The 230,686-nt window shown below is 39.2% G+C and carries 149 protein-coding genes, 4 tRNA genes, 1 rRNA gene and 1 pseudogene (1 of these 155 cut by a window edge); 78 read left to right on the top strand and 77 right to left on the bottom strand.

Going from position 1 to position 230,686, the window contains the following annotated elements; translation table 11 throughout:
* Positions 1-2,305, top strand: the 3' portion of a protein-coding gene (locus tag E4T88_RS06265; protein WP_135104623.1) for a sodium-translocating pyrophosphatase. Its footprint begins 119 nt before the window's first position; the window shows 2,305 of its 2,424 coding nt (coding positions 120-2,424); the start codon falls outside the window, past its left edge; the stop codon is at positions 2,303-2,305.
* A gap of 82 nt (positions 2,306-2,387) precedes the next feature.
* Here the strand turns inward: E4T88_RS06265 and E4T88_RS06260 are convergent, their stop codons facing one another.
* Positions 2,388-2,831, bottom strand: a complete 444-nt coding sequence (locus E4T88_RS06260) for a carboxymuconolactone decarboxylase family protein (RefSeq protein ID WP_135104622.1) — start codon at positions 2,829-2,831, stop codon at positions 2,388-2,390.
* A gap of 227 nt (positions 2,832-3,058) precedes the next feature.
* Between E4T88_RS06260 and E4T88_RS06255 the strand changes: the two genes are divergently transcribed.
* The gene (locus E4T88_RS06255; RefSeq protein WP_135104621.1) at positions 3,059-4,138 is read left to right on the top strand and encodes a baeRF3 domain-containing protein; all 1,080 of its coding nucleotides are present in this window, start codon (positions 3,059-3,061) and stop codon (positions 4,136-4,138) included.
* Between the two features lie 100 nt (positions 4,139-4,238).
* Here the strand turns inward: E4T88_RS06255 and E4T88_RS06250 are convergent, their stop codons facing one another.
* Complete coding sequence (locus E4T88_RS06250) at positions 4,239-5,879, bottom strand: fumarate hydratase (protein WP_135104620.1); 1,641 nt, start codon at positions 5,877-5,879, stop codon at positions 4,239-4,241.
* A 220-nt stretch (positions 5,880-6,099) separates the two neighbouring features.
* On the opposite strand from E4T88_RS06250, the gene E4T88_RS06245 reads away from it, so the two are divergent.
* On the top strand, positions 6,100-7,107 hold the full coding sequence (locus tag E4T88_RS06245; protein ID WP_135104619.1) for a hypothetical protein: 1,008 nt from the start codon (positions 6,100-6,102) through the stop codon (positions 7,105-7,107).
* Here E4T88_RS06245 and purN read toward each other — a convergent pair.
* Complete coding sequence (gene purN / locus E4T88_RS06240; protein ID WP_135104618.1) at positions 7,104-7,676, bottom strand: phosphoribosylglycinamide formyltransferase; 573 nt, start codon at positions 7,674-7,676, stop codon at positions 7,104-7,106. The genes E4T88_RS06245 and purN overlap by 4 nt on opposite strands.
* Before the next feature lie 154 nt (positions 7,677-7,830).
* On the opposite strand from purN, the gene E4T88_RS06235 reads away from it, so the two are divergent.
* From E4T88_RS06235 to E4T88_RS06220, 4 genes are all read left to right on the top strand, one after another.
* Positions 7,831-8,067 carry an acyl carrier protein gene (locus E4T88_RS06235; protein ID WP_135104617.1) on the top strand — a complete coding sequence of 79 codons (237 nt, stop codon included), beginning with the start codon at positions 7,831-7,833 and terminating at the stop codon, positions 8,065-8,067.
* A 21-nt stretch (positions 8,068-8,088) separates the two neighbouring features.
* Complete coding sequence (gene fabF / locus E4T88_RS06230) at positions 8,089-9,351, top strand: beta-ketoacyl-ACP synthase II (protein WP_135104616.1); 1,263 nt, start codon at positions 8,089-8,091, stop codon at positions 9,349-9,351.
* Positions 9,352-9,356: 5 nt separating this feature from the next.
* Positions 9,357-10,229, top strand: coding sequence for a ribonuclease III (rnc, locus tag E4T88_RS06225; protein WP_135104615.1), 873 nt, complete (start codon positions 9,357-9,359; stop codon positions 10,227-10,229).
* A 169-nt stretch (positions 10,230-10,398) separates the two neighbouring features.
* On the top strand, positions 10,399-12,300 hold the full coding sequence (locus E4T88_RS06220) for a carbohydrate-binding domain-containing protein (RefSeq protein ID WP_135104614.1): 1,902 nt from the start codon (positions 10,399-10,401) through the stop codon (positions 12,298-12,300).
* A 112-nt stretch (positions 12,301-12,412) separates the two neighbouring features.
* Here E4T88_RS06220 and folD read toward each other — a convergent pair whose 3' ends face one another.
* On the bottom strand, positions 12,413-13,294 hold the full coding sequence (folD, locus tag E4T88_RS06215) for a bifunctional methylenetetrahydrofolate dehydrogenase/methenyltetrahydrofolate cyclohydrolase FolD (protein WP_135104613.1): 882 nt from the start codon (positions 13,292-13,294) through the stop codon (positions 12,413-12,415).
* Positions 13,295-13,807: 513 nt separating this feature from the next.
* Here folD and E4T88_RS06210 point away from each other — a divergent pair.
* From E4T88_RS06210 to E4T88_RS06190, 5 genes are all read left to right on the top strand, one after another.
* Positions 13,808-14,536: an RsiV family protein gene (locus E4T88_RS06210; protein WP_260393674.1), complete on the top strand. Its 729-nt coding sequence runs from the start codon at positions 13,808-13,810 to the stop codon at positions 14,534-14,536.
* Positions 14,536-15,156 carry a 16S rRNA (guanine(527)-N(7))-methyltransferase RsmG gene (rsmG, locus tag E4T88_RS06205; protein ID WP_135104611.1) on the top strand — a complete coding sequence of 207 codons (621 nt, stop codon included), beginning with the start codon at positions 14,536-14,538 and terminating at the stop codon, positions 15,154-15,156. The genes E4T88_RS06210 and rsmG overlap by 1 nt, the downstream gene beginning before the upstream one ends.
* Positions 15,157-15,199: 43 nt before the next feature.
* A complete protein-coding gene (locus E4T88_RS06200) occupies positions 15,200-15,640 on the top strand; it encodes a hypothetical protein (protein ID WP_135104610.1) in 441 nt (146 codons plus the stop codon).
* Positions 15,641-15,795: 155 nt separating this feature from the next.
* Positions 15,796-16,206 carry an RrF2 family transcriptional regulator gene (locus E4T88_RS06195; protein ID WP_135104609.1) on the top strand — a complete coding sequence of 137 codons (411 nt, stop codon included), beginning with the start codon at positions 15,796-15,798 and terminating at the stop codon, positions 16,204-16,206.
* A gap of 74 nt (positions 16,207-16,280) precedes the next feature.
* Positions 16,281-16,934: an NAD(P)-dependent oxidoreductase gene (locus tag E4T88_RS06190; protein WP_135104608.1), complete on the top strand. Its 654-nt coding sequence runs from the start codon at positions 16,281-16,283 to the stop codon at positions 16,932-16,934.
* Between the two features lie 66 nt (positions 16,935-17,000).
* Here the strand turns inward: E4T88_RS06190 and E4T88_RS06185 are convergent, their stop codons facing one another.
* Together E4T88_RS06185 and E4T88_RS06180 are read right to left on the bottom strand one after the other, a co-directional pair.
* Positions 17,001-18,050 (bottom strand): bifunctional transcriptional activator/DNA repair enzyme AdaA, encoded by a 1,050-nt coding sequence (locus tag E4T88_RS06185; protein ID WP_135104607.1) that lies wholly within the window; start codon positions 18,048-18,050, stop codon positions 17,001-17,003.
* A 184-nt stretch (positions 18,051-18,234) separates the two neighbouring features.
* Entirely contained in the window at positions 18,235-18,546 is a 312-nt protein-coding gene (locus tag E4T88_RS06180; RefSeq protein WP_135104606.1) for a hypothetical protein, read from the bottom strand.
* A gap of 514 nt (positions 18,547-19,060) precedes the next feature.
* Here E4T88_RS06180 and E4T88_RS06175 point away from each other — a divergent pair.
* From E4T88_RS06175 to E4T88_RS06160, 4 genes are all read left to right on the top strand, one after another.
* Positions 19,061-19,702 (top strand): MBL fold metallo-hydrolase, encoded by a 642-nt coding sequence (locus E4T88_RS06175; protein ID WP_135104605.1) that lies wholly within the window; start codon positions 19,061-19,063, stop codon positions 19,700-19,702.
* A gap of 17 nt (positions 19,703-19,719) precedes the next feature.
* Positions 19,720-22,572, top strand: a complete 2,853-nt coding sequence (gene gcvP / locus E4T88_RS06170) for an aminomethyl-transferring glycine dehydrogenase (RefSeq protein WP_135104604.1) — start codon at positions 19,720-19,722, stop codon at positions 22,570-22,572.
* 163 nt (positions 22,573-22,735) lie between these two features.
* Positions 22,736-23,065: a heavy-metal-associated domain-containing protein gene (locus tag E4T88_RS06165; RefSeq protein ID WP_135104603.1), complete on the top strand. Its 330-nt coding sequence runs from the start codon at positions 22,736-22,738 to the stop codon at positions 23,063-23,065.
* Positions 23,062-23,496 (top strand): copper resistance protein NlpE, encoded by a 435-nt coding sequence (locus E4T88_RS06160; protein WP_135104602.1) that lies wholly within the window; start codon positions 23,062-23,064, stop codon positions 23,494-23,496. Before E4T88_RS06165 ends, E4T88_RS06160 begins: the two co-directional genes overlap by 4 nt.
* Before the next feature lie 66 nt (positions 23,497-23,562).
* On the opposite strand, the gene E4T88_RS06155 is transcribed toward E4T88_RS06160, so the two are convergent.
* The 3 genes from E4T88_RS06155 to E4T88_RS06145 all read right to left on the bottom strand — a co-directional run bounded on the left by E4T88_RS06155 (position 23,563) and on the right by E4T88_RS06145 (position 29,483).
* A complete protein-coding gene (locus E4T88_RS06155; RefSeq protein ID WP_135104601.1) occupies positions 23,563-23,994 on the bottom strand; it encodes a hypothetical protein in 432 nt (143 codons plus the stop codon).
* A gap of 158 nt (positions 23,995-24,152) precedes the next feature.
* Positions 24,153-26,060, bottom strand: coding sequence for a SusD/RagB family nutrient-binding outer membrane lipoprotein (locus tag E4T88_RS06150; protein WP_135104600.1), 1,908 nt, complete (start codon positions 26,058-26,060; stop codon positions 24,153-24,155).
* Positions 26,061-26,078: 18 nt separating this feature from the next.
* Positions 26,079-29,483 carry a SusC/RagA family TonB-linked outer membrane protein gene (locus E4T88_RS06145; protein ID WP_135104599.1) on the bottom strand — a complete coding sequence of 1,135 codons (3,405 nt, stop codon included), beginning with the start codon at positions 29,481-29,483 and terminating at the stop codon, positions 26,079-26,081.
* A gap of 747 nt (positions 29,484-30,230) precedes the next feature.
* Between E4T88_RS06145 and asnA the strand changes: the two genes are divergently transcribed.
* Both asnA and E4T88_RS06135 read left to right on the top strand, forming a co-directional pair.
* Positions 30,231-31,268: an aspartate--ammonia ligase gene (gene asnA / locus E4T88_RS06140; RefSeq protein ID WP_135104598.1), complete on the top strand. Its 1,038-nt coding sequence runs from the start codon at positions 30,231-30,233 to the stop codon at positions 31,266-31,268.
* Positions 31,269-31,380: 112 nt separating this feature from the next.
* Positions 31,381-33,048, top strand: coding sequence for a nucleoside kinase (locus E4T88_RS06135; protein ID WP_135104597.1), 1,668 nt, complete (start codon positions 31,381-31,383; stop codon positions 33,046-33,048).
* A 115-nt stretch (positions 33,049-33,163) separates the two neighbouring features.
* Here E4T88_RS06135 and E4T88_RS06130 read toward each other — a convergent pair whose 3' ends face one another.
* Together E4T88_RS06130 and E4T88_RS06125 are read right to left on the bottom strand one after the other, a co-directional pair.
* The gene (locus E4T88_RS06130; protein ID WP_135104596.1) at positions 33,164-34,429 is read right to left on the bottom strand and encodes an ABC transporter permease; all 1,266 of its coding nucleotides are present in this window, start codon (positions 34,427-34,429) and stop codon (positions 33,164-33,166) included.
* Between the two features lie 13 nt (positions 34,430-34,442).
* Positions 34,443-35,705 carry an ABC transporter permease gene (locus tag E4T88_RS06125; protein ID WP_135104595.1) on the bottom strand — a complete coding sequence of 421 codons (1,263 nt, stop codon included), beginning with the start codon at positions 35,703-35,705 and terminating at the stop codon, positions 34,443-34,445.
* Positions 35,706-36,109: 404 nt separating this feature from the next.
* Here E4T88_RS06125 and E4T88_RS18245 point away from each other — a divergent pair.
* Positions 36,110-36,415, top strand: a pseudogene (locus tag E4T88_RS18245) (SGBP N-terminal domain-containing protein); the annotation flags it as partial.
* 3 nt (positions 36,416-36,418) lie between these two features.
* Positions 36,419-37,360 (top strand): SGBP N-terminal domain-containing protein, encoded by a 942-nt coding sequence (locus E4T88_RS06120; protein WP_497707119.1) that lies wholly within the window; start codon positions 36,419-36,421, stop codon positions 37,358-37,360.
* Positions 37,361-37,455: 95 nt separating this feature from the next.
* Here the strand turns inward: E4T88_RS06120 and E4T88_RS06115 are convergent, their stop codons facing one another.
* From E4T88_RS06115 to ribH, 5 genes are all read right to left on the bottom strand, one after another.
* Positions 37,456-37,797, bottom strand: a complete 342-nt coding sequence (locus E4T88_RS06115) for a hypothetical protein (protein ID WP_135104594.1) — start codon at positions 37,795-37,797, stop codon at positions 37,456-37,458.
* 167 nt (positions 37,798-37,964) lie between these two features.
* The gene (locus E4T88_RS06110; protein WP_135104593.1) at positions 37,965-38,402 is read right to left on the bottom strand and encodes a hypothetical protein; all 438 of its coding nucleotides are present in this window, start codon (positions 38,400-38,402) and stop codon (positions 37,965-37,967) included.
* A gap of 743 nt (positions 38,403-39,145) precedes the next feature.
* Positions 39,146-39,218, bottom strand: a tRNA-Gly gene (locus tag E4T88_RS06105).
* Positions 39,219-39,243: 25 nt separating this feature from the next.
* Positions 39,244-39,326: transfer RNA gene (locus tag E4T88_RS06100), tRNA-Tyr, on the bottom strand.
* A 35-nt stretch (positions 39,327-39,361) separates the two neighbouring features.
* Positions 39,362-39,859 carry a 6,7-dimethyl-8-ribityllumazine synthase gene (gene ribH, locus E4T88_RS06095; RefSeq protein ID WP_135104592.1) on the bottom strand — a complete coding sequence of 166 codons (498 nt, stop codon included), beginning with the start codon at positions 39,857-39,859 and terminating at the stop codon, positions 39,362-39,364.
* 200 nt (positions 39,860-40,059) lie between these two features.
* On the opposite strand from ribH, the gene dut reads away from it, so the two are divergent.
* The 16 genes from dut (at position 40,060) to E4T88_RS06015 (ending at position 57,154) form a co-directional block, all read left to right on the top strand.
* A complete protein-coding gene (gene dut, locus E4T88_RS06090; RefSeq protein ID WP_135104591.1) occupies positions 40,060-40,494 on the top strand; it encodes a dUTP diphosphatase in 435 nt (144 codons plus the stop codon).
* Positions 40,495-40,513: 19 nt separating this feature from the next.
* Entirely contained in the window at positions 40,514-42,295 is a 1,782-nt protein-coding gene (locus E4T88_RS06085; protein WP_135104590.1) for a tetratricopeptide repeat protein, read from the top strand.
* Positions 42,292-43,137 (top strand): lipoprotein insertase outer membrane protein LolB1, encoded by an 846-nt coding sequence (gene lolB1, locus E4T88_RS06080; protein ID WP_135104589.1) that lies wholly within the window; start codon positions 42,292-42,294, stop codon positions 43,135-43,137. Before E4T88_RS06085 ends, lolB1 begins: the two co-directional genes overlap by 4 nt.
* Positions 43,134-44,435, top strand: coding sequence for a murein hydrolase activator EnvC family protein (locus E4T88_RS06075; RefSeq protein ID WP_135104588.1), 1,302 nt, complete (start codon positions 43,134-43,136; stop codon positions 44,433-44,435). The genes lolB1 and E4T88_RS06075 overlap by 4 nt, the downstream gene beginning before the upstream one ends.
* A 5-nt stretch (positions 44,436-44,440) precedes the next feature.
* Complete coding sequence (locus E4T88_RS06070; RefSeq protein WP_135104587.1) at positions 44,441-45,169, top strand: sugar 3,4-ketoisomerase; 729 nt, start codon at positions 44,441-44,443, stop codon at positions 45,167-45,169.
* Entirely contained in the window at positions 45,159-46,094 is a 936-nt protein-coding gene (locus E4T88_RS06065; RefSeq protein WP_135104586.1) for a GNAT family N-acetyltransferase, read from the top strand. The genes E4T88_RS06070 and E4T88_RS06065 overlap by 11 nt, the downstream gene beginning before the upstream one ends.
* Positions 46,095-46,181: 87 nt before the next feature.
* Positions 46,182-47,867, top strand: coding sequence for an amino acid permease (locus E4T88_RS06060; protein ID WP_135104585.1), 1,686 nt, complete (start codon positions 46,182-46,184; stop codon positions 47,865-47,867).
* A gap of 78 nt (positions 47,868-47,945) precedes the next feature.
* Entirely contained in the window at positions 47,946-48,686 is a 741-nt protein-coding gene (gene rlmB, locus E4T88_RS06055; RefSeq protein WP_135104584.1) for a 23S rRNA (guanosine(2251)-2'-O)-methyltransferase RlmB, read from the top strand.
* 26 nt (positions 48,687-48,712) lie between these two features.
* Entirely contained in the window at positions 48,713-49,090 is a 378-nt protein-coding gene (locus E4T88_RS06050) for a RidA family protein (protein WP_135104583.1), read from the top strand.
* A 74-nt stretch (positions 49,091-49,164) separates the two neighbouring features.
* Complete coding sequence (gene ribD, locus E4T88_RS06045) at positions 49,165-50,211, top strand: bifunctional diaminohydroxyphosphoribosylaminopyrimidine deaminase/5-amino-6-(5-phosphoribosylamino)uracil reductase RibD (RefSeq protein WP_135104582.1); 1,047 nt, start codon at positions 49,165-49,167, stop codon at positions 50,209-50,211.
* A 93-nt stretch (positions 50,212-50,304) separates the two neighbouring features.
* The gene (locus E4T88_RS06040) at positions 50,305-51,687 is read left to right on the top strand and encodes a DUF6242 domain-containing protein (protein ID WP_135104581.1); all 1,383 of its coding nucleotides are present in this window, start codon (positions 50,305-50,307) and stop codon (positions 51,685-51,687) included.
* A gap of 88 nt (positions 51,688-51,775) precedes the next feature.
* Positions 51,776-52,480, top strand: coding sequence for a type IX secretion system protein PorG (porG, locus tag E4T88_RS06035; protein ID WP_135104580.1), 705 nt, complete (start codon positions 51,776-51,778; stop codon positions 52,478-52,480).
* A 17-nt stretch (positions 52,481-52,497) separates the two neighbouring features.
* Positions 52,498-53,247, top strand: coding sequence for an undecaprenyl pyrophosphate synthase (uppS, locus tag E4T88_RS06030; protein ID WP_135104579.1), 750 nt, complete (start codon positions 52,498-52,500; stop codon positions 53,245-53,247).
* A 67-nt stretch (positions 53,248-53,314) separates the two neighbouring features.
* Entirely contained in the window at positions 53,315-55,990 is a 2,676-nt protein-coding gene (locus tag E4T88_RS06025) for a BamA/OMP85 family outer membrane protein (protein WP_135104578.1), read from the top strand.
* 89 nt (positions 55,991-56,079) lie between these two features.
* On the top strand, positions 56,080-56,595 hold the full coding sequence (locus tag E4T88_RS06020; RefSeq protein WP_006843849.1) for an OmpH/Skp family outer membrane protein: 516 nt from the start codon (positions 56,080-56,082) through the stop codon (positions 56,593-56,595).
* 55 nt (positions 56,596-56,650) lie between these two features.
* Positions 56,651-57,154, top strand: a complete 504-nt coding sequence (locus E4T88_RS06015) for an OmpH/Skp family outer membrane protein (protein WP_135104577.1) — start codon at positions 56,651-56,653, stop codon at positions 57,152-57,154.
* An 84-nt stretch (positions 57,155-57,238) separates the two neighbouring features.
* Here the strand turns inward: E4T88_RS06015 and E4T88_RS06010 are convergent, their stop codons facing one another.
* Positions 57,239-61,285 (bottom strand): two-component regulator propeller domain-containing protein, encoded by a 4,047-nt coding sequence (locus tag E4T88_RS06010; protein WP_135104576.1) that lies wholly within the window; start codon positions 61,283-61,285, stop codon positions 57,239-57,241.
* Positions 61,286-61,658: 373 nt separating this feature from the next.
* Here E4T88_RS06010 and E4T88_RS06005 point away from each other — a divergent pair, with 373 nt between their 5' ends.
* The 8 genes from E4T88_RS06005 (at position 61,659) to E4T88_RS05970 (ending at position 76,212) form a co-directional block, all read left to right on the top strand.
* Positions 61,659-64,784 (top strand): SusC/RagA family TonB-linked outer membrane protein, encoded by a 3,126-nt coding sequence (locus E4T88_RS06005; protein ID WP_135104575.1) that lies wholly within the window; start codon positions 61,659-61,661, stop codon positions 64,782-64,784.
* 19 nt (positions 64,785-64,803) lie between these two features.
* Positions 64,804-66,432, top strand: coding sequence for a RagB/SusD family nutrient uptake outer membrane protein (locus E4T88_RS06000; protein ID WP_135104574.1), 1,629 nt, complete (start codon positions 64,804-64,806; stop codon positions 66,430-66,432).
* A 39-nt stretch (positions 66,433-66,471) separates the two neighbouring features.
* A complete protein-coding gene (locus E4T88_RS05995; RefSeq protein ID WP_135104573.1) occupies positions 66,472-67,599 on the top strand; it encodes a SusE domain-containing protein in 1,128 nt (375 codons plus the stop codon).
* Between the two features lie 86 nt (positions 67,600-67,685).
* Positions 67,686-68,837, top strand: coding sequence for a glycoside hydrolase family 76 protein (locus tag E4T88_RS05990; RefSeq protein WP_135104572.1), 1,152 nt, complete (start codon positions 67,686-67,688; stop codon positions 68,835-68,837).
* 6 nt (positions 68,838-68,843) lie between these two features.
* Complete coding sequence (locus E4T88_RS05985; RefSeq protein ID WP_135104571.1) at positions 68,844-70,031, top strand: glycoside hydrolase family 76 protein; 1,188 nt, start codon at positions 68,844-68,846, stop codon at positions 70,029-70,031.
* A 21-nt stretch (positions 70,032-70,052) separates the two neighbouring features.
* A complete protein-coding gene (locus E4T88_RS05980; RefSeq protein WP_135104570.1) occupies positions 70,053-71,531 on the top strand; it encodes a glycoside hydrolase family 125 protein in 1,479 nt (492 codons plus the stop codon).
* Positions 71,532-71,539: 8 nt separating this feature from the next.
* Entirely contained in the window at positions 71,540-74,188 is a 2,649-nt protein-coding gene (locus E4T88_RS05975) for an alpha-L-rhamnosidase (protein ID WP_135104569.1), read from the top strand.
* A gap of 80 nt (positions 74,189-74,268) precedes the next feature.
* Positions 74,269-76,212 (top strand): glycoside hydrolase family 97 protein, encoded by a 1,944-nt coding sequence (locus tag E4T88_RS05970; RefSeq protein WP_135104568.1) that lies wholly within the window; start codon positions 74,269-74,271, stop codon positions 76,210-76,212.
* A 146-nt stretch (positions 76,213-76,358) separates the two neighbouring features.
* Here E4T88_RS05970 and E4T88_RS05965 read toward each other — a convergent pair whose 3' ends face one another.
* The 4 genes from E4T88_RS05965 to E4T88_RS05950 form a co-directional block, all read right to left on the bottom strand.
* Positions 76,359-77,129 (bottom strand): 3'-5' exonuclease, encoded by a 771-nt coding sequence (locus E4T88_RS05965; RefSeq protein ID WP_135104567.1) that lies wholly within the window; start codon positions 77,127-77,129, stop codon positions 76,359-76,361.
* 91 nt (positions 77,130-77,220) lie between these two features.
* Entirely contained in the window at positions 77,221-78,345 is a 1,125-nt protein-coding gene (dnaN, locus tag E4T88_RS05960) for a DNA polymerase III subunit beta (RefSeq protein ID WP_135104566.1), read from the bottom strand.
* Positions 78,346-78,739: 394 nt separating this feature from the next.
* Complete coding sequence (locus E4T88_RS05955) at positions 78,740-79,966, bottom strand: isocitrate dehydrogenase (NADP(+)) (RefSeq protein ID WP_135104565.1); 1,227 nt, start codon at positions 79,964-79,966, stop codon at positions 78,740-78,742.
* 29 nt (positions 79,967-79,995) lie between these two features.
* Positions 79,996-80,880 carry an alpha/beta hydrolase gene (locus tag E4T88_RS05950; protein ID WP_135104564.1) on the bottom strand — a complete coding sequence of 295 codons (885 nt, stop codon included), beginning with the start codon at positions 80,878-80,880 and terminating at the stop codon, positions 79,996-79,998.
* A 276-nt stretch (positions 80,881-81,156) separates the two neighbouring features.
* Here E4T88_RS05950 and trpS point away from each other — a divergent pair, with 276 nt between their 5' ends.
* From trpS to E4T88_RS05935, 3 genes are all read left to right on the top strand, one after another.
* On the top strand, positions 81,157-82,146 hold the full coding sequence (gene trpS / locus E4T88_RS05945) for a tryptophan--tRNA ligase (protein ID WP_135104563.1): 990 nt from the start codon (positions 81,157-81,159) through the stop codon (positions 82,144-82,146).
* Positions 82,147-82,312: 166 nt separating this feature from the next.
* Entirely contained in the window at positions 82,313-83,665 is a 1,353-nt protein-coding gene (locus E4T88_RS05940; protein WP_135104562.1) for a DUF4026 domain-containing protein, read from the top strand.
* A gap of 7 nt (positions 83,666-83,672) precedes the next feature.
* Positions 83,673-84,614 carry a glycosyltransferase family 2 protein gene (locus tag E4T88_RS05935; RefSeq protein WP_135104561.1) on the top strand — a complete coding sequence of 314 codons (942 nt, stop codon included), beginning with the start codon at positions 83,673-83,675 and terminating at the stop codon, positions 84,612-84,614.
* Between the two features lie 8 nt (positions 84,615-84,622).
* Here E4T88_RS05935 and E4T88_RS05930 read toward each other — a convergent pair whose 3' ends face one another.
* Genes E4T88_RS05930 through E4T88_RS05920 form a run of 3 tightly spaced genes read right to left on the bottom strand, consistent with a single transcriptional unit; the run spans position 84,623 to position 88,034 of the window.
* The gene (locus E4T88_RS05930; RefSeq protein ID WP_135104560.1) at positions 84,623-84,853 is read right to left on the bottom strand and encodes a DUF4834 family protein; all 231 of its coding nucleotides are present in this window, start codon (positions 84,851-84,853) and stop codon (positions 84,623-84,625) included.
* A 47-nt stretch (positions 84,854-84,900) separates the two neighbouring features.
* A complete protein-coding gene (locus E4T88_RS05925; RefSeq protein WP_135104559.1) occupies positions 84,901-85,710 on the bottom strand; it encodes a DUF4249 domain-containing protein in 810 nt (269 codons plus the stop codon).
* Between the two features lie 5 nt (positions 85,711-85,715).
* A complete protein-coding gene (locus tag E4T88_RS05920; RefSeq protein WP_135104558.1) occupies positions 85,716-88,034 on the bottom strand; it encodes a TonB-dependent receptor in 2,319 nt (772 codons plus the stop codon).
* A gap of 487 nt (positions 88,035-88,521) precedes the next feature.
* Between E4T88_RS05920 and E4T88_RS05915 the strand changes: the two genes are divergently transcribed.
* The 3 genes from E4T88_RS05915 to E4T88_RS05905 all read left to right on the top strand — a co-directional run bounded on the left by E4T88_RS05915 (position 88,522) and on the right by E4T88_RS05905 (position 92,354).
* Entirely contained in the window at positions 88,522-90,804 is a 2,283-nt protein-coding gene (locus E4T88_RS05915) for a GH92 family glycosyl hydrolase (RefSeq protein ID WP_135104557.1), read from the top strand.
* A 115-nt stretch (positions 90,805-90,919) separates the two neighbouring features.
* A complete protein-coding gene (locus tag E4T88_RS05910; RefSeq protein ID WP_135104556.1) occupies positions 90,920-92,107 on the top strand; it encodes a DUF5009 domain-containing protein in 1,188 nt (395 codons plus the stop codon).
* 172 nt (positions 92,108-92,279) lie between these two features.
* Positions 92,280-92,354: transfer RNA gene (locus E4T88_RS05905), tRNA-Val, on the top strand.
* A 244-nt stretch (positions 92,355-92,598) separates the two neighbouring features.
* Here E4T88_RS05905 and E4T88_RS05900 read toward each other — a convergent pair.
* Both E4T88_RS05900 and E4T88_RS05895 read right to left on the bottom strand, forming a co-directional pair.
* Positions 92,599-93,294 (bottom strand): class I SAM-dependent methyltransferase, encoded by a 696-nt coding sequence (locus E4T88_RS05900; protein WP_135104555.1) that lies wholly within the window; start codon positions 93,292-93,294, stop codon positions 92,599-92,601.
* A gap of 68 nt (positions 93,295-93,362) precedes the next feature.
* Positions 93,363-94,100 carry a response regulator transcription factor gene (locus E4T88_RS05895; protein WP_135104554.1) on the bottom strand — a complete coding sequence of 246 codons (738 nt, stop codon included), beginning with the start codon at positions 94,098-94,100 and terminating at the stop codon, positions 93,363-93,365.
* Between the two features lie 81 nt (positions 94,101-94,181).
* Here E4T88_RS05895 and E4T88_RS05890 point away from each other — a divergent pair, with 81 nt between their 5' ends.
* The 7 genes from E4T88_RS05890 to rsgA all read left to right on the top strand — a co-directional run bounded on the left by E4T88_RS05890 (position 94,182) and on the right by rsgA (position 103,587).
* Positions 94,182-96,512 carry a TonB-dependent receptor gene (locus E4T88_RS05890; RefSeq protein WP_135104553.1) on the top strand — a complete coding sequence of 777 codons (2,331 nt, stop codon included), beginning with the start codon at positions 94,182-94,184 and terminating at the stop codon, positions 96,510-96,512.
* Between the two features lie 579 nt (positions 96,513-97,091).
* Complete coding sequence (locus E4T88_RS05885) at positions 97,092-99,071, top strand: tetratricopeptide repeat protein (protein ID WP_228093769.1); 1,980 nt, start codon at positions 97,092-97,094, stop codon at positions 99,069-99,071.
* 316 nt (positions 99,072-99,387) lie between these two features.
* A complete protein-coding gene (locus E4T88_RS05880) occupies positions 99,388-99,762 on the top strand; it encodes a bactofilin family protein (protein ID WP_135104552.1) in 375 nt (124 codons plus the stop codon).
* A gap of 69 nt (positions 99,763-99,831) precedes the next feature.
* On the top strand, positions 99,832-100,848 hold the full coding sequence (locus tag E4T88_RS05875) for a ParM/StbA family protein (RefSeq protein WP_135104551.1): 1,017 nt from the start codon (positions 99,832-99,834) through the stop codon (positions 100,846-100,848).
* A 20-nt stretch (positions 100,849-100,868) separates the two neighbouring features.
* Positions 100,869-101,444, top strand: a complete 576-nt coding sequence (locus E4T88_RS05870; protein ID WP_135104550.1) for a polymer-forming cytoskeletal protein — start codon at positions 100,869-100,871, stop codon at positions 101,442-101,444.
* Positions 101,445-101,755: 311 nt separating this feature from the next.
* Entirely contained in the window at positions 101,756-102,535 is a 780-nt protein-coding gene (locus tag E4T88_RS05865) for a class I SAM-dependent methyltransferase (protein ID WP_135104549.1), read from the top strand.
* The gene (gene rsgA, locus E4T88_RS05860) at positions 102,532-103,587 is read left to right on the top strand and encodes a ribosome small subunit-dependent GTPase A (protein ID WP_135104548.1); all 1,056 of its coding nucleotides are present in this window, start codon (positions 102,532-102,534) and stop codon (positions 103,585-103,587) included. Before E4T88_RS05865 ends, rsgA begins: the two co-directional genes overlap by 4 nt.
* A gap of 119 nt (positions 103,588-103,706) precedes the next feature.
* Here the strand turns inward: rsgA and E4T88_RS05855 are convergent, their stop codons facing one another.
* The 19 genes from E4T88_RS05855 to E4T88_RS05765 form a co-directional block, all read right to left on the bottom strand.
* Positions 103,707-104,138 (bottom strand): pyrimidine dimer DNA glycosylase/endonuclease V, encoded by a 432-nt coding sequence (locus E4T88_RS05855; protein WP_135104547.1) that lies wholly within the window; start codon positions 104,136-104,138, stop codon positions 103,707-103,709.
* Between the two features lie 3 nt (positions 104,139-104,141).
* Positions 104,142-104,621 carry a glutathione peroxidase gene (locus tag E4T88_RS05850; RefSeq protein ID WP_135104546.1) on the bottom strand — a complete coding sequence of 160 codons (480 nt, stop codon included), beginning with the start codon at positions 104,619-104,621 and terminating at the stop codon, positions 104,142-104,144.
* 72 nt (positions 104,622-104,693) lie between these two features.
* Positions 104,694-105,713, bottom strand: coding sequence for an NAD-dependent epimerase/dehydratase family protein (locus E4T88_RS05845; protein WP_135104545.1), 1,020 nt, complete (start codon positions 105,711-105,713; stop codon positions 104,694-104,696).
* Positions 105,714-105,778: 65 nt separating this feature from the next.
* Positions 105,779-106,261: a Crp/Fnr family transcriptional regulator gene (locus E4T88_RS05840; protein WP_221411795.1), complete on the bottom strand. Its 483-nt coding sequence runs from the start codon at positions 106,259-106,261 to the stop codon at positions 105,779-105,781.
* Between the two features lie 102 nt (positions 106,262-106,363).
* Positions 106,364-106,726: a DUF1304 domain-containing protein gene (locus E4T88_RS05835; RefSeq protein WP_135104543.1), complete on the bottom strand. Its 363-nt coding sequence runs from the start codon at positions 106,724-106,726 to the stop codon at positions 106,364-106,366.
* 248 nt (positions 106,727-106,974) lie between these two features.
* Positions 106,975-108,969, bottom strand: a complete 1,995-nt coding sequence (locus E4T88_RS05830; RefSeq protein WP_135104542.1) for an NPCBM/NEW2 domain-containing protein — start codon at positions 108,967-108,969, stop codon at positions 106,975-106,977.
* A 166-nt stretch (positions 108,970-109,135) separates the two neighbouring features.
* Positions 109,136-110,266 (bottom strand): glycan-binding surface protein, encoded by a 1,131-nt coding sequence (locus tag E4T88_RS05825; RefSeq protein ID WP_135104541.1) that lies wholly within the window; start codon positions 110,264-110,266, stop codon positions 109,136-109,138.
* 32 nt (positions 110,267-110,298) lie between these two features.
* A complete protein-coding gene (locus tag E4T88_RS05820) occupies positions 110,299-112,005 on the bottom strand; it encodes a RagB/SusD family nutrient uptake outer membrane protein (RefSeq protein ID WP_135104540.1) in 1,707 nt (568 codons plus the stop codon).
* 18 nt (positions 112,006-112,023) lie between these two features.
* Positions 112,024-115,272, bottom strand: coding sequence for a SusC/RagA family TonB-linked outer membrane protein (locus E4T88_RS05815; protein WP_135104539.1), 3,249 nt, complete (start codon positions 115,270-115,272; stop codon positions 112,024-112,026).
* 202 nt (positions 115,273-115,474) lie between these two features.
* Positions 115,475-117,031, bottom strand: coding sequence for a DUF4434 domain-containing protein (locus E4T88_RS05810; protein WP_135104538.1), 1,557 nt, complete (start codon positions 117,029-117,031; stop codon positions 115,475-115,477).
* Positions 117,032-117,059: 28 nt separating this feature from the next.
* Positions 117,060-118,070, bottom strand: coding sequence for a GRP family sugar transporter (locus tag E4T88_RS05805; RefSeq protein WP_135104537.1), 1,011 nt, complete (start codon positions 118,068-118,070; stop codon positions 117,060-117,062).
* Positions 118,071-118,076: 6 nt separating this feature from the next.
* Positions 118,077-119,624 (bottom strand): ADP-ribosylglycohydrolase family protein, encoded by a 1,548-nt coding sequence (locus E4T88_RS05800; protein WP_135104536.1) that lies wholly within the window; start codon positions 119,622-119,624, stop codon positions 118,077-118,079.
* Positions 119,625-119,657: 33 nt separating this feature from the next.
* Positions 119,658-121,844, bottom strand: coding sequence for a DUF4434 domain-containing protein (locus E4T88_RS05795; RefSeq protein WP_135104535.1), 2,187 nt, complete (start codon positions 121,842-121,844; stop codon positions 119,658-119,660).
* Positions 121,841-123,250, bottom strand: a complete 1,410-nt coding sequence (locus E4T88_RS05790) for a sialate O-acetylesterase (protein ID WP_135104534.1) — start codon at positions 123,248-123,250, stop codon at positions 121,841-121,843. The genes E4T88_RS05795 and E4T88_RS05790 overlap by 4 nt, the downstream gene beginning before the upstream one ends.
* 5 nt (positions 123,251-123,255) lie before the next feature.
* A complete protein-coding gene (locus E4T88_RS05785; RefSeq protein WP_135104533.1) occupies positions 123,256-124,323 on the bottom strand; it encodes a DUF4434 domain-containing protein in 1,068 nt (355 codons plus the stop codon).
* Between the two features lie 17 nt (positions 124,324-124,340).
* Positions 124,341-125,240 carry a ribokinase gene (gene rbsK / locus E4T88_RS05780; RefSeq protein ID WP_135104532.1) on the bottom strand — a complete coding sequence of 300 codons (900 nt, stop codon included), beginning with the start codon at positions 125,238-125,240 and terminating at the stop codon, positions 124,341-124,343.
* Positions 125,241-125,254: 14 nt separating this feature from the next.
* Positions 125,255-126,430 carry a n-acyl-d-glucosamine 2-epimerase gene (locus E4T88_RS05775; protein WP_185146733.1) on the bottom strand — a complete coding sequence of 392 codons (1,176 nt, stop codon included), beginning with the start codon at positions 126,428-126,430 and terminating at the stop codon, positions 125,255-125,257.
* A 95-nt stretch (positions 126,431-126,525) separates the two neighbouring features.
* Positions 126,526-127,965, bottom strand: coding sequence for a calcineurin-like phosphoesterase C-terminal domain-containing protein (locus E4T88_RS05770; RefSeq protein WP_185146736.1), 1,440 nt, complete (start codon positions 127,963-127,965; stop codon positions 126,526-126,528).
* 532 nt (positions 127,966-128,497) lie between these two features.
* Positions 128,498-129,709, bottom strand: a complete 1,212-nt coding sequence (locus tag E4T88_RS05765) for an ROK family transcriptional regulator (protein ID WP_135104529.1) — start codon at positions 129,707-129,709, stop codon at positions 128,498-128,500.
* Between the two features lie 454 nt (positions 129,710-130,163).
* On the opposite strand from E4T88_RS05765, the gene E4T88_RS05760 reads away from it, so the two are divergent.
* Positions 130,164-131,267, top strand: a complete 1,104-nt coding sequence (locus E4T88_RS05760) for a DUF4434 domain-containing protein (protein WP_135104528.1) — start codon at positions 130,164-130,166, stop codon at positions 131,265-131,267.
* A 17-nt stretch (positions 131,268-131,284) separates the two neighbouring features.
* Positions 131,285-132,685: a sugar porter family MFS transporter gene (locus E4T88_RS05755; protein ID WP_135104527.1), complete on the top strand. Its 1,401-nt coding sequence runs from the start codon at positions 131,285-131,287 to the stop codon at positions 132,683-132,685.
* 123 nt (positions 132,686-132,808) lie between these two features.
* On the opposite strand, the gene E4T88_RS05750 is transcribed toward E4T88_RS05755, so the two are convergent.
* From E4T88_RS05750 to E4T88_RS05695, 12 genes are all read right to left on the bottom strand, one after another.
* Positions 132,809-134,560: a discoidin domain-containing protein gene (locus E4T88_RS05750; RefSeq protein ID WP_135104526.1), complete on the bottom strand. Its 1,752-nt coding sequence runs from the start codon at positions 134,558-134,560 to the stop codon at positions 132,809-132,811.
* A gap of 16 nt (positions 134,561-134,576) precedes the next feature.
* Positions 134,577-135,923 carry a glucoamylase family protein gene (locus E4T88_RS05745; protein WP_438503325.1) on the bottom strand — a complete coding sequence of 449 codons (1,347 nt, stop codon included), beginning with the start codon at positions 135,921-135,923 and terminating at the stop codon, positions 134,577-134,579.
* An 8-nt stretch (positions 135,924-135,931) separates the two neighbouring features.
* Positions 135,932-138,214 carry a beta-glucosidase BglX gene (gene bglX / locus E4T88_RS05740; RefSeq protein ID WP_135104524.1) on the bottom strand — a complete coding sequence of 761 codons (2,283 nt, stop codon included), beginning with the start codon at positions 138,212-138,214 and terminating at the stop codon, positions 135,932-135,934.
* Positions 138,215-138,218: 4 nt separating this feature from the next.
* On the bottom strand, positions 138,219-140,456 hold the full coding sequence (gene bglX / locus E4T88_RS05735; RefSeq protein ID WP_135104523.1) for a beta-glucosidase BglX: 2,238 nt from the start codon (positions 140,454-140,456) through the stop codon (positions 138,219-138,221).
* Positions 140,457-140,463: 7 nt separating this feature from the next.
* Positions 140,464-142,632 carry a glucoamylase family protein gene (locus E4T88_RS05730; RefSeq protein ID WP_135104522.1) on the bottom strand — a complete coding sequence of 723 codons (2,169 nt, stop codon included), beginning with the start codon at positions 142,630-142,632 and terminating at the stop codon, positions 140,464-140,466.
* 113 nt (positions 142,633-142,745) lie between these two features.
* Positions 142,746-144,206 carry a RagB/SusD family nutrient uptake outer membrane protein gene (locus E4T88_RS05725; RefSeq protein ID WP_135104521.1) on the bottom strand — a complete coding sequence of 487 codons (1,461 nt, stop codon included), beginning with the start codon at positions 144,204-144,206 and terminating at the stop codon, positions 142,746-142,748.
* A 24-nt stretch (positions 144,207-144,230) separates the two neighbouring features.
* Positions 144,231-147,293, bottom strand: a complete 3,063-nt coding sequence (locus E4T88_RS05720) for a SusC/RagA family TonB-linked outer membrane protein (protein WP_135104520.1) — start codon at positions 147,291-147,293, stop codon at positions 144,231-144,233.
* Between the two features lie 263 nt (positions 147,294-147,556).
* On the bottom strand, positions 147,557-150,388 hold the full coding sequence (locus E4T88_RS05715) for a triple tyrosine motif-containing protein (protein WP_135104519.1): 2,832 nt from the start codon (positions 150,386-150,388) through the stop codon (positions 147,557-147,559).
* 238 nt (positions 150,389-150,626) lie between these two features.
* Positions 150,627-153,725, bottom strand: coding sequence for a beta-galactosidase, LacZ type (gene lacZ / locus E4T88_RS05710; RefSeq protein ID WP_135104518.1), 3,099 nt, complete (start codon positions 153,723-153,725; stop codon positions 150,627-150,629).
* 224 nt (positions 153,726-153,949) lie between these two features.
* Positions 153,950-155,215: a glycoside hydrolase family 99 protein gene (locus E4T88_RS05705; RefSeq protein WP_135104517.1), complete on the bottom strand. Its 1,266-nt coding sequence runs from the start codon at positions 155,213-155,215 to the stop codon at positions 153,950-153,952.
* A 24-nt stretch (positions 155,216-155,239) separates the two neighbouring features.
* Positions 155,240-158,557, bottom strand: a complete 3,318-nt coding sequence (locus tag E4T88_RS05700; protein ID WP_167755435.1) for a glycoside hydrolase family 2 protein — start codon at positions 158,555-158,557, stop codon at positions 155,240-155,242.
* A 129-nt stretch (positions 158,558-158,686) separates the two neighbouring features.
* The gene (locus E4T88_RS05695; protein ID WP_135104515.1) at positions 158,687-159,964 is read right to left on the bottom strand and encodes a glycoside hydrolase family 99 protein; all 1,278 of its coding nucleotides are present in this window, start codon (positions 159,962-159,964) and stop codon (positions 158,687-158,689) included.
* Between the two features lie 365 nt (positions 159,965-160,329).
* Here E4T88_RS05695 and E4T88_RS05690 point away from each other — a divergent pair, with 365 nt between their 5' ends.
* The gene (locus E4T88_RS05690) at positions 160,330-162,861 is read left to right on the top strand and encodes a Kelch repeat-containing protein (RefSeq protein ID WP_135104514.1); all 2,532 of its coding nucleotides are present in this window, start codon (positions 160,330-160,332) and stop codon (positions 162,859-162,861) included.
* A gap of 77 nt (positions 162,862-162,938) precedes the next feature.
* Here E4T88_RS05690 and E4T88_RS05685 read toward each other — a convergent pair whose 3' ends face one another.
* The 6 genes from E4T88_RS05685 to E4T88_RS05660 form a co-directional block, all read right to left on the bottom strand.
* Positions 162,939-163,808, bottom strand: coding sequence for an outer membrane beta-barrel protein (locus E4T88_RS05685; protein WP_135104513.1), 870 nt, complete (start codon positions 163,806-163,808; stop codon positions 162,939-162,941).
* Positions 163,809-163,817: 9 nt separating this feature from the next.
* Positions 163,818-169,379, bottom strand: a complete 5,562-nt coding sequence (locus tag E4T88_RS05680; protein WP_135104512.1) for a discoidin domain-containing protein — start codon at positions 169,377-169,379, stop codon at positions 163,818-163,820.
* A 174-nt stretch (positions 169,380-169,553) separates the two neighbouring features.
* Positions 169,554-172,094, bottom strand: a complete 2,541-nt coding sequence (locus E4T88_RS05675) for a glycoside hydrolase family 3 C-terminal domain-containing protein (protein WP_135105272.1) — start codon at positions 172,092-172,094, stop codon at positions 169,554-169,556.
* 303 nt (positions 172,095-172,397) lie between these two features.
* Complete coding sequence (locus tag E4T88_RS05670; protein WP_135104511.1) at positions 172,398-173,102, bottom strand: DUF3823 domain-containing protein; 705 nt, start codon at positions 173,100-173,102, stop codon at positions 172,398-172,400.
* 12 nt (positions 173,103-173,114) lie between these two features.
* Positions 173,115-174,926, bottom strand: coding sequence for a RagB/SusD family nutrient uptake outer membrane protein (locus tag E4T88_RS05665; protein WP_135104510.1), 1,812 nt, complete (start codon positions 174,924-174,926; stop codon positions 173,115-173,117).
* A gap of 12 nt (positions 174,927-174,938) precedes the next feature.
* Positions 174,939-178,109: a SusC/RagA family TonB-linked outer membrane protein gene (locus E4T88_RS05660; protein WP_135104509.1), complete on the bottom strand. Its 3,171-nt coding sequence runs from the start codon at positions 178,107-178,109 to the stop codon at positions 174,939-174,941.
* A 531-nt stretch (positions 178,110-178,640) separates the two neighbouring features.
* Here E4T88_RS05660 and E4T88_RS05655 point away from each other — a divergent pair.
* The 6 genes from E4T88_RS05655 (at position 178,641) to E4T88_RS05630 (ending at position 185,467) form a co-directional block, all read left to right on the top strand.
* Positions 178,641-179,198 (top strand): hypothetical protein, encoded by a 558-nt coding sequence (locus E4T88_RS05655; RefSeq protein WP_135104508.1) that lies wholly within the window; start codon positions 178,641-178,643, stop codon positions 179,196-179,198.
* A 256-nt stretch (positions 179,199-179,454) separates the two neighbouring features.
* A complete protein-coding gene (gene uxaC / locus E4T88_RS05650) occupies positions 179,455-180,861 on the top strand; it encodes a glucuronate isomerase (protein WP_135104507.1) in 1,407 nt (468 codons plus the stop codon).
* A 109-nt stretch (positions 180,862-180,970) separates the two neighbouring features.
* Positions 180,971-182,125, top strand: a complete 1,155-nt coding sequence (locus tag E4T88_RS05645; RefSeq protein WP_135104506.1) for a DUF4861 family protein — start codon at positions 180,971-180,973, stop codon at positions 182,123-182,125.
* Positions 182,126-182,153: 28 nt separating this feature from the next.
* On the top strand, positions 182,154-183,191 hold the full coding sequence (locus E4T88_RS05640; protein WP_135104505.1) for a sugar kinase: 1,038 nt from the start codon (positions 182,154-182,156) through the stop codon (positions 183,189-183,191).
* Between the two features lie 155 nt (positions 183,192-183,346).
* The gene (locus E4T88_RS05635; protein ID WP_135104504.1) at positions 183,347-184,021 is read left to right on the top strand and encodes a bifunctional 4-hydroxy-2-oxoglutarate aldolase/2-dehydro-3-deoxy-phosphogluconate aldolase; all 675 of its coding nucleotides are present in this window, start codon (positions 183,347-183,349) and stop codon (positions 184,019-184,021) included.
* A gap of 9 nt (positions 184,022-184,030) precedes the next feature.
* A complete protein-coding gene (locus E4T88_RS05630) occupies positions 184,031-185,467 on the top strand; it encodes an MFS transporter (RefSeq protein WP_135104503.1) in 1,437 nt (478 codons plus the stop codon).
* A gap of 100 nt (positions 185,468-185,567) precedes the next feature.
* On the opposite strand, the gene E4T88_RS05625 is transcribed toward E4T88_RS05630, so the two are convergent.
* The 9 genes from E4T88_RS05625 to E4T88_RS05585 all read right to left on the bottom strand — a co-directional run bounded on the left by E4T88_RS05625 (position 185,568) and on the right by E4T88_RS05585 (position 201,794).
* Positions 185,568-185,638 (bottom strand) — tRNA-Gln (locus E4T88_RS05625).
* 35 nt (positions 185,639-185,673) lie between these two features.
* The gene (gene tyrS, locus E4T88_RS05620) at positions 185,674-186,966 is read right to left on the bottom strand and encodes a tyrosine--tRNA ligase (RefSeq protein WP_135104502.1); all 1,293 of its coding nucleotides are present in this window, start codon (positions 186,964-186,966) and stop codon (positions 185,674-185,676) included.
* 387 nt (positions 186,967-187,353) lie between these two features.
* Positions 187,354-189,849 (bottom strand): glutaminase domain-containing protein, encoded by a 2,496-nt coding sequence (locus E4T88_RS05615; protein WP_135104501.1) that lies wholly within the window; start codon positions 189,847-189,849, stop codon positions 187,354-187,356.
* A 28-nt stretch (positions 189,850-189,877) separates the two neighbouring features.
* Complete coding sequence (locus tag E4T88_RS05610; RefSeq protein ID WP_135104500.1) at positions 189,878-192,052, bottom strand: hypothetical protein; 2,175 nt, start codon at positions 192,050-192,052, stop codon at positions 189,878-189,880.
* A gap of 241 nt (positions 192,053-192,293) precedes the next feature.
* Complete coding sequence (locus tag E4T88_RS05605) at positions 192,294-193,106, bottom strand: DUF3823 domain-containing protein (RefSeq protein ID WP_135104499.1); 813 nt, start codon at positions 193,104-193,106, stop codon at positions 192,294-192,296.
* A gap of 23 nt (positions 193,107-193,129) precedes the next feature.
* Positions 193,130-195,184 (bottom strand): RagB/SusD family nutrient uptake outer membrane protein, encoded by a 2,055-nt coding sequence (locus E4T88_RS05600; protein WP_135104498.1) that lies wholly within the window; start codon positions 195,182-195,184, stop codon positions 193,130-193,132.
* Between the two features lie 38 nt (positions 195,185-195,222).
* Positions 195,223-198,402: a SusC/RagA family TonB-linked outer membrane protein gene (locus tag E4T88_RS05595; protein WP_135104497.1), complete on the bottom strand. Its 3,180-nt coding sequence runs from the start codon at positions 198,400-198,402 to the stop codon at positions 195,223-195,225.
* A 21-nt stretch (positions 198,403-198,423) separates the two neighbouring features.
* A complete protein-coding gene (locus E4T88_RS05590; protein ID WP_135104496.1) occupies positions 198,424-199,890 on the bottom strand; it encodes a glycoside hydrolase family 76 protein in 1,467 nt (488 codons plus the stop codon).
* Positions 199,891-199,991: 101 nt separating this feature from the next.
* Positions 199,992-201,794 carry a carboxypeptidase-like regulatory domain-containing protein gene (locus tag E4T88_RS05585; RefSeq protein ID WP_185146732.1) on the bottom strand — a complete coding sequence of 601 codons (1,803 nt, stop codon included), beginning with the start codon at positions 201,792-201,794 and terminating at the stop codon, positions 199,992-199,994.
* A 441-nt stretch (positions 201,795-202,235) separates the two neighbouring features.
* Here E4T88_RS05585 and E4T88_RS05580 point away from each other — a divergent pair, with 441 nt between their 5' ends.
* Positions 202,236-204,731: a Kelch repeat-containing protein gene (locus tag E4T88_RS05580; protein WP_135104495.1), complete on the top strand. Its 2,496-nt coding sequence runs from the start codon at positions 202,236-202,238 to the stop codon at positions 204,729-204,731.
* A 99-nt stretch (positions 204,732-204,830) separates the two neighbouring features.
* On the opposite strand, the gene E4T88_RS05575 is transcribed toward E4T88_RS05580, so the two are convergent.
* Positions 204,831-206,120, bottom strand: coding sequence for a UDP-N-acetylmuramoyl-tripeptide--D-alanyl-D-alanine ligase (locus E4T88_RS05575; RefSeq protein ID WP_135104494.1), 1,290 nt, complete (start codon positions 206,118-206,120; stop codon positions 204,831-204,833).
* A 268-nt stretch (positions 206,121-206,388) separates the two neighbouring features.
* Between E4T88_RS05575 and cysK the strand changes: the two genes are divergently transcribed.
* Positions 206,389-207,336 (top strand): cysteine synthase A, encoded by a 948-nt coding sequence (cysK, locus tag E4T88_RS05570; RefSeq protein WP_135104493.1) that lies wholly within the window; start codon positions 206,389-206,391, stop codon positions 207,334-207,336.
* Positions 207,337-207,428: 92 nt separating this feature from the next.
* Positions 207,429-208,724, top strand: a complete 1,296-nt coding sequence (locus E4T88_RS05565; RefSeq protein ID WP_135104492.1) for an O-acetylhomoserine aminocarboxypropyltransferase/cysteine synthase family protein — start codon at positions 207,429-207,431, stop codon at positions 208,722-208,724.
* Positions 208,725-208,815: 91 nt separating this feature from the next.
* Here E4T88_RS05565 and E4T88_RS05560 read toward each other — a convergent pair whose 3' ends face one another.
* The gene (locus E4T88_RS05560; protein WP_135104491.1) at positions 208,816-210,813 is read right to left on the bottom strand and encodes a retaining alpha-galactosidase; all 1,998 of its coding nucleotides are present in this window, start codon (positions 210,811-210,813) and stop codon (positions 208,816-208,818) included.
* A gap of 145 nt (positions 210,814-210,958) precedes the next feature.
* Positions 210,959-212,347 carry a Gfo/Idh/MocA family protein gene (locus E4T88_RS05555; protein ID WP_135104490.1) on the bottom strand — a complete coding sequence of 463 codons (1,389 nt, stop codon included), beginning with the start codon at positions 212,345-212,347 and terminating at the stop codon, positions 210,959-210,961.
* A gap of 191 nt (positions 212,348-212,538) precedes the next feature.
* Between E4T88_RS05555 and E4T88_RS05550 the strand changes: the two genes are divergently transcribed.
* From E4T88_RS05550 to E4T88_RS05510, 9 genes are all read left to right on the top strand, one after another.
* Entirely contained in the window at positions 212,539-213,117 is a 579-nt protein-coding gene (locus tag E4T88_RS05550) for an RNA polymerase sigma-70 factor (RefSeq protein ID WP_135104489.1), read from the top strand.
* A gap of 62 nt (positions 213,118-213,179) precedes the next feature.
* Positions 213,180-214,163, top strand: coding sequence for a FecR family protein (locus E4T88_RS05545; RefSeq protein ID WP_135104488.1), 984 nt, complete (start codon positions 213,180-213,182; stop codon positions 214,161-214,163).
* 221 nt (positions 214,164-214,384) lie between these two features.
* Positions 214,385-217,771, top strand: a complete 3,387-nt coding sequence (locus tag E4T88_RS05540) for a TonB-dependent receptor (RefSeq protein WP_135104487.1) — start codon at positions 214,385-214,387, stop codon at positions 217,769-217,771.
* A 12-nt stretch (positions 217,772-217,783) separates the two neighbouring features.
* On the top strand, positions 217,784-219,319 hold the full coding sequence (locus E4T88_RS05535) for a RagB/SusD family nutrient uptake outer membrane protein (RefSeq protein WP_135104486.1): 1,536 nt from the start codon (positions 217,784-217,786) through the stop codon (positions 219,317-219,319).
* A 115-nt stretch (positions 219,320-219,434) separates the two neighbouring features.
* Positions 219,435-222,362 (top strand): GH92 family glycosyl hydrolase, encoded by a 2,928-nt coding sequence (locus E4T88_RS05530; RefSeq protein ID WP_135104485.1) that lies wholly within the window; start codon positions 219,435-219,437, stop codon positions 222,360-222,362.
* A 14-nt stretch (positions 222,363-222,376) separates the two neighbouring features.
* The gene (locus tag E4T88_RS05525; RefSeq protein WP_135104484.1) at positions 222,377-223,231 is read left to right on the top strand and encodes an endonuclease/exonuclease/phosphatase family protein; all 855 of its coding nucleotides are present in this window, start codon (positions 222,377-222,379) and stop codon (positions 223,229-223,231) included.
* Positions 223,232-223,299: 68 nt separating this feature from the next.
* Positions 223,300-225,264: an alkaline phosphatase gene (locus E4T88_RS05520; protein ID WP_135104483.1), complete on the top strand. Its 1,965-nt coding sequence runs from the start codon at positions 223,300-223,302 to the stop codon at positions 225,262-225,264.
* A 123-nt stretch (positions 225,265-225,387) separates the two neighbouring features.
* Positions 225,388-226,842, top strand: a complete 1,455-nt coding sequence (locus tag E4T88_RS05515; protein WP_135104482.1) for a PA14 domain-containing metallophosphoesterase — start codon at positions 225,388-225,390, stop codon at positions 226,840-226,842.
* Positions 226,843-227,068: 226 nt separating this feature from the next.
* Positions 227,069-228,676: an MGH1-like glycoside hydrolase domain-containing protein gene (locus E4T88_RS05510; RefSeq protein WP_135104481.1), complete on the top strand. Its 1,608-nt coding sequence runs from the start codon at positions 227,069-227,071 to the stop codon at positions 228,674-228,676.
* Positions 228,677-228,730: 54 nt separating this feature from the next.
* On the opposite strand, the gene E4T88_RS05505 is transcribed toward E4T88_RS05510, so the two are convergent.
* Positions 228,731-230,269 carry a family 43 glycosylhydrolase gene (locus E4T88_RS05505; RefSeq protein ID WP_135104480.1) on the bottom strand — a complete coding sequence of 513 codons (1,539 nt, stop codon included), beginning with the start codon at positions 230,267-230,269 and terminating at the stop codon, positions 228,731-228,733.
* A gap of 294 nt (positions 230,270-230,563) precedes the next feature.
* Positions 230,564-230,674 (bottom strand): 5S ribosomal RNA (gene rrf, locus E4T88_RS05500).
* Between the last annotated feature and the right edge of the window lie 12 nt (positions 230,675-230,686).

The following is a 230,686-nucleotide window of genomic DNA, read 5'->3' as shown; positions in this document are numbered from 1 at the left end:
CTTTGGAACTGCGATTACTTCATGGGATTTTTTATTTTATGGTGCACTGATCATTGCTGGAACATTATGTTTCAGTCTTCTCTTGTTCCGTCAGGTCAAGAGATTACCTGCTCACGACTCTATGCTCAAAGTTGCTGCTACTATTTACGCCACTTGCCGGACATATCTGATCCAGCAAGGTAAATTCCTTCTGATGTTGTTTGCATTGATTGCCCTTGTGCTATGCATCTACTTCTTCGGATTGATCGGGCAGTCTTTCGGAGTTGTTATCCAAGTCTTGTTATTCTCCGTTGTGGGTATGGCAGGGTCTTATACTGTAGCATGGTTTGGTATTCGTGTAAATACCTATGCCAATGCACGCACCGCATTTGCTTCGTTAAAAGGACGTCCGTTGGATGTCGTTAATATACCGTTGAAGGCCGGCATGAGCGTCGGTCTGTTCCTCATCTCTCTTGAGCTGGTACTTATGGTTATTATTCTTCTTTTTGTGCCTCGCGAAATAGTAGGTATCTGCTTCTTGGGGTTTGCTATTGGCGAATCGCTTGCAGCAAGTGCCTTGCGTATTGCCGGAGGTATCTTTACTAAGATTGCCGACATCGGTTCCGACTTGATGAAGGTTGTTTTCAAGGTGAAAGAAGACGATCCTCGTAATCCGGGTGTGATAGCCGACTGTACGGGCGACAATGCCGGTGACAGTGTAGGCCCAACAGCCGACGGATTCGAAACATACGGTGTAACAGGGGTTGCTCTGATTGCATTTATCACATTAGCCGTAGAAGATCCGCATATTCAGGCTAAACTGATAGTATGGATATTCGGAATGCGTTTCTTGATGGACTTTTTGTCAGGCTGTGCATTCTTTATCAATCAAGCTATATCGAAAAGACTATACGGAAATAAAAAGGAATTTGACTTCGAATCTCCTTTGATGCGCCTCATCATTATCGCTGCTGTTCTTTGTATCTCGGCGAGCTTCTTTATGAGCCACCTATTGCTAGGCGATATGGTAGAAATCACAGGCAACCCGGCAAATGGCAGCCTTTGGTGGAAATTGGCAATTATTATCAGCTGCGGTACACTTGCTGCGGTATTGATTCCTGAGTTTACGAAATTCTTTACCAGTTCCAAATCGAAACATGTAAAAGAAATTGTAACCGCTTCTCGCGAAGGAGGCCCGTCGCTGAATATTCTATCGGGTATTGTAGCCGGTTATTTCGGAGCATTCTGGACAGGATTGCTCATCGCAGCTCTGATGACAGGTGCATTCTTTACCGCACAGATGGGATTGGACGCCATATTAGGCCCTCACGCCTCTATCTTTGCATTCGGGTTGGTTGCATTCGGTTTCTTATGTATGGGCCCTGTAACCATTGCCGTAGACAGCTATGGCCCTGTAACAGACAATGCCCAATCGGTATTCGAATTGTCGCAAATAGAAAGCATTCCGAATATATCTGAGGAGATAAAGAATGAATATGGTTTTACGCCTAATTTCGAAAACGGAAAACATTTTCTCGAAGCAAATGACTCGGCAGGTAACACCTTTAAGGCTACAGCCAAACCGGTATTGATCGGAACAGCCGTAGTAGGTGCTACAACGATGATATTCTCCATTATTCTACTACTCGAAAAAGTAGGACTATTAAAACTGTCCCTAACCGATGCGCCGGTACTTCTCGGGCTGATCTGTGGTGGAGCTGTTATCTTCTGGTTTAGCGGTGCTTCTATGCAAGCCGTTACCACAGGAGCTTACCGTGCTGTAGAGTTCATCAAACGCACATTCGACATCACAAAAAAAGAAGCCGATATAAAGGACTCTATCGCCGTGGTGAAGATTTGTACCCAATATGCACAAAAAGGGATGTGGAACATATTTATCGCCCTTATTTCGCTTACATTGGCATTTGCATTCCTCGACCCTAACTTCTTTGTGGCTTACCTTGTGTCTATCGCCGTATTCGGATTGTTCCAAGCCATCTACATGGCTAATGCGGGAGGAAGCTGGGACAATGCTAAGAAAGTAGTAGAAGTAGACCTGAAAGAAAAGAATACCCCTCTGCACGAAGCGGCAGTAATAGGAGACACAGTGGGCGACCCATTTAAAGATACCTCGTCCGTATCACTAAATCCTATCATCAAATTCTCTACTCTATTTGGTCTGTTGGCAACAGAAATCTGTATAGAAATGCGCTCCAACCCTGATAGCGATTATTCTATATTTATCGCTATACCATTCTTAATTCTGGGCTTGGTATTTGTTTGGCGTTCATTCTATCGGATGAGGATTCCGATAAAGACTGCATAACAGTTTGATGTAAAATATTGAAGTTTGTATATAATAAATAGGGATAATCGGTAAAGATTATCCCTATTGTTTGTTTAGGCGATTAGTCTATCGGCAGTTCTGTGGATATGGCAATCCTGTTCCAGCCATTGATAACCACCGCAGCCATTATTACCTCAGCGAGTTTAGATACTCCCAATACATTTTCTGCTTGTTGATATGTTTCAGCAGAAACACCGCCTTTGCTGATAAGGGTAACCTCTTCTGTCAGGCGAAGTATTGCCTTTTCGCTTTCAGAATACAAGTTGCCTGCCTCATGCCATGCGTTCAGCAAATAGATGCGTTGTTCGGTTTCTCCGATTTTACGAGCATCACGGGTATGCATGTTCAGGCAAAAGGCACAACCATTAATTTGGGAAGCTCTTATTTTAATCAACTCCTTTTCGATAGGAGTCAGAGATGTTTGTTGTAAAGCATTTTCCAGAGACATCATTGCTTTGTATAACTCGGGTGCAGCTTTGTACATATTCAATCTTTTATTTTCCATTTTAGATATCTTTTTTGAATTAGTAATACAAAATTAGCCATTCCGATAGACTAGAATCTTAAACTGGTTTAAGAAAGATATCTTTCTCTATCCATCGACAGAAAAAGAGATTAAAAAAACATAATCTTATGAAAAAGAAACTATTTCAGAGGGGTTCTCAATCTCACAGATTGTAAAAAACGGCTTTTTTTCGTATATTACTAGCGTGATTAAAAAATAAATATATTATGGCATTAAAAGAAAAGATAAAAAAACTGGCAACTGTAACAGCAGGGCCTTGTGTTAGTATCTCTCTTAATACACACAGAACACGCCCTGCCAGCGATAAAGATAAAATATTGTTGAAAAACCTGCTTTCGCAAGCAGAAAAGCAAATAGTTGCCGAATATGGAAAAAGAACAGTAGCTCCCCTTCTGGAGAAGATAGCGACTGTAGAAAATAGAGTGAACGAGAACAATAATCTTGATAGCCTTCATGTATTCTTATCGAACGATACGGAGGAAATCATCAGAACGTCGTGGACTGTACCCGAAGATAGGCTAAACATTCGCAGCACGTTCAATCTGCGCCCGTTGATAAAAGCGTACAACCGCAGCAAAGAGTACCTGATACTTGTATTATCGCAAGGAGGGGTACAGCTATATAAAGCATTAGGAGACGGAATTGAAGAAGAAGTAAAGAGCGATGGATTTCCGTTTGAAGGATCGCCTTATTACATACCCAACAGGGCAGAGAGAAGCAATGCTAAACGTGTAGACGACCTCATCCGTGAGTTCTTCAATCAGGTTGATAAAGCAGTGGTGAAAGTGAATCAGGAAACCGAGCTGGAGTGTGTCGTTGTTTCTACCGAAGACAATTTCAGCAAACTGATGCAGGTAGCTGATAAGCCCGACATCTATATAGGATACACATCGATAGACTACAACAACTCGAAGCCGCACGATGTAGTCAAACCCGGCTGGGAGATAATGAAGCAGTATATGCATGAACACAGGTCGGAAGCCATTGTAGAAATGAAAGAAGCAATATCGAAGCATAAAGTTCTTACCGATTTGCAGGAAATCTACCGGGCTGCAATAGATGGAAATGGCGAGATGTTGATCGTATACGACAAGTTTTCGCAACCCGTGAGGATGATAGATGAGCGGAACTTCGAACTCGTAAAAGAGGCGAATCAGCCGGACGTAATCGATGATATTGTGAGCGATATAGCATGGCAAGTGGTATCGAAAGGCGGAAAAGTATTTTTCACCATGCAAGACGAAATAAAGGAATTGGACAAGATAGCCCTCAAAACAAGATATTAAGTTATGTAAAAGTGGCGTCTTCGGTATAAAAAAATAAGCGGATATCATTCATTTGATATCCGCTTATTCATACACATAGACTGCTTGCTTATAGTATATATTAGCTCATAGAGCAGTTAATCGGTTTCAATTGTTTGAAGAAGTCGTTACCCTTGTCGTCTACCAAGATGAATGCAGGGAAATCTTCTACTTCTATTTTCCATATTGCTTCCATTCCCAATTCAGGATATTCGAGGCACTCAAGGCTCTTTATGCTATTCTGAGCAAGTATTGCAGCCGGACCGCCGATACTTCCCAGGTAGAATCCGCCGTGCTTGTGACAAGCGTCTGTTACCTGCTGGCTACGGTTACCTTTAGCAATCATTATCATGCTGCCGCCATTAGCTTGGAATGCGTCTACATACGAGTCCATACGCCCCGCTGTAGTTGGTCCCATCGAACCGCTTGCATATCCTTTAGGCGTTTTTGCAGGCCCTGCATAGTAGATCGGATGATCTTTAATGTATTGAGGAAGCCCTTCGCCCTTATCTATACGCTCCTGAAGTTTAGCATGGGCAATATCACGTCCTACGATGATTGTACCTGTGAGTGACAAACGTGTAGAAACAGGATATTTAGACAGCTCTTCAAGTATTTCTTTCATCGGACGGTTGAGGTCTATTTTCACACCTCCTGCTTCGCCGGCATTACGCAATTCTTCTGGAATAAGCCTTGTTGGATTATCTTCCATTTTTTCGAGCCATATACCGTCTTTGTTGATCTTTCCTTTTATATTTCTGTCGGCCGAACAAGAAACACCCATACCCACAGGGCAAGATGCACCGTGACGAGGCAAACGAACCACACGGATATCGTGAGCAAAGAATTTACCACCAAATTGCGCTCCAAGCCCAAGCTCCTGAGCAGCCTTCAATAGTTTGGCTTCCATTTCCAAATCACGGAACGCACGTCCGCCCTCGTTACCCGAAGTAGGAAGACCATCATAATATTTAGTAGAAGCCAGCTTAACGGTTTTCAGATTGGTTTCGGCTGATGTACCGCCAATAACAAATGCGATATGGTAAGGAGGACATGCTGCTGTACCCAACGATTTCATTTTTTCGATCAAGAACGGCTCTAGTTTCTCAGGCGTAAGCAATGCTTTTGTTTCCTGATAGAGATATGTTTTGTTTGCAGAACCACCACCCTTAGCTACAAAAAGGAATTTATATTCATTTCCGTTTACGGCATACAGGTCTATTTGTGCAGGCAGGTTCGTTCCTGTATTCACCTCATTGTACATATCCAGAGGCGCATTTTGCGAATAGCGCAGGTTGTCTTCGGTAAATGTATTGTACACACCCTTCGACAAGGCTTCCTCGTCGTTGCCGCCTGTCCATACATTTTGTCCTTTCTTACCCATAATGATGGCTGTTCCTGTATCCTGACAGAAAGGGAGCACCCCTTTTGCCGAAATCTCGGAGTTGCGCAGGAATGTAAGCGCCACAAATTTATCATTGTCGCTGGCATCGGGATCAGACAATATCTTTGCCACTTGCTCTTGATGCTCGGGGCGTAATAAGAATTCTACATCGTGAAAAGCATGTTGTGCGAGTAAAGTAAGAGCTTCAGGTTGTACTTTCAATATCTCTTGTCCTTCAAAATTAGCTGTAGAAACATGATCTTTCGAGAGTAAATAATACTCTGTGGTATCCTTCTCTAATGGAAACGTCTCTTGGTACTTAAATGATGGTGTTGCCATGATTAATATTTTAATAGTTGATTTATTTTACGCAAAAGTACGAAAATAAAGGCAGTGTTTCAAGCATAAGAAGTTTATAAAAAATTAAAAAGCCACCTTATTTATACTAAAAAATGTAAGACCCATTATCATTCACGAAAAATCTTGTATATTTGCGCATTATATACTTAAGTAAAAGAATATTGACGTATATATAAATTTCAAAAGCGAACACAAACAAATGAATTTAAGCAAATATATCATACTCGTTTTGATAGCATCACTCCTTCCTTTTTTAGCTTATGCCCAGAAAAAAGGAAACAAATATATAGTGACTACAAAAGACACAACGCTGATCGTTAGCAACAGAGGCGAAAAAGATCCCCAGAACAAATTTTTGTTTAATAAAATGGGAGCGGATGCAGATTCCGTTTCAGCTATCCTAAAGTCAGACTATAACTCGCTGGAAGGTGCACTTATGGATATCGACAGGCTGATAGGACAAATAGAAAAAGACCAAATTCTATTGAAAACGGGCAACACAAGCTTAGCTTATCGCCTATCGAGAGCAAATATAGATAGCCGCGACAAAGAAAAGAGAGCACGCATAATAGCGGATAGCATCCAGCAGGAGATGCTGAAAAAATCTGCCGACGAGTTGGCTCAGGAATATGTTAAGTATGGCAACAAACCTTTATACTTTATCAATGGTACAAGAGTGCAGTCCGAAGTTGTAGATCGACTATCACCTAACGATGTAATTAAGCGTGATTTTATAATACAAAATGCAGCATCGGGCAATCCGAATGGCGAAGTATGGATTACCGTTACCGACAAGGCAATCAATAAGCTTAATCTGTGGGCAACCGAAAAGAGCTCCGACAATTACGTGTATCCGTCACCGATAACGCCAACGATGGATACGAAAACAACAGACAGAAAAGAGGAAAAAGCACCTAAACGTTCTGTAAGAAGAATAAAGACAGACAGGGCAGAGCAATATAACGACAATCAACAGACTGTAACATCCCCTGTATATCAATCCGAACCGACAACGACAGAGCAAAAAACGAACAATCCTGCTCAGCAACCGACACAAGCTGAAGCAGATAAGAATATTAAAACAAAAAAAGATAACACCTCAGTACTTAGTGGCGACCGCCGGACTATCGTAAGAGCCAGAACGGTGAACAACGAAGAGGTGAAAGTAAACGAGCCTGAAGGCAATACAGAAAACCAATCGAATTAGAAGGTCTGATCTAAGACACTGGAAATAACAACAGGAAAGTGCGTATACTCAAGTGTATGCACTTTTTTTGCGACATCTTCATAGGTATCGCTTTTCAGCACAGGGCATTTTGCCTGAAAAATAATAGCCCCCTCATCGTAATTTTCATTCACATAATGTATAGTGATGCCCGACTCTGCCTCTCCGGCTTCTACCACAGCCTTATGAACATTGTCGCCATACATACCTTTACCGCCGAATTTGGGTAAAAGCGCGGGGTGGATATTCACTATCTTACCGGGATATGCTTCTAATATATTGTCGGGGACTTTGAGCAAGAAACCTGCGAGAACAATAAAGTCTATTTTATTCTCTTTCAGGCAATCGAGCACAGTATCAGATGTTTCGAACTCGTTTTTGGAGAAGGTAACCGATTTTATTCCCAGCTTCTTTGCACGCTCGTGCACATAAGCATCTTTCTTATTTGATATTATAAGCGGAATGGAAACAGTATTACTCTCTGCGAAGTAGTTTGCTATGTTCTCGGCATTAGACCCTGAACCTGAGGCAAAAATAGCGATTTTAATCATGAGTGTTTTTTAGCGATTATGCACACAAGTAAAAAATATGTGCAATTTTAACTATTTTATCCATAAAATATTTGTAACATATAGATAAAAAACTGTTACTTTGCATCGACAAAATTAAAAATAAAAAATTTATTATTAATCAAAACTAAAAATTATGTCAGAAGTAGCATCAAAAGTGAAAGCAATCATTGTTGATAAGTTAGGTGTTGAAGAGTCTGAAGTTACTGATACTGCTAGCTTTACAAATGACTTGGGAGCAGATTCACTTGACACAGTAGAATTAATCATGGAATTTGAAAAAGAATTCGGTATTTCTATTCCAGATGATCAGACTGAAAAAATCGCTACAGTGGGAGATGCTATCTCTTACATTGAAGCAAATGCAAAATAATCTTTTTTCCAATAGTCATTTATGGAATTTAAAAGAGTAGTAGTAACAGGTCTAGGCTCGGTAACTCCGTTAGGCAACGATGTCCCAACTACTTGGGAGAATGCTTTGAAAGGAATGAGTGGGGCTGGACCTATTACTCATTTTGATGCGTCAAAATTTAAAACACAGTTTGCTTGCGAAGTTAAAGATTTCGATCCGTCTGGATTGATGGATAGAAAAGAAATCCGCAAGTGTGACAGATATACATTACTGGCTATCGGTTCGTCCGAAGAAGCCATAAAAGATTCAAAACTTGATTTTGAAAATGAAAACTGTGACAGAATCGGTGTTATATTTTCGGCAGGTATAGGTGGTATCAAGACTTTCGAAGAAGAAGTTGCATACTACTATACACACGAAGATATGGGACCTAAGTTCAACCCGTTCTTTATCCCTAAGATGATTTCGGATATTGCAGCCGGATTGATTTCTATACGTCACGGTCTTCGTGGACCTAACTTTGGAACTGTTTCTGCCTGTGCTTCATCTACACATAGTTCTATCATCGCATTCGACCAAATCCGTTTGGGCAAGGCAGATGTAATGGTAGTCGGAGGAGCAGAAGCAGCAATCACTCCAGCGGGTGTTGGTGGTTTTAATGCAATGACAGCTTTGTCTACACGTAACGATTCTCCTCAAACAGCATCTCGTCCGTTCAGCAAGAGCCGCGACGGGTTTGTAATAGGAGAAGGTTCGGCATGTCTTATTTTCGAAGAATTGGAGCATGCACTTGCACGTGGAGCAAAAATATATGCTGAAGTTGTAGGAGGCGGAATGTCTGCCGACGCTTATCACCTCACAGCGTCACATCCCGAAGGACTGGGAGCGAAACTAGTAATGAAAAATGCGCTTGAAGATGCCCACATGAACCCAAGTGAGCTTGATTACGTAAACGTACATGGAACATCAACTCCGGTTGGCGACCCATCAGAAATCAAAGCAATCAAAGAGGTATTTGGTGAGCATGCTTATAACCTGAATATCAGTTCTACAAAATCCATGACAGGTCACCTTTTAGGTGCTGCGGGAGCATTGGAAGCAATCTTCTGCGTACTGTCGGTACAGAATGATATAATTCCGCCAACAATCAATTTCACCGAAGGAGACGAAGATACTGAAATTGATTATAAGCTGAACCTAACATTTAATAAGGCTGAGAAAAGGACTGTAAACGCAGCACTCTCAAACACATTCGGTTTTGGAGGACATAATGCTTGTATAATAGTAAAGAAGTTCAAGAAATAAGTCGCGTGCTTAGAAAGATATATCGTGGAATAAGGCTTCTTCCTAAAAGAGGGAAGGAGCCTTATGTTTCTTTTTACAAAATATTTGGTTTCTATCCGTACAACATAACGCTCTATGAGCAAGCTCTTTTGCACAAATCGTCTTCTATAAAGTTGAAAGACGGCAAATGGATCAACAACGAGCGACTCGAGTTTTTGGGCGATGCCATCCTCGATGCTATTGTTGCCGATATTGTATTCAAGGAGTTTGAATACAAGAAGGAGGGATTCCTTACCAATATGCGTTCGAAGATCGTCCAACGTGAAACTTTAAACAAATTAGCACTCGAACTGGGTATCGACAAGCTGATAAAAACATCTGCCCGCAACACAACACCCAATACCCACATGTATGGCAATGCACTGGAGGCATTGATAGGTGCTATCTATTTAGATCAGGGATATAGGGTGTCAAAGAAGTTTGTTCTCGAACGCCTCATCAAAGAACACCTGAATATAGATACAGTAGCCGAGCAGGAGGCAAACTATAAGTCGCGACTGATAGAATGGAGCCAAAAGCAAAAAATATCGGTCAGCTTCGATCTCGTCGACAGCTTTGTAGACGAAAACAACACCCCTATTTTCAAAACTGCCGTTGTGATACTCGGCGAGCAAGCCGGACTGGGTACAGGCTACTCGAAGAAAGAATCGCAACAAAAGGCAGCAAAAGAAGCTTTCAACAAGCTTCAACGTGACAACAATTTCCGCAACCACATACTGCAACTGTACGAGAAACAACAGCAATTGCAAAACGAAGTATATGTGAATATGCAAGACAAAGCGGAAACGAAAGTGGAGACGGAAGCCAAAACCGAATCCGAAGCGGTTTCGGAAAAGTAACTCTATATTTCATCCTTCATTTTAGCAATATTCATCGAACAAATCGTCTTGTTTGTCGAACTTGCTTGTATTTTCTTCGTAAAGATTATAATATTATTGTCTTAATTCACATAAGACCAATAATATGAATTCTAGAAAAATCTTTATTTTATTTTTTACAACATGTTGCATGCTTCTAATAGCGTGTAGTAACGACAATGATCCTGTTAATGACGATGATGATGAAGAAATCGTTATTGATGAAGACTTCGCCACCAACACAAAGGATACAACCTTTGTGGATGCCGTAACTATTGCCTATACCGACAACATTGTAACGATTACAAACCCTTACGAAAATGAAGGGGTAAGCATAACCCAATCGAACGGAAATGTGGTGGTAACATCTACAAATACAACCACAGAAATCAACTATGTACTTTCGGGAACGATAAAGAGTGGTTCTTTCAAAATTTATAGCGATTACAAGTTCGGGTTGGGACTCAATGGAGTCAGTATAATAAGCACAGACGGCCCTGCACTGAACGTACAATCAGGCAAAAAAGTAACCGTAATGTTAGTGGGAGGAACGTCTAACCGACTGGTAGACAGCAGCACTTACACAGCCTACAACGACGAAGACATGAAAGGGGCTTTCTTCAGCGAAGGACAACTCAATTTTCAGGGAAATGGAAACCTACTTGTTATAGGAAGATACAAGCACGCAATCAGCAGTGACGACTACATTCGCATAAAAGGAGGCAACATCACCATATCGGGTGCAGTAAGTGACGGTATTCATGCCAAAGATTATTTCAGAATGGATGGAGGTACGCTCAACATCAAAGCCTCGAGCGATGGTATAGACTGCGACGAAGGTTACATCAAAATTTATGATGGAAATATCACTATAAAAAGCGATGACGATGCCATTGTAGCTTCTTACGAAGACACAGATACATCGATAGACTCGTCTATAGCCATCAGTGGAGGCTCTATAAATATCACTACCACAGGTCAAAAAGCGGCAGGTATAAAAAGTGACATCGGCTCAATCGGCGTTACAGGGGGCACAATCAACATCAATACTTCGGGGCTTGCGGCAAAAGCTTTCAATGCCGGAGGCAATATGACCATCGGAGGCGGTGAGCTTACACTGGCAACAACAGGCAGTGCGTATTACGATACCGACGACAAAGATATATCATCTGCGGCGGGCATAAAATGCGATGGCGCCCTCACAATAGATAAAGGTGTAATAAATATAACAGCCTCCGGCGCAGGAGGAAAAGGCATCAGTGTAGATGGAGACCTCATCATCAACGATGGAACTATAAATGTATCTACTACCGGAGATCTATTCAAATACGGCTCGGACGATACGGCAGCCAAAGCCATAAAAAGCGACGGCAATGTTACCGTAAACGGTGGTACTATAATCATCAAAACAACCAAAGAAGAAGCCGAGGGATTGGAAAGCAAGAAAATTCTGACAATCAACAATGGTACAATCGAAATTGAAGCCTACGACGATTGTATCAATGCCTCCAATCACATAGCCATCAACGGAGGAAACATATATTGTTACAGCACTTCAAATGATGGTATAGACTCGAACGGAACAATGACTATAACTGGTGGCACCATCATATCCTCGGGGACAACTGCACCGGAAGAAGGCTTCGACTGCGACAACAATACGTTCAAAATCACAGGTGGTATTCTTGTTGGTACGGGTGGAGCAACCAGTACTCCTACGTCAGGTGTAAGTACTCAGCGATCTGTTATTTACGGAACAACGGGGACTTCGGGCGATCTGATACATATAGAGGCGTCCGATGGTACGGGAATATTAACTTACAAAGTACCTAGAACATACAACCAAATGACATTATTATTCAGCTCTCCCGATATGAAGTCGGATGTAACGTATACGGTTTACAAAGGGGGCAGTGTGTCAGGCGGCAGCAATTTCCACGGACTGTATTCATCGGCAACATATTCAAAAGGAACGACAGCTATAACTTTCACACCAAGTTCGATGGTTACCAGCATCGGAACCTCAACAGGAGGGAACGGAGGTCGTCCGTGATTTTACTATTGGATAAATAATCGTAAAGGCCGCTTTGTGAAAAGCAGCCTTTATTTTTTTTATAAGTGAAACGATCGCTCCACTCTATAAGATCATTCTTCTCAGAAAAATATTACTTGTATATTTCGTTTTTCCCTGCCAGCAATGTATTTCTCATCAGGGAAATAATTGTCATAGGCCCTACCCCACCCGGTACAGGTGTGATAAACGATGCTTTGGCGGCTACCTCATCGAAAGCAACATCCCCTTTGAGCTTAAATCCTGATTTAGTTTCAGCAGAAGGCACACGGGTAGTACCTACATCGATCACTACAACGCCATCTTTCACCATGTCTCCTTTCAGAAACTCGGGAACGCCCAATGCAGCAATAATAATATCGGCACTTTGGCAAACTTCTTTTATATTTGGTGTGCGGCTATGGCATACGGTTACTGTGGCATCGCCCGGATAGCCTTTTTGCATCATCAGGTTTGCAACCGGTTTTCCTACAATATTGCTACGACCGAGCACTACGCAGTGTTTACCCTGAGTAGGAATATCGTATCGTTTCAGCAATTCGAGTATCCCCGCCGGTGTTGCCGACACAAAGCAGGGCAAACCAATAGACATACGCCCCACATTGATCGGATGAAATCCGTCTACATCTTTGCGGTAGTCAATCGCTTCTATTACTTTCTGTTCCGATATATGTTTTGGCAATGGTAATTGAACGATAAACCCGTCAACGTCCGCATCTTTGTTCAGCTTATCTACACAAGCCAAAAGTTCTTCTTCGCTTACGTTATCCTCGAAACGTATAAGAGACGACTTAAAGCCTACCTCTTCGCATGTACGAACTTTGCTGGCAACATAAGTTTCGCTTCCGCCGTCGTGCCCCACCAATACTGCTGCCAGATGAGGGGTTTTACCTCCTGCGGCTTTTATTTTTGTGACCTCTTCGGCTATTTCTTTTTTCATTTGAGCCGATATGGCTTTACCATCGATTAATTGCATATAAATTGCTTTAGATAAGAATTATTAAGTTGTAAAATTTACAGCCATATTTATCTATATGTAGTGGCTGGGCTTGTCCCTGCCCGACCAATAGTAGGTAACCACAAGAGTTACCCCTACAAGATACGTCAATAATTATTACTGACTACTTAGATGCCACAAAGATATAAAAATAGGAGCAAATAGCTGTTAATTGACAGAAACTTCATACTACCAAAAAGTTAATATAAATACGCCTTAAAGGCACTCTATTGAAAAATTACTTCATAAAAGATTAACAAAAAAAGGTATCCCTTTTCCTTTTTGTCGTATATTTGCTTCATGAAAAGAAATAAAAAACTATTAGCACAGATTTAACGTTAGTAGTATATACAGCAGTAGAAACTAAATGATGTTCATATGAAATTTACCTCTACACATATCAGTTTATTATTTATATTTTCCATTTTATTTTTTTCATGCGAAAACAAAAAAACGGATACAGTAAACAATATAGTGTACGATTCTATTAGTGTGTCAAAGATTTACCATTTGGATAACGACTCCACTAAGCCTTCGTGTTCTATAAAAATAAATTATATCTTCCCTGCAAAATATGAAGACAGTATTATGCTCGCCAAGATACAAAAAGAGTTTAACTATGCTCTGTTTGAAGACGAGTCTTCGGAATCACTCTCGCCGGCAAATGCGGTAGACAAATATGTAACCAATTACATTGCGAACTACAAGGAGGCGGCACAAGTGCAGTTCCCCGACTGGGAAAGCTCGGAAGATAGTGAAGATTATTTTTCGTTCTATAAAACGCTAAACTCTCAAGTGATATTCGATAGAGGAGGTATCATATCGTACCAAACATCATCGATGGACTTTAAAGGTGGTGCTAATTCGTCTACATTCTACAAAAATGTGAATATAGACCTGAAGACAGGAAGTGTAATTACAGAGAAAGACATATTTATCCCCGAATATAAAAAGCTGCTCAACACAATGCTTACCGATAAGATCGTGGCACAGAATAATGTGAAAACAGCCGAAGACCTTCTTGAATTCGGATATTGGGGAATAGAAGACATAGCAGCCAACAATAATTTTTCGATCGACGATAAAGGAATAACTTACCTATTCAATCAGGGCGAATACTCAGCACCATCGCTGGGCACGATAAAAGTTCCGTTTACATACAGTGAGTTGTACCCGATATTAAAAGATAATTCTCCAATTTCTAGCTTCTCAGGAAAATAATGGATATAATTCTTAAATACTTCCCTAATATTACAGAAAAGCAAAAACAACAATTTGCTGCTCTATACGATCTGTATGCGGATTGGAATTCTAAAATAAATGTAATTTCACGCAAAGACATCGAAAATTTGTATACTCACCATGTACTTCACTCGTTGGGAATAGCAAAACTGATTCAGTTCAAAGACGGCTCGAAAATTATGGATGTAGGTACAGGAGGTGGCTTTCCGGGAGTACCGCTCGCCATATTGTTTCCTAAGTGTAACTTCCTGTTGGTAGACAGCATTGGGAAGAAGATTAGGGTTGCCACAGAAGTTTCGAACGCCATCGGATTAGAAAACATTCAGTTTCGCCATTGTCGTGCCGAAGAGGTAAAAGAACAATTCGACTTTGTGGTAAGCCGTGCAGTAATGCCTCTACCCGATTTGGTGAAAATCATACGGAAAAACGTATCGAAAGAACAGCAAAATGCTCTGCCAAACGGACTGATATGTCTCAAAGGAGGAAACTTGGAAGGGGAACTAAAACCATTTAAGAAAACAGCCGAGGCTGACGACTTGTCGATGTACTTCGAAGAAGAGTACTTTAAGACAAAGAAGATCGTTTATGTGCTGATCTGAGATAAGAAAATACTTCTTATTACTAACCTTAAATTTATCGGTGATGAAAAATCTACTCGTTGTTTTTCTATGCCTCTTTTTTGTCGGATGCCAATTCAATCAGACTACAACAAGAAGTATTGACTCTGCTCCGGGAAATGAAGTGGAAATAGGCAGAAAAGCTTTACGCTTTGCGGAATCAGATCAGATTGATAGTTTATTAACCCTGTTTGACAAGAGTGCGAATGTGAGTGAAAAAGCGATTAAGCCCTTTATAAAAATATGGAAACCCACATTCAACCAGTATATTTTCCCAGACAAATCGAATATCAGAGTATCAAAGACCGTAAGTAAAAGTATCGGAGGCACACAAGAGTTTATCGCCGTAATATATCCATATACAGACGGAACAAATTCACCTACCAAAGATTTTGTAATTACATTCCTAAATGAGAAAATAGTAAAGATGGAATTGCAAGAGACCCGTGCAATTAAAATATTTTAAGCGTTTTCTGCAATATTTACACGAATGATCGTTGCCTGTCATACCGACAAAGGAAACATCTTTTCCCTATAAGAAAAAAGTATATTTTTCTTCACTTTTATATTGTAGTGTAAAATTTTTATCTACCTTTGTACTGTAATAAATATAATTACAGAATGAACGATCGCAGATTTGTCATATCAATGCATATATTAGTATTACTCTCCAAGTTTCCGGACGAGCTGCTCTCTTCCGATTTTTTAGCGGGGAGTATGAATATCAATCCTGTATTGGTAAGGAAAGAGCTATCAAACCTTCGCAAGCATAATATTGTTATAAGTAAGGAGGGTAAAAACGGAGGGTGTATGCTTGCCAGACCTGCCAACGAAATATTCATCTCGGACGTATATAAGATTGTAAGCACACATTCCATTCTGGGCAACGAACTGGCATCGCCCAACCCGAAGTGCCCTGTTGGCAAACAAATAAATGAGCATTTGTACGACCTGAATAAAGAAGCTGAAGATATAATGATAAGCCGATTGGCTAACCAAACGTTAGCTGATTTCAGTAATAGATTTGAATAAAAAAATTTAAACATAACTGTAACACGGAAACATACAGTATAAAAGAAATTAATTAATCAATAAAAAAGAAAGTCATGAAGAAAATAGCATTAATAGGAGCCACAGGCTTCGTAGGTTCACACTTGTTGACAGAGTTAGTAAACAGAGGTTATGAAGTAACAGCATTTGCACGCTCTACAGATAAAATTCCGGTAAAAAACGGAAATCCCAAGACCGTTGCGTTGGATGTTACAAATACGAAAGCATTGGTAGAAGCACTTAAAGGCAACGATCTTGTGCTAAGCGCATTTAATCCCGGATGGACTAACCCGAATATATACGACGATTTCATTAAAGGATCGGAAGCAATACAGAAAGCTGTAAAAGAAGCGGGTGTAAAACGTTATATCACAATCGGAGGAGCAGGCAGCCTCTACATAGACGGCAAACAACTTGTGGACAGTGAAGGTTTTCCCGAAGAAATAAAACCTGGAGCTACCGCAGCAAGAGACTATCTGAATATCCTGAAAAAAGAGACTGAACTGGATTGGACAATGTTTTCGCCTGCCATCAATATGCACCAAGGCATCAAAACAGGACGAACAGGCAAGTATAGATTGGGTACAGACGAACCTGTGTTCGACAAAGACGGAGAATCTATCCTGTCTGTTGAGGATCTGTCTGTAGCTATTGTTGACGAAATAGAGAACCATAAATTTCCCCGCCAACGCTTTACCGCAGGATATTAATCCTATATAATTTCATTATCCTGAGCGTACTGAGGACTCTCTCGCTAAAGAGACATTCCTTTTCGTTCAGGATAATTTTTGTTTATTATCTTTTTCCAGATCGATAAGCTTCCGTTTGCGCCACAATCCTCCCGCATAGCCGGTCAACGACCCGTCGGAACCCACAACCCGATGACAAGGAATGATAATTGCAATTTTATTCATCCCGTTTGCATTAGCCACAGCCCTTACCGACGATGGCTTTCCTAAAACTTCCGCCTGTCTGAGATAAGAAGAAGTAGTGCCATAGGGAATTTCAACAAGTGCTTGCCATAATTGTTTCTGAAAATCTGTGCCGGATATATCCAACGGAACTTTAAACTCTTTCAGTCTCCCTTCAAAGTAGGCGTCCAATTCTTCTTTCAGTTGTTTGAAATATTTGTTCTGTCCCTGCACAATATTAGCATTATGATACTTGGCTAATTGTTTCAGTTCGGTTTCCAATCCTTTCCGATCCGAAAACTCGAGTAAGCAGACTCCTTTATCCGTAGCACAAGCTACCATTGTACCCAAATCTGTTTCTATACGGGTGAAGTCTATGACCTGCTTTTCTTTGCTATTTTTGGGAGATACACCAAACACCTTCTTAAACGAATCGTTGAAGCCACTGAGAGACTCATAGCCCGAATCGAAAGCAATATCGGTGACAGATGTGCCGGTCTGCAATTTTTTGAATGCTGTATTTATCCTGTACATACGCTGATAGGCATGAAAAGTGATACCATGATTCTTGAGAAACCAACGACGGATTTTACTTGGCTCTATATCCAGCTTCAACAGATCATAATCTTTGAGCTTCAAAGATGGGTCTTCGTCCAAAAACCTTAATACACGGTCTACATATTCGGGGGTACTCCCTGCTTTCTCCATCGGATGACAAACCTTACAGGCTCTGTAACCTTTTAGTATGGCGTCTTTTGCAGAAGCGAAGAACTCTACATTCTCCCTTTTTGGCTTGCGGGCTGTGCATGTAGGACGACAAAATATACCCGTCGTCTTTATTCCCGCAAAGAATGTTCCTTCGAATGAAGGGTCTTTAGCGACCAATGCCTGATAAAATATATCGTCTTTTTTCATATTCTATTTTTATAGCAAAGCTAATAATAGATATATTTCTTTACAACCGATAAATTTACATGTATTTTTAATTAAAACCTTACCGATTCAAACACTTTGAAATTGTTTCGATATCGAAGTTAGTCTTCAAAAAAAATCGGTTGCAATGATGCCATCACAACCGATTCTCTGATATAATTATTGATTAGTGACCAAAACCAAAATGTCCGTGCATACCGTGCATACCATGCATGCGACACTCGAAAGCTTTTTTCTTTTCGTCAACAAAGGCTTGTTTTTCCTCGCTCGACATACTCATCCACTTTTCACAACGGGAGTCTATTGCCTCAACAGAGAAATGGTCTTCGTGATTATCAAGACCTTCCATACGCTTGTTCATAAGCTCCAACTTTTCACTATCTGTCATTTTAGACCATGATTCTTTAAATTCTTTTCTTGCATCTTTATCGAAAGGGTTTCCACCAAAGAATCCCATTCCAAAACCTCTTGTTCTCATAATTTATTCAGTTTTACATTTTACAATCTATTTATTAAGAGCGCTCTATTTATGTAGACTACTGAGGCTTAAAAATATTTTAAGAAATTACTCCTTTTAAACAAAATTCACATTACGCATTTATTTAATGCTTATAGAACATTCTTTTTTTTAAGTATAAATGGGCGTACAACCAAACAACTATTAATACAATAATCGCTGCCGGTGCATACAAAATAAAACAGAAATAATATACTGTGCCTTCATAAAAGGGATAAGGATAAGTTCTAAAAGACAGCACTTAATTACACTTGATTTAAACAAATGAATATAAACATTTTACACCTAAACCATTTGTCATAACATCTAATTTCAAGAATGACGATAATAAATTAGTTAACAACTTGTAAACTTCCTATCAAACTGATAAAAAGTCAAGCCTACAATATTAGTTCTGAGTAAAAACTGGTAACTTTGCGAGAGCAATGACTATACATTGTAGAATCTTTTTTAACAGATAGTTACTAATATATATATGGAAGTAAAAATATTTGAATTTAACCCCATCAGTGAGAATACATATATTGCATATGATGAAACAAAAGAGTGCGTTATCATTGATCCGGGTTGTTTTTTTCAAGATGAGAAAGAGCTTTTGCTGAACTTCATCTTAGACAATGAGTTAGTTGTAAAACATCTACTAAATACACACTTACACTTCGATCACGTATTCGGAAATAATTTTATTTACGAACAATTCAAACTGGAAACAATGGCCAACAAGGGTGATGAGTTCTTACTCGAACAACTCCCTACCCAATTACAAATGTTTGGCTTCACAAATGAAGACACGAGAATACCCAAGGTGGGAAAATATCTGAACGAAAATGATGTTGTAACCTTTGGCAATCAAAGGCTGATAGTAATGCAAATACCGGGACACTCGCCGGGCAGCATTGTTTTCTACAATCAGGAAGCCGGTTGTGTTTTTGTAGGCGATGTATTGTTCAGAGGTAGTGTAGGACGTACCGACCTGGCGGGAGGCAACCACAAACAACTGATAGACGGCATAAAAGAGAAATTGATGAAACTACCACCCGACACAGTGGTATATTCGGGTCACGGGCCGTTGACCACAATCAGAGAAGAAGCTAGAAACAATTTTTATTTACAATAAAACGATACTTAGAATCCATGGAGACCCAAAAATTTCAACACCGCCACATCGGCATCAATGCAGAAGATGAAAAAAAAATGTTGTCTAAAATCGGCGTCAATTCGCTGGATGAACTGATAGATCAAACCATCCCTGCAAATATAAGATTACAGAACGGTCTTAATCTGCCGGAAGCATTAAGCGAACACGAATATGCTGAGGAAATGGCTCTGATGGCGTCGAAGAATCGTATTTGCGCATCGTACATCGGCATGGGATGGTACGATACCGTATGCCCTGCCCCTATCTTCCGCAACGTATTCGAAAACCCGGTATGGTACACTTCATATACTCCATATCAGGCGGAGATTTCGCAGGGAAGACTGGAAGCGTTGATGAACTTCCAGACCACCGTAAGCGATCTTACCGGATTGCCTCTTTCTAACTGTTCGCTACTTGACGAAGCCACAGCCGGAGCAGAGTCTGCCACAATGATGTTTAATCTCCGTACACGCGACCAGATAAAGAATAATGTAAATAAACTTTTTGTTGATAAAAATATATTCCCGCAAACCTTGGCTGTAATCAGCACACGCATGGAACCACAGGGCATTGAAGTTGTAGTTGGCGATTATAATACCGTCGATCTTTCAGACGGATTTTTTGGCGCAATTATCCAATACCCTAACTCGAACGGGAATATTGTAGATTACAAAGCATTTGCCGAAAAGGCACACAGCCTCGACTGTAAGGTATCTGTAGCTACAGACCTGATGGCACTTACGCTGCTTGTTCCTCCCGGAGAATGGGGTGCAGATATCGCATTCGGCAGCAGCCAGCGTTTTGGTGTTCCTATGTTTTACGGAGGTCCTTCGGCAGGATTCTTTGCAACGAGGGAGGAGTTTAAGCGCAATGTACCGGGACGTATCATCGGCGTATCGAAAGATGCCTATGGCAAACCGGCCTATCGCATGGCACTGCAAACTCGTGAACAACATATCAAACGCGAAAAAGCAACATCAAATATCTGTACAGCACAAGCACTGTTGGCCACAATGGCAGGATTCTATGCTGTATATCATGGACCAAAAGGCTTAAGGAACATAGCTACTCAGATACATTCGGCTACAGCACTTATTGCAGACGAGCTGAAAGAACTGGGATATACAATACTGAACGAACAATATTTCGACACACTCAAAATAGGCTTACCGAGCGGAGTATCTCAATATACAGTTCGTGAGTTTGCCGAAATGCGTGACATCAACCTGCGCTATTATGAAGCGGGAGAAGTAGGTATCAGCATAGACGAAACAATAACAGAGTACAAGGCTCACGAATTGCTCGCCGTATTCTCTATGGCAGCAGGACGTATGGAAGTGTTTATGATAGACGATCTTCCTCAAAAAATAACAATAAATGATCAGTTCCTTCGTAAGAGCGAATTCCTTCAACACGAGGTTTTCAACTCTTATCATACCGAAACAGAATTGATGCGTTACATCAAACGCCTCGATAGGAAAGATATTTCTTTGGCTCATTCGATGATCTCTTTGGGGTCATGCACGATGAAGCTGAATGCAGCGTCAGAACTTCTTCCACTTTCGTTGGGAGGATTTCAAAATATTCACCCTCTAGCACCTAAGTCACAAACTCAGGGATACAACGAATTGATAGAAGAACTCGGCGAATATCTGAAAGAAATCACAGGTTTTGCAGGCGTAAGCTTCCAGCCTAATTCGGGTGCAGCAGGAGAGTATGCAGGATTAATGACAATCCGCAAATATCTGGAAAGTATCGGACAAGGGCATCGCAATATTATCCTTATCCCGGCATCGGCACATGGTACAAACCCGGCATCGGCAATTCAGGCAGGATACGAAACCGTAACGATAGAGTGCGATAGCCACGGAAATATAGCAGTAGAAGACCTGCAAGCAAAGGCAGATCAGCATAAAGATCATCTGGCGGGTTGTATGATCACATATCCCTCTACTCATGGTATCTTCGAAAAAGAGATCAGAGAGATGTGCAAAATTGTACACGAGAAAGGCGGACAGGTTTATATGGACGGAGCGAATATGAATGCACAGGTAGGACTTACCAATCCGGGCTTTATCGGAGCCGACGTTTGTCACCTGAACCTGCATAAAACATTTGCCATTCCTCACGGTGGAGGCGGCCCGGGCGAAGGCCCTATCTGCGTTGCAGAACACCTTATACCCTTCCTTCCTCATCATCCCGAAGTGGATGGCAGCACCGTTAATACGGTAGCATCGGCACCATACGGAAGCGCAGGAGTATTACCTATTACTTACGGCTATATCCGCATGATGGGTGGAGAAGGTTTGACGCATGCCACAAAAATTGCTATATTGAATGCCAATTATCTGGCAGAATGCCTAAAAGATACGTATGGAATAGTTTACAGAGGTACAACAGGCAGAGTAGGTCACGAGCTTATACTTGAATGTCGTAAGTTGAAGGAAACATCAGGTATCACAGAATCGGATATCGCAAAACGATTGATGGATTATGGTTACCACGCTCCTACTCTTTCGTTCCCTGTACATGGCACATTGATGATAGAACCTACCGAAAGTGAAAGCTTATCGGAGCTAAACCGTTTTGTGGATACCATGAACCAGATATGGGAAGAAATCAAGGAGGTAGAAAACGGAACATACTCGAAAGAAGACAATGTTCTTGTGAATGCACCTCACCCCGAATATGAAGTATGTGCCGACGAATGGAAACATGCTTATCCACGCTCTAAGGCTGCTTATCCGCTCGAATTTGTAAAACAAAACAAATTCTGGATCAACGTGGCACGCGTAGATAATGCGTATGGTGATAGAAATCTGGTGACATGTCTTTGCGACATGGGATAAAAGATATTTGAGATACTTTTTGTAGCCGCTGAATAGGCAAAGATGATATATATTTATCAGCGACGAAGAGTCTGTATAAATTTTAACAGACTCTAAAAAGTATTATTATTTTAAACTTTATAAATAAACATCTGTTTTATAACAGAGTACTAAACTTAGAACTATGAATGCTAAAATTTTTATAATCTCTTTTATATTGATGCTTAGTGCCGGTTTTACACTAAATGCACAAGATAAGAAAGGTTTGAAGAGTGACAAAGAAACAGTAGTTTTCACGGTGTCGATGACTTGCGAAAACTGCCAGAAGCGTATCGAAAAGAATATTGCTTTTGAAAAAGGTGTAACCGATATGAAGGTAAACCTTGATGATAAAACGGTGACTATCGAATTTAAGAATAGCCAAACCACTGTTGATAAACTGAAGGCAGCTATCGAGAAGCTGGGATATGAAGTAGCAGTAAAGACGGATAAGAAAATAGAAGCGAAAAAATGAAAAAGTTATTAATAGCCATTGCAGTAGTGGGACTAATGTACAGTTGCGGAGGCAGCTCCCAAAAACCACAGGAAGAGCCCAAAGCTGACAGCACGCTGATAGCTGATACGCACAATGCAAGAACCTCGTTAGACTATATGGGCTCATACACAGGTAAGCTCCCTACAGCCAGCGGAGAAGGCATGAATGTAACCATCGAGCTGGGTGACAGCACCTTCGTTAAGAAGACTCAATATGTTGGGAAGAAAGAAACTTTTGAGGAAAAAGGCAAATATAGCTGGAACAATGAAGGCAATACTGTAATCTTGGAAGGAATAAAAGACGCTCCGAGCAAATATTTTGTTGGTGAAAATACCTTGACCCAATTGGATATGGAGGGTAAAAAAATAACAGGAGACATTGCAGAGCTTTATATACTGAAAAAACAGTAATGTAAATATCTCAATAAAAAAAGCCTCTTGGAAATTTTCAAGAGGCTTTTTTCGTTATGATAAATCCTATTTTCCTGTTGTTACAAATGAATCAGCACATGACCAATGAATATTAATATAATATCTCATTTTTCCGCCAAAAGGTGCATCTTTATCAACCTCTACCTCCACGACAAGCGGTGTTGGCTTTTGAAGGTTCTCACAAAAAGAATTAAGATCAACCCACAAGGGCTTCGATTTAAGCAATTTAATATTTAAATCCTTGTCATTAGTTATCCTCACTTCATGCATAAATGGAATATCCACATTTAATATTTTGTATGGAGACCGAAATGTATAGTCAACTAAATATCGAGAATTTTCAGGACAATTAAAGCCTGTATCCATAATTCCCAAACAATCATAAGATCCATTACATTGAGCAGACAATGACATATTTCCTAATGAAAAAAACAAGAAGGAAATGGTCAAGAACAAAAAACATTTATACTTTTTCATGATACAAAATTTATAGGTTAAACACAATGTTAAATATAGTAAAAACATATATCAAAATCTAATTACTTCACAAGTTATTTCTGAAAAAATACCCTCTAAAAAAATAACCCTAAGCTCAGAGCCTAGGGTCATTCTATTAAAATTAGTGTTTGAACAACTTACTTAGGGCCATCTCCAAAGTTTGGAGCGCCTTTATCTTGCCATACACGTTCGCTGTTTAGTAACGATGTAGAGATACTTGTTCCTGTAGTAAATCCTTGAGCTTCGTAAGCAGCTTTTGATTTGTTGTACATGAGGTCTGTAACAGACGGTGTAGCAATTTCGAAGCGTCGTGGTATTTCTGTAGCTTTCGGCTCTGAGAAATCTACCCATTTGAACAATGAGCTATTTCTTGCAGGTATACCCGAACGACGCACGACACTAAACTGATCTGAAGGGAAGAATGTAAGGTGAAGAATTTCCTGTATATAAACTTTTTCAAGTTTTTCTGCAGTTGTTCCTTCCAGCTTAACTCCAGCATTAGCCATCATCGCATCAATTTCGCCACTTTGTAGATCAATTACCTTTTCATTAGGGTCATAACCATAAGTTGTACCATAATATGGAATCTTATTCAATGAGGCCAAACGGTTATATTCTTCTACCGAAGCTCTAACACCCTTATTGTAATATACTTCAGCCGATTGAGGTAAATTAGCACCCAGCAAAGCAAACTCAGCTAGGTAAAGGTTTACTTCTGCAGTTGACATATACATTCCGTACCAAGGATTATCGTTCGTATCTGTTGGAGGTGTATCTCCAGGAGCTACCGGAATAGTATAATCCACTCGTCCTCTTACCATTTCTTCATTATACTGAGCAACAGCATTATATGTATATTGAGTACCGCTCGCAGAAGTTAATGTATATGGAGTTGTTTTGAAATAACCATCATAAGCACTATTCTGATTTGCATCTAATACTACCGGCAATCCATAGTAACGTACCCATGGTTCACCCAGACCTTTCCATTTAGAGAATTTCTTCTTACCATCCACTGTAGTATATTCTACATTGGCTGCTATAAAATTAGGAAGGTCTTTGCCCTGATCGAAGAATGCCTGTACAACTTTAGAATTGTAACCGTTTTTCTTATAGAAGAAACGAACACGAGGGTCTTGGTTAGAAAGCATAAAGTCTAAAACAGTTGCAGAAGGACATAAAGAACTTCCAAATACTCCATTACCAAAGTGGTATACAAAATCTTTATCATTGTCAGAAATAGCAGTTGTACCCTTGTTTAGAATAAAGTTATCACCTGATCCATCAAGTACACCCACCGGGCTTTTAGCTACAGAAGCAGCAATTTCGAGTGCTTTTGCTTTGTTTTGAGACAATAAGCGAACAGCTATTTTCAAACGTAGAGAGTTTGCCAATTTAGCCCATTTTGCAGCATCACCACTATAAATAAGGTCTTGTTGGCTAAACAATTTGTTTCTATTATTTGTAATATCCTGATCGGCAAATGTCGCCATATTTTCCTCCAACTGAGTCAACCAAAGATTATATAGGTCTTCTACCTTATCATAATCAGGAGTAAGGATAATAGGGTCTGAATAACGAGCCTTCACAGCATCTTTATAAGGCATATCTCCGTACATATCGGTATCGAATATACCCATATAGATAGTAAGAACATTCAAAGCAGCCACATGTTGTTTATAAGTAGCAGCTTCTGTTTCTGATTTTTTAGAAAGAATATATTCTACATCGCGAAGATATTTCATCACTCTATATGCCATCTGACCTTGATCTCCAGTAGCTGTAGTTAGATGATAGTTAGAAGAAAACCCTCCGGAAGCAGCTCCCAATTGAGCCCATTTAACCATCATAGGAGCATTATAGAACCATAAAAGATACCCCGAAGGTTCAAATTTACGTATTCCTTCTGTCAACAAAAAGTTAACATCACCTTGAGCCACCGTTTGAGGGTCTGTATTGATTGTAGCAAAATCATCTCTACACCCTGATGTAACAAAGGATAAGGCGGCTATAGCTGAAATAAATATAATAGATTTAAATTTCATATCTGTACTTTTTAAAAATTAGAATGTGGCTGATATATTCAACATATAACTTGCTGTAAATCCAGCGAAAGAACGATAACGGAATTCAGCAGCTGATGTACCACGAAGCCCTTCAGGATTCTCATGATTAGGCATACTGTTCAATAAGTAACCTAAGTTTCTTCCTGTAATTCCAACTGACAAAGCTCTTGCTCCTAATTTATTCGCAAAAGTTGTAGGACATGCATAATTGAATGATATCTCGCGAAGTGCTATATAATTAAGCTTCTTGAACCAATCGTCGTTAACCACACCTTGTCCCCAGCTGTTTCTGAAATAAGTCCACGCTGAAGCATGTACCGGCTCTACTAGTCCTCTATCATATAGGTCTTGGAATGTTTCTCCTCCTGCAGCTACAGTATATGTACCTCCATTCGGTTGATTGATTACAGTTCCTGCAGGGAAAATACCTTGAGGGATATATCCGTCAGTGTAAGTCATTCCATCAAATTTCGATTGCCAAGATACACCACCATGGCTAGCATCAGAATAAGCTAGAGATGATTCTGTAAATCCGTATGCAGTACCATAACGAGAGTTATAAGAAGCCACATAACCACCAAAACGCATATCTAAACCTACTCTCAAAGACATTTTCTTGTAACGCAATGTTGTAGAAACTGAACCTAAAAAGTCCGGATTAACAGAACCTATTATTTCTTCTTTTCCACTACGTTGTGCATAAGCCATACGTCTACCGTTAGACCAAGTTAAAACTTCTAAGCCTGTAGCCTCATCAATTTTAGGTTTAGAGTCTGTCATCAACAAACCATATTCAGCACCCACTTTTGCAACTGAACCAACACGGTAGTTACCATAGTTAGTATTTCCTTTAAGGCTAATATAGTCTGCCACATTCTCGTGAAGAGATACTATTTTATTACGGTTACGTGTATAAGTGAAGTCTACTTCCCATTGCCAGTCTTTGCTTTCGATAGGAACAGTGTGAAGAGCTAACTCGATACCTGAGTTTTGAATATTACCGGCATTTACTATTTGTCGAGAGATACCTGATACCTCAGGCACTGCAATTGTCATGATCTGGTTTTTAGTATTCTCTTTATAGTATGTCGCATCAACACCTATTCTATTGTTGAAAAAACGCCAATCGAGACCTACTTCCCATGCATTCTTACGTTCCGGCTTCAAGTTTTTAGAGATAAGAATATCAACACCGTCCTGATTTTCTATCTGTAAAGAGCTTATATATCTGTCGCCCATTACTGTAGTTCTCAAGAAATAAGCATTATTCAAACTATAAGGATCGGTATCATTACCTACTTGTGCCCATGATGCACGAACTTTTGCAAACGAAACCCATTCAGGTAAGGTCAACAATTCTGAAAGAATAGCTGAGCCGTTTACTGACGGATAGAAGTAAGAGAAGTTACCTGTTCCATCAGAGTAAACCAATGAAGAAGACCAGTCGTTACGTCCTGTTACATCTAAATATAATTTGTTCTTCCAGCTCACTCCAACTTGCCCGGCTACAGAGAACATTCTCTTTGTGCCCAATGTATAAGCTTCAGTTTTAGCTGCTTTTACAGAGTTTTTGATAAAATAAAGATCCGGAACAACTAAACCTCCATCTGTACTGGTTGTCATATAGCTCTGCCAGTTGTCATAGTACTCACCACGCAAAAATCCGGTAAAATTGAAATCTGCATTTAGAGGCTTATCCCATAGTACGCTAGCATTCAGGTTTGTTTGTCTTTTCTTTGTGCTAGTCATAGCATAGTAACCGTTACCGCCGTCATAAGTTCTAGCATATCCTGAGTTAGGATTTTTTGTTTCACGGTTTGTATAATAGTAATTATAATTACCTTCAGTTTTGAACTTCAACCAATCCAAGATGTCAACAGTTAATGCTAAGCTTGGACGGATCGATACCTCTTCCTGTGTCGTATTATTCTCATAAATACTCCACCATAAGTCGCGTCCCGGTACATTTCCATATTTATCATCGTAAGAAGAGTTAGCCAAACCGCCATGTGTTCCTTTATATTTGTTACGATAATAAGAAGGATCATATTCACGTGTAAATGTTCCGCTAGCAAAGTATTCACCCACGTTTGGCTGAACATTTTTAGGATTTGATTTTCCAAAGTTTACAGAAGCATCAAGCATTACTTTGTCAGAAATCTTATGAGATGCTTTTGTCAATAAAGTTAACCTGTTAAACTCATTGTTAGGCAATGTTCCTGTTTGATGTCTGTAGGCTAGAGATGTATAAAATGTTGTCTTATCATTACCACCCTGCACTGTAAGGTTAGAGTTGGTAGTGAAACCTAAATTATACATATCTTTATAGTTATTCTTTATCGCTCTGTAAGTAGTTTCCTCATTGTCATATCCAAGGATAGCGCTTCCGTCAAATCGAGGTCCATATCCCATACCCCAGTCATTGAACATAGCCTTTCCATCTCCATTGTATTTAAATTGATGTTGGTTATCCCATCCGTAGTAACCACCACTTGAGTTGGTTTTACCATAGTCTACATAACCGGATAAAGCTCCTACACCATACACATTTTGAAGATCCGGTTGTTTATACACATGATCTATACCAAAAGATTGGTTGAATGTAACACCAAATCCTTTTGTAGCTTTTCCACTTTTTGTTGTAATAACGATAGCACCAAACAAACCTCTAGATCCATAAAGAGCAGTAGCAGCAGCTCCTTTCAAAACAGATACTGTCTCGAAATCACTTGGATTTAGATTCTTTAGTTCATTACCCCAGTCGTTAGCGCCTGAACTCCAGTCTGCGTCACCTGCGTCTGCATTTGAGTTACTCAAAATAACGTTATCCACAACATAAATAGGTCTGTTAACACCATTTAATGTTGGAATACCACGAAGTTGGATTTTAGATGATCCAAACATACCACCGTCGGATCCTGAAATTTCAAGTCCGGCAACCTTACCTTGAAGAGCATCGATCGGATTATTTGAGTTATTCGCTAAATCATCCCCTTTCAACTCAGTCATCGCATACCCTAAAGCTTTTGTAGATCTTTTCATCCCAAGAGCTGTCACAACAACTTCATCCAGCTGCTGGCTGCTTTCTTCCAAAGTTACATTTATAACTTTTTGAGAACCTACCGGTACCTCTTTCGAAGTATAACCAATAAATGAAAATACCAAAACAGAGTTAGTCCCTGCTGATATTTTATAGCTCCCTTCTGTGTCCGTCAAAGTACCTGTAGTAGTACCTTTCACGGCTACACTAGCACCAATAATAGGCTCATTGTTAGCATCTTTTACGACACCCGTAACTGTCTGAGCTTGAACAATGGTAAAAGAACAAAATAAAATACTGCACAAAAGCAATATTTTGAATATGCCCTTACCAACTTTCCTTTCCTTTAGGTAATCATTCATAATAAAAAAAATTAAAGTTCCTCACTAATAATAAAGAAGTAATAAAATTGATTGCTCAAAAGCTCTGAGTAAGCTTCTTAATAAGCAATACAAAAAGGTTATCCGATTTTATTTAACGAAAACAATTTCACCCACATGCTGTTTTCATATTTAATAAAACTACTAGTCACAATATCTTTTTAAGAATAAAGCTATACTACATTTGGTATAACTCTCTAAATTCACTCTATAACTTTCCTAAACCACCTCTCCAATGCTTATTCCTGCATAAAAAACAATACAACAGCTAATTATCAAAAATAAAGCATCTTAACATTTTGAGACAATTATTTAAGATCAACTTACAAACACAAAAATAGAAGTTAAATTTCATTAAAACTGACAAGATTTCGACAAGTTGATAGCACTATATCGACTTCGTATATAGTATAAAAATTAAACAAATTTATCTAAATAAAGTTCAAACAACAAATATACACAAGATTACTAACGCATAATATATAAAGTAAGTGAACAAGCTAAAACAAAGACAATATCGACATAAGACAGGATTGTCTATTCGACGCAATATTAAGAATATATAGAAAATAGTGTAAGATAATTTAACGATAAACTCTTCACAAAGAAAATAATAACAGATCTTTAAAACGATCAAAATGCATATTTTAAGCCCATAAAATTTTCACATTAACACAAAAAGCCTAACTTTGCAAATCATTTAACACGCAAATAGGCAAATTAATAAAAATGAGCTACTTAATTAAACCCAAACACTATCGTGCCCTCTTAGATTTACAGCAAACAGAGATGGGCATCAAGCAAATTAAAGATTTCTTCCAACAAAATCTATCTTCCGAATTACGCTTAAGAAGGGTTACAGCTCCTTTGTTCGTTCTCAAAGGGATGGGCATCAACGATGACCTCAACGGCGTAGAAAGAGCTGTAAATTTCCCGATAAAAGACATGGGTGACGAGCGTGCCGAAATAGTTCATTCATTAGCCAAATGGAAACGATTGACCCTAGCCGACTACAATATAAATGAAGGCTTTGGCATATATACAGACATGAACGCCATCAGGGCAGACGAAGAGCTGGGTAACTTGCATTCACTATATGTAGATCAGTGGGATTGGGAAATGGTTATGTCTCCCGAAAACCGAAACTTAGAATTCTTGAAACAAATTGTAAACAGAATATATGCAGCATTGGTAAGAACAGAGTATTTAGTATACGAGATATTCCCTACTATCACTCCTATTTTGCCTTGCAACATAAAATTCATACATGCAGAAGAGTTATTGCAAATGTATCCGAACCTCCCTGTAAAAGAGAGAGAAAACAAAATAGCTAAAGAATACGGAGCCGTATTCATCATTGGTATTGGTGGAGCACTAAGCAACGGCAAACCACACGATGGACGAGCCCCCGACTATGACGACTGGACTACCAAATCCGAAAACGGATACAAAGGACTGAACGGAGATCTTATCGTATGGAATCCTGTTTTGGAACAAGGCATGGAGCTGTCATCGATGGGAATCCGTGTAAATAGAGAAGTACTATTGGAGCAACTTCAGATATCAGGTCAGGAATCGAGAAAAGAACTTTATTTCCACAAGCGTTTGCTAAACGGAGAGCTCCCACAATCGATAGGCGGAGGAATAGGACAATCGCGACTATGTATGTTCTACCTCAGAAAAGGGCATATCGGAGAGATACAAGCCGGACTATGGCCTAAAGAAATGTGCTCTGAAGCACTAAAGCTGGGCATGCCATTAATATAGTTCTGCACAGGCATGTTTTTTAAATAAATATTTTTACTTAACTTTATAATCTGGAGGATGTTTTTTATAACGAAGAACATCCTTCGATATGTTTATAACTTACATTCAGATTATGGAGAAAAAAGTAACGATTTTTTGTACAAACACAAATACATATCAGGACTTTCCTGCAGGAAGCAATCTTATAAAAATACTGGAAGGCTTTGACGTCAAGTCAGAATCTACCATCGTAAACGCAAAAGTCAATAATAAAACCGAGCCTCTAGACTATTGCGTGTATCACAACAAAACGGTAACCTTCGTAGATCTAACAAGTCCATCGGGCATGCGGGCTTATGTACGCTCGCTTTGCTTTCTGTTGGCAAAAGCTGTTTCCGAAACTTTCCCCGAAGCTCAGCTTTATATCGAGCATCCCATATCGCTGGGTTACTTTTGCAAGATCAGCGACCGGGGTACAATCGACGAAAATGCAATAGTGGCCATAAAGACAAAAATGCAACAATATATCGAAGCCGATATGCGCTTCGAAGCCGTTGAGGAAGAAACCGATAAGGTAGTAAAAATGTTCCGAAACAGAGGGTTTGAAGACAAAGCCTTGCTTCTCGAAAGTTCGGGAGAATTGTACTCCAAATATTATAGGCTCAACGGATCGGTCGACTATTTTTACGGATGCCTCGTACCTTCTACAAAATATATTCACCTCTTCGGGCTCGAACTCTACAATGATGGCTTGTTGTTACGTGTACCAAACCGAAGCAACCCGATTGAACTTGAACCTGTCATTTCGCAAGATAAAATGTACAATGTTTACAAAGAGCATCTCAAGTTTCTGAATATCATTGGGCTCGACAATGTGGGCGATATGAACAAAGCGAATAAGATGGGTACAATGCCTAATATCATAAAGGTATCGGAAGCCTATCAAGAGAAGAAGATAGCAAATATTGCTACCGAAATAGCAGCACGGGCAAAAGAGGGTGTCAAGGTAGCACTTATATCCGGCCCTTCATCGTCGGGAAAAACAACATTCCGAATGCGGCTGGAAGTGCAGCTGATGGTAAATCTCTTAAAACCGGTAGGACTATCGCTCGACAATTATTTTGTAGATAGGGAATTAACCCCTTTGGACGAAGATGGAGATTATGACTTCGAATCGCTATATGCGTTAGATATAGCTAAGTTTAATGAAGACCTTCAGAAATTACTGAAAGGGGAGGAAATAGATTTACCGACATTCAACTTCACAACGGGAAAACGAGAGTATAAAGGAGACAAACTCCTGCTTGAAGAAAACTCAATCCTTGTGATCGAAGGCATTCACGGACTTAACCCCGAACTGACAAGAGATATACCTGACAACCAGAAATACAAGATATATGTATCTGCCCTCACTACCATTTCGTTAGACAACCACAACTGGATACCAACGGCAGACAACCGACTATTACGCAGGCTGATACGCGACTACAAATACCGAAGCTATTCGGCAATCGACACTATTTCGCGTTGGCAGAGCGTACGCAGAGGTGAGGATAAATGGATTTTCCCATATCAGGAAAATGCTGATGTAATGTTCAATTCGGCTATGATGTACGAACTGGCAGCACTGCGCCGTCATGCAGAACCTGTATTGATGCAAGTACCCAACAGCGCACCCGAATATGCGGAAGCCCATCGGCTACTTAAGTTCCTGAGATACTTCAACTACATCAACGACAAAGAATTACCTCCTACATCTTTATTGAGAGAGTTTCTTGGAGGAAGCAGCTTCAAGTATTAGGATATAAAATAAAGAGTCGCAAAAGGAAGGATAGTATTACTTACTTTGTCATTTTAAATGAATACATTCTCTTTTGCGACTATTTTTATGATCAATGCAATCTAAATTCCAATACCTAGTCAGCTCTCAAAGCCTCAACAGGCTGTATAGAAGCTGCCCGATTGGCGGGCCACAATATCCCCGCTACAATAATTAATATCATCACCATCAGTGCAACTACCAACGCAATCAATATACGCTCGACAGAAACAGGAACTCGCCAAACGTCTAAAACATCACCGATAAGCATATTTATATACACAATAAATGCGGGAACGATAGACAAAGACATCAGGGACAACCCCTCCAATATCATATGGAGACGTACTTTTCCCTTATCTGCTCCTACCACCATACGGATACCAATCTCACTTCGACGCTGATATGTTCGCAACCAGAATGTACCGAATACACCCAGAAACACAGTAATAAGCACAAAAACGACGACATAAACCATAGGCAGGATAGACTCCCTGATTTCTTTTCCTACAACATCCTCTCTAAACTTAGAAGAAGGTGTAACAGACGCTACATAAAGATTATTTTCTCGCAGACGGTCGCCCATCTCATTCTGAAAATTATCCTGAAAATGCTGTGCACTCCCCAACTTAACACGAATAGAAATATCAACTCTGGTTACATCATTATCTTTGCTCCAATCTTCGAGCCTTGAATTTGTTATAATCTCAAAGAAAGCTCCCTCGTATGGAAAAAACTCCTGACGCTTCATTATGCTACTAACAGCTATAACCCGGTTGGGATTCGTTCCTCGCCCCCCCTCTTCGGGAAAAAAAACATCCCTTCCTATGGCAGCATCTGCGCTCCCATAGAGCTGCTCTGCAATATCCTGTGTCAGAATAATTTGATTCTGCCCGCTTTCTTGAACCCGAATAGGCTTACCATCAGCTGTACGGATACGAAATACATCAAAGTAAGAAGGAGTGACATACCTATTGCGAATAGCTTTTGTGATAACAGAATCCACTTTCAACGAGGCCCACACACCTCCCATCGAGTAAGGCGCCGAATGAAAAGATATTGCCACAGCTTCTACATCGGGATATAATTTTATCCTATCCAGCAAGCTGAGTAATGATTCCGTTGGGGTTTGTGTAATCTGCTCGGGCGCAACATAATTAGGGGCAATAGGAGATAGTGCTTTTAGTTTCAGCACATAAGTATTATCTATATCAAAGCCTTTAGGTTCCAGATAGTTTTTAGCCCTGACATACAAAAAGTCGGACATAAGCAGCAGAAAGAGAAACACAACAATCAACTCCAATATCAGCCAACCATTATGCCGACGCTCTATCCATATTTGTTTAAAAAGATTCTTTATCATCGTTAATTGTTTTTTAATTCTCAGTATTTAATGACTCTACGATTTCTGCTTTGGCTATTCTCCATGCAGGCAAGATGGTAGACAGGATATTAATGAGCAGACAAACTAATATGGCGGCAACAAAAAGAGTAGGTTTCAGAATCATAGACCAATGCACGTTAACATCGGGATACCCCAACAAACTATCTTTCGCCATATATAAGAATAAGATAGACACCCCCACCCCGATAACACTTCCGATAAAGGTGATTGCAAAATTCTCTATAATAAGTTGCCCGATAATCTTTGTAGATGTTGCACCAAAAGCCTTTCTCAACCCAATCTCGGGGCTTCGCTTTTTTATTTGAGAAAACATAATACCCAAGAGGTTAAATATAGGCAAGAAAAGAAATAAAGCAGCAAGCGAGAGCATTCCCGAGAAATTGCCATCCAGATGGTCGCCCTGCACATAGTAAAACATGCGCTGAATACTCGTAATGGGTTGCTTCCATATATTGGCTTTGAATTCTTTCTGTCCCGAATTAAAAGTAGCCACCCTACTTTGGGCTTCTTGGCGTATGGCATCAAAATCACTCTTAGATTTAGCTAATATAAATACGTGAAACTCACCACCTATCCCTTCGGTAAAGTCAGCCTTCATCACCTCATCATTCAGCGAATAAGGAGTCCAGATTTCACCATAGGCTTCACTTACGGCATCACTTACAGAAGCTACAACTCCTAAGACTTTATAATCGACATAGTCTAATTGTATGGTTTTACCGGCAACATCTGTTGTTCCGAAAAATTCTCGTGCCACTTTATCACTTATCACGGCTACCGGCATAGCCGAAGCAAACATTGACTCTGTATAAGAGGTTCCGTTTATAAAATGGAAATCGAATACTTTCCAAAAGTTTACATCCGTTCCTCTTACATCACATTCCCTGATCTTTTTATTGCCCTGAACCGAGGCTTGCTTTTGTGTCACACTAGAGGTAACAGCTGTCACTAGCTCCGGAGTTGTCATTTTATAAAAACACTGCTGCACGATATTATATCCCATTCCGCCTCCACTATACCCTACATTATCTTTATTAAGACCTTCTATTACGTCTATATAAAGCATTCTATCTCGTTCCGAAACCGGTGAAAAAGAAGCCGTTTTTATCTGATAAGTCAAGACCAAAATCATCATTGTGGCTACAGCTAAAACAGTACCCAAAATAGTAAAAAAGCCTACTAGAGGATTTTCCCTCAGCCCGGCGATTGCTTGTTTAAAATACTGCTTATACATACTCAATGCTTTTTATTTTATTACTGCTCTGTAAAACGAACAACAAAATAGAGTTGCTTATATTTATCCTCATACATTATTACTTAATCATCGGTCGATATATTTATTTCAAAGTATATAATCAAACGTCCTGCCAAAAATATAAATACCTAATAAACAAATAAATAAACAACTAATTAGTGTTCGATTTCGGACACTTTGTACGATTATGCTTTATCAAATTCGAAAATTACAATAAAAACAAACACACAAATAGTTCGCTAAACAACCTTAAAGTTTTAAATTTGCATAACCATCGTTCATGTCAGATACACAAAAGTACCCGACAACCTAACCGCTAATTGAGAATTAAGCATATAGAAATTAGCAGAGCCTAATACCTCTAAAATTTAAATTTTCTAATCATGAGACTAAAAAAAATCTTGTATCTGATATTATTGATTGCAACAGCTACAGCCTGCGATGACGATACCCAAAGTAACATTAAAGAGATCCGAGCTTTTAGTGTAAACGCTATAGAAGCTACAATAGACCAAACAAATAAAACGGTAAGACTAACCCTGCCGAAGGGAAATGACTTAAAAAAGATAAAGCCAACGATTAAAGTATAGCCCAAATCATCCATCAGCCCGAATTCAGATATGGAACTGGATTTCACCAATCCTGTAAAATACACAGTAACGGCAGAGGATGGCTCTCAGCAAGAGTATCTTGTGACGATAACCACGGCAAAATCATCAGATAAATACATCCTTGTTTTCAAGATCGGTCAGAACTCAGGCGACGTAGATTGGCAAAAAAACACGGTAGACGCCGAAGTTCCTGTGGATACAGATTGGACTAAAATAACTCCTACAATAACAGTATCGGAAGGTGCGACAATATATCCTGCTTCGGGAACAGAAGTTGATTTTACGAATCCCGTAAAATATACTGTTACAGCAGAAGACGGCAGCAAGGTTGAGTATGTGGTTACAATATATGATGCTATTTCAAGAGCCACCCCCGTTGCAGTAACTACAATGATAGAAACAGTGAATAAAGAGTCAACCCGCTATTATTTTTCATACAACTGGGCAAGAGAAATACAAGAATATGCCACCGGGCATTCAGCACCACGACTTATAACCAAATTTATCTACGACAAGGGAAAAGTAAGTGAGATACTCATTACTGAAGAAAACGAGCCGGAAGCAATAAGTGTTATATCCGATCTGAATGTTACCTATCCCGACAATAATACGGTTAACCTCACTGATAAAGCAACAAATGCGGTATCTAAAATAAAATTGAATGATTGGGGAAAGGTAACCGAGTATACAAAAAGCAATGGAGATACCGAAAAATTTGAATATGACAAACAGGGAAATATAATAAAGTATACGCACGCAAACGGAGACTTCGAAACAATGACTTTCGAAAACAGAAACGGTGCATTTAAAGACAGTTTCAAGCAACAATGGTTATCCCTGTTTACAGTATCACCTACCAAGGCAAATCCTCAACAGATTACAACTGTAACTACATACACCAAAGACGGACAACTTAAAGAAACAATAAATTATAAAAATCAATACAACATCACATACAACCTCTACCACTATTCTTATACAAGTGAAGGTGTAAAAACAAGCGTCAGTTTCTTCTACGAATAATAAATACAACAAAAGCGATTTCAAACCAAAAATGTAATCGCTTTTGATATGTCCTTAACACTTAGCTATTGAAGCTAAGTCCGCATCGCATACAATTAATTATGCCCGGAATGAGGCACAGGCACAACAACAGGTACAGGAGTCCTATTGGGAGTACCGGCAAACCATTCTACTAATTTATCATTCAGAAAACGAATTGTATAGCTATTTCCATACAAGTTGTCGGAGTATGCAATTGTCTCCAAGTCACCCTCGGGAACCGCAACAGCCTCAAGGTGTGTATAGCTCGTACCCAACACATTCACAACCTCTTGCTTGGTCATACCCAATCTGAGTTGTTTTACTTTCGAGTCTAAACTCCACACTCCACAAGAACATAGAGCAACCGTACAGAATAAAATAAACAGGAAGAATTTATTCAGTAGTATCCTTTTCATAGTATGTATTTTTATGATGTATCCTTGTTATTAAGACAAAAATACGAAGAAAAGGTTTAAATGTAAAAGTTTTAAAAATATAGTAAGAAAAATAACAAACAAGAATTTATCCTTCCAGTTTGTTTTGATTCTTATAAGATATAACAAACCCTCTTGGGATTATATTATTATGATTCTAACAATCCGGAAATTTCATTATTCGCCAATATCATGTTATCAAGAATTTTCTCCAAATTATTCTTCAATTCTCGCGAAAAACTATTCAATAATTGCAGATGAATTTCAACATGACAATCGTCATCGATACCCAGAATTGTTTTAATACCTTTATATTTCAAATTAATATTTGCTGCAATATTAAGCATCTCCCCTCTCTTGTCTTCGGGTAGTTCGTAGCTATGCAGGTTATAAAGGATCAGGCTGAACATTTCAGTCTCTAAAGGTATACAAACTACATTCTCGATATCGGCTCCAACAACATTATGAAGCGGACGAATACTAAATGTATTTCCGTTATAAATAAAAGTGATAAAGCGATCAACATGACACTCAGGAAATAAACCTCTCTCTTGTAAACAATTGTAGAATTCATTTTTAATGTCCATTTTTATTTTATTTACGCCTTTCTGTTCCCCTCGAAAGACAGGATAAATATATATGGAAGCGTGGGAATCAGCCGTACTATCACATTCAGAGGTATCGCCAAACACCCATCGCATAGATAGACAACTAACCCCACGCTCATATATAATTCATACTAAAAAACGTATAAACCAAATGAACGTGAGAGCCAATTGCTACTACCCCTATGCGATTAAAATTTGGCGATTTTCCGAATATGGGATAATACCTTAACACTTCTCGTTTAAAATCTATATAATCCCAATACAATCCGCTGACAGATTAGAATTAACACAAATTTAGACGAAATGCGCGACCCTTCAAAATATTTCAAATCAATAGTTTCGATAAAAAACGAATTTGTTAAATTATCATATCAATATTCACTAATGAACAAATAGTTGGCTATACGCTTCCTTATAATTCTTTATTTTGCTTGCAATTTCACACAAAAAGTCACATCTCCAAACAGAAGACATACCCCCCCTTATTTAAATACTGAATTTGATATATTGGAAGAATTTCTGTAGACAGAAACATTGACAACTTTATTCACACTTCAGTAGTAAGCGATCTGCTTTTTGTAAAATTCATGTACAATCTCAATACCCATAATCGTGGTTGTGTTAACGTTCTTACAATACCCTGCTAACTTTACACCTAAAAGCAGTATTTTTTTAGGACAAAAAAAGCAACTACATTTCTGTAATTGCTTTTCTGTTATCAGAGCGGAAGACGGGGCTCAAACCCGCGACCCTCAGCTTGGAAGGCTAATGCTCTATCAACTGAGCTACTTCCGCAATGTATAATTTGCATCTCAAAAAGTGGGCAGTGAAGGATTCGAACCTCCGAAGACGTAAGTCAGCTGAGTTACAGTCAGCCCCAGTTGGCCGCTTTGGTAACTGCCCTTTTTGCTTTGCGGATACAAAGGTAATACTTTTATTTATTCCTCCAAATTTCTGCGGTAAAAATCTATCATTTTTATCGCAGTTATTGCGCATTCATCCCCTTTGTTACCATGCTTGCCTCCGGCACGGTCTATAGCCTGCTGCATGTCGTCGGTAGTTAAAAGTCCGAATATGAATGGAATATCATAGCGAATATTCATATCTGCGATACCTTGAGTTACGCCACTGCATACATAGTCAAAATGTGGAGTATCTCCTCTTACTACGCATCCGATAACGATAACGGCATCCACCGGCTTATTTTCTGCCAGATGTTTTGCGCCAAAAACAAGCTCAAAACTTCCCGGAACAAAGTCGATCAGAATATTTTCTTCTTTCACCCCATGCTTCTTCAATGTGCTATACGCTCCGTCAAGCAAAGGCTTTGTTATATTCTCGTTCCATTCCGATACCACGATACCGACTGTCATTTCTGTTCCACTGGGCACTGTAGCCGGATCGTACGATGATAAATTATGGTATGCTGTTGCCATTTTTTATATATTTTGTTAGGCTGCAAAGATACCGATTGTAAACAAATATCCAAAACTCAAAAAAGCTTTATCCATCAAAAGCTTTATCTAAAAACTTTAAACAACTTCTTTAATTCTTAATTTTTATCAATTAGCGAAGTAGATTGCAAAGATTTAACTAATTTCGCACACTATATAATAAGGTATTACAAATCATTGCAATGAAAGTAAAAATCATAAATAAATCGCAACATCCCCTTCCCGAGTATGCCACCCCTTATTCAGCAGGAGTAGACCTCAGGGCTAATATAGAAAATCCGATCACACTAAAACCCCTCGAAAGAACGATGGTTCCTACAGGGCTCTATCTGGAGCTCCCACAGGGCTACGAAGCGCAAATACGCCCTCGCAGCGGATTGGCAGCTAAACACGGATTGACCGTACTTAACTCTCCGGGAACAATAGATGCCGACTATCGGGGCGAAATCCGCGTTATCTTAGTCAACTTATCCAACGACAACTTTGTTATAAACAATGGTGAACGAATTTGCCAGATGGTTATAGCCCAGCATGCGCAAGTAGTATGGGAAGAAGTGGACTCGATCAGTGAGACTGAGCGTGGCAACGGAGGATTTGGGCACACAGGAAAAAAATAAAAAAGAACTATATTCTTATATGAAAAGAACTATATACAGCGTCCTTCTCTTCTTATTTGTTGTCTCAGCATTCTCCGATCTATCGGCACAGAAGAAGACTGTCAAAAACAGTGTCGTATCTCAAGCTCAAAACCTGCCGATGGCTAAACTGTCGGAAGATGACAAGCGCAAGTTTGACTATTACTTTCACGAGGCTATGAATGCCAAAGCGACAAGTAAATTTGACTCGGCATTCGACCTTTTGGGATACTGCTTGGCTATCGACTCTACGAATGCCAATGTGTATTACGAATTGGGTAACTATTACAATTCGCTGGATAATAAAAATAAGGCGTTGGATTTTTACCGTAAGGCTACAAGCTACGACGGAAGCAACTTCTATTACAACATGGCCTATGCAAGCCTTTGCTTAGAGTTTAAGCAATATAGCGACGCTATAGAACAGTTCGAAAAGCTTCTTGTATCCAACCCCGACAACTCGGACTTATATGTATATCTGTCGGAAGCCTATCGCCAGGATGGAAACATACACAAGGCGATATCGACCCTCGACAAGCTGGAGCAAATAGTAGGACTGAACGAAAAGATCAGCCTGCATAAGTACCAACTGTATACAGCAATAAAACAAGAGAGCAAGGCTTTTGCAGAAATACAAAAGTATATAGACAAATATCCGTACGAAATAAAATATCAGATATTGCTTGCCAACTTATACTTACAAGCGGGGAAAAATAATGAGGCGTACATGGTCTACAGCAAAGCAAAATCCATCGACCCCGAAGATCCTTATCTGATATCGTCACTTGCTGAATATTACGAAAGAACAAACAACAAAGAGGCAGCCGAAGAAGAACTTCACACAGCCCTTATGAGCCGCAAGATGGAGATCGACACCAAGTTGGCTATTCTGGCTCAGTATGTAGGCACTTTGCAGCAAAACAGACAGGACACAAAGGTAGCCAATCAGCTGTTCGACTCGTTGATGGTACAACATCCGCAAGAGCCGAAGCTGAACCTTATGTATGGCAATCTCCTGATGATGCAAAACAAAAAAGAAGAAGCTCGATTCCAATATCAGGTATTTGCAGAAGCCAACCCTACCAATCCTGTAGGATGGGAACAACTGCTGAGCACAGCATTTCCAGACAGTCTGGACATGACAATCAGAGTTTGTAAGCAAGCCATATCATACAACCCCGAACAACCTCAGTTTTACTTCTACTTGGGTATTTCGGAGTATATGAAAGATGATTATAATACTGCGCTGGAAACACTGCAAAAAGGAGTGGTATATGTAGACGAAGAAAACGTATCTCTTCTATCCGACTTCTACGGGCAAATAGGTGACTTGTATTACCACCTCAACAAGCTCGACAGTGCATTCCTTACCTACGACAAAGCGATAGAGTATAACCCTAACAACATGGGTGTACTCAACAATTATAGCTATTTCCTTTCCGTAGCCAGAAAAAACTTGGACAAGGCAGAGAGAATGAGTAGCGTTACGGTAAAAGCAGAACCAACAAACCCTACCTATTTGGATACCTACGGATGGGTATTGTTTGAGCAAGGAGCTTACACGATGGCAAAAATATATATCGAAAACGCCATAAAGTATAGCGAAGAAAAAAAGACAGAAATCAGCAGTGAGGTACTGGAACATTACGGCGATGTATTATACAAAACCGGAGAGACCGAAAAAGCACTGGAATACTGGATAAAGGCAAAAGAGAAAGGTGACAGCAAATCGAAAACGCTGGACAAAAAAATTGAAACAAAAACTTACTTTGTCGAAAAATGAAACTATCCAACAGATATATACTTATAGCACTTGTCACTCTGGCAATACCCTTTGCAATCAGCAGTTGCGGATCGAAAAAAGCACTGACTACAGGGGGCACATTGGCCGAGAAGAACAACAATGAAGTGATTGCCGACGCCCTGAAATCGGAGCTCGATTATAAAACGCTGACCACAAAGGGCAGCATCGAGTTCAAATCGGGCAAATCGTCACAAAAAGTTCCTGCGGTATTTAAAATAATAAAAGACAGTATACTTCAGGCTTCGGTACGAATACCGTTTATAGGAGGAGAGGCTATGCGCATCAACTTCACGCCCGACAGTATAGTTATCATAGACCGCCTAAAAAAACAATACATGGCAGAACGCTACAAAGACTCGAAAGTAGTTGCAGGCTTCGACTTCAATTACTACAACCTTCAGGCACTGTTTACCAACAGGTTATTTATTCCCGGATATAAAGAGGTCGTAAATAAAGACTTCGGAAAGTTTAAAGTTACCTCAACAAACGATACGTACCTGATGCAAACAAAAGGTAAAAGCGATTTGTTGTATAACTTCGAGGTTGATGCATCCGACAGAATTATATCTACCCTTATCAGTCAGGAAAAAAAGAATGTTTCCATCCAATGGGATTACAGCAACTTTATCAAAGACAACAACCATGTATATCCGACAAATATGGAAGCAAAGGTTAGCTTTGCAAAAAAACAAGCCAACATCAATATTTCATACGACAATCTGGATATAGATAAAGACTTTAGTGTAGATACATCGATTCCTTCTAAATACAAAAAAGTTGGATTTTCGGATATTATAGGAGCTTACATAAAATTGAAATGAGAAAAACACTTCTCTTACTCACACTCGTCATTAGTATTTCTTCTTTTGCTCAAACAGCCAAAATAAAAGAACTGGAGCAGCAAAGGAAAGATGCCCTGCGTGAGATTTCAAACACAGACAAGCTACTGCGTGAAACAAAGAAAACAACAACAAACCTGCTAGACAGAATAAAGCTGATCTCGAACCAAATATTTTCGCGCCAAAAAGTATTAGGACTTCTCGAACAGGAGGTGAGCGGTATCTCTGCCGAAGAAATACAGATAGGGAAGGAAATTGTAATCCTCGAAGCCGAGCTGAAAGCAAAGCAAGCCAATTACGCCAAAGCCATCGATGCCATGCAGCGCAACAGGCAAGGAGAAAACAAATTGCTGTTTATCCTATCGGGCAAATCACTCACCGAGTCGTACCGAAGAATGCGTTATCTGAGAGAATACTCGGAGTGGAGAAGCCAGCAGGCTGACGAGATTAAAGAAAAGAGCGAAACGCTCAAAGAAAGAAAAGAAGCGTTGAAGAAAGTAAAGACCGAAAAGGTGACGCTAATCAATCTTCGCTCTTCGGAACAAGACAAGCTAAAGAAAGAAGAAACAAATTATCAGCAAGAGGTTAGCGAAGCACAAAGCAAACAGAAAGACCTCCAAAAAATACTGACTCAGAAGAGAAATCAAGCCGAAGCCCTCGACAGACAGATAGCGAAGCTCATCGCCGAAGAGGTAGCCCGTCAGGAACGTGAAGCAAAACGAATAGCCGAAGAAAAAGCGCGTGCAGAAGCAGCGAAAAATAATAATGCGACAACGAATAATAAGAGTAAGAATCGGACTAGATCGAGTGAAAGCAGAACAACAACACGCACTCCGGTTGCCACTTCTACTCCCGAAAATATAACATTATCGAACAACTTTGCGGCAAATAAGGGTAGACTTCCCTACCCTATATCTGGAAACGCAACCATTACCACACGTTTTGGTACACACCAGCACAGCAAATGGAATGTAACCACCTCGAGCGGAGGTATAGACATCCGATCTCAAGCGGGAGCCGATGCCAAATCCGTATTTAATGGTGAAGTAACTTACGTAGCCGCAATTCCGGGATACAACACCTGTATCATTGTCCGTCATGGAAACTATTACACTTTCTATGGCAATATACAGAGCATATATGTGAAACAAGGTGATACCGTAAAAACAGGTCAGTCGTTGGGTAAAGTATATACCGATCCCGACACGGGCTACTCTCAAATGCACTTCCAACTCTGGCAAGGTACAAACAAGATGAATCCTGAACCTTGGCTAAGATAATGGATATGGAGAGAGACAGTTTTATCGAATTACCAACCATCACAGACCATCGGGGCAAGCTTACCTTTGCCGAAATAGGGCAGCATATACCGTTCGATATCTCTTGTGTTTCGCTGATTACGCAAAAGCAAGACTTAGAAAAGAACGAACAGATATTGATTGCTTTGCAAGGCGTTGTAGAAATATCCGTTCACAATAAAAGATATACACTCGATAAACCTCACCAAGCATTTTATACTCAAGACAAAGGCGAGATAAAATGCATATCGGAAAATGCAATAGGTTTGATTATATCATCTGATAAGAAATCTATAACTTCAACTAAAAAGGCTTCTTCGTCAAAAAAATATGCAGTATCAGATTGTGCGCTTATCCCTCTGGAGGAGAATAAAAATATAGCAAACTATATCCCCTTTACCGTAAAGCGGGTTTTCTATATCTATGATATCCCCGCAGGAGAAAGAAGAGGGATGCATGCCCATAAGCTTTGTCACGAAATACTGATCGCCATAAAGGGCAATTTCGAAGTAGAGTTGAATGACGGGATAAATAAAAAAACAGTCACCCTTGATAGCTCTTCTTACGGGCTTCATATTCCTCCGGGTATATGGGCGGTAGAGACAGAGTATTCGCCGAATGCAAGATGTATGGCATTAGCATCCGACGAGTATGATCCTATGAATTACATTCATTCTTATTCAGATTTCATCAAATACCGTCAGGATGGAAATTAAAATATACACGCCCGACTTCAAGCTCGAATGGGATAATTTTGTTCGCAATTCGAAAAATGGCACATTTCTTTTATATCGGGATTTTATAGAATATCACGGCAACCGCTTTAAAGACTATTCTCTACTCTTCTTCGAAAAAGGGAAATTGATTGCCCTTCTGCCGGGACATCTCGAAAACAAAGTGTTTTATTCTCACAAGGGATTGACATACGGCGGTATGATAATGAGTAAGGATACAAAAGCAAAAAATATATTATCTGCATTTGAATACCTGACCGTCACATTTCGCAGGCAAGGGATAAAGAAGATTGTTTACAAAGCTATTCCTCATATCTATCATCAGCAACCCGCAGAAGAAGACCTGTATGCCCTCTTTCGCAACAAAGCGGAGCTTACAGAACGGAATATATCATCGTCGATACTTATCTCCGAAAAAATAAAATATTCTGAACTCCGAAAACGAGGAATAAAAAAAGCAGAAAAGAGTGATCTGAAAGTAAAGAAATCTGACAATTGGGAAGGTTTTTGGAAAATCTTGGAACATAATCTGCAAACACGATACAACAAACAGCCGGTGCATTCTTTGGAAGAAATTCTTTTATTGAAAAAGAAATTCCCGAAAAACATACATCTCTTTACCGTAAAAAATGCGGATAAGGATATAGTTGCAGGCTGCCTTATTTTCGAAACCAAAACAGTTGCACATATCCAATACATTGCAGCATCAGACGAGGGAAAGAAAAAGGGAGCTACAGATTTGCTGGTAGACCATATAATAAGTGAAGCATATCCCGACAAGAAATACTTCGACTATGGGGTTTCCACCGAAGACAACGGATTGTATCTCAACGAGGGGCTCATAGAGCAAAAAGAAGGCTTTGGAGCGAGAGCCACAGTATATGACATTTATACAATCAATTTATAAAAATCAAAATTATAATTAGCGATATAAATTAAGCTTCCTGTTATATCTGCAAATTCTTTATAATATAGAAAAGGAATATTTACATAGATGAATTTAAATTCTTTTATAAGAAAAAAGAACATCGATAGCATCTCCGGCGAGGGCGATTCTATCGGCTCGGGAATGAAAAGAGTACTCGGTGTGAGAGACCTGACGCTTTTCGGTATTGCTGCGATTGTAGGCGCAGGTATTTTCAGCACGATAGGGCGTGCAGCTTTTCATGGAGGACCGGCAGTGTCGCTCCTTTTTGTTTTTGTTGCCATAGCCTGTATCTTCACAGCGTTGTGTTATGCTCAGTTTGCATCTATGATATCAGTGAGTGGAAGTGCGTACACATACACCTATGTGTCGTTAGGCGAAATATTTGCATGGACAATAGGCTGGGCACTGATACTCGAATATGCTGTATCAAATATGGTGATAGCAATTTCGTGGTCTGAATATTTCACCACCCTGCTGCAAGGGTTTGGCATACAGTGGCCCGACTGGCTCGCCATAGGATACGCCACGGCGTACAAAGCCCATAATGCAGTACTGCATGGAGGTACAGACCTGCCTGCACACATACTAAAGGCTGCCCAAATATATCAGAATGCCCCCGAACTTTTCGGCTCAAAAATATTGATCAACCTGCCTGCGGGACTTGTAGTTACCGCACTTACTTTTCTTGTCTTCTTGGGGATAAAGGAATCTAAAACGCTCAATAATTTATTGGTATATCTCAAAATAGGAATAATACTTGCCGTAATCCTTATCGGAGCATTTTTTGTAAAACCCGAAAACTGGTCTCCTTTTGCACCAAATGGCATACAAGGGGTTCTCGGGGGTGTGGCTGCTGTCTTCTTTGCCTTCATCGGCTTCGATTCGATATCTACCACAGCCGAAGAAAGCAAAAATCCACAACGGGACATGCCGCGTGCAATGCTCTACTGCTTGGGGATATGTACCATATTGTATGTTGCAATAGCACTTGTACTCACGGGAATGGTAAACTATAAAAACTTGGGTGTAGACGACCCTTTAGCATACGTATTCCAATTGGTAAATATGGACTTTGTGGCAGGGGTAATATCTTTTACAGCGATAATTGCCATCACAAGCGCAATACTCGTCTTCCAGATCGGGCAACCCCGTATATGGATGACAATGAGCCGCGACGGATTGCTATGGCCTAAGTTCTCGAAAATTCATCCCAAATATAAGACTCCGTCCTTCTCCACTATTATTACAGGGATTGTAGTCTGTATACCTTCATTGTTTCTCGACATGCAATTTGTAGTCGATCTTACCAGCGTAGGTACATTCTTTGCATTTATCCTTGTGTGTTCGGGAGTACTGTTTCTCGATCATAAAGGAGAAAGTAAAAAGGCTAAATTTAAGGTTCCCTACATAAATGGGCAATATATCATTTTTATATTATTCATAGTTGGAGTATCTTTGTTTATTGGTAAAACCGATTATACAGAAGTTATTGTCAGCAAACCCTTACTGATAGTCTTTTGGGCTATATGGTTGGGATTGTCTGTTGCGGCATTCAGGTATAAGTTTTCGTTGCTACCCGTATTGGGAATCCTTACCAATTTATATCTGATGACAGAGTTGGGATGGTCTAACTGGGTAATGTTCCTTATATGGCTTGCAATCGGATTGATCATATATTTTGGATATGGATACAAAAAAAGTAAATTAGCATTGCAAAGACGAGAGGTAGGCAACCCGAAAAATTTAGTATAACATTATCATTATCAACGAATAGTAGTTGCCACACATACAAAAAATAACAAATAGGTCTGCGACCCTAAATATAACAGAATGAAAGAGAAAGAAATGATTTTCGGCATACGTGCTATAATAGAAGCCATAGAAGCCGGAAAAGAAATAGATAAAGTAATTGTAAAACGTGAACTTCAAGGAGACCTTTCGAAAGAATTGTTTGCTTTGCTAAAATCACGAGACATTGCGGTGCAACGTGTACCCAACGAACGCCTCGACCGTTTTACACGCAAAAACCACCAGGGGGTAATTGCCTTCCTTTCGGCTATCACATACGAGCATATCGAAGATATTATTCCTTTCTTGTACGAGCAGGGGAAAGACCCCTTCATTCTAGTACTGGATGGAATCACCGATGTGCGCAACTTCGGAGCCATTGCACGTACGTGTGAAGTAGCGGGTGTAGATGCAATCGTTATACCGGCAAAGGGTAGTGTAACCGTAAATGCCGATGCCATAAAAACATCAGCAGGAGCATTGCTCAAAATCCCTGTATGCAAGGAGCAAAGCCTTACCAATGCAATTCAATTCCTGAAAAATAGCGGAATAAAAGTAGTTGCAGCCACCGAGCGTGGTGCTGATGACTATACATCTGTAGACTACTCAGGCCCTATAGCTTTTGTGATGGGTGCAGAAGACACGGGAGTATCGAACGACAATTTGCGAATAGCAGACAATCTTGTAAAAATACCTCAATTCGGCACAATAGGCTCACTCAATGTATCTGTTGCAGCCGGAGTACTGATTTATGAAGTGATACGTCAGAAGGGCATAAAATAATTTTCATCATTCAAACTCAGCATACAATGAAAAAAATAATTTCAACGAATAATGCACCTGCGGCAATAGGGCCATACAGCCAGGCTATAGAAGTAAATGGGATGGTATTTCTTTCCGGACAACTTCCTATCGATCCGGCAACGGGTGATTTTCCCGAAGGCGGCGCTAAGGAACAAACCGAACAATGTTTCAAAAACATTAAAGCGATCCTTACCGAAGCAGGTCTTACAACCGACAATATTGTAAAAACTACCGTATTGCTAAACGACATAGCTCACTTTGGGGCAATGAACGAGGTGTATGCTACACAGTTTTCGGGAACATTCCCCGCACGTTCGGCTTTTGCTGTCAAAGACCTGCCAAAAGGAGCATTGGTGGAGATAGAAGTAATCGCAGCCAAATAATATTTTATAAAAAAATCTTTACAGTAAAATAACCTCGTAATAATTGCGTTTCTCTGTTGTAGAAACTCAAAAGAATGACTGTTGACGAAAAATATATGTATCGTTGCCTGCAACTGGCTCTCAATGGAAAAGGATTTGTAAGTCCCAATCCGATGGTGGGTGCTGTAGTAGTTCACAACGATAAGATAATAGGAGAAGGCTTCCACCGTGAGTATGGCAAAGCCCATGCCGAAGTGAACGCCATCGCCAGCGTGAAAGACAAATCATTGCTCAAAGAGTCTACCATCTATGTATCACTCGAACCATGTGCACATCAAGGAAAAACACCTCCATGTGCACAACTGATTATCGACAACCAGATTCCGCATGTAGTAATCGCATGTCTCGACCCCTACCCTGCTGTTTCGGGACGAGGAATAAAGATGCTGCAAGATGCCGGTATAAAGGTTGATGTAGGAATATTGGAGCGGGAAGCATGGGAGCTAAACAAAGAGTTCTTTACCATACAAACAAAAGGCAGACCATATATATACCTCAAGTGGGCACAGACTCAGGATGGTTTTATAGACAAAGCCAGAGGCGAGAAAGACATTCCTCAGCCAACGCCGATATCGAATGAGTTTTCGAAAATGCTTGTACATAAGAAAAGAGCAGTTGTTCCTGCAATTATGATAGGTACAAATACGGCAATAAAAGACAATCCGTCGCTTACGACACGACATTGGTATGGAAAAAACCCCGTACGTGTCATACTCGACAGGCAAGGACGCATACCGCTCGATTATACGATTTTTGATGGAAAAGTAGAAACGCTTGTATTCACCGAAAAGGAGTCTTTTCCGAAGCTGGAGAAAGTTACTTTCATCCAAATTCCATTCGACGAAAACCTGTTGGAGAATATATTCACGACACTCAAAAAGCGGAAAATCATTTCGGTACTCGTTGAGGGAGGACAAGAATTGCTTCAAAGTATTATAGATAAACGATTGTGGGATGAAGCCTTCATAGAAATTTCGGGCATTACATTCAACAATGGAGTACGAGCTCCCATCATTGCGGGGCATATCTTAAATGAAATAAATTGGGGGGCTTCTAAACACATTCATATACGTTTAGCCTAACCATAAAATTATATAAATATTAGATTTGTTGACGCATAAGCCGAAATTCTTTCTATTTTTGCACATTGATATTGAATAAAACTGATTAAAATAATGAAGTTGAAGAAATTTTCTTACCTACTACTTTTCGTAACTTTTTCACTCATTGCATTAAGTTCTTGTAATGATAATAATACGACTACTACAACTGAAGGCGGTTCTGCCGATGCTCAGATTTATTCGTTCAAGTTGTCAGCCATAGCGGTATCTTCTATCGACTCTGTCAACTATCCTATAATGGCAAGCACCAAATTTTCAATCGATCAGAGTCGAAATCTCATTTACAACATAGACTCATTGCCATACAAAACAAAAATAAAGAAATTTGCCACAACGCTCACATATTCGTCTTACGGTATCGGTAAGCTTCAGCTTGTATATCCCGATTCTATTGCAGAATGGAACGGTACAGATTCTATCAACTATGCATTAAATCCTAAAATCAAGGTATATGCGGCAAATGGCCTTGACAGCAGAGAATATACAATCGATATACGAATACACAAGATAGACCCTGATACAATTATATGGCACAAGGTAGCCACACTACCAGATGCAGTTGGAATACAACAAAAAACAGTATTGAAAGATAACGATTTCTATACATTTACTATTGCAGACGGTAATCTAGCTGTATATAAAGCATCAAAAGGAGCTCTTGCATGGTCTAAAAATCCAATAACAACAGGGCCTTCGGCTGCAAATATTGTAATAGAAAGTATAACACTATTCAACAATACGTTCTATGTTGTAGACAAGAACAATCAATCATACAGTTCTAACGACGGTATCAATTGGACAGCCAAGAATAACGAAGTAAAAGCTATTTATGGCGTATTACCGGGAGCCACTGCAGCAAAAGATTCACTCTTAGTAGCTACGGAACAAGGCGGTAAATACTACTTCGCTAAAACAGCAGACATGCAAACGTTAGTTGTTGTGAAGAACTTAAGCAGCAATCCATTCTCGAACGAAATAAGCCAAAGCTTTCCGGTTTCAGATTTCTCTCCGGTTACTTTTATCAACAGGGCAAATCTGAGCAGCAATGTGCTAACCATCACAGGAGGTAGAGGGTTCAACAATCAGCAATCGAACCTCACATGGTCTTTACGTGCGGGAGATGACAATCTTCTGGAACTAGGTTCAAATCAAGTTAACTTACTATTCGGTGCGAATGACGGTATCAGTTGTTTCTCATACGACACCTACTTGTTTGCGCTAACCGGAAATATACTATATAAAAGTGACAGCATGGGCGTTAAATGGATTTTAGCTCCATCCAAAGAAAGTTTAAGTACAAGTATACCTAAAGCCTCGGGGCAATCGGTAATAGTAGATAGTGAGAACTATATTTGGATATTCGGCGGAATACCAAAAACAGGATCTACACCAGTCAAAGAGATTTGGAGAGGTCGCTTAAATCGTCTTAATCCGTAAGTTCCCCCAGATTAAAAACTGGCAGTCGATATACTTATTGTCTTACTTTTGCGTTAGATAAAGATAGATATTGAATAATAAATTTATAATGAGAAAAGAGATACTTTTAATTTTTATACTTATTTCAGCCTCTCTCTTCTCGTCTATCACACTCAACGCACAAGACGACTACAAATATGAGATTGGCGGAATGGCAGGCACATCCTTCTATATGGGAGATGCCAATAAGACAAAATTATATCAGAACCCGGGATTATCGGCCGGCGTTATTTTCAGATATAATAAAGACTTAAGATGGTCTGTAAAAAACAACTTTGTAATAGGCAAAGTATCGGGCGACACCAAAAACATGGGAAATAAATTTCCGCATGATCAGCAAGCATCCTTCAGCAGGATGTTTTACGAATTAGGAAGCCAGATTGAGTTCAATTTATTTAATTATAGTGATAAGTTCAGTTACCTTGGCACCAAACGGATAACACCATACGTGTTTACAGGTGTAGGAATAACTTTTGCTTCGGGAGAGAAGAAATTCTTAGATGCAAATATACCTATAGGCATCGGGCTGAAATACAAAATGAAAGATCGCTTGAATATAGGATTTGAATTCTCTTTCAGGAAATTATTCAGCGACTCATTTGACGTGACCGAGAAAAACAGTAAATTTGACCTCGATAGCCCTTATGGGATAAAAGGTAGCATATTCAAGAACAACGATTGGTATTCCCTTACAATGTTTACTATAACATGGGATTTCGGACGTAGAGTGTGTCCTTGCTTAAATTCTGATTAATTTAAAATAAAATATAAATGTCATATTTTGACCAAATAGATAAAACTAGAATACCCAAACATGTAGCCATAATCATGGATGGCAACGGGCGTTGGGCGAAAAGTCAAAATCTGGATCGCTCTTTTGGGCACAAAGAAGGCATTGTTGCTGTACGCAGAACAATTGAGGCAGCGGCCAAAGCCGAGATAGCCTATATAACCCTTTACACATTCTCTACCGAAAACTGGAAGAGACCCGAAGAAGAGGTTAAGGCACTGATGGCATTGATGATACAGGCTGTAGCCAACGAAACCCCTGATCTGATAAAAAACAATATACGGGTAAAGGTGATAGGTGATATAGACCGTTTGCCCGCGGACACACAGAAAGCGCTGGATTTCTGCTTGAATGAAACATCGGTATGTACAGGCACCACAGTTGTGCTGGCTCTGAGTTATTCTTCGAAGTGGGAATTGACAAAGGCCATGAAGACAATAGCGAGTGATGTGAAAGCCGGAAAAATAAAATTGGAAGACATCGAAGAATCTCTAATTCCAGAGTATTTGTCTACGAAAGGAATTCCCGATCCTGATATATTAGTAAGAACCGGAGGCGAGCTGCGCATTAGCAATTTCCTTCTTTGGCAAATAGCCTATTCCGAACTTTATTTCACAGATGAGCTTTGGCCCGACTTTAACGAAGAATCGTTATTCAAGGCCGTTGTAGACTTCCAAAACCGGGAACGCCGTTTTGGTAAAACCAGTGAACAGGTATCAACAAAACCATAAGTTCACAAAACAAGAGTAGCATTAATACTAATAAAAATATTATTCGATAATAATTCTTAGACCAAATATGTTAAATAAAGGTTTATTCTTTCTGACTGTTATTCTATGCCTTGTATCCACAGGAATACAAGCACAAGGGGTAGACAGCACCGAAATCAAAAATGTGAATAAGGCTCTTGAAGCAAATGTTCAGGATTTACCGCTAATTACATACAACTCCAGTAAGAAGTATGAAATTGCCGACCTTAAACTCACCGGTTTAGTGAATCCGATGTATGAAGATTACACATTGTTTGGTTTTGCACAGCTACAAGTCGGAGATATAATAGAGGTACCCGGCCCTGAAGTAACAAATGCAGTTCGCCGCTTTTGGAGACAAGGATTATTCTCGGATGTAAAAATTGCCGCTACAAAAATAGAAGGTAATAAAATATGGCTCGAAATCAACCTGAAAGAAAGGCCTCGTATTTCTGATATCGTGTATACAGGAATGAAGAAGTCGGAACGTCAGGATATCGCCGCTAAGGTTGGGATGGTGAAAAATCTGCAAATCACCCCATACCAAATGGACAGAGCCAAAACAATCATAAAAAAATACTTTGACGAAAAAGGATTCAACAAAGCAGAGATATCTCTGACTGAGACACCTGATTTGTCGAAAGAAAATCATGTTATTCTTAACATAGATGTAGTTAAGAAAAACAAGACCAAAGTGAACAGAATCACCATAGAAGGGAATGAAGAGGTAGCAACCAGAACGCTGGAAAAAGCGATGAAAAAGACCAGACATAAAAGCAATTTTAAGTCTTGGCTTGCCAACTTCCTCCGTTCTACAAAATATGTACCTGAAAGCTTTGAAGAAGACAAGAACAACTTGATAGCCAAATATAACGAATTGGGTTACCGTGATGCTACAATCCTTTGGGATACTGTATATACGGCTGATGCAGAAGGCAAACCTGACAAGGTAAACATCGACATAAAAGTTGATGAAGGTAAACAATACTTCATTAAAGACATCAAATGGGTAGGTAATACCGTGTATCAGACATGGCAATTGCAAACACAGTTGAATATGAAACCAGGTGATGTTTACAATCAGAAGAAACTAACCGAACGTCTTTCGGTAGACGAAGGAGCTGTGATGAATGTATTCTATCAAAATCATGGTTACTTATTCTCTAATGCCGACCCTGTAGAGGTGAACATAGAGAATGACTCTATTGACTTGGAGATACGTATTACAGAAGGTCCTGTAGCTAAAATCCGTAAAGTAACAATATCGGGTAACGATAGAGTATATGAAGATATCGTACGCCGCGAATTAAGAATAAAACCGGGAGCTCTATACAGTCGTGATGACATTATCCGTTCGATACGAGAAATAGCTCAAATGGGACACTTCGACCCTGAGCAATTAAATAATCCGAAAATAGAACCAGATCAAGATTCAGGAACAGTTGATGTAGGCTTACCTTTGGTATCTAAAGCAAACGACCAGGTAGAGTTTTCTGCGGGATGGGGACAAACGGGTATTATCGGTAAATTAAGTTTGAAGTTTACAAACTTCTCTTTGAAAAACTTATTCAACCCGGGTACATACAAAGGAATTATTCCTCAAGGTGAAGGACAAACATTGACTCTTAGCGCTCAAACAAATGCTAAGTATTATCAATCATATTCCGTTTCATTCTTCGATCCTTGGTTTGGAGGAAAACGCCCTAACTCCTTATCTGTAGGTGCTTACTATTCTCGTCAAACAGATATAAACAGCCGCTACATAAACAACAGTTATGGTTATTCTGCTCTAAGCAGCTATTATGGTGGCTATGGTAGTAGCTATGGTAGTGGTTATGGAGATTACAGCTTTGCAGCCGACCCGAACAAATCGATAACAATGATCGGACTATCGGTAGGCTACGGAAAACGTTTGACATGGCCTGATGACTATTTTACATTCCAAACAGAGTTGTCTTATCAAAGATATAGCATGAAAGATTGGGCATACTTCATCGTTAAAGATGGTATTGCAAACAACCTAAGCTTGAATCTTACATTGAGCAGAAGATCTACCGACAATCCTATATACACACGTCGCGGAACAGACCTATCTCTTAGCTTACAGGTAACACCTCCATTCTCGTTGTGGGATGGCAAAGACTATGCGTCGATGAAGAAAATCGATGGTTATTATGAGCCAAGCGAAAAATTCACATGGATAGAATATCACAAATGGAAATTTAAAGCAAGAACATATACATCATTATCAGATGTGGTGAAAACTCCTGTATTGATGACTCGTGCCGAATATGGATTTGTGGGTTATTTCAACAAAAATAAGAAATCTCCATTCGAAACATTCTATATGGGGGGTGATGGTATGTCGGGATATTCGAGCACATACGCAACAGAAACAATCGGACTTCGTGGATATGAAAACGGATCGTTGGGCACACAGGCCAGTGCATATTCTCGTCTGGCTCTTGAGTTAAGATATCCGCTTATCCTCGAACCATCGTCTACGATCTATCTACTTGGTTTTGTTGAAGCAGGTAACGCTTGGAGCGATCTAAATAAATTCAATCCATTCGATCTTAAACGTTCAGCAGGATTTGGAGCACGTATCATGCTACCGATGATTGGACTAATGGGTATAGACTGGGCATACGGATTCGACCCGATCAATGGATCTCGTGATAACAGCGGAAGCCAATTCCACTTTATCATTGGACAAGAGTTCTAAAAAGCCTTTTAACATTATTTATAAGCAAGTTACTAAACTAAAAGATTAACTGTGCGTCTAATAGATATAATACATTAAATTTGACAGTTATGAAAAGATTATTATTACTATTTGCTCTATTTATCGGAATTGCAGCCGGAAGCTATGCTCAGAAGTTTGCGTTGATAGATATGGAATATATATTAAAAAATATAAGCACGTACGAAACTGCTCAGGAGCAACTAAACGTAATGTCTAAAAAATGGCAGGGAGAAGTTGACAAGGTGCAGCAGGAAGTAAAAAACATGTACAAGTCGTACCAGTCTGACCTTGTTTTTCTATCGGGAGAGCAAAAGACTAAAAGAGAAAACGAAATTGTAGAAAAAGAAAAGAGTTTACAAGAATTGAATCGTAAATATTTCGGACCCGAAGGCGAACTTTTCAAGAAAAGAGAAGCCCTTGTAAAACCCATACAGGACGACATTTACAACGCAATAAAAGAGATATCGGAAGCCAAAGGATATCAGCTAGTGATGGACAGATCATCAGCTGAAAGTGTTATTTTTGCTTCCCCCCGAATAGATATAAGTAATGAAGTTTTAGCAAAGCTCGGATATTCAAAATAATTATTTATATTTGTCACCTAAATAAAGAATAACTAATCAAATAGACTTATACACTATGTTAAAAAAACTATTTTTATTGCTGCTGATTGTTGCTCCGGTTTCAATATTTGCACAAGATAAATTGGCATTTATAAATGCAGAAGAGGTGTTCTCTAAAATGCCGGAACTAAAAGAAGTTGAATCTAAACTTGCAACAAAAAGCGAAACGATAAGAAAAAATCTGACAGCTTTAGAAAAAGAGTACAACGATAAAGTTGAGGCTTTCAAGGGAGACACAACCGGACTTACCGAATCAATCGTACTTGACAGACAAAAACAGTTGGAAGATCTGCAAAACAGATATCAAACATTCTTGCAAACAAGCCAACAAGAATACGAAAAAGAACAACAAGCATTGATCACTCCATTGCAAGATAAATTGAGAAAAGCGATCAAAGATGTTGGCGACGAAAATGGCTATACTTATATCTTTAATTTTGCGGCAACTCTTTATACAAGCCCTACAACTGCTGTAGATGCTTCACCTAAAGTAAAAGCTAAATTAGGCATTACTAACTAATCTTCGTTAGTTATAAATCATACAAAAAAGCTCTGATAAAATTATCAGAGCTTTTTTATTGTGACTTTACTTTATATTTTCACACTACACATCATACATTTCCCTATCTCTATATTCCTTAGGTGTACAACCATACTTTTGAGCAAACTGCCTGAAGAAGGTGGCTCTGTTAGAGAATCCCGATTTATAGATTATCTCATCTATCGTCATTTTGGTATTTAACAGTAAATTTCGGGCTATGTACAAACGGCTCTCCCTTATCATATCTGCCGGGCTATCGCTTTCTACTTCACTCAACCTGCGATATAAATGACGTGGGCTCATATTCAGTTCTGCGGCAATAAACTGAGCCGAGAGTTTGTTATTCATTATATTCTTTTCGATGATATTGTAGATATCCTGAATAAACTTTGTATTCTCCTTATGAGTCATCTTACCTTCGGATAGGTCGAATGCACTCAACGGTGAACTGAAATAGTCCTTCAGTGTTTCTTTGCGCGAAATAAGATGTTTTACAGATGTGCGCAAATAGTCTGCATTAAAAGGCTTGGCAAGGTACATCTCTGCGCCCGACGATAATCCCTCTATTTGTTCCTCAATTGTATGTTTTGCCGAAACCAATATCATCGGAATGTGTGCTGTCTTTTTATCCGATTTTATTTCCTTCGTAAGAGAGATTCCATCCCTGCCGGGCATCATAACATCACAAATGATAATATTGGGATGTATCTGTGTCAGCATCTCATCCACGAGCAATGGCTTATCTATAGGAATTACATTATACTCATCGGCAAATATCTCACTGATAAACCATAAAATTTCTACATCATCATCAATAATAAAAATTGTTGGCTTCAACTTATCAAAGGCATATTTCGGGAGCTCCATCATTGGCTCATAATCTTTTCTTATCGTGATTTCGGGTAAAGCCTGATTCTTATCAATCAATACATCGGAGACTTCCTTTTGCGGTAGTTTCACAATAAAGTCGGTACGCTCATCAAGTATGCTGTTTACTTCAATTGTACCATCCAGCAACTTGACCATACTATAAGAGATGGCCAATCCCAAACCATTGCGGGAGAATTCTCTCTTCCCTTCTTGATTCTCAAAATCGTCGAGGATACTATATCGGTCAAAAATCCTTGTTATATTTTCTGCTTTAATCCCTTTCCCTGTGTTGGATATAATCATCAACAGCTCATCGTTCTCCTGATATACTTCAACCTGTATAAATCCATTGATAGCCGTATATTTGAATGCATTCGACACCAGATTAGACAAGATCGTATATATAAATCCACGGTCTGAATTCCAAACCAAAGAGTCTTCAATATCCTTGCTGAATTGTATGTTTTTCGACTCGGCCAAGTCGTTGAACGAGTCGCTTATATCATGCGCTATATCTGTGATAGAAAGCGGTTCTATCTGAGGAGATTTATTCCCTGTTTCGATCCGCCTAAACTCGATAAGTTCTTGAATCAGGTCATTCAGACGCTCGGCATTCCGTTGTATAAGCTGTGTGTATTTCCTCACAAAACTATCGGAACCGGCATGCGACAAGATACGGTTACAAGGCCCATATATTAACGTCAGCGGAGTACAAAATTCATGGGCGATATTGGTAAAGAAACGTAGCTTAGACTCGTGTACTTCCTCCTGATGACGTTGCTTTATTTTCATCATCGCCTTATATTTTTTCTTCTTGTCTTTTATAATAGCTGCTCGTATAAGCAAATATATAACAGATATCACCATTGTTGCATACAACACATACGCCAATGGCGAAAGATACCACGGAGGTGTTATCTTTATTGTTATCGAATATACGGGACTTTCCTTTCCGGTAAGGCGGTTCATATATTTTATAAACAATGTATATTCCCCGGGCGATAAACTTGTAAACGAAATATTATTGGACGTTCCATTATCAATCCACTGCTTACTCAGGTCATCTAGTTTGTAATAATATGTGTAATTATTCCCGTTTACGTAGTCGAGTGCAGTAAAAGATATAGAGAAGAAGTTCTGATTGTAATTAAGTTCAAGCGTCTCATTTTCTCCATTCGATTGTAAAAAGTCGAATATGTTTTTCTCCTGACCGAAAATCATCAGATTGTCAAACTGAATGCGAGGAAAATACTCAGGCTGAGCCATACCCGTCTCCGAGATAGCCACAAAGCCATTAATACCACCAAAGAATAAGATATCGGATTCCTCATCCTTGAAATAAGCACCATCGCTATACTCTATAATCTGCAAGCCATTGAGATTTGAATATGTTTGAAAATTATCTTGTTCTATATTAAATTTGATAATTCCTCTATTGGTACTCAGCCAAAGATTATTTCTCTCATCGGCCAATATACCATGAATCGTATTATTCGGAAAGCCGTTTCTTTCATTAAATATCTTGTCACTTCTACCCGAAACGTGCTTAACCAAACCAAAACTAGTACCAAACCAAAATGCATTGTTCGAATCCTTAATAATAGAGAATATATCATTCAACGTTTGATTTATCCCCTTATCGGGCACAAGCGTATCCAGTTTATGTTGATTTGTATTTAAGCTATATGCACCATATCCTCGGTTTCCGAACCATAATATGGAATCGTTTTCCTGATAGATTGTAAAAAAATAATTCTGAGAGTCCCTGCCGTCTCTTATCGTAACACGGCTTGCATTTTTGAATACAGGAGCATTTTGAGTGCCTGCGACTGACACTTTTACAATGCCCGTACCCACTGTCGCCAGCCATAGCGTAGAGTCGTTAAGTTCACAGATAGAATGTATATATTTTACGGGGTCTCCGTTCGCTATCAGCGGCACTCGCTTTATCGATCTGTCGCTGTACGAATAGTAGCTCAGTCCTTCTTCGCAACCAATCCACAGTATATTTTTCTTACTCTTCGCAAAGGCATATACAGAATTATCGGTCAGTGCAGTATTTCCTGTATTGCTATATTCGAGTGAAAATTTAGAAGGAGCCTGATTGAAATCATAATTCTTTATTTTCACAATCCCATCCCCCTTTGTACCTATCCACAATGTTTTTTCTTTATCCAAAAACAAAGCTCTTACGGGCTTTTCTATATTCGCTGTAAATGTATTGAACACCGCAGACCTGATCGAGTACATATCATTTGAATACATATACACCCCTTGTCCATCGGTACCTATCCAAACCAAGTCCTGATAGCGGTCGTTTATTAAACAAAAAATACCCGATTTGATTCCTATATCTTCAGGCTGGTAATTATCCAGCTTATCGGATACATATTTCAATCTCAACAACCCATTGGTCTTGAATCCGATAAAATAATCGTTGTGATGTTTTATTACCGAAGATATCTCACCATTCTTCTGTATAATCTCTTTAAGATTCCTGACATAGTATTTTTTCTTATCGGCGAAATGATATTCATACAAGGTGTAGGTATTGTCTATAAAGTACACGACATCCAAAACGCCCCTTTCGTAGAAGCAATACAAGAGATTTTCATTATGATAAAACAGCTTTTCTTTTTCCAGCTTTATATCCCCTTCCCTACTCTCTTTTATAAGGTATGCCGGATTCGACTGATCTTTTGTAAACACCTGAAGCTTGTTATCGGAAGTGATCACAAAATTCAGAATATCATTATATTTTAATCCTCTTAATATTATCTTCTCAAAGGTTTTGGTCTCCTTTTTATAATAATAGATACAATCATCCTCTTTTATAATAAAGATATGATTGTTCTTATCTTTTTGTATCAAATAGCGCCCTTTGAACTGATTGAAAGAATCAATCTTTTTAGTGCGTTTATCCAACCTGTTGAGTCCATAGTTTGTGTACACCCAAAGGATACCATCCTCTGTTTCCAATACATTTTCGATAAGATTACCCGACAAGTTGTTCTTCTCATCCGTTGGCTTGTATACCCGAATGCTAAGACCGTTAAACATATTGAGCCCATCACAAGAGCCAAACCACAAGAAGCCGTCTTTATCCTGACAAATAGAGAGTATCGCACTGTTTGACAATCCATCATGGTTGGATATCTGGCGGAGATTATATGCATTTATATTCTGACACAATATAAGACCGATCAGAAAAAATGAAGCGTTTAATACGATTTTTTTCATGGATGTATTTTGTCCTAATTCTGATATAAGATTATGACAAAGATAAATATCTTACAGATAGTAAACGAGAAACAAATCCGCATTAACAGAAGTCACATATATAGATTTGAGACAATGTAGTATATATTTAAGACATGCCCACAGAATTGCTTTTGTACTATTGTTGCAGGTTTTAAGAAGAAGATATATTTGCTTTCGGAAAAGATGACTAATACCACTAACCTCTAAAACCTGTAAAAATGAAAAATATAACCTAAAGAGTGATCAACCTAATCCGAATCTAATTTAATCAAAATGCTCAGAATGTCTATTTCAAATTTAGACCTAAAGCGAATTAATCAAAAACAATCTTTTATTTAAATCTAACTATGGTATGATTAAGAGAAAGTACAAAAAAAACTTTGTCAGTTTAGTCTTGTCCCTGTTATTCATCGGGACACCATGCATCTTAAATGCCCAGACTGGCAATATTAATGAGCATCAACAATCACCTTCTGCAAAAAACACAGTAAAAGGAACTGTGAAAGATGAAACAGGAGAGCCTCTTGTTGGTGTTAGTGTAGTAATAAAAGGGACAACAAATGGAACAATGACCGACCTGGATGGTAATTTTTCTATTTCGTGTAACAAAAATGATGTATTACAAATATCCTATGTCGGATTTTTGACACAAGATATTACAGTAGGAAACAACTCCAACTTTCAGATAAAACTGAAGGAAGACCAAAAGGTTCTGGATGAAGTTATTGTGATCGGTTACGGTACTACTACCCGCAAAAGTGCAGTGGGAGCCGTTGATCAGGTAAAGGCAAAAACGATAGAAGAACGTCCGGTGGCCAATGTTACTCAAGCCTTGCAAGGAGCTTCACCTAGTTTGACAATCCAACAACGCAGCATGGACCCGAATGACAACAGCCTGAATATCAACATTCGAGGGCTATCTACCATGAATAACAATTCTCCTTTGATCGTTATCGATGGATTAGTAACCGATAACGCCAGTCTGAACAAACTAAGCCCCGGCGATATTGATAATGTTTCGGTACTGAAAGATGCGGGAACAGCTGCCATCTATGGATCACGCTCAGCGAATGGGGTCATACTGGTTACAACCAAGAGCGGAAAGAAAAATCAACGCCCTACCGTTCGTCTCGGAATGCAGCTTGGGACACAAGACCCTACCATTCTGTACAGACCCGTAGAAGGATACCAAAATGCGATATTGAAGAACCTGTCATTGACAAATGTAGGGCAAAGCGCAATGTATTCACCTGCAGAAGTACGTGACCTATACGATCACCGAAGCGAAGAGTACTGGAACTTTGACAAGATTATACAATCGGCAATGCAACAGTCGTACAATATGAGCGTTTCGGGTGGTAACGAGAATACAACTTACCTATTCTCCGGAGCGTACTTTGATCAGAAGAGTAACTTTGTTGGACCTAACTACGGTAAACAACGTTACAATCTGCGTTCAAATCTTTCGACAGAAGTAGGACGCTTCAAGCTTTCTTCAATCTTATCATATACCCGCGACGACGGAAAAAAATCGGTTGATGGAAATGCAATTATCAACTCATCGCGTATACCTTCATACTACTGGACTAAAATGCAAGCCGACAATGGAAAATATCTTGTAAACAGCTTGCTTACAGACCAGAACCCGTTGGCGGGATTAAAAGAATCGGGATACGAGAAAGGAAATACCGACTACATTAATGCAAACATTAATCTTGAAGTAAAAATCATTGACGGATTGAAATTGCGTGGAGTTGTGGGAGCTGATATATACGCTTATCATCGTTTCATTAGAAGAAAAGAGGTGGATTTGTATAACAACGAGAATAATACAATCCCCGACATGAAAATGAACGCTAAGAGGAATACAGAAGATTACAATGAGAATAAACGATTGATGAACTATCAGCTTTTGGCGGATTATCAAAAGACATTCAACAATTCTCACAATCTATCCCTGTTATTCGGAGCAACTAACGAGTCATATACATTCAAAAACAATGAAGTAAAATTCATTAATACAGATCCTATTTTAGGTGTTCCGACAGAAACTCCTGAATCTGGAAGTTCTTCACTACAAAATCGAAGAAAAGAAAGTATTACTTCAATACTCGGACGTGCTTCTTACAATTATTTGGAGAGATATTACGCTGAATTCAGTTTTCGTGAAGACGGTTCTTCAAAGTTTGCGAAAGCCAATCGTTGGGGCTTCTTCCCTTCTTTATCTTTGGGATGGAGAATATCCGACGAATCATTTATGGGCTTCTATAAAGACAAACTGGGAGATCTTAAAATTCGTGGATCATACGGTATCTTAGGAAACCAGAATATCGATCCATATCAAACACTTGTTACCTACAGTTTATACTCAAACACATACGCGTTTGACAATGACGTTGTAGGTGGAGCAGGATATAAATTTGGTAATGAGAACCTGAAATGGGAAAAATCAAAAACATTCAACATCGGAGCAGACTTCTCATTCTTAAGAGGAGCTTTATCCGGAACATTCGATTATTTCCACAAAACAACATCAGATATCTTGTTAGCTCCGCAAGTACCTACTGTATTCGGAACATCTCTTAGCTCCGAAAATATTGGAGAAATGAAAAATCACGGTTGGGAACTTACACTAAACTATCGCCTGAAAACAGGAGAATTCTCTCATGATTTTTCAGGAAATATAGGAGATTCTCAAAATAAAGTTACAAAACTTGTAGGAGGTAGAGAAATTTCGAAGGTTGACGAATACTTCATCATGAAAGAAGTAGGATTACCGTTCCGTTCATACTACGGATATAAAACCGACGGCTACTTTAAAACAATGGAAGAAATCCAAACATCAGCCTTACCGGCAGGTATCTCATCTTCAGACCTTCGCCCGGGCGATGTAAAATATGTAGACCGCAACAACGACGGAGTGATTGATGAAAAAGACCGTTTTGTTTTAGGAAATGGATTCCCTCGTTACACATTCGGATTCACTTACAACCTGGAGTGGAAAGGCTTTGACTTTGGTTTCTTCATCCAAGGTGTTGGAAAACGTGATATGATGGTACGTGGCGAGTTGGTAGAACCATTCCACTCCAACTATTCGTATGCTATCTACAAGCATCAGCTAGACTTCTGGTCTCCAACAAATACCGATGCCAGATATCCTCGTTTGGCAGGAATAGGATCAGTTTCAAACTCGAACAACTATGGCATGGGGTCGGAAATCAATCGATTTGACGGAAAATATCTAAGACTGAAAAATATACAGCTAGGATATACAATTCCTAAAAGCCTGACAAATAAACTAATGCTTCAAAGAGTTCGTGCATACGTTAATGCTCAGAATCTGTTTACATTAAGTAAAAACTCTTGGATAGATCCCGAATCTACCGAATTTGATTCAAACATGGGAGGAAGTGCCAACAGTGCACGTAACTATCCTACCCTCAAGTATTTTGGTTTTGGATTAGACATTGAATTCTAACAAAAGAAACGATACAAAAATGAAAAAAAGACATATAATAAAATATCTGTTCTTATTGTCAATGGGAGCGTTTATATTCACAGGATGTAACAACCTCGACCAAATGCCTTACGACAAGCATACAGATGAAACATACTGGCAATCAGTTGAAAATTCAGAACTATTGGTCAATATGGCATACAACCAAATGTATGGTGCCGGGAAAATGTGGACAGACGAAGCCTTGAGTGACAATGTTATTCAGGCCAGAGATGACAATGACCCTCGCAAAATTCGTAACGGCTTGGCAACACCTTCTCTCGGGCTATTTGCCAGCGAATGGAAATGGGCTTATGAGGGAATAAAAACATGTCATAAATACTTAGAAAATGTAGACCGTGTACCAGGCATGGAAGAAAACCTTAAAGCAACAAGAAAAGCAGAGATTCGCTTCATTAGGGCATTTCTATTCTTCCGCTTGGCTTATTTCTACGGTGACGTTCCTTTCTTCACAGAAGATATTACGCTGGCTCAGGCAAAGACCATATCACGCACACAAAAGTCTGTTGTTTTGCAATTTGTGCATGACGAGCTCGATGAAATCATTGACATATTGCCTTCAAAAGGTGCAATAACCAACAAAGGACGTATAACGAATGCTGCAGCTGTTGCTTTTCAGGCACGAGCTTATCTGTATGAAAACAATTGGCCAATGGTCGAAAAATATACCGATATGCTTATCAACCAGCAAGGCAAGTATGGCATTTATGAACTGTTTGGCGATTACGAAAGCTTGTTTCAATCTCAAAACAAGTACAACAACGAGGTTATTCTCGACTATGGCTATGCAACTACAAACCGCACATGGACTGAGATGTATGCACGCGTGCCAATGACTCTGGGTGCTTTCTTAAACTCGTGTGCGCCGATACAAGCACTTGTAGATGACTACTGGACAATCAATGGCTATACAATCAGCAAAGACCCTGCTTATAATCCAAATTCTCCATATACCAACAGAGATCCCCGCCTGACAGCAAGTGTTGTTTACGATGGATTCAAATGGGTAGATGAGAATGGAAACGTATCAACGATACGTACTGCCTACGGAACAGGAACCAAAGACTCTTGGGAAAGTGTGAGCTCTAACAAATCGGTAACAGGTTATTATACTCGTAAGTATTTTGATCCGCAATCAAGAAAGACATTAAAAGACTATGCACAAGAGAACAATATTATCATGTTCCGTTATGCCGACGTTTTATTAATGTACGCAGAAGCAATGCTTGAGCAAAACAAGATGAACCAATCGGTATGGGATGCTACCATTAAGAAAATACGCTCAAGAGCAGGATTCACAGCAGCGAGTGCTCTCAATTATCCATCAACATTGTCTACAGACGAAATGCGTGAATTAATTCACCGCGAACGCCGCATAGAACTTGTATTCGAAGGATTGCGCTACTACGACATCGTTAGATGGAAAGAAGGAACAAAATATCTGAATGGAGTGGTGAACGGAGCTAAATTCGCCAATAACAATTCTTCGTATATAACATTGGATTCAAGAAAGTTCAATGAAGGAAAAGACTATCTATGGTCGGTTCCTATCGAAGAAATAGTTAAGAACCCGAACCTAAAACCAAACAATCCCGGTTACTCCGAATAAATAACCTAAAGATTAATTAAATAGAAAAAACATACTATTATGAAAAAGATATTTTACAACATATTCGTATTGCTTTCATTTGTTATGCTAATGACTGCCTGCGGAACAGACGATATGGAATTTAAAAACGCAGATGTTACCGAAGTCAAAAAGCTATATGAGCCGGCTACCGAAAAAGCAATAAACCTTACATCAAGCGGTTCTCTTTATTTCTCTTGGGAACCTGCCATTGCCCAAGACGGCGGCGCACCTTTGTACGAAGTATATTTTGACAAAGATGGAGGAGATTTTTCGAGTCCACTTTTCGTACTTTCATCAGATCTTAACGGATATTCCAGCGGAGCAGATATCTCTCACAAAATATTAAACAAAGTAGCAGCATTAGCAGGAGCCGAACCAGGTGAAACAATAACCTTGGCTTGGACTGTAGCTTCATCGAGAGGTATTAACCAGAAAATAAGCAAAGTGAGCAATAAGATTACAGTTACAAGAATCGAAGGACTGGAAGATCCGGGACAGGTTTTCATCACAGGAGAAGGTTCTGAGGCAGGAAGCGACTTGGGCAATGCTTTGCCAATGCACCGTTTGGGAGAAGGTGAATACGAAGTGTATGTTAAACTTGTTGCAGGTGGCACATACAAATTTGTAGACTCCAAATCGGGAAGTCCTGCTGAATATTATATTGCAGACGGTAAGTTAAAAGAAGGTACTGAAGGTACAGCCAATACATTGAATGGTGTATATCGCATCAAAATTGATTTCGGATCGGCTTCAGCTTCTACCCCTGTGGAAATTACAGAAGTAGGATTCTGGTTCTGCCCAACAAATAGTGTTGAATGGAAACTGTCTTACCAAGGAAAAGGTGTTTGGAAAGGAGCAGGTCCTGTTACATTCAAACAAGAATCGTGGGGTAGAGACCAACGTTACAAATTCAGGGTATCACTCAAAGATACGAAAGGAACAGAATCTTTAGAAGACTGGGGCCCGGCTAATGCAAACGAAGATGGTACACCTTCGGGAACAGCCAGCTATTACAACTTGGCTATATACACTTCTATATCTCAATGGGATCACAAATGGAAATTTGCAAGCGACTTTGACGGAAAAACCGTTAATCTTACTGTAAAAATGACAGGAGATACTTATACACATGAGGTTTCTCTCTGATAAATAAAATCTGATATTAATCGGGAAGATTGACCCGAAACAAAACCGTAGGGTCAATCTCCTTAGATATAAAGAATATGAAGCTTATGAAAAATATATATTTCGGATTTATAGCATTTGTTTTGCTAGCCCTATCATCTTGCAGCGATCCCAAGGATGAGTATTCGTACGGAACTTTGATAGAATACGATTGGAATGCCGCAGCCGATAGCGCATCGAATGCTTTGATAAATAAATTCTGGAACGAAACAGGCAACTATTTCAACTACGGAAATGACGACAAGGAACTTACATTCCACTATTGGCCTAATGCTCATGCTATGGATGTAGTGATAGATGCTTATCTGCGCACAAACGATAGCAAATACAGTGCTTATTTCGATAAATGGTTTGCAGGCGTTAAGATAAAAAACGGAAATACTTATGAGAATGCCTATGTTGACGATATGGAGTGGAATGCATTGACTATGATTCGCCTATACAATATCACAAAAGATCAAAAATACTTAGATGCTGCTCAGCAGTTGTGGGGCTGGATCAAAGATGCCTGGTCTGAAGATGTAGGCGGTGGTATCAGATGGTGTACCGGATCGTGGGTAGAATTTACAAAGAATGCCTGTTCAAATGCTCCCGCAGCTATCATAGGAGCACGTCTGTATCAAATAACTCAGAACGAAGAAGACCTCGAATGGGCGAAGAAAATATACGACTGGCAAAAACAAACGCTGGTAGTATCTTCGACCGGTGAGGTGAAAGACAATATCATTGTAGAATCGGGAGAAGTAAAAGGCTCGGCTCTTACATACAACGAAGGTACATACGTGGGAGCAGGAGTAGAATTATATAATATCACCAAAGATGTAGTATATTTGAATGATGCAAAAAGAGCAGCCAATTATACCATCTCTACCCTTACAAACTCAAGCAGCAATGTATTGAGAGACGAAGGAACAGGAGACAATGGTCTGTTTAAAGGAATATTCATCCGCTACTTCCTCGAGCTTATTAAAGTGAACGATTTGGATGAGGCATACCGTCATAAATTTGTCACTTTCTTAAACAACAATGCCTATGTACTTTGGACTACCGGTGTATACAAAAAAGGAGAATATGAAGACAACCTTCTGTTTGGTTCTTCGTGGGATTCTTCTCCGGTAAGCTTTACCCAACTTACATCACAAGCCAGTGGTTGTATGCTGATAGAGGCAAAAGCTGCATACGAGAATTTGAAAAAGTAAAAGATAATGAAACTTACGTACATTTTTTTATTTGCAATTAGTGTTGCCACAATAGGCTGTAGCCCAAAAGATAAAGGCAATACGAGTTCTAACCTACAGAGAGCCCGGCTAACGCTGGACTCTCTGTATCAAAATTATTCGGCACCCGATACCAAGTTGCTGCGTGAAAACTATCCTTTCGATGACAAGTATACGGCTACGTATCTGGCATCGCAAGAGCAAGCGAATATTCCAAACCAATATTCGTATCTATGGCCTTACTCAGGAACATTCTCTGCTGTAAACGCCTTGTTTGAAACAACCAAGGATAAGAAATATCAAGAAATCCTTGATTCGAAAGTGCTGCCCGGATTGGAAGAATATTTCGACCAGAAAAGGAATCCGTCGGCTTATGCATCATATATAAACACGGCACCTCAGTCCGACCGGTTCTATGACGACAATGTATGGTTGGGTATTGACTTTACTGATACTTACATGCTAACTAAAGAAGACAAATATCTGCAAAAAGCTAAAATGATATGGGAATTCGTAGCCAGTGGTATCGATGATAATCTGGGTGGCGGAATCTATTGGTGCGAACAAAAAAGAGAATCAAAAAACACATGTTCGAATGCACCCGGAGCAGTTTTTGCGCTCAAATTATTTGAAGCTACCAAAGACAGCACTTACTTTCAACAAGGTAAAAGCCTGTATGAATGGACAAAAAAACACCTGCAAGACCCTTCCGACTATTTGTACTTTGACAACATAAGGCTGGACGGAAAAATAGGTGAAGCTAAGTTTCCATACAATAGCGGGCAAATGCTACAATCTGCATCTTTGTTGTATAAGCTCACAAAAGACAAGGCTTATCTTACCGATGCCCAGAACATTGCAAAATCTGCATATAATTATTTCTTTACAGATTTTACGACTTCTGACGGGCAACAATTCAAGTTGTTGAAGAAAAGTGATGTATGGTTTATTGCTGTTATGCTGAGGGGATTTGTTGAATTATATCATTTGGATAATGACAAAACATATATAGATGCTTTCCAAAAAAATATGGATTATGCATGGAACAACATGCGTGAAGGCAACGGACTGTTCAATACAGACTGGAGCGGAAAGCAAAAAGATGAGAAAAAGTGGTTGCTTACACAAGCCGCAATGGTAGAAATGTATGGCAAGCTTGCATCTATCAATAAATGAAAAAATCAACATAAAGAAGATATGAAAAGAAAGAAAAACATTGGATTATGCGCCGTAGCGGCTGCAACATTATTAATGGGAGGAAAAGCCGTGGCTCATGACATGACTATCCGAAAGGATAATACCGTGGTAAGCTATAACGTTCCTACCGACTTTAAAAGCAACCGCCCACCCGTTGATCAAAGATTATTCAAATCGAAGGCTGTAGAAAGTGAGATAGTACGGATTAAGAAAATGATTAAAAATCCGAAACTGGCATGGATGTTCGAAAACTGTTTTCCAAACACGCTGGACACTACTGTCCGCTATCGCAAGACCAACGGCAAAGACGACACGGTTGTATATACAGGGGATATACACGCCATGTGGCTTCGCGACTCAGGCGCTCAGGTGTGGCCTTATGTGCAATTGGCAAACAGTGATCCCGAACTGAAGGCAATGCTTGCCGGAGTTATTCGCCGACAATTTAAATGTATCATTATCGACCCATATGCCAATGCTTTTCTTGATCCGCACGACCCGAATCCCGATCACCAATGGATGAGCGACATGACGGACATGAAGCTGGAATTACACGAACGCAAATGGGAGATCGATTCGCTTTGCTACCCGATACGCCTGGCATACCATTACTGGAAAACAACAGGAGATGCAAGCATTTTTGATGAAGAATGGCTGCAAGCGATCCAACTGGTATTACAAACGTTCCACGAACAACAACGTAAAAATGGTAATGGCCCGTACAAATTCCAACGCAAAACAGAGCGTCAACTCGATACCATGAATAACGACGGATGGGGCAACCCTGTCAATCCTGTAGGACTTATTGCATCGGCTTTCCGCCCGTCGGACGACGCCACAACTTTTCAGTTTTTAGTTCCATCTAACTTTTTTGCTGTTACTTCGTTAAGAAAAGCAGCCGAAATATTGGCAACAGTAAACAAGAAACCCGAATTAGCAGAAAAATGTAGAAATTTGGCACAGGAAGTTGAGACAGCCTTAAAAAAATATGCTATCTTTAACCATCCTAAATACGGTCAGATCTATGCTTTCGAGGTAGACGGATTTGGAAACCAGTACTTTATGGATGATGCCAATGTGCCCAGTTTATTGGCAATGCCCTATTTAGGAGATGTGGATGCTAATGACCCTATCTATCAGAACACACGAAAATATGTGTGGAGTAAAGATAATCCATATTTCTTCAAAGGAACAGCAGGGGAAGGTATTGGTGGTCCCCATATCGGATATGATATGATATGGCCTATGAGTATCATGATGAAAGCATTCACTAGCCGTGACGAAAAAGAAATTCAGACATGTATAAAAATGCTTATGGATACCGATGCCGGAACAGGATTTATGCACGAATCGTTCAATAAAGACAACCCTGAGAAGTTTACCCGCGCATGGTTTGCATGGCAAAATACACTTTTTGGTGAATTGATCTTAAAGCAGGTAAACGAAGGCAGAATTGATATGTTAAACGCAATAAAATAAAACCTTTAATGAAAAAGAATCTAAAGCTCCTGATTGCAGTTTCCTTTATTTTAGCCTTTTTGGCAAGTGCTTGTGGCAGTTTTTCAAAAAGTACAAAGATCGTAAAAACTCAATGCGAGTATTTAGATTCCCCTATAGGTATCGATGCCGAACATCCGCGCTTCACATGGGTGTTCGGTAGTGATACCGAAAATTTCAGGCAAGAAGCTTACCAGATACAGATAGCCAGCAGCGAAGAACTACTTGCTTCGGGCAAAGCGGATATATGGACTTCCAACAAAATAGAAAGCACAACACCCCGTACCATATACAACGGAGGTACAAAACTATCTTCACATACCCGTTACTATTGGACTGTAAAAGTATGGGACAAGAAAGGAAAAACCCACACATCTCCTATCAGCTATTTCGAAATGGCTAAAATGTCGAAAGCGGATTGGCAGGCAAAATGGATCACAGATTCGCACGACAAAGAGTTTGAACCGGCTCCATTATTCAGAAAAGAATTTAAGACTGCAAAGAAATTAATTTCAGCCCGTGTCTATGTCAGCGGCACAGGATATTACGAGATGTTTATAAACGGAAAAAGAGTGGGTGAAAACTTTCTTGATCCGGGTTACACACATTTCGACAAACGTATATTATATGTTACACACGATGTAACATCACTTATCACCGAAGGAGACAACGCCATTGCGGCAGTTCTCGGAAACGGTTTTTACAACTGCCAGAGCAAAGCCGTATGGGACTTCGAAAGAGCCCGCTGGCGTGAACGCCCTAGTTTGTTGAGCGAACTAAGGCTTGTATACGATGACGGTTCTACCGATATTATATCCACAGACGAAACGTGGAAAACCAACACAGGACCTTACACATATAACAACATATACAGTGGCGACAGGTACGATGCCCGCCTCGAAGAAACAGGATGGAACACTGCCGGATTTGACGACTCTAAGTGGAACAAAGTACAACCGTCAAAAGAACCGGCTCCGATACTGGCAGCTCAGCAAATGCCGGGGATCCGTGCCGTAAAAGAGATCAAGCCAAAATCGGTAAAATCATTCGGAGATAAGATATACCTTTTCGATCTGGGAGAAAACATTGCAGGGGTTTGCCGTTTCTCGGTAAAAGGAGAAGCAGGGACGACATTCAAACTACGCCACGGAGAACTCCTAAAAGCAGACGGGCGACTCGAGCAAGGCAACATCAATGTTTATTATCACCCTGAGAAAAAAGGAGAAGTATTTCAAGAAGATGTTTTCATCCTGAAAGGAACAGGAAAAGAAGAAGAATTCACACCTCAGTTCAGCTATCATGGCTTCCAGTATATAGAAGTGGAGAGTGATCGCCCTGTAACACTTACAGTGGATAACCTTACAGGATTGTTCCTACATACAGATATACCACAGGTGGGTAATTTTAGCAGTTCAAACAATCTGTTGAACAAGATATGGACAGCAACAAACCAAAGCTATCAAGGAAACTTGCACAGCATCCCTACCGATTGCCCTCAGCGTGAGAAGAACGGATGGACAGCAGATGCACATGTTGCCATCGACCTGGCATTGCTCAACTTTGATGGAATCACCTTATACGAGAAATGGATGAACGACTTCATCGACAACCAACGGGAAGACGGTGTGATTGCAGGCATCATTCCATCTTCTGGATGGGGATTCGGCGACTGGCCCGGACCTGTTTGGGATGCTGCAATGTTTATTATCCCCAATGCGCTGTACGACTACTATGGCGAGACCCGAAGCATAGAACACCTCTACCCTACTATGGTAAAATATCTGGATTATCTGAAAACAAAAGAAGTAGACGGAGGATACCTGAATTTTGGATTGGGAGATTGGGTATTTTACAAAGCTCAAACACCGAATGATTATACATCAACGCTCTACTATTACCACGACTATGTATTGATGGCACGCTTTGCCAGACTCTTAGGGAAAGACGCCACTCCATATCAGCAAAAAGCAGAGCACTTGAAAAAACTGATAAACAACAAGTTCTTCAATACCGAAACAGGTATTTATGCCAATGGTACTCAAACAGCTCAGGCAGTAGCCCTGTATATGGGAATAGTTCCCGAAGGAAAAGAACAGCTCGTTGCCGACAATTTGCATAAAACTGTTTCGGAAAATAATTACTTTCTCGACTTTGGACTGTTGGGCAGCAAAACCGTTCCTGCTATGCTTACCAAATATGGATATGTAGAAGATGCATACAAAATGGCAACCAAGACCGAAGCTCCGTCGTGGGGTTACTGGGTAGAAACACAGGGATACAGCACCCTTGCCGAAACATGGACACTTAGTCCTGAGTTTCGCGATGCATCTATCAACCACGTATTTATGGGGGATATCAGTGCATGGATGTACAACACATTGGCGGGGATCAATCTCGACAAAGACCAACCCGGATTTCAGAACGTAATCATCAAACCTCATTTTGTAAAAGATCTGCAATGGGTTAAAGGCGAATATAATTCTGTGAGAGGTTTGATAAAATCGGAGTGGAAGAGAGAAGGAGATAAGATAAATCTTTCGGTAACCATTCCTGCCGGATCTACTGCAACAATATATGCAGACAAAGAATACACAGTAGGTTCTGGCGTTCACCAATATGTAATAAAAGAAAACAAATAAGATATAAGCAGGAGATAAATTCCCGTTCGAATCCCTTATTGGGACAAATAAAACAAACTAAAGATTAATCGATAATAAACATGAAACACAACCTATTGTTATTACTATTTCTGAGCATTGCATTCAGTATAAGCGCTCAGAAAAAAGCTGAATTACAATCACCTAACGGAGAGATAAAAGTATCCCTTAGTATTTCAGATAAGATATATTACACAATATCTTATAACAATGATGTGCTATTAGAAAAGAATCATTTGAGTTTGAACCTGGGAAATGAAACGCTTGGACTCAATCCCAAACTATCGGGGCAAAAAGCAAACAAAGTAAACGAGGTTCTTACTCCTGTTGTTCCTTTAAAATACTCATCTGTAAAAAATCAATACAATTCGCTCCTGCTTACATTCAAAGGAGATTATTCAGTCGAATTCAGAGCTTTTGACGATGGTATTGCTTATCGTTTCATAACCAATAAAAAAGGAGATGTAGAAGTTTTAGGAGAAGATTTTGCAATCAATTTTCCTGCAAATTATTTACTTCATTTACAGCAGCCCGGTGGATTTAAAACTGCTTACGAAGAACCCTATACACACGTTGAGAGCAATGAGTGGAAAGCAACAGACCGCATGTCTGTATTACCGGTATTGATCGATACAAAGAAAAAATACAAGATACTGATATCTGAATCAGATCTATCGGATTACCCTTGCATGTTCCTTAAAGGGAATGGAGTAAACGGAGTACAATCTACATTTACAAAAGCCCCGCTCGAATTTGGAGAAGATGGCGACCGTAGCTTGAAGATAGTAAAGGAAGCCGATTATATAGCCAAAACAACAGGCAAAAGAAATTTTCCGTGGCGCTACTTCGTCATTACAAAAGATGATAAGCAGCTTATAGAAAACACAATGACATACAGACTGGCTACCAAGAGTCAACTGCAAGACGTATCGTGGATCAAGCCGGGACAAGTTAGTTGGGAATGGTGGAACGAAGCCTCGCCTTATGGCCCGGATGTGAATTTCGTAGCCGGATTCAATCTCGACACCTATAAATATTACATCGATTTTGCGTCCAAATACGGTATCGAATATATTATTATGGACGAAGGTTGGGCAAAAAGCACCCGCGATCCTTATACTCCTAATCCAAAAGTAGATGTACATGAACTTATCCGCTACGGAAAAGAAAAGAATGTAGGCATCATACTATGGCTAACATGGTTAGTGGTAGAAAACAACCCCGATATATTCAAAACATTCAGCGAATGGGGTGTTAAAGGTGTTAAGATCGACTTTATGGATAGAAGCGACCAATGGATGGTGAACTACTACGAACGAATAGCCAAAGAAGCCGCAAAACACAATATTCTGGTTGATTATCATGGTTCGTTCAAGCCTGCGGGAATCGAATACAAGTATCCGAATATCCTTTCGTACGAAGGAGTAAGAGGCATGGAACAAATGGAAGGCTGTACCCCTGAAAACAGTGTCTATTTTCCATTCATGCGCAATGCGGTAGGCCCTATGGATTACACGCCGGGAGCAATGATCAGTATGCAACCCGAAAGATACTGTGGTCATCGCCCGAACTCGGCAAGCATTGGAACCAGAGCTTACCAGTTGGCACTGTTCGTTATTTTCGAAAGCGGATTGCAAATGTTGGCAGACAACCCTACCTTGTATTACAGAAATGAAGATTGCACCAAATTTATCACCGATGTGCCTGTTACATGGGACGAAACTCGTGCACTGGAAGCCAAAGCGGGAGAATATGCGCTTGTAGCAAAACGCAAAGGCAATAAGTGGTATATAGGCGGTATGACAAATAACACAGAAAGACAACTTGAAATAAGCCTTGATTTCCTCAACGCCGGAACATCATATAAGATGACTTCGTTCGAAGACGGAATCAATGCCGGACGTCAAGCTATGGACTATCGCAGAAAAGAATCACACGTAAAATCGGGTGATAAAATACAAATAAAGATGGCTAGAAACGGAGGTTTTGCCGCCGTAATAGAATAGTGAGTTATTTAGGTAACTCTTTGTAAATAAAGAGCGATATTGGTTATTTAAGGAGCTGTCTGAAAAGGATAGCTCCATGCTTAAACGATCAAAAAGGCTGTCCCTGTTAGAAGAGACAGCCTTTTTAATATCATTGAATGAGGCGATTACTTTTGTATTTCCCTCAACTTGATCTTCGTTAATACCTGTTTGGTATTCAATGGAAAATCGGCATCCATCATCCATGCATAAAAACTTGGTTCTCTTTTCAGTACTTCTGCCACGGGCTTTCCTTTATGTTTGCCAAAGTTGAACACCTCTATACCATTTTCATCTCTGATAATGCGCCCCGCAAGGTCTACATTGTTGTTGAAGAAAGAGAATTCCGCAGCCAGCTTTTCCATATCGTTTTCCAGATCAGGATATTTGTCTAACTGTGCTTTCAATACTTCGTAAGTAGCAAGTGTGTCTGCCTCAGCCGAGTGAGCATTATCCAAATTCTTATCGCAATAAAACTTATATGCGGCTTCGAGAGTACGCTGTTCTTTCTTATGGAAAATGATCTGCACATCTATCATTTTACGTTTTGAGAAGTCGATATCCACATCAGCACGAAGAAATTCTTCCGCAAGGAGGGGAATATCGAAACGGCTGGAGTTGAACCCTGCCAAATCACAACCTTCCATCTGATCGGCCAAAGATCTGGCAATCTGCTTGAACGTCGGGCAGTCTTTCACATCTTCGTCGGATATACCATGTATAGCAGTTGCTCCTGCCGGAATTGGCATTTCCGGGTTGATACGTCTGGTCTTCATCTCTTCTTTCCCATTGGGATATACCTTCAGGTAGGATAGTTCTACAATACGGTCTTTCACCGTATCTGTTCCGGTAGTTTCCAAGTCAAAGAATATGAGCGGATTCCTCAGATTTAGTTCCATAAGCTTTTTATTAAAAAACTTTATCATCCCTCTCTTTTACAGAAGAATGATAAAGTTGTCATATATCTATTTTAGTTATCTATTACTTTCCTTAGTCGTTGAGCATCATTGGCATAAGCAGCATCAACAAGTCTTCATTCTCTTCATTTTCGGCAGGAATAATAAGTCCTGCACGTGAAGGGTCTGACAGTTCGAGTGAGATATCAGACGATGGGATATTGTTCAGAATATCAATAAGGAAACTTGATTTGAAACCTATGCTCATCGGTGTTCCTGTATAGTCACATGGAATAGTTTCTTCGGCAGCTGTAGAGAAATCTATATCCTGAGCCGAAACAATAATATTCTTGTCAGAAAGTTGCAATCTGATGAGGTTACTTGCCTGATTAGAGAACACCGAAACACGTTTCAATGCATTGAGGAATGACAAACGATCGAGAATTACTTTGTTCGGGTTATTTTGTGGAATTACCGAATTATAATTTGGATAACGGCCTTCTATAAAACGGCAAGTCATCGTATAGCTCGACATTTTTATATAGGCATTGTTCTCATCGAATTTGATTTCTACTGTTTCAGATTCTTTTGGCAGAATAGCACGAAGTAAGTTTGCCGGCTTCTTTGGAAGAATAAACGAAGCGCGTTCTGCTCCCTTTGCCGACAATGTTTTGCAACGTACCAACTTGTGTCCGTCAGATGCCACGAAAGTAAGATCTTCAGTGCTGATATCGAAGTAAACTCCGTTCATCACCGGACGAAGCTCATCGTCTGCACTGGCAAATAGTGTGCGGTTGATACCCGAAAATAAAACCTGAGGCTCGATAGTCAGGCTAACGGCTGTTTCCTTCAACTGTTTAGGTTGAGGATAGTCTTCACCGTTTTGTCCGATAAAGTTATACTTACCGTTATGAAAGAAAATAAATGTCTCCAGATTGTCGCTATTGATCTCAAATGTAAGCGGTTGGTCAGGCAATTCCTTCAATGGATCCAACAGATTCTTTGCATTCACTGCGAACTTTCCATTACCGTCAGCCTCGTTCACTTCAAGAGAAGTAACCAAACGTGTTTCAGAGTCTGCTGCTGTAAGAGAGAGGGTAGAACCTTCGAGCTCGAGCAAGAAACAATCTAAAATAGGTAATGTATTCTTTGAATTGATCACCTTGCTTATTGCCTGCAAGTGACTTAATAATGCTGTACTGGAAACAACAAATCTCATATTTTCAGTATGTTTAAAGTTTTATTTTCTAATAATATTAATAGAGCAAATATAGTTATTTTTTATTACTTCTGTCACCTTTATTTTGTTATAATCACCATAAAAATGAACTTATAAAACTACCGGCCTATTTTCCTTCCTTTATCAAAAGGTGACAAAAGTGACAGGTATTTTATATATTTTCTACTGTCACTTTTTCTTTTGTTGGGTATAACTAAGTCTTTAATGAAAATAGTTGTCGTATTTTTTTCATCGTCTTAGGGGATTTGCAATCCCCATTATTTACTTATCATTCCCCTTAGGATTGCAAATCCAAAGGGACGAGTGGAACGATTGTAAACATTTTATACTTTAATCTACATTAAGATAATTTACTTTCTATTTATTAATAGGATCACACTCCCAGCTTTTCTTTCAAGCCCTCAGCTATTGCATCCAAGAAATCTTCTGTATTCAGATAATCACCTCTGTGCATAGTATCACCATATACTAGCAAAGCAAGGTCTTTTGTCATCTTCCCTTTCTCTACCGTTTCTATACAGACCTCTTCCAGCTTTCTGGTAAAATCAACGAGCGCCCAATTTTCATCTAGTTTTCCTCTGTGAGACAATCCTCTTGTCCATGCAAAGATTGAGGCTATAGGGTTGGTTGATGTTTCTTTCCCCTGTTGATGTTGGCGATAGTGACGTGTCACCGTTCCGTGAGCAGCCTCAGCCTCCATCGTCTTGCCGTCAGGGGTAAGCAATACGGAAGTCATTAAGCCTAACGAGCCAAAGCCCTGCGCTACGGTATCGGACTGAACATCTCCGTCGTAATTCTTACATGCCCAAACAAAACCGCCATTCCACTTCAAGGCAGCAGCAACCATATCATCTATCAGACGATGTTCGTAGGTAATGCCTGCTTTTTGGTATGCTTCCTTATAGTCTTTTTCATATACTTCCTGAAAAATATCTTTGAAGCGTCCGTCGTAAGCTTTCAATATGGTATTCTTTGTAGAAAGGTACAATGGATATTTCTTTTGTAACGCGAGTTTGAAACACGAATGAGCAAATCCATAGATAGACTCATCGGTGTTGTACATTGCCAAGGCTACGCCACCCCCATTATAATCGTACACAGTATGGGTTTGAGGCTCTCCCCCCTCGGGTGTGTAAGTAATGGTAAGCTTCCCTTTTCCTTTTGTAACAAAGTCAGTCGCTTTATACTGATCGGCATGCGCATGACGTCCTATAATGATTGGCTTGTCCCATGTATTCACCAAACGAGGAATATTGCTCATAATAATAGGTTCACGAAATACTGTTCCGCCCAGTATATTACGGATTGTTCCGTTCGGAGATTTCCACATTTTTTTCAATCCGAACTCCTCTACACGGGCCTCATCCGGAGTGATTGTAGCGCACTTGATAGCTACATTATATTTCTTAGTTGCCTCAGCACTGTCTATCGTCACCTGATCGTTTGTCGCATCACGGTTTTCTATACCCAGGTCAAAATATTTGAGATCTACATCCACATACGGGAGTATCAACTTATCTTTTATATATTTCCATATAATACGGGTCATTTCGTCCCCATCCATCTCCACAACGGGATTCGTCACTTTTATCTTTTGCATATTGATATTTATTTAAGTGATATTATTATTTATTTTGCTTGTATATCTTTCAGCCACATTTGCAGCAAGGTGAGCATCTGTGTATGATATTTAAAATTCTCTCTCATTCCCCAACCATGTCCTCCTTCGGGAAATATGTACATTGTGGCCGCAATATTATTCATTTTCAGAGCATCGTAATAGCCGATGCTATTGGCCGGTTGCACACTATCGTCATCGTCGCTAAGCAACAATATTGCAGGAGGCGTGTTTACATTCACTTGCTTCTCATTCGAAAAAGTATAAGTATCCGCTTGTGAAGCATTCTCTCCCAACAGATTATATTTAGATCCGCCATGTGTGGCTACCTGCATCGTAATAACAGGATAAAAAAGAATGGAAAAGTCGGGGCGTGTACTTACTCCCGATGTGGCAAAATGGGTAGAAGCCGTTGCTGCAAGATGTCCTCCGGCCGAGAAACCCGCAATACCGATTTTATCTGATTTTATTCCCAATTCAGCAGCATGCGATCTTACGTAGCGCATAGCTTGCCATGCATCATCTAACGGAATTTCTTTATGCTTGTTCGGCATACGATACTTGAGTATAATACCTGCAATACCCTGTTTGTTGAGCCATTGTGCAAATTGTACCCCTTCGTGATCGAAAGCCAGCCCTGCATATCCTCCTCCGGGGCAGATAACGACTGCAGCGCCTGTCTTATTCGCACCATCAGGCAAGTAGACATGAAGCTCGGGAACAGAAACATTGGTAAGCCACCCGCTACCTTTGTCATACTTCTCAGGTTCGGTGATACCGTTAACTGTTGGCGGATTCCCTTCCCATAATTTCACTACTTTTTGTGCACTCACAGACACAGATAAAAACAGAGACAGGATGCCCCCAAACACGAATATTCTCTTGCTCTTCAACATATATCTTTTGATTAATGACATGACATTGTTCAAAGATAAAGAAATTAGGTTTTAAATCAAATACACATGACTGCCTGTTTAGATTTTTTACGGAAGGAATTTTTGAGAATTCTTTCCAAAACTTCTCCTTTCAGCGCTCTTTTGCCATTCCGAGATACGAAGAACGAAAATTTCACCGTGGAATATTTCATCCATTTGTATTACACAAGTTGTGAATATATACCAACCCATTTATAGATTTTGACTATATTTGTGCCTTAAAAAAATATTTAAAACATGGAAACAGTACTAAGCGGTATCCGTTCTACCGGAAAACTGCATCTAGGAAACTACTTCGGTGCTTTGAGGAATTTCACAAGAATGCAACATGAAAACAAATGCTTCTTCTTCATAGCCGACTATCATTCGCTGACAACTCATCCCGATCCGAAAATACTACACGGAAACGTAAAGAACGTATTGACAGAATATCTTGCGGCAGGTATCGACCCCGAAGTATCGACGATATACGTACAAAGCGATGTGACCGAAGTATGCGAACTATATTTGCTACTGAACATGCACGCCTATATGGGCGAACTTTCGAAGACCGTTTCGTTTAAAGAAAAAGCCCGCAAACATCCCGATAATGTAAACGCCGGACTATTGACATACCCGACCTTGATGGCTGCCGATATCCTGATGCACAATGCAGACAAAGTACCTGTAGGAAAAGATCAGGAACAACACTTGGAAATGACACGCAAATTTGCCCGTCGCTTCAACAACATGTATGGTGTAGAGTACTTCAAAGAGCCTGTAGCTTACAACTTTGGTGAAGAGCTGATAAAAATACCGGGACTGGACGGTAGCGGCAAGATGGGAAAATCGGAAGGAAATTGCATCTATCTGGACGAAGACGCTAAAAGCATCGAGAAAAAGGTGAAGCGTGCACTTACCGACGAGGGACCAAAAGAACCGAACTCGGTAAAACCGGACTATATAGAAAACCTGTTCACCATACTAAAGGTGGTTTCTACTGACGAAGTAGTGCAACATTTCGAAGACAAATGGAATACATGCGAAATTCGTTACGGTGATCTTAAGAAACAATTAGCCGAAGATATTATCAAGGTAACGACACCGATACGTGAGCGCATACAGGATATTCAAAATGATGATGCCTATCTACACAAAGTAGTAACCGAAGGGGCGGAAAAAGCACGTGAAAGCGCACGCAAAACAGTTAGAGAAGTACGTGAAATAATGGGATTTAAGAAATTCTAAGATTTCTGCGAAATAAAAAATAAAAGTCTGAGGATAATTCTCTCAGACTTTTCTTTTTTAGACGTCACATATTCTTTTTGAATAGTATACACCTACTATTTTTTTCATTAAGTTTGTATATTATATAAATAGAATACGAAAAGAATACTCAACAGAACTTACTAACATGGATAATAGTGAAAAATATAATCTGCTGGCAGAAGGCGAAACGGGGTTAGCCTCGGCAATGGGTATATACCCCAGAAGCAAAGACTTCAAGTTCGATGCTGCGCAGATAGAAAAATCCTTAGCACAAAACGCAGATTTCAATTTAAAATCTTTCAACAAGGTAGAAGTAGATATTGAATACTCAATAATGAGTTTTCATGCCGAAATAGAATACAAAGAAGCTATTTTTAATGTCGATCTATATATCAGCGACACAAAAAATATAAATCTAAACGATTACGGTTTTGCCAATGCTATAGACGAAGAATCGCTACAGGTAGCAATGGAGCAGGAATATTTTTTGGAGACTTCTCTATACTTCGAACTAAACCCACTGGACTCGTTTCATCTGCAATTAAAAATAATGAACGCCATTGTTCCTGATGCCAGTCTGGTTCTTGACTTCATGTCTTACAGATTATTATCGGCTAAATGGTTAAGCATGACAGCAAAATCATCCATTCCCCCTTCACCCGACTATCTATACACGCTGCACTGTGTGTATGACGAAGACGGCGAAAACGGAAACAGACGTTATTGGTTCCATACACATGGCCTGCACCGTTGTGGGTCGGTAGAGTTGGAAATGCTCAACTTCAGTCAGGGTGCTGAGCAAATGAATACGCTGATAAATATGACGGTAAAGAAATTCCTGACCGACCCGGCAAAAGAAAAAGAGAGATTTACCATCGGCTACGACGGCATGGGCATAAACCTCTGCTGGCTAAGATGGGAAGAGGCATTGAAAGATCTTCCTCAAAACATACTTGGAGGTGCGGGCGACCGTGATGAGGTGGACAATGTGCATGCTGAACCTTCGGGCATACTGTTTGCTGTAGAAGAAGGCAATATGATTTCGCCCGAGATATATACCTCTACTCTTGCCGAGAATCCAATTTACTATATAACCACAGAAGAAACAAACAGGATGAGCGCTTTGGCTAAAGAGCGTTTCGGAGCATTTGCCAAGGTGTTCAGTAAAGAACATAAGCAGCCTGAAAAGAAATCATTCTTAAAGAGCCTGTTCAACTCAAAGAAAGAAGAGGATGAAGCGGGTTGGACATTCCTTGTTAAGCTGGGACTCATTGTAGATAATTCAGACTCGGAAACGGATAAAGAGCATCTGTGGTACGAAGTCATATCTATAGCAGGTAATCAGATAGAAGGAAAGCTACTGAATCAGCCTTATTGGATTGCAGCCCTGAAAGAAGGCGACATAAAAACATACCCATTGGATCTTCTCACCGATTGGGTTATCTATTCTCCGGATAATACATATACCCCAGATTCAATATATTTATTAATAGATTAGATAAAAGATGCAAACACTATCCGTTATTGTCCCCTGTTATAACGAAGAGGCAGTTATACAGGAGTTTTACAGGAGAACAAAAGAGGTTCTAAACTCACTCGACGATGTAGTGGGATATATAATTTTTATAAATGACGGTAGCAAAGATAATACGAGATATATACTCGATCATATAGCATCGCAAGATGATAAAGCAAGAGTTATTCATTTCTCTCGCAACTTTGGGCATCAACCCGCTGTAACAGCCGGAATGAATCTCTGTAAGACCGACTTGGCAGTAATTATTGATGCGGATTTGCAAGACCCTCCCGAATTGATTCCTGATCTCATTGAAACGCAACGTAAGGAAGAAGCCAGCGTTGTTTACTGTGTAAGGAAAAAACGAGAGGGTGAAACTGCTTTTAAGAAAGCGACAGCCAAACTCTTTTACAGAACAATGAATAATCTATCGGAAGTAGAATTCCCCGAAGACACAGGCGATTTCCGACTCGTAGACAGAAAGGCAATAAATGCCTTCAACGGACTAAAAGAGAAAGGAAAGTATATTCGTGGACTTATCAGCTGGATAGGGTTCAAGCAAGTTCCATTCTATTACAACAGAGACGCACGCTTTGCCGGAGAAACAAAATATCCGCTCAAGAAAATGCTCTCTTTCGCAAAAAAAGCTCTTCTTTATTTTTCCAAAAAGCCTTTGATGTTATCCATCAGTCTGGGTTCCATCGCTTTCTTTATCGGAATTATTTATGGATTGTGGGTGTGGCTCGGGCATCTTTTGGGCTTCACGAATGTGATTACAGGATGGACTTCTACGATAATTATAATTATATTCTTTGGTGGTGTACAACTAATAACAATCGGAGTGCTGGGACAGTATATCGGGGTACTCTTTGATGAAGTAAAAAGTAGGCCGGAGTATATTATAGATGAAAAAATAAACTTTGAAGAATAACCGATTGGTTATTCTTCTTTTATTTCTTCGTAATTGACATATTCGCCTTCATTTTTGGAGAATTTCTTTTGAGTGGTATCCTCAGCAGCCGACCGTGAATTGTTATTGGTCTGACGACGATTACTCTTAGCCCTATCCGAAGATGGACCAAAGAAACGAATAACCCTGCCCAAAAATATTCCTAAAATAAGGAAACCGAAAAGTCCGATAAGTAATAAGAATCCAAGAAATTTAAACATATAGTTACCAATATTTATAGACTATGAGAACAAAGATACGGAAATTATTATTTATTCATATCGTCTTCGGTAACTGTATAATTAACAAAAACGGAATTGTAAGCCTTAAAGCAACCCAATGCACCGCCAACAATATTGGTAAGAGGATTGGTCCCCCCTCCGGCGGCAACACTGCTCAATGATCTGTAGAAAGTATACATTCCCTTATCCAATGTTTGCATCTCAATTCTTAGTTTATCGCCTGCCTTGAGTGCTTCGTCATTATTATCTTCCTTATCAAACAGCAGAATATTTTCGACTTTCAGCCCGTTGCGGTATTTATCGCTATCTAAGTATAAGGATTTCATCGCCTTTTCGTTTACATAGAGTGTTGTATAGTAATAATTCTCTACATCTACAGGATCATAAAAAACCACACATGGCGAATAAATAGCCTCGTTGGCTACCGTAACCTTATAAATATAAACGCTATCGATGGGTACGATATTGGGAATTTTAGCCTCTGATGTATAAATATTATCTCCTATGGTAACCTTCAATTTATATGTACGCCCTACCCTGCCTACAATTGAAGAAATATAAAAACCGGCTTCCTGCTGGCTTTCTATGAGTATATCTGCATTATCTTTATCGTCGGTCAATTCAACCTTAGCCCCCGACAAACGGTTATAAGATTCTTTATCATAAAAACCTTTTGTTTGAGTCAACAGCACAAAGCACGGTGACCCTTCTTTTATAGAAGCATCAATTACATCTCTGGGCGGAGCCTGAGCAAGGTCTAGCTGAACAACCTCTTCACATGCCGTGAGCAATGTGAGAAGAAAAATTATATAAAGACATCTATTTATAATAACCATAATTTTCAGAACTTAAAGTTCCACGAAATTGAGGGTACAACACTAAATAAATAAATCATATACGACTCTGATGCAGACCTGTCATCTTCGTTTTGCCTAAAGCCAAACATATAAGGATTTTTACGGGCGTATGCATTATACAAGCCGAACGAAAGCTCCGATGTATATTTCTTTGTCTTCTTCAAGACACACATAGCCCCCAAATCGAGCCGATGATAAGAAGGAGCTCTATAATGATTCCTGCCTTCGTAATAATATATAGCATGCCCATCGATGACATACTTCCCCGAGGGAAATGTCATAGGGCTGCCCGTAGCAAAAACCCACGTAGCCGACAATGTCCACTTTTTGCTCAGTTCATAAATACCGACAGCAGAAATATCGTGCGTCCTATCCTGATTGGCTGCATACCATTTACCGTCATTTATCTTATCTATTTTGCGTTCGCTGCGAGACAGGGTATAACCTACCCAACCATTAAAACGACCGTATTTCTTTTTCAGGAAAAGCTCCAATCCGTAGGCTCTTCCTTTACCAAACAAGAGTTCGGTTTCTATAACTTCTTTAGCCCTTACATCTGCGCCATCTTTATAATCTATCTGATTTTTCAGATCTTTGTAATACACCTCTGCACTAAACTCAAAAATATTATTCTGGAAGTTGCGAAAATAACCCAACGAAACTTGATTCGCCACTTCGGGTTTTATATAATCGGTATTCGATATCCAGCGATCAATCGGACTAGACATATTCGATGTAGTGAGCAGATGCAGGTTTTGCCTTGTAAGCGCATAAGCAGCCTTAATAGACGACGACTCGTTTAGCTGATATGCCACCGAAAGTCGTGGCTCTATACTCCAATATGTTTTCAGAAACTCTCCCCTTTTAGTGGCAATTGTATCCTTTATAGACTGGTCTTCTTCATTGAAAGTATAATAGTCGCTTCCGCCCAGCACGCTGAAAGAAGAAAGTCTAGCACCATAACTAAATTCCAGTTTATCGCTAAGCTTCATATCGTTAGAGGCATACAGTGTATTCTCCCATGAATAACGATGGGCATACGGCGATACTTTTAGTTGAGAAGGGTCTTTACTGACCAATTCTCCGGGTACAATCTGGTGATAGATAGAGTTGAAGCCGAAGCGTATCAAATTCTTTTCGTTGGGATAGAACACAAAATCCTGATTGAAATTGATATCCCTTATCCGCGACATAACATTAAGCCCTGTCGTGAGGTCTACACTTACATTGTATTTGTAGTCGGTATACGAAATAGTGGAGGTCGAAACTTTTTTCGAATCAAAGATATGGTTCCATTTCAGAGCGGCGATTGTATTCCCCCAATCCATTGTTGCTATCTGATCAAGACCGAGCTTGTCCTTTCCATGATAAGCTGTCAATGTCAGTTTATCTTTATTCGACAAAGCGTAAGTAAGCTTTGCATTCAGGTCATAAAAGTATAATGTCGACCCTTTTACCTGCTCTACACCGACCGTACGAGCCAAGGCATCAGCATAAGTACGTCTGGCAGAAACAATAAAAGATGATTTTTCCTTCTGTATGGGACCTTCTAATGTAAGTCGGGAGGAGATTAACCCAATGCCTCCATTCATGTGATAGTTTTTCAAATCACCATCACGCATGCTCACATCGAGTGTCGAAGATAGCCGTCCTCCGTATTGGGCAGGCATAGAACCCTTATAGATAGTCATATTATCTACAGCATCGGAGTTGAATGTTGAGAAAAAACCAAAAAGGTGAGAAGGGTTATACACTGTTGCATTATCGAGCAGTATCAGATTTTGGTCACTGCTCCCTCCTCGCACATAAAATCCGATATTGCCCTCTCCCGCAGTTTGTACACCGGGCAGCAGCTGAATTGTTTTCAAGATATCTCTTTCGCCAAATAACACAGGAATTTTATTCATCGATTCTATTTCCAATTTTTCGACACCCGACTGTACTCGCTTCACGTTATCGTCCGATTTTACAGCCAGCACCTCTATTTCTTTGAGAGAAACAATGTCTTTTGTCAAAACAATATCCTGAGAGAGATCCTTATCTATTGTGATCTTAAGGTGTTTGGTATCATAACCCAACAGCTTGAATATAATACTGTATTCGCCCGAAGGCAATTGCAGAGAGAAGCTGCCGGCAGCATCACTAAAACCGGCAGATTGAGTATGCTCTTTTGCAGCGATGGCAACTCCGGCGAGCGGAGTATTATCTCCTTCACTATATATTTTGCCACTAAACACATATTTTTTCTGAGAAAAAGCGGCAATGCTAGTAAACAATATAATGACAGTAAAGAGATGCTTCATATTAGCTTACTTCATCCGTGGAATTTATATATCAAACGGAACAGAAACTGTCTTATTTTCCAATGACATATTTTGAGGCCGGAATAACACAAAGATAAAATTAAATTATTAAGAACCTGTTTATTTCATTTCGAACAAACTTTTATTTTTTCTAAAATTATCAAAATTATCTCTCTCCCTTTGCCCATTTTTAACATTTAAGAAATATGTATCAAAAATGAAATACTTTTCATCTTTACTTCATAAGCAATCAAAGATGGAGAATAACATGTTCTAAATACAATTCTGATTTATTTCAAATAGTTAATTCGACTCAATAAGCCTAAGAACTGGTTAAAAAAAAGCAATAAATCGATTATTCGAATATTTTTTAATTAAAATAAATAACTTTACAATCTCAAATAAATTGCCTAATGATTCTGTCTGTATTTACAGGCAAACAATATGTTAATAATTAAATAATTTAATATAGTAATCTAATAGAACAATGACATTTAATTTAATCAGAATGACGAAGGCCATCTCAATATGGCTTATTTTGTGTGGATTTTTAAGTTCTTGCGAGGGGACGAAACAATTGGATGCGACACCTAATCTTACTCAATTTGTCGATCCATATATCGGAACCGGCGACCATGGGCACGTATTTGTAGGAGCGAATGTACCTTTCGGATTGGTTCAGTTAGGACCAACAAACTATTCGCAAGGATGGGATTGGTGCTCGGGATATCATATTTCAGATTCTACCATTATCGGTTTTGGACATATGCACCTTAGTGGAACCGGTATCGGCGACTTGGGCGATATTTCATTTATGCCTGCAACAGGTAACGTAGTTCTAAAAAGAGGAGATCTTAAAGACCCTAAATCAGGAATATATTCTTTATTCAGACGTGAGACCGAAAAGGTAAAAGCTGGATACTATGCTGTTCATCTCGACAGATTTAATGTTGATGTGGAATTAACCGCAACCAAAAGAGTTGGGTTCCACAAATATACATTCCCTCAATCAGACTCAGCAAAGGTAATCATCGACCTACAACATGGTATCGGTTGGGACACCCCAATGGAAGGATACCTTGTTCAAGAAAACGACTCTGTAATATCAGGATACCGCTATTCGAAAGGATGGGCTGTAGACCAGCGCATATTCTTCACAGCTGTATTCTCTAAACCAATGAAGCAATTTGTAGTATCAGATTCTACAGAGGTTAAAGCAGGAAATAGCATCAATGCGAGAAAAGCATACGGACAGGTATTATTCGATACAAAGGATAAAGAAAATGTATATGTTAAGGTAGCTATTTCTCCGGTAAGCATCGAAAATGCAAAATTAAACATGCAAGCCGAACTACCGGGATGGAACTTTGAGCAAACAATTGCAGATGCAGACAAAGCATGGAACGAAGAGTTGAGCAAGATACAGATAGAAACAAACGATGCAGCCGCTAAACGCGTGTTCTATACAGCTCTTTATCACACAATGATTGCTCCATCTGAATTTTGCGATGTAAATAACGATTACAGAGGTTCTGACGGTCAAATGCACCAGAAGGGAGCTTTCAAAAATTACACTACATTCTCTTTGTGGGATACTTACAGAGCTGCTCACCCATTGATGACTATTATTCATCCTGAAAAGATGAGCGATATCATCAATACAATGCTTACAATATATCAGCAACAAGGCAAGCTTCCTGTATGGCACTTGATGGGTTGCGAAACAGACTGTATGGTTGGTAACCCGGGTATATCTGTTGTGGCAGATGCTATATTGAAAGGTTATGACGGGTTTGATAAAGACCTGGCGTATGAAGCTATGAAAAAGTCGGCTATGCTGGATGAAAGAGGCTTGAACTATCTGAAACAGTACGGCTATATCCCTTACGATAAAGGAAACGAAAGTGTAGCTAAAACAATGGAATATGCTATTGCAGACTGGACTATTGCTCAGGTAGCTCAAAAAATGGGAAAAACTGAAGATTACGAATATTTCTTGAAACGCAGTAAAGCATACACTCACTTTTTTGACAAGTCAACAGGCTTTATGAGAGGTCTTTCTTCTGATGGAAAATTCAGAACACCATTCAATCCGTTCGAATCTATTCATCGCGAAAACGATTATACAGAAGGAAATGCTTGGCAATATACATGGCTAGTCCCTCATGATGTACAAGGACTTGTAGACCTGTTTGGAAGCAAGGAGAAATTTGTACAAAAACTGGATTCTTTATTCATCGTAGAAGGATCGTTAGGGAAAGATGCTTCCCCTGACATCAGTGGATTGATCGGTCAATACGCTCACGGAAACGAACCGAGCCACCATGTAATCTATATGTATCCATACGTAGGTCAACCATGGAAAACGGCAGAAAGAGCTCGTGAAGTAATGTCTGTAATGTATCATGATCAACCTGCAGGTCTTTCAGGAAATGAAGACGTAGGACAAATGTCGGCATGGTATGTATTGTCTGCTCTTGGATTCTATCAGGTTGAGCCTGCCGGAGGAAAATATATCTTCGGTAGTCCGATTGTAGACAAAGCAACCGTGAAGGTTAAAGATGGCAAGGTATTGAACATTGTAGCAAAAAACAACAGTGCTGCAAACAAGTACATCCAGAGCGTAACTCTTAACGGGCAGCCTTACGACAAATATTATATCAACTTCAATGATATTATCAATGGCGGTACACTAGAGTTTACAATGGGTGACAAACCTTCCGAAACTTGGGGTACAACTGTAGATGTTATACAAGCAAGTGCGAAATAAGCAAATACAATAATTATTTATATCAGAAAAGCGAAAGTATAAACTTTCGCTTTTCTTTTTTTATATCTTTGTTTTTTAGCAAAATAGAATCTTAATAATCTAATCTGACCACTTTATGACTTCTGCGCTCACAGAAAAACCCAAACGTATAGCATCGATAGATGTATACAGAGCTTTAACAATGTTTTTTATGATTTTTGTGAACGACCTATGGAGTGTAAGCAATGTACCCCATTGGCTCGAACATGCGGCAGCGAATGAAGACATGCTCGGCTTTTCGGACATTGTTTTTCCTTCGTTTCTCTTTATTCTAGGGATGTCTATTCCTTTGGCTATTGAGATAAGGAAAAAGAAAGGTGATTCGAATAGTGGAATTTTGAAGCACATCATTATTCGTTCTATCGCTCTTTTGGTGATGGGTTTGTTTACCGTAAACCTTGAATCGGGCGTAGCGGCGAGCATAGGCATCAGCAAACCTATATTTACACTAATTATGCTTTTGGCTTTTTTCCTTATCTGGAATGTATACCCCAAAACAGAGAATAAAACAAGGCAGAATTTATATTCCGGATTGAAAATTATAGGCATAGTCATTCTAGCTATATTAGCTTTTATGTTTAGAGATGCGGAAGGAGGAGTTTTTCAAACTCGCTGGTGGGGCATACTGGGACTTATCGGATGGACATACTTGCTGTGTGCTATTTTATATCTATTCCTAAACAAAAATAAAGGTTACCTCATTGTTGCCCTCTTTGCTTTTATACTACTGTGCATTGGCGGGTCGAATCATTGGCTGGGTATCTTTGATGGAATTATCCCAGGCAATGGATGCTTTCATGCTTTTACGATGAGTGGGATGCTCATATCTCTGCTTTTCAATGAATCTGAACTGGGTATCGGCATAAAGAAAAAAATGCTAACATCGACCTTTATCGGTATTATATTCATTCTAGGCGGATTTGCAGCTCACAACTTTTGGATTATCTCCAAAATACAAGCGACACCTACATGGCTATTCTTGTGCACAGGAATTTCCATCCTTTTATACGTATTGATGTATTGGTTGGCCGACATCGAGAACAAAGCATCTTGGTTTGGCATTATAAAACCGGCAGGGACTGCCACGCTTACCTGTTATCTGATCCCTTATTTTTTATATGCTATTTTCGTATTAACGCCATTTTCTCTTCCCGAATCGCTGACAACCTCTCCTATCGGATTAGTAAAATGTATCATTTTTTCATTTTTGACTATCGGGATTACAGCTCTATTGGGAAAAATACATATAAAATTAAAAATATAGTCATTCGTTGTATTTTTAGTAAATAATTGGAAAATAGACCAATAAAAAGCAGCCTCTGAATAGCGCATCAAAATTTAGATACTTTTTCTAAAAAATGTATGGAAATTGTTTTGTAGAATAAAAAAATTGCATACCTTTGCCACGCATTTGAGAGAAAATGTAACCCCAACAAGGGCGTTTAGCTCAGCTGGTTCAGAGCATCTGCCTTACAAGCAGAGGGTCGGCGGTTCGAATCCGTCAACGCCCACGGAAAATCAAAGACTTACGAGAAATCGTGAGTCTTTTTTGTTTTTATTCCCTCCTATTTTTCGATGGTTTTCAAAGTCAGACTTAAACCAAGACTTAAACCGAAAAAACATTATGAATACTGCTGTTAATGGAGTTTGTTACAAGTCTAAGACATTAAAAAATGGTGAATATCCTATCATGTTACGTATTTGCAAGCAAGGAAAGGAATATTCTTGAAAAAGGAAAAAGCCTAATTTCTAATATCAATCCCTTTTCTGGCAAAACCAACCATGTATAAATGCCATCTGATAAAACTGTACAGGTCTTTCAAAGCCTGCTGATTGTATAATTTTTGCAACTTCTTCCTGAGCCAATAATGAAACTCTCTCCTTATGGCTTTGGCGAATTTTTTCAATGCTTTGCGGAACACCTCCCTCCGACATCATTTTTGACCAGACATCCAATATATGCTCATATTCATAAGAACCTATTTCATTCGACAGGTCGGCATTTATGAGAATTCCTTTACTTTTAAGATGTCTTTGAATATTTCTAAAAAAGTCAATACGAGAATCTTTTTCATCTATAAATTGTGAAACAAGAATAGAGGTTGCTGCATCATAAGTATCGGGTAATGATAGATTCTCTAAATAATCGGCATAAAATTCACATCGATCTTCCATTCCTAACTCAGACAAACGTGTACGGCAAACATCAAGCATAGCAGAAGAGGGATCAACAGCAATAAAGTCCCAGGTTGGAAACCTTTTAGCCAGATAGATTATTTCAGCTCCCGTACCTGCTCCGACACAAAGTATTTTCGCTTTTTCAGGCAACTCAGAAAGGATTGCTCCCATCAATAGATGTAGAGAGTTACTAATGGCGCTAAGCTTCTCCCATGTTTTATCGTAAGAATCAGCTGTAGTATCGAAAATCTCTTTTACTTTATCTTTCTTCATTATCTCTTTATACTTTATTTTTCATGATAAGTGCAGGTTCAATATCAAAAGGCTACCCTACAATTTTCTTAACTGATCAATCCCAATGCAGATGCATACTTAACAGCCTCCATAGAATTACTTACATCTAACTTTTCCAATATTCTTTGTCTATGTGTATTAACGGTGTGGACGCTAATAAATAGCTGTTCTGAAATTTCCTTGCTAAGCAAGCCTTCTTTTATTAACTGTAAAACAGCGATCTCTCTTGTGGTAAGATCCGATACTTTTGGAGACAATAGGTTTTCAATAGGGAAAAACGTATTTTCTTTTACATTTAAGATATGGCCTCTCACCGTTTTAAAAGAGCTCTGGTCTGGTGATAAATCCAAAACACTTAACGATAACCATGCATTTCCCGACTTATCTTTTTCCAATAAGGTGTATTGTTCCACCACTCTCACATACTGACCGATAGCGTTGCAAATACGAAACTCCGAAATCATTTTATAATCTTGTAAGTTTTCTTTATTCGCATGTAAAAATTTGAGTGCTGCAATGCCGTTTCTAATTAAAGAACGTAAATCGTCAGGATGCACACGCTCATCTATACCTTCTTTACAATCTCCAAATATTCCTCCAAAATTGAACGATGTATATACATGCTTCCTCTTATACATATCAAAAACCGTTATCCCGCTATTCGACACTTTAGCCAAATGAGAGAGCATTTGCTTATGATATTCGAGTAGAGAGTAATCAAGATCAGCTTCATTAAAACTCTGCAATGATAAAAGCCGTGCATGTTCCTTCTGTAAATCTTCCATACGGGCAATATAATGATAAATCAGTATTGATCTCCTAAGGGACAGTTTCTTACTTTGTACAAAACAAAAGTAGGTAAAATCATGAACAAAACGTTACTATTTCTTTTATTAAACGTCCTGTCGTTAGGTATATTATATGCACAATCATCTCAGAATATACGAGGTGTGGTATATGACAAAGAATCGAATAACCCTATTGAATATGCAACTGTAGCTGTACTAAATAGTAAAATCCCCTTAGGTGTAAGTACAGATAGCTTAGGACAATTTAAAATACAAAATGTTCCTATAGGACGTTATGATATTCAGGTGACATTAATCGGCTATAATCCTATTATAATAAAAGAGCAATTACTGTCTTCGTCTAAAGAATTGTATCTGGAAATTGCAATGGTCGAAAACTCGAAACAACTCGATGAGATTGTTGTCACTCCTCAGATAAATAAGTCACAACCCTTAAATAATATGGCATTAGGCAGTGCCCGTATGTTGAGTGTAGAAGAAGCAAGCCGGTACGCAGGAGGTTTCGATGATCCGGCTAGATTAGCAACATCTTTTGCAGGTGTAACAAGCAGTGTAGGGAATAATGGTATTGTTGTCAGAGGAAATGCACCTAAATTTCTACAATGGAGAATGGAAGATGTTGAAATCCCCAATCCGAACCACTTTGCAGAAGTAACTACTTTCGGAGGAGGAGGGCTATCGGCATTAAGCAGTTTTGTGCTAGGCAATTCTGATTTTATGACAGGTGCATTCCCTGCCGAATACTCAAATGCTTTATCAGGGGTATTGGATATGAATTTACGTACAGGAAACAACCAGAAACGAGAAAATACAGTACAACTCGGTTTAGTGGGAATAGATGTTGCTTCCGAAGGCCCATTCAAGAAAGGGAGCAATTCTTCTTATATATTCAATTACCGGTATTCAACACTAGGACTGCTCTCTTCTATGCTACCCGAAGATGCAGAGAATACAAAATATCAGGACTTATCTTTCAAGCTTAACTTCCCAACCAAAAGTGCCGGTGTATTTTCCATCTGGGGAGTAGGCTTGATTGATCGCTCGGGGCAAAAGGCAGAAACCGATCCTAGTAAATGGGAATATATGCAGGATAAAGAAGATCAGGATGTAAAACAATATATGGGTGCTTTTGGTCTGAATCACAAACTAAGAGTGTGGAACAATGCAACCTTTAAAACAACTTTGGCTACTACAGTGAGCGGTCTTGATATGCATACTGAAAGAATGAATGCGAATGTAAAACCTATTCCACAAAACTTAATCAAGTCTACCAATTGGAACTTTGTATTCGCTTCATCGCTAAATAAGAAATACAGTAGGATACATACCAATAAAACGGGAATAAGGGTTACAGGGCTTAAATATAATCTACTCTTAAAAGAAGCGACGCATCAACAACCAATGAATACGATAACCGATGAATCAGGTTTCAGCTCTCTATTGTCTGCATATACGAACTCATCGTTCCAATTTTCAGATCAATGGACGCTTAATCTTGGTATAAATACGCAATTATTCACACTCAATAATAATTATACGATAGAGCCCAGAGCAGCATTATCATGGAAATTTAGACCAAATCAATCTTTAGCTCTTTCATATGGGCTACATAGCAGGCTCGAAATGTTGAATTATTACTTTACCAGGTCGAAAGAGGGTGAACTTATTAACAAAAATATGGATTTTACAAAAGCTCATCATATAGTCCTGTCTTATGATCTTAATATTGGAAATGATTATCATCTAAAAATCGAACCTTATTTTCAACAACTATACAGTGTTCCTATTATAAGAGATAGTACATTTTCCTTTATAAACCTTCAAAATGATTGGTTCATAACCAATAAGCTTTCGAATAAGGGAAAAGGAGTCAATTATGGTATTGATATAACCTTTGAACGGTATATGTCAGATGGTTATTACTATATGTTCACCGGATCTCTCTTTGATTCTCGTTACAAAGCAGGAGATAACAAATGGAGAAATACAAGGTATAACCGAAACTTTGTATTCAATGCATTAGCAGGAAAAGAGTGGATGGTAGGACGCAGTAAACAAAATATGTTCAATGCTAATATTCGATTATCTTATCAAGGAGGAGACAGATACTCGCCTATTAATCTGGATGCATCTCAGAAGGAGGAAGATGCTATTTATGATGAGAGCAAAGCCTTTTCGAAACAATTATCCCCGGCATTTCTTCTACACTTTAATGTAAGCTACAAAATCAATAAGAAGAGTTTATCTCATGAGTTTGCAATTAAAGTGCTAAATGCAACTAGCTACAAAGACTATCAAGGTCATCGCTACAACTTTAAGACGCATTTGGTAGATCCCGAAAGAGAGGCTGTTATTATCCCAAACATTAGCTATAAGATTGAATTTTAGGCTATTCCTTTCATTGAGCATAGTTTGTTTTATTGAGCGATGTAGAATTGTTAAATAAAACAAACTATGTAGATTATACCAGAAACTCTGACATATCTCCTCACATATCAGCCTTAATTGGTGCATAGTTCGTGTAAGAGCAACACAAAACGTGCTGCGATCTATTTCTGTTTGGTAATTCGATTTGTTTACAAAAAGGGCAATTACTTCGTCAAAGCCTAATCCTTTGACTGTATGTGCCGAAGTGATAAGTCCTGATTAATTAGTTCTCTAAAATTGACTTTCAAAATCAAGTGAAAGAAGGAAAATAAAACCGTAAGCTTTTTTGTTTTTACATATACCTATTTCAATGAGAAACATTGTCTAAAATTATACAAAAGCTTAACTTTACAACAAATTCACAACAACAGTTCTATAAATGTGCTTCACTCTGCATTCACATTATGAATTATCTATCGGAAAAAATAAGAAAAGCCTGTTGTGTATTTACATTCTTAAAAATATATCAGGAGTCGGTTTTATCAGTACCAATTATCGTATCGTTGATGTATAATTTAAATTCTAACCTTGTTTAGCCATATGAGAAACAGATTGAGTTTTCCCTCTCTATTTCTATTCTTTGTATTAACCTTTTTTCAAACTCTTTCTGCTCAAATGCAAAAGGTGGATAGCCTTGAGAATGTACTGAGACGGTACTCTTCAAATAATCGGGAGAAAGTAGACATAATGAATGAAATAGGTTACATTATATATTCGAAAGATACCCCAAAAGCAATGAAATATGCCTCTGAATCAGCCCTGATATCAGATCGTTTGAATTACACTAAGGGGAAGGCCGTCAGCCTGTGGGTAACCGGATTAGCTTATATTAAAAGCGACAAACAATCCTCTCTCAATTATTTTCGACAAAGCCTTGTGATGGCAGAAGTCATCAAAGAACAAACGGTAATATGCAATTGTCTGATTGCAATAGGAAACGTATACAAGGAACTTGGTGACATCCCCAAAAGTGATGAATCATACGAACGTGCTCTTAAAATAGCGAATGAAATAAATGATAAGAGCCTTTTACTGAAATGCCTCGTTAATGCAGCACGAAGCCATAGTACAAAAGGAGAATATATAAAAGCTATCGAAATACTCGAAAGAGCCATTCTCTTGGCAGAAGAACTAAAGGATTATCCCGTTCTGTCAAAAGCATTAAACAATTTAGCGTGGATCTATGGCACTCAAAGTAACTATGCGGTAGCACTCGAATGTCATTTGAAGGCTCTGAAGATTAACGAGCAGCTCCGTGATAAATCAGCAATGGTGGCCAATTTTGTTAATATTGCCGGAATCCAATCCGACCAAAGAGAATATAAAGACGCCCTCAATTATCTTCAAAAAGCATTAAAGATTTCCGAAGACATAAAAGATAATTTTAAGATATCCTCATGTTTGGCTAACATAGGTCATATATATATGAACATGAATGATCCTCGCGCGTTGGAATACTATGAAAAATCTTTAAAAATTGGAGGTAATAGTAAGCTAAGCTTGACTATTAACATTTTAGTCAACATGGGTACTATATATACCCGTGAGAAAGAATTTACTAAAGCACTTGATCATTTCAATGAAGCATTTCATCTTGCCGAAAAAATAGATTTAAAGCGAGCAAAAGCTGAGATATGGGTAAAAATGGGATTGATCTATATTCAAGAAAAACGTTATGCCGAAGCATTAGACTATTCCCAAAAAGGGCTGAAGATAGCCAATGAGTTGAAATTACTGAATCTTCAAAAAGAGATTTATGGACAGCTATCGGAGATTTATGCCGCAACAAATAATTATCAGGCAGCATATCAGAATCATGTGCTATATAAATTATACAACGACAGTATATTCAACGAAAATAATATAAAGAAACTTGCAGACTTAGAGAGTGCTTATAAATACGATAAGGCAAAACAAGTCTACGAAATAGAAGCACAGAATAAAGGGTTAAAAATAAAAAGCCAACGGGCTGTCATTCTCTTCTTGATTGTAGCCTTCGTTCTTTTATTGTTACTCGTTATAATGACTACCCGTTCGTATAGGCTGAAAAAGCAGCTTCTTCGGTTAGAGTTGGAAGAGATCAATGCTGAACTGGAGAAAAATCAGAAGGAAATGACCTCAGCAACCCTTAAACTTGTACAAACTGCCGAGCGTGACGTGCGCAGCATAAAGATGCTAGAGAATATTGAGAAGAACACGCCCCCTGAAGTAAGAGACGATATAAAATCTTTGATTTTCGATTATAGGTCACAGACATATAACTCCAACTGGGAAGAGTTTGAGATTTTATTTCAAAAGGTGCATCCTTCATTTTATAAAAATCTTAATGACCATTTTCCAATGCTGACTCAGAACGAACGTAAGCTATGCGTATTTCTGAAATTGAATATGACGAACAAACAAATAGCACAAATAACATTCCAATCGGAGGAAGCACTCAAAAAAGCACGGCAGCGTTTACGAAAGAAACTCGAGATTGAACGAGATACGAACCTAGTATCATTTATTCAAAATATATAGATTAACTGGACGAAGAATAGAATAAAAAAACGAAAGAGCGGGGTTATCCAAACATTGGGTAACCCTGTTCTTTTATTAAAAACGTATTATTAGATAGAGCATTCTTATTCATCCGCCTCTCTTTTCCCCTTTCCATATACATATATTAATCAGACACATACATCGATTGTACAATAATATTTTTAATTGTCCTCTTTTTGTCCCACTCCCTTTTTTAGATCCACTACATGATTATACTCTAATTTAGTGCTAGCAATTCTTTGTCCGGGGAGCATCCCTATTCTTTATATATACGAAGATAAGTGAATAGTATATCATGATAAAAAAACAAACTCAAAGAAACGATCAACCGGATGATCTAGCCTCATTAATGCCGACAGTAATTTGTGAAAGCTTTACTCTTCGAGGTAATATCAAGCAAACCCGAGCGATTCGTATCGAAGGTACTATAATAGGAAACATTGAGCAAGCTGAAACGGTGGTGATAGGAATGACAGGGACAATAAGAGGAAATGTGAATACAAAAAAACTCATTGTCTTTGGACATATCGAAGGAGACATATCAGCTTCCGAAGCTGTAGTAATAAAGTGTTCGGGACAAATAACAGGGAGACTCAATACAGAAAATCTGAGTATGGACGAGGGGGGTATATATGAAGGCGAAATAATAATGAAGCCATCCTCACTATAAGAAATATATAAAACATATAATGCTATTATTGTAATTTTTAATTGTTAAACACTTTTTTGAAAAAAACCTATGTATGAAATTCAATCCTTTCCGAGTTTAATTGAGATCAACAACACAGTTTTGTCCCAAACCTCTAAAGATTTGCTTCATGGTCTGAAGATTCAGCACAATGACAAATGGTATATCTGTGGTGATCTAGCCTTGAACGAAGGACAGTTACCTCATAAACTGATAAACTCCTCTCCTGATGATATCGATTATCAGCTTCTTGCCAAAGCGTCAATCCTGCTGGCACAGGACAAGATAGAACAACCGCTAACAATTACAACAGGCTTCCCCTACTCAACCTATTATATTTATAGAGATAGAGCCGTTGAATTCTTCAAAAAAACGCACTTACTCGACTATGATGCATCAACCCACAATGCAGGAAATAAAAAGAAAATTGTGCTGGATGTGCAAAAAGTTGAAGTCATTCCCGAAATTGTAGGATGCACAATTGCAATACGCAAAGGAGAGCCCAATGTTTCGGGTAGTTTTTTTGTATTTAGTTGCGGCTTTGGCACTTTCGAATCTATCTTAAGCACCGATTCGGGAATCGTAGAACAGGCAATGGTAAGTACACACGGAATCCGCTATGCTGTAAATCTAATGATCAACGAACTGAGGAGTAAATATTATCTCGAGTTGAGAAATGTAAATCAGCTGGACGATGCTTTTCAGCGAGGATATATCTTCTTAAATCGTCAGAATGTTGATTTAAGAGAGATCCGTAAAAATGTTATCCAGACCTACTATCAGGAAGTGATATCGCCCAATCTACGGAGCATTATCAATGACTCCAACCTTGTGAAAACAAATCGGATATACTTATGTGGGGGCGCAATGTATTATCAGGAGTTAGTAGACTGTTTTATTGCAGAATTTGGACATTTCACAGAGATAACGGTATTGGATAATCCGGAAACACTGGCAAGCAAAGGATATGCTCTCAACTCTTTACGTGTAAGCGGCAGGCCAAAATCGGCCCTTGGTATTGATATAGGCAATGCAACAACTGTAGTGACAAATTTCGCAGAAGAATAGTATTAATAGAGAATAAAAGAATGTTTTTCATCAAACGAAAAAAAGCCAAACCTATAGAAAAAGAAACAGCAGAAGAAATAGCTGTATCAAATCAGGACAAAGTTGTTTTAGGTGGATTTTGCTTTACAGGAATGCAAAAAGGGAACTTTTTTGTAAAAGATAGGGCCATAGTAGATCCTACTGCGACTATTGATGGAAACATAACTGCTACCGATTGTACAATCGGGGGGTTAGTTAAAGGGAATGTGTTTTGCACGAACACCATACAAATTAGTAGTTCGGCTGTTATAGAAGGCTCAATTATGGCAAAAAAGGCTATTATGGAAACAGGATGCAGAATTAATGGGTCGGTATCATTCACTCCAAAAGTAGAAGTTTCAATGTTAGCTATAAAGCTTATAGAAGCTGAAAAAATTATAGGAGACAAAAAGATTTCTAAAACCCGAGAGCTTCTTACTGAAGAGACGAATATACCCCCAAAAAGCTCTCCTATACCTGGAGCAAAGACAGTATACAAAGAACAGAAAAAAATAAATACACAAAAGCCTGAATCAACAATAGCTCAATCCGTAGATAACGGTAATAATTGGTGGTAAGTGAATTTTTAGTAAACATTAGACGAAAAACTTTGTTCCGGAGTGATTTTATATCAAATCATCACTTCCGGAACAGTTTTTTTATTTATAATTAAATATTTATATATCTTTGCCGGATGACTAAGATTTTACATAAATCGGATTTGGTATTGTAAACAATCTGTACTTTCAAAACAGATTGTCCTTTCGTTTACTCTCAAATAAACCTTTTTGAGAGGAATATTCATATTATTATAATTTAATTTTAATCTGCGTACAATAGTGCTATAGCATTGTCATGCTTGCATATGTGCGCTAATACAAATAACGAAATGAATAACGAAAATAAAACAATTCACGATTTCGATTTTAATTTAATCTGCGAGTTTTTCTCTAGCATGGAACGACAGGGACCCGGTAGCACCGATGCAACACTAACAGCCCTTCGCTTTATTGATAACCTAACCGACAAATCCCTTATTGCCGACATTGGCTGTGGCACAGGAGGGCAGACAATGACACTTGCCAAGCATATTGAAGGAAAGATTACTGCACTGGATTTATTTCCCGACTTTATCAATATTCTGAATCGTAATGCAAAGCTGCTAGGCATGCAAGACAGAGTGAAAGGGATTGTAGGCTCAATGGATAATCTTCCTTTTCAGAATGAAGAGTTAGACCTGATTTGGTCAGAAGGAGCCATTTATAATATTGGCTTTGAACGAGGGTTGAACGAATGGCGTAAATATTTGAAAACAGGAGGATACTTGGCTATCTCTGAGAGTTCATGGTTTACAGACGAACGTCCGGCAGAAATAAATGATTTCTGGATGAATTCATATGCTGAAATAGATACGATACCCAATCAGGTAGCCAAAATACACCGGGCAGGATATCTCCCTGTGGCTACATTTATTTTACCCGAAACGTGTTGGACAAAGTATTATTTTGCTCCTAAAGCTACTGCTGAAGAAGTTTTCCTGAATAAATATGCAGGAAATAAAGCTGCTGAAGACCTGGTTGCATCTCAACGCTACGAAGCGGAATTATACAACAAGTATAAAGAATTCTATGGCTATACATTTTTCATCGCAAAAAAGACAAAGCTATGATTGATCTAAATACTTATGGCTGGAGCGATAAATTAAGCCAACTAAAACAAGAATCAGTCCATAAAGCGTTGCCTCACGGACGGGTATCTATAGTCCATCGGACATGCTATGAGGTTATCTCTGAGAATGGGATGTTCCAATGTGAACTGACAGGAAATATGATGTTTGGTAGATCAACTTTCGATTTGCCTTGTGTGGGCGATTGGGTAATTTTTCAACCATTCGATGACCAGAAAGGGATTATAGTTGATATGCTACCACGAGAACGAAGCTTGTTTCGTAAGAAGAGTGGAACAGTATGTGACAAACAAGCCATTGCGTCATACATTGACAAAGCTTTTATTGTACAAAGTTTGGATGACAATTTCAATGTCCGTCGGGCTGAACGTTTTATGGCTCAGATAGTGGAAGGAAACATTAGTCCCGTATTGGTACTCAATAAATCTGATTTGGAGTTTGAGAAAGAGAATATAAGCAACGCTATCAAGCACATTGCCGATCAGATGCCTGTATTGTTTACAAGTATCCACCAACCTCAAACGATTCTTCAGTTACGAGAGTTTATCACAGAAGGGGAAACAGTTGTTTTTGTCGGCTCTTCGGGTGTTGGGAAAAGTTCTCTGGTGAATGCACTTTGCGAAGAATCAATATTGCTAACATCCGATATAAGTTCGTCCACAGGAAAAGGAAAGCACACATCAACACGTCGGGAAATGGTATTGATGAAAGGATCGGGAGTACTAATTGATACTCCGGGTGTTCGAGAATTTGGATTAGCTATTGAAAATCCGGACTCCCTTTCGGGAATGCTTGAAATATCTGACTATGAAGGGTTGTGTCGTTTTAAAGACTGTGAGCATAAAAACGAACCCGGCTGTGCTGTCTTAGAAGCGGTAAGTAATGGAACATTAGACCGTAAAGTTTATGAGAGCTATCTGAAACTAAGGAGAGAAGCTTGGCATTTTTCTACTTCGGAACATGAAAAACGTAAAAGAGATAAATCTTTTTCGAAACTAGTAGACGAAGTCAAGAAGCATAAAGAAAATCTCTAATATTCAATTTAAATAATGCAGGTATTGCAAAATACCTGCATTATTTTATGATTTATTGAACCATTGCAAGACTCTATATCGTATAAATCAAACAATGGAATCATTAAACTATACTCATATTACATTACAACCTCCCATTCCTCAACATCTCCATCTATCGTTTTAAACAAAGGATGTGGATTTAAGTTAGCCAATGTTGGTAATTTATCGAATAACTCGGGGCTTCGTTTTTGAAGTTTTCGCCTCAGATGTTCAAATTCATATTCTAACTGTCCTTTTGTTACAGAGATTGGTCGTATATTTTCAATGAGACGGATCTTTTCCTTACTGTAATTATAGTTTCGTCTTACAGCCTCTTTATATATTTCAGTAAGAAAGGCGTCGATATAAAGATTGGGATCGGGGCTATTCTTAAAACGAATTAACTGAGGATGATTCGTATAACCTTTTGTATTCCCTAAAAGCACATTCTTAGCTAATAACCCTTCACGCCAGGAGGCATTAAGCCCTGCCGAATCAAGATACATCGGATGTAAAGACCATAGTCGCATATATTATCTTTCCAATAGTTTTTCGATCGTGCCTGAGATTTTTGGTGGATTGGTTATTGGAGCATAACGATCAACGATATTCCCTGCCCTATCAATCAGGAATTTAGTAAAATTCCATTTTATAGAATCGCCTAAAAATCCTTTACTATTTTCTTTCAGATATTTATACAGAGGATCGGCATTCTCTCCATTTACGTCAATTTTTGCAAAGGTGGTAAATGTCGTTTTATACTTCATCTCACAAAACGAGGTAATCTCCTCATTTGTTCCCGGAGCCTGTTTCCCGAACTGATTGCAGGGAAAATCCAATATTTCGAATCCCTGATCTTTATACTTAAGATATAAGTCCTGCAAATCTTTATACTGTGGGGTGAAACCACATGCTGTTGCAGTATTAACTATTAGCAGCACCTTCCCTTTATAGTTGGATAAAGGAACATCATTCCCTTTACTATCCTTTACGGTAAAATCGTATATACTCATATTTATTGCTTTTACCATATACAACAATCTCGACTGATTTTAGATTAAATTATAACAAGTTTTATTATATAATTACTTTAATAATCTTTCTCTTTCTTCCCACATATACAACAAAGCCGATTTCAAAGCTTGCTTAGAAGACTTCGGACTAAAACCGAGCTCTCTTCGGGATTTAGATATATCAAAATCCTGTACCAACCCATAAAACATATTCACTTCTTTGGTAGTCATAGCAGGAGCTTTCCCAGATATTTTAGCACCAAATCCTAACAGAGCACCGAATAAATAAAGGACAAACCGAGGAACAGGGATCGGCTTTTTAAGCCTCAGTTGCGGAAACAATTCATCAGCCAATTTGATTGACTCAGTAATAGTCATACATTTTTCATTCGCCAAGATATATCGTTCTCCCGACTTACCCTTCGTTGCAGCCAAAACACAACCTTCTGCGACGTCATTTACATCTATCCAATTGAGAGTTATCTTGGTTTCGATAGGCAATTTATTGTTCAATATCGCCTTTAATATTTCATTCGAATTACTCAAGCGCTCTGCTATCACGCCTCCTATCATGGCTGAAGGTAATACGGCAACCAATTCTATATTATGCTTCTTTGCTAATTCGAAAGCGAGTTTCTCCGCATCATTTTTTGAGTTATAATACATATCCCTACGGTCGGGATTGTAGCCTGATTCTTCATTGATTGGTATTCCTTTTGTATAATCCAATGCGGCAATGGAACTAACATACACAATTCGCTTTACTCCGGCTTGGACTGCTGCCTCTATCATGACTTTGCAACCATTCATATTCACATCGTAAATCTCTTTTTGCGGATCTTTTGCCCACAGCTTAAAGACGGCTCCTACCGCATAAAAAGTATCAACACCACGCAAAGCCTGAAGCATTGAGTTCTTATCGGTTATATGAGCCTGTACCACTTCGCAATCAAGCCCCTCGAATGGTTTTGTATTCTTGATATTGCGGACAGATGCTCTTACTTGATATCCTTTGGCAATCAAAAATCTTACTAAGTTATTTCCTAAATGTCCGTTTGCTCCGGTAACTAAAACGATATTCTTCTGTGTCATTGTTTTATATTTAATAATTAGGACACAAAATTCAGAATCGTAAAATCAATTACACTTGACTTTTGTTAGTTAATCAGATTTCGTCTTATACGGCTAAGACTTTCCGGTTTTATACCAAGGAAGGAGGCGATATATTGCAATGGAACATTCTGAATAACATTTGGATAAGATCTCATCAGTTTAAGATAACGTTGCTCGGCTGATAAGGTTGCCAAATCTTTAGACCGCTCCTCATTATAGATTACAGATTCCTGTAAAACCTGCATCCCATAATCTTTCCAAAACGTACTTATACTGACCAATTTATCATAATCCGGTTTAGTTATACGAAGTAGTTGGCATTCGGTAACAGTTTCTACTTTTACCGAAGCTTTTGTTTGGTTTATAAAATCTGAAAAGGCAGTGAAGAAACCGTGAGGACAATTGAGATGCGTAGTAACTTCATCTCCATTATCGTTATAATAAAACAGGCGCATAAATCCCGATATGATATAATATAAATGCTGAGGAATTTTTCCTTCTTCTTCCAAAATTCTGTTCTTTGGCATCAAGACAGGCTGAAAAAGTGTTTTACAGAGTTCTATATCTTGTGATTGCATTTTATACCTAATTGAAATATCCTTTATCAGTTGTTCATGCATAGTCCAGAATCATTTCAATAATAAAACAATAATTGCAATCAGAGCTGGTAGTGCCTGCTTGAAAAAGATCGATTTTTGAGCAGTGACAGCGCCATAAATGCCTGCAATAGCAACACAACTAAGAAAGAACAATGCTATATTCTGACTCCAATCAGAATCTCCAATCAACAGTGACCAGATAAGCCCGGCTGCAAGAAAACCATTGTATAACCCTTGATTAGCAGCCAATCCTTTTGTTTTCTCGAACAATTCATCAGGAATACTTTTGAAAGTTGTACGACCTTTTGTTGTCCATGCAAACATCTCGATCCAAAGAATATAGACATGTTCAAGAGCTACAAGACCTATTAATATTTTAGATAATATTTCCATCTTTTCTTCTTTAAGAGTATTACCTTACGAAGTAAAGATTTATTTTTCAAGATCGTTATTACAATCTTTGCTTTTTATTATCTATTCGTAGTTTTTCTTAGTTCTTTACACAAAAAATAAAGAAAATTCCGACACGTGTACATATACTGTTTAAAACATTACAGGTTCCTGCATAACAGCAGAAACCTGAATGTGAGAGTAAGCAGAAGAAAAATATCTACACTCAATTATTTTATATTAATCAGCATCTATTTTTTAGGCGTAACTTTTACAAACTTTACACCATGATATGGAATATCTGCTTGAAAGTTATTTGTAAAATTTCCAAGATCTTTTTGTCTCCAAAGATCTCGAACAGTTACTTCACCCTGAATACCAAGCTTAGAGAAATCTAATTGAATCTTATAAGTCTCATTTTGTATCGCTTCTGAACTATCCTGATCCCACAGGATGAAATATGGATCTACATGAAAAAGACCTACAGCATAAGAGCCATCATATAACTTCTTATACCAGATTTGTCCATTTTCTGTCATAATTTTAACGGCAGGAGCGACAAGAGGATCTTGATCGACAGCAATAACTTCTCTGTTTGTCAGCAGATTTAAAGTAAAGTCATCTATATTCGCCATATCGCAACCTATGAGCAATGGAGCAGAAAGTATACTCCAAAGAGAGAGATGTGAATATTGTTCATCGGCTGTCAGATATGAGTCATGAACCTTTTCTCCCCAACCTTTTCCAAGCTTACCTATTACCAGCATGTCGGGGTCATTGTACTTGCCGGGTGCTGTTGCCGGAGCACAAACATCCTGAAAGAATCCGATCGCTGTAACAACATTCCACTCATCTGTAATATCACGGGTAGTGCGCCACTGATTGCCACCGGCTTGTTCTCCCCAGTTCCATACATTGGGTGCACCATACCCAACACAGTAAACGATATCTCTATTTACTTTGTCCAAAGCTTTTCTCATGACGATATATGGCTCCTGAATTGATTTTTCTTCAGAATTTTTCTGTATTTCCAAGTAACCGCAATGGTCATATTTTAAATAATCAACACCCCATTTCTCCCATGTTTTTGCATCGATCTCCTCATGCTGATAGCTTCCGACATGACCACCACAGGTTATATGTCCGGGCGAAGAATAAATACCAAACTTTAATCCTAAGGAATGGATATAATCGGTTAAGGCCTTGAAATTAGGGAATTTCTCATTTGATAGGATTTCTCCTTGCTTTGTCCGCTCTTTGGCTTCCCAGCCATCGTCAATATTAACGTAAGTCCATCCGTGTGCATGTAATTTATCATTCATCATTCGGGCGGCGTCACGTACTTTTTCGTCATCTACCGATAATCCCCAACAGTTCCAGCTATTCCAACCCATAGGTGGGGTTAAAGCTATTTCATCTCCAATTTTAAAAAGAACCTCTTTTTCATCGCGCCCTTTATCATTGGTAGCTTTTAGCAATACTTTATATTCTCCTTTTGTTTTTGCTTTACCGGTAATAAATCCTGTTGTCTGGTCTAACTTCAAACCATCAGGTAGCCCTGACGCTTCAAACTTCATCGGACGCTGACCTGTAGCCATTATTGTCCATAAGAATGGATTACCGGGACGAGCTCCATAAACCAGCGGATTGTTTATGATTGGATGTTCGGGCAATTGAGGTGTTAAAATATATTTCTCTTTAGCAATAGCTTTAGGCCATGCAGGAATAGGTTTTACTTCGCCTCGTGTAGTCACTTTCACATTGATCCAATCTGCATGATCGTACATGATGCCATCTCCACATTCTTCGACAAGTAGCAATACCTTATCTATTCCAGACAAGTCAACATTAAATTCTTGAATAGGATCACCTTTCTTCACAACACCGCTTTTCCAAAGCTCTTTACGATCTCCTATAATCTTGAACTGAAATTTTCCCGCATAAAGATTATTATCATCAGCCCCTGCCAATCCGGATATGGATAATGCTTTACCATCCAAATCGAAAAGCATACGTCCGATTGAATGTGCCCCGATACCCCGTTCGTAAACCACTCCGTTTACGGTTAGAGGAGTCCATACTACAGATTTATTAATTTGAGGGGTTCCCCAGTCTTGCACATAACACGAGCTAGAGCCTAGTTCATCTATCCATACTTCTTTTATGGGACCATTATTACAAGATTGTATACTCAGAAAAACTGCCATTATTGCAGCCAAAAGTGTGAAGTTCCTTTTTTTTCTCATTTTTATGTTTTTCTAATATTATAAGTTATTCATAGATGTAGGCAGTATCTTTTTTTGCCTGAAAACATCAGAGGCGATGACGATCTCATCATCGCCTCTGAGCAAACCAAATTTATCTACCTGCAATAAACTTTAACCACAACTAAAAATCTTCAATAATTTGTAGTTAATCACCTTTTTTGCATACCCGTATGTTATCAAAAGCAAAGTTACGCGCTATACTTTGATCTATTTCAATTCTCATATTGAAGGAATGGTAGTACATATTTTCCGGATAAGTTCCTGAATAGTTTCGCTTGAAAGGTAACGTTATCGTTTCCCAGCGGTTGAAATTCTGGAATACAAAATCAGAAGGAGTCCATTCCATTGGAGCCGCATCCCAGAAAAGGTAATTTAAGAACTTAATCTTGCCATCAACAAACTGGTTGGCAGTATAGAACTCACATTTTATAACATACTGATCCGAATGATCTAACATATCGTCTGTTAGCGGCGTATTTCCTATCTCTATTATATACCACCAGCTACTCCAAGCCGACTTCTCATTTATATGTAAGTAATTACCACTCAATCGGTTTTTATCTTTCAGATCGGTAACTACATTGGTCATACTGCTTGGCACACGATTATCAAAGTCTACAATCATACATTCGTTATCATAGTATCGTCCCGGACAAGTAGACTCTATCTCATATTTTAAAGACTTCACCTTTACTTTGATATTTTTATCCACATCAAGGGGAACTCGTGCAGTCAGATAGTTATTCGCCGATTTGATCACATTGGATGTTTTACCGTTGAAATCAACAACAGCACTTACTGAATCAATTTCATAAAGATTAAAGAAGTCTCCATAAATCATGATTGTATCACCCGGCTGTGTATATTCATTAAACATACGAACAAGCTTAAGGTCGGGGGCAATAGTCTTTAGAGGATAGTCTTGACGACCCAATTTATTATAAATATAAACTTTATCAGTAGGCTCAAGAGATAGTTTAACCGGAACCTGCATATACAATACATCCTTCTCTGTATATACCTCTACCATGTCAACTTTAGATTCATTCACGTAAATAGAATCTATATTATGAATGTCCAATCCCGTTCCATGAATAGCGATAAAATCTCCTAGTTTGGCTTCGGTAATCGGGGTGTTCAGATCTTTTATTGTTGTTATGCCTGATATTTGAATGGCAGTAGCATTATTTTCATCTTCCGAACATGCTGTAAAGAACAATCCGAGAAGTAAAGCTGCACTCAAGCATAAGCTTTTGATATTAAATATTTTTTTCATTGATCAACTTATTAATAATTAATAAATCAGAATTACCATCCAGGGTTATTCCTGTCGATATAAGGATTGGTATTCACAACATCCAGAGGAAGTGGCAATAGAAGATGCTTCTCTTCGCGACGTTTAATAACATCATTTTCGTCTGTTACACCAATAGCATTCATCACTTGCAAATAGATACCCCATCTCAATAAGTCGAATCGACGAATACCTTCAGCAGCAAACTCTTTGGATCGTTCTTCCAAGATGTAGGAACGGAAAGATTCTTTTGTAAATGGAACTTTTGCATTACGGGCTGCAGCGGTTGTACTATTGTTCCTTGCATTGAGCAATCCTACTTTTTCAAAAGCATCAGCAGTAGGTCCATTCAATTCATTATCAGCTTCAGCATATATCAACAGTGTTTCAGGATAACGCATGTAAGGCCAATTCCAATCGGAGCGTGTACCATCGAGAGGAGTAGTAATTGCGGCAAACTTCAAAAGTTTAGATCCATAAGTTACAGCAGAATTAGCGACAACATCACTAGGATCATAGCCTCTTTCTCCTTTGCGCACATATACACTATCACGTTCAGGATAAAACTGATAAGTCATTTTGCCGGTCTGTTTATTATAAGTGGTAGGAATGCGGTGCATTACACCCCAAGTGATACGCTCATCGTCCCAATCATCAAATAATTGCAACCAGTGGTCTCGCTGAATATAGTAACCACTTGACCATTCACCATTATATTCAGGTTTAGGATAACCCAAATAGTCAGATGTTACATAGTTATAGAATAATGTTCCGTCTGAAGATACAGTCTGTAAACAGAATTGGAATTCTGGTCCATTTTTATATCCTGCACTCCATAGTGTTTCTTGATTTGGAGCCAGACTAAATTCTTTTTCAGCAATAACCTCTCCGGCTTTTTCCTTAGCCAAGCGATAATATTCCTGAGAATCGAACTCTTCATAACCAGCGACCAAATTCTTTTGATGTGTAATAGGAACAGGCATTAAGCGAGATGTTGTTCCATCAGGATTGGTTTTCTTTCCGGGACCACCTTTCACTGTTATCTGACCACTCTTCATAGAAGCAGAAGCAATAGTAGCATATACCTTAGCCAATAAAGCCTTAGCGCTACCCCGGCAAACATGCCCTTGTTTGTATTCGGAGTCTGTACGTGGCATCAAAAGCTGTTCGGCTTCCAATAGTGTTTCTATAATATGCTCATATACTTCTTTTACCGATGAGCGAGGCAGCTCTATAGCATTACCTTCTGATATCGATATTTTATACAACGGAATTGGTCCATAAAACTGTACCAGATTGAATTGTGCCCATGCTTTCAGGAAACGAAGTTCACCCATAGCATTTTTGCGCGTTTTCTCGGGTACGGAAGTCATTTTGCTAACCAAAGAGTAATGGTAGTTAGCTCTATGGATAGTCTGAGAATAATATTTATAGAAATTATTATTTGATCCCTCATCATAGAAGTTCCCGGCCCCGATAGAACCAAAAGCCCATGTAGGTCCTGATTGGTAATCAGTATCAAAATTCACAATGTTATGATAGTTTCCCCACTCGAAAGGAAAATGTAGAGTATTATATGCTCCAGCAACTAATTCCTCATATTTTCCCGCAGCAACCAGTTTATCGTTAGAAGAGAATGTATACACTTCTTCATCCAAATCGCAAGAGGTCATCAGAAACAAACTTGTCACACAGATGCCCAATATTTTAGTAAGTTTCATATTCATGATTTTTTTAATTTAAAAAGCTAATTGAACACCCAAATTAAATGTACGGGCACTTGGATATGAAGACATATCTACACCCCTGCGTGTAGGATCACTACCAAATGCATTTACATCCGGATCATACCAGTCATATCCCGAAATAGTAAACAGATTGGATACACTAGCCACTACATTGAGAGATTCTATATATTTTACAGGAGATGGCCATCTGTAACCTAAACTAATATTCTTACAGCGGAGGTATGAACCATCTACAACATAACGGTCTGAGGCTTTCATAGAGCGAGTATATGTTCCGTCAGCACGAGGCCATAGCGCATTATCTCTATTATCTGGAGTCCAACGGTTGTCCCAAACAAATTTCGGCATGTTACCTGAACCTGCCACATCAAAGCTTCTCAGGTTAGTATTCAGAATATCATTTCCCTGTGTTCCTTGCAGTAAGAAACTGAAAGTCCAATTCTTATAAGTCAATGTACTTGTCAATCCGTATTGGAAATCAGGATTCGTATTTCCGATAATCGTTTTATCGCGTTCGTCAATCATCGGATCATCATCCATATTCTTATACTTAATCTGTCCTACCATACTCTTTATCTTAGAGTCTGACTGTGTTTTATAATAAGGATCGGCACGAACTTCTGCTTCGTTATTATAAAATCCATCTTCAACATAACCGTAGATAATACCAATAGGCTGACCGTTTCTTCTGAGGAACATACTTTCCATGCCCCATACTACATCAGAGAACTGATCGGCATTTAATCCTCCAATTACATTCTTATTAAATGAGATATTAGCATCCAAAGTCCACATCCAATCGGATGTTTTCACAGGCATAAAGTTTCCACTAAGCTCGAGTCCTTTGTTTACTACGTTTCCATAGTTACATGCTAATTCACTAAATCCGGAACTAGCATCTATATATCTGTATTGAAGCAAATCGGTAGTTTTCTTATAATAATAATCTGCTGTTAGATTAACCCGGCTGTTAAAGAAAGATACATCTAGTCCCAAGTCATATTGGTTTGTAGTTTCCCATTTGAGATCTACAGCAGCAGGTCCTCCCCAACGGTCTTCTGCCATACCCGATGTTTGGGTACCATCAAAAGGATAGTTCTGGATAGTAAAGCGAGAACGTGTGGCGTATGCACTGATCCCCTGATTACCTGTTTGTCCTGCACTTAAACGAAGCTTTAGATTATCAAAGAAATTTAGATTCTTAATAAATGCTTCTTCTCCCAAACGCCAAGCAATAGCTCCGGAATAGAAGTTAGACCAACGGTTTTGTAGAGCAAAACGGCTCGATCCATCACGACGGTATGATGCTGTAAACAAATATTTATCTCTCAGGTTATAATTACCACGAACCAAATAAGACATCAATTGAGATTTCCATCTGCCACTGCTTATTTCACGGTCTTTAATACCTGCATTGATATTATTATCTTCGGTATCATCCGTTGGATAATTTTTACTACTCATCGATTTACTTTTACCCATCGATTTTTCATAAGTCATACCCACCACAGCATTAACAGCATGTATGCCAAATGTCTTATTGAATGTTAGCAAAGACTCGGTTGTAAGACCTTCGTAAGCACTATCATCTTTTCTTCCATAACCATTTGTTGGTGCTTGGCCAGATCCTGTCCATCTGTTATAATACTGATTACGTTCATAAGAGTTGTAACCATAGCCTACATTCTGACGGAATTTCAACCAATCAGCAAAAGTTACTTCTGCAAAGCCTGATGTATATACAGATAAAGATGTCAGAATGTTTTTTTCTGTGTGAGCTGTTAGGTAAGGATTAGCCAAACCGCTTGAAAAATCTTCTGAGAAACCAGAGTCAGCTTCGGGGTCAAAAACGGGACGAGTAGGATTAAATCCAATAGCGGATTCAATTACTCCATAATTTTCACTGTTGGTACGAGCCAAACGGTTGTCTGATTTAGAAAAAGTTATATTATTACCAATCTCGATCCAGTTATTTACTTTGCGTGTATTATTGGCACGTACATTGTAACGTTTGTAATAAGAGTTTACAATGATCCCTTGTTGATCCAGCATCCCCCCTGAATACATAAAAGAACCATTTTTATCACCACCTGAAACACTTAAATTATACTCCTGACTAGTGGCTGTGTGAAATATTTGATCTTGCCAATTTGTACCATAAAACAATTTTCCATCCTGATTTCGATCATATCCATTCCTAAAATCATCAGGACTTGGTAGATACTCTCTCTTTATTACAATTTCTTGACCTGTAATCGGGTCTTTGCCTTTGGTTTCTGACCAACGCCCTGGAATTGGATAAGGAAGATTAGCTGCATCAACATAGCTTTTGCCATCATACAGATAGCCATTGATAACCAACTCATTTCTGTATTCGGCATATTCGGCAGCACTTAGTACCGGAATTTTTTTAACGGCAGACGCTACATTAAAATTAGAGCTGAATACTACTTTTGTTTTTCCACCCGAACCGGACTTAGTAGTAATAATAACAACACCATTTGCAGCACGAGATCCGTAAATAGCGGTCGCTGATGCATCTTTCAATACCTCGATAGATTCAATATCATGAGGACTGATCATACTTAGCGGGTTATTTTTTTGTTTTGTTCCATAATCGGTTTCAGGAGCTTCGCCTGTAGTAAAAGGTATACCATCTACAATATAGAGAGGTTCGGTACTTGTAGTAAATGAGTTAGCTCCACGAATCTGGATACTAATCCCTGAACCGGGGGCTCCATCTGCTTGCGATACAGAAACTCCGGCCATTTTACCTTGCAAACCCTGATTGATACTCACCGGATTTGTTCTAAGTAGTTCATCGCTTTTCAAAGAAGAAACGGATCCGGTAAGGTCTCTTTTCTTTACTGCACCATAACCGATAACCACAGTTTCTTCGAGCATTTGGCTATCTTCTGTCAATACAACATTAATGGTATTTTTACCTTTTATAGCTACTTCTTGCGTTTGATAGCCTATAAAGGAGAAGATAAGCGTTCCATTCTTGGGAGCATCAATCGAGTAATGTCCATCAATCTCTGTGATTGTCCCCACATTTGCATTTTTTACACGGACCGTAGCACCAATAACAGGACTCCCTGATTCATCAGTAACCACACCTGTAATTTTTACTGATTGAAGAGCTTCTAATGTAGTAGCCTCCAAACTGTCCGGAACAAATATCAGTGCTATAATAAGCACCCATATGATTCCAGATATAGAACCGAATAGTCTTTTCATAGATTTAATTTTATAAAATGAGGTTTTTCACTGTATTAAAAGAATTCTCATAAAGTCTCGAATTTACCTTATAGATTACTAGTAAATTTTACACTATTAGCCTGATTCTATTTAATAGTTTAATAGTTCAATGATTTTTCGTTTAGTGTTTGTACGGGTGGCTTCTTCCCCATACAGTGGTTTTTTCTGAGACATTCATACTTTATCTGATTTTCGGATTAATAAATAATTCATCAACATATACTTTCTGAGGGGCGTCGAAAGCGACTTTGATGTATCGTGCATTTTCATTCAATTCGTCGAATAGTACTCCATCAATCCATGAATCATGCTTGTTGTTTGGGAAGTATGGTGCATCTTTAATAGATGCGAGTTCATATTTTACTCCATCATTGGACGTGAAGACGTAAATTTTATATGGTGTTCCTATTTCCTCCTGATTGTAGTTGAGGCTGCGCATCAAAACCTTTTCAACCTTAGTTTTATTCTGCAAATCAAGGACTATTTCGTGATGTCCTTTTTCAAATTTTACCCAACGGCTATCTAAACTATTCTCTTCTGCAACTTGTCCGTCAAGGAGATTTTTCAATCTTGTATCATTTATCATTTGAGGAGTGGCTGAATTTTCCAACTTCTCTTGCAAAGTGGCTTCAAATAGCTTCCAATATGTATTACCGTTTTTCCATGCCATATAATTATTATATAGTTCGTTAGACCAAACAGGCTGACCTAACTGAAACGGTGATTTTGGGTCTTCGATAATACCTCCAAACATGAATGAAATAATCTTATCGACATGAGCGGAAGATGCTGCAACTTGCTGCGACAGTAAACGGGAATAAGCAGCCGGAATCAAGGCTGAATTACGGTCATTGGTTTTTTCCTCCCATGTAAAAGTTTCACAATTAGCCCAAAGTTCTATATTCAATCTATTGTGAATATCACGCATTCTTTGCCAGTTCTTTTTCAATCGTGGAAGTGTAAACTTGTCTCGTACGCAACCCACTTCATCCTGGTAGGCAATGATATCCACTTTGAGTTTTGCCAATTGCTTCTCATAATCGGGATTATCGAATTCGGATAGTCCTATTCCATAGGGAGAAATCAAAGTTTGCTTTCCGGGTGTCAATGCGTTTGCTTTTTCTGTCAATGTATTCACAGACTGTACAGCATGTTCGGCAAATATCGGACACAAGCAATCTTCTACAGGCAAATACCAACCGTAAAAAGCTTTATGATTTTTGTATAGAGTTGCCAGTTCTTCCATTATCTGAAGCTGACGTTTTTTAATCTCTGGGTCAAGCAAATTGTCATCCTGATCTTTTGCCCATCCTGTGCTCATAAAAACCTTCATATTATACTTTGCAGCTTCATCAAGAATGGCCTCTACGGGACTCTTTACGTTCTTATCATATAACCAGGGCATCAGTTTTGACGGATAATAAGCTTTGCCTTCATTGGCTACCTCCATAAAGACTAAATACTCGATACCCATAGCCGACAATTCTCGTACTTTAGCTTCCCATAGCTTAGGACTGGTATTATCAAAATTTTGAGGATTTGTATATTTATTCCTAACATCCTTATATGCTAAATTTATCCACGTACCGGTAATAGGTTGTACACCTAGAGCCGCTTTATTATTTTTCTCACTTTTTTGTTTATTGGGCACACCATTATCTGCATGTAATGTGTTACCCGGCAGTATCGCAAGTATTGCCAGTAATGCAATTACAACTTTACAAAAATTTTGCCTCATAATAGTTTATATTATATTAATAAAAAGTTTAGTTACCTCCAGATAAAATTATCAGCACCAAACCGGAAATAAAAAGAATCAACATCACTGTAAGTAATAGGTTGATAGACTTTGGTGCTCCTTTAAATTCCTTCCACACAAATAGTCCCCACAAGGCAGCGACCATTGTTGCACCTTGTCCCAGTGCGTAAGATATGGCTGGTCCCGCTTTTCCTGCAGCAATATAACTGCACGCAGTACCCAAAGCCCAAATACCTCCGCCAAGAAGACCTATCAGATGAGTTTTCATATTGCCTTTGAAGTATTGGCTAAATGATATAGGCTCGCCAACAAATGGCTTTTTCATTACAAGGGTATTGAATAGGAAGTTGCTGACAAATATTCCTATTGCAAACACAAACAGAGCTGAGTAAGGAGTGAGCATACCACTGGTTGGAGTCTCCAGATTTTCAAGATCCATAGACGCTGCAACAAAACGGTAGAAGAACGACATCAGTATACCGGCACAAATAGCAATCACGATTCCTTTTTTTCGAACGCCCTGATCTGATGAAGCCTTGGCAACCTTACTCGATGCAAATCCATTAAAGATGATAGCCAAAACGATCAGAAATACTCCTAAAAATAAAACAACAGGATCTCCCTTTGGTGTACTGAAATAATTGACAAATACCCCTAATACCAAAGCCAAGCCTACTCCTACCGGAAATGCAACAGACATACCGGCGAGCGATACAGACGATGACAACAGGATATTAGATGCATTGAATATAACACCCCCAAGCAATGCACTCCAAAGATAGTCGGGGCTGGCCTGAAGTAGATCTTCTACAAATCCTCTTCCATTTTCACCGAAACTACCTAATGTCAGTCCCCATACCAAAGAGAATAGAAGTATACCGACAACATAATCCCAATAAAACAGCTCGTAACGCCATGTTTTAGCCGCAAGTTTTTGTGTATTACCCCAAGAACCCCAACAAAACATTGTCACCCAACATAAGGCTACAGCTAATCCATAATTTTCAACAATATACATAACTGCTTATTTATAGGTTAATTGATCCGAATAGATAACAGCCTCTCCGAAATAGACCTGTGCATCATTGCGTGGATTAAGCCACTTGTAGCTTACATTATGTGCACTCTTTGGTAATTGATATCTGTGAAATAGATCTACTCTGCGGTTATCGATAGAAGTCGCTTTTGCCACCGGAAGATTTGCTGTTTCGATCAGATTTCCATCTATATACATTTCCACTTTGGCCACATACGATTCGTCTGTGCATTTTACATAACCTTTTTGGACAAAACCGATCCCGTTAAAAGTAAAATCAAGCTTATCTTTTAATGTTGCGTTAATTTCCATTTTTTCAACAGGGTAATGACCTTCGAAAGATTTTTCATATTTTACAGCGACAGGTTTCTGAGTTTTAATCGTGATTTGATTATTTTCTACTTTACCACCTTCTTTTTCGATTACCTGCAAAGCGTGTTTTAAACCTAAGTCATACAATTTGTTCAATGAGACATCGGTATATGCAAACGGTCTGTCTTCAACCTCATATAGGCTTTCTTTCCAAGATTCAGGAATATTGGAATATCCCAAGATTGTACCTAAAATTCCTGCTGCCGTTGCTGCATTACAGTCTGAGTCTTGCCCACACCGAGCTGCGATATCCATAGTAGAAAAGAAATCTCTCTTACCATACAACAAACCGATTAAGACATAAGCACTGTTGATTTTTGCATCAATATTGAAGGGCAAGAATACTCCATCGGGACAACCGACTTCCGAAGACCATTTTTTTTGGCATTCAAACCATGTTTGTTTCCAATCGTTCGGATATTGTTTGTGCCAGTTTATAATGTCTTTCATACAGAGATAAAAGTCGCTCTTTTCGGGAATCGTTTTTAAAGCCTCAGTCACAATAAACTCCACATCGTCTGAAACAAAAGACATAGAATACAAAGCCCCGGTATATACTCCTCCATACCATCCATCTCCGTAAGTAAAAATATGTCCAACCTTATCAGATATCTCTGATGCCGCATTGGGCATTCCGGGAGTCATCAAACCGGCAAAATCTGCTTCAATTTGATAATCAATATCATCTGCATGCGGGTTGTTCAACCAATGTCCCGACAGTGGAGGCATAATACCTTGTTTGATATTATATCGGGCCACCTGATTGGCATGCCAAAGAGGGAACTCTGTATTTGCAAAACTAACAGCAAATGAATCGGCAGGTGCTTGTAAACCTAAACGTTCAAATACATTAACGAAAATAATATCTACATATAAGTCATCATAGAGTCCCGGAAAAGTATCAAAATAATGCTTTACCCTGTCCTTTGACCATTTTATCGGAGTATAATCCTGAATTATAGTGCCGTTGTGGATAAATTCCACAGGCCCTCCGTACGTGCAACCAATCGTTTTAGCTGCCCAACCTCCTTTTATTTTGTCAGCCAGCACCTCTTTGGTCATAGATACCTCCGATGGCACTGATGTCTGAGTAACAGCAGAGCTACACGCTGTTGCCAACCCAATAACAAAATAAATGCAGATGAAAAGAATTGTGTTTTTCATAATTTCAATCTTCTTCGTTTAAGAAATTAATATTTAATTATTTTGCTTTATTTTTTCAGATTCGTCTTCCATAATATTGTAAGTCGAAACTTCGTATACATTGTTTACATTCCCCTCCTTATCTATGAAAGACAAAGGAGTTCGGGTTTGATATATCTGAAGTTTCTTTATCAACACGCCATCTCTATAAATATTAAACCCGTCTATAGACTTAAATTCTGTTGGAATCCATTTGATTTCAATTCCGTTCGACACTTTCTGAACGCTCACATTAGATACACTTTGAGGTTTATTTATTTTAGGCAATTTACCGTCTTTGCAATATTGCAAATATGCCTGATGGTATTCCGGGTTTACTACATAAGGACTATTATAGTGACTGTATGCAAAGCAGATAATATTGCTTACATATCCATTTACAATATCTAGTTGCTTCTTTACACGTGTTAATGGCGCACTTGTCCAATAACGCTGATCGAACGTTTCTATATTTCCCCAAAACTTCAAACCCGGTTTGCTATTGACTGCTTCCCTCAAGTTTTGGAACCATTCTGATAAATTATCAAGATTGAGGCCACCTGCTCCAACACAGTCTTGAGGGGAGAAAATATCTCCGATTCGAAAATGCGTTTGTTCGAATACATTTTTCCACATTTTCGAATATTCCTTAGCATCTCCGCCTACCTTATGATTCATAAAGGGAGATAGCATAAAAGGCATATCAGGAGTAATTTTAGTAAGGTAATCTAAGTTTGTATTTAATGCTTGTGCCAAAATAGCTTGACGCTCTGATGTCATACAATTTAAATTATCAACCTCCCAAACCCAATACCAACCGTACATGGCATCGTTATATTTTTCTTTATATAAGGCAACCAATTCTTCAGCCACTTTATTTCCTATCTCCATCTGTCCAATCAACCAACTCGCATCATAATCTACTTTCCACCATCTGTCATTAAAGTTCAACCCTACAAACACTCGTATTCCATTTTTTTGAGCACTACGAAGGCAATTCTCTAATGTTTTATTTTGGTTCTTTTTCGCTGTTAGAGTAGAAGGATAAGTGGTAGAAACCTTACCTTGTTCATTCGTAAGAAGTGCGGGCGCATAAATAAGATATTTCATTCCGCCTTCTTTAAGCATCTGCATCTCCTTGTCCCAACGGCTATCATCCCAATTGAGAACAAGCGATTCTTGTATAAAAGAACCATTAAAATGAGGAATACCAGAACCTTCATTCTTTTGCTCGAATGTATAGTGGGTGTAAGTACCTTTAAGGTCTCTTATGTAAGAGTCGTATCTGGCTTCGTTTTCAAACAGATTAATAACACGTACTCCTCTACTAAGGGTTTCGGTGTAAGCCGCAGGATAACCTGTTTTACGTCCAAAAGCTAATGCTATATTTCCATTTAAGTCAACCATATAATCATTGTTATGGTCGTGTCCTACAAAGACTCCAATCACATCTTTCTTTTCGATAAAAGAGGAAAACAACCCGGAGTTTACATTTGATGCGGCTACACCTTCTTGCTTTTCACCAAATTCGCGATATGACCATCTTGCAGTTTCATGCTCTGTCAATGGTATATGAAAAAAGGCCAGCGAAGGAAGCTTGTGATTATTACGTTTCGTAAACTCGTCGCTTGTTTTTCGATACCAATCTATCTGATCGTGCTTAATCCAATCATAGTATCCGAACGACCTATCACTTGATAAGTTATGAGAGTCTAAAAGGTAGAGTACCCATTTTTCAGACCGTCCGTCAGAAGACAGAATAGGAAGCGCACAGTTACCCGAGCCTGAAAGCTTTCCCCCTTCTGCATCATAAGTCAGGTTGTAAGGAACAGTGCGTAGGTAATTGAGAATTTCAGATTTAGTCATATCTGTTTCATCATCATGATTTCCGAAGGTTACGGCAAAAAAGGTCTTCTCTTTAGTAAAGAGATCTGCTAACTTCGACCAAGCCTTTAATGCACTTGAAGATACAACAATGTCCCCGGTGAGAATAACAAGATCCGGATGCTCTAAGCGGATAACTTCACGAATCAAATTACAAGTACTGTCATTTTTCTGCTTATAAGATTCACTTTCTACCCAGTGTAGATCTGTTAGTTGTACAATTTTAAACTTACCGTTGTTAAATTTTAAATTTGTAACCTGTCCGAAACCTGAAAAGCATATTAGCCAGCTAAATATAAAAAGTATATATTTTTTCATTTTTTTCTGTCTGTTCTAAAAGGAGCCAAAGGCAACCCGTTAATATCAAATAAATTAGGGATAGCATCATTCGTAAAGCAGTAGCGCACAGCTATGGGTTCTTTTGTTTTAGAAGAGGATACACTTATCTCGCCATTCTTATCTATCTTCGCATCAGCAGGATATATATTTCCTTCTTTATCCACAACTTCGAAATTCTGTATAACTTTATCTTTACAAGTAAGTTTTCCGATGGCAGTTGTGGTCACAATAATCTTATTTTTTTCTATACGTATCGAGTCTAGTTGAGGTGAATAAGGTTGTATGTCTTTTTTATGATAAGTTTGATGCAGCGCCATATTAGCCAAACGCACACCCACCTGCTTTTTCAAACTCGGATGTATATCTGATATATCATTTACGAGATCACTAACAACAATCATTCCCGTATTTTTTAGTGTAGCTGCAACATCGGATTGTTGCTCCCGCAGATAAGCTGCATTCTTGTCTGCATAACCATTCCATGGAGCTATTTGCACAAAATAGAATGGAAGGTAACGATGAAATTCGTTTCGCCAGCCTCTTATCATACCATCAAGCAAAGTACCGTAGCTTGCAGCACGTTCGTTATTTCCTTCACCTTGATACCAGATGACTCCGGCAATGGTATAATTTTTAACCGGATTAATCATTGCATTATAAATAGAAGAATTTGCCGTAGGAGTCCAACTCTCAGGATGTTGCTTTGGTGATAGAGCGTATAACTCTTTCTCATGGTTGAAACTGGATTGATCGATCCATGGCTCTATTGAAGTGCCCCCCCAGTATGAGCCGATGAGTCCTATCGGAATATTTAGATGTTCGTTAAGGTGTTGTCCAAAAAAGAAAGCAACCGCACTAAAGTCTTTATAGGTATCAGGGGAGCAAACGACCCATTTTCCTTCAATCCGTTCAACCGGATATTTGGATGTTGCTTTAGATACTTTAAAAAAACGCAGATTTTTATTTTCTATCGCTTTTGTAATATCTCCCGCATCTAATACAGGATAACTCATCAAGTACTCCATATTAGACTGCCCGGAGCATAGCCAAGTTTCACCCATTAAGATATCATTAATCTCCCTCTCCAATTTGTTTTCCCAACCATAGAAACGAATACTATGTGGGCCTGTGAGGTCCGGAGTCTGTATATAAACTTCCCATGCACAATATTCGTTCGACTTTACATGTATGGTGTCTTGTGGTGCCCAGCTACATACAATTTTCAAATCCCATGCACCAGGACACCATCCCCAGAGTTTTACCTCCGAGTTGCGTTGCATTACAGCATGATCACTAATGATAGAGGGCAATATAAATTCGGGGGTTTGTCCCCAAAGAATAGTGAAAAACTGAATTGAGACTATAATTGCAAATATTCGTTTCATATATTTCACCGTTTGAAGTTTTGTTTTTTATACCAGCTCATATACTGGTTATACAATCTTACTGTTTCGTCGCGCAAACCGGCATGAGCCAGAGAGCCCGGTTTGTTCATTATACCCAGATACTGATAAACCAGAATTTTCTCTACAAAAGGAGAAATAGCCTCCATTTGATGAATAATCCGGGTTTCGAAATCGGCAGCAATTAAACTTCCATGCGTTGTTTGCTCAAAGTAAAAGAGTTCCATATCTGCCCATATTTTTGAGCGTCCTGCTTTTTGATGAGCTTTACTCAAATTTTCAAAGAAACGTGCAGAATCACTTAACTTTGTAGCACCTACACCTACACCATCCTGATAGGCTACTATTTCTATATTAAGGTCTTCCAGTTGCTTAACAAAAGTGTCGTCACATTTCTGAGCTTTAATATTATAAGGAGCAATTAGGTTAACACAATTGGCATTCATAGATTTTGCAATCAGGGCGCATTCGTTCACATAAGGAATAACATATTCTCCGAAATATGGCTCCAACCAAGACTCGTTAGGGAAATACCAGCCATAGAAACTCTTATGGTGACCATATTTAGCAAATATTTCCTCCATACATTTTGCTCGTTTTTTAGCCAGTTCTTTATCTGTCATCATCTTGACCGCATCAAGATCTATAGACCAGAAATCGTTGCTGACAAAAAACTTGACACCAAACTCATCAGCTGCTGCCAAAACGGTTTCGATAGGATCATCACAGCCCATTTTAAATTTGGGAGCTAACTCGCTATCATAAAAAGCTAATCCATGAGCAGCAACATTCATCATAACGAGATATTCCATGCCGGTTTCACTAATCTCTCGGATTTTCTCGCGCCACTGAGAAGCGGTAAAGTTCCTTAAATCATTATCCCAGTATACACCTTCTTTTCCTCCGGGATGCTGAAATTCGAACCAAGATCCGGCTATCGGTTTTATCTGTGATACCCCGGCAGATTCTATAGAAGTTCTTCCTAAACTTATATTAGGAAGTAGCATTCCGGCAGCTCCTGCACCTAAAGTCGTTAAGAAATTGCGTCGATCCATCGTGTTAATATCTATAGTTATACTAATTCGCTTCGGTGAGGAATAGACGACTGTGCGCCCATTCTCGTTACAGCTATTGAAGAGGCTTGCGAAGCCATCTTTACAGCTTGTTTAAGTTCCATGTTTTCTGCTATGCCTAGACACAATGCTCCATTAAAAGTATCTCCGGCAGCCGTGGTATCTACAGCTTTCACTTTGAAAGAATCTACACTGTAAGAGTTGTTCCCTTCTCTTACAAAACATCCTTTTGAGCCTAAGGTTATAATTACATTTTTCACCCCCTTCTTGCTTAGTTTTTCTGCAGCCAGAGCAATATCCGAATCATTATTAATTTTTATACCTGTAAGCATTTCTGCTTCGATTCGATTGGGTGTAATCATATACAAGTAATTATATAAAGACTCGGCTAAGTGCTGAGCCGGAGCAGGATTAAGTATGACTTTCATGCCTTTTTCAAAAGCTTTTTTTGCTGCATACTCTACTGTAGCGATAGGACTTTCTAATTGCATAAGAAGAATACCTCCTTCACTCATTTCACCTTCGATCTTGTCGATATCTGATTCGTCTAATAGTAAGTTGGCTCCGGAAGCAACAACAATCGTGTTTTCGGCTTTTTCGTCCACATTTATTAAGGCAACACCCGAAGGATGCGTCTTATCGCGAGTAATATATTCTGTACAGATTCCCTCTTTTGCTAAGACCTCTATCGTTTGATCTCCAAAAAGGTCATTACCCAATCGGGCTACGAATATAAGATTACCTCCCATCCTTTTTACTGCAACAGCTTGATTAGCCCCCTTGCCTCCTTGAGTCATTAGGAAATTTCCGCCGAGTACGGTCTCCCCTGGGCCGGGAAGATGGGAGGATTTTACTACCATGTCTGTGTTAGAACTGCCAACGACTATTATCTTTTTCATTATGCTACTAATGTTTATTTTTGATTCAGAATACTTTCTAAAACGGTCCAACATTGGTACAAGCCGCGCGGAACATGAAAACATCCTTTCCATTTTCCACCCTTGAGAGGAAGCAATACTTCTCCCTGTCTGTTCAGGTATCCAAACCATTCGGGATGTTCCTGATCTTTAAAGTGCTCCCATGTATAGCTATGTACTTTTTCAAACCATTCGAGACATTTAATGTCACCTGTCAGTTGATATCCTTTAAGTAAAGAGATAAGAGATTCGATATGTACCCACCAGAGTTTCTGATCCCATTCTAATTGCTGAGGCGGATAACCCAAACGATCCATATAATAAAAAACACCTCCATATTTTTTATCCCAACCATATTCGAGCATTGTTAGTGTTGTATTCTTCGCTTTCTCTATTAGTTCGGGTCTATTCAAACGCTTACCCAAATCCATTATAAACCACATAGCCTCTATAGCATGTCCCGGATTCATCAATCTTCCTTCGAAGGAATCGGACAATTCCCCGTTATCGAATACGTTCTCTACAATGATTCCACCGAGTTCAGGACGATAGAACACATCCATCACTTCGTGGATACAGCTTTCTATCACTTTATTGAGATATTCTTCGGTGAGTAGATGCTCGATCTCCAAAGCCAGATTACACAGAATCATTGGTAACGCAAAGTTTTTGAGGTTGCGAGTTCCGGGATAAAGCTTGTTCCATTTGCCTTTCGGATTATCTACTTTGGAAAGAATTACCTCAAATGTTTTGCGGGCTATATCTGCATATTCTTCATTGCCTGTAGCAAGGTTGAGCTGACCAAAAGCCATTGTGGCAAAGGTATAAGAGAATATATTATAAGGTTCAACCAAAGGGTTGCCTTCACGATCGAGAGAAAAATACCAATTGAAATTTCCGTCATGACCATATTTTTTAAGAAATTCGCCCCCTTGGATAGCACATTCCAACCACTCTTCTCGTTTTTCCACTTTGTTGTAAAGCATTGAGAACATCCAAACTTCACGGCCTTGCAACCAAATAAATTTGTCTGTATCAAAAACATTACCTTCGCGGTCAAGACATGTAAAATATCCACCAAACTCTTTGTCTTGAGAGTGTTTTATCCAAAAGGGAAGAACATTTTCTAACAACTCTTCTTTATAAAGATCTGCTAATTTCTTAAAATTCATAATTTTATACATATTTATATCTTCAACATCAATGTTATAGGCAACTAGTTTATTTGAGCTTTTCATATTTTAGCTGTTATAATTAGATTTATTTGTTAGTGCTTGTCAGTAGAAACTTTTTGTTTATATATATTTCCAAAACGGTCTGTTACTTTTATCTCAATGATTGCATTCTTATCTATAGGTGTTGCCCTAAACAAATGGTCCGTTTTGATCGGTGTTATCCAATCATATTCTACGCGTTCTCTATCCAAGCAAATAATTTTAGCTTCAGGGTCATATCCTTCAAAGTGATTCATTGTTCCCATATATTTGCCATTCTCGTGCCACTCTACCTTCCATAACTCATCCCAGTTCCAAACATTTGCAACAATATCTTCAGGATAATCTTCAGAAGAAGCAATTGGATATCCTTTAAACTGATATGTATCAGGGTATCCCATACTTTTATATTTCCATGTAACTCTATTTCCTTCTACTTCATAAACGCCACAGCCGCTAGGGGTGCCGTCTGTACATATATCTGCTTTCCAGAAAGTCCCGCATACAGCAGCTGTGTTATGTTCCATTAGCCTGCTATTGAATACAACATTGCCATTATAGTGAGTATGCCCTGAAAATATATGAGCATCATAACCTTCTAAGAGATCATAAAGGCTGGAAGCATTACTGGTTTCATCGGGCAATAAAGCATTGAATTTTATATCTTTTGTTGAGCTGGAAGGAATATGCATAGCCACGAATACAAGATGATCTTTGGGAACATAGGATAAGTCTCTCTCTATCCATTGCAAGGTGCGTTCGTCTACATATCCTATATAACGGTAATGCCTATTAATGTAAAAACAGTTGTTGAGAACGATGTAATGTGCCTTTCCTCTATTGAATGAATAATATATCGGGCCAAAGAAATTTTCAAAAGTTTTGTATGAATGCTCATGAGAGCGTACACCATATTCCATATCATGGTTACCAACACTCCTATAAAATGGAAGTCCTAAAGCATCCGAAGCCTGAATATATGAAGGGTATAATGATGGAGTATTACCTACTATATCTCCACAGTCTAAAACAAAAACGTCACTGCCTTTCTTTTTCTGATCAATATATTGAAGAAGATCTTTTAAGTATCTTACATATCCTTCTATATCCTTTTCTTTAGATACCTGAACATCTGCCTGAACGATGAAAGTATGCTTATTATCGTCCAGAGAATTCTTTATCAAATCAAAATCATACGCTTTATCTGAACTTTCTATATTTTGAAAAAAGCAAGGGATGCTTCCTTTCGCTTGTGGCAGATAGCCGGATGGAGTTGATATATATACAAACTTAGCATTGGCGTTTTGCGGTAAGGAATAATTGCCTTCCATATCAGTCAGTGCAAAATCATAGCCATTAGAGACAACTACATCCGCAAGCTTTTCTCCCTGACATTTTATTTGCCCCCTTATTATATCTTGCGATTGCAAGGACATATTAAACCCCAGCAAATATAAAATACCGATAAATGATTGTTTGAGTAGAAATTTCATCATGTTCCTTTTTAAATACTTTCTTCAATACCTATTTATAAAATATTAATTTCAATATCTATAGAAGCTTATCTTTTTACTATATCCGAGTGTATGTTTTTACTATTATATCTATATTATAATAAAAGAAGGGATTTGTTTACAATATAGACTCTTCAGTTAACCATATTTTATTAATACAACGAGACAAATATACATATATTTATTAAATACACAATATATAATTAAATATTTTATTATTAAGTTTGTTTTAAGATTTAGAATTTAGGAAGCAAATTACCCTTTCAGAGATATTTTTATAGCTCCAATATTGAATTTATATATGATTAGAATTCACAAAAAAATCAACCAAAGAATGAAAGACAGGACAGAAATGCAAGCCCAAACGGCTTATTTTGTTTAAAGAAAATAAATACAAAAACCGAAAAGCTTTTAAACTACAGAAGTGTATTTAAAAGCTTTTCGGTTTCTTGTTACTTCTCAGAGCATCTCTGCTCCGCTAAGATATAGGGTATTTCAGCTATAATATCAATTAATATATCTCAAACAACCTTGTACGCGCCAACAGACATGCCCCTACAACGCCGGCTTTATCTTTTAGCTTCGAGATACTAATTGTTGAATCTTTATTTACAAGATTTAAAGAGTATTTTCGTATTGCAGTTTTGATAGGTTGCATTATATAATCCTCCGTCATAGATACAGTTCCGCCTATTATAACCATCTCAGGATTAAACACATTAATTAATCCGGCGATTTGTTCTCCCAATTTTCGCCCTATCTCCTCTACAAGATCTATGCAGAGAACATCTTCTTTATTTACAGCAGCTATGATTTCATCCAGCGTAACATTATCTCCTTTCAATATCTTCTCCGACAGCAAAGATGAACCCCCTTCTTGAGCCAGTTCGAATAAACGACGATGCATGGCATGCCCCGAAGCTTCTGTCTCAAGACACCCTTTTTTGCCACAATGACAGATAATTTCATTGTCATATATTTTCATATGGCCAAACTCTCCGGCAAACCCGGATTTCCCTGTATATACCTTACCATCAATGATAATACCGATAGCAAGTCCCCAACTAACATTTACAAAAATGATATTTTTCTCGCTATTCACACAACCCGCAAGATATTCTCCATAGGTCATGGCTCGTGTGTCGTTATCTATAGTCACTTTATATCCGTTCAATTTTTCGGATATAATATCAGCCAAAGGCCTTTCCTCAAAATAAAATATACTATAACTATAACCGGATTCAGGATTAACACGACCAGATATATTCACATTGATATTCAATATCTTATTCTTATCAACAGTCTGCTTATCTATAAAATCAAGAATTATATTACAAAGCTTATTTAATGCTTCCGGAGTATTTTGCATCTGATACGACACACCCATCGTCAGGTCTATCATATCCCCCTTGAAGTTTATAATACCTATATTTACAGCAGATTGCTTTATATCAACCCCGATAAAATATCCCGATTCAGGATTAAGCCCATACAGATTAGGATACCTGCCACCTGCTGTTTCTAACTTCCCATAGTCATTTATATACCCGTCATCGTACATCTCACCGATAAGCTTGGTTACAGTAGGAATACTTAAATCCAGTTCTTTTGACAGCTCAGTTATTGTAGAACTCCCATTCTGAATATAGTAGTTTATTATATTTTTCTTAATCAGAGCACTTTTTGTTCCTCTTTCAATCTCCTGAAGCAGCTGTATATTCATATCTTTTTGATAATTATGTATTTTTCTTGCAAAGAAATATCTAAGCACAAAGCAAATATACTAAAAAAAATTATTAACCATTTATTTCCCTCTCTTCCCCTTATATATTAAATGATTTTTACCTAACTATTATTAATCGTGATTTTTCAATAAAGCAAACACCTTTTCTAGACTTGTAAGCGAGAGATATCAATCAAACAAATATAATAAACATAAAAACAAAACACCATATATATAATTAATATTTTTATTAAATAAGATTGATATAAAAAATATATTTACTACATTTGTTTTTGAAAAGCTAAGAACACATTTCTTTCTCTATTTTAAAAACCAGAAAAGGATTATTAGACGTGATGATCCTTGAAATCATCTCGAAGTACTTATATTTATTTTATAAACATCAAGTCTTCCCGAATAATAAAATACAATATATTTAACCAAATGTAATATAATGGAAGCAGATAATCGCAGAGATTTTTTAAAAAAGGTTGCACTGGGCGGGGTATCGGCCATGGCAATTCCGGCAATTACCTCGTGTAGAGGTTCAACTTCTACAGATAGTAAAATATTAGAAGCTGATACTTCTATTCAAAGCAACCTGATCGTACCCAAAGAAAACGGGATTCGAATAACAGGAACTTTTCTGGATGAAATATCCCACGATATACCTCATCAAAATTGGGGAGAGAAAGAATGGGATCTCGATTTTCGACACATGAAAAACATTGGAATCGACACCGTCATACTGATTCGTTCGGGATACCGCAAATTTATCACATATCCTTCGAAATATTTATTGAAAAAAGGATGCTACATGCCATCAGTCGATTTGATAGACATGTATTTGCGATTAGCTGACAAATACGGAATGAAATTTTATTTTGGACTTTACGACTCGGGAGAGTATTGGGATACAGGCGACCTCTCATCCGAAATAGAACATAATAAATATGTAATAGATGAAGTTTGGGAAAGCTATGGAGAAAAATATAAAAGTTTCGGTGGTTGGTATATCAGTGGTGAGATAAGCAGGAAAACGAAGGGAGCTATTGATGCCTTCTCCGCAATGGGGAAGCAGTGCAAAGATATATCGAATGGTTTACCCACGTTTATTTCCCCATGGATAGATGGCAAAAAAGCAGTTATGTCCGCATCAGGACAGTTAACGAAGGCCGAATCGGTTTCGGTACAAGAACATGAAAAAGAATGGGGAGAAATCTTTGACGGGATAAAAGGCTCTGTTGATGCATGCGCCTTTCAAGATGGGCATATTGACTATGACGAGTTAGACGCATTCTTTGAGGTGAATAAGAAATTGGCAGATAAATACGGATTGAAGTGTTGGACAAATGCAGAAACCTTTGACAGGGATATGCCTATCAAATTTTTACCGATCAAGTTTGATAAACTTAGGATGAAACTTGAAGCTGCCAAACGAGCCAATTATGATAAAGCTATCACCTTCGAGTTTTCTCATTTTATGAGTCCACAGTCTGCATATCTTCAGGCAGGACATTTGTATAACAGGTATAAAGAATATTTTGATATAAAATAATAACAAAAATTAGTTTTATGAATTCTAGTATAAATATAAGGTACATCAGCTTCTTATCTGTTGTTGCAGCATTAGGAGGTTTCCTTTTTGGGTACGACACTGCTGTAATATCAGGAACAATAGCGCAGGTGTCTGCACAATTTTCGTTAGATTCTCTTTCTCAAGGCTGGTATGTCGGCTGTGCTCTTGTGGGCTCTATACTCGGAGTGATGAGCGCAGGGGTTCTCAGTGATAATTTTGGTCGTAAAAGGACACTATTGGTAGCAGCTATTCTCTTCACTATATCAGCTTTTGGATGTGCCATCTCATCCGACTTCGATCATTTGGTAATAGCTCGCATTATTGGAGGTATAGGTATCGGTGTGGTATCGATTATTTCTCCGCTTTATATCTCAGAAATCTCAGTTGCCGAATACAGAGGGCGATTAGTTTCACTGTACCAGTTAGCAGTAACAGTAGGTTTTTTAGGAGCATATCTGGTAAACTACGGGCTACTTAATTATTCAGCAAACGGAGCAGAACAACTTACGAATCCAACATTATATTATATATTTCATAGCGAAGTATGGCGTGGTATGCTGGGTATGGCAGCTATACCTGCAATATTATTCTTTATTGTGATTTTCTTCATACCCGAAAGTCCGAGATGGCTGATATTAAAAAATAAAGAAACAAAGGCTAAGTCTATTTTGGCACACATCTATGGTTCTACAGAGTCGGCAATACATGAAATGAACGAAACAAAAAGAGTAGTAGGTAGCGAAACGAAAGCAAATTGGCGATTACTTCTCAAACCCGGTATAATGAAGGCTGTGCTTATAGGTGTAGCGATAGCTATGTTAGGACAGTTTATGGGAGTGAATGCGGTTCTTTATTATGGCCCTTCCATTTTTGAGAGTAGCGGTTTATCAGGAGATGACTCATTATTTTATCAGGTGATTGTAGGATTAGTAAACATGCTAACAACAATTCTGGCAATATTCATTATAGACAAAGTAGGACGAAAGAAACTGGTTTACTATGGAGTATCGGGCATGATCGTTTCGCTTCTTCTTATTGCGTTTTATTTCATCAAAGGAAATGATTTGGGTATATCAAACATATTCTTGTTGGTATTCTTCCTTGCATACATCTTTTTCTGTGCGGTATCTATTTGTGCTGTTATTTGGGTGTTATTATCCGAAATGTATCCTATCAAAGTGCGTGGTCTGGCTATGTCAATCGCCGGATTCTCATTATGGATAGGCACATATCTGATTGGGCAATTAACGCCTTGGTTCTTGGACAATCTGCACCCCGAAGGCACATTTATACTTTTTGCAGTGATGTGTGTTCCTTACATTCTGATTGTATGGAAGCTAGTGCCTGAAACAACAGGGAAAACATTGGAAGAAATAGAAAAATATTGGGAGAACTGATATCTTAAAAAACTATTCAGAATAGAAATACAATATTCTCATTGTTTCTAAAAACAAAACACTCGTAGCGCATAAATCACTACGAGTGTTTTTTAGTTACAACTAAAACTACCAAAAAATCCTTTATAAAGCCTGAGCCCTAGTCCACTCAGATGTGCCGTTCTCATTAATAGCCTCTATCGCAAAATAGTAAGGCTTTGTTTTATCCATACCCGGATAATAGTATTCATTTACATTATATACCATTACACAGTTATAGAGTTTATCTGGCTCTTGCCCGATGTATATATTATAAGCATAAGCTCCGTCTACAGGTTTCCACTTCAGCCACCCGTTACGTTTGTCTGTCATATCTGACCGTAAAACAATGAAGTCTCCCACTGCTTTGGGCTTATCACCTTTTCCTAGTCCAAAAGCTCTGAATCCTGATATTGCAAATTTACCGGTCGGCATATGTATATTCTCAAGCTTCAGATAACGAGCCTCAACAGGTTTTGCCAACTCCACATAATCGTGAGGCACATCTTTCTGATTTTTACTTTTATCAATCAGCACGCTCCACTTCTTCCCGTCCAAAGAATAATAAATCATATACTGATGATATGTTCCTGTTTGCTTGCCCATAAGCTCTACATCCTGATCGGCATAGTTAATCTGTATGGCGTGTACAGTAGAAATTTGCCCCAGATCGGAAATCAGCCATTCTCCTTTGTTCGCTGTCTGAGCACTCCAATATGTTTTCACATTTTCGTCCACTATGTTATTTGCATAAAAAGCCCCAAGGGTAGATGATACTTGCACCGGCTTATTATAGTTCAACAGCATCCAACCGGTAAATCGGCTCTGCAAATGATCTGCTTCACCATTTGGTAAATAGTGAGGATAGTCTCCAAATGCAGTATTACAATACATGACATCATCGTTATCGAATCCGGCAGGCCAGATACCGATGCGACGCTCAAAATTATTTTTTACATTGATCACCATTGTCGAGGTATGCCAGTAGTTTTTCCAATTGTCCTGAAATGTAGCTCCATGTCCCGCACCTCTTATAAAACCTCCGGCCTTCATACTTAGCGGGAGAGATACATGCTCAAAGTATCCTAGAGGACCGTCACTGACTGCTACACCGTCTCCATAGTGACTAAATTCAGTACCCGGACCACCCCATTGCAGGTAATATTTTCCATTATGCTTTGTCATCCATGCACCTTCCATAAACGGCTTTAGGAAAGTATTATCCATATGTTCTCCAAACCGATGCCAACCGATGCGCTCATCATCAAGCAGCAAGAGTTCCTTGCGTGTTCCTATGGGTTGAAAATTACTGCGATTGAGTTCTATGCCATACAATGGATATACATTGCTACTCCCGTTATACATATAAAGACGCTCGTCATCGTCAATAAAGAAAGCTGGATCCCAGCCCCCGATATCGAATCGTTCTACGGCTTTACTCCACTCATTGCCCTTGGGATTGGTACTCACCCAAATAGGAAAAAGGCGAGAATAAGTAGAACCGAACACACAGAGCGAGTCGCCTTGTACCCATGCTGCTGGGGCACAAAGATCATCCCACTTATTTGGCGTATTGTCAATAGCCTCTTGTGTAAGAAAATGACGTGATACAAAATGCCAGTCAGACATATCGCTACTCCACCAATACCCTGTTTGATTGGTAGAAAACAGATAGTAATCTCCTTTATAATTCACAATTGCAGGATCTGCCGTGGCACGATGCTTTCCCCATGTCAGAAAGTTGGGAATAGGGCCATATCCATAATCAATATTGATAGGATTACAATACGTTTTTTGCTGTGCCGACAGCCAGAAAGTCGCTGTAATAAATAACAATAATATACTTAATCTTTTCATATCTTAAAATAACACATTACTTCAAATGAGGGGATTCATATCCCAATTTCTTCAGTCCGTTTTGAACATCCGGATGACTCATAAACAGATTCCACAATAATTCTGTTCGGTAATTTTCCAGCATCACCACAGTTGTACCCTGATCTATTGCCAAATACTTCTGAGGATACCAGTTGTCAGTTTCACTAAAAGCATCATAAAAACCATAAGGCCCCATCAATTTATCTCTCATACTATACAGTTTCCTCATCACCTTCATCGACTCTTCGGGAGTATAAACAATAGAAGATAGTGCGGCAGTAGGCGTTATCACGCCAAGATCTCCTCTTTCGGTTGGCTCATGAGCCGCATATCCTTTTACCGAATAGCTGGCAGTCAGCCCCCAACAGTCATCACCATAACCTTTATATCCTTTCGGGTTTCGGATGCAATACGCCCTGTTTATCAGCGTATAATTTTTCATTTCTTCAAAATAATCTGCATACTTATCCTTTAGTCCTCTTGGGTCTAAGCCTAAGAAAGAATAATGTGCCCAGAACAAAGGCCCTACCTCTGTACCCTGATAACGCATATTCAACTTGTAACCTTCTACCTCATGCGGGCCGATAATCTTTCCATTCTCCCCCCATCCTTGCTCATACACACTTGCAGGAACACCATGAGTAGGAGATGAAGCGGCAAGAATAAATGTTATAAGACATTCATTATAACCATGTATAGAAAAATTCATTTCCCAAGAATGCTCAGGACTCCAGTGCCAGTACAATTGGTTTGTACCATTGCGATGCCAATTCCAGTCTACAGCCTTCCAAAGTTTATCGATACGTGCCGCAAGAGCTTTTTCTTCATGTGTTCCGTTTATATAATATTGGTGCACAGCAAGAAGACCTTGAAAAAGGAATGACGTTTCCACCAAATCTCCACCATTGTCTTTATCACTGAACCCTACTACTTTACCTGTTTCTCCATTCCACCAGTGAGGAAATACACCATGAAAAGAATCTGCTTTTTCGAGAAAACCAATTATCTTATTAAATCTTTCTAAGCCTTGTGCTCTGGTGATATATCCTCGCTCTATGCCGGAGATAATAGCCATTATCCCAAAACCACTACCACCTGATGTCACGGTATTTTTGTCATATTTGCCATAGTCTCCATCTACATGGAAACGTTCACGAGCCATACCGCTCATAGGCTCTGCCCCATCCCAGAAATATTGGAATGTCTTCCGCTGGACTGTATCTATTAATGCTTCATCAGATATTGCAGAAGCTTCCACTGCTACATTTTTATCTTTATTATTAGCACAGTTTAATAGACAGAGAGCAAGTCCGGAGACAAAAATAGCCTGTATTATTTTCATAAGATTCATTATTTCAACGTAAATCTGGCATTTTTCACATCACGGCTATTGCCCCCGATCATCACATCAAAGTCTCCGGGTTCGAAAACAAAGTTAAGATCATAGTCATAGAACTTCAACATTTCGGGTGTTATCTTAAAATCGACTGTCTTAGATTCTCCCGCTTTGATGAAAACTTTCTCAAAACCTTTCAGTTCTTTTACCGGACGGGTTACACTTCCCACAACATCGCGAATATATAGTTGCACTATTTCCGCTCCGTCTACTTTACTCTTATTCGTTACTGTCACACTCGCCATTAATTCTCCATTTGCATCTATCTGTGTCGAACTAAGTTTCACATCACTATAGTCGAATTTACTGTAGCTAAGTCCAAACCCGAACGGATACAAAGGATCGTTTGATACGTCAAGATAATTGCTGCGGAATTTTTCGAACCATTTACCGTCGGCTAATGGACGACCTGTATTTTTATGATTGTAATATAATGGAATTTGTCCTACATTCTGAGGGAATGTGGTAGTAAGCTTTCCACTCGGATTTACATCTCCAAACAGAACATCTCCAATTGCATAAGCGGCTTCGGTTCCGCCAAACCACACGTTGAGTATTGCAGGAACATTTTCATTTTCCCATGTAAGAGTCAACGGACGGCCTGTAAACAATACTAAAACGACAGGTTTACCTGTTTTCAATAACTCCTTTAACAAGCGTTGTTGAATATCAGGAATGCCAATTTCGGAACGGCTGCTCGACTCGCCGCTATACTCTGACGATTCGCCCAATGCAGCTATAATTACATCTGCATTCTTTGCTATTTGTAATGCTTCATTTCTTAATTCTTCTTCTGTACGTCCATCACGCTGCAAGTCCCTTCCAAAAAGAGTTGCTCTTTGTTCCAACACCGGGTCGGTAGTTAAATTACTACCTTTTGCATAAACTACATTCGCTTTGTTGCCAACAACCGCTTTTAGTCCGTCAACGACTGTTGTAGCTTTATTGAAATCTGCTGCTACACTCCATGTTCCGGGCATATTTTCACGGGTATTTCCTAATGGTCCAACAACGGCAATCGTACCTTTTTTACTCAAAGGCAATACATTGTCATTTTTGAGCAAAACAAAGCTTTCTGCTGCTATCTTACGGGCAAGAGCACGATGTTCGGGTGTATATACTTCTTTCTTTACCCTGTTCACATCGCAATATTTATAAGGGTCGGTAAATAATCCTAACTTATATTTTGCTTCAAGGACAAGACGACATGCCCTATTTACATTTGCTTCGGTTATCTTCCCTTCATCTAACGACTTCTTCAAAGTTGTAAGAAAACCTTCACCAACCATATCCATATCGATACCAGCACGAAGTGCACGAGCCGATACGGTTTGCAAATCGCCGATACCATGATCTACCATTTCGTTGATCCCTGTAAAGTCTGTTACCACAAACCCATTGAATCCCCATTGTTTGCGCAACACATCTGTCATCAGCCACTTGTTGCCTGTAGCCGGAACTCCGTCTACTTCGTTGAATGATGCCATTACGCTACCTACACCTGCTTCTACTGCTGCCTGATATGGGTAGAAATATTCATTATACATGCGCTGGCGACTCATGTCTACCGTATTATAATCTCGTCCGGCTTCTCCTGCCCCATACAGTGCATAATGTTTTACACAGGACATAATCTGATTGTTAGACGTAAACGTTTTGTCTCCTACTCCCTGATACCCTCTTACCATAGCTTTGGCTATTTGCCCGCCTAAGTAAGGGTCTTCGCCATTGCCTTCAGATACACGTCCCCAGCGAGGATCTCTCGATATATCCACCATCGGGCTGAATGTCCAGCAAATACCATCGGCACTGGCCTCGATCGCTGCTATGCGTGCTGATTTTTCAACAGCATCCATATCCCAAGAACAAGACAACCCCAATGGAATTGGAAATACCGTTTCGTATCCGTGAATAACATCCATCCCAAAAATAAGAGGAATCCCTAAACGGCTTTCTTCGACGGCAACCCGTTGCACATCTTTTATTTTTTCAACACCTTTTATATTGAAAAGGCCTCCAACAAGCCCTTTTTTAATCTTGCCTGCAATATCGCTATTCTTTGCCTGTCCTGTTACAATATCTCCCGAACCGGGCAAGTTGAGCTGACCTATTTTCTCTTCAATAGTCATTTTGCTCATCAGATCATCTATAAAGCGATCCATCTTTGTGTTTTGGTTCTGCTGTGCATTAGCGATCAGGGTACACCCAAGCAAAACAGTTGTAATAAGTTTCTTCATATTGCTATTTTAATGTAAATTCTGTTTTTAATTTCGTATCCGAACTTCCGCCCACAAAAAGATGGAAGTCTCCCGGCTCGTAGACATACTCAAGCTGTGAGTTATAGAATCTCAAATCATTCACAGATAAGGTAAAGTCTATTACTTTCGACTCGCCGGCTTTCAAGAATACTTTTTTGAATACTTTCAATTCTTTCACAGGGCGCGTAACGCTTCCTACCAGATCACGCGTGTAAAGCTGTACAACTTCCTCTCCGTCATATTCGCCCGAGTTGGTAAGTTTTACACTTACTTTAAGCGGACTGTCTTTTGTTATCTCTTTTGACGATAACGTTAAGTCTGAATAGGTAAATGTTGTATAGCTCAGTCCATATCCAAATGGATAAAGAGGTTCGTTAGAAACGTCCCAATAACGAGATCCATATGCAAACTGAGGAACATTGGGATCATAAGGACGACCCGTATTCTTGTGATTATAGAATAAAGGTATTTGTCCTACATTTTGAGGGAATGTCATTGTTAGTTTTCCTGACGGATTATATTTCCCTGTGAGCACATCAGCAATAGCTGCGCCACCCATTGTACCGGGAAACCAAGCCTCCAAGATTGCATCCAAGTTATCCTTTTCCCAATTTATAGTCAACGGCCGTCCATTCATCAATACAAGAACGACAGGCTTTCCGGTCTTTTTTATCGCTTTGAGCAAATCCACTTGAACACCGGGAAGTGATAAGTTTGTGCGGGAATTATTTTCTCCAGACATATTATGAAACTCACCCATCACCATCACCACAACATCAGAAGCGGAAGCTACTCTAACAGCTTCGGCAAACCCTTTCGTATCATCACTCTGGATATCGCAGCCTTTGGCATAAGACATTTTGTCTTTACCGATGGCTTCAACCAAACCATCATACACACTTACGGGAATCGTATCACGATTTCCCATTGCAGACCAACAACCCAATATTTCATATTTATCTTTCGCCAAAGGACCAATCAGTGCTATTCTCTTATTTTCTTTCAATGGTAAAATCTGCTTGTCATTCTTTAAAAGAACCATCGATTTACGTGCCATGTCCCGGGCAGCCTCTTTATTTGCAGGCGTGAGAATATCGGTTTTCTCTCTGTTGGCGTCACAATATCTATACGGATCTTCAAACAGTCCTAACTTATATTTTATTTTCAGAATTGCCCGAGCCGCCTCGGTTACATCCTTCTCCGAAACTTTTCCTTCATCTATAAGAGTTTTCAGATGATTCATATACACACCTCCCTGCATGTCCATATCTACACCGGTATTCATCGCTATTTCAGCAGAATGCTTCTCATCTTTAGCATATCCGTGCGGTATCATTTCATTGATAGAGGTATAGTCTGTAACTACAAATCCATTGAAATTCCATTTATCACGAAGAATGTCCTTCAGCAAGTATTTATTCCCTGTGGCTGGTATTCCGTTCAAATCATTGAATGAGGTCATTATCGTACCACATCCGGCATCGAGTGCAGCCTTGAATGGAGGAAGATATGTATTCCACAGTTCATTGAGAGACATATCCACCGTATTGTAATCTCTCCCTGCCATAGTCGCCCCATAAGCAGCATAATGCTTCACACAGGCAACTACAGTATTTACAGCCGATAGATTATCCCCTTGAAACCCTTTTACACGTGCTGCTGCAATTAACGAGCCTAAATAAACATCCTCACCCGCACCTTCGGCTACACGTCCCCAACGAGGATCACGAGAGATATCGACCATCGGAGCGTATATCCAGTTTATACCTTCGGCTGTAGCCTCGGAAGCGGCAATTCTAGCAGAACGTTCCATAGCTTCGAGATCCCAACTGCATGATTCGGCAAAAGGAATAGGAAAGATAGTTCGCTGTCCATGGATCACATCGTAACCAAAGATGAGAGGAATACCTAAACGGGTTTCTTCGACAGCTATTTTTTGCAGACTACGTGTATAGTCCGCACCAACAGCATTAAAGATACCTCCAACCATTCCTTTCTTGAGGTATTCTTTGTAGTTTGGGTCAACTGTGGGGCCTGTTATAACATCATAACCGCTGGTATATAAAACCGTTTGCCCGATTTTTTCTTCCAAAGTCATTCGGCTAAGCAAGTCATCAACAAATTTATCCACCTCAGCATCCCTCTGATCTTTGTCTTTACCACAGCCCGTAAATATAAGCAGACAGAGCAAAGCAAAAGATGTAATCCAATTCAATCTCATCTTCAATTTATTTAATAAACACTTCTTTTACCATTCGCTGAACATCGGGATCTTTCATAAACAAATTCCAAATAAGTCCTGTACGGTAATTCTCTATCATCACCGTTACCGGAGCTTGGTTAAGCCCCATATAAATGTTAGCACACCAATTCTCGTTCAGATTGAACGCATCACGGAAACCATATTCACCCCACAAGAAAGAACCATAATTACGATAATAATTCTTCAATGCCGCCATCGATTGCTCTGGCAGATAAGGGAATGAGGCCAAAGCCCCTGTCGGTGCCATCGTTCCCGCATCCTGATGATCTACCGGCTCGGCAGCACAATACCCCCAAGGCCCATCACTCGCCGTAAGACCCCAATTATCTGCTCCATATCCGATATTCTTTTTAGGATTCTCTACACAGTAACGGTAGTTTATAAGAGCTATATTCCGAAAGTTCTCGAAGTAATTTTCAGAAACATATTTATCTTTTATCTTGTGCGGATCAAGCCCCAAGTATGAATAGTGTATGAAAAACAATGGCCCACCATTAGACACCCCCACATCGAGCTTTACTCCGAAATATGTATTTCCGTTCGAGTACATTGCCCCATCACGTGTTTGTCCCCAGTCGGCACGATAATCCTGCGCCAGCTTTTCCTGACTAGCCCATCCCGAATAATACATGTCTTTGCCTACACCGTGGGTTGGTGAGGCTATTGCCAGCAAATAAGTTATCATTGTCTCGTTCCAGCCGATAAGATTGTGGTTTATCACCCATTCCTGATCCGGAGACCAGTGCCAATACAAATATTTACTGTCTTTTGTCTTTTTGAACCAATCCCATTCTATATTTTTCCATAGTTTGGTGATTGTATTTCGGATGTATTTCTCATCATCACTGTTCTTGTCAAAGTATTGACGGGCTGTTAATAGCCCTTGAAACAAAAAGGATGTTTCTACCATATCGGCTCCATTGTCACGCATTCCGAAAAATGGTTCCACTTTACCTGTTGTTCCATCTATAAAATGAGCATAGCCTCCATGAAAAGTTTCGGCTTTGTCGAGAAATGCGACTATTTTTTTGAACCGTTGTATGGCTTCTTCGCGAGTGATATATCCTCTCTCTACACCGGTTACAATTGCCATCATCCCAAAACCAGAAGCTCCTGTTGCAATCATATTTCTACGTCCCGGAATATTTTCGAGGGCTAGCCCTGAATTTGGTTCTGCGCCATCCCAATAATATCTGAACGAGGCTTCCTGCACCATATCCAAGAGTTGCTCGTCAGTCATATATCGGGTTGTTGATTCTACGATATTAGATGGTTGTGATTCGGAATAGTCATAATTTACACAAGCAATGCGGTAGCTGAATGTCTTATTCGGTTCGTTTGTGAAATCTGCATAACGACCTGTATAAGGATATTGTATGCCTACCTGCTTGAACTCTCTCCCATCTTCGGAGCGATATATTTTGATATATTTTATATTTTCCAACCCTGATTTATCCCACCACAAGTCTACATGACGCTCATAGGCCTTTGCTTTTATCGCCGGGACTATCACGTTTGAAACAGGTTTTTGGATAGGACTTAATTCTACCTGATCTATATATAAAGTATGCTCTTTTCCGTCTTGTGAATTTTGTTTGAAAAGAACTTCTTTTATTTCTTTTGTATTTGTGTAGCTTAAATTTTTAAATTCAGATAGAGGGATGGATACTGATACCCATTCCTCTTGTTTGAATTGAGATATATAGTCGTTAAAGTTGATAAAGGACGATGTAGTTGTTTCTTTCTTGTTAATAGCACCTATGGCAATAAGAGGTAATTCTTCTGCTTCTGTTCCCGATTTGACAAATAATTTAAAGTCCAGAGATTTACCCTCTTTCACAAAGTCTTTTCCCCGCCAATCATGATAAAGAATCGACGCCGACCAGCTTCCATTAGGTGCAGACACATAGTTTAATAACAGTGAGTTTTTTGCTGTAAAGTATTCCTTTTCGGATACCGGTAGTTTATTTTCTATATTCTGAATATAGCTAGGAGATGTATAATCGGCTCTACTGTAATAGTAACGCCCTGCCATCAAACCATTGTCAAAAAAAATGTGATCGTATTCCGGTTCTTGCGCGGGAGCAGATAAACATCTTATAACTAACAGACAGAAAATAATTCTTAATTTCATGATATGGCATTTACGTTGATAATAAAAACTTACACATTACAATATATTCAGTACAAGAAGAGACGAATACCCAGCACCTTTTCAAGTACTGAGTATCCTCTCCTGATAGTTTCTTATTTAAGATTTGGATTCAAATCTTTTTGAGCTTGAGGTATCGGATAAAATTCGGACTTACCTTCGGTAAATCCCGGAAGTGTTCCGGCAGCCTTACCTGTACGAACAAGATCAAAGAATCGTTCGCCCCATTCGCACGCTAATTCAACTCGTCTTTCTTCCAAAATCTGATCCAATGTAACATTTGTCAATGTTGGCATTTTTGCTCTGGTTCTCACCAAGTTGAAAGGAGCATCCCCATTCTCATTTTTACGAACTTTTGCTTCGGCATTCAATAGAAGGATGTCTGCATATCTCATCACACGGATGTTATTACCAAATCCATACCCTGTTCTTCCTTCCGGAAGCTGAGTGCTAGGCAGATACACTTTTCCATTAAATACTCGATCGTTTCCGTCTGCTGCTGTACTTGGTTTTAGCACATCCCCTTCCTTGGTTGTAGATCCGGCATACAAGAAAGTAGTTTCTTTACGTACGGTCTCCCCCCTGTCTTGGAATAGTTTCTCTAAAGAAGCACTTGGAACCATGAAGCCCCAGCCTCCTTCAATATTTGTTCCTACAAATCCATTTCTTGGGCCTTGGAATGCAAACCACGCATCAGACTCTATTGCTGTGCTACCAACCAAACCGTATTGTAGTTCGAATAAATTTTCGTTTGATAAGCATCCCGGCTTTTTGAAATAATCATAAAAATCGGGATAAAGCTCAAACTTGTTACTGTTGATAATCTCATTTGTTGCAGATAGTACAGCATCCCAATTGTTGATATCAGAGTTTGCTTTTGCCCTCAGTGCCAGAGCTGTATATTTAGTAACCTGACCTTTCAGAGGCATTTCGTTAGGACGTAAAGCCGGAAGATTGGCTTCACAGAAATCCATCTCATCATTAATAAACTTGTAGATATCAGCCCGAGGGGTAACATTAAGTGTACCTAATACTTCTTTGTTATCGGTAACAAGCAATGCATCGCCCCAGAATCTGGTTATCTGAAAATAAGCAAAAGCTCTGATAAAACGTACCTCTGCCTGATATTGAGTATTCAGTTTTTTATCAGCCTCGGTTGTTGTATACTCGTTATATCTATTCAGGTCTACCAAAGCAGAGTTACAACTCAATACCAAATTGTATAATCCTGTCCATGATGAGTTTAATGCCCAATATCCACCAAGCTGATTGTATTCGAATGACTTTGCATAGTTTAACTCTCCCTGATCGGAAGGTGAAGAACCTTTATTTATATCATCACCTCTTACGCTCAGTAGGCCAAGTCTTCCCCAGAAACTAAGTCCACTTCCTCCACGCATACGTGCATAGATACCGATTAGCGGCTGGTTCATATTTTCGGTCAGAGTATAATCAAGCCCCTCGACATCTAATACATTTTCGGGTTCCTTATTTAGCCAGTCGCTACAACTGCTTAATAACAATAATGCTGATATAATGTATATATAAAATTTCATAACTATAATTTCTTATTTCTTTAATTAATATACCAATCTGAAACCAATACTGTAAGTTGAGGTTAAAGGATAAACATCGTTATCTATTCCATCAGCCACGTCTGTAGTAAATCCATTATAGGAGAAGAAATTGAATGGTCTTTCTGCCGTAAAACTTACTCTTAAGCTAGATTTGTTTCCACTCTGAGGAAAAATATTCTGGAAAGTATATCCCAACTGTATATTCTGAATCGTAAATGTATTGGCACTTTCAACAAAGAATGAGTTGAAGCGGCTATATGTCCATGTATGCCCCAAAGCTGCGCCTGATACATATTTGTTTGTAGAGCCTTCACCTGTCCAACGGTTTTTAACGATATCTTCGTCGAAATTTATATCTGTTTGTTTTTGTCTCAAGAACCGTTTTTGATTCAAAATCTTATGACCAAATTGCCCTTGGAATGCTGTACTAAAATCAAAAGCTTTGTAAGTGAACCCGATATTACCACCCAAGAAAAACTTAGGCAGTGGTGAACCGAGCAAAGTTCTGTCTTGGTCTGTCAGTTTTCCGTCGCCATCTATATCTTTAAACTTAATGTCTCCCGGAACCGGTTTGCTGGCAATATCTGTTAAAGTTTTATCATTATCAATTTCTGCCTGATTCTGATAAATACCTTCCATTACATATCCATAGTAAGAGTCTACTGTCTGACCAATCTGTCTGATACGGCCATAGTCTCCGGATGTAATTATGCGTTCCAAACCATCAAGGTGAGTGACTTTATTTTTTAAAGTCGACATATTTACACCAACATTGTAAGTAAAATCACGTCCGATCTTGTCTTCCCAGTTTAGAGAAACTTCTAAACCCGAGTTTTGGATCTCACCGTTATTCATTAATAATGATCCGGCTCCTAACTGAAGTGTCTTCAAGAACACAGCATCTTTTGTAGTACGTTTGTAATAATCAAGTTCTCCGGATAAACGGTTATTCAGAACAGTAAAGTCCAAACCGAAATCCAATTCTTCTACTTTCTCCCATTTCAGAGAAGAGAAGAACGAAAGGCTGGATGTACCCGGCATAATCTGTCCGTTGAAATATCCGGTTTCTTGAGTAATGGAAGCAAATCCATCATTTCGTTGTATCTTATCGTTACCTAGCATACCCCAACTTCCTCTTAATTTCAGGAAGTCAAATACTTTCTGATTCTTCATAAAGTTTTCTTCCGAAAGCACCCATCCAAGACCTACAGAAGGGAAATATCCCCACTTTTGTTGATACTTGGAGCTACCATCGGCACGGAATGTAGCAGATAATAAATATTTGCCTGCATAGTCATACATCAAACGTCCGAAAAACGAAGCGCCTCTATTTTCTTCTGCATTGTCGTACCAAGTATCCGCATCTGCTCCTTGTTCGATAATAGAACCGTTGTGTAAGTACCAGTACTCGTCTCTTCCATCAGGGATACCTTCGCCTTGCAAGCGCATTCTTTCCCATCTCTCTTTTCTTATAGAATTACCTGCCATCAGAGTCACATTGTGTTTCTCATCAAAAGTGTCTCTATATGTCAGGATATTATCTATCAACCAATTGTTTGTATATTTCTGAGATTTAGTCAACTGCGTTTTCTTATTTTGTTGACTGGCCGAAACAGTATATATCGGTAAGAATAAACGATTGCGTTGGAAAGACAAATCCTGATTGTAAGAAGTTCTGAATGTCAACTTATTTTCTAAGAAAGACAACTCCATGTAAAGTGCCGGAAGAACTTCTGTCACCCCCACTTTGTTGTTGTAATAATCAGCAATAGCCACCGGATTCCAAAAGTAGTTTGTTAGCCCTACATCTTGTGCCGATCCATATTTGGTAGGCGATGCAATGCTATTATTCGCATCATAAGCCGGATATATAGAAGGTGATGTATACGCATTGCCAAAAGCACTGTTATTTGCAAGCTTTTGATCACTGTTTACAACAATAAAGCTACCTCCTACTTTCAACCAGTTGGTGATACCTATATCTACTTTAGAACGCATATTTAATCTCTCATAACCATTGTCGCTATCCAAGATACCTTTCTGGTTCAAATAACTAATACCGATTGAATACGTTGTTTTTTCTCCACCTCCGTTAACATTTATAGCATGGCTATGCATAGGTGCTACTCTCAATATTTCGTCATACCAATCGGTATTTACAGAGGGAATACCATTAGCACCACCAAACTTAGCGATAGACTGATCGATAGTATTTGTATTACCGATTTCTTTCATCACTGTCGCATATTGCTGAGAGTTAGCCATCTTTACCAGGTTAGAAGCTTTTTGCAAACCAAAGTAACCATCATAAGTAACCTGAGGTTTTCTGTCTGTCAAGCCTTTTTTAGTTGTAACAATGATAACTCCATTCGCTGCACGTACTCCATAAATAGCAGCAGAAGAAGCGTCTTTGAGTACGCTCATGTTTTCGATATCACTGTTATTCAAGAAGTCGATATTATCGAAGAACATACCATCTACAACATACAAGGGTCCGGTTTTAGAATCATCATAGTTTCCGACACCACGGATACGTACTTTAGGCGAACTTCCCGGCTGACCGGTGTTGATTACCTGTAGTCCGGGTACTTTACCCTGCATTGCTTGCATCGGCGATGCTGTAAGATGCCTGTTGACATCATCCCCTTTGATAGTAGCAATAGGAGATGTCAAGTCTTTTGCTTTTGCACTACCATAACCGATCACGACTGTTTCGGCAAGCATCCGGCTGTCGTTTTTCATAACTACATCGATACTTGCTTGTGAGCCAACAGTTACTTCTTGTGTTTGCATTCCCACATACGTAAATACTAAAACATTGCCTGTAGCAGCTGCAATAGTATATCTACCATCGATATCGGTAATAGTACCATTGTTTGTTCCCTTTATTTGTACAGTAACGCCAATCAGCGGTTCATTGGCTTCGTCCTTTATAATTCCTGAAATAGTTTTCGTTTGAGCATAAATATTTCCTGTGGTTAATAGGAAACAAAACAGGAATAATAAATACCGCAAAATCAGTGAATTCAGATTCCCTGAAATAAAGTCTTTTTTGGATTTTTTCATAGTTCAAATTACTTTAATTAACTGTTAACCAATTAATCTAAATAATAAGGCAGGAGTAATGTTTACAATAGCCAACCGGCTATAGAGTGAGGTGACTCTTTCCATGATATTTAGATTTATGCCAAAATTAAAGCACACAGACAAGATCATGTAAAAGGAGGGTTCACATCAAATACGCACGCACTCTATTTAACGTACATTAACAATGCACACTTTCCACTCTAACACACATAAACAAATGTATTACAGAATATTATTTTAAATTAATCGAGATTTAAAATAAAATCATTTAGATTCTGTGTAGACCTGAGGTTAAGTTTCTTTCTCAGTCTATAACGATTGTTTTCGACCGATCTCGTCGATAAATTCATAAGAGAGGCAATGTCTTTTGTCTCGAGATTTAGCTTCAAACATGCGCAAAGTTTAAGGTCGTTGGGGGTGAGTTCGGGATATAGAATCTTCAATTTCTTGAAGAAATTAGTGTGTTTCTGTTCAAATTTTATCAATAAGATTTTCCAATCGTTATCATCCTCCAAATTATTGTTTAAGATAGGCAATACCTTCTGATATAAAAGCTTCAAAGTTTTATTATCACTTGAAAGACAGAACTCATCAATCACTTCTTTTATAGACAGTATAATCTCATTCTTTTGGATAGTAAATGAAGTCTGGTCGAAGATTTCCGCATCTTTTTTCTCTATTTCACTTTGTAATTCCTGATTTATGGTTTGTAGTCTTTCGGCTTCTCTCTGTCTTATTTTTTGCAGGTGTTTATTCTTATATCTCTTTAGGATGATAACCCATACGATATATGCAACAAACATAATAAGTAATATATAGATCAGGTAAGCCCACAAAGATAAATACCAAGGAGACAATACAACAAACTGAGACGTAGTAATCTCGGATGTGTAGCCAATATTGTCTGTAGTACGAAGCATGAACGTATATTTTCCGGCAGATAAACGGTCATAGGTTACTTTATCTATCTTCTGAGGTTTCGACCATTCATTATCTATTCCTACCAGCTTGTACTGGAATAAAAGATTTCGGCTTAATACCTGATCGGATATAAAACTAAAAGTAACCGAATTATATTCGTAAGGAACCTCAGACAATGTTGCCGGATCTCTAAAATCGAACTTCCCTTTCGTTGATTTTATCTCTAAGGTTTCCAGATATGGCCTGTCCTGAACCGACTTATATTTCTTTGCAGGAATTTTGTCATTATAGAGTAGGAAGCCATTATCTAAACAAATGAAGTTTATTGAATCATTCAAGATAGAAATATTCTCGTATCCTTCTACTAACGATAGTTTATGAACCCCGATATTATATCTTTCTTCAATTTTGGCTTCACTCCCATCATAACTGAATTTGAAAAGGCTTTTATCCGTTATAGCCCAGAAAGAATTATCCTTGATATGAATAATCTTCTTTATTTTATTAATAGACTTAAAGCAGTTATTCAGCTTCTCGTTTGGCTTGATCGTATTATCTATTTCGTCATACGTCAGAAAATTATTATCGCCGAACAAGATTATACGCCCTCCCACTTTAAACATCGATAGTTTATGAGGCAAATTTTCTTGCGTATTATCTCCATAATAACTCCAACTCTTTACGCCCATCACATCGTCATTGAATAGGTATCTGTAAGTCCCTTTGTATGGATGCTGAACCCATATATTTCCCAGATGATCGAGTTCACTCTTGAAGACAGGTCCTCGGCTCTCGTCTATATCATAGACCTTATTTGTTCCTTTATGAACTATCTTCAAGTGATTGTAAGTTGATACAGCTAATATTTCAGCTTTATTTACCGTATATTCTTTTATATCATAGATGCCAGACATTATAAAAGGTAAATAAGGATATGACTTATCATCCTCGATAATCATCGCACCACGATTGTGGCAACATATCAGCTTATTGTCTATAACACGCAAACTCCATACTTGTCCTTGCGTTCCGTTTACCAATCTAAGGTTTTCTAGAGAGTTTACTGATTGCAGTTTACCCTCAGGCATATAAAACAGCCCCTGATTAGTTCCTATATAGAGTTTATTTTTCCAATAAAAAGCATCATATACAGCCCCTATATTTCCATTCGGATCAGTATAATAACTCATATTGTCTAGATACTGTATATATGCTATCCCCCTATCTAATCCGGCCCAAAAATTTCCGTTTTTGTCTTCGCGCAACGATAATACCGTATTGTTGTTAAGCTCTGTGGCTGTAGAAAAATGATTTAATATATTGCCGTTTTCGTCAACCTCATATATACCGTTAAGGATAGAACCAAAAAAATATGTTCCTCGTGAAGTGAGTAATCCACAATTAAGTTCATTTAGCTTCAAAGCTGATGAAATGGGAGTATTCCAAGGGGAGCTTTTCACCCCATCATAGATATAAAGACCGTTAGTTGCAGTACAGATCAAATATTGATCTTTTTTGTAAGGTAAAATCGTTCTGACATCTTTCCCTGTGAAAAACGCTCCATCATTTATTTTTGTAAGCTTATCGTCTATCAATCGGAACAATTCGCCTTGCATTTCTTGTACCCAAAATTGTCCACGGACTTTCAGCAAAAAAAGAATATTCTTATTTATCTTTATTTGCTTAACAGTTTTATAATCGTATATGAAAATGGAATTAAAAGATTGAAAGTACACCTTATTATCATTAAACCATATCTTCCAGAAATCATTTTCCTGCATCGATTTCTGATCAACCAAAGATTTTAATGATGTATATTTCAATTGCCCGGAAATATCTCTTTTCCAAAGGCCAAATTCTTCATAACCACCGGTAAATATCGTTTGATGATCGAGTACTGCCACACTCCTTACCACAGACCTGTTGGCCATCTGAAAAAGCTTCCACTCTACGCCATTAAATTGCAGCAACCCGATATCATTTCCAAAATAAGTACACCCTCTTTCATCCTGATCTATAGACCAGTTTTTGTTTGCTGCACCGTATGTGTTTCTATCAAAGTTTACAATATATGGATTATTTGCTTTTGCAAAAGAGGAATATAAACAAAGCAATAGGATACATAATAAATAACTAGCATAACTCTTTTTCATGTGATATCTTGTGTTACATATTTGTCTATATTACTACTTCTACGAACTTGTACAAAAATAACAACATAATTTTAAATAAATAAGATGATATATGACTTAAACTTTTTGGATAGAGAGTATACTGTGGTTAAAAGCCTTTTATTCGGTAGACAGTAGAGATTGTACTCCTTTTAAATAAAAAAAATGCTTGTGTTAAATAAAAACACAAGCATTTCATGAATATTATATTTTTTATAAGTTACTTCTCAAGGCTTATCGTAAAGTTGTAACTATATTCTTTATCAGTAAAACTATACTTGCTTAAAGGTCTTGCACCCCACGAATCTAAGCCGGCTACCCCGCGTTGAAACAAATCTACACAAAGTACAACTTCATTTCGAGGCAATACATCCGACCAGTGCTGTTGCTTTTTGGTTCTACCCGGATCCAGATCTTCCGGCTTATAATTAGTTGCACTTACAGACAAAGGTTGCCCTCCTTCAACACGAACACCTTTATTCTGGCCATTTGTGAGAGTCAACCAACGCACATCAGTCTTATTTCCTGTTTCTTGTGGACGGTAATAACTAAATGCCTGATCTTCTACCTTCCCTTTCCAAACACCCATGAATGAATCATGTTTGCGATCTATATAATTTTCATGAGGACCACGTCCATACCATGCAAAGTCATTGTATTCTCTAGGCAAAGTCATTATCATTCCAAATCGCATCATATCCGGCAAATTATCTGACAATGCCTTATAATCAGCCTTTATATTCAGGCTTCCATCCTTATTCACGGTATACGTCAGATCTACTTTTGCTTCTATGGCAGACAGTTTACATTCATATTTTATAGCAATATTTCCGTCTTTCTCTTCACTGCCCAAATAGCTGTAACGGGTATTATCTCCTGCCACTTCCCACAAGCGAAGATTAATCTGATCGTTTGCACCAAAGTCATTATCGGTAGGCCCCCTCCAGAAGTTGAAACGAGGCAATTCGCGCATTACAGGTCTTCCGTCACTCTCAAACCGGGTAAGTCCACGACGTGTGTCTTTTGTCGCAAACTGATATTTCAGAGTGCCTGATGTTACGATTATCTGATCCTGCTCTTTAGAAATATTTAATGAGCCTGACTTTCCTTTTTCAGTAAAATAGTTGTTTGTATCGTATGCAAATTCTTCTTTTGCTACTTCAAATCCGGCCTTTAGGAAAGGTGTTTCTTTCTTATTGTAAGCGTAAACCTGTAAGAAATACTCCACTCCCGGCTCAGCCTTTATTTGCGGTATATTTAGTTTCACATCTTTCTGAGAGTCGGCAGGGACGGATACGTCAAATGTTCCTTTCGATTCCACGTTGCCATTCTTCAACAACACCCATTCGTAAGAGTAGTTATCATTTGTAAGATCAGTGAATTTATAATCATTTATCACTGTTATGATACCATTATTCAGATCTTTCGCTTTGAATAGTATATTTTGATACACTTTTTTTACAATGTGAGTATGTGGCAAATAATTCTGATCGGGGCTAATCATACCATCCATACAGAAATTTCCATCATTAACAAGGTTATATCCGCCCAGGTCGCCACCATACGCCCAGAAGAATCTGCCCTGATCATCTTTTGCAGGGAAACCATGATTGTACCATTCCCAAATAAAACCTCCTTGCATATTCTTACTGCTACGCATAACGTCCCAGTATTCTTGCATATTACCCATACTATTTCCCATCGCATGTGCATATTCACACATAATATAAGGTTTCTCCAAATCTCTGGCAGCATCACGCTTCATAGATTCCCATGATGGATACATCGGGCAGAATATATCAGTATTCCTGTCTCTTTGATGTGCTTGTTCGTATTGCACAGGGCGGCTCTTATCTCTTGCTTTTGCCCAATCATAAGTATCGAAAAATGCTTTGCCATTGCCGGACTCATTCCCTAACGACCAGAAAATAACCGACGCATGATTTTTATCTCTTTCCACCACGTTCTTTATTCTGTCCATATGAGTGGCATTCCATTCAGGAAGGTTAGATACATTGCTCGGACCATATCCCAATCCATGCGACTCTTGATTTGCCTCATCTACCAGATAGATTCCGTATTGGTCGCACAGCTTATACCACAATGTAGGCTGAGGATAGTGAGATGTACGCACGGCATTAATATTCAATTCTTTCATCAACTGTATATTGCGCATCATCACCTCGCGGTTTACAACCTGCCCTGTCTTATAATTATATTCGTGCAGATTGACTCCTTTAAAGTACACCTTTTTGCCATTAATAAGGACTTGGGCATTTTTGATTTCTATTTTACGGAAACCTATTTTGCTAGATGTAACCTCTACAATCTTGTTTTTCTCATCTTTAAGAGAGATCAGCAAAGTATATAAGTTAGGCGTTTCGGCTGTCCATTTTAACGGATTAGACACTGTACCGCTAAAAGTTGTTTCTTTCAAACCATTAGAAGGAACCGTTACTTTTTGAGATTTACTAAATACGCTTTTTCCTGCACCATCGAGCAAAGTAACTTCTACTGTTTGGTTTTTATTCTGGGTAGCATAATTTTTCAATTCCACATCAAGACTAAACACCCCATTCTTGTAATTAGCATCCAAGTCAGGATGTGCAAAAAAGTCTGATATACGTGTCTCTGCTGTGCTATAGAGATAAACACTGCGGTTGATACCTCCCAATCGCCACATATCCTGATCTTCAATGTACGACCCATCACTATATTTATAAACCTGACAAGCCAAAGTATTTCTTCCTTTTCGCACATAAGGAGTAATATCAAATTCAGCCGGGCTCTTCGCATTCTCGGTATACCCTACCTTCTGGCCATTTATCCACAGATACATAGCGGTAGTTCCACCTTCAAAGTGAATGAAAACTTTGCGTCCGTCCCATGTCTGAGGAAGATCAAATTGATGCTTATACGAACCTACGGGATTATCGTTCTCGTTTACATAAGGCGGATTTGTTGGGAATGGGTAAATTACATTGGTGTAGATGGGAATACCAAATCCGTTAAACTCCCAATTTCCCGGTACAGGCATATCTGTCCATTTGCTTACATCATAGTTTTCTTTATAAAAATCAGCAGGAGCTTCGGATGGCTTAGCCACCCAATGAAACTTCCAGGTACCATCTAACGACATAAAGTAAGGTGATGCCGAATAGTCATCTTGAGCTGCAAGCTTTGCATCGGGATAGGGCAAGAACGAGGCTCTGGGTTTTTCTTTATTGATAGCAAAAACTTCGGGATTCTCCCAATCTCTTGTTTGAGATGTTGCCATAACAGCAACCAAAAGGAATGCTAAGATCAAGTTTAATTTCATGAATTTTTATGATATAAAATTAACAATTAAATAATTTACACTGGCATTTGACTTAAAGATGTTAAATATAGTCATTTTCAACCATCCTTGCAAAATGTTTCTATGCTTTTGTATTCGGTTGTTATACAACAATAGCGGCTATAAGCATTCTATAAGCCGCTATCTGAAATCAAATGGGTAAAACTTAGGAGGAACTCATTCTCTAATGATCTACCAAAAGATATTTATTTTCTTTGAGGCAGAGAGGTTGTCAAATCTCTTTCTTTGCGAAGCATTTTACCTGCTTCCCCTACCAACCATAAATAATGATCACTCTGCAATCCTTCTTCGATAGGAACAAAAGTGCTTCCCGATATACCCACAGGAACTTGTGTTGCACATTTGAAGATGGCTGTTCCCTCATCAATTTCATCAAACATTGCTATATAAAGAGACTTTGCACCTGCTTTTATCGACTCACTCATTTGTTTCCACAAGAATGAACCTCTATTACAAGGTATCTGCGAGGTATTATCACCTTTCAGATTTTTCCACGAAAAGCCGGGGAAGGCCAAAGGAACATAATCTACTTTATTTTCTTTACACCAGGCTATGTCTTCAGATATAAGCTTGGCAAAAGGAGAATATGAAGCCTCATTGTAACGACCTACAAACCAAGGCATAATTATATCACTTTTTCTTATCAACTCATGGAGCTTCGGATCTTCCATCGTATCTGAGGTAAGAGTACGCCAGTATGTAGGGACTCCAAGCATTATACTAAATCCGCTTTCTTTAAGTTTATCCACCATGATTTCTATATCAGATAATCCGTATGCTCTATTATCATTAAATCCTACACCCCATATCACCACCAATGGTTTTCCATTGTGATGGAGATAAGACGGATTTTTCTTTTGGTCTTTGATGTCATAAGCTTTTACCAACTCGTCAAAATCGTCCAGCAAAACTTTTTCATCACCTGAGCGCATGCCACTCAGGTCGTACATCACACATATAGCCCGTTGATATTTCTGCGCTGCCTTCATTGCCGAGATCAGCACTTTGTTGAAATGATTCTTGCCGCTCGGATTCTTTATTTCATTCACAAACCGTTGCATAAATACACCATCGAGTCCATATTCTTTCATCCATCGAAAATGGGTATCAACAGTAGACTCGTCATACGAACTAAAGGTATATGCAGGGCTTCCATCGGGAAAAACAAACTCTGTCTTATATGTCTTCTCATATTCCGATACATCAGGCCAATAGTCTACTGAGCTCGATCCGGGACAGAATCCTTTTCTCCCTTTGTAATGATACCAACCCCTGTTAGCACCATCATCCGGGGTATTGAACCACCCCTGATAACCAGCCATTACCAAACCATTATACGAATCGTACTTATAATTCTTATCATTCTCTTTCGAAGTGCTATTTTGTTTCTGTCCACAAGAGACTATACAAGTCAATATGAAAAAGGATAGTAATATCGATTTTATTTTCATGTCTTATTCTTTCTTTATTTCACGTTATCTTACTACAGACGATAATATCTGCTTCATAAAGTTTTTATCTGCCGAGTTGAAACGGATGTTCGTTTTTATCTGGGAATTATTCCTCGGATTCACCAATTTTATAACCATATGATTCCATCCTTTATCCAGCATTATATTAGGAACCTTAGTCTCTGCCTGCCCAACACTTTCTTTTGAAAATACTTTATTCTTGTTCAAGTAAACCGCAAATCCACCTTCAAAGTCTAAAAACATATCCAAACTCGGCATATCAGGCTCAGCCAGCAGATTACTCAATGAGCGTGGGCTATATATCCAAAAACTCATATAAGCCACAGCCGTTCTGTCTCTTTCGGGCTTTGCCAATGAAAACAATCCATTCTCGGCAATTGCTACTGCCCACGATTGATTGTCAGATATTGTATTCAGTTGAGGAATAATATCCGCCTCACCCTTCAGAAAATCGGTTGACAATAAATCTTCTACCGAATGAGCATCTTTACTTAAGGATACAACTAGTGACTTTTGTAACTGCGCCTTAGTATCTAATGCCTGCATGCTTTTTATATTATCATTGGAAATAGCAGCTCCCAGATTCAACAGCATTTTGGTAAGCAAAGACTGGGTCTCCAAGGCTATTTCTGAGAGGTCGAGTGTAGAAAGAATTATTTCAGCGTTCCCTTGTTTGAGAGAGGCTATTACCACATCTGCTCCTTTAGATTCTCGCTCGCTACGGAAGACATTTCCGGTCTTCGATGTCTCAGCCTGATAATTCCAACGTTGCCAATCGGTATTGCATGCTCTCAATAATACATCCGATTTCATTACAAAATCTCCTGACATACCATAATGCATTGCCGTTTTGCCTCGTGGCATAAGCTCTGAGAAATAAAAATCAGCATGATTTAATCCTTGCAACAAAACAGGTGTTCCCTCTTTCAGAAATGAAGTGGCTTTTCTGTCTTCCAACGATACAGAATAAGGAAGGATAGCATTGATGAAATCTCTTGATTGTGGATTTACGCCCATTAGGAGAATTTTTGCTCCGGCTTCAATCGCCTTCTGTATTTTTAACTGTTGTTCTTTGGTGTTTGTCGGAGGATTATTTCCGTCTATTATTACCAAAGTTTTATTTGTGATCTTTGAATCAGTGAGGATTTTCAATCCTAAATTTTCAAGATTTTCCTTTAGTTTCGAATCCACCGAAGCATATAATACAATAGCATAGACAGCTGGGACTACTTTTTCTATTTCTTTTTTATCTTCTATCTTTCCGCTATACGGCAGCATCGGCGTTGCATTAGCCTTGCGCACAGCATCTAGCAAAGGCCATTCTCTATAAAGCGGCAACGACATATCATATCCCGGATTGAGAGTAGTAGTATATGGGCCTAAGCGCTCCGGCTGCATTCCATATCCGCCTTCTTGGAAGTAGAAGAAGATACCATCATCTGCAACAGGAGGACGTGTTGTATCTTTCATTCCCAGCTCAAGAGGTTGCAATCCATACCATGCCAGATTGAATATACTGCTATACGAAGCATTCAGGTCACGTTGAGTTTTTATAAGTTCATAGCTTTCTATTGCTACACCCTCCATCCTACCGAGCATACTCTCGTAAGATCTATTACCGTTATACTCTGACGATTGTTTAGGAGTTCCGTAATATGCCATACTCTGCTCTCCTATCCCCCACGGTTTTCCTTCCGATGCCCATTTTCGCATACCGCCCATACCACCGTAATGACCGATAACAGTAGGCAGATCGGTTGGTCGGTCGGTTTCTCCATCGCCCGATATCCAAGGTCGAGTAGGGTCTAGTTCGGCTGTCACCTTTACCCATCGGTTTATTTCATCTAGTTGTTTTTGAATGAGCTCTTCCGGTGCTTTAAATACGTGTACCGCTACAGGAACTGTTTCGTTGCAAACACTCCAGCCGAATACCGATGCATAGTTCTTATCTCTTTTTATAAGACGGCGAATATGTTCTACACAACTCTCCCAATAATCGTCGCTATCGATCTTCGGTCCTCCGTCGCTCGACCAGATACCCGTTTCATCCAGTATGCAGATACCCATTTCGTCGGCAACATCCAGATAAAAACGAGGGAAAGGCTGAGCATGTAAACGAACTGCATTTGCATTCACATCTTTAAGCATACTAAACCATGCCCAAGGGTAGCGGCGCGTCATCTGAGGCACTCCCATAAAGTGCCATGAGTCGCCTCTCAAAGATATCTGTTTGCCATTCAGCAACAACCTATCTCCTGAAATTGTAAACTGACGCCAACCAAAACGGTTATACTTCTTATCTATTGTTTTATTGTTTTCGGTCACATTTACGACCAAGCCGTAAAGATTTGGTGTTTCGGGCGTCCAATATTCGAGTTCTCCGTTTACAATTTTTTCAATTATAACTTTTGTGGTTGAATTGGGTTGTAATACAATCTTTTTTTCTGTAGGAAAAGTCAATGAAGCCTGAGCAGCGACCTCTCCTTTCTGTTCGGGACTTTCATTAATTGTACGTCCAGCCAGATTGTACCATTTTTTTACCTCAGCATCCAAGTTTAGAGTTCGCTTCTGCGAGGATGCATTTTTAATATCGAGTTCTATTCTTAATTTTTTATTCTGTACATCGGGCTGAATAAACAAGTCTTCTACATACACCTGATTATAGGCAAACATATATACGTCTTGCCATATCCCTGCCATTTCGATACCCCACATAGACCCTCCTACGTAGGTTCTACGCCCATATTTTCCATGATTATCAAACAAGCTGCCTTTGGCTACACCGACAAGTATTTCATTTTCTTGTCCGGGCTTTATGAAAGATGTTATATCCGCCTCGAAGGGTAGGAATAATTCAAAGTTTTCAGCCACTTTCTGACCATTTACATACACCTCGGTTTTTCCCATCACAGCTTCAAAATGGAGAATAACCTGTTTACCACTCCAATCTGAGGGTACAGACACATCTTTCCGCATCCATCCTATCTCGGCTTTTTCCCACTCTTTGGGATAACTTGGATAAGCGGTAAAATCTCCCCCCTGTCCGTCTGTAAAATGATTTACATTCCATGGTGACGGTATCTTTATAGCAACGTTTTCTTTTTTGAAAGTCACAGGCTTCTTAAAATCTGACGCTTTCGCTCCGTATATTGGCATAAAGTCCCATTTACCGTTCAGGCACAATTCTTGTCTGTATGGCTTTTCCACATCATTTACCAACCCCTGCATAGGGTTGAACGGGTAAGGATATTTTATTCTTTCCGTAGCATACATACTAATGGAAAGGGCAATCAGAACAGTTAGTATAAAATACTTTCTCATTTTTATTTTGTTTGGCATTTATTCAGGTTGCAGAAGCATTAACCTTTTAAATTTATAAAATTATCTCAGTTATTTTTCGTATAAAATCAATATAATAATACACTATAAAGTATTATTCAAGAATATTAATTACTCTCGTTTCGGCATTTTGATACTCAATGGTTTTTGTCTACGCATCATTTTTGTTGCTTCTCCTGTAAGCCACAAATAGTGGTCGGATGGCATACCGTCCATACCTACAAACTTGGCTATATCACTTACCGGAGGATTATCGGTACATTTAAAGATAGCTGTGCCTTCGTTTACCTCATCAAACATAGCTACATAAAGCATACTAGCCCCTGCATTAATAGCCGTGGATATCTGTTGCCAGTAAAAACGCCCGCCCTGACGCGGTATCGACCCGGAGGGTTTAATATCATCAGGGAACTCGAACCTACTGAGATTATGCCAGCTAAAACCGGGTGTAACACAAGGCACATAATCTATTTTGTTTTGTCTGCACCACTCTATATCTCCGATTATTAAGTCACGATAGCGATCCATATCATTGTGCAATAGAGGAGAAAAACGCTGTACAGTCCATGGAAGAACAATATCTGCCTTGCGGATAATTGTATGCAAGTATGGATCGGGAAGGCAGTCTGCATTGAGTTCGCGCCAGAAGGTAGGAACTCCAAGCATTACACTACAGCCTCCATATTCAGGATCATTTTTGAGAAAATCGATAAAACGATCAATACCGATATCACGAGTATTATAGGGCCTGTCGGGAAATCCGATACCCCATATCGCAACAAGCGGCTTACCATTAAAAAACAAATATGTTTTATTTCCTTTCTGGTTTGTCACCTTTATAGAGTCAACCAAGTATTTCCAATCTTCTATGAGGCTTGAGCAGTCTTCTCCCGACTTGCTGAGTCCCGAAAGATCGTACATAATAGCGATAGCACGCTGATACTTAGACGCTGCTTCAAATGCATTCTTGATAACTGCCGTTTGACCGCCTTGCCGTGCTTTAGCCTGAGCAGCACTGAAGAAGCGTTGCATAAAAACACCATCAACTCCATACTCCTGCATCCATTTGAAATGCAGATCAACTGTACTCTTATCTGTAGAACTGAAAAAGCGTGCAGTAGACCCATCGGCTAGTTTAAGCCCCGTAGGATATGTTTTTTCGTATTCTCGTACATCGGGCCACATATCTATGCGTACTTGTTTTTCGTCGGGATACATAACTCCATCCGCTGGAGCCCGAAACCACCCTTGGTACCCAGCCATGATCATTCCTTTGTAACTGGGATATGCAGTTGTTGGCGCATGCTTTCGCGCTTGCGCCAATATTCTACCCGAGGGCAGCGTCAATATTATTGCGGCAAGCACAAAAAAAATTCCTTTAAAATTCATTTGGTATTTTATTTAATTAATTGTTTCGTCTTTCTTTGCGATATCACTTAGCTACTACAATTCGTTAGGCGAATACATCTCCCCAATCAAGAGAAGAGATGAAGGCATATTTCATGATATTTTTTACTTTACTACAAAAAAAAAGGGAGATACTTAAATTTACATAAACACGCCTATTAATTAAGAATTAAAATTCAGTTAAAATGCTCTTTAAAGATAAAAACTATAAAAACTCCCGTATTCCTTTATTTTTTAAATCACTTATTATAAAGTTCTCATAACTTATCATGAAAAAAATCATTAATTTTGTATGTTACTTATTGGTTGTATTGTTCACACAAAGACCTTTTTAAATAAAAGCTTCCATGAAATACACACTCGCCCTATTTCTCCTGTTATTCAATATTGTCCAACCCTGCATATCAGATAATTCTGAGTACGGATTAAGATTTAAATCATACGAGGTATTAGCAGCAGATCGGACAGGATTGCTTTTGGAAAACGGAAACTATATCGACATCAAAGACGAATTGACTCTGGAGTTTGATTTGAAATATGAGAATACATCTATATTATATGGCTCTACTGTAAAAATAATCAGTGAATCGAAATCCTCAGTAACTCTCGGATTTAGTTCGGGCAATAGTGGAAATTTTCCAATCATGGTAATTAATGATGAAATTATCCCCATATTAACAGATCTCAAACTAAACGAATGGTTTCATGTAGCAATAACGATATCAAACAAAGATCAATCACTAAAAATAAAGTATAAAGATTTTTCCAAAACTTTGACATTAAAGAAAGGAGATTGGAAGGAAGCCATTATCTGTTTCGGGAAGTCAAACCTTACAGGTTTTTCAACAGAAGAAGTTCCGCCGATGATCATAAAAGATATTAAGCTATCGCATGGAGATAAATTATTCAGGCATTGGATTCTAAAGCAGCATAATAAGACCGAATGCTATGATGAGCTGAAACAAGCCCAAGCCACAGTAATGAGCCCCGACTGGATAATAGACTCTTACGCCAACTGGACTAAGCATTTTTCATTATCTACAAATAATAAAACATATATACAGTATGCGTTCGATGCAGGAAGAGGTATTATATATTTTATTCCTGACAATAAACAGATTATTTCTTACAATGTAATCACCAACCAGCAAGATACTATATATGTAAAATCTGGAAGGCCTGCCAATATAAATACGAATCATGTTGTTTTTAACCCTAAAAAGAATGAACTGATTTCGTATAATCTGGAGGAAAAGTTTATATCTATTTTTTCTTTCGAAAATAAGACATGGAGCAGCAACCGTGCACCTGCATTAGAACCGTCGTATTGGCATCACACATCCGCATTGTGGAATTCTAATTCCTCAATAATTACATTCGGCGGGTATGGGTTCTATCGTTATAAAAACGATTTGACCGTGATCAATCCCGCCACCAATGAATGGAATACCCAACAGCTAAATGTAATATCTCCTCGCTATTCGTCGGCATCGGCAATCGTTGGCGATACATTGTATATTTATGGAGGAGAAGGAAACCAAAGCGGAAAACAGGAATTGACTTCTATCATTACCGCCGACCTTTATGCTATCGACCTGAAAACAATGAAAGTATCTCTGTGCTGGGAATATAATAATTCTAATCATTTTCTGCCATGTGGAAATATGATCTATAATAAGGAAGAGGATTCATTTTTGGTTATATCAAAAGCTCTTGGAAAACAAATATTGCTAAAGGTGGCCAGACAAAAACCTGTAATTGAAGAATTGGCCTATATAGACTCTTTGGAATTGAATGCTGATTACAATTTTTCGACTCTGATGAAGCCCGAAAAAGAAAACAAACTGTACGCTCTCTTCTGTAAGGATTACAAAAGAGGCAATTCGGAAATCGATCTGTATAGCATAGCATATCCGCCTATAGCGTCTGGCCAAATATTGCAATCGGCTAAAACCTCCGAGTCTAATGAGTCTAAAACAATATATATTGCAGTAGCTTTCGCTGTGATATGCTTAGTCGCAGGATATGCCGTTTATATAAGAATGAGAAAGAAGAAAGAGAAATCTATTCATTCCGCTTTCTCATTAACGGATGATCTTACAGAAGATGAATCCCTGATAAATAACGATGAAATATATTACGATCGTTCTCGTCAGGCTATTTCCCTACTCGGTTTTTTCAACGTAAAGGACTCTGAGGGTAAAGACATTACAGATCTCTTCACTCCAACACTAAAAAGTCTGGTACTTGCTATAATTTTAAATAGTGAAAATGGCCCCGGTATAAACAGTAAAGTGATAGATAGTCTGATATGGCCCGACAAAGATGAAAAATCGGCAAGGAACAACAGAAATGTATCCATGAACCGACTGAATCAGGTGCTAGAAAAGATTGGGAATGTGCAAGTACAAAACAACAATAGCTTCTGGAAGATAACCATTGAAGACAACTCTATTTGCGATTATCTTGAGGTACTTAAATACATGAGGCTACCGCAAAAGGCAATAATGGAAGATACGGATTCCGAGTCCAAGCTATTGGAACTATTAGGTTATGGACAGCTCTTACCTTTCACTCAAGAAGAATGGCTGGACTCTTTTAAAGCCACATATTCAGATTTTGCAATCGACTTTTTATTGGGCATACTTCTGCGTGAAATTAATTCAGGAAAAGCCAACGCTATTCTTAAGGCATCAAACCTGATTTTCTTATTTGATACACTTAATGAGGAAGCTCTTTTTGCTAAATGCAGGGTATATTACAAACAAGGTAAAAAAAGTCTCGCTAAAAGTACATATAACAGTTTTTGCAAAGAGTATGCAACGCTGTTAGGCGAAAAATATCAAGTATCTCTGGCTCAGATTATCAGCAGTAATTAGTGTAAGGATAGAAATACTATAAAGAAAAGGCTGCCTGAAAATTACTTCTCAGGCAGCCTCTTTTACATTTGTGAATATTAATAAGCAAATGCTAACTTTAATTTCACCCCAATAGATATTGGATATATTTTTTCGGTAAGCGCTTTTGTGCCCTCTGCTTTAAGATACTTTGATGCAGTTATACTATTCACTTCGAAATCGGATGGATGTTGCTTATTATACCCCAACAAAGAACTCTTTTCTTTGTTTTTCCGCACATCGTTAAGTCCGTAATCACAGTATACACCCGAGTAAAGAGCTAGCTTATCGGTAAGCCTCCATTTATTTCCAACCTCGGCTGATAACATAAAAGACAGCTTCATATCCAAATCAGCTTTTTTCTCTGCCCCTGCAAAATGACCTATACCGTTTACTTCATTATCTTTATCGATAAGAAGATCAATGTCGGCATAATAAGCAGTAGTAGACAAATTGGAAAGAGTAGTTGTATATTTTCCACTGACCGGTATTCCTATTTTCCCTCCAACGGCAGCATAAAAACCTTTCGATACAGATTGTTGGAATTGAACCATAAGAGGTATATTCAGGAATGTAGCATTATGCTTCTCTTCAACCGAATGAATGAAATATGCAAATCGAAATTCATCGTTATTGGCATCTATAGCATTATACTCATCAGAGATATTATCCATAAGTCCTTTCGAGTTCATAAAAGATAATTCAAGCCCGGTATTCAACGCCCAGTTTTCTGAGAGAAAGTAATTGTAACCCACCCCAACAGAAGATCCAAACGCCAGCTTATTATCTCCTTCATTTATTTTATATTTCAATGAAGATATTCCTCCCGTTGCAGAGAAAAACACTTCATGTTTGTTATCCTGCGAGCATATGGCAGAACTGGTAAGTAATGCCATAGCCAACAGAACTGTAATTTTCTTGATTTTCATACATTATACTTATTTTGCTATTATCTTAAACTCTTCTTCAAAGCCACTCTTTGTTCGAAGTTTTACTATAAATGTTCCTGCTTTGGATAACGTAAACGGTGTTACTTTACCTACCACAGGAATTGATTTTTCTAAACTTCCCGCAATAGTGTATACTTGTAGTTTTGCCCCTTTCAACATATCCTCATCCAGATCTGTTTCCAAACTGATTACTTCTAAAGCATTTACCGGATTAGGATATACTTTTGTTGACGAACTCTTAAGGAGTGCACTTCCCTGACAGGTAGAAAAACTTTTCCCGTCTGCTGTCGTCATCCTTACAGAATACAAAGCAGCTTTATCGAGAATGTCGGTTTCTTTACCTCCGGCAGAATAATATTGTTTGTTGGTTCCAATCTTTTCTCCATTTCTAAACCATTGGTAATCTTTGAAAACGTAACCTCCATTTGTAGCCGCATTATTATTAACAGCTAAGATATTGTTCCACTTCTGTACTACTATACTATTGAAAGGAATTGGCACTTCTACTTTCAGCGTATAGTTTTTGCTTGCTATACCATCTGCGGCAGTTACTGTGATAACTTTCTCATACAAACCTGGTTTTTTCACATCCATAGAGAAAGACTTGCCTCCACTTACTGTGGCTCCGGTAGCAGGAATAACGGCCACATCGATCTTATCCGCTGAATAACCACAATCTAAGACATAAGTATTCTCAATATTCCAATCATCGCCATTTACCTTCAGCGAACTTATGTCGGTATCTGAATACATATCACTCAGGTTAGGAACAATATATTTATCCTTGTCTGCATCTAACTTGTAGTAGAAAGCAACACTAAAATTATATAATGGATAATGTTTTCCATCAATAACATTCCCTGAAGCATCCATTGGTTCTCCGCTTGTAGTAGGAGAATTGTTCCATGTTTTATGTTCGTAATTGAAGAATGCCTGATAGTCATCGCTATCGCGCAGATTCCCATGTCCTCGCAAGTTTCGTCCCGACAATGTAGCATCTACACCCGCATAAGTAACCTCGATAGCTCCATCCAGGTTATTGGCACAAGTAATAAGAACACAATCCTGTTCCGATCCGTCTATCACTACGTTCTGAATGCTTTGCTCTACATCGTTCAGATAAACGTTAAATCCATAATTAGGCATTTCTAACAAGGTTTTGGTATCAAGTACCAATGGCAGCTTCGGAGCAATGTATTTTATGCGCAGTTGCTTTTGATTTCCTTCAACACGAGAAATTTCTATTGGTTGCAGTGGTGTAAAAGTTTCACCTAAAACCTTCGTTTTATATATCACCTTCCCTATCATTTCGCCGTACCAACGGTAACCATTTGCATCCAAGTGCCCTCCAACGTCTGTCATGGGATAGATGGGACCAACACATATAATATCACTATTTGCATTCGCAGCTTCCAGTTGTGCCATTCCTATTTCTAAGCTTCTACCTTTTGTATATTGAGCTCCTGCCTGATAGGTATAGAAGACCGGATTGTCAGCCTGCTGGTACTGTGCTTTAGCATCTGCTTGCATATTATTTTTTAGCGTCATAAGCAAATTCTTATATGTCGCTTTATCTCCCGATGCAGTTCCCTCATGTCCATCAAGTCCTGTACCATACTCGTTGTAATAATTGAATTCTCCTTGCATGAATATGATAGCCGGACAAGAAATAGTACTGTTGGTTCTGTCAACAATCGTTTTTGCTTTTTCCAGAGCTGTGATATAATTATTATATAATACTTCCGAGCCTTGGTATTCTTTCGAAAGCTCTTCTATATTCTTTCCACTTGTTCCACTCGATGTTGCCAAAATACGATTCTCTTTACCCGTAGCATCATGCATTAACGGAACTTGCTTACGTAAATGATTGACAGCTCCGTGCAACGGACTCTCACCCAAAGCTGTACCATATTCGGTAGCTACTAAAGGGCTCAATGTGTTTAGTGCCTGATTTCCATAGTTTATCCAGACTTGGCTTCCTATCATATAGTTTCCATCAAGGTTATCGGTAGACAGCTTATCCGATTCATGCCCTGTAGACAAGCTTTGTCCGTACATGATGTAATGCTCATAGTTGTGAGAGTTGGAGATCGGAGTCGTTGCATTTGTGTTATATACCCTAAATTCATGTATCGACCAGTAACCGCCCGGATTAGTTCCTGTCTGAACAATGCGGATATATCTGTACTTCTGCGGCTCAAACTTTATAATAAAGCTATTCGGGCTGCCATTACCTGTATGTATAGGGCTTCCCCATGTTGTACCGTCGTTAGAGACATATACTTCGTAAGAAACAGGAAAATCATTCGGGCTTTTGGTACAGTCCAACACCAATTTATCAAACTCCTGTTCTTTTCTCATATCTACCATAAACCACTGTCCCGGAGCTTGAAGAGCTTCTGTATCCCATCGGGTTTCATCATCATAATCTATTGCATTCTGAGCCGCATTCGTATTATTCGATGCCGAAGCAATCCATCCTGTCATATCCAGAGGAACTTCCTCGGCTACTTCTTCAGACTTATAAACATAAAATTCGTGGATTGACCAGTACAAGTCTTTCGATCCTGTTTGGTTTATTTTTATATATCGTCCTTTTACTGTTTGGTCTAAGATAACAAACAACATGTTGCTATTTCCTTTTCCTGTAGCTACGCTATTCCACGAAGCCCCATCGCTTGACACGAGAATCTCATAACCTACAGGATAATCTCCCGAGCTGGCTGAATAATCAAGAATAATAGCATCAATATCTTTTTCTTCGTTCATATCTACCAAGAACCATTGCCCCGGAGCTTGAACCGCTTCAGTATCCCATCGGGTAGCAGGATTGCCATCCAATGCGTTTCTTGCTCCATTTGTATTATTCGATGCAGAAGCCGACCAGCCTGTACGGTCGTAAACATTTTCGCCTGACAGCTTTGGAGAATGGGCAAGGTTATTTTTCCAAAGTTTCACATTGGCAGTATTAATTCCCGAAGAGTTTGTTATCGACGAAACGACTGACAATCCCGCTTCTCCTCCACCTATCAAAAGGTTGTTGACAGGCATAACAGATGAAGCCTGAAGGCTCAACTCTGAGCCGGAAGCTAATGAAGCCAATCCTGTTTGTCCGGGATGATGGAAGTGTGCCGTTTGCATTTCTACCTTTCCTCCCGACAATGCAAGTCCTTTTGTTGGATTTCCCCAATAGTCTGAATTAAAGAAAGTAACCTTCCCTGTAAAGTTCGGGCTTGTTTCAATATATCGGCTATCGCTACCAAAAGCAACGATCTGGGTATTGATAAGATCAAAAGACTCGATTCCGCTTCCAACTACCTTGAATGCACTTATACTACCGTCTATGCCCAATCCTAAAGATGAGCCTTTGGCATTGTCATTCAGGATAAAGCCATTATGTCCTCCAAAGATAAAGTCGTTATATAAGCGTAAGTTTTCACACGAACCCACCTCTAAAAACTGAAGATGATTTGTTCCATGCACGTAAGAAGCGTCGATGAGATTTCCTTCACTACTCGGATTAGGAGAATTTGGCCAGCTTCCCCATTTCGATTCGCCACCGTAGGCATAAGCGTTTACATTCACATGTACATTTTGTACAATCCCGTCTTTGGAGTTGCCACCGATCTTTACACCGGATGTAAAGACATGTCCCATGACATAGTCTACAAAATGATTATCACATTTGTAAGTAAACAAATCGAGAAATTTATCTGTAGCCCTTACCCCTATATTTATAACATACGTATTAGCTCCTGTAGCCTGTATACAATAAGGATATGATGGCATATTAGGTAGTAAACGTGCATCCTGTTCGGGATAATTAAACGCCAATGCACGAATACCGCTATTTGAAGACAACTTAATAAATGGAGTTCCGTTCGGATTGCCTTTGTCTGCATAAACTTCTATAATACTACCTTTGCCAAGTGGAGAAGAAGGTACATCAGACGCCCCTCTTAGTTCTACCCCCGAAGGAATTGTCAGGTGTCCCAAGACTTTATACTTACCCGGAGGAAGAAAAACAATCCCTCCGCCATCAGTTCCGGCCTGATTCAAGGCTGTTTGTATGGCATTCGTATTATCAGTTGTCCCGTTTCCTATAGCATTGTATGGTGCAGCCGCAGCATTGTAAAGCACTTCTCTCGATGGCTTTCTGCTCTGATCCTGTATTTTTTCAAAGCTTGGTACTTGTGCCATAGAAACAGGCGTATGGTCTATTACATTTTCGAGAATAGATTTATTCTTGATATCAACCTCTTTCGAGAAACGATTTCCATTTAAAATAGACCTTGCAGCAATACCAATAGTTATCTGCGGCTTATCATTGTTGAAATCATTATTATTGGCAACAAGCGAACCTCCGCCGATGTTGATTGCACCTTTGCTTACTAACGACTGATTCAACAAAATTTTTGTACCCGATGATTTATCCACTGAAATAGCCTCGGAGGTAGCTTCAATCTGAGAAGCTTGTATCTGAAATACTCCGCCTGTATTCGGTCTGAAAGAAAATCCGGTTTCACAATTTTGTATTTTCAGGTTAGAACACAAGAGACCTACATCATTCACAGCTTCTGCATAGACAGCTGTTTTACAATCCTTAAACGTCAAATCATAATAATGTCCGTTTGGAGTAAAACCTTCGCTGCCTGCCGACATCGAATAGCCCAATAGTATTCCTTTATTGTATTTTTCTACATGAACATACGTAGTATACGACCAGTCGTTCCTGCGCATTACGATTCCTGTCCCATGCTCGTATATCCAGTTTGCAAAAGCGCTTCCGGCAGCAGGAGAGCCTGTCAACCCTGATGAGGCCCAATAACTTGGTGAGAAATCGATATTCTCAATTCGCCCTACATCACCTATATTATCTATTTCTACACCTACCGAAAGCGGTGTTCCATACATTCCATTTACAATAGGGCAGCCGCCTGTATTTGTTCTCGAATACATGAGCCCGATATATGAATTTACAAATGTCACGTTCTTTGCATTCGCAAAGTCATTACCCCAATAGCCGGGTTTTCCGAACAAAATAGATGGGGGATATGCAACTATATTATCGGGGTTCTGTTCGGGATACCAAATAGCGATATCCATAACAGCCGATGCAGATTCGAGAGTGAGCAAAGGCGAGCCATTCACATCGCCCCTACCGGCAAATCCCATAAGGATAGTACCACCTATCGGCTCTCCTTTCACAGGCTTTTTCCAATCGCCACGGAGAATAACTCCTTTAGGAATTATCAGTCCGCCATTGATTACATATTTGCCATCGGGCAGATAAAGAGCACCTCCACCCCATGTTGCTATGTCGTTTAAAGCTGTTTGTATCGCAGCTGTATTATCGGTGACTCCGTCACCCACAATACCTCTATCGGTAGCCGATAAGGCGGAAACAAAAGTTTCTAATTTAGGATACTGATCCGACCCCGAGGCCTTCCACGATTGTCCGTACAATGGACTATACACTCCAAAAATAAAGAGTATAATCCAAACAAGAGATTGTCTTGTAAACACTCTGTAATGTGAAGAATTTTCCATGATTGATAATGTTTTTGATAAAAAATTAGATTATATAGGCATATAAAGAGCGTGTAGACGGCTCTAACGGTTACGTTTCGAGCCGACCACTTTAATTGTTTACGACAATAAGCTCTTCAACAGTTTTTTCTAAGAAATCAGTGCTTTCTGAAGATGAAAAGAAGCTACTGAAATCTATTTCGCTGGCATTAGATTATACTTTTCAGATAACCTGATATCGGAAGAAGACGCTCCAACCATAAATTCATATACTCCTTCAGGAACTATAAATTTTCCCAACTCTTCATTCCAATATCTCAACTGTTCTTTTTTGATTTCAATTTCAATTCTCTTTGTTTCTCCTTTCTTTATAAAGCTTCTTTTAAAACCTTTCAATTCTTTAATAGGCATTATTACTCCTGTTTCGGGTAACTTTACATATACCTGCGAAACTTCATCACCATCCATCTTACCGGCATTCTTCAGGTCGAAAACCAGATTTACGAATTCGTTATTTTCGGTCAGTCTAAGATTCTTATATACGAAAGATGTATAACTTAGGCCATATCCGAAAGGATATAAGGGTTTCCCCTTGAAGTACTGATAGCCCCGTCCTTTGGTTACATCATAATCATCAAAAGCAGGAACTTCATTCAAGCTGCTATAATATGTAAGAGGTAGTCTTCCAGCAGGATTATAACGACCAAATAATACCTCGGCTACAGCCTTTCCTCCCTGTTCACCTGGATACCAAGCATTAACAATCGCCGGAATTTTGTCTTCCATCCAATTGATTGCAAGAGAACTTCCCGCAACCAATACAACTGTAATATTTGGATTCACTTTATAGATTTCCTGTATAAATTCCATCTGATCAGCAGGCAAGTGTATATCGTATCGGTCTTGTCCTTCTCTCTCTATCGTTTTATTGATACCTAATACAGCAACTACCTGCTCACACTCGCGAACTGCTTTACCCGCTTCGCCATACATATCAAGTCGCTGTTGTGTTCCTATAGTTGGTATTTTCCAGTAAAGCTTAGCAACAGAATTATCGCGATTATTAAAATATTCGGCTCTAAGATCATACTCCTTCCCTGCTTCAAAATAGTAAGTAACCGAATCTGTAGCAATACTCCTTTCTTGCCAAGCATCTATGAGTTTTTCTCCATTGATAAAAAGACGAGAACCATCATCGGCAGTATAGTACAACGTATAATTTCCCGACACGGTGGGTTTGAGTTTCCCTGTCCAACGGATAGATAAAGGAAAAGGCGGAATAAAAGGATCGGGAGCCTGATTAGCAGGCTCAAAGTTTACCCACTCCTCGGTACGCACCTTCGGTGTACCCGATAGTTCCATATTTGTAAAATATTCCGATTTCAATCCTTGTGGAAAATAAGACGCAGATATCATTTCTTTTCCATCGGCAGCAGATTTCCATGGTGCATATACGACTTCCACATCCTTCCCTACCTGATCTTTTATTCCTTGCAGTATAGAGATGGGGGCATTGGCAGGAATACCACTATAATCTCCGAACTCACTGTTACCGGCATTTATACCTACAACTGCTATTGATTTTATCTTTTTAGGGTTTAACGGTAATGCCTTGTCTTTGTTTTTCAACAAGACAATACTCTGACGTGCAGATTCGAGAGCCAGTTCTTTGTGTTTTTCTGAACCTATCACCGAAGGCGATATTTTGCTGTATGGGTTATGGTCAGGATCATCAAATAATCCTAATTTCATCCGTGCCCGCAGCACTCTGTATGCAGCAGAATCGATGTCAGCTTGCGAAACCATATACTGATTGTATGCATTCAAAAGAGGTTGCATATATACATCATCGCCACACTCGAGATCAAGTCCGGCTTTGATTGAAAGTGTTGCTGCGGCTTCTTTTGTCTTTACATATTTCATCGCCGAAACCAGAAGACTTGGACCTCCACAGTCTGAAACAACATATCCGTTAAATCCCCAATCGTTCCTTAAAACTTTGGTCAACAACCAAGGGTTTGCCGTACACGGAACATCATTAATGGCATTGTAAGCCGACATGATGGACGCTGACTTCCCTTCTCTTACACACATTTCGAAGGCAGGAAGATAATATTCCCTCAATTGCCTTTCCGATATCTGAGGATTCGCCGTAAAACGATTATGTTCTTCATTATTTGCAGCAAAATGTTTTGGAGTAGCTACTATTTTCAGATAAGTAGGATCGTCTCCCTGCAAGCCTTTTACAAATGCAGTACCTAAAACGCCCGACAGATAAGGATCTTCCCCATAGGTTTCGGGAGTACGTCCCCAACGTGGGTCACGAGCCATATTCACGGTAGGAGACCAAAATGTAAGAAGGTCTGTAAAACGTTCTTTTTGAAGCCTACCTTGCTCCAGTTGATTCCATCTCGCACGTGCTTCGTCAGAAATGGCTGTTGCTATCTGATAATGCAACTCTGGATTCCACATGCTGGCAAGTCCTATAGCTTGCGGAAATACGGTGAACCGTCCGGGGCGTACCACTCCATGCAGAGCCTCATTTCCATGATAGTATTTAGGAATTTCTAAACGCGGAATACCGGGCGAAGTGGCGGTAAGAAGGCTTATTTTTTCTTCTATCGTTAGTTTTGACAATAAGTCTATGATACGATCGTGCATAGGAGCTCTTTCGTCTCTGAATAATTGCTCTTGCTGTGCACATAATGGGATATGACTAACAAGTACAAGCCACATGATAAACAGTAGTTTACCATAACGTTTTCTAAAAAATATCATGCTTTATAATGTTGAATTATTTGTTAAATAGTTTTATAAACAGAAAGTATCAGAGCTTATTTGGTTTCGGTCTATTTATTTGATTAAAACAACGATACAGAGAAAATATATTTTGTATACTTCTGTACCGTTGTTACTTCAACCTTTTTTACCTAAATCTACATCATTATATACATCGACTCCCATCTATAACTTTTTCTATTTTTTTAAGGCTGTCTGAGAAGTGATTTTTGAACTTCTCATGACAGCCTCTTATAATCATTATGGTATTGTTATTTCTTTAATCTCAGAATAATTATATCCCTTTACGATAGGATCTGCAACACGTGCTCCGGCTCTGAGGTAGAATTTGCGTCCCGACTTAAGCCCGTCGATAGTCATAGAATGCTCGGTTGCATAGATCGTAGCATTAGTCATACCTTTCAGGTCTAGTTCATTTCGTCCGTAATCGCTTATGTATGCACCATTACCCACAAAGGATGTATTGTTTACAAAAACCTTCGCATCGGTAACCTGATACATATCCACCTCGCTCGAAATCTTGAACTTGACAGTAGCAGAAGTTCCATTCTGAATGATATCTGTTATTTCGAGATGTAAATATGGTTCAACAGTGAAATCTTGAGTTACTGTACCTTTGATATCTATTTCTACCGGATCGATGGGAACAAAAGGTCCATTTTCTAAAGTGACTCTGTAGTGTCCTTTGAAAATCATGGAATTGAAATATGTTCCATCCTGCTTATTCCCAAAGTATTGAGGGGTTGGAGTATCACTCCAGCTCAATTCTTCGAGCTTAATACGCATATGCCCTGTTTCGGTCATCATCGGTTTTCCCGTAAATTTGTCATAAACAGTCCCTTTAAGCGTTTCTTTCGGTGAATCAAAATCATCAATATCTGTCATACAAGATGTAACAGTGAATGCGATTGTGATAAAGAATAAATATTTAAATATTTTTTTCATAACTCCTGATTTTTAATATAGTGGATTATTCGGTAATAGATTAGGGTTCTTACCTATTTCACCACCAGGTATAGGTTCGTAATATTGTATTATATTGAATGTGTACCCTGTACGATGAGGCTCTTCCGCCTTCTTAAATATCCATTTATTCTCATTGATGATATAATATGGATAAAGGGCATGGTAGCGTTTCTCTCTTATTTGTTCACCTATTCTCCAACGACGCAAATCCCACCAAGTCTGGTTTTCGAAGGCTAATTCACATTGACGCTCTGTTCTGATTTTATCTATTGTCAATTCAGAAAGGTTTAACGAGTTGTCGCCACCCCTGCTTCTTATCTTGTTGATCTGAGCCAAAGCATCTGCTTTCATTTCGCCTGTTCCCAATTCAAATGCAGCTTCTGCCCTATTAAGGAGTACCTCTGCATAGCGGATATCAATCCATGCCTGAGTAGATTTCCAAAGATTTGCTTCAGCAACACTTACTTTGTAATTGTTGTACTTCCTCATGTGCAAACCAGTAGGACTGGATGGCGATGCTGCTGTACCAATACCATCATAACCTATAATGTTGTATTCTTTACCATTGGTCGCTTTATATTTTGCATAAATATCATTGGTTCTTATCGGCTCTGCTGTAAGGCTATAATTCTCATAGAGTCCTGCCTGAACATCAACCATTTTTCCTCTGAAAACTTCTCCCGGGAAGAGAGCTATTGCTCTCTGACGTGGAGCTAAGGTAGTCAACAGGTCTTCTCTTGCATTGAATTTTATAGGATTGCCTTGCGTGTCGTTTACCTTTACTTCTCCAAGCATTTCAACAACATCCAATGTAGGGCAAAGAGCACCCGCATAGCTACTCGAACTAGACCGTGGTGAAGCAAATGCATCCCAGCTGTGACGTGATCCCTCTACATTGTCCATATAGACAAAGTCTTTTATAAACACGTTTTCGGGGCTATTCGTATCCAAGAATACATCTACATAGTTTTGCACCAAATCCGGATTTTTTTGATACAGATCATAATGACCTTCAAGCAACTTAGCAGCATCGTAACTCTGCTTAAAATAATCTGTAGCTCTACCTTCAGGTATACCAACTAATCCGGCATCGTGAGCAGGAGTTCCGACAAAGTAATCCTTTCCATATTTAGCGATAGAACCGGCAAACAACATGGCTCTGGATTTCAATGCAGCTGCAACATATTTATTAGCTCTGCCGGATACGCTTCTTTCGGGTAAGTGATCGACAGCCCATTGCAAATCTTCGCTAATAAAATCATAGACAGCTTCTTCTTTATCTCTCGGAACTCTCAGTTCCTCAATGGTTTGTTCAGGATATGATTGCAATTCTTTTACGATAGGCACTCCACCATAGCGTTTTACCATTCCAAAGTAATAGTATGCCCGACAAAAACGAGCCTCAGCCAACCATGCATTCACTTGCTCTTCGGTATACTTTGAAGCATATTCTCCCAAGTATTTAAGAAAATAATTTGCATTACGAATATCTGAATAAGGCCAGTAACCAAAGCCATTCCCATTTATATCCCACTGTCTGAAATCATTTGCCTGAAGCCATTCTCCTGTATTTGCTCCTAATCCCCAGAAAGCTGTAAACTTATTAAAGCCTTCTGTTCTGTTATATTTGAAGTCCTCAATGGGCAACTCACTATACAAACGTGTCAAGTAGGCTGTTACACCCGATTCTGAGTTGAAGATATCTTTATCAGTCAATATATTAGGGGGATCAACTTCGAGATCGTTACAAGCAAAGAATCCTCCAACAACCAAAGCCAATAATAAATATTTTAATTTTTTCATAATAGTATATCTTTAAAAAGTAAGACTAAAGCCGACATTATATGTACGAGTTAATGGATACATATAGCCATATAAGTCATTTTCGGGTTTATCATTAGCATCTGCTCCTCCGCCCGGATGCTCCGGATCGATATATTTCAACCCTGTAAGAGTAAACAGGTTATAAGCATTTACATAGATGCGGGCATTGCTTACCCCAACCTTTGTTGTCAGTTTTTTAGGCAATGTATAGCCAAGCTCTATAGACTTCAGACGCAAATATGCCGCATTCTGAACTGCTCTTGTACCTTCGCCCCATGCCGACCCGTTACCTGTCATCGGGAAGAATCCAGAAGTCCATTCTGTATTCGGATCATAAACATCGGCATTAGGATCTGTCGGATGCCAACGATCCATAAAGAAATCTAAGGTGTTCTTATCAAACGCTAATGGCACATTTAACATTTCGTAATATCTTGTCCACGACTTAGCTGTTCCCTGAAATAGCATATTTATGTCTATCCCTTTATATTCAGCAGCCAGAGTAATACCATAATTTATATAAGGCAATTCTCTTGTGGCAATAGGAGTTTCGTCCCAACCATCAATAACACCGTCTCCATTCAGATCTTTATAGTAATAATCTCCTGGCAATGTAGCATGATTTCCTCCGCCTGCATTGACGTCATAATTAAGGATCTGGTCGTAAGAGGTAAATTGTCCGCCATAGGTTTGTCCCCACCAGATATTTTTGTAACGATTATTGTAATTACCTTTCCAATGTTCGTATGAGTTACCTGCACGTCCTTGCTCGAAATAGTCGTTTTTGGTACGAGTAAGCGACATGTTTGCAGAAACATTATAAACAAAATCACTAACTTTATTTCTGTGAGTCAAAACAACCTCATATCCCATTGTTTTATCACTATTCAGGTTCTCCTGAGGAAGTTTAGCTCCATAAGTTCCCGGTAGTGAAAGTAAACGGTCTGTAAACAGCCCTTCTCTTTTTCTGATAAAATAGTCATATTGGAAACCAAGTAAACCATCCCATAGGTCGATATCTACTCCAATATTAAATGTCTTAGAGGTGTACCATGTAAGATATGTATTGGCTATACCACGGAATCCGATACCATTAATAAACTCACCTCCAAATACAGCACCTCCCGAAGGATAATCATATCCGGTAAGGAATTGATAGTTTAATGCTCCGTCATCACCCATTTCACCATAGCTGGATCTGATCTTCAGATTATTAATAAATGATAGTGGCTCAAACTCCTTCACAAACTTTTCTTCCGAAATTCTCCAACCGGCAGACGCAGATGGGAACCATCCCCAACGACCATTTGAACTAAATTTGGATGAGCCGTCACGTCTGAAGCTGAATTCGAGCAAATATTTTGACGCATAATCATAGTTAATACGACCTACAAAACTTTTTCGCTGCTGATCATAAAGTCCTCCGGCATCCATACCTGCAATCTGACCGTCTGCATCACCCGCAAACAGGTGTAAAACCTCTAAGGAAAGATTACGTTGTGCATTGAAGTTGTCTCCTTCATTACCACTTTCTTCATAAAGGAACAACGCCTTCACATTGTGTTTTTCGAAGAATGTACGGTCATAATTTAAAGACAGCTGCATTAAATTTGAAATATTTTTACCAAATCCACGTGCAACTTTAGACGGTGTATTTTTCACATACTCATTATATGTATCATTTCCTGTATCATATTTGTAAAGTGAGTATGTTCTGACATAATTCTTCCAGTCATTATCTTTATAGTCGTAGCTATACATTGCTTTTGCCGAAAGACCTTTCACTCCGGGTACATCAAAGATCAATGCCAAAGATGACTGAAAAGAACGTCCTTTATTATTAAAGTATCCCGACTTGTTAGGATCCATCAACAACAACGGGTTTTCGTCAGTTTCGGCTGTGGGATACAATGGATTGTTATTGGCATACATCGATTCTGTCGATTTTGCCAACCATGTATTCTTAATCAGGTTCCAAGAACCGCCATTGATATCATTCCGTTCGTCCATCATACCCGCTACCCTGAATTCACTTCTCAAAAAGCTTGTAATCTTAGCATCAACATTAGCTCTTACATTCCACTTATCATAATTCGGATATTTAGTCTTGGTTATACCATCTTGTTTCATATATCCAAGATTAAAGAAGTATGATATATTTTTAGAAGATCCCGCCATATTCAACGAGTGTTGAGACTGAGGAGTTATATCTCTCATAACAGCACCTCTCCAATCAGATGAAACACGAGTACCATTATTGAAAGCTTCAAATTCGCTCTCTCCATACGGAAGTGGTACAGGGTTAACATAGTTATTGTTGAAATTTCTTCTTGATGCCTCGTTCTTCAATGTCATATATTGAATTGCATCAGTACTGTTAGGAAAACCAATAGGTTGCTGGAATCCGAAGTTAGCCGAATATGTTATATCAAACTTACTGCCTTCCGAGTTTCCTTTTCTTGTAGTGATAAGGATTACACCGTTAGCTGCACGTACACCATAAATAGCGGCAGACGCATCTTTAAGTACCGATATACTCTCTATTTCGTTCGGGTCCATTCGGGCAAAGTCGTCGCGCGGCACACCATCTATTACTACCAAGGGATTTCCTAATCCTCGGATATCGAACCGGTTATTAAAGCTACCGGGTTCGGAGCTTCTCTGAACAACCCTTACTCCGGGAATTTTCCCGGTCATCATGTTCACTAAGCTCTCATTTTTTGTTGTGCTTATTTCTTTATTATTTATTGCAGAAACAGCACCTGTGAGGGTAGTCTTTTTTTGAGTTCCGTAACCAACCACTACAACCTCATCTAAAACCTGACGATTTTCTTCTAGTATTATAGACAGATTATTCTGATTATTTACAGGTACTTCTTTCTTACTGAATCCTATATATGATACAATTAGTACATCATTTCGGGAAGTTTCGATACTAAACTTACCGTCAACATCAGTCATTGTTGCTTTTGTAGTACCTTTGATGGTAACGGATGCTCCTATGATCGGATCATTTGATGAATCATATACAGTACCCTTTGTTATCTGGGTTTGTGAATATGCCAAAAGCGACATAAACATAAATAAGAGAAGAAATAGAAACCGTGTATGCAAGTTCCTGAATCTTTCTTTCGGAATTGATTTTTCTTGATATTTTTTCATAATCTATTTATTGTTTTTCAAAAAAACGGTTAAACAATTTTCATTACAATTTTAAGGCTCAGTCAGGAGGTGTTTAATAAGAACATACTAAAAGGAGATTTTTAAGGTTATAAAAATATGATTAGTCGTTAACGTTCGTCAAAGTAAAAGAGGAGTACTTAAAAAAGCAGAAAAATAAATGTTAGTTCTGTATTAAATATTTATTAAAATGCATTTAATTAGAATTAAGCATCCTTTTACGATTGTATCTCTCTCATTAGTAACCAATACCAAAACCGACCAATTTTCTCAAACCAGTCTATTTTATTATTAAGTATAGTCTCTTGCTATCATATACGAGAGGAACATCCTAGCATTTTAATTCAATAAAGGCATTTATCTCTTCTAACTTCTTATTTATAGAGACAAAAATAATCAAATGCTTCATAGAATTACTTCTTTTGAGAAATTAAAGAATGTAAAGCAGATACTATGAATTCTTTCCTGATAACAAAAAATATAATATCTTAGAACCTGATTAACAACATATCGATGAATATAGACAAGATATCGGAAGAAAGGCTTTTTCACAACAATACAAAAGAAGAAATAATTCGCTGGTGCCGCCAATTGCAGTTTTTCCATTACATGCGTTCGCGTGGAGGACACAACTGTGAGGGCGATTCGTTCTGTGTTTACTTCCAATATGACAACAGAGAAGACTTAATTGCTAAACTTTCGCAGATAGGAGTAACCTTAAATGCCTTGCCGGAAGGAGCAATTGCTTTCGATCCGTTAGAATCGTATTCTATCGATGATCTGGACAAACTTAGAATAGTAATACCACACTTCTGTGATTTGGAACAGCCTCAATACGTAGAGATATACGGATACAAAGCGCATGTGTGGGTAATGAACAACCGTTTCGAAATTTCGGTATCAGGTAATAAAGACGGGCAAACATATAAAGTCTCAGAAGAAGACTTCGAAGTATGCCTTGCTCTGGAAAAAGAATTTGACAAACTGGGATGGGGATCAATCTTAGACGAAGAGATCAAAAATCAAACTCATTGCATATCTAAAGAGAAGTATCCTGAATTATTCGAATAAACATCTAATATTTTACGTACACCATATTCTACGGAAGGGTACGATATAAATGTTTTAAAACATTTTTCAGCCCTCAAAAACTTTATAACAATCTATTATATTGCTATTTATCCTATACAGCATAAAATATGTGTGCGCACACATATTGATTAATTATCATTAATAGTTATATTTGCAATAATTTGTGTGTGCGCACACAATCAATAAATGAAGTTAACTTACAAACCTGATTGAAGAAAATAAAACCATAAAGCTCATGAAACACTTTCTAGATGACAATTTTGTATTGCAAAATGAAACAGCTCAGCAGTTATATCACGAGCATGCTAAATCCTTGCCTATCATAGATTACCATTGTCACCTCGATCCTAAAATGATTGCAGAAGACTATCAATTCGACAATCTGGGAGAGATCTGGTTGAGTGGAGATCACTACAAATGGCGTGCAATGCGTACAAATGGCATTAGCGAAAGATTTTGTACAGGAAAAGACACCAGCGATTGGGAAAAGTTTGAGAAATGGGCAGAAACCGTACCCTACACCATGCGTAACCCACTATATCACTGGACACACCTGGAATTAAAGACAGCTTTTGGTATTACCAAGTTGCTAAAACCTGAGACAGCAAAAGAGATATATGATGAGTGCACAGCAAAACTTCGCACACCCGAATTCTCAGCTCGGGGATTGATGAAGCATTACAACGTTGAGGCTGTATGCACCACGGATGATCCTGTAGATTCATTGGAATATCATGTAGCCTTAAAAAATGAAGGCTTTCCTATAAAAGTACTCCCCACATGGCGTCCCGATAAAGTAATGGCAGTAGAAGTGCCTCATGTATTTCGTACCTATGTGGAGAAGCTATCTCAAGTTTCGGGGATATCTATCAGTAACTTTACTGACTTGATTACTGCTCTTCGCAAACGCCACGACTTCTTTGCCGGTGTAGGCTGCAAGCTCTCCGATCACGGTATGGAAGAGTTTTATGCCGAAGACTATACTCAGAGGGAAATAGAGGCTATTTTCAACAAAGTATACGGAGGCAAAGAGCTCTCACGGGAAGAGATCATCAAATTCAAATCTGCCATACTCGTAGAAGGCGCAATCATGGATTGGGAAAAAGGCTGGACTCAGCAGTTTCATTACGGTGTCATCCGAAACAATAATACGCGCCTCTTTAAGCAAGCGGGAGCAGATACAGGGTTCGACTCCATTGGCGATTTCACAGTAGCTAAAGCATTATCAAAGTTTCTTGACAGACTGGACGTTGACAACAAATTGACTAAAACAATCATATACAACCTAAACCCGCGCGATAATGATATGATTGCAACCATGATTGGCAACTTTCAGGATGGTTCTGTTGCAGGAAAAATACAGTTCGGATCTGGCTGGTGGTTCCTCGACCAAAAAGCGGGGATGGAAGCTCAAATAAATTCTCTATCAAATCTTGGACTACTGAGCCGCTTTGTGGGCATGCTAACAGACTCCCGAAGCTTTTTGTCGTACCCTCGTCACGAGTATTTCCGTCGTATACTATGCAACCTCATCGGAACAGATGTTGAACAAGGGTTACTCCCCTATTCCGAATTGCCATTTCTGGGCAAATTGGTTGAGGACGTGTCGTATTACAATGCCAAAAACTTCTTTAAATTCTAAAGGTCAATCTTAAAATATAAAATCGGACTGATGGCGATATGGGCACTTTCACTACTGACAAGTTATATTAAACCTTAAGCAGATATTGTAAACTCAAAAAACAATAGAAATGAAGAAATTATATCTCATAATACTATCTACGATATTCTTATTAGCCTGTTCCGAGAAGGATGTTATAATTACGATCGAAAACCCGACGGATTTTGATCGGATGACAGAATTGGTAGAAATACCCATCGATAGCATCAAGAATAGGATTGTGGTATCAGATAGTCTGGTTTATATCATTAAAACGACCGAAGGTGAAATTATACCTTCGCAAGTGACATACGACCGCAAAATTATTTTTCAACCACAACTAAAAGCAAACGAATCAAAGTCATTTATGATAGAAACAGGCGAGGTTCAGCACTTTACACCAAAAACATTCGGACGGCTTCTTTCCGGACATAAAGATGGCTTCGTTTGGGAAAACGACCGTGTGGCGTTCCGGATGTATGGTCCTGCCGGTATTGAAACAGATAGTCCCGGGAACGGTATAAATATCTGGTATAAACGCACCAATAACCTTATCATAGACAAATGGTATAAAGAAGATACCTCTGGGACAATATCTTATCAAGAAGATCCGAACGAGGGGCTCAATGATTACAAGACAGGCTATAGCCTTGGTGCAGGTGCTATGTCTCCTTATGTAGATAGCAAACTTTGGCTGAACGAAAACTTTGTATCAGAAGAACTCCTTGATAATGGTCCATTGCGCACAACGTTCAAACTGACTTATAATAACCTGAATATAAACGGACAATCAGTAGCCGAAAGCAGAACAATATCTTTAGATGCAGGCTCTCAATTATCAAAAGTTATTCAGGCATACACCATAAAAGAAACAATGCCTGTAGCTGCGGGCTTTGTTAAACGAGAGAAGGGAGATTCAATTGTCAGCTCTTTAGACAAGAACTATATTATTTACGCCGAACCAACAACGCCCAAAACGTCCGGCGTATATCTAGGACTTGTTTTTCTTCAAAGTATGACAGAAAGCAAGATAGACACGTATGAGATAATTAATCCTGTAACAAACAAAAAAGAAAGACAAACTCATGTGCTGGGAGTTACAGCCCAACAACCCAACATTCCGGTAACATATTATACAGGTTATGGTTGGTCTGAATTTGGATTCCCTATGTTGAGTGATTTTGAGCGATATATCCAAACCTTTTCGGAAGGGTTAAAACATCCATTGATAATTAAATATAACTAAACTCTAGAATATTATTAGAATCATAACAATGAAGAAAGTTGTAACATTCGGGGAAATCATGTTACGCCTTAGTGCTCCCGGATATCAAAGATTTATACAGTCAACAAGCCTGAATGCTACATTTGGAGGCGGAGAGGCCAACGTAGCCGTATCACTATCCAACTATGGTATTCCTACCGACTATGTAACCCGCCTACCTGAGAATGATATAGCAGAATGGTGCATCTCTGATCTGAGGAAATACAATGTAGGTGTTCAGAATATTATACGAGGTGGTGACCGTGTCGGCATTTATTATCTGGAGACAGGCGCAGTTGCCCGTGCTTCGAAAGTTATTTACGACAGGGCCAATTCTGCTATGGCAGACATAAAACCGGGAATGATAAACTGGGAAGAAGTATTTAAAGATGCCCAATGGTTTCACTGGACAGGCATCACCCCGGCTCTATCGCAAGGAGCGGCAGACGCATGCTTGGAAGCGATCAAAATAGCAAACAAAAAAGGTATTACAGTTTCTACAGACCTCAACTACAGAAAAAATCTCTGGAAATATGGCAAGTCAGCCTCTGATATTATGCCGGCTTTGGTTGAAGGTTGCGATATCATTTTAGGCAATGAGGAAGATGCTGAAAAGGTTTTCGGTATCAAGCCCGAAGGTTTTGACGTAGCACATACCGCAGGAGATGTGGATGCCGCAGAATTTGAATCGGTATGCACTCAGTTGACGAAACGCTTTCCACGTGCTAAGAAAGTGATTATCACATTGCGTGGATCGATTAATGCAAACCATAATACATGGGGAGGTTGCTTATATTCCGATAAGCTTTATCAATCGAAAAGATACGACATCACACACATCGTTGATCGTGTGGGCGGAGGAGACTCTTTTATGGGTGGGCTTATCTACGGACTTATCACCTACACTTCTGACGATCAAAAGGCACTCGATTTTGCGGTTGCAGCATCATGTCTGAAACATACAATATATGCCGATTATAATCTTGTAACAGTAGCCGAAGTAGAGAACCTGATGAAAGGGGATGGCTCGGGTCGTGTTTCAAGATAAAGATTGAAAAAATAGTAAACAACTAAAATATGAACAGCAAGCGGGTATGATAACTCGATCCATTGTTTTTATTGATATATATGTAAAACATACCTGCTTGCTCGTTCATGCTCTTTGATACAATACCTTTTAATTCTAAAATAAAACGACTATAGATGGCACGATTTTCAAGAATAAAAGCCTGTCAGGTAATGACAGAGACAGGAATGGTTCCTGTTTTTTATCATAGCGACCTCGAAATCTCTAAACAGGTACTAAAAGCTTGTTATGAAGGAGGTGTAAGAGTATTCGAGTTCACCAATCGAGGTGATTTTGCGCATGAAATATTCGGAGAGCTTAATAAGTGGGCAGCTAAAGAATGCCCCGAAATGATATTGGGTATCGGATCGGTTGTCGATGCCGGTACAGCATCTTTGTTTTTACAGCTTGGAGCCAACTTTGTGGTAGGCCCATTATTAAATCCCGACATCTTCAAAGTGTGCAACCGCAGGCAAGTAGCGTATATTCCCGGTTGCGGATCGGTATCCGAAGTTGGTTATGCACAAGAGTTGGGTGCAGAAGTGGTAAAAATATTTCCGGCAGGCGATGTGGGAGGTCCTTCTTTCGTGAAGAACCTAAAAGCTCCGATGCCATGGTCGAATATTATGGTGACAGGCGGAGTAGAACCCACAGAAGAAAATCTGACGAAATGGTTTAAAGCCGGTGTTACTTGTGTCGGTATGGGCTCAAACCTATTCCCGAAAGAGATTATCGCAGCAAAAGATTGGGGTAGAATAACGCAAATGTGTAAGATGGCTCTTGAGATAATAGCTAAAGCAAAAACAATATAAAAACACCTTATGAATACCGGAAAAACAAAAATGACAAATTACAGGTGGACCATCTGCCTGATGCTTTTTTTTGCTACTACGATCAACTATCTCGATAGACAAGTACTATCCCTTACTTGGGACGAATTTATAAAACCTGAATTTCATTGGGATGAAAACCACTATGGAACAATCACTTCCATGTTTTCTTTTATATATGCTGTCTGTATGCTGTTTGCAGGTCGCTTTATCGACTGGATGGGCAGCAAAAAAGGATTTCTTTGGGCTATCGGAGTATGGTCGGTAGGAGCATGCCTTCATGCTGTCTGCGGACTGGTAACCGAAGCACATGTCGGTCTGCATAGTGCAGCAGAATTGGCTGCGGCAACAGGCGATGTTGCTGTTGTAATCGCCACATTTAGCATGTATTGTTTCTTACTAGCCCGTTGCATATTAGCCTTGGGCGAGGCTGGTAACTTCCCCGCTGCAATCAAAGTAACGGCCGAATACTTTCCGAAGAAAGACCGGGCTTATGCAACCAGCATCTTTAATGCCGGAGCATCTATTGGCGCATTAGTGGCACCACTGAGTATCCCTTTGCTGGCAAAGTGTTGGGGATGGGAAATGGCCTTTATCGTAATTGGAGCATTAGGCTTTATTTGGATGGGGTTTTGGATATTTATATATGACGCACCGGCAAAGAGCAAGCATGTAAATGAAGCTGAGCTGACATATATAGAACAAGACCGAAATGAAGAAGGTATTATAGATACCGGAAAAGCGGAGGATGAGAAGAAGATACCTTTCTGGAAGTGCTTCTCATACAAGCAGACATGGGCTTTTGCCGCAGGCAAATTTATGACCGACGGGGTCTGGTGGTTCTTCCTTTTCTGGACACCTTCATATCTGAATACACAGTTTGGCATAAAGACCTCCGAAGGATTGGGTATTGCATTGATATTTACGCTATATGCAATCACCATGCTTTCTGTTTTGGGAGGAAAATTACCAACCATCATTATGAACAGGACAGGAATGAATCCATACGCCGCACGCATGAGAGCGATGCTTATCTTTGCTTTCTTCCCGCTGGTTGTATTATTTGCACAACCGCTAGGTACTATTTCGCCGTGGCTACCTGTCATAACCATTGGTATAGGCTGTGCAGCACATCAATCGTGGTCGGCTAATATTTTCTCTACCATAGGAGATATGTTCCCGAAAGGAGCGATTGCATCCATCACAGGGATAGGCGGTATGGCGGGAGGAATAAGCTCTATGATCTTACAGAAGTCTGCCGGAAAGCTCTTTGTCTACTCAGACGAAGTACAGCTTACATTTATGGGATTTGAAGGAAAGCCAGCAGGATACTTTATTATATTCTGTATCTGTGCTTTTGCCTATCTTATAGGTTGGGTTATAATGAAGAGCTTAGTTCCTCATTACAAACCAATCACTGATTTATAAGGTTTTAATTTTTACACACTAGGTCGATTAATAAAATGAGGCTATTCTAAAAAGAGGAAGAGGCTGTCCCCCAGAAAAAAGGACAGCCTCTTTAGTTTTGTTGTCTCACTAGGATTCGAACCTAGACAGGCAGATCCAGAATCTGCAGTGCTACCATTACACCATGAGACAATATTACTTTTGCGAGTACAAAAGTAATAATTATTTTATTTTGCGATCAACAGGAAGTAATTTTTCTTCCCTTTTTGTGCTATTATATATTTTCCGGCTATAAGAGATGAAGCATCAATAGCATCGTCAAAGTTTTCCAGCTTCTCTTTATTGATCATTACACCTCCCGCTTGCACAGTCTTACGCATTTCTCCCTTCGAAGGAAAAACAGCAGCTTTCTCTGTCAACAGATCAACAGCCTTGATTCCTCCTGCAAGCTCATCTTTCGAAATATCGAATGTGGGAACGCCTTCAAACACCTGAAGGAAAGTTTCCTCGTCCAGCTTCTTCAAAGCATCCGCAGTAGCATTGCCAAATAGAATATTTGATGCTTCCACTGCCTGATTGTAATCTTCTTCAGAGTGAACCATTATGGTTATTTCTTTAGCAAGACGCTTTTGCAATGCTCTGAGATGAGGGGCTGCTTTTTGCTCAACAACCAAACCTTCTATCTCTTCTTTATCGAGTGCTGTAAATATCTTGATATATTTCTCTGCGTCTTCATCGCTTACGTTCAACCAGAACTGGTAAAATTTATAAGGAGAAGTATATCTTCTGTCGAGCCATACATTGCCCGATTCTGTCTTACCGAATTTAGTACCATCGGCTTTAGTTATCAGAGGACAAACAAGAGCAAAAGCCTCTCCTGCGGCTTTACGGCGAATAAGCTCTGTTCCTGTGGTGATATTTCCCCACTGATCGGAACCTCCCATCTGAATACGACAACCTAGAGTCTGATATAAGTGAAGAAAGTCGTAACCTTGCATCAACTGGTATGAGAACTCAGTAAAAGACATTCCTTCCGAAGACTCTCCGTTAAGACGTTTCTTAACAGAATCTTTAGACATCATATAGTTCACTGTGATATGCTTTCCTATGTCGCGGATAAAGTTCAGGAAAGAGAAATCTTTCATCCAGTCATAGTTATTTACCAATAAGGCTGCATTGGGTTTGTCAGACTCGAAATCGAGGAACTTAGCAAGTTGCTTTTTCAACGATTCCTGATTATGGCGGAGAGTTGCTTCGTCCAATAGGTTACGTTCGGCTGACTTCATAGAAGGGTCACCGATCATACCTGTAGCTCCTCCGATGAGAGCTATCGGGCGATGTCCTGCACGTTGAAAATGCTTCAAAATCATTACGCCCACCAAGTGTCCGATGTGCAATGAGTCGGCTGTAGGGTCGATACCCACATAGCCCGAAGTTAATTCTTTTTGCAGTTGCTCTTCCGTACCCGGCATGATTTCATGGATCATACCTCTCCATCTTAATTCTTCAACAAAATTCATCGAATCAGTTTTATTAATGTACTATGTAACTAAATTTTAGTTAGTGTGCAAAAATACGACCTTATTCCGAATAGAAAAAAAGTTATTACAAATAATTTAGTATCCATACTTTACTTCTTTTTATTTAATAATCATATTTCTAAGATCAGTGAGGAACAAAAGGTGACAATTCCCAAAAATAACATTATTCTATATAACAGCACCTTAACCCTAAAAAGGTGACAAAAGTGACACTTTTCACCTCATTTATTTCTGTCACCTTTTTATTGAACCTCTGTTCTTATATAGATAATTTTTTAGGGTACTTGATAATAATGAACTCCAACAAAAAAAAGAAGGCTCACAAATAATTTGTGAACCCCCTTCCATGAAATAGTTGCCTAAAACCTATTTACTTCCTTTTAGCTTTTCTTCCAGCATTTTGATATAATAGCCTCCGACTACCGAACGGGCCTTAAACCCTCTGTAGTTTGGTTTATCAGTAAATACCCAATCGGACATTGGTATTCTGTCTACTGTTTCGTTCATAAACAAATGCAAAGGATCTATAAACTTCTCGAATGTCGCTTTATCATCAGCAAGCGTAGCAGTCCATATTATCCAGTCTGTCTTGGTATATGTTTCACGATTGTCGAGAGGCAGTCCGTATTTGTTTTGTTTGCCTAAATAGTAAGCGATTTCTTTCCGAGCTACTTCGTCAGGGAATATATTCATCTTTAGAAGCTTATTCCATACGAGATTATACTTCTGGCTCCATGTTCCGGGCTTGTCGAATGTAAGGCGATAATGATCTCCATCATCGGCCATCTTCATCCATTCCTGTGCCATCTCTTTAGCCTTAGCGGTATACTTTTCGGCAACATCTTTTTTCCCGAGCATATCGGCAAGTTTGCCATACGAAGCAACACCCATAATGGCCTTAACCGACAAATTCACATTGTGAGCAAAGTGACCGGCAAAGTCGTCTGTACACAACTGGTTCTCAGGATCGAGACCGTATTCCACAAGGTAATCTGTCCATGTAGTCAGTACATCCCAATGTTTTTCTGCATATTTGGCGTTGCCTTCCATAGCAGCGATAGCAGCTGTAAGAGCGAGCATATTACCTCCTTCTTCTATCGGCATGTCCCCCCCGTAGGTTTGTCCGTTAGCCAATGGATAAGTACCAACATCATGAGCAGGGAAAGGTTTTGTCCATTTACCGCTTTCGCTATAATAGAATATATGGTTCAATAGACCTTTAGCCAGTTCAGGATTGTAATACAAGAACAACGGCGCTGACGGATACGTTACATCCACTGTACCAATAGAGCCATTACTGTTGTTTTCTTTCGACAAGAATAGTAAATCACCATTCGGTGCTTTAACCAATTTGTGAGCTGTAATAGCTTGACGATATGCCAAAGCACAAAGCTCCGCATATTTCTTCCCTCCCGCCAGAGATGCTTTATCCATTAGCTCTTTGTCAAACGCATAACATTTCTCTATCAGTTTGTCGTATTCTTTATTTGCCGCGTGAAATTGTCCTGCGATAGTCTGATTGCCGTCCTGATTCCAATATGGACGAAGGTTATCTCCAAAGTATTGTATCGAATAAATATCATCATAACCAATCATTACTTTTCCTGAAAAGCTTTCGACAGAGCCCAGATTATGAGTCAAAGACATTTTCGACTTTTCATTTTCTCCTGTGGTTGCTTGCCCGTCCTGAACGTTGTTGACGAAATTAGTTCTCAAAGTATTACTCTCTCCAATATTAACCGATACATTATTTTTTTCGGCTACCAAATAGAAATACCCCCAGTCGATGCGCAGATCGTCGCCTTTTTTAGCGAGTATATTCTGTTCCTTGCTTCCCGATTTAAGGAATAACAGGCCGTTATCTTCAAAGATCTGGCTTACAGACTCCTGATAAGGTTGGTCAAGAGCCCAGCGTGGAGAAGCTTCGAAGTATACTTGTACATCATGAGCCTTTCCATCATTAGCCACAACCTGATAGGTAATGTAATTTACAGGACGAGTCAGTAGGTTCAAATCATCCATAAACAGAGGAGCAGAGAAAGTCAATTTCAGATCAACCTCGCCACAAACAAATGTGTAATGCGTCTGCGTGGCTTGCACATCTACAGACTTTTGCACAGCAGTTTTTTCGAGAGCTGTATGCATCTCTTTCTGTACCAGTAAACCAAAATCTAACAGACCGTTACCCACAGGGTTCTTACACTGAGCAGCTATCAAGTTATCCCCTTTCTTTAGTGCATTCACAACATCTGCCGACAATTTAATCATTGCATTTTTGTTGCATGTCGAACCTGTATTATGTACTTCAATACCATTGATGTAAAAAACGGCATCGTCATCATTCGAAAACTCCAGATAGATTTGTTTTCCTTGTACATCCTCATCTAAAACGATGTGTCTTCTGACCCAGATATTTTCGGTTGTCCAATCTGTTTTAGCTGTAGGCTCATTTATCTTTGTACCGAATGCACCTTTATCTTTTTTCCAAGACGAATCGTTGAAATTATTATCTTTCCAGTTTGCTGCCGGCTGCGTAGTCGTATAGCTTCCATACCATTCGCCTTGCTCCGATGTTGGTACAAGAGGATCCAACTCTACATCTTCAGTACCCATAAAACGATAGGCAACGCCATCCACCTTTATGGCTCCTATAAGCGGAAAGTCTTTTCCTGTCCAGTGCTTTACAGCTCCATCGTACAGATTGTCTGTCATAGACCACGCACTGGTGTATGGGTCTATTGTAACCAAAGGGTACGCAGGTGCTCTTAATTCATTCTTAACCACTTCATAATCTTTCACACCACTGCTTTTACATGCAAGTAAGCCAAACAGCGGAAGAAGATATAACACAATGCTCTTCATGCGATTTTCTTTTTGTTTTGTATATAATTTACCATTTAATATTAACAGATACTCCCTCAGGATTATTCTCAAATTCTAATAAATAAGTCTTCGTCTGCTGATCCCATGCATTAGCCAAGAATTCTTCTTTGCCGTTTACCGATACGCTCACAGGTTTTCGGGGTAATAAAATACGAGATGCATTCGTTGTATTTATAGGACTTTTTGCAATAAACGAATAAGAGCCTTTACCGACCTTTTCTTCATATACACGGCATGCAGCGGCAAGCACCTGCGGACGTTGCTTATTTGCCACTCTGTCTATATTTAGCAAGAAAGCTTGTTCTCCCGGATTTACGGTCTTCGATTGGTATACAGGTAGCTTCGGATCAAATAAGTCAATGAAATTCCCTTTTATTATATAAGGCTCATTGTTCACGCTTTCGTCGAGCACAGCAACCAAATCATACGCTCCTCTTTGGAGATAGAAATTGTTTTTAAAGATCAGCTTCCCTGCATTTGCTTTTTGTTCGTACATTTTTTTCACTACATCGAGCAATTGCTTATCGTTATCGGCTTTTAGAACAAAGTCTTTCGGATCGGTTCTGATAATATAAACAGTTCCTTTTCCATAACTATATTCACCTTCTTTGGGTGATGAAGATATATTCATATGCTCGAACAGATGGTTAGACGGAGCAGTATATTTATTGCCTCCTGTATTCCACCATTCCTGTACAGTCTGAAACGGATCGTTATCGAGCCCGCTATAAACCAACACACCTCCGGCTTTCACCCACTGAGCTATATATGTATGAGCTTCGGGAGACAAAGGTTTCATATTCGAATAAGACATAAGTAATACCTTCGTATCGGCTAGCGCTTCTTTATAACCTAAGTTTTCTATATGAGCTGTTTTCACAGGCACTCCACGTTTAAGAAAAGGCAATGCTTGCCCGTAGAAATTTGCCAATTGAGGGTCTTCATATCCTGCGTGTGTTGGAAATCGTTGAAACATCAGTGAGTTTGCCATCAGCACACTTATACCTCCCGAGCCTGTCACCTTATTATCAGACAAAGGCATGCTGTTCAGCGAGTTTACCATTATTTGCATTTGTGTAGAATAGTGTCTTGGGATTCTTTCCTTTTTGTCACTATTCGCACTTGTTCTGTAAAGTCCTTCATAAATACGTTCGGGCCAAGGCATTATTTCATAATCTGCTATATTGGGGTATAGCAATTGAGCCGTAAAGGTTGCCTGATAGTTCTTTTTGTAATCTGCCCAGTCTCTCGGCCAGTCTTCGATCGGATCGGTGAGGAAGAACATCTTTCTACCTGTGGGAGCAGTCATCGACTCCATCGAGCCATATTCGAGAAACGCTGTTTCGAAGACTCTCTCTTTTACTTTTCCATCAAAGTAGTTTGGTTCTCTTGACGTACCCGTCCATACTTGGGCTATATATCCGTCTACACAATCAAGAGACGCCAAACTTGCTTCAGGGCTAACTATCATCCATTGCGAATAATTAACCAGTGAGTGTGTGGGCACATAACACTTCACATCTATTCCCCGACTCTTACCATATTCTTTAGCGTATGTAAACACTTCTTTGAGTGCATTGTAATACAATTGATATTTTAGTTTATTGGCTAAGTATGTGTTTTCGGGAGACTCGTGTTGTGGTCTCCAGTCAAAACCATAATAGCTTTTCCATTCTCGTTTGAAGGCTTCACTATAGCCTGCACGAGCCCAGAATTCGGGTTCTTCCATAAATATGGCGTCGATGCCTGCATCGATCACCCGCTTTACATGTCTTTCTTTTATATATTTCAGGTAGTTCTGTGTAGGAACGATATAAGGAACCATATGTCCATGCCATATCGTATCTCCATTTTGCTGCACCTGACCTTCATCCAGATGCATTTTGCCATCCCATTGTCCTGTAAAGTAGTCTTGGTATTCGCCCCAAGCTATGCCTGTCATGAAGTGAGCAATATAACCTCTGTCACGCCACGATTGCACACGTTCTTCAAACGGTATTCTTTTCGATTTATCAGAAGGGTTTCCACCTACTCCATATACCATCACCGCATCGGCTCGGGTATCTATTGTTGGTCTCCACTCTCGTGAAGTCTGGAATGTGGTTTTAACATTGTCTTTGGTTTGAGCCCCCAGCTGAAGGCCAAGCCCCAAAAGGCATAAGATTAATACATTCTTTTTCATAATAAGGTAATAGCCAAGTTAATTTAATTTGTTTAAGATCAGTATCAAGTTACATAGAAGATAACTTTTTGCATAGAGAGCAAAGGCTTATCAAAGGGCATTTTCTTTATATATTACAAACCTCATTAGTATACATCTGCAAATATAACCTGATTTAGGATAATAAATAAAAAATCTAAGGTTTAAAGCCTAACCGGCAGGTCAATTACTTTAAACCTTAAATCTGATTTATTTCTCTACATTATGGAATCATCACCTCCATTGGCTCATTGTAATTCCATCTGCGGGTTCCACTACCTAGCGGAGTATCGTAATTGATACGTGCTGCTGCACGAATAAATACTGTACGTCCGGCAGGTATAGTGCCTTTAGATTCGATCGTAATCGTTTGACCAAACAAAGAGTTAAAAGCTGAACCTGTATATTCTATCTGGTTCGACCATCTCTCGTCACGGGCACGGTATCCTACAGTTGACGAATAGCTGACGAACAATTGAATATCAGTCATATTCAAAAAGCTATTGTTATAACTTCCCATCGGTTCTATCTTTGCTCGGAAGTCTTCTTCCGACACGCCACGAGTTACACGTACCTTTGCTTTTATCTTCCCGTTGGTAACAGTAGGCTCTTCGACCCATTCTACTTTTAAGAAAGGCTGTACTTCAAACTTCACCTTGGTTGTTCCTTTTATATCAATTGTTTTTGTTTCGTCAGCCAAAAGTATGCCACTGGCTTCACGAATGAGAGGAATAAAAGGACCGTCGATACGTATATTATAGTTTCCTTTAAACAACTTTGTATTTCTAAATGATCCGTCAGGCATACAATAGAAATCCGGATTGTGCGTAACATTATCACCCCAGCTAAGCTCGGTGAGACGTACACGAATACCTTCGCTACCTTGGTCGGTAAGCACCCGCTCGCCGGTAGCCACGTCTACTACTTCACCTTCCAGTGTTTCGGCCGGCTCTTCGTAATTGTCCATCTTGAACAAATCGCAGGAACTGAAAGATAGCAGTGCACACATTAAAGAATAAAATACTATTTTTTTCATATTCTGTGTTTTATTATTGTTCATTATCTATTTGGTTGTTGATCAATTACAGGGCTCTTAGAAACCTCTCCGCCAGGGATTGCAAAATAATAATCGATCGGATTATACTCGAATGTTCTCAACCCTACCATTTGGAAATGGGCATCGAAGAAATATTTACCTGTTTGAGTAGAAAGGAACGGATACAATCCACGGAAACGATAACGAGAGTTATTGCTGTAAGCATCCTTATTCCGTGTTTCACCCCAGAAGCCATCACGTCCATCGTAATGTTGCACACGCCAGCGTCTCAAGTCCCATTTAGTTTTATGCTCAAAAGCAAGTTCTTTACGTCTCTCTTTGCGCACAGTATTGCGTCCTTCTACCGATGAAGTAAGATTAGAAGTAAGCTTGGTTGCTCCTGCACGTTCGCGAATCTCGTTTACTGCATCTGTTGCTACTTTCAACAAGTCTGATCCGTCAGGAGACGGTTCGCCTGCCAATGACAATTCTACAGCAGCCTCAGCAGCATTGAGCAATACATCAGCATAGCGCATCAGGATAAATGGTTGCTCTGATTTTCCTTCTGCTGCCACAAATGCAGGGTCAGGATTTAGCCATTTACGTCCATAAAGACCTGCCATTGCAGATTCTCCCTGATCGTAGAACGGGCCATTTGCTCCGGAAGCTGTTATCGTTTGCCCATTAAACTCCACTTTTTCAGGATTCTCAAATTTTGGGCTCAAATATAATGTCTTAGGCTTCTGTGTATAAACATCCAAATGTTGGTAATATGTTTCGGCATTAGCATAAGAATAATCTTTGAACAAAGGCTTCACCGGTGTTGAGCCTGTGTATACTCCCGCACGAATTTCAATTTCTTTGCCCTTAAACATATCTCCCGGGAATATTACATAAGCACGTAACCTTGGCTCTGCATTTTTGAAGAAGTCCATTGGCTTATCATACAATATATAATCACCGTTTGTATTCGATGTTCCTGTTGTTACCTTAACTGTTCCATCAGCGTAGCGAGCAAATCCGTCAAACAACTCAAGGAAGTCAAGAGTAGGACATGTTCCCGACGATAATGGTGCACGGAATATAAATGGCGCACTATAAGCATCATACCCGTGAGTTAGAGTTGGATACATATATTTTCTCACATAAATATTTTCTGGGCTTGAAAGGTCACTAAACATATCCACCATATTCTGGTATTGTGCTTCACGATCTGTAGCCGACCATTTTTTCTTATAGAGAGAATAACCTCCGGTCTGTATTACTTCACGTGCGGCTTTATATGCTTCTTTGAAATATCTCTTCGATGCACTTTGCCATGTGTCTTCACCGAAACCAATTACACGAACACCAGTCTTCTGACCAAAGCCGGTAAGGCGTCCTGTTACGGTTTCGTTGTATTTAGCAACGCTCCCTGCATATAACATTGCCTCAGATTTGAAAGACAGAGCTACATATTTGTTAGCATATCCGGACTTTGGACTGGTTGGACTCAACAATGAAGCTGCCTGGTCGAAGTCTGCTAGAATCTGATCCCATGTTTCCTCTTCGCTGGCACGTGGTACTTCTAGCGCCTCTTTATCATTCGGATACTGAATCACCTTTGTTACCAGTGGGATTCCTCCAAAACGACGAGCCATAGCATAAAATACAAAGGCACGTACAAAGTATCCTTCTCCTAAATAATGATTGTATGTCTGTTCCTGAAACGAATCCTTATATTTAGGTAGTGTCTCGAGCAAATAATTGGCTTTGCGCAACAAAGAGAATGCATTTCCCCAATAGGCTGTGCGTTCGCCTGTGAAAGTCTTACAGATACCGTCACGATTAAGGGCTTCTCCTGTTCCTTCTATACCCATAGATCCCAGCCATGAGTTGAATTCTACACCCCATTCGCCCATATATTTAAAATCCTCGAAAGGCATGTTGCTGTACATAGTCGCCATGTAAATATCCATACCCGATTCATTGGTAAGAAGATCTTCGTCGGTTATCAGATTTTTTGGCGGAATATCTAGATCGTTGCAAGCTGTAAAGAATAACATGCTTAGCAAAGACAGTATTAATATTTTTTTCATATCTATCAAATTTATTATTTCGTTACTAATACAAGTTTTTAGAACGTAAGAGACATACCGACGGTGTACGTTTTATTGAGTGGATACAAACGTCCCAATTCATCATCCGGATGCTCAGGGTCAACAAATTTCACTCCTGTTATAGTAAATAGGTTGTAAGCATTGGCAAACATGCGCAATCTCATAGACGACAATGCCTTTATCTTAGGCAATGTATACCCTAATTCGATACTCTTCAGACGCAAGTAAGCTGTGCTTACACGGTTGAACTCAGAGTCTGCATCAGGATAATGTCCTGTATAGCCATAATAACCCGATACCCATTGTGTTGCAGGATCGTAAGGGTCTGCAAACGGATCTACCGGATGCCAACGATCAAGAAACTGAGTAAGTGTACCACCACCATTGCTACCCCATATAGCGTACAATGGCTCTTGGTATTTCATAGAACCAAGTGCTGATCCTTGCAACAATATATTCAAGTCGAAATTCTTGTATTCGAAATCAAAGTTGAAACTATAATTCAACCACGGTGTTTGGTCATACGCATAAGGGTGTTTATCCAAATCGCTTATTTCACCATCACCATTCCAGTCTACATATTTATAGTCGCCCGGTAAAAGTCCACGATCTTTATAAATTGGATAAGACCAGATATCTTTCCAGTTCTGATAACGTCCGGAAGAAGTATATCCGAACTGTACTCCCTGATAACGATTAGTGAGGTTGTCGTTACGCCATCTGTCGTACGAGTTACCCCATGGTCCTTTTTCGGAAGCGATCATGTGTTTTTGACGGGTAATTGTACTAATCGCTTTTACACGATATGAAAAATCATTTATCTTGTTACGGTGGGATAGTTCAAGGTCTATACCGAAATGACGGTCACTATCCAGGTTTTCATTTGGAGCCTCAGCACCTACTACGGTAGGCAAATCTCCTTTGCGACGGGCAAACATACCTTCGCGACGACGATCAAAATAATCGGCGGCAAAACCAAACAACCCGTTCCATCCTTCGAAGTCTACCCCAACATCGAGTGTACGAGACTCGTACCAAGAGATACCAACATTAGGAAGCGGCTTGGTAGAAGCAGCAGAAATATATTTATCTCCGATGATGAATCCCGGAGCATACTGATTGTAATATCCCGAAGCTGAGTTAGAGTTTGTAGCAGGATAGTTATATCCATTTGCCCACTCATAATTCCAATCGCCGGACAAGTCATCCCCTAATACCCCATAGCTGGCACGAAGTTTCAACTGATTTACAAATGACAGGGCAGAAACTGATTTGAAGAAAGGCTCTTCTGAGATACGCCATCCTGCCGATACAGAAGGGAAGAATCCCCATTGGTGTCCTTTTGCAAACTTAGAAGATCCATCGTAACGGAATTGAGCTTCGAGAATATAGCGGCTGCCATAAGCATAATTTATCCTACCGATCATTGCAGCATTAGCTTCTTCATAAAGGTCATTGTTGCCAATATTCATACCGCCCAACTGGTTTTCGTCAACACCCGCAAAAAGATAATCTGTAGAAAATGCAAGCTCACGCTGTGCATAGAAATTATCACCGGTACGCTTTTGTGTTTCCATACCAACTACTCCACCAAAAGTGTGTTCACCGAAAGTACGGTTGTAGTTCAATAATAGCTGGCTCAATATCTGTTGCTTATTATATGATTCGCGACGAAGACGGCTTGGCGAACTGGCATTGAACAATGCCTGATCATAAGAACCGGTAACCTCATTGTATGCATATTGATAGTATTCTTTACGATATGCCTTATTGTTATCCATACGGTAATTGAAGCTCACTAATGCTTTTGCCGATAATCCTTTCAATACGGGAGCTACAACACCTAAATCATAATTAAGCGATGCCGAAGATTGAAAATATTTTTGTTGATATTTTCTATATCCCGATATATCAGAAGTCATTTGTGCTACGGCATTCTCCTGCATTTCCAATCCTTGATAATTTAGCATTGTGTTTTCAGGGTCAGCATACGCCGGATTCAAAACACCTTGTCTCCAATAAGTACGAATGATATTTACAGCATCTGTATATGGATTGTTGCGCTCATCGGCAACACCGCTTAAATTAATATCAAAAGTTAATCCGTCAAGAATTTTAGTAGTAACGTTAGCACGAAGATTATATTTATTATAATTAAGGTCGCCCGACTTAAAGAACCCTTCCTGATAGAAGTAACCCATACCTACATAGAACTGAGTTTTGTCGTTACCACCGGTGATGCTTAAGTCATGTTGCGTTTGCGGTGCATAATCAGAGAATAATAGGTCTGTCCAATTCGTTGTGCGGCGAGTACCGTTGCGAAAAGCCTCAAAATCTTCCTCCTTATAGATGATACTTCCTCCATTGATATTGTTCATAGACCTTTCGTTGTACAATGTCATAGTCTGGTAAGGGTCAGCAAGAACAGGCATACCCGATGGCTTTTGGAAAGTATATGTTCCATTGTAAGAAACTGATGTTTTTCCGTCTTTCGATCCTTTTTTGGTAGTTACCAATACAACTCCATTTGCCGAACGAACCCCATATATAGCCGCCGAAGCATCTTTCAGAACAGAGATATCGTCAATATCATTTGCATTCAAACGTTGAAATTCTTCTGTAGTACTCGGAATACCATCGATAACTACCAATGGTGCACCTAGTCCGCGAATGTCAAAGTTGTTATTGAATGTACCCGGCTCAGCACTCTTTTGCCATACACGCACCCCGGCAATTTTACCGGTAAGCATATTCTGAGGGTTTTCGTTCTTGGTTTTCAACATCTCGTTCCCTTTGATGCCTGCCACAGCTCCGGTTAAAGTAACCTTCTTCTGTACGCCATAACCGACAACCACAACATCTTCGAGTGTGGTTTCGTCAACGGTCATTGCCACATTGATGAGGCTACGTCCGTTCACCTTCTCTTCTTTCGTTCCATATCCTAAGAACTTAAAGACCAAAGTAGCATTTGCAGGGGCATCGATAGTATATTTACCATCTATATCTGTGATTGTACCAACAGTCGTATTCTTAATTGCTACACTCGCTCCGGTTACAGGTTCATTATTTTCATCTGTAACTATACCCGATATGGTCTTGTTTTGAGCCCATAGCGAAGGCGCAAAGACAAGAAAGAGCATCATTAAAATGCAGGAACACAAAAATTGCATCCTTCTGGCATGATGTGTTTTTATCATAACAATATAAATTTAAGTTAGTTAATTTTTCTCCAATTCGTATCGTGCTAAGGTTGCGTATTCGGCAGCAAAAGCGAATGTAAACATCCCTTCCAGTCTGTTATTTACATTTTCGCGACTCCAACCAACCAGCAGATTTGCAGGAAGTAATCCTCTATAAAAGAAGTTATCGTATCCGTAATCCAAATTCTTCTGGAAGGTATCGATATATTGCGATGCATTTTTGTAAGATGAGTATGCATCTACATATCCACGCATCAGTACGCCATTAAACCAGTTGTTGAAACCAATCAGGTCGTAGGTATAGTATCCGGGAACATTAAGACCAAGTTTTGCAAAATATTTGAAACTTGCATCCGATAGTTTTTTTCCATCTTCCAGATATACATTTTCCCCTGTTGCACGATACAGATCGGCTGCGCCTGAAATCATCGAACCGCAATTGTACGAATAAGGAGTCCCTGTACGATCGCGCAGATTGGTGTGCTTGCGATATTTTACCCCATTTACGGTTTCGTATGCCACATCACAGTTAGGATCACAACCACCCATCATATCATGGTATACACCATCTTCACGCAAGAGGTTTGTTTTTTGCCAGTCATAAACTGCTTTAGCAAATTTCAGATAGTATTCGCTCTTTTTCACTGTTGCTGATTTACGGCTATTATCTGTAGCAATATACTTATAGGTAATCTCATCATTCTTACCTTTATATAGCTCTGACAGCCAGACTAACGGACTAACCACAGGACCGTTGCTACACGAGTGCTTTGTTACATAGCCGGGACCCCAAGGGATACCGCCATATTCTTTACCATTGCTGTCGAGAACACAGTCCCAACCATCGAGCACGTATTCTGTCAGATACTCGGCTTCTGTGAGATAAGTATTATTTCCGGTAAGCTTATATGCTTCCAGTAATTCACGTATCAGCCATTGCTGGTCGTCATATACGTTGTGTATACCCTCTACCAGTGCCGTTCCTTTGGCATTGCCTCTATCTACGCCGTATACAGACCAGTCTTTAGTCTGCGTATATGAAGTAAGACTAAATGTTCCTTTATAATACGCGGCATTGGTATACAGCTTGTTCAACAATTCGCTATAGCGGTTGAAATTCTTATCATAAAGTTCGGCTTTGCCTTTCTCCTTGTGAGCTTTCAACCCATGTAATATTGCGTTCACAGCCTCGATAGAGCTGGTGTACATCCATACACTTCCCTTTTCGTCAGAGCCGTCTCTATTCGCATTGGATTTTGTATAAGGATTATAAAATCTCGACATTGCCATTCCTTCGCCTTTGAAATGATAAAGCATTGCACTATCTACCATTTGCATAGCACGAAGGATGTTCTGCTCGGCAAGATTATCGGAAGTAATAGTTCCCGGTTTTTTGCCTCCTCCATTGTCTATTTCGGGATTATCGCTGCATGCAACGGTTATTACCAACAAAGAACAAAGAATAGTTGTTACTATTTTTTTCATTTTTTTCTATTTTTCTTGTATCTCAGTGTACTCTCTGCATAGACAATACTTTTTATAGTACTGCCTTATGCAGAGGATTCACTAAGACCACAACATTTTTATTAATTTAGATTGATACTATAGAATACCAGCTTGCTTTCGTCACCGTTGCTTTCGCCTTTGTATACACCGAACACCAATACTACATTGTTGCCGTTGAACTGTGACAGATCGTATACAAATGAAGCATAAGCTTCAGGCTCACCGGCTCCACCCGCACCGTGTTTGAATTTCCAACAGCCATCTGCGGCAGCGGAAGCCTCTTGAGCGGTATTAGATTTTGGAGCGACATGCACAACTGTTCCGTCTTCTTTGATTGCAGTCAGCTTGAAGAATGTATAGTTACCTCCAAAGGTACGAGTCTTCAATGTCAGCTGATTATTACCTGCTCCTATCGCAAACTTAGAATAGAAGTATGCTTCGGGCTCTTTGGTATTAACAGCAGTACCTGAACCTCTGGTCTTAATCAAGTAACCTTCGGAAGGGAATACTTCAGGGTCTTTATGAAGAGGAACAAAAGCCCATTCAAACGCTATATGAGAATTTTCGCGCCATGAACGATAAGCAGCTTTATAGTTATCTCTACCACCACTTACTTTACTTATTCCACTAAATGATTTCTTTGGATGTACCATCGTAGAGCGTACCATTTCTTGAGTAAGCTTCCATCCATCTACAACATCTGTTCCCGGTAACCAATCCCAGTTTTCTACTTTTTTATCAGCAAAACGGATAGCACGAAGAACTAATTGTTTCCAATAATCACCTGTTTTTTGTCTATAGATACCAACAGCCACAATCACTTCTTTACCGACATATGCACTCAAATCGAAATCATAGTCAGCATAATTACCAGAGCCATGAGTCTTTGTATCTCCTATTTTCACATTAGTAGGCTCTGCTGCGGAAAGATCGATAACCTGTACTCCAAAATAGGCTGGAGAAGCCTCATCAGCATCATGGGTACGTACTCTAAGAGAAAGAATTTTATTATCCTCTGTTATTTTTTTACTACCGTATACAAAAGAGTCAAAAACATCAAGATTAGCCGGATTGTTTCGTTCATCACCAGAATTTCGGATTTGTAATGTTGTTCCCTCATTCTGCTCATCCCAAGCTCCTCTTAAGTCAAGGGCACACATGTAATCGCCAGACCAATCCCAGTGAGGATATGCATCGCCATTACGTCCACCACGATATTCATTGTAATACCACTTATCGGCAGTTGCCAAATCTTCAGCGGTTAAACCACGCAGTAATTCAACACCGCCCATTCTGAGGTCTACTGTTGCCACTCCATCAACGAAATCACTTTCGTTTACTGTTTTGGTTATTGTTACATAGTCCGTTTTGGTAAATGTTACTGTATAAGTTCCTTTTACCAAATCTTCGATAACAAATTTACCATCACTCCCCGATGTTGCAGAAACATCAGCACTTATGCTAACAACAACTCCGGCAAGAGGTGCTCCACCATTTTTAGCATCGGTAAGCGTACCTACTATTTTAGAATCCGCATTTACCATTTTCACACTTGTAGATGCTACTTTGTTGGCATCGAATTTACCGGCAGTAATAGTTACACTAATTGTTTGAAATCCCTTCTTTGAGAATTTTACCGAATGGGAATCAATAGATACGTTCTGGGCAGTATATTTGCCATCACTTCCTGTTGTCACTGTTTCGTCTACACCCGATATGGTAACAGTAACACCACTAATAGGAGCATCCATCTCATCTAATACAATCCCCGTAACAGTGCCGTAATCGACATGTTCCGATTCATCATCACTACATGAGGTTGCTATAGATACTATGCCGCCAAGCATAGCTACGAACAGAAATGTTCGCAAAATTTTCTTCATTAAAATCATGTTATAAAAGTTAAGAGTTAACATTAATTAGAAACATCAATGTACATAGGCTGATTTTTGGTTGGTTGATTAATAGATTTTGGTTATTAAATTATTTTTCTTTCATGATATGGCTCGACATACGTATTGCCCTCTATCATTTTTACCAAAGATTGGCGCTCGAAGGTTAATTATTGGGTTAAATTTGGGTTATTAAGTAAAAAAAAACATTAATCTTATGCTTTTTACCTTATTATGTGCACATTATAAGAAATCTTAAAAAACCAGTTAAAACGGTATTAAAAGGGAATCTCTTTCTATTAAAAAGATTTTAATATCTTTATATCTTGATAAGACACCTCTACCCCTTCTCCATTTATCACAAAACAGAGTATTACAATAGAGGTCACCCGGAAACAATCTTATTAACTTGAAAATTGTATTTTCTATTCCATGAAACTGTATCTATATATATTTTTCATACTTAGTTGTTTTTATTCACAAACAGCCTTATCTCAAGGTCTAAAATTTTGTGGAGGGGAACAATCTATAGATAAAAGAACCTCTTACGATGTTTTCAAAAATTCATCCGTTGCCTTTTCCAACTATTTCAATATTGATTTCAAGATAGCTCTTTATCCTGCAAAAGAAATTGGATACATTCTTCGTATAAAAAATGAGAAATCCGATAAAATCTATAATTTATTTTATGACGGACAAGGAAGTAGTTTTGTATTCAAATTCAATGAAGAAGGACGAAGCAGCTTGATCACTGCCGAACTAAATAAAGAAGAACAGCTTGATAAGCATTGGCTCAGAATGATAATATCATTTGATCTAAAGAGTGATTCGATAAGATTAACTGTAAATGACAGAGTATTTAGAGCTGTAGCCTCAGGGCTTCCGGAAAAATACTATCCGATTATTCTCTTTGGTAAAAGCGACCACATTATCGACACTCCTTCTTTTGCAATCAAAGAACTCTCGGTTGGGAATAATGAGAAATATATATTTCCATTAAGAGAGAATGAGGGAAGTATAGTACACGATTCGAAAGGGAAGGCACTGGGAGAAGTATTAAATCCACAATGGCTGATAAATGATGCTTATCACTGGAGCTTTAAGACTTCATTCAAATCCGAAACTGTAGCCGGAGCTAACTACAACGTAAGAAAGAAAGAAATATATTATTTCAACAGGGATGCGATATCTATATATAATGTAAGATCGGGCGAAACAAGAACAAAAGTCTTCGATGAAAAATGTCCGGTAAACCTTGCTTTGGGTACAAACTTCATCGATACGAAAAACAATAGACTATATGCATATGAGGTGTATCACAATATAACGGATGAACAGCCCATGATTGCCAGTTTGAATCTGGATACCTATCAATGGACAACAGAAAGCACTGAGCGACTTCCCAGACAACTACATCATCACGGGGCTTACTACGATCCTTCAACGGATAAATACACCATATTTGGAGGATTCGGCAATATGTACTATAGTAAGAACTTTTATTGTTTCGACCTAAACGAGAGAAAATGGTCAACACTGGACGGTTTTAGCGGAGATACAATACTTCCTCGTTATTTTTCGTCAGTAGGATATCTGAAGAAAACAAATTCCATATATGTATTCGGAGGGATGGGTAACGAATCCGGCGAACAGGTGGTAGGACGAAAATATTTCTATGATCTGCATAAAGTTGATTTAAATACAAAACATATTACAAAGCTCTGGGAAATTCCATGGGATAAAAGCAATGTAGTACCTGTACGGGGAATGGTTATCCTTGATGATTCTTGTTTTTATACATTGTGTTATCCGGAGCATTTTTCGAAATCATTTTTACAATTATACCGCTTCTCGCTGAAAGACGGGAGTTATGAAATATTAGGAGACTCGATTCCGATATATTCGGATAAGATTACAACAAATGCTAATTTATATTACGACCATCAGTTAAACAACCTGTATGCAATTGTACAGGAGTTTGCCGATGATGTATCTTCCGATCTTAAAGTTTATTCGTTAGCATTCCCACCCATTACAGCAGACGATCTTACCAATTATCCCAAAGAAGAATCAGGTATTATTGTTTTAATAATTATCGGCCTAGCTTGTATATGTATCTCTATTATAGGGTATCTTCTATATCGGAGGTTTGTTCAGAAAAATAAGAACAGCAGAAATACCAGCCAAACATTCAGAACGCTGAACAACGATAAAGAACGGATTGATAAGCCTAATTCCATTTATCTATTCGGTGAGTTTACTGTACGCGATAGAAACAATAAAGATATTACCTATATGTTCAGTACAAAGCTAAGGCAAATGTTCTTTCTTGTTCTGCAATATAGTATCGAGGACGGTATCACCTCTCAACGACTTAGCAACCTCATATGGCCCGACAAACCCGAAGATAAAGTAAAAAATTCAAGAGGAGTTACTATCAATCACTTAAGGAAAGCACTAGGGGAATTGGATGGAATTGAATTTGTATATGACAAAGGCTATTTTAAAATAGTATTAACCGACGAATGTTATTGCGACTTTGTAAGATGCATTCAAATCATATCTACCGGTATAGAAGAAAACAGAGAAGAATTAATAGAGATACTAACACGTGGTAAATTCCTAAGATCTTCAGATCAGGCTCTTTTTGATACATTCAAGATAGACATGGAACATAAACTGGAACCTGTATTATTAATAGAAATCGAAAAAAGCTTTACCACAGAGGCCTATCAGACAACTATAAATCTAACAGAGGCTTTGTTCAATATAGACCCGTTGAACGACGAGGCCTTAGTTTTCCAGACCAAAGCTTTACAAAGATTAAAGCTAAATGAAGAGGCTCGCATCCGCTATCAGGCATTTGTTGTAGAATATAAGAAAACAATGGGTAGTGACTATCCTCATCCTTATAAGGATTTGATTTAAGATACTCAATCTCTATTCTGTTCAAAAAAATCAATCAAGTATATAAATAGAAAAAGATCCCCAAATGAGGATCTTCTTCTATTATATTATATTATCTTTTTATAGCATGTCAATACATTTCTCAAGTTGTACTCCCCTCGAGCCTTTGAGTAATATGTAACTATCTTCAACCGGATCTTTTTCGAGATATTCTTTCAGGTGGTCAAGATTTTTAAATCTCGGATACTTTGTTTTTACCCTGCTGAAATTATCTCCGATAAACATAACCCTGTCAAAGTTATGATCGCTTATATAATCTGCAATCTTCTGATGCTCCATATCTGTATCAGGTCCCAGCTCCTTCATATCTCCAAGGATAAGAACCTTATGATTTACATCCATATGGTCAAAATTTTCGAGAGCGGCATGCATACTTGTCGGATTGGCATTGTATGCATCTATTATAAGCATGTTTTTTTCTGTCTTTTTTAGTTGCGAGCGGTTATTAGTCGGCACATACTCCTCTATCGCTTTACATATCAAAGAAGCCTTTACCCCAAGATACTTACCAATAGTTATTGCAGCCAATGCATTAGAAAGATTGTACTCTCCTATCATATTTGTTTGCACCTTATTGCGTTTATTCCCAAATTTCCATTCCAATGCAAGGAAAGGACTGATAGATGTTACTTTTCCTGAAATAAATAAATCTTCCTCCAGTCCGTAATATATAGACGTTATCCCTTCCGACATTTCACGTAAGAGCAAATTGCTGTAGTCTATAAATATCTTCCCATCTTTGGTACTGCGGATAAATTCATACAACTCACCTTTGGCCTTCACCACATTTTCGAACGAACCAAACCCCTCGATATGTGCATGTCCCAAATTGGTAATCAGCCCATAGTTTGGCAAAGCCATCTCGGCAAGAAAGCGGATTTCACCTACATGGCTCGCTCCCATTTCCACAATCACAATCTCATGTTCTTTTTTTATCCTCAGCAAAGTTAGCGGGACTCCGATATGATTATTCAGGTTTCCCTGAGTTGCCAGCACATTATACTCCTGAGACAAAACAGAATAAATCAACTCTTTTGTAGTTGTTTTTCCGTTTGTTCCGGTGATAGCAATAATTGGCTTTTTTATAAATTGTTTCCGGTGATGGCGGGCTAATTCTTGTAGTGTTTCCAGACTGTCTTTTACTAATATTATATTCGGTCTGGTTGCGTATCTCTCTTCATCAACAACAGCATAGGCACAGCCCTGATCGATTGCTTTTTCAGCGTATTCATTCCCGTTAAAATTTGCACCTTTTAATGCAAAAAATATTGAATCTTTAGGACTATTACGTGTATCAGTTGAAATTTCCGGGTATTTCTTATATATATTATATAGATCTGATATCTCCATAGCGTTTATACAAATTTATTGTTTCCTTTCAAACGTTTATTAATGTATTACTTTTTAGATTTGTAAAGTTCCACAAGATTTGCTTAAAGCACTACGAATATACGTTAATAATTTCTATCAAACATTCTTCTTAACGTTTTTTACTTTATCAAATATCTCAGCAAAATATACCATAAACATGGTATCAAAATACCTTACTTTAGCGATTTTATATGTACCTCAAAGTATGTACCTTTGTATCAATAATTAAACAAACAAATCAACGGTTATGGGAAAAATTGCAAAAAAATTAACTGATCTTATCGGAAACACTCCGCTATTGGAGTTATCGAATTATAATAAGAAACATGGAGTAGATGCTCATGTAATTGCTAAATTGGAATACTTCAATCCGGCATCGAGCGTCAAAGACCGTATTGCCAATGCGATGATAGAAGAAGCAGAGGTATCGGGACTACTTCACCCCGACAGCGAATTGATAGAACCAACCAGTGGAAACACAGGGATAGGGCTTGCTTTTGTAGCTGCGGCAAAAGGCTATAAGCTTACATTGACAATGCCTGAAACCATGAGTATAGAGCGTAGGAATCTACTTAAAGCACTTGGTGCAAATATTGTTCTTACTCCCGGCCCCGATGGCATGAAAGGTGCTATAGCAAAAGCCGAAGAACTACAAAGACAAAACCCGAAAGGAGTTCTTCTTCAACAATTTGCGAATCCTGCAAACCCTGCAATACATAAAAAAACGACTGCTGAAGAAATCTGGCGTGACACCGATGGTAAGGTCGACATCTTTGTAGCGGGAGTTGGTACAGGCGGAACTGTAAGCGGTGTAGGTGAAGTTTTGAAAAAATACAATCCAAATGTGCAAATAGTGGCTGTAGAGCCAACAGACTCACCTGTATTATCAGGAGGTAAACCCGGCCCGCACAAAATACAAGGTATAGGAGCAGGCTTTGTTCCAAAAACATACAATGACTCTGTTGTAGATGAAATCATTCAGGTAAGCAATGACGATGCCATCCGCACAAGCCGTGAACTGGCTCGCGAAGAAGGTCTATTGGTAGGTATATCTTCAGGCGCAGCAGCGTATGCGGCTACATTGTTAGCTAAAAAACCTGAAAACAAAGGAAAGAATATCGTTGTAATTCTTCCCGATACAGGAGAGCGTTATCTGTCTACAGTATTGTATGCTTTTGAAGAATATCCACTTTAATCAACATAATACGATCTTAAAGGTTATCTTTATTTAGTTATGAGTAATTGATTTTAAAATCAATTACTCTCATTTTATAAAAACAAAAAAATATGAGCAACTATAAATTTGAAACGTTACAAGTACATGCCGGACAAGAGGTAGATCCGGTTACACGATCACGTGCTGTACCTATTTATCAAACAACGTCATACACTTTTGATGACGCACAACATGGAGCCGATTTGTTTGGACTTCGTAAATTCGGGAATATATACATTCGTCTGATGAATCCGACTACAGATGTATTTGAAAAACGTATAGCTGCTCTTGAAGGTGGAACATCTGCTCTGGCAACAGCATCAGGTCACTCCGCTCAATTTTTGGCGCTCAATAATATACTGTCACAGGGAGACAACTTCGTTACTACTTCGCATCTGTATGGTGGTACACACAATCAGTTCAAGTCACAGTTCAAACGTTTGGGAGTAGAAGCACGCTTTACACCGGATGACGAGCCGGCTTCGTTCGAAAGGCTTATTGATGACAGAACAAAAGCTCTTTATCTGGAGACAATCGGAAATCCCGATCTGAATATCCCTGATTTTGAAGCTATCGCTGCTGTAGCCGACAAATACGAAATACCACTAATTGTAGATAATACGTTCGGTGCAGGAGGTGCACTCTTCCGCCCGATAGAACATGGGGCTACCATTGTAGTAGAAAGTGCTACCAAATGGATAGGCGGACATGGAACATCTCTTGGCGGGGTGATTGTAGATAGCGGTAAGTTCAACTGGGGCAATGGTAAGTTCCCTGAATTTACAGAGCCATCCGACAGCTATCACGGACTTGTATTCTGGGATGTATTTGGAGCAAATGGTCCATTCGGTAATATCGCATTTACGATACGTGCCCGCGTAGAAGGACTTAGAGACTGGGGTAGTACGATCAGCCCGTTCAACTCATTCCTTCTCTTGCAAGGATTGGAAACACTTTCTCTTCGGGTAGAACGTCATGTGGAAAACACATTGGCTGTTGCTAAATGGTTGGAGAAACATCCGAAAGTAGAATATGTAAACTATCCGGGACTAGAAAGCAGCCCATACCACGCATTGGCTAAAAAATACTTCAAAAAAGGAGCCGGTGGTGTACTTTCTTTCAAAGTAAAAGGATCGGGAGATAATGCCGACAAAGTGATAAATTCCCTCCAACTGATAAGCCACTTGGCAAATGTAGGTGATGCTAAATCTCTCATAATCCATCCTGCAACTACAACTCACGAACAACTTTCGGACGAAGAAAGAGTTTTGGCAGGTGCTATTCCGGGATTGCTACGCTTGTCTGTGGGTATCGAAAATATTGACGATATCATCGCTGATCTGGATCAGGCGCTGAGCAATATATAAAATAAAGCCGTGATTATTTTTTTTATAAAAGAGGCTGTCTCACAAAATAGTTGAGACAGCCTCTTATCTTATAATAGAAGAATAATTGTTTTTATTTTTTTATTATTTTCACAACATAACCTCCACCCGGAGCCATTGATATTGGAAGTTTCCGATCGGCAGGAATATCTATTATTTCCTTTTTGTAGTCCTTAGCAACACGATCGGCGTTTACACCGTCTTTAAAAACTTCTCCTTTGAAGTTGCCTTCGCCCAAGAATGACAAATCCAGTTCCATAGTACGGGCATCCCAGTTTGTTAATGCACCCACATACCATGCATCTCCCTTTTGACGGGCAATGGCTACATATTTTGCAATTTCGCCATTCAAAGCAACTGTATTATCCCAAACGGTAGGTACAGCAGCGATAAACTCAGTACACTCGGGTTCTGCCATATAGTTTGACGGGCTGTCGCAAAGCATATTCAACGGAGATTCGAAAATAACATATTCAGCAAGCTGACGGCAACGTGTACCTTGGCTCATGGCTTCGTTATTCACGCTTCTGTAATTTCCTTTTGTAGCATTGCGCATCGCACCTTGCGTATAATCCATAGGCCCTGCTACCTGACGAATAAACGGAATAGTAACATCATAGGTAACCTGATCGAGATTTTCAGCCCATTTCATCTGCTCCAATCCATTTACGCCCTCAAAGTTAATCACATTAGGATATGTTCGTTGCAAACCTGTAGGCTTGTAAGTACCGTGGTAGTCTAACATCATCTTATATTTAGCAGCCGTTTCTGCACCACGACGGTGAAAATCAACAACAACCTGATCGTCCCTATCCATAAAGTCTACTTTAAAACCTTTGATTCCCATTTCACTATAATGTTTGCAAACGGCTTCCATATCACGATCGAAAGCATGAAACCCTGCCCAAAGGATAAGACCTACATTCTTCGATTTAGCATAAGCGACAAGTTCGGGCAAATTAATTTCGGGAACAACCTGAAACAGATCGGCTTTCAAATTCACAGCCCATCCCTCATCCAGAATCACATATTCTATACCATATTTAGATGCGAAGTCTATATAATATTTATACGTCTGATTGTTCACTCCTGTCTTGAAATCTACATTATAAAGGTTCCAATCGTTCCACCAGTCCCATGCTACCTTACCCGGTTTTACCCAAGAATAGTCACCCTGAGACGGTGTTGCCAGCTTGTACACCATATCACTATCTGCCAGATCTGAATCTTTTTCAGAAACTATTACCACACGCCAAGGGAAATTTGTAGCACCATCAAATTTTGCAAGGAAATTTTCACGAGATTTTACAACCATTTGCAGATTGTTGTGTCCTCCTTGTTCTACATCTTTCGGATACGGTGCAAAAATCCCTTTCAGAATATTGGCTTTATCTCCCGGATATAAGAACATTCCCGGATAATTAAGAAGGTCAGCTTCTACAATGCAAACCTTTTTGCCCTTTACTCCCTCTACTACCAAAGGGCTTATGGCAAGTCTTTTCTTATTCCACTCAGACAAAAGATTATGAACATACGGTTGTTCGAATGAATTGAAGAATTGTTCTTCAAAAGACGCCGATTCATATTTATTCGTATAATTGATAAAAGCTTTGCTGTCTGCAGGAAAATTAAACTCAACCTGTTCGCCTTGTACTGCAAAAGGCTTTTTAGACGCAGACACAAAACGGTAAGCAATACCATCGTCATATGCTCTAAAGAGAATACTGTGATCTTTAAATTTGAGCGTAAGCTCATTATAATTATCTTTTATCTGTTTACGTTTATATACCTGAGCACTAATTATCTGATTTACGCTCTTTGTAGATGACCCCGACAACTTCGCGTCTTTTCCATAGAAAGTTCCGTCACTGAGTGACATGGAAATTGTAGACTTGTCGAGCATAAGATCGCCGTTATGCAAAACAGAATAATCGATTGTTTTACCTACATTAATTACAGCTTCCAGCTTACCATTCGGAGATTTAAGATTAAATAACTTCTGGGCTGATACTGTCATTGAAAACAGAGCCGTGCAAAATACGGCTAAAATAATCAAGTAATTTTTTTTCATAAGTATATTTAAGTTTAGAATATAGAGAGATCACTCCCTTTTGCTAAAATAATTCTTTTTTAAAGTTTACCTCTACCCCTTTTCACTAAAATGAATACCGACAACTCCTTTTCCTTTATCCTTTTATAAAGGTCTACGAAGGGACTTACTGAGCAAATTTCAATCCTTTTATTTTATTCCACCCTCCACGTGTGAAGTCGGGAATCTCTACAGGAACTGAATTATTGTCGAGCGAAATTTCCGTTAATGGTATCAGGCTGCACCATTCGGCAAGGTCATACACATCCATATCGAGCGGAAGTCCCCTTTGAAGACAGTATATCAGACGATAGTCCATTATGAAGTCCATTCCTCCGTGCCCTCCGACTTTCTTAGCCAGATCTTCTATATCTTTTGCTATAGGGTGTTTATATTTCTCCATCAATGCCACTTGCACATCTTCGGGGACGAAGCTGTGAGCCGTCAGGTTTTCATGATTCTTGGTCAATTCAGGGTCAAGCTCTTCACTGTCTAATGCATATCCTTCTATCGGGTATTTGTTCGCAAACCCCTTTGTCCCGGTAAGCTGATACATACGGTTGTATGGACGAGGTGATGTTACGTTATGCTCTATCAATATCGATTTCCCATTCTCTGTTCCAATCATAGTGGTGGTATGATCTCCATTGCGAAAACCTTTTACTTCTTCATTTCTATTCTTTTTCAAAAATTCGGGATTGCCTATCGCCTTCGTATCCATCGCAACCAAATAATTCAGTTTGTCGCCACGGTGTATATTCATTGCCTGACATACAGGTCCAAGTCCGTGCGTAGGATACACATCACCTCGGTGAGCTTTATTAAAGTCCATGCGCCAGTCGTTCCAGTACTCATCCCAATATGGTTGTAAACCATGAATATAAGCACCTTCTCCATGAATCACTTCACCCAACAATCCTTGCTGTACCATATTTAGGGTTGTGAGTTCGAAGAAATCATATACGCAATTTTCTAATTGCATGCAATGCTTTCTGGTTTGCTCGGAGGTGTTGATCAATCCCCATATTTCATCCATTGTTACAGCAGCGGGAACTTCAATTGCCACATGCTTGCCGTCTTTCATCGCCTGAATACCTATTTTTGCATGCGACAACCAGTCTGTTGCCACATAAACAAGATCTACATTGGGAAGGGCTGTAACCTTACGCCACACAGAGGTGTCTCCATAAAACTCCTGAGCTTTAGGAAGGCCTTTTTCTTGTAGCATTTTATTTACTTTCTCTGTATTTTTTTGCTCTACATCACACAATGCAACAACCTCCACTCCCGGAATATAAGTCATTCGGTTCACAGCTCCGGGGCCTCGCATGCCTAAGCCGATGAATGCTACACGCACCACAGGTAAGAGTTCGGTTCTCAACTCGAGTACATCTGTTTGTCCTGCCGGACGCTCTTGAACAGGAGTTTTCAATAAGAGAGATTGTTCTTTAGGTTGCTGAGCTACACAGTTAAACGACAACAAACATGAAGAAAATAAAATAATGATTTTTTTCATGGTGAATATTTTATGTTTAAAATATTTTACTTCAAGGTTTATATTTACAGATTAAAGATTAATCTTCTATTTTCTGAATATAAGGAAGGTATAAAGATAAGGGAAATCTTACATATTATTTTCTTAATTAACATTTAAGCCTGAAAATATATCATACATTTGCAGGATGTTTGTTATATATCAGTTTTCGAATGGAGAGGGAAAACACATATGATAGATTGTTTGATCTGATAAAAGAAGATGATCACAATGCCTTCGACAGGCTATATAATCTTTTTTATGCACCATTATGCGTATTTGCAAACAGATACATATCCGACCAAGACTCTGTTAGAGATTGCATACACGATGTGTTCTTAAAAATGTGGAGAGACCGAAAAAATATATTTATCAATACCTCTGTCCGTTCCTACCTTCTTACTGCAACACGAAATCATTGCCTCAATTTGATAGAAAAGCAAAAAACACAAATGACATACGAGCAGTATATATTGAATACGTACGACCCCTACACTTCTGACGATTTATATTCTGTTGAGGAACTGGAAAATTTGATTGAAAAAGCAATAAATGAACTTCCCGAAAAATACAGGGAAGTATTCAGAATGAGCCGATTTGAACATCTTACTTATAAAGAAATAGCCGAAAGAAAAAATATTTCGATAAAAACAGTAGAAGCATACATGCATAAATCGCTGATTATATTATCGGTATCATTAAAAGATTTCCTACCTTACGTTCTCCTTTTCCTTTTCTTCAACAAAAATTAATTTTTTTCATAGGGTGACCTATGAGTTATCTGTCTTATATATAGAAGCCACTAAATTCTATTATGGATAAAGAAAAATTTGAAAAGTTAATATTCAAGTTTCACAACAAAGAACTAAGCTCTGAAGAAAAAGTAGAGTTTGAGTCTTTTTTGTCGTCTTCTGACGAAGCTCGTAAGATATTCCATCAATGGAACCTTGTGTATAAGGCTTCGCAAGCACTGTCTATAAACAAAGAGATTCCTGAAATACCATTCTCTTTGGTGGAAAAGAAAACAATCAACTGGCGTCGCTGGCTAGCCAATTCGGCTGCAATCATCACAATTCCTTTGATATTAGGTTTCACATACCTGCTGATAGATAAATACCAAACAGGCCCTGTGGTTTATAACGAAGTAGCTGCAACAAATGCCAAAGTAGTAAATATCTCTCTACCCGACGGATCGAAAGTATCTCTGTATGCAGGGTCAACACTCAAATATCCTGATCGGTTTTCTGATGAAGAGCGGCTTGTTATTTTAGACGGTGAAGGAACTTTTGAGGTGAAATCAAACCCAAAGAATCCTTTCTATGTAGAAACAGCAGACGGAACAAGGGTAAAAGCATACGGAACCAAGTTCTCGGTAAGAGATTATGATGCAGATAATACAATACAGGTATATCTGGAACGAGGTATTGTAGATTTTAATTCGCCAAGGCTGAATCATCCGATAACAATGAAACCCGATACCCGATTGGTGTTTAACAAAACAGATAGAAAATATACAATATCAAACAGTACTCCGAACGAGTATGACGCTTACGAACAGGGGATTTTATTATTCAATAATAAGCCACTCGAGGAAGTCGTACAAAAGTTGAATAGGGTTTATGGGGTAGATATTGTGATACAAGATGAGAGCTTGAAAGAATATCGCTTTACGGCGACGATCAAAGATGAATCAATATATCAGATAATGAACATGCTATCATTGAGTACACCTCAACTGGAATGGAAAAGACAAGGACAAAAAATAATATTAACTCAGAAACTTAAATCTAAAATTTAAAACCTAAAATCGAACCAGTATGAACAAAATGTGTTATTCCTTTTAATTAAAACTTAATATCGTCGAAGTGATTCCTTAAGAATAAGGATATTCATTTGTATGATGTTTTTTAAAACAAGAAAATTTATGAAAAGACATTACCACTTACTTCTAAGGGGGCTGGATTTTTTTGCTCCATCTGAACCCGTATTTTTCAACATTAACCTTAAAAAAAATATACCATGACATTAATGAAATTTATTTTAGGAGGGAAAAGCAAATATCTCTTATTTTTAGGGCTATTTTTAATGTCCTTCACCGTCCAATCGAAACGGATAGACAGCATTTCCATCAATAGAACAGGAGCTATCCGCTCTGTACTAAAAGAAATAGAAAAAGCGTCTTCTTACCACTTTATGTACAACGACAAACTTATCAACACAGATAAGATTGTATCGATAAATGTAAAAGACAGACCGGTAAATGAAATACTAAACTCACTATTCGAAGATTCGAACATCACTTATACCATAGTAGATGATCAGATTATATTATCTGTTGCCGGAACAAACGAAGTAAAAGATAGTAAACAAACAGGCCGTGAAATTTCGGGAGTCATCAAAGATGAAAAAGGCTTCACGCTTCCGGGGGTTAGTATCGCCGTGAAAGGTACAACCACAGGAACGATTACCGACATTGACGGAAAATATTCTATAAATGTTCCTAGCGGAGCGGTTCTGGCATTTAACTATGTTGGCTTTGTTCCTCAAGAAGTAAAAATAGGAAATCAGAGCACTTTAGACATCGTCCTGAAAGAAGATACTCAGGCTTTGGACGAAGTTGTTGTTGTGGGATATACAACACAGAAAAAAGCCGACCTGACAGGAGCGGTATCATCCGTAAAAATGTCGAACCTGAACGACATGTCAGTAAGCGGTATCAATAGTGCGCTGCAAGGCCGTATGTCGGGTGTTACCGTACTACAAAGTAGTGGAGCTCCGGGATCGGGAACTTCTATCCGTATCCGTGGGATGGGTACATTTGGAAACAACGAACCTCTTTATGTTATCGACGGCATGCCGGCTGATAATATGAACGATATCAATCCGGGCGACATAGAGCGTATCGACGTATTGAAAGATGCTGCATCTGCGGCTATCTACGGTTCACGTGCAGCAAACGGAGTTGTTATTATTCAGACTAAAAAGGGAGGTAAATCCGACAAAGTGAATATTGCATTCAATACTCATCATGGAGTATCGATGGCTCAACGAAAAATAAATGTTTTGAATGCTGCACAACGTAATATGATCCATTTGGAGGCATACGACAATGCTATAAAATATGACGGATACGACAAAACGGCTCCGGATTATTACACATCTGATTTTGCAAAAGTGAGCAGGACAAACTGGCAGGATGAGATTTTCTCAAGTGCCGCTTATCAGGCTAATTATGATTTGTCGCTCTCAGGAGGTTCCGATAAATTCAAGTATAATATCATGGGAGCCCATCTTAAACAAGACGGACTTCTAAAGAATTCAAGTTTCAATCGTACAACACTACGTATCAATACAGAACTGGAAGTTTTCAAAAACTTCAAGGTAGGAGAAAACTTGATGATCACACACTCTAAGCAAATGCTGGTTCCGGAAATGGGAGCAAATGGAGCCATTGCTTCTGCACTTCAATTCGACCCTTCTGTTTCTGTCTACGAAAATAAAGCCAAAGGCATTTATAGCGGAAGTGGAGAATTAGGCGCCGACCTCAGAAACCCGGTAGCTGTATTAGACAGATCGGACCGTGCACGTACTCGCGACCGCATATTTGGAAATGTATATGCAGAATACAAATTCTTAAATGATTTTACAATCAAAACTGATTTAGGTTATGATTGGTCTGATTGGGGTGACAAATGGTTTGTAACCAGAGTACCTGAAGCCGGACGTGCGTCCAATACAAATGAACTTACCGAAAGAGGATGGAAAGATACAAAATGGATCACAACCACTACATTGAAGTATGACAAAGTGATAGGACTCAACAAGCTAATGCTCTTGGGAGGTACTTCTTACGAAGCATTCAACTCTGAATATACAAATGCTCGCGGTACAGGTTTTATCTCCGAAGATAAATCGCAACGTTATCTTTCTGCTGCTACAAATATAGCATGGATGCAAGGTGGTCGCGAAGAATGGGCTATGAATTCTTATTTCGCCCGACTCGATTATTCATTTGGAGACAGATACCTATTATCTGCAAACTTCCGTACCGACGGTTCTTCTAAATTTGCAAAAGGAAATCGTTGGGGATACTTCCCTTCAGTTTCGGGAGGATGGCGTATTTCAGAAGAGTCTTTCTTCGAAACCCTGAAAGAAAAAGCAATCCAAAACTTAAAGCTGAGAGCATCGTGGGGTAAATTAGGAAATCAGGATATGGGAAGCAATTATCCTACCAAAGTGCTTATTGCCAACACAACAGATAATGATGGATACAACACTGTTTTTGGCAGTACAGAAACTGCAGGCTTTGGACGATATGAGTCTACATTAGCGAATCCTGACCTGAAATGGGAGGTAACGACTCAAACAGACTTAGGTTTAGATATCAGCTTCCTCAACAAGTTTGATTTCGGATTCGACTATTTCATCAAAAAATCGTCAGATGTATTGCTAGAGATCCCTGTACCTTCATTAGCCGGTGTAGACGGAGGAATGATGGTAAATGCTGCCGAAGTGCGTAACCGTGGTTTTGATATGAACTTATCATACAATACTAAAGTTAAGGACTTTAATATAAGCGCATACGGCAATTTCAGCAAGGTAAAAAATGAAGTTCTTTCGATGGGTACAGGTAACAGAAACATGTTTACAAGTTCTTACCGTGGCACTAACATCACAAGAACAAGAGTGGGTGAACCGATAGCACACTTCTATGGTTATAAAAATGGAGGTGTATTTAAATCTCAGGAAGAAATAGATACTTACGTAAATGAAAAAGGAGAAAAAATACAACCTGCCGCAAAAGTTGGAGACCTTAAGTTCCTCGATTTGGATGGTAATGGAAAAATAGACTCTAACGACCAAACAAATATTGGTAGCGGATTCCCTGATTTCACTTATGGACTTGGAGCCGATCTTGAGTATAAAGGTTTCGATCTTAGCTTCTTCTTTCAAGGTGTTGCCGGATACGATATATTCAACGCCATCAAATATGAAGGCATGTTCGTTGATCCTCGTTACAATCAGTTTGCAGCTATCCTAGACCGTTATCACCCAACAAACACCCCCGGAGGGAATGGACCACGTGTTACAATCAAGGATACCAACAACAACCGCAGGATGTCTGATTACTATGTTGACAAAGGTGATTACCTGAGACTAAAAACACTTACCTTAGGTTATACTTTCAACAGAAACACAATCAAAAAATTAGGATTGCAAAAACTAAGAGTTTACGCTACCGTACAGAACCTGCTTACATTCACCAGCTATAAAGGCTTCGACCCTGAACTAGGTGAAACTTATGCTAATGAATTGGATAGCTACGGAGTTACCGAAATAGGTGTAGATAGAGGACAATTCCCTCAGCCTAGAACTTTCATTATGGGTGTAAATATTAACTTTTAAATCGAATAAAACATGAAACTATATAAATTATTACTATTCATCCCATTCATTTTTATCACATCGTGTGATTTAGATAGGGAACCTTACGGGCTTTCAAACTTTTGGAATACAGAAGCCGATGCTCAATTAGGGTTAGATGCTGCCTATGCCCCTTTTTATGAAGAAGAAGGTTTCGGGCGCGGACACTGGTGGGTAGGTGCCGCCAGCGACGATATGGTAATCAACCGTAGTAAAGGCGACGATGAAGCCCTCACCGAATTCAGAACAACAACAAATGCATCAAGCGGACAGTTTTCGAACTGGAAAATAATGTATAAAGTAATCAGACGCTCAAATGACGTAATGAAATATGCGCCTAACATTGAAATGTCTGACAAAAACAAAGATATCATTCTTGGTGAAGCTAATTTCCTTTGTGCTTTTGCTTATTTCCATTTAGCAAAAAGATATGGAGGATTGCCTTTCTATGATTATAACAAACCTCAGGAAATAAACAAGCCGCGCGAAACAAAAACTGAGACATATACACGCATCGAAGGTTATTTGAAAACAGCCATTTCTCATTTCGAGAAACAAAGTCTTTGGACCAGAGAGAAAGGTGCTGAAGGTCGTCCACAACTAGGTGCTGCTTACGGGCTTCTTGCAAAAGTATATGCACATTGGGGTAAATATAACGAAGCTAAAGCTGCTGCAGAAAAAGTAATCAACTCGGGCAAGTATTCTTTAGACAAGACAAATAATAACGGTTATGCGCACTTGTTCTCTCCGGCCGGAGAAAAGCATGAAGAAGTACTTTTCAATCTTACTAACAAGCCGGTGAGAAACCAAGGAACAGTAACATCTGTTATCCTTCTTTCGGGAACTCTTTCGGGTGGTACAGGATGGTATTACTTTGCTCCTACCAAAAGCTTGTTCGATGCATTCGAAAAACCAAACCTAACCTCAAGCGGAGACCTTCGCCGTCTGGTAACGCTTAAAGGTGCGGGTGATGATGTTTTCTTCTTAGGTAAACAAACAACGCTTACCAGTGCCCTTATTAAGGACATGAGTACAGGATATATGGGAACAAAATATTCTGCTGCATATAATGATCTTACAGGCTGGAACTGGGAAACCGGTGCAGATGTACCTCTTTTACGCTATGCTGATGTATTGCTTATCCATGCCGAAGCCGAAATATTCTTAGCCGGAGGAGGTCCGAACGATCGCACTAAAGGTGTGGCCGCTGCTGCTGCTTCATTCAACGAAGTTAGAGTAAGAGCTTTTGGCGGAGACAATTCAAAAGCAATATCGGCTCCTACATTCAATGATTTGGTTAAAGAACGCCGTTGTGAGTTAGCTTATGAAGACGAACGCCATTACGACCTTGTTCGTTGGGGATTAGCAAAAGAAGTATATGCTGCTGCAACAACCGCAAGCGATCCAAGAGGTCCTAGAACTTTCGATCCTGCTAAAGATGCACACTTCCCGATTCCGCAACGTGAGATAGAAAACACTGATTATTTATTGGTTAATAACCCGAATGATGGATATTCGAACTTTAAATAAAACAGAAATTTGATATTGTCATAGAGAAGGAACTGTCGCAGAAGTAGAAAATACATTTTGGATAGTTCCTTCTTAATGATAAATTGAGGCAATTGTAATTAATATATAAAACTTAATGAAGAAAATACTCGTATCAACCTTTATTATTGGATTTTTAATTAGCTGTACAAATCTACCTAAAAACCCTATCGACTATGTAGACCCATTTATCGGAACAGGTTTTCATGGACACACATATCCCGGAGCTACCACTCCGTATGGAGCAATACAGTTGAGCCCCGACACCCGTACTGGAGACTGGGATGCATGTTCGGGCTATCATTATAGCGATTCTTCTATTTTAGGATTTTCGCACACACATCTTAATGGAACAGGCTGTGCCGATCTGGGCGACGTGCTTTTCCATCCTACCACCAAAGACATAAAACCGGTATCGAAAGGTTATATTTTCGAGCCTCTTGCCTTTTCGCATCAAGACGAAAAAGCCTCACCCGGATATTATTCGGTTGATTTCAAAGAAGAAGGAATTAAAGCTGAACTGACAGCTACAACATATACAGGTGTACACCGATACACCTTCGAAAAAGATAAAAACCAAGCCATAATTATAGACATGGCTCATGTGTTGGCCCAAGAAGTTATCGACTCGCTCGTTATCAGGCAATCGGCAAACAATGAAGTGTCGGGAATGAGAAGAACTCAGGGATGGGTAACCAATCAGTATGTGTTCTTCGTTGCTCAGTTTTCAAAAGATATTCAGTCTTTCGACTTAGTTAACGATGGTGCCATTCTGGACAAGGATACCAAACCTAAAACGAATAACCAGCAAGCCGTACTCAAATTTGGTTCTTCGGACGGTACACCTATTATAGCCAAGGTTGCGTTCTCGGTTGTAAGTGAAGAGAATGCACGAAAAAACCTGAGCCACGATGTAGAAGATTTCGACTTTGATGTAGTACACAATCAAGCCCGCAACCTTTGGTCTGAAGCGTTATCGGAAATAGTTGTAGAAGGCGGAAACGAACATGATTTGAAAAACTTCTATACCGCCATATATCACTCAAAAGTAGTGCCCAATATAATGAGCGACGTAAACGGACAGTTTCGCCGCCATGATATGAAGGTTGGCATATTGCCTGAGGGAGAGAAATATTACTCAACATTTTCTATTTGGGATACATTCCGGGCATTGAATCCTCTCATTACACTAACAGATACTACATTGGTAAATAATATTATCAACTCTTACCTCGATATGTATGATGCCTCGGGAGAGCTTCCTATCTGGCCGCTGTCTGCCGGAGAAACAGGGACTATGATCGGCTACCACTCGGTATCGGTAATAGCCGATGCTTACATGAAAGGAATAAGAGGTTTTGATATTGCTAAGGCTTATGAAGCCATGAAGGTTTCGTCCTATAAAAACAAAAAAGGTTCTGACTATTATATCAAATACGGATTTATACCTTCAAACATAAAACGAGAGTCAGTGTCATGCCTTCTCGAATATGCATACGACGATTGGTGTATTGCGCAAATGGCAAAAGAGTTAGGGAAAGAGGATGATTACAAAGCATATACGGAAAGAGCACTATCATACATCAATGTATTTGACGGACATACCAAATTCTTTAGAGGTAAACGTATGGACGGAAATTGGGACAGCCCTTTCAATCCTTTTGAACCGGGACGTGCATATACAGAAGCTACTGCATGGCAATATCGATTCTTTGTACCGCATGATGTAAATGGTCTTATACAGCTCTTCGGGGGGAAAGATGAATTCACCTTGCAGCTGGATAGCCTCTTTGTTGTGGAGTCAAAAGTTGACGGACACATGTCTGATATCACAGGACTCATAGGGCAATATGCGCACGGCAACGAACCGAGCCATCATATGGCATACCTATACAATTATGTTGGTCAGCCGTGGAAAACGCAGGCTATGACCCGCCGCATACTATCGGAGATGTATCAGCCAACCCCTGAGGGAATCAGTGGCAACGAAGATTGCGGGCAGATGTCTGCTTGGTATATACTTAGCAGCATGGGTATTTACCCTGTATGCCCGGGTTCGAATGAATTTTCGTTGACAACTCCGCTGTTTGAAAAAGCAACAATTAAATTAGCGAACGGAAAAACATTGACTATCAAGGCTAATCACCCTGAAAAGAATGTGTATATCAACAAGGTTTCTCTCAACGGAAAGGAGATAGCTGCTAATTACATCACCTACCAAGAACTAATGCAAGGAGGGGTACTCGATTTCAACTTGTCATCCACCCCAAACAAGTCCAGAGGCATAGCAGAATCTGACTACCCGCATTCGATGACTACAGGAAAGATTGTTTCGATACCATATACAACAAAAGATCTGGATCTCTTCATTGACAATACAACTGTTGATTTGCATTCGGCGACAAAAGATGTGAAAATTTATTACACCCTCGACGGGAAAGAGCCAACCGAAGAATCAGCACTCTATTCCGAGCCAATAGCAATAGCGGCAACTACAACGATCAAAGCTCGTGCATATAAAAATGGATTTATCCCGAGCCGTATATTTACGATTCAAGCCACAAAGGCTGTATTCAAGAACCCTGTAGCAGCCTTGGCCAAAGAGAATGGTACAAACTTTCATTATTACGAAGGATACTTCAGTGCTGTAGACCAAATACAGAAGGCTCCTCTCGTAGAGAAAGGAATAATAGCCGAACCATCAATAAACGGAGCAAAACAAGCAGATCATTTTGCATTTATATTCACAGGTATTATCTTTGTACCAGAAGATGGCGTCTATGAATTCATGACTACCTCCGACGACGGCAGTGTCTTGCATGTTGATAATATAAAGATAGTTGACAACGATGGTTCGCATGCAGCCATATCTGCCACCGGCCGAATTGCCCTGAAAAAAGGCCACCACACATACAAGCTCCAATACTTTGAGGATTACGAAGGAGAGCACCTGAGTTGGGGTTGGAAAAAACCAACATCCGAGAAGTTTGAGAATATACCAGCATCTAATTTATTCATAAAATAAAAAACCTTGATAAGATGAAAAAATTATTTTATTTTCTTGCTGTAATCGTACTATTGACTTCATGTAATAGCAAGCCGGTAGACCTCAATGTAATGAGCTTCAACATTCGTTACGATAATCCTGACGACAGCCTGAACAACTGGCAGTACAGGAAAGATGTTGCGGCAAAGACGATAAAGAATCAGAATGCAGACATCGTTGGAACACAAGAGGTACTTGTAAACCAGCTGAATGACTTAAAATCTCGCCTACCCGAATATAATGCGATAGGAGTAGGTCGTGAAGACGGTATAGAAAAGGGAGAATACAGTGCTATATTATATAAGAAGGATAGATTCAAGGAAATAAAATCCGGTTACTTCTGGCTGAGCGAAACACCCGAAGTGGCGGGGTCTAAAGGTTGGGATGGAGCTTGTGAGCGCATCGCTACGTGGGCTATACTGGAGGATATAAGCAGCAAAAAACAACTTTTCTTTATCAATACACACCTCGATCATGTGGGTAAAATAGCGCGTCAAGAAGGTGTAACTTTATTGCTAAGCAGAGCAAATGCTCTTGCTAATGGTTTGCCTATCATTATGACGGGAGACTTTAATGCGACACCGGAATCGGATGTAATCAAACACGTTACGGATGTGAATAGTCCAGAACATCTTATTCATTCGAAAGATATTGCAGTAGAGAAAAGCGGTACAGACTGGACATTCCACGGATTTGGAAAAGTACCGATGGAAAGACGTGAGTTTATCGATTATGTTTTTGTAAGCAAAGGCATCAAGGTAGCTAAACACAGTGTACTCCCTGAAAAATTGGACGATACATTTATTTCAGACCATTCTGTCGTAGTTGCTCAAATAGAAATAAAATAATTATAGAATTTGTGCTATCCTGCGTGTAACGAAGTATAGTCAACAACAATCAAAAAAGGTTTTTAATCATGAGACATATTTTAAACAAAATGTATTTATTAGTCTTGTTGACAGGGTTGATAAGTATATCTATCAATGCACAACAACGGATACTCATTCACTCTCATAACGATTACGAGCAAAGAGTTCCGTTCTATCAGGCTTATGCACAGCAAGTAGCATCTATAGAGGCTGATATTTACACAACAGGGAAAGCCAATGAGTTGAAGGTGGCACACGACCTGAAGGACGTCGCCAATGCCCCGACTATAGACGAGGCATACATCACCCCATTGGTCCATCTATTTAAACAAAATGGAGGAAGACCTTGGAAAAACTCAGATAAAACGCTTATTCTTTTGGTAGATCTGAAAACTCCGGCAAATCCGACTTTGGATATATTAGTATCCAAACTGAAAGCCTATCCTCAGGTTTTCGACGCTACGGTTAACCCTTATGCCGTAAAGGTTGTTATATCGGGGAATCGTCCTGATGAGAAAGATTATTCTAAATATCCGTCATTTATTTCATTCGATGGATATAAAACAGACTATACACCCGAACAGCTGAAAAGAATAGCAATGATAAGCCTTTCTTTTGCCGACTATTCGGTATGGAACGGTAAAGGATCTATTAAAAAAGCCGAGTTGGAAAAAGTCGTAAAAGTAATCAATGAAGTACACGCATTGGGCAAGCCTATCCGTTTTTGGGGAACTCCCGATGGCGTTACCGCATGGAATACGTTCCACAATCTAGGCATAGATTACATTAATACCGACCGCCCTGAAGCGTGTGCGGATTATTTCTCGCATTTCGACAATAAGAACTACCAAATAGGGAAGAATGAAGATATAACCGATGATGTAGCACGTGCCAAAAGGCTGGATAGAACAACAGTCGGATTTCAAGGATTTAACAACAAGCTTCTGCAACTATCGAAAGGTATCAACGTATATACCCCTACTTACAAGAATGATGGAAGCAACAAGCCTATCAAGAACATCATATTCCTTATTGGTGACGGTACAGGACTTGCTCAACTACAGGCAGGAGCTACAGTAAATAATGCCAATTACAAAAACGGAAACGGGCTTACAATTTTCAACATGAAATATGTAGGATTGCAAAACACCAGTGCCAAAGATTCCTATACAACCGATTCTGCCGCAGGAGGCAGCGCATTAGCAACAGGCGAACTCCACAACAACCGCCATATCAGCATGAGTGAAGATGGAGTAGCATACCCATCGATGGCAGATGTAATGCATGCTGCGGGATATGCCTGCGGGGTTGTAACACTGGGTAATGTTGCCGATGCTACCCCTGCCGCTTTTTACGGACACTCGGTAGAAAGAGATAACTCTGACGAGATAACTTCGTATTTGCTCGATGGAAAACTAACCCTTCTGAACGGTGCGGGAATGTCTGTTTTCACACGTCGGAACGATGGCAAGGATATTTTGAGTGAATTGAAAAAACAGTATAGAATCAGTACATCTATTGACGACATCAATACTGATAACAAGAAGGTTATTTGTATTGACGAACGAATGGATCTGGCTGCATCGGAAGAAACGCTGACAATGCTTGCCGACGCCACAAATCAGGCTATAAAAAAACTATCGACAACAAATGACAAAGGGTTTTTCCTGATGGTAGAAGGTGCAAAAATAGATTATGCCGGACATGCCAATTCTTTTCCGGGTTCTGTAATGGAAACATTAAGCTTCGACTTGGCGGTAAAAGCAGCCCTTGAGTTTGCAGATAGTAATGGAGAAACATTGGTTGTAGTAACAGGCGACCACGAAACAGGAGGCCTTACACTGGTGGACGGAAATGTTGCGAACGGACATCTCACAGCACGCTATATGACCGACGACCACACTCCGCTTATGCTGCCTGTCTTTTCTTACGGGCCGGGCTCGTCCGAATTCATAGGAGTGTATAAGAATACTCAGATTTTTCATAAAATGAAAAAATTATTAGGATTGTAAAAAATGATTATACCATCTCTGCCATGCTGAGGCACGAAGCATCCCAAAGCTGAACATTTCTATAAAAAGAATGCGAGATACTTCGTTACACTCGGTATGACAGAGAGAATACAGATAAAGACCATGAGAAAATATACACTAATACTCGTAACTCTCTTTTGCGCAATTACGTTATTCGCACAAAAGAATAACATACAACTGAAATTCAATAAGGACGGTTATTTCAAGATTGCCCAATTTACAGACCTGCATTGGAGCAACAACTCTCCTAATTGCAGCAAGACTGTTGATGTGATCAAACATGTTTTGGCAACCGAAAAGCCGGATATCGCTATCCTTACGGGTGACGTAGTAACCGATATGCCTGCCAAAGAAGGATGGAAATCTATTGGCAAAATATTTGAAGAGGCTAAAACACCTTGGGCTGTCACCTTGGGAAATCACGATGAAGAAGCAGGGCTTACCCGTGATGAGGTGTTTGATCTTATCGCAAACTACCCTTACTTTATCGGAGAAAAAGGGCCGGAGCTATCGGGATCGGGAAACTATCCGTTAGAAGTTAAGTCGTCGAAAGGAGCTAAGACTGCGGCTGTATTGTATTGCATCGACTCGCACAACAAACCATCTGCACACAAGTACGGTCATTACGACTGGATACACTTCGATCAGATAGACTGGTACAGAAAAACCAGGGATAAATATACCGCACAAAACGGCGGAACACCGCTTCCTGCTCTTGCATTCTTCCATATTCCTATACTGGAGTATAACAACGTCGTTGGAAAAGAAAAGACCATCGGCAATAAAGAAGAAGAGGTTGCCTCTCCCGAAATAAATTCAGGAATGTTTTGCTCGATGGTAGAGAAGAAAGACGTAATGGGAGTGTTTGTAGGGCACGACCACAATAACGATTATATAGGTATCGATCAGGGAATAGCTCTCGCATTCGGACGGACAACAGGAGTAGACGCTTACGGTAAATTAGAGAGAGGCGGACGCATTATCAAAATGTATGAAGGAAAAAATCAGTTCGACACATGGATACGTACCCCGAAAGGTATCGAGTTTGAATATTATTATCCTTCAGGCCTGTCTTCTGCCGACGAACAAGCAACGGAGTATTTGCCTGCAAAAAACATTCAGGTAAAACAACAAGGAGTAAAGTACAAGTACTACGAAGCCGATTTTAAACTTACCCATACAGATATGATCGCTTCTGCCAAACTTGTAAAAGAAGGTACGATGAACAATTTTTCGATAGCCTCTGCTACAGCTAAAGATTCTATGGCATTTGTATTCAAAACATATATCAAAATACCCGAAAAGGGCGTTTATCAATTTTATACTTTCTCCGACGATGGTTCGAAGTTATTCATTGACGGCCAAACCGTTGTTGACAACGATGGCTCTCACAGCCTGAAACGTGCCGAAGGAAAGATTGCTCTCGAAGCCGGATATCACGAATTGAAGTTATTGTATTTCGAAAACTATATGGGAGAATTCCTCGAAGTAGGTCTTTCGAGCCGCAGTATCAGAGAAGATATTATTCCTGATAATATGTTGTATATTGCAAAATAGTTTATCTATATAAGGACGCTGTCTAGTGTTTTTTCTTGTATCCTACCGGAGATGATACTTCTCTTCGTTGAGCTTGATAAAAAACAGAAAAAGGTGACAGATAAAAAACAGAATAAAAAGTGTCACTTTTGTCACCTTTTATTTATATCATACAGGTTATAAGGCTTATATAAAAACAGTATATTTGTAAAAAAGTAACAATAAAAATCGATTATAATACCCTAAGATGAAAAGACTTGTTAGTTTAATTATTCTAAGCTGTATCGTAACATTCAATCTCTTCTCTCAAGAAAATGAAGAGGTACCTCCAAAATACAACCTACCATACAAAAATACGTATGTGAAGGAAGCTTTGGTTACAGAGAATGAGTACCGTATAGCAAAACCCGAGGAAGTAATTCCTAAAAGCTTCGAGGAGGCTAAGAATATATTGCCCAGTCCTATTTGGGAAGGACATGCGAAAGAGATAGAGATGTATTGGAAAGCATGGCAAATCGCGATCAGCAATATCCGTCAGCCACAAAAAGGTTCGGGCTTTGTTTCCAGTTATCTGGATACAGCTTATAACGGAAATATCTTTATGTGGGATTCATCTTTTATGATGATGTTTGCACGCTACGGATACCGCTTTTTCCCATTCCAACATACATTGGATAACTTCTACGCCAAACAGCATCCCGATGGGTTCATTTGCCGCGAAATCAAAGCCGATGGAGCAGATTGCTTCGAGCGTTACGACCCGACAAGCACCGGACCTAACCTTCTGCCATGGAGTGAGATGTTATACTACAAGCAGTATGGCGATAACGAACGCTTAGAAAAGATATTCCCGGCACTATGTGCATATTACAAATGGCTGAAACTAAACCGTACATGGCCTAATGGAACATACTGGTCGAGTGGTTGGGGAACAGGTATGGACAACATGCCACGTGTACAGCCTCAGTATAATATGATATATAGTAACGGACACATGGTATGGCTGGATGCATGCCTGCAACAAATATTGATGGCAAATGTATTGCTCGAAATAGGTTTCTATCTGGAACGCTGGCAAGAGATCGAAGAATTTGAGGACGAGATAAAAATGCTTACCAAATATGTACACGACAATCTTTGGGACGAAAAAACGGGATTCTTGTACGATCAGTATGCTGATGGTAGTCTGAGTACAACGATGGGGATGCCTGCATTCTGGGCATTGCATACCGATGTATTGGATGCTAAGCAACTGGATAGAATGGTGAAGCATTTGGACGATCCTAAAACATTCAACCGTCCCCACAGAGTTCCATCTCTTTCGGCCGACAATCCGAAATATAACCCGAGAGGACGCTACTGGCAAGGTGGTGTTTGGCCGGGAACCAACTATATGGTCATCACGGGACTTGATAAGAAAGGATACACCAAACAAGCGAAGGAGATAGCCAAAAACCATTACAATAATGTTTTTGAAGTATACAAGAACACAGGAACATTCTGGGAATATTATGCACCCGAAGCTGCAGAACCCGGATTTATGGCTCGCAAAGACTTTGTGGGTTGGACAGGGCTTCCTCCTATTGCGGTATTTATAGAGTATATCTTAGGTATCCGTTCCGACTATGCCAATCATTCTGTCATATGGGATATTACTCAGACCGAAGCACACGGGATAGAGCGCTATCCATACGGCCCCGACGGCTTGGTTTCCTTTAAAGTTAATAAGCGTAATTCGGCTGATGAAACTCCATCGGTTACGATTGATTCGAACGTTGCTTTCGAGTTAACATTTCTTTGGGGAAAAGACAAGAGTAAAAAGGTAAGTGTTCAAGTAGGCAAGCAAACTATCTGATAATCACATAAAAGGAACTGCCTTAGGAAGTGAATTCTTAAGGCAGTTTCTTTATTATTTTATATTCGTCATCTTAAAGTAAGAGAATTCAGCAGGCTGAGAAGTGTCTCCGATCTGTATCATTCCGGGACGGGCAACTCTATCCCATCGGGTTAAATAATCGGCTTGGATAGGAGTCTCATTTATCTTCGTCCAGTTTTTCCCATCCTTACTCCAAAAGAAAGTCATATAACAACCTTTCTCTACCTGAGCTCTTAGATAGACAAACTTCTGCGATATTGTTGAATTATAGATCAACGATTGCTGACCATCTTTTATTGACTTCAACTCTAACTTTCCATCCGATACACCCCATACTATGAGATTCTTATCATCTCCATACATGGTAAGCCCTTTTATACTCTTATTGCTATTATTCACCAATGTTTCATAAGTATAATAAGGTGTTTGCGGACGTAGGCATAATGCTGTTCCCCAATCATTCCCTTGTTTTGGAGTGCCACTAAGCAGAAGTTTTCCATTCCGAAATTCAGTCTTTATATCTGAATAAGGGAAGTTCCAAGTCCAATCTATTTTTAACGTACTACCTTCGAATCGATCTTCAAAATCAGAAACTCCCTTCTGCACAGTTTCGGGATATGGCATAGCTTGCTCTGCTTTACCCACTGTTCCAGTGCGGAAATGCGGCCAACTATCGTATCCCATATACATCTCTTGCAATACAGGTTGTCGTCCGGCAAAAAAGCCTTCACCTTTGAAGTAGGCATGAAACAGATAAAACAAACGCCCATCGGGAGTATCTACTGCTGTTCCATGTCCGCAGGATAGATAATCTCCACCACCGCCATGCAGGATCGGATTGCCAGAATACTTCTCATAAGGCCCTTTAAAACGTTTTGAACGGGCAACATATACATCATAATCACTTTGCGGCCCGCAACAACTATGAGGTGAGTAAACGATATAATAATAATCTCCTTTCTTGAAATGATATTGACCTTCCATCCCGATCCGCTCATCATCTTTCAACAACGAAAAAGGCTCTCCAATCAATTTTAAGCCATCATCAGACAACTTACTTGCGAGTATCTCTATCGGTCTATCATCGAGCCCGTACGCCTTCCATGATATATATAGCTGCCCGTTGTCGTCATAGATAAATGCATCGATCGCTTCTTTTCCAAATTCGACCAAAAGGCCATGATCTGTAAATTCATCTGTAGGACTATTTGCTGTAGCAACACCTATGTATGATATTCCATCCGACTTTCGTCGCGCCGTATAATAGCAATAGACCTTATCGTTATGATAAAACAATTCGGGAGCCCAAAAAGAGTTGGAAGTCCATTCGGGTTGCTTGTCAAATATATGGCCGATCTGCATCCAGTTAACCAAGTCTTTTGAAGTAAATAGCGGATAGTGCGGAGCCCATTCGGAAGAGGTAGCAGTTGCATAATAGGTATCACCTATTCTTATTACAGATGGGTCTGCCATATCTCCACGAATAACAGGATTCAGGAAGTAGTTCTGCTGACTCTTTAGACTAGAAATAAGGGCAAGGCTAAACAAGAGGATAAAACAAACTTTATTCATGATAAAATATTATTAGATCTTTACTTTTCTCGGAATTGTTCTCCGCTAGAAAGATGTGTTTCAAATGTTATTTACGTTAGATTTTTTATTGGGCTTAAGGAATCTGGATTTTCCTTTATTCTAAATATATGACGAATATACAAAGAAACATTGGTATTGTAAAAAATAAAGGATCTCATTGGCTTATGAGATCCTTCTTCTTTATATGTATTTGTATCTTTCTATTATCCTTTGTATGCTTGTATCAATAGCAAAAGTCCGCATACAATTAGATGTATACGGACTTTGCATTTAAAACGGCGGTAACCTACTCTCCCACTTTTACGCAGTACCATCGGCACGACCGGGCTTAACTTCTCTGTTCGGAATGGGAAGAGGTGGAGCCCCGGTGTTATAACCACCTGAATATCGTTACGG

The organism is Dysgonomonas mossii (assembly GCF_004569505.1).
GTDB lineage: Bacteria > Bacteroidota > Bacteroidia > Bacteroidales > Dysgonomonadaceae > Dysgonomonas.
This window is presented reverse-complemented; position numbering and strand designations above follow the sequence as displayed.

Coding starts and splice junctions, on each gene's coding strand:
- lacZ (WP_135104518.1), bottom strand. CDS start 153,725: ATGAAATTAAACTTGATCTTAGCATTCCTTTTGGTTGCTGTTATGGCA.
- E4T88_RS05920 (WP_135104558.1), bottom strand. CDS start 88,034: ATGAAGCATCTCTTTACTGTCATTATATTGTTTACTAGCATTGCCGCT.
- E4T88_RS05725 (WP_135104521.1), bottom strand. CDS start 144,206: ATGAAATTTTATATATACATTATATCAGCATTATTGTTATTAAGCAGT.
- E4T88_RS06195 (WP_135104609.1), top strand. CDS start 15,796: ATGAACGATCGCAGATTTGTCATATCAATGCATATATTAGTATTACTC.
- dnaN (WP_135104566.1), bottom strand. CDS start 78,345: ATGAGATTTGTTGTTTCCAGTACAGCATTATTAAGTCACTTGCAGGCA.
- E4T88_RS05895 (WP_135104554.1), bottom strand. CDS start 94,100: ATGGAAGATTTACAGAAGGAACATGCACGGCTTTTATCATTGCAGAGT.
- E4T88_RS05935 (WP_135104561.1), top strand. CDS start 83,673: ATGCAAACACTATCCGTTATTGTCCCCTGTTATAACGAAGAGGCAGTT.
- E4T88_RS06000 (WP_135104574.1), top strand. CDS start 64,804: ATGAAAAAAAGACATATAATAAAATATCTGTTCTTATTGTCAATGGGA.
- ribD (WP_135104582.1), top strand. CDS start 49,165: ATGACTGTTGACGAAAAATATATGTATCGTTGCCTGCAACTGGCTCTC.
- rlmB (WP_135104584.1), top strand. CDS start 47,946: ATGAAAGAGAAAGAAATGATTTTCGGCATACGTGCTATAATAGAAGCC.
- E4T88_RS06155 (WP_135104601.1), bottom strand. CDS start 23,994: ATGAAAAAGTATAAATGTTTTTTGTTCTTGACCATTTCCTTCTTGTTT.
- E4T88_RS05580 (WP_135104495.1), top strand. CDS start 202,236: ATGAAACTGTATCTATATATATTTTTCATACTTAGTTGTTTTTATTCA.
- E4T88_RS05700 (WP_167755435.1), bottom strand. CDS start 158,557: ATGAGAAAGTATTTTATACTAACTGTTCTGATTGCCCTTTCCATTAGT.
- E4T88_RS06255 (WP_135104621.1), top strand. CDS start 3,059: ATGGCATTAAAAGAAAAGATAAAAAAACTGGCAACTGTAACAGCAGGG.
- E4T88_RS05930 (WP_135104560.1), bottom strand. CDS start 84,853: ATGTTTAAATTTCTTGGATTCTTATTACTTATCGGACTTTTCGGTTTC.
- E4T88_RS05715 (WP_135104519.1), bottom strand. CDS start 150,388: ATGAAAAAGAGTTATGCTAGTTATTTATTATGTATCCTATTGCTTTGT.
- bglX (WP_135104523.1), bottom strand. CDS start 140,456: ATGAGATTGAATTGGATTACATCTTTTGCTTTGCTCTGTCTGCTTATA.
- E4T88_RS05525 (WP_135104484.1), top strand. CDS start 222,377: ATGAAAAAATTATTTTATTTTCTTGCTGTAATCGTACTATTGACTTCA.
- E4T88_RS05705 (WP_135104517.1), bottom strand. CDS start 155,215: ATGAAAATAAAATCGATATTACTATCCTTTTTCATATTGACTTGTATA.
- E4T88_RS05645 (WP_135104506.1), top strand. CDS start 180,971: ATGAAGAAATTATATCTCATAATACTATCTACGATATTCTTATTAGCC.
- uppS (WP_135104579.1), top strand. CDS start 52,498: ATGTCATATTTTGACCAAATAGATAAAACTAGAATACCCAAACATGTA.
- E4T88_RS05965 (WP_135104567.1), bottom strand. CDS start 77,129: ATGGAACTAAATCTGAGGAATCCGCTCATATTCTTTGACTTGGAAACT.
- E4T88_RS06175 (WP_135104605.1), top strand. CDS start 19,061: ATGGAAGTAAAAATATTTGAATTTAACCCCATCAGTGAGAATACATAT.
- E4T88_RS05835 (WP_135104543.1), bottom strand. CDS start 106,726: ATGGAAATATTATCTAAAATATTAATAGGTCTTGTAGCTCTTGAACAT.
- E4T88_RS06075 (WP_135104588.1), top strand. CDS start 43,134: ATGAGAAAAACACTTCTCTTACTCACACTCGTCATTAGTATTTCTTCT.
- E4T88_RS05720 (WP_135104520.1), bottom strand. CDS start 147,293: ATGAAAAAATCCAAAAAAGACTTTATTTCAGGGAATCTGAATTCACTG.
- E4T88_RS05765 (WP_135104529.1), bottom strand. CDS start 129,709: ATGAATATACAGCTGCTTCAGGAGATTGAAAGAGGAACAAAAAGTGCT.
- trpS (WP_135104563.1), top strand. CDS start 81,157: ATGGAAACAGTACTAAGCGGTATCCGTTCTACCGGAAAACTGCATCTA.
- E4T88_RS06070 (WP_135104587.1), top strand. CDS start 44,441: ATGGAGAGAGACAGTTTTATCGAATTACCAACCATCACAGACCATCGG.
- E4T88_RS06050 (WP_135104583.1), top strand. CDS start 48,713: ATGAAAAAAATAATTTCAACGAATAATGCACCTGCGGCAATAGGGCCA.
- E4T88_RS06190 (WP_135104608.1), top strand. CDS start 16,281: ATGAAGAAAATAGCATTAATAGGAGCCACAGGCTTCGTAGGTTCACAC.
- E4T88_RS05985 (WP_135104571.1), top strand. CDS start 68,844: ATGAAACTTACGTACATTTTTTTATTTGCAATTAGTGTTGCCACAATA.
- rbsK (WP_135104532.1), bottom strand. CDS start 125,240: ATGAAAAAGATAATAGTCGTTGGCAGTTCTAACACAGACATGGTAGTA.
- E4T88_RS05900 (WP_135104555.1), bottom strand. CDS start 93,294: ATGAAGAAAGATAAAGTAAAAGAGATTTTCGATACTACAGCTGATTCT.
- rsmG (WP_135104611.1), top strand. CDS start 14,536: ATGGATATAATTCTTAAATACTTCCCTAATATTACAGAAAAGCAAAAA.
- E4T88_RS05630 (WP_135104503.1), top strand. CDS start 184,031: ATGAATACCGGAAAAACAAAAATGACAAATTACAGGTGGACCATCTGC.
- E4T88_RS05940 (WP_135104562.1), top strand. CDS start 82,313: ATGGATAATAGTGAAAAATATAATCTGCTGGCAGAAGGCGAAACGGGG.
- E4T88_RS05980 (WP_135104570.1), top strand. CDS start 70,053: ATGAAAAGAAAGAAAAACATTGGATTATGCGCCGTAGCGGCTGCAACA.
- E4T88_RS05665 (WP_135104510.1), bottom strand. CDS start 174,926: ATGAAAAAATTAAAATATTTATTATTGGCTTTGGTTGTTGGAGGATTC.
- E4T88_RS05660 (WP_135104509.1), bottom strand. CDS start 178,109: ATGAAAAAATATCAAGAAAAATCAATTCCGAAAGAAAGATTCAGGAAC.
- E4T88_RS05840 (WP_221411795.1), bottom strand. CDS start 106,261: ATGCCAAAGAACAGAATTTTGGAAGAAGAAGGAAAAATTCCTCAGCAT.
- E4T88_RS05850 (WP_135104546.1), bottom strand. CDS start 104,621: ATGAGTATATACGATTTTACCGTAAAGGATAGTAAAGGGAATGATGTT.
- E4T88_RS06135 (WP_135104597.1), top strand. CDS start 31,381: ATGGAGAAAAAAGTAACGATTTTTTGTACAAACACAAATACATATCAG.
- E4T88_RS05590 (WP_135104496.1), bottom strand. CDS start 199,890: ATGAAAAAAATAGTAACAACTATTCTTTGTTCTTTGTTGGTAATAACC.
- E4T88_RS05565 (WP_135104492.1), top strand. CDS start 207,429: ATGAGCAACTATAAATTTGAAACGTTACAAGTACATGCCGGACAAGAG.
- fabF (WP_135104616.1), top strand. CDS start 8,089: ATGGAATTTAAAAGAGTAGTAGTAACAGGTCTAGGCTCGGTAACTCCG.
- E4T88_RS05800 (WP_135104536.1), bottom strand. CDS start 119,624: ATGAAAAACACAATTCTTTTCATCTGCATTTATTTTGTTATTGGGTTG.
- E4T88_RS05535 (WP_135104486.1), top strand. CDS start 217,784: ATGAAACTATATAAATTATTACTATTCATCCCATTCATTTTTATCACA.
- uxaC (WP_135104507.1), top strand. CDS start 179,455: ATGAAACACTTTCTAGATGACAATTTTGTATTGCAAAATGAAACAGCT.
- E4T88_RS06005 (WP_135104575.1), top strand. CDS start 61,659: ATGATTAAGAGAAAGTACAAAAAAAACTTTGTCAGTTTAGTCTTGTCC.
- E4T88_RS06085 (WP_135104590.1), top strand. CDS start 40,514: ATGAAAAGAACTATATACAGCGTCCTTCTCTTCTTATTTGTTGTCTCA.
- E4T88_RS06125 (WP_135104595.1), bottom strand. CDS start 35,705: ATGTATAAGCAGTATTTTAAACAAGCAATCGCCGGGCTGAGGGAAAAT.
- E4T88_RS06060 (WP_135104585.1), top strand. CDS start 46,182: ATGAATTTAAATTCTTTTATAAGAAAAAAGAACATCGATAGCATCTCC.
- E4T88_RS05970 (WP_135104568.1), top strand. CDS start 74,269: ATGAAACACAACCTATTGTTATTACTATTTCTGAGCATTGCATTCAGT.
- E4T88_RS06200 (WP_135104610.1), top strand. CDS start 15,200: ATGAAAAATCTACTCGTTGTTTTTCTATGCCTCTTTTTTGTCGGATGC.
- E4T88_RS05560 (WP_135104491.1), bottom strand. CDS start 210,813: ATGAAAAAAAATTACTTGATTATTTTAGCCGTATTTTGCACGGCTCTG.
- E4T88_RS06185 (WP_135104607.1), bottom strand. CDS start 18,050: ATGAAAAAAGACGATATATTTTATCAGGCATTGGTCGCTAAAGACCCT.
- bglX (WP_135104524.1), bottom strand. CDS start 138,214: ATGAAGAAACTTATTACAACTGTTTTGCTTGGGTGTACCCTGATCGCT.
- E4T88_RS05695 (WP_135104515.1), bottom strand. CDS start 159,964: ATGAATTTTAAAGGAATTTTTTTTGTGCTTGCCGCAATAATATTGACG.
- E4T88_RS05610 (WP_135104500.1), bottom strand. CDS start 192,052: ATGAAAAAGAATGTATTAATCTTATGCCTTTTGGGGCTTGGCCTTCAG.
- E4T88_RS05640 (WP_135104505.1), top strand. CDS start 182,154: ATGAAGAAAGTTGTAACATTCGGGGAAATCATGTTACGCCTTAGTGCT.
- E4T88_RS05775 (WP_185146733.1), bottom strand. CDS start 126,430: ATGAATTTTAAGAAATTAGCAGATCTTTATAAAGAAGAGTTGTTAGAA.
- E4T88_RS06180 (WP_135104606.1), bottom strand. CDS start 18,546: ATGAGAACAAGAGGTTTTGGAATGGGATTCTTTGGTGGAAACCCTTTC.
- E4T88_RS05915 (WP_135104557.1), top strand. CDS start 88,522: ATGACATTTAATTTAATCAGAATGACGAAGGCCATCTCAATATGGCTT.
- E4T88_RS05510 (WP_135104481.1), top strand. CDS start 227,069: ATGAAAAGACTTGTTAGTTTAATTATTCTAAGCTGTATCGTAACATTC.
- E4T88_RS05585 (WP_185146732.1), bottom strand. CDS start 201,794: ATGAAGAAAATTTTGCGAACATTTCTGTTCGTAGCTATGCTTGGCGGC.
- porG (WP_135104580.1), top strand. CDS start 51,776: ATGAGAAAAGAGATACTTTTAATTTTTATACTTATTTCAGCCTCTCTC.
- E4T88_RS06220 (WP_135104614.1), top strand. CDS start 10,399: ATGCTTCTAATAGCGTGTAGTAACGACAATGATCCTGTTAATGACGAT.
- E4T88_RS05750 (WP_135104526.1), bottom strand. CDS start 134,560: ATGAAAAGATTAAGTATATTATTGTTATTTATTACAGCGACTTTCTGG.
- E4T88_RS05550 (WP_135104489.1), top strand. CDS start 212,539: ATGGAGAGGGAAAACACATATGATAGATTGTTTGATCTGATAAAAGAA.
- E4T88_RS06015 (WP_135104577.1), top strand. CDS start 56,651: ATGTTAAAAAAACTATTTTTATTGCTGCTGATTGTTGCTCCGGTTTCA.
- E4T88_RS06235 (WP_135104617.1), top strand. CDS start 7,831: ATGTCAGAAGTAGCATCAAAAGTGAAAGCAATCATTGTTGATAAGTTA.
- E4T88_RS05790 (WP_135104534.1), bottom strand. CDS start 123,250: ATGAAACGAATATTTGCAATTATAGTCTCAATTCAGTTTTTCACTATT.
- ribH (WP_135104592.1), bottom strand. CDS start 39,859: ATGGCAACAGCATACCATAATTTATCATCGTACGATCCGGCTACAGTG.
- purN (WP_135104618.1), bottom strand. CDS start 7,676: ATGATTAAAATCGCTATTTTTGCCTCAGGTTCAGGGTCTAATGCCGAG.
- E4T88_RS06165 (WP_135104603.1), top strand. CDS start 22,736: ATGAATGCTAAAATTTTTATAATCTCTTTTATATTGATGCTTAGTGCC.
- E4T88_RS05575 (WP_135104494.1), bottom strand. CDS start 206,120: ATGGAGATATCAGATCTATATAATATATATAAGAAATACCCGGAAATT.
- E4T88_RS05855 (WP_135104547.1), bottom strand. CDS start 104,138: ATGCGACTATGGTCTTTACATCCGATGTATCTTGATTCGGCAGGGCTT.
- E4T88_RS05515 (WP_135104482.1), top strand. CDS start 225,388: ATGAGAAAATATACACTAATACTCGTAACTCTCTTTTGCGCAATTACG.
- E4T88_RS06250 (WP_135104620.1), bottom strand. CDS start 5,879: ATGGCAACACCATCATTTAAGTACCAAGAGACGTTTCCATTAGAGAAG.
- E4T88_RS05530 (WP_135104485.1), top strand. CDS start 219,435: ATGAAGAAAATACTCGTATCAACCTTTATTATTGGATTTTTAATTAGC.
- asnA (WP_135104598.1), top strand. CDS start 30,231: ATGAGCTACTTAATTAAACCCAAACACTATCGTGCCCTCTTAGATTTA.
- lolB1 (WP_135104589.1), top strand. CDS start 42,292: ATGAAACTATCCAACAGATATATACTTATAGCACTTGTCACTCTGGCA.
- E4T88_RS06115 (WP_135104594.1), bottom strand. CDS start 37,797: ATGAAAAGGATACTACTGAATAAATTCTTCCTGTTTATTTTATTCTGT.
- E4T88_RS06130 (WP_135104596.1), bottom strand. CDS start 34,429: ATGATAAAGAATCTTTTTAAACAAATATGGATAGAGCGTCGGCATAAT.
- cysK (WP_135104493.1), top strand. CDS start 206,389: ATGGGAAAAATTGCAAAAAAATTAACTGATCTTATCGGAAACACTCCG.
- E4T88_RS05770 (WP_185146736.1), bottom strand. CDS start 127,965: ATGAAATTTCTACTCAAACAATCATTTATCGGTATTTTATATTTGCTG.
- E4T88_RS05555 (WP_135104490.1), bottom strand. CDS start 212,347: ATGAAAAAAATCATTATTTTATTTTCTTCATGTTTGTTGTCGTTTAAC.
- E4T88_RS05760 (WP_135104528.1), top strand. CDS start 130,164: ATGGAAGCAGATAATCGCAGAGATTTTTTAAAAAAGGTTGCACTGGGC.
- E4T88_RS05815 (WP_135104539.1), bottom strand. CDS start 115,272: ATGAAAAGACTATTCGGTTCTATATCTGGAATCATATGGGTGCTTATT.
- E4T88_RS06260 (WP_135104622.1), bottom strand. CDS start 2,831: ATGGAAAATAAAAGATTGAATATGTACAAAGCTGCACCCGAGTTATAC.
- E4T88_RS06110 (WP_135104593.1), bottom strand. CDS start 38,402: ATGGACATTAAAAATGAATTCTACAATTGTTTACAAGAGAGAGGTTTA.
- E4T88_RS06040 (WP_135104581.1), top strand. CDS start 50,305: ATGAAGTTGAAGAAATTTTCTTACCTACTACTTTTCGTAACTTTTTCA.
- E4T88_RS05845 (WP_135104545.1), bottom strand. CDS start 105,713: ATGACACAGAAGAATATCGTTTTAGTTACCGGAGCAAACGGACATTTA.
- E4T88_RS06160 (WP_135104602.1), top strand. CDS start 23,062: ATGAAAAAGTTATTAATAGCCATTGCAGTAGTGGGACTAATGTACAGT.
- E4T88_RS06020 (WP_006843849.1), top strand. CDS start 56,080: ATGAAAAGATTATTATTACTATTTGCTCTATTTATCGGAATTGCAGCC.
- E4T88_RS05925 (WP_135104559.1), bottom strand. CDS start 85,710: ATGGTTATTATAAATAGATGTCTTTATATAATTTTTCTTCTCACATTG.
- E4T88_RS05615 (WP_135104501.1), bottom strand. CDS start 189,849: ATGAAGAGCATTGTGTTATATCTTCTTCCGCTGTTTGGCTTACTTGCA.
- E4T88_RS05975 (WP_135104569.1), top strand. CDS start 71,540: ATGAAAAAGAATCTAAAGCTCCTGATTGCAGTTTCCTTTATTTTAGCC.
- E4T88_RS05795 (WP_135104535.1), bottom strand. CDS start 121,844: ATGAAAAAATATATACTTTTTATATTTAGCTGGCTAATATGCTTTTCA.
- tyrS (WP_135104502.1), bottom strand. CDS start 186,966: ATGAATTTTGTTGAAGAATTAAGATGGAGAGGTATGATCCATGAAATC.
- E4T88_RS05680 (WP_135104512.1), bottom strand. CDS start 169,379: ATGGAAAATTCTTCACATTACAGAGTGTTTACAAGACAATCTCTTGTT.
- E4T88_RS05540 (WP_135104487.1), top strand. CDS start 214,385: ATGACATTAATGAAATTTATTTTAGGAGGGAAAAGCAAATATCTCTTA.
- E4T88_RS05755 (WP_135104527.1), top strand. CDS start 131,285: ATGAATTCTAGTATAAATATAAGGTACATCAGCTTCTTATCTGTTGTT.
- E4T88_RS05670 (WP_135104511.1), bottom strand. CDS start 173,102: ATGAAAAAAATATTTAAATATTTATTCTTTATCACAATCGCATTCACT.
- rsgA (WP_135104548.1), top strand. CDS start 102,532: ATGATTGATCTAAATACTTATGGCTGGAGCGATAAATTAAGCCAACTA.
- E4T88_RS05745 (WP_438503325.1), bottom strand. CDS start 135,923: ATGAAAATAATACAGGCTATTTTTGTCTCCGGACTTGCTCTCTGTCTA.
- E4T88_RS05820 (WP_135104540.1), bottom strand. CDS start 112,005: ATGAAACTTACTAAAATATTGGGCATCTGTGTGACAAGTTTGTTTCTG.
- gcvP (WP_135104604.1), top strand. CDS start 19,720: ATGGAGACCCAAAAATTTCAACACCGCCACATCGGCATCAATGCAGAA.
- E4T88_RS05825 (WP_135104541.1), bottom strand. CDS start 110,266: ATGAAAAAAATATTTAATATCAAAAGCTTATGCTTGAGTGCAGCTTTA.
- E4T88_RS06025 (WP_135104578.1), top strand. CDS start 53,315: ATGTTAAATAAAGGTTTATTCTTTCTGACTGTTATTCTATGCCTTGTA.
- E4T88_RS05870 (WP_135104550.1), top strand. CDS start 100,869: ATGTTTTTCATCAAACGAAAAAAAGCCAAACCTATAGAAAAAGAAACA.
- E4T88_RS05950 (WP_135104564.1), bottom strand. CDS start 80,880: ATGTTGAAGAGCAAGAGAATATTCGTGTTTGGGGGCATCCTGTCTCTG.
- E4T88_RS05545 (WP_135104488.1), top strand. CDS start 213,180: ATGGATAAAGAAAAATTTGAAAAGTTAATATTCAAGTTTCACAACAAA.
- E4T88_RS05890 (WP_135104553.1), top strand. CDS start 94,182: ATGAACAAAACGTTACTATTTCTTTTATTAAACGTCCTGTCGTTAGGT.
- E4T88_RS05635 (WP_135104504.1), top strand. CDS start 183,347: ATGGCACGATTTTCAAGAATAAAAGCCTGTCAGGTAATGACAGAGACA.
- E4T88_RS05690 (WP_135104514.1), top strand. CDS start 160,330: ATGAAATACACACTCGCCCTATTTCTCCTGTTATTCAATATTGTCCAA.
- E4T88_RS06245 (WP_135104619.1), top strand. CDS start 6,100: ATGAATTTAAGCAAATATATCATACTCGTTTTGATAGCATCACTCCTT.
- dut (WP_135104591.1), top strand. CDS start 40,060: ATGAAAGTAAAAATCATAAATAAATCGCAACATCCCCTTCCCGAGTAT.
- E4T88_RS05675 (WP_135105272.1), bottom strand. CDS start 172,094: ATGTGGCTTGTACTTGTTAGTCATATCCCATTATGTGCACAGCAAGAG.
- E4T88_RS05880 (WP_135104552.1), top strand. CDS start 99,388: ATGATAAAAAAACAAACTCAAAGAAACGATCAACCGGATGATCTAGCC.
- E4T88_RS05885 (WP_228093769.1), top strand. CDS start 97,092: ATGAGAAACAGATTGAGTTTTCCCTCTCTATTTCTATTCTTTGTATTA.
- E4T88_RS06010 (WP_135104576.1), bottom strand. CDS start 61,285: ATGAAAAAAATCGTATTAAACGCTTCATTTTTTCTGATCGGTCTTATA.
- E4T88_RS05685 (WP_135104513.1), bottom strand. CDS start 163,808: ATGAAAATCAAGAAAATTACAGTTCTGTTGGCTATGGCATTACTTACC.
- E4T88_RS05810 (WP_135104538.1), bottom strand. CDS start 117,031: ATGAGGCAAAATTTTTGTAAAGTTGTAATTGCATTACTGGCAATACTT.
- E4T88_RS05505 (WP_135104480.1), bottom strand. CDS start 230,269: ATGAATAAAGTTTGTTTTATCCTCTTGTTTAGCCTTGCCCTTATTTCT.
- E4T88_RS06150 (WP_135104600.1), bottom strand. CDS start 26,060: ATGAAATTTAAATCTATTATATTTATTTCAGCTATAGCCGCCTTATCC.
- E4T88_RS05865 (WP_135104549.1), top strand. CDS start 101,756: ATGAATAACGAAAATAAAACAATTCACGATTTCGATTTTAATTTAATC.
- E4T88_RS05785 (WP_135104533.1), bottom strand. CDS start 124,323: ATGGATCGACGCAATTTCTTAACGACTTTAGGTGCAGGAGCTGCCGGA.
- folD (WP_135104613.1), bottom strand. CDS start 13,294: ATGCAATTAATCGATGGTAAAGCCATATCGGCTCAAATGAAAAAAGAA.
- E4T88_RS06065 (WP_135104586.1), top strand. CDS start 45,159: ATGGAAATTAAAATATACACGCCCGACTTCAAGCTCGAATGGGATAAT.
- E4T88_RS05520 (WP_135104483.1), top strand. CDS start 223,300: ATGAGACATATTTTAAACAAAATGTATTTATTAGTCTTGTTGACAGGG.
- E4T88_RS05600 (WP_135104498.1), bottom strand. CDS start 195,184: ATGAAAAAAATATTAATACTGTCTTTGCTAAGCATGTTATTCTTTACA.
- E4T88_RS05595 (WP_135104497.1), bottom strand. CDS start 198,402: ATGATAAAAACACATCATGCCAGAAGGATGCAATTTTTGTGTTCCTGC.
- E4T88_RS05805 (WP_135104537.1), bottom strand. CDS start 118,070: ATGTATATTGTTGAAAATTATGGATTAGCTGTAGCCTTATGTTGGGTG.
- E4T88_RS05875 (WP_135104551.1), top strand. CDS start 99,832: ATGTATGAAATTCAATCCTTTCCGAGTTTAATTGAGATCAACAACACA.
- E4T88_RS05605 (WP_135104499.1), bottom strand. CDS start 193,106: ATGAAAAAAATAGTATTTTATTCTTTAATGTGTGCACTGCTATCTTTC.
- E4T88_RS05910 (WP_135104556.1), top strand. CDS start 90,920: ATGACTTCTGCGCTCACAGAAAAACCCAAACGTATAGCATCGATAGAT.
- E4T88_RS05730 (WP_135104522.1), bottom strand. CDS start 142,632: ATGAAATTAAGAATTATTTTCTGTCTGTTAGTTATAAGATGTTTATCT.
- E4T88_RS05955 (WP_135104565.1), bottom strand. CDS start 79,966: ATGCAAAAGATAAAAGTGACGAATCCCGTTGTGGAGATGGATGGGGAC.
- E4T88_RS05830 (WP_135104542.1), bottom strand. CDS start 108,969: ATGAGAAAAAAAAGGAACTTCACACTTTTGGCTGCAATAATGGCAGTT.
- E4T88_RS05655 (WP_135104508.1), top strand. CDS start 178,641: ATGAATATAGACAAGATATCGGAAGAAAGGCTTTTTCACAACAATACA.
- E4T88_RS05990 (WP_135104572.1), top strand. CDS start 67,686: ATGAAAAATATATATTTCGGATTTATAGCATTTGTTTTGCTAGCCCTA.
- E4T88_RS06145 (WP_135104599.1), bottom strand. CDS start 29,483: ATGAATGATTACCTAAAGGAAAGGAAAGTTGGTAAGGGCATATTCAAA.
- E4T88_RS05995 (WP_135104573.1), top strand. CDS start 66,472: ATGAAAAAGATATTTTACAACATATTCGTATTGCTTTCATTTGTTATG.